This window comes from Kitasatospora sp. McL0602, assembly GCF_052076145.1.
Classification (GTDB): domain Bacteria; phylum Actinomycetota; class Actinomycetes; order Streptomycetales; family Streptomycetaceae; genus Kitasatospora.
In genome coordinates this window covers 4,205,218-4,431,149 of record NZ_CP197246.1, presented here as the reverse complement: position 1 = coordinate 4,431,149, position 225,932 = coordinate 4,205,218, and the positions used below count along the sequence as shown (strand labels likewise).

The 225,932-nt window shown below is 72.6% G+C and carries 202 protein-coding genes, 3 tRNA genes and 2 pseudogenes (2 of these 207 only partly in view); 90 read left to right on the top strand and 117 right to left on the bottom strand.

Annotated features, from left to right (window positions below; all coding sequences use genetic code 11):
- The 5 genes from ACR68M_RS20250 to ACR68M_RS20230 all read left to right on the top strand — a co-directional run.
- Positions 1-386 carry the 3' portion of an iron-containing redox enzyme family protein gene (locus ACR68M_RS20250; RefSeq protein WP_441245525.1) on the top strand. It extends 733 nt beyond the left edge of the window, so 386 of the gene's 1,119 nt are visible here — the last part of the coding sequence; the start codon falls outside the window, past its left edge; its stop codon occupies positions 384-386.
- The gene (locus ACR68M_RS20245) at positions 386-1,255 is read left to right on the top strand and encodes an ATP-grasp domain-containing protein (RefSeq protein ID WP_441245524.1); all 870 of its coding nucleotides are present in this window, start codon (positions 386-388) and stop codon (positions 1,253-1,255) included. Before ACR68M_RS20250 ends, ACR68M_RS20245 begins: the two co-directional genes overlap by 1 nt.
- A gap of 83 nt (positions 1,256-1,338) precedes the next feature.
- Positions 1,339-2,694 carry a DUF1015 family protein gene (locus ACR68M_RS20240; protein ID WP_441245523.1) on the top strand — a complete coding sequence of 452 codons (1,356 nt, stop codon included), beginning with the start codon at positions 1,339-1,341 and terminating at the stop codon, positions 2,692-2,694.
- A 313-nt stretch (positions 2,695-3,007) separates the two neighbouring features.
- Positions 3,008-4,087 carry a hypothetical protein gene (locus ACR68M_RS20235; RefSeq protein WP_441245522.1) on the top strand — a complete coding sequence of 360 codons (1,080 nt, stop codon included), beginning with the start codon at positions 3,008-3,010 and terminating at the stop codon, positions 4,085-4,087.
- A gap of 98 nt (positions 4,088-4,185) precedes the next feature.
- Positions 4,186-5,937, top strand: a complete 1,752-nt coding sequence (locus ACR68M_RS20230) for an Ig-like domain-containing protein (protein ID WP_441245521.1) — start codon at positions 4,186-4,188, stop codon at positions 5,935-5,937.
- Positions 5,938-6,006: 69 nt separating this feature from the next.
- Here the strand turns inward: ACR68M_RS20230 and ACR68M_RS20225 are convergent, their stop codons facing one another.
- Positions 6,007-6,747: a Clp protease N-terminal domain-containing protein gene (locus tag ACR68M_RS20225; protein WP_441245520.1), complete on the bottom strand. Its 741-nt coding sequence runs from the start codon at positions 6,745-6,747 to the stop codon at positions 6,007-6,009.
- Positions 6,748-6,878: 131 nt separating this feature from the next.
- On the opposite strand from ACR68M_RS20225, the gene ACR68M_RS20220 reads away from it, so the two are divergent.
- On the top strand, positions 6,879-7,277 hold the full coding sequence (locus tag ACR68M_RS20220; protein WP_441245519.1) for a hypothetical protein: 399 nt from the start codon (positions 6,879-6,881) through the stop codon (positions 7,275-7,277).
- Here ACR68M_RS20220 and lysA read toward each other — a convergent pair.
- Positions 7,267-8,532 carry a diaminopimelate decarboxylase gene (gene lysA / locus ACR68M_RS20215; protein ID WP_441245518.1) on the bottom strand — a complete coding sequence of 422 codons (1,266 nt, stop codon included), beginning with the start codon at positions 8,530-8,532 and terminating at the stop codon, positions 7,267-7,269. The two genes, ACR68M_RS20220 and lysA, sit on opposite strands and share 11 nt — an antisense overlap.
- Before the next feature lie 92 nt (positions 8,533-8,624).
- Positions 8,625-9,065, bottom strand: a complete 441-nt coding sequence (locus ACR68M_RS20210; RefSeq protein WP_441245517.1) for an Lrp/AsnC family transcriptional regulator — start codon at positions 9,063-9,065, stop codon at positions 8,625-8,627.
- A gap of 164 nt (positions 9,066-9,229) precedes the next feature.
- Here ACR68M_RS20210 and ACR68M_RS20205 point away from each other — a divergent pair, with 164 nt between their 5' ends.
- The 3 genes from ACR68M_RS20205 (at position 9,230) to ACR68M_RS20195 (ending at position 11,678) form a co-directional block, all read left to right on the top strand.
- Positions 9,230-10,132, top strand: a complete 903-nt coding sequence (locus ACR68M_RS20205; RefSeq protein ID WP_441245516.1) for a reductase — start codon at positions 9,230-9,232, stop codon at positions 10,130-10,132.
- 10 nt (positions 10,133-10,142) lie between these two features.
- On the top strand, positions 10,143-11,006 hold the full coding sequence (locus ACR68M_RS20200) for an aldo/keto reductase (RefSeq protein WP_441245515.1): 864 nt from the start codon (positions 10,143-10,145) through the stop codon (positions 11,004-11,006).
- Between the two features lie 96 nt (positions 11,007-11,102).
- Positions 11,103-11,678: a DUF4291 domain-containing protein gene (locus ACR68M_RS20195; RefSeq protein ID WP_441245514.1), complete on the top strand. Its 576-nt coding sequence runs from the start codon at positions 11,103-11,105 to the stop codon at positions 11,676-11,678.
- A gap of 43 nt (positions 11,679-11,721) precedes the next feature.
- Here the strand turns inward: ACR68M_RS20195 and ACR68M_RS20190 are convergent, their stop codons facing one another.
- Both ACR68M_RS20190 and ACR68M_RS20185 read right to left on the bottom strand, forming a co-directional pair.
- Positions 11,722-13,377, bottom strand: coding sequence for an RICIN domain-containing protein (locus ACR68M_RS20190; protein ID WP_441245513.1), 1,656 nt, complete (start codon positions 13,375-13,377; stop codon positions 11,722-11,724).
- A 340-nt stretch (positions 13,378-13,717) separates the two neighbouring features.
- Positions 13,718-13,957: a chaplin gene (locus ACR68M_RS20185; protein ID WP_441245512.1), complete on the bottom strand. Its 240-nt coding sequence runs from the start codon at positions 13,955-13,957 to the stop codon at positions 13,718-13,720.
- A 275-nt stretch (positions 13,958-14,232) separates the two neighbouring features.
- Here ACR68M_RS20185 and ACR68M_RS20180 point away from each other — a divergent pair, with 275 nt between their 5' ends.
- The 4 genes from ACR68M_RS20180 (at position 14,233) to ACR68M_RS20165 (ending at position 15,735) form a co-directional block, all read left to right on the top strand.
- Positions 14,233-14,487, top strand: coding sequence for a chaplin (locus ACR68M_RS20180; protein WP_441245511.1), 255 nt, complete (start codon positions 14,233-14,235; stop codon positions 14,485-14,487).
- Positions 14,488-14,606: 119 nt separating this feature from the next.
- Complete coding sequence (locus ACR68M_RS20175) at positions 14,607-14,849, top strand: chaplin (protein WP_441245510.1); 243 nt, start codon at positions 14,607-14,609, stop codon at positions 14,847-14,849.
- A 96-nt stretch (positions 14,850-14,945) separates the two neighbouring features.
- Entirely contained in the window at positions 14,946-15,209 is a 264-nt protein-coding gene (locus ACR68M_RS20170; RefSeq protein ID WP_441245509.1) for a chaplin, read from the top strand.
- Positions 15,210-15,345: 136 nt separating this feature from the next.
- On the top strand, positions 15,346-15,735 hold the full coding sequence (locus tag ACR68M_RS20165) for a hypothetical protein (RefSeq protein WP_441245508.1): 390 nt from the start codon (positions 15,346-15,348) through the stop codon (positions 15,733-15,735).
- Positions 15,736-15,818: 83 nt separating this feature from the next.
- On the opposite strand, the gene ACR68M_RS20160 is transcribed toward ACR68M_RS20165, so the two are convergent.
- Positions 15,819-16,487, bottom strand: a complete 669-nt coding sequence (locus ACR68M_RS20160) for a hypothetical protein (protein ID WP_441245507.1) — start codon at positions 16,485-16,487, stop codon at positions 15,819-15,821.
- Positions 16,488-16,888: 401 nt separating this feature from the next.
- Here ACR68M_RS20160 and ACR68M_RS20155 point away from each other — a divergent pair, with 401 nt between their 5' ends.
- From ACR68M_RS20155 to ACR68M_RS20145, 3 genes are all read left to right on the top strand, one after another.
- Complete coding sequence (locus ACR68M_RS20155; protein WP_441245506.1) at positions 16,889-17,233, top strand: rodlet layer protein; 345 nt, start codon at positions 16,889-16,891, stop codon at positions 17,231-17,233.
- 151 nt (positions 17,234-17,384) lie between these two features.
- Entirely contained in the window at positions 17,385-17,732 is a 348-nt protein-coding gene (locus ACR68M_RS20150) for a rodlet layer protein (RefSeq protein ID WP_441245505.1), read from the top strand.
- Positions 17,733-18,032: 300 nt separating this feature from the next.
- Positions 18,033-18,350, top strand: a complete 318-nt coding sequence (locus ACR68M_RS20145; RefSeq protein ID WP_441245504.1) for a hypothetical protein — start codon at positions 18,033-18,035, stop codon at positions 18,348-18,350.
- Between the two features lie 71 nt (positions 18,351-18,421).
- Here ACR68M_RS20145 and hemB read toward each other — a convergent pair whose 3' ends face one another.
- From hemB to ACR68M_RS20110, 7 genes are all read right to left on the bottom strand, one after another.
- Complete coding sequence (gene hemB, locus ACR68M_RS20140; RefSeq protein ID WP_441251658.1) at positions 18,422-19,345, bottom strand: porphobilinogen synthase; 924 nt, start codon at positions 19,343-19,345, stop codon at positions 18,422-18,424.
- Positions 19,346-19,467: 122 nt separating this feature from the next.
- Positions 19,468-21,105, bottom strand: a complete 1,638-nt coding sequence (locus ACR68M_RS20135) for a uroporphyrinogen-III synthase (protein ID WP_441245503.1) — start codon at positions 21,103-21,105, stop codon at positions 19,468-19,470.
- 73 nt (positions 21,106-21,178) lie between these two features.
- Entirely contained in the window at positions 21,179-22,153 is a 975-nt protein-coding gene (hemC, locus tag ACR68M_RS20130; protein WP_441245502.1) for a hydroxymethylbilane synthase, read from the bottom strand.
- Between the two features lie 41 nt (positions 22,154-22,194).
- A complete protein-coding gene (locus ACR68M_RS20125; RefSeq protein WP_441245501.1) occupies positions 22,195-23,634 on the bottom strand; it encodes a glutamyl-tRNA reductase in 1,440 nt (479 codons plus the stop codon).
- Positions 23,635-23,692: 58 nt separating this feature from the next.
- Entirely contained in the window at positions 23,693-24,559 is an 867-nt protein-coding gene (locus ACR68M_RS20120) for a redox-sensing transcriptional repressor Rex (RefSeq protein ID WP_441245500.1), read from the bottom strand.
- Between the two features lie 101 nt (positions 24,560-24,660).
- Complete coding sequence (locus tag ACR68M_RS20115) at positions 24,661-25,368, bottom strand: 3'-5' exonuclease (RefSeq protein WP_441245499.1); 708 nt, start codon at positions 25,366-25,368, stop codon at positions 24,661-24,663.
- Between the two features lie 155 nt (positions 25,369-25,523).
- Positions 25,524-25,802, bottom strand: a complete 279-nt coding sequence (locus tag ACR68M_RS20110; protein WP_441245498.1) for a glutaredoxin family protein — start codon at positions 25,800-25,802, stop codon at positions 25,524-25,526.
- Between the two features lie 280 nt (positions 25,803-26,082).
- On the opposite strand from ACR68M_RS20110, the gene ACR68M_RS20105 reads away from it, so the two are divergent.
- The 3 genes from ACR68M_RS20105 (at position 26,083) to ACR68M_RS20095 (ending at position 29,791) form a co-directional block, all read left to right on the top strand.
- Complete coding sequence (locus ACR68M_RS20105) at positions 26,083-27,033, top strand: HAD family hydrolase (protein WP_441245497.1); 951 nt, start codon at positions 26,083-26,085, stop codon at positions 27,031-27,033.
- Between the two features lie 459 nt (positions 27,034-27,492).
- Positions 27,493-28,350, top strand: coding sequence for an ECF subfamily RNA polymerase sigma factor, BldN family (locus tag ACR68M_RS20100; protein WP_441245496.1), 858 nt, complete (start codon positions 27,493-27,495; stop codon positions 28,348-28,350).
- 238 nt (positions 28,351-28,588) lie between these two features.
- Positions 28,589-29,791: a DUF5667 domain-containing protein gene (locus tag ACR68M_RS20095; RefSeq protein WP_441245495.1), complete on the top strand. Its 1,203-nt coding sequence runs from the start codon at positions 28,589-28,591 to the stop codon at positions 29,789-29,791.
- 56 nt (positions 29,792-29,847) lie between these two features.
- On the opposite strand, the gene ACR68M_RS20090 is transcribed toward ACR68M_RS20095, so the two are convergent.
- From ACR68M_RS20090 to proC, 10 genes are all read right to left on the bottom strand, one after another.
- Positions 29,848-30,507 carry a zinc ribbon domain-containing protein gene (locus ACR68M_RS20090; RefSeq protein ID WP_441245494.1) on the bottom strand — a complete coding sequence of 220 codons (660 nt, stop codon included), beginning with the start codon at positions 30,505-30,507 and terminating at the stop codon, positions 29,848-29,850.
- 91 nt (positions 30,508-30,598) lie between these two features.
- Positions 30,599-31,606: a lysophospholipid acyltransferase family protein gene (locus ACR68M_RS20085; RefSeq protein ID WP_441245493.1), complete on the bottom strand. Its 1,008-nt coding sequence runs from the start codon at positions 31,604-31,606 to the stop codon at positions 30,599-30,601.
- A gap of 7 nt (positions 31,607-31,613) precedes the next feature.
- Positions 31,614-32,657: an NAD-dependent epimerase/dehydratase family protein gene (locus ACR68M_RS20080; protein ID WP_441245492.1), complete on the bottom strand. Its 1,044-nt coding sequence runs from the start codon at positions 32,655-32,657 to the stop codon at positions 31,614-31,616.
- Between the two features lie 175 nt (positions 32,658-32,832).
- Positions 32,833-32,898: a 30S ribosomal protein bS22 gene (locus ACR68M_RS20075; protein ID WP_435842771.1), complete on the bottom strand. Its 66-nt coding sequence runs from the start codon at positions 32,896-32,898 to the stop codon at positions 32,833-32,835.
- A 165-nt stretch (positions 32,899-33,063) separates the two neighbouring features.
- A complete protein-coding gene (locus ACR68M_RS20070; protein ID WP_280696416.1) occupies positions 33,064-33,273 on the bottom strand; it encodes a helix-turn-helix domain-containing protein in 210 nt (69 codons plus the stop codon).
- Positions 33,274-33,390: 117 nt separating this feature from the next.
- A complete protein-coding gene (locus tag ACR68M_RS20065) occupies positions 33,391-34,194 on the bottom strand; it encodes a phosphatase (protein ID WP_441245491.1) in 804 nt (267 codons plus the stop codon).
- Positions 34,191-35,375: an acetoin utilization protein AcuC gene (locus tag ACR68M_RS20060; protein WP_441245490.1), complete on the bottom strand. Its 1,185-nt coding sequence runs from the start codon at positions 35,373-35,375 to the stop codon at positions 34,191-34,193. Before ACR68M_RS20060 ends, ACR68M_RS20065 begins: the two co-directional genes overlap by 4 nt.
- 31 nt (positions 35,376-35,406) lie before the next feature.
- On the bottom strand, positions 35,407-36,624 hold the full coding sequence (locus tag ACR68M_RS20055; RefSeq protein ID WP_441245489.1) for an MFS transporter: 1,218 nt from the start codon (positions 36,622-36,624) through the stop codon (positions 35,407-35,409).
- A 90-nt stretch (positions 36,625-36,714) separates the two neighbouring features.
- Positions 36,715-37,368 carry an HAD family hydrolase gene (locus ACR68M_RS20050; RefSeq protein ID WP_441245488.1) on the bottom strand — a complete coding sequence of 218 codons (654 nt, stop codon included), beginning with the start codon at positions 37,366-37,368 and terminating at the stop codon, positions 36,715-36,717.
- Between the two features lie 28 nt (positions 37,369-37,396).
- Entirely contained in the window at positions 37,397-38,215 is an 819-nt protein-coding gene (gene proC / locus ACR68M_RS20045; protein ID WP_441245487.1) for a pyrroline-5-carboxylate reductase, read from the bottom strand.
- Positions 38,216-38,423: 208 nt separating this feature from the next.
- On the opposite strand from proC, the gene ACR68M_RS20040 reads away from it, so the two are divergent.
- The gene (locus ACR68M_RS20040) at positions 38,424-38,855 is read left to right on the top strand and encodes a hypothetical protein (protein ID WP_441245486.1); all 432 of its coding nucleotides are present in this window, start codon (positions 38,424-38,426) and stop codon (positions 38,853-38,855) included.
- Between the two features lie 112 nt (positions 38,856-38,967).
- Positions 38,968-40,185: an SCO2583/SCO2584 N-terminal domain-containing protein gene (locus ACR68M_RS20035; RefSeq protein WP_441245485.1), complete on the top strand. Its 1,218-nt coding sequence runs from the start codon at positions 38,968-38,970 to the stop codon at positions 40,183-40,185.
- Between the two features lie 10 nt (positions 40,186-40,195).
- Here ACR68M_RS20035 and ACR68M_RS20030 read toward each other — a convergent pair whose 3' ends face one another.
- The 5 genes from ACR68M_RS20030 to ACR68M_RS20010 form a co-directional block, all read right to left on the bottom strand.
- Positions 40,196-40,690 carry a hypothetical protein gene (locus ACR68M_RS20030; protein WP_441245484.1) on the bottom strand — a complete coding sequence of 165 codons (495 nt, stop codon included), beginning with the start codon at positions 40,688-40,690 and terminating at the stop codon, positions 40,196-40,198.
- 86 nt (positions 40,691-40,776) lie between these two features.
- Positions 40,777-42,621: a dihydroxy-acid dehydratase gene (gene ilvD, locus ACR68M_RS20025; protein ID WP_441245483.1), complete on the bottom strand. Its 1,845-nt coding sequence runs from the start codon at positions 42,619-42,621 to the stop codon at positions 40,777-40,779.
- A gap of 107 nt (positions 42,622-42,728) precedes the next feature.
- Entirely contained in the window at positions 42,729-43,493 is a 765-nt protein-coding gene (locus ACR68M_RS20020) for a class I SAM-dependent methyltransferase (protein WP_441245482.1), read from the bottom strand.
- A 65-nt stretch (positions 43,494-43,558) separates the two neighbouring features.
- Positions 43,559-44,368, bottom strand: coding sequence for a sugar phosphate isomerase/epimerase family protein (locus ACR68M_RS20015; protein WP_441251657.1), 810 nt, complete (start codon positions 44,366-44,368; stop codon positions 43,559-43,561).
- 483 nt (positions 44,369-44,851) lie between these two features.
- The gene (locus ACR68M_RS20010; protein ID WP_441245481.1) at positions 44,852-45,808 is read right to left on the bottom strand and encodes a Ppx/GppA phosphatase family protein; all 957 of its coding nucleotides are present in this window, start codon (positions 45,806-45,808) and stop codon (positions 44,852-44,854) included.
- Between the two features lie 169 nt (positions 45,809-45,977).
- Here ACR68M_RS20010 and ACR68M_RS20005 point away from each other — a divergent pair, with 169 nt between their 5' ends.
- The 4 genes from ACR68M_RS20005 to ACR68M_RS19990 all read left to right on the top strand — a co-directional run bounded on the left by ACR68M_RS20005 (position 45,978) and on the right by ACR68M_RS19990 (position 49,437).
- On the top strand, positions 45,978-46,430 hold the full coding sequence (locus tag ACR68M_RS20005; protein WP_441245480.1) for an N-acetyltransferase family protein: 453 nt from the start codon (positions 45,978-45,980) through the stop codon (positions 46,428-46,430).
- A 111-nt stretch (positions 46,431-46,541) separates the two neighbouring features.
- Positions 46,542-47,297 carry an alpha/beta fold hydrolase gene (locus tag ACR68M_RS20000; protein ID WP_441245479.1) on the top strand — a complete coding sequence of 252 codons (756 nt, stop codon included), beginning with the start codon at positions 46,542-46,544 and terminating at the stop codon, positions 47,295-47,297.
- A 57-nt stretch (positions 47,298-47,354) separates the two neighbouring features.
- Complete coding sequence (locus tag ACR68M_RS19995) at positions 47,355-47,858, top strand: DUF6542 domain-containing protein (RefSeq protein WP_441245478.1); 504 nt, start codon at positions 47,355-47,357, stop codon at positions 47,856-47,858.
- Entirely contained in the window at positions 47,851-49,437 is a 1,587-nt protein-coding gene (locus tag ACR68M_RS19990) for an LCP family protein (protein ID WP_441245477.1), read from the top strand. Before ACR68M_RS19995 ends, ACR68M_RS19990 begins: the two co-directional genes overlap by 8 nt.
- Positions 49,438-49,457: 20 nt before the next feature.
- Here the strand turns inward: ACR68M_RS19990 and ACR68M_RS19985 are convergent, their stop codons facing one another.
- The 4 genes from ACR68M_RS19985 to ACR68M_RS19970 form a co-directional block, all read right to left on the bottom strand.
- Positions 49,458-50,462, bottom strand: coding sequence for a cytochrome c oxidase assembly protein (locus ACR68M_RS19985; RefSeq protein WP_441245476.1), 1,005 nt, complete (start codon positions 50,460-50,462; stop codon positions 49,458-49,460).
- Between the two features lie 61 nt (positions 50,463-50,523).
- Positions 50,524-51,051, bottom strand: coding sequence for an LppU/SCO3897 family protein (locus tag ACR68M_RS19980; protein WP_441245475.1), 528 nt, complete (start codon positions 51,049-51,051; stop codon positions 50,524-50,526).
- A gap of 43 nt (positions 51,052-51,094) precedes the next feature.
- Entirely contained in the window at positions 51,095-52,402 is a 1,308-nt protein-coding gene (locus tag ACR68M_RS19975) for a WXG100 family type VII secretion target (protein WP_441245474.1), read from the bottom strand.
- A complete protein-coding gene (locus tag ACR68M_RS19970) occupies positions 52,399-52,656 on the bottom strand; it encodes a hypothetical protein (protein WP_441245473.1) in 258 nt (85 codons plus the stop codon). The genes ACR68M_RS19975 and ACR68M_RS19970 overlap by 4 nt, the downstream gene beginning before the upstream one ends.
- 210 nt (positions 52,657-52,866) lie before the next feature.
- Between ACR68M_RS19970 and ACR68M_RS19965 the strand changes: the two genes are divergently transcribed.
- Positions 52,867-53,601, top strand: coding sequence for a hypothetical protein (locus tag ACR68M_RS19965; protein WP_441245472.1), 735 nt, complete (start codon positions 52,867-52,869; stop codon positions 53,599-53,601).
- Between the two features lie 21 nt (positions 53,602-53,622).
- On the opposite strand, the gene ACR68M_RS19960 is transcribed toward ACR68M_RS19965, so the two are convergent.
- The 3 genes from ACR68M_RS19960 to ACR68M_RS19950 all read right to left on the bottom strand — a co-directional run bounded on the left by ACR68M_RS19960 (position 53,623) and on the right by ACR68M_RS19950 (position 58,488).
- Positions 53,623-54,924 carry an SUKH-4 family immunity protein gene (locus ACR68M_RS19960; RefSeq protein ID WP_441245471.1) on the bottom strand — a complete coding sequence of 434 codons (1,302 nt, stop codon included), beginning with the start codon at positions 54,922-54,924 and terminating at the stop codon, positions 53,623-53,625.
- On the bottom strand, positions 54,921-57,941 hold the full coding sequence (locus tag ACR68M_RS19955; protein ID WP_441245470.1) for a toxin glutamine deamidase domain-containing protein: 3,021 nt from the start codon (positions 57,939-57,941) through the stop codon (positions 54,921-54,923). The genes ACR68M_RS19960 and ACR68M_RS19955 overlap by 4 nt, the downstream gene beginning before the upstream one ends.
- Positions 57,942-58,119: 178 nt before the next feature.
- Positions 58,120-58,488, bottom strand: coding sequence for a WXG100 family type VII secretion target (locus ACR68M_RS19950; RefSeq protein WP_441245469.1), 369 nt, complete (start codon positions 58,486-58,488; stop codon positions 58,120-58,122).
- A gap of 263 nt (positions 58,489-58,751) precedes the next feature.
- Between ACR68M_RS19950 and ACR68M_RS19945 the strand changes: the two genes are divergently transcribed.
- Positions 58,752-59,540 (top strand): hypothetical protein, encoded by a 789-nt coding sequence (locus ACR68M_RS19945; protein ID WP_441251656.1) that lies wholly within the window; start codon positions 58,752-58,754, stop codon positions 59,538-59,540.
- A gap of 36 nt (positions 59,541-59,576) precedes the next feature.
- Here the strand turns inward: ACR68M_RS19945 and ACR68M_RS19940 are convergent, their stop codons facing one another.
- Both ACR68M_RS19940 and ACR68M_RS19935 read right to left on the bottom strand, forming a co-directional pair.
- Positions 59,577-60,761 (bottom strand): NADH-quinone oxidoreductase subunit D, encoded by a 1,185-nt coding sequence (locus tag ACR68M_RS19940; RefSeq protein ID WP_441245468.1) that lies wholly within the window; start codon positions 60,759-60,761, stop codon positions 59,577-59,579.
- Positions 60,758-61,774 (bottom strand): SAM-dependent methyltransferase, encoded by a 1,017-nt coding sequence (locus ACR68M_RS19935; protein ID WP_441245467.1) that lies wholly within the window; start codon positions 61,772-61,774, stop codon positions 60,758-60,760. Before ACR68M_RS19935 ends, ACR68M_RS19940 begins: the two co-directional genes overlap by 4 nt.
- A 105-nt stretch (positions 61,775-61,879) precedes the next feature.
- Between ACR68M_RS19935 and ACR68M_RS19930 the strand changes: the two genes are divergently transcribed.
- The 15 genes from ACR68M_RS19930 to ACR68M_RS19860 all read left to right on the top strand — a co-directional run bounded on the left by ACR68M_RS19930 (position 61,880) and on the right by ACR68M_RS19860 (position 75,262).
- Entirely contained in the window at positions 61,880-63,085 is a 1,206-nt protein-coding gene (locus ACR68M_RS19930) for a sensor histidine kinase (protein WP_441245466.1), read from the top strand.
- A gap of 22 nt (positions 63,086-63,107) precedes the next feature.
- Positions 63,108-63,791, top strand: coding sequence for a response regulator (locus ACR68M_RS19925; protein ID WP_441245465.1), 684 nt, complete (start codon positions 63,108-63,110; stop codon positions 63,789-63,791).
- A 140-nt stretch (positions 63,792-63,931) separates the two neighbouring features.
- Entirely contained in the window at positions 63,932-65,122 is a 1,191-nt protein-coding gene (locus ACR68M_RS19920) for a sensor histidine kinase (RefSeq protein ID WP_441245464.1), read from the top strand.
- A gap of 68 nt (positions 65,123-65,190) precedes the next feature.
- Positions 65,191-66,132, top strand: a complete 942-nt coding sequence (locus ACR68M_RS19915) for a Rossmann-like and DUF2520 domain-containing protein (protein ID WP_441245463.1) — start codon at positions 65,191-65,193, stop codon at positions 66,130-66,132.
- Complete coding sequence (panC, locus tag ACR68M_RS19910) at positions 66,132-67,049, top strand: pantoate--beta-alanine ligase (RefSeq protein ID WP_441245462.1); 918 nt, start codon at positions 66,132-66,134, stop codon at positions 67,047-67,049. The genes ACR68M_RS19915 and panC overlap by 1 nt, the downstream gene beginning before the upstream one ends.
- 62 nt (positions 67,050-67,111) lie before the next feature.
- Positions 67,112-67,597: an aspartate 1-decarboxylase gene (gene panD / locus ACR68M_RS19905; RefSeq protein WP_441245461.1), complete on the top strand. Its 486-nt coding sequence runs from the start codon at positions 67,112-67,114 to the stop codon at positions 67,595-67,597.
- Positions 67,598-67,614: 17 nt separating this feature from the next.
- Entirely contained in the window at positions 67,615-69,303 is a 1,689-nt protein-coding gene (locus ACR68M_RS19900; RefSeq protein WP_441245460.1) for an L-aspartate oxidase, read from the top strand.
- A gap of 4 nt (positions 69,304-69,307) precedes the next feature.
- Positions 69,308-70,306 carry a carboxylating nicotinate-nucleotide diphosphorylase gene (nadC, locus tag ACR68M_RS19895; RefSeq protein WP_441245459.1) on the top strand — a complete coding sequence of 333 codons (999 nt, stop codon included), beginning with the start codon at positions 69,308-69,310 and terminating at the stop codon, positions 70,304-70,306.
- 28 nt (positions 70,307-70,334) lie between these two features.
- Positions 70,335-71,126 (top strand): type III pantothenate kinase, encoded by a 792-nt coding sequence (locus ACR68M_RS19890; protein WP_441245458.1) that lies wholly within the window; start codon positions 70,335-70,337, stop codon positions 71,124-71,126.
- Positions 71,127-71,234: 108 nt separating this feature from the next.
- Complete coding sequence (locus ACR68M_RS19885; protein WP_441245457.1) at positions 71,235-71,945, top strand: hypothetical protein; 711 nt, start codon at positions 71,235-71,237, stop codon at positions 71,943-71,945.
- A gap of 68 nt (positions 71,946-72,013) precedes the next feature.
- The gene (gene lysX, locus ACR68M_RS19880) at positions 72,014-73,603 is read left to right on the top strand and encodes a bifunctional lysylphosphatidylglycerol synthetase/lysine--tRNA ligase LysX (RefSeq protein ID WP_441245456.1); all 1,590 of its coding nucleotides are present in this window, start codon (positions 72,014-72,016) and stop codon (positions 73,601-73,603) included.
- On the top strand, positions 73,600-73,764 hold the full coding sequence (locus ACR68M_RS19875; protein WP_441245455.1) for a hypothetical protein: 165 nt from the start codon (positions 73,600-73,602) through the stop codon (positions 73,762-73,764). Before lysX ends, ACR68M_RS19875 begins: the two co-directional genes overlap by 4 nt.
- A 102-nt stretch (positions 73,765-73,866) precedes the next feature.
- Positions 73,867-74,268, top strand: a complete 402-nt coding sequence (locus tag ACR68M_RS19870) for a BlaI/MecI/CopY family transcriptional regulator (protein ID WP_441245454.1) — start codon at positions 73,867-73,869, stop codon at positions 74,266-74,268.
- A 9-nt stretch (positions 74,269-74,277) separates the two neighbouring features.
- Positions 74,278-74,814, top strand: coding sequence for an amino-acid N-acetyltransferase (locus ACR68M_RS19865; RefSeq protein ID WP_441245453.1), 537 nt, complete (start codon positions 74,278-74,280; stop codon positions 74,812-74,814).
- A 94-nt stretch (positions 74,815-74,908) separates the two neighbouring features.
- Positions 74,909-75,262, top strand: coding sequence for a histone-like nucleoid-structuring protein Lsr2 (locus tag ACR68M_RS19860; protein WP_441245452.1), 354 nt, complete (start codon positions 74,909-74,911; stop codon positions 75,260-75,262).
- Between the two features lie 26 nt (positions 75,263-75,288).
- Here the strand turns inward: ACR68M_RS19860 and ACR68M_RS19855 are convergent, their stop codons facing one another.
- The gene (locus ACR68M_RS19855) at positions 75,289-75,795 is read right to left on the bottom strand and encodes a hypothetical protein (RefSeq protein WP_441245451.1); all 507 of its coding nucleotides are present in this window, start codon (positions 75,793-75,795) and stop codon (positions 75,289-75,291) included.
- Positions 75,796-76,333: 538 nt separating this feature from the next.
- Here ACR68M_RS19855 and ACR68M_RS19850 point away from each other — a divergent pair.
- Complete coding sequence (locus ACR68M_RS19850; RefSeq protein ID WP_441245450.1) at positions 76,334-78,847, top strand: ATP-dependent Clp protease ATP-binding subunit; 2,514 nt, start codon at positions 76,334-76,336, stop codon at positions 78,845-78,847.
- A gap of 386 nt (positions 78,848-79,233) precedes the next feature.
- Entirely contained in the window at positions 79,234-81,576 is a 2,343-nt protein-coding gene (locus ACR68M_RS19845; RefSeq protein WP_441251655.1) for an immune inhibitor A domain-containing protein, read from the top strand.
- A gap of 69 nt (positions 81,577-81,645) precedes the next feature.
- Here the strand turns inward: ACR68M_RS19845 and ACR68M_RS19840 are convergent, their stop codons facing one another.
- The 4 genes from ACR68M_RS19840 to ACR68M_RS19825 form a co-directional block, all read right to left on the bottom strand.
- The gene (locus tag ACR68M_RS19840) at positions 81,646-84,732 is read right to left on the bottom strand and encodes an NACHT domain-containing protein (RefSeq protein ID WP_441245449.1); all 3,087 of its coding nucleotides are present in this window, start codon (positions 84,730-84,732) and stop codon (positions 81,646-81,648) included.
- Positions 84,732-85,046 (bottom strand): trypco2 family protein, encoded by a 315-nt coding sequence (locus ACR68M_RS19835; protein WP_441245448.1) that lies wholly within the window; start codon positions 85,044-85,046, stop codon positions 84,732-84,734. Before ACR68M_RS19835 ends, ACR68M_RS19840 begins: the two co-directional genes overlap by 1 nt.
- 59 nt (positions 85,047-85,105) lie before the next feature.
- Complete coding sequence (locus ACR68M_RS19830) at positions 85,106-86,242, bottom strand: threonine aldolase family protein (protein WP_441245447.1); 1,137 nt, start codon at positions 86,240-86,242, stop codon at positions 85,106-85,108.
- Positions 86,243-86,316: 74 nt separating this feature from the next.
- Positions 86,317-87,867 (bottom strand): aldehyde dehydrogenase family protein, encoded by a 1,551-nt coding sequence (locus tag ACR68M_RS19825; protein ID WP_441245446.1) that lies wholly within the window; start codon positions 87,865-87,867, stop codon positions 86,317-86,319.
- A 439-nt stretch (positions 87,868-88,306) separates the two neighbouring features.
- Here ACR68M_RS19825 and ACR68M_RS19820 point away from each other — a divergent pair, with 439 nt between their 5' ends.
- Positions 88,307-89,146 carry a M23 family metallopeptidase gene (locus ACR68M_RS19820; RefSeq protein ID WP_441245445.1) on the top strand — a complete coding sequence of 280 codons (840 nt, stop codon included), beginning with the start codon at positions 88,307-88,309 and terminating at the stop codon, positions 89,144-89,146.
- A gap of 59 nt (positions 89,147-89,205) precedes the next feature.
- Here ACR68M_RS19820 and ACR68M_RS19815 read toward each other — a convergent pair whose 3' ends face one another.
- The gene (locus ACR68M_RS19815; protein WP_441245444.1) at positions 89,206-89,796 is read right to left on the bottom strand and encodes a TetR/AcrR family transcriptional regulator; all 591 of its coding nucleotides are present in this window, start codon (positions 89,794-89,796) and stop codon (positions 89,206-89,208) included.
- A gap of 273 nt (positions 89,797-90,069) precedes the next feature.
- On the opposite strand from ACR68M_RS19815, the gene ACR68M_RS19810 reads away from it, so the two are divergent.
- Positions 90,070-91,662 (top strand): MDR family MFS transporter, encoded by a 1,593-nt coding sequence (locus tag ACR68M_RS19810; RefSeq protein WP_441245443.1) that lies wholly within the window; start codon positions 90,070-90,072, stop codon positions 91,660-91,662.
- 187 nt (positions 91,663-91,849) lie between these two features.
- On the opposite strand, the gene ACR68M_RS19805 is transcribed toward ACR68M_RS19810, so the two are convergent.
- Complete coding sequence (locus ACR68M_RS19805) at positions 91,850-92,743, bottom strand: A/G-specific adenine glycosylase (protein WP_441245442.1); 894 nt, start codon at positions 92,741-92,743, stop codon at positions 91,850-91,852.
- A 166-nt stretch (positions 92,744-92,909) separates the two neighbouring features.
- On the opposite strand from ACR68M_RS19805, the gene ACR68M_RS19800 reads away from it, so the two are divergent.
- Positions 92,910-93,770: a hypothetical protein gene (locus ACR68M_RS19800; protein WP_441245441.1), complete on the top strand. Its 861-nt coding sequence runs from the start codon at positions 92,910-92,912 to the stop codon at positions 93,768-93,770.
- Between the two features lie 370 nt (positions 93,771-94,140).
- Here ACR68M_RS19800 and disA read toward each other — a convergent pair whose 3' ends face one another.
- Both disA and radA read right to left on the bottom strand, forming a co-directional pair.
- Positions 94,141-95,247 carry a DNA integrity scanning diadenylate cyclase DisA gene (gene disA / locus ACR68M_RS19795; protein ID WP_441245440.1) on the bottom strand — a complete coding sequence of 369 codons (1,107 nt, stop codon included), beginning with the start codon at positions 95,245-95,247 and terminating at the stop codon, positions 94,141-94,143.
- A gap of 124 nt (positions 95,248-95,371) precedes the next feature.
- Positions 95,372-96,871 carry a DNA repair protein RadA gene (gene radA, locus ACR68M_RS19790; RefSeq protein WP_441245439.1) on the bottom strand — a complete coding sequence of 500 codons (1,500 nt, stop codon included), beginning with the start codon at positions 96,869-96,871 and terminating at the stop codon, positions 95,372-95,374.
- Positions 96,872-97,013: 142 nt separating this feature from the next.
- On the opposite strand from radA, the gene ACR68M_RS19785 reads away from it, so the two are divergent.
- Positions 97,014-98,834, top strand: coding sequence for a BACON domain-containing protein (locus ACR68M_RS19785; RefSeq protein WP_441245438.1), 1,821 nt, complete (start codon positions 97,014-97,016; stop codon positions 98,832-98,834).
- Positions 98,835-98,933: 99 nt separating this feature from the next.
- Entirely contained in the window at positions 98,934-99,938 is a 1,005-nt protein-coding gene (locus ACR68M_RS19780) for an NAD-dependent epimerase/dehydratase family protein (RefSeq protein WP_441245437.1), read from the top strand.
- A gap of 82 nt (positions 99,939-100,020) precedes the next feature.
- Here ACR68M_RS19780 and ACR68M_RS19775 read toward each other — a convergent pair whose 3' ends face one another.
- The 5 genes from ACR68M_RS19775 to ACR68M_RS19755 all read right to left on the bottom strand — a co-directional run bounded on the left by ACR68M_RS19775 (position 100,021) and on the right by ACR68M_RS19755 (position 104,572).
- Positions 100,021-100,779 carry a DUF4239 domain-containing protein gene (locus ACR68M_RS19775; protein ID WP_441245436.1) on the bottom strand — a complete coding sequence of 253 codons (759 nt, stop codon included), beginning with the start codon at positions 100,777-100,779 and terminating at the stop codon, positions 100,021-100,023.
- A gap of 56 nt (positions 100,780-100,835) precedes the next feature.
- Positions 100,836-101,885: a family 2 encapsulin nanocompartment cargo protein polyprenyl transferase gene (locus ACR68M_RS19770; RefSeq protein ID WP_441245435.1), complete on the bottom strand. Its 1,050-nt coding sequence runs from the start codon at positions 101,883-101,885 to the stop codon at positions 100,836-100,838.
- A gap of 153 nt (positions 101,886-102,038) precedes the next feature.
- Positions 102,039-103,466: a family 2B encapsulin nanocompartment shell protein gene (locus ACR68M_RS19765; RefSeq protein WP_441245434.1), complete on the bottom strand. Its 1,428-nt coding sequence runs from the start codon at positions 103,464-103,466 to the stop codon at positions 102,039-102,041.
- A 267-nt stretch (positions 103,467-103,733) separates the two neighbouring features.
- Positions 103,734-104,282 carry a methylated-DNA--[protein]-cysteine S-methyltransferase gene (locus tag ACR68M_RS19760; RefSeq protein WP_441245433.1) on the bottom strand — a complete coding sequence of 183 codons (549 nt, stop codon included), beginning with the start codon at positions 104,280-104,282 and terminating at the stop codon, positions 103,734-103,736.
- 56 nt (positions 104,283-104,338) lie between these two features.
- Positions 104,339-104,572, bottom strand: a complete 234-nt coding sequence (locus ACR68M_RS19755; RefSeq protein WP_441245432.1) for a hypothetical protein — start codon at positions 104,570-104,572, stop codon at positions 104,339-104,341.
- Positions 104,573-104,745: 173 nt separating this feature from the next.
- On the opposite strand from ACR68M_RS19755, the gene ACR68M_RS19750 reads away from it, so the two are divergent.
- Positions 104,746-105,321, top strand: a complete 576-nt coding sequence (locus tag ACR68M_RS19750) for a DUF6197 family protein (protein WP_441245431.1) — start codon at positions 104,746-104,748, stop codon at positions 105,319-105,321.
- 15 nt (positions 105,322-105,336) lie between these two features.
- Here ACR68M_RS19750 and ACR68M_RS19745 read toward each other — a convergent pair whose 3' ends face one another.
- From ACR68M_RS19745 to ACR68M_RS19735, 3 genes are all read right to left on the bottom strand, one after another.
- Positions 105,337-105,945: a superoxide dismutase gene (locus tag ACR68M_RS19745; RefSeq protein WP_441251654.1), complete on the bottom strand. Its 609-nt coding sequence runs from the start codon at positions 105,943-105,945 to the stop codon at positions 105,337-105,339.
- A gap of 235 nt (positions 105,946-106,180) precedes the next feature.
- Entirely contained in the window at positions 106,181-107,500 is a 1,320-nt protein-coding gene (locus ACR68M_RS19740) for an IS701 family transposase (RefSeq protein ID WP_441245430.1), read from the bottom strand.
- A 161-nt stretch (positions 107,501-107,661) separates the two neighbouring features.
- Positions 107,662-108,267: an SDR family NAD(P)-dependent oxidoreductase gene (locus ACR68M_RS19735; RefSeq protein WP_441245429.1), complete on the bottom strand. Its 606-nt coding sequence runs from the start codon at positions 108,265-108,267 to the stop codon at positions 107,662-107,664.
- A 597-nt stretch (positions 108,268-108,864) separates the two neighbouring features.
- On the opposite strand from ACR68M_RS19735, the gene ACR68M_RS19730 reads away from it, so the two are divergent.
- Positions 108,865-109,848: a LuxR C-terminal-related transcriptional regulator gene (locus ACR68M_RS19730; protein WP_441245428.1), complete on the top strand. Its 984-nt coding sequence runs from the start codon at positions 108,865-108,867 to the stop codon at positions 109,846-109,848.
- 48 nt (positions 109,849-109,896) lie between these two features.
- On the opposite strand, the gene ACR68M_RS19725 is transcribed toward ACR68M_RS19730, so the two are convergent.
- The 4 genes from ACR68M_RS19725 to ACR68M_RS19710 all read right to left on the bottom strand — a co-directional run bounded on the left by ACR68M_RS19725 (position 109,897) and on the right by ACR68M_RS19710 (position 113,596).
- Positions 109,897-110,145, bottom strand: coding sequence for a hypothetical protein (locus ACR68M_RS19725; protein WP_441245427.1), 249 nt, complete (start codon positions 110,143-110,145; stop codon positions 109,897-109,899).
- 243 nt (positions 110,146-110,388) lie between these two features.
- Positions 110,389-111,318, bottom strand: coding sequence for a carbohydrate kinase family protein (locus ACR68M_RS19720; RefSeq protein ID WP_441251653.1), 930 nt, complete (start codon positions 111,316-111,318; stop codon positions 110,389-110,391).
- Positions 111,319-111,342: 24 nt separating this feature from the next.
- Complete coding sequence (locus ACR68M_RS19715) at positions 111,343-111,741, bottom strand: hypothetical protein (RefSeq protein WP_441245426.1); 399 nt, start codon at positions 111,739-111,741, stop codon at positions 111,343-111,345.
- A gap of 100 nt (positions 111,742-111,841) precedes the next feature.
- Positions 111,842-113,596, bottom strand: coding sequence for a cation:proton antiporter (locus ACR68M_RS19710; protein ID WP_441245425.1), 1,755 nt, complete (start codon positions 113,594-113,596; stop codon positions 111,842-111,844).
- Between the two features lie 153 nt (positions 113,597-113,749).
- Here ACR68M_RS19710 and ACR68M_RS19705 point away from each other — a divergent pair, with 153 nt between their 5' ends.
- The 3 genes from ACR68M_RS19705 to ACR68M_RS19695 are packed head-to-tail and all read left to right on the top strand — an operon-like array spanning position 113,750 to position 114,989.
- Positions 113,750-114,190, top strand: a complete 441-nt coding sequence (locus ACR68M_RS19705) for a DUF6325 family protein (RefSeq protein ID WP_441245424.1) — start codon at positions 113,750-113,752, stop codon at positions 114,188-114,190.
- 8 nt (positions 114,191-114,198) lie between these two features.
- Positions 114,199-114,525 carry an SHOCT domain-containing protein gene (locus ACR68M_RS19700; RefSeq protein WP_441245423.1) on the top strand — a complete coding sequence of 109 codons (327 nt, stop codon included), beginning with the start codon at positions 114,199-114,201 and terminating at the stop codon, positions 114,523-114,525.
- A gap of 47 nt (positions 114,526-114,572) precedes the next feature.
- Positions 114,573-114,989 carry an SHOCT domain-containing protein gene (locus tag ACR68M_RS19695; protein ID WP_441245422.1) on the top strand — a complete coding sequence of 139 codons (417 nt, stop codon included), beginning with the start codon at positions 114,573-114,575 and terminating at the stop codon, positions 114,987-114,989.
- A gap of 48 nt (positions 114,990-115,037) precedes the next feature.
- Here ACR68M_RS19695 and ACR68M_RS19690 read toward each other — a convergent pair whose 3' ends face one another.
- A complete protein-coding gene (locus tag ACR68M_RS19690) occupies positions 115,038-115,529 on the bottom strand; it encodes an Lrp/AsnC family transcriptional regulator (protein ID WP_441245421.1) in 492 nt (163 codons plus the stop codon).
- A 187-nt stretch (positions 115,530-115,716) separates the two neighbouring features.
- On the opposite strand from ACR68M_RS19690, the gene ACR68M_RS19685 reads away from it, so the two are divergent.
- Positions 115,717-117,357, top strand: a complete 1,641-nt coding sequence (locus tag ACR68M_RS19685) for a pyridoxal-dependent decarboxylase (RefSeq protein WP_441245420.1) — start codon at positions 115,717-115,719, stop codon at positions 117,355-117,357.
- Here the strand turns inward: ACR68M_RS19685 and ACR68M_RS19680 are convergent.
- Both ACR68M_RS19680 and ACR68M_RS19675 read right to left on the bottom strand, forming a co-directional pair.
- Complete coding sequence (locus ACR68M_RS19680; RefSeq protein ID WP_441245419.1) at positions 117,323-118,423, bottom strand: RNA-binding protein; 1,101 nt, start codon at positions 118,421-118,423, stop codon at positions 117,323-117,325. The two genes, ACR68M_RS19685 and ACR68M_RS19680, sit on opposite strands and share 35 nt — an antisense overlap.
- 38 nt (positions 118,424-118,461) lie before the next feature.
- Positions 118,462-118,680 carry a hypothetical protein gene (locus ACR68M_RS19675; protein WP_441245418.1) on the bottom strand — a complete coding sequence of 73 codons (219 nt, stop codon included), beginning with the start codon at positions 118,678-118,680 and terminating at the stop codon, positions 118,462-118,464.
- 53 nt (positions 118,681-118,733) lie between these two features.
- Between ACR68M_RS19675 and ACR68M_RS19670 the strand changes: the two are divergent.
- Positions 118,734-118,811, top strand: a pseudogene (locus ACR68M_RS19670) (tyrosine-type recombinase/integrase); the annotation flags it as partial.
- Positions 118,812-118,898: 87 nt separating this feature from the next.
- On the opposite strand, the gene ACR68M_RS19665 reads toward ACR68M_RS19670, so the two are convergent.
- A tRNA-Thr gene (locus ACR68M_RS19665) sits at positions 118,899-118,972 on the bottom strand.
- A 292-nt stretch (positions 118,973-119,264) separates the two neighbouring features.
- Between ACR68M_RS19665 and ACR68M_RS19660 the strand changes: the two genes are divergently transcribed.
- The 3 genes from ACR68M_RS19660 to ACR68M_RS19650 all read left to right on the top strand — a co-directional run bounded on the left by ACR68M_RS19660 (position 119,265) and on the right by ACR68M_RS19650 (position 121,901).
- Entirely contained in the window at positions 119,265-120,356 is a 1,092-nt protein-coding gene (locus ACR68M_RS19660) for an ABC transporter ATP-binding protein (RefSeq protein ID WP_441245417.1), read from the top strand.
- A gap of 196 nt (positions 120,357-120,552) precedes the next feature.
- Positions 120,553-120,990 (top strand): hypothetical protein, encoded by a 438-nt coding sequence (locus ACR68M_RS19655; RefSeq protein WP_441245416.1) that lies wholly within the window; start codon positions 120,553-120,555, stop codon positions 120,988-120,990.
- An 86-nt stretch (positions 120,991-121,076) separates the two neighbouring features.
- Positions 121,077-121,901 (top strand): nucleotidyltransferase family protein, encoded by an 825-nt coding sequence (locus tag ACR68M_RS19650; protein WP_441245415.1) that lies wholly within the window; start codon positions 121,077-121,079, stop codon positions 121,899-121,901.
- Between the two features lie 94 nt (positions 121,902-121,995).
- On the opposite strand, the gene ACR68M_RS19645 is transcribed toward ACR68M_RS19650, so the two are convergent.
- From ACR68M_RS19645 to ACR68M_RS19615, 7 genes are all read right to left on the bottom strand, one after another.
- The gene (locus ACR68M_RS19645) at positions 121,996-123,648 is read right to left on the bottom strand and encodes a DoxX family membrane protein (RefSeq protein WP_441245414.1); all 1,653 of its coding nucleotides are present in this window, start codon (positions 123,646-123,648) and stop codon (positions 121,996-121,998) included.
- A gap of 133 nt (positions 123,649-123,781) precedes the next feature.
- On the bottom strand, positions 123,782-124,774 hold the full coding sequence (gene rlmB, locus ACR68M_RS19640) for a 23S rRNA (guanosine(2251)-2'-O)-methyltransferase RlmB (RefSeq protein ID WP_441245413.1): 993 nt from the start codon (positions 124,772-124,774) through the stop codon (positions 123,782-123,784).
- A gap of 173 nt (positions 124,775-124,947) precedes the next feature.
- On the bottom strand, positions 124,948-126,339 hold the full coding sequence (gene cysS, locus ACR68M_RS19635; RefSeq protein WP_441245412.1) for a cysteine--tRNA ligase: 1,392 nt from the start codon (positions 126,337-126,339) through the stop codon (positions 124,948-124,950).
- A gap of 81 nt (positions 126,340-126,420) precedes the next feature.
- The gene (locus ACR68M_RS19630) at positions 126,421-126,816 is read right to left on the bottom strand and encodes a PPOX class F420-dependent oxidoreductase (protein ID WP_441245411.1); all 396 of its coding nucleotides are present in this window, start codon (positions 126,814-126,816) and stop codon (positions 126,421-126,423) included.
- A gap of 128 nt (positions 126,817-126,944) precedes the next feature.
- On the bottom strand, positions 126,945-127,484 hold the full coding sequence (gene ispF, locus ACR68M_RS19625) for a 2-C-methyl-D-erythritol 2,4-cyclodiphosphate synthase (protein WP_441245410.1): 540 nt from the start codon (positions 127,482-127,484) through the stop codon (positions 126,945-126,947).
- Positions 127,474-128,259, bottom strand: coding sequence for a 2-C-methyl-D-erythritol 4-phosphate cytidylyltransferase (gene ispD, locus ACR68M_RS19620; RefSeq protein WP_441245409.1), 786 nt, complete (start codon positions 128,257-128,259; stop codon positions 127,474-127,476). The genes ispF and ispD overlap by 11 nt, the downstream gene beginning before the upstream one ends.
- Positions 128,260-128,517: 258 nt before the next feature.
- Positions 128,518-129,000 (bottom strand): CarD family transcriptional regulator, encoded by a 483-nt coding sequence (locus tag ACR68M_RS19615; RefSeq protein WP_030244332.1) that lies wholly within the window; start codon positions 128,998-129,000, stop codon positions 128,518-128,520.
- Between the two features lie 349 nt (positions 129,001-129,349).
- Between ACR68M_RS19615 and ACR68M_RS19610 the strand changes: the two genes are divergently transcribed.
- Entirely contained in the window at positions 129,350-130,015 is a 666-nt protein-coding gene (locus tag ACR68M_RS19610; RefSeq protein ID WP_441245408.1) for a DUF461 domain-containing protein, read from the top strand.
- A 94-nt stretch (positions 130,016-130,109) separates the two neighbouring features.
- Here ACR68M_RS19610 and ACR68M_RS19605 read toward each other — a convergent pair whose 3' ends face one another.
- Complete coding sequence (locus ACR68M_RS19605) at positions 130,110-130,805, bottom strand: response regulator (RefSeq protein ID WP_441245407.1); 696 nt, start codon at positions 130,803-130,805, stop codon at positions 130,110-130,112.
- A complete protein-coding gene (locus tag ACR68M_RS19600; protein ID WP_441245406.1) occupies positions 130,802-132,097 on the bottom strand; it encodes a sensor histidine kinase in 1,296 nt (431 codons plus the stop codon). Before ACR68M_RS19600 ends, ACR68M_RS19605 begins: the two co-directional genes overlap by 4 nt.
- A gap of 293 nt (positions 132,098-132,390) precedes the next feature.
- On the opposite strand from ACR68M_RS19600, the gene phoU reads away from it, so the two are divergent.
- Both phoU and ACR68M_RS19590 read left to right on the top strand, forming a co-directional pair.
- Positions 132,391-133,071: a phosphate signaling complex protein PhoU gene (phoU, locus tag ACR68M_RS19595; protein WP_441245405.1), complete on the top strand. Its 681-nt coding sequence runs from the start codon at positions 132,391-132,393 to the stop codon at positions 133,069-133,071.
- A 162-nt stretch (positions 133,072-133,233) separates the two neighbouring features.
- The gene (locus ACR68M_RS19590) at positions 133,234-133,407 is read left to right on the top strand and encodes a hypothetical protein (protein ID WP_441245404.1); all 174 of its coding nucleotides are present in this window, start codon (positions 133,234-133,236) and stop codon (positions 133,405-133,407) included.
- 102 nt (positions 133,408-133,509) lie between these two features.
- On the opposite strand, the gene ACR68M_RS19585 is transcribed toward ACR68M_RS19590, so the two are convergent.
- Positions 133,510-134,097 carry a lytic polysaccharide monooxygenase auxiliary activity family 9 protein gene (locus tag ACR68M_RS19585; RefSeq protein WP_441245403.1) on the bottom strand — a complete coding sequence of 196 codons (588 nt, stop codon included), beginning with the start codon at positions 134,095-134,097 and terminating at the stop codon, positions 133,510-133,512.
- Positions 134,098-134,376: 279 nt separating this feature from the next.
- Complete coding sequence (locus tag ACR68M_RS19580) at positions 134,377-135,135, bottom strand: phosphoglyceromutase (RefSeq protein ID WP_441245402.1); 759 nt, start codon at positions 135,133-135,135, stop codon at positions 134,377-134,379.
- A gap of 157 nt (positions 135,136-135,292) precedes the next feature.
- Here ACR68M_RS19580 and ACR68M_RS19575 point away from each other — a divergent pair, with 157 nt between their 5' ends.
- Positions 135,293-136,588 (top strand): MDR family MFS transporter, encoded by a 1,296-nt coding sequence (locus ACR68M_RS19575; RefSeq protein ID WP_441245401.1) that lies wholly within the window; start codon positions 135,293-135,295, stop codon positions 136,586-136,588.
- Positions 136,589-136,603: 15 nt separating this feature from the next.
- Here the strand turns inward: ACR68M_RS19575 and ACR68M_RS19570 are convergent, their stop codons facing one another.
- Together ACR68M_RS19570 and mshA are read right to left on the bottom strand one after the other, a co-directional pair.
- A complete protein-coding gene (locus tag ACR68M_RS19570) occupies positions 136,604-137,125 on the bottom strand; it encodes a YbjN domain-containing protein (protein WP_441245400.1) in 522 nt (173 codons plus the stop codon).
- Positions 137,126-137,193: 68 nt separating this feature from the next.
- A complete protein-coding gene (gene mshA / locus ACR68M_RS19565) occupies positions 137,194-138,570 on the bottom strand; it encodes a D-inositol-3-phosphate glycosyltransferase (protein ID WP_441245399.1) in 1,377 nt (458 codons plus the stop codon).
- A gap of 233 nt (positions 138,571-138,803) precedes the next feature.
- Here mshA and ACR68M_RS19560 point away from each other — a divergent pair, with 233 nt between their 5' ends.
- Complete coding sequence (locus ACR68M_RS19560; RefSeq protein WP_441245398.1) at positions 138,804-139,625, top strand: class I SAM-dependent methyltransferase; 822 nt, start codon at positions 138,804-138,806, stop codon at positions 139,623-139,625.
- A 125-nt stretch (positions 139,626-139,750) separates the two neighbouring features.
- Here the strand turns inward: ACR68M_RS19560 and ACR68M_RS19555 are convergent, their stop codons facing one another.
- Positions 139,751-140,296, bottom strand: coding sequence for an O-acetyl-ADP-ribose deacetylase (locus tag ACR68M_RS19555; RefSeq protein ID WP_441245397.1), 546 nt, complete (start codon positions 140,294-140,296; stop codon positions 139,751-139,753).
- A 501-nt stretch (positions 140,297-140,797) separates the two neighbouring features.
- Here ACR68M_RS19555 and ACR68M_RS19550 point away from each other — a divergent pair.
- Positions 140,798-142,195 (top strand): PP2C family protein-serine/threonine phosphatase, encoded by a 1,398-nt coding sequence (locus tag ACR68M_RS19550; protein WP_441251652.1) that lies wholly within the window; start codon positions 140,798-140,800, stop codon positions 142,193-142,195.
- Between the two features lie 63 nt (positions 142,196-142,258).
- Here the strand turns inward: ACR68M_RS19550 and ACR68M_RS19545 are convergent, their stop codons facing one another.
- From ACR68M_RS19545 to ACR68M_RS19525, 5 genes are all read right to left on the bottom strand, one after another.
- Positions 142,259-142,591 (bottom strand): DUF2516 family protein, encoded by a 333-nt coding sequence (locus ACR68M_RS19545; RefSeq protein ID WP_441251651.1) that lies wholly within the window; start codon positions 142,589-142,591, stop codon positions 142,259-142,261.
- Between the two features lie 110 nt (positions 142,592-142,701).
- On the bottom strand, positions 142,702-143,238 hold the full coding sequence (locus ACR68M_RS19540) for a hypothetical protein (RefSeq protein ID WP_441245396.1): 537 nt from the start codon (positions 143,236-143,238) through the stop codon (positions 142,702-142,704).
- 95 nt (positions 143,239-143,333) lie between these two features.
- Positions 143,334-143,720, bottom strand: a complete 387-nt coding sequence (locus ACR68M_RS19535) for a helix-turn-helix domain-containing protein (protein ID WP_441245395.1) — start codon at positions 143,718-143,720, stop codon at positions 143,334-143,336.
- Positions 143,721-143,809: 89 nt separating this feature from the next.
- Positions 143,810-144,010: a hypothetical protein gene (locus ACR68M_RS19530; RefSeq protein ID WP_441245394.1), complete on the bottom strand. Its 201-nt coding sequence runs from the start codon at positions 144,008-144,010 to the stop codon at positions 143,810-143,812.
- Positions 144,000-147,104 (bottom strand): SNF2-related protein, encoded by a 3,105-nt coding sequence (locus ACR68M_RS19525; RefSeq protein ID WP_441245393.1) that lies wholly within the window; start codon positions 147,102-147,104, stop codon positions 144,000-144,002. Before ACR68M_RS19525 ends, ACR68M_RS19530 begins: the two co-directional genes overlap by 11 nt.
- A gap of 145 nt (positions 147,105-147,249) precedes the next feature.
- Here ACR68M_RS19525 and ACR68M_RS19520 point away from each other — a divergent pair, with 145 nt between their 5' ends.
- Both ACR68M_RS19520 and ACR68M_RS19515 read left to right on the top strand, forming a co-directional pair.
- The gene (locus ACR68M_RS19520) at positions 147,250-147,792 is read left to right on the top strand and encodes a DinB family protein (protein WP_441245392.1); all 543 of its coding nucleotides are present in this window, start codon (positions 147,250-147,252) and stop codon (positions 147,790-147,792) included.
- 120 nt (positions 147,793-147,912) lie between these two features.
- On the top strand, positions 147,913-148,542 hold the full coding sequence (locus ACR68M_RS19515; RefSeq protein ID WP_441245391.1) for a YceI family protein: 630 nt from the start codon (positions 147,913-147,915) through the stop codon (positions 148,540-148,542).
- A 39-nt stretch (positions 148,543-148,581) separates the two neighbouring features.
- On the opposite strand, the gene ACR68M_RS19510 is transcribed toward ACR68M_RS19515, so the two are convergent.
- Positions 148,582-149,571, bottom strand: a complete 990-nt coding sequence (locus ACR68M_RS19510) for a LysR family transcriptional regulator (protein WP_441245390.1) — start codon at positions 149,569-149,571, stop codon at positions 148,582-148,584.
- Positions 149,572-149,719: 148 nt separating this feature from the next.
- Between ACR68M_RS19510 and ACR68M_RS19505 the strand changes: the two genes are divergently transcribed.
- The gene (locus tag ACR68M_RS19505) at positions 149,720-151,063 is read left to right on the top strand and encodes an MFS transporter (RefSeq protein WP_441245389.1); all 1,344 of its coding nucleotides are present in this window, start codon (positions 149,720-149,722) and stop codon (positions 151,061-151,063) included.
- Here ACR68M_RS19505 and ACR68M_RS19500 read toward each other — a convergent pair.
- On the bottom strand, positions 150,967-151,485 hold the full coding sequence (locus ACR68M_RS19500) for an N-acetyltransferase family protein (RefSeq protein ID WP_441245388.1): 519 nt from the start codon (positions 151,483-151,485) through the stop codon (positions 150,967-150,969). The genes ACR68M_RS19505 and ACR68M_RS19500 overlap by 97 nt on opposite strands.
- A 208-nt stretch (positions 151,486-151,693) precedes the next feature.
- Between ACR68M_RS19500 and ACR68M_RS19495 the strand changes: the two genes are divergently transcribed.
- Positions 151,694-152,461, top strand: coding sequence for a TetR family transcriptional regulator (locus ACR68M_RS19495; RefSeq protein ID WP_441245387.1), 768 nt, complete (start codon positions 151,694-151,696; stop codon positions 152,459-152,461).
- Positions 152,462-152,497: 36 nt separating this feature from the next.
- On the opposite strand, the gene ACR68M_RS19490 is transcribed toward ACR68M_RS19495, so the two are convergent.
- The 6 genes from ACR68M_RS19490 to ACR68M_RS19465 form a co-directional block, all read right to left on the bottom strand.
- The gene (locus ACR68M_RS19490; protein WP_441245386.1) at positions 152,498-153,778 is read right to left on the bottom strand and encodes a GNAT family N-acetyltransferase; all 1,281 of its coding nucleotides are present in this window, start codon (positions 153,776-153,778) and stop codon (positions 152,498-152,500) included.
- Positions 153,779-153,847: 69 nt separating this feature from the next.
- Positions 153,848-155,116 carry a C40 family peptidase gene (locus tag ACR68M_RS19485; RefSeq protein ID WP_441245385.1) on the bottom strand — a complete coding sequence of 423 codons (1,269 nt, stop codon included), beginning with the start codon at positions 155,114-155,116 and terminating at the stop codon, positions 153,848-153,850.
- A 261-nt stretch (positions 155,117-155,377) separates the two neighbouring features.
- Positions 155,378-156,520, bottom strand: coding sequence for a hypothetical protein (locus tag ACR68M_RS19480; protein ID WP_441245384.1), 1,143 nt, complete (start codon positions 156,518-156,520; stop codon positions 155,378-155,380).
- Positions 156,521-156,566: 46 nt separating this feature from the next.
- Positions 156,567-158,381, bottom strand: a complete 1,815-nt coding sequence (locus ACR68M_RS19475; protein ID WP_441245383.1) for a threonine/serine exporter family protein — start codon at positions 158,379-158,381, stop codon at positions 156,567-156,569.
- Positions 158,382-158,560: 179 nt separating this feature from the next.
- Entirely contained in the window at positions 158,561-160,906 is a 2,346-nt protein-coding gene (locus ACR68M_RS19470; RefSeq protein ID WP_441245382.1) for a hypothetical protein, read from the bottom strand.
- A complete protein-coding gene (locus ACR68M_RS19465) occupies positions 160,903-162,768 on the bottom strand; it encodes an ATP-binding protein (RefSeq protein WP_441245381.1) in 1,866 nt (621 codons plus the stop codon). Before ACR68M_RS19465 ends, ACR68M_RS19470 begins: the two co-directional genes overlap by 4 nt.
- A 355-nt stretch (positions 162,769-163,123) precedes the next feature.
- Here ACR68M_RS19465 and ACR68M_RS19460 point away from each other — a divergent pair, with 355 nt between their 5' ends.
- The gene (locus ACR68M_RS19460) at positions 163,124-163,441 is read left to right on the top strand and encodes a hypothetical protein (RefSeq protein WP_441245380.1); all 318 of its coding nucleotides are present in this window, start codon (positions 163,124-163,126) and stop codon (positions 163,439-163,441) included.
- A gap of 49 nt (positions 163,442-163,490) precedes the next feature.
- Here ACR68M_RS19460 and ACR68M_RS19455 read toward each other — a convergent pair whose 3' ends face one another.
- Positions 163,491-164,696, bottom strand: coding sequence for a TetR/AcrR family transcriptional regulator (locus tag ACR68M_RS19455; RefSeq protein ID WP_441245379.1), 1,206 nt, complete (start codon positions 164,694-164,696; stop codon positions 163,491-163,493).
- 170 nt (positions 164,697-164,866) lie between these two features.
- On the opposite strand from ACR68M_RS19455, the gene ACR68M_RS19450 reads away from it, so the two are divergent.
- From ACR68M_RS19450 to ACR68M_RS19435, 4 genes are all read left to right on the top strand, one after another.
- On the top strand, positions 164,867-166,024 hold the full coding sequence (locus ACR68M_RS19450; protein WP_441245378.1) for an acyl-CoA dehydrogenase family protein: 1,158 nt from the start codon (positions 164,867-164,869) through the stop codon (positions 166,022-166,024).
- Positions 166,025-166,173: 149 nt separating this feature from the next.
- Positions 166,174-167,856 carry a class I adenylate-forming enzyme family protein gene (locus ACR68M_RS19445; protein WP_441245377.1) on the top strand — a complete coding sequence of 561 codons (1,683 nt, stop codon included), beginning with the start codon at positions 166,174-166,176 and terminating at the stop codon, positions 167,854-167,856.
- Positions 167,857-167,951: 95 nt separating this feature from the next.
- Positions 167,952-168,023 (top strand) — tRNA-OTHER (locus tag ACR68M_RS19440).
- A gap of 4 nt (positions 168,024-168,027) precedes the next feature.
- Positions 168,028-168,101: transfer RNA gene (locus ACR68M_RS19435), tRNA-Trp, on the top strand.
- Positions 168,102-168,185: 84 nt separating this feature from the next.
- Here the strand turns inward: ACR68M_RS19435 and ACR68M_RS19430 are convergent.
- A complete protein-coding gene (locus ACR68M_RS19430; RefSeq protein ID WP_441245376.1) occupies positions 168,186-168,455 on the bottom strand; it encodes a hypothetical protein in 270 nt (89 codons plus the stop codon).
- A gap of 89 nt (positions 168,456-168,544) precedes the next feature.
- On the opposite strand from ACR68M_RS19430, the gene ACR68M_RS19425 reads away from it, so the two are divergent.
- Positions 168,545-168,877 (top strand): cupin, encoded by a 333-nt coding sequence (locus ACR68M_RS19425; RefSeq protein WP_441245375.1) that lies wholly within the window; start codon positions 168,545-168,547, stop codon positions 168,875-168,877.
- A 14-nt stretch (positions 168,878-168,891) separates the two neighbouring features.
- Here ACR68M_RS19425 and ACR68M_RS19420 read toward each other — a convergent pair whose 3' ends face one another.
- Positions 168,892-169,485 (bottom strand): TetR/AcrR family transcriptional regulator, encoded by a 594-nt coding sequence (locus ACR68M_RS19420; protein WP_441245374.1) that lies wholly within the window; start codon positions 169,483-169,485, stop codon positions 168,892-168,894.
- Positions 169,486-169,595: 110 nt separating this feature from the next.
- Between ACR68M_RS19420 and ACR68M_RS19415 the strand changes: the two genes are divergently transcribed.
- The 4 genes from ACR68M_RS19415 to ACR68M_RS19400 all read left to right on the top strand — a co-directional run bounded on the left by ACR68M_RS19415 (position 169,596) and on the right by ACR68M_RS19400 (position 174,100).
- Positions 169,596-171,170 (top strand): MFS transporter, encoded by a 1,575-nt coding sequence (locus ACR68M_RS19415; protein ID WP_441245373.1) that lies wholly within the window; start codon positions 169,596-169,598, stop codon positions 171,168-171,170.
- 583 nt (positions 171,171-171,753) lie between these two features.
- The gene (tatA, locus tag ACR68M_RS19410) at positions 171,754-172,047 is read left to right on the top strand and encodes a Sec-independent protein translocase subunit TatA (protein WP_441245372.1); all 294 of its coding nucleotides are present in this window, start codon (positions 171,754-171,756) and stop codon (positions 172,045-172,047) included.
- A 134-nt stretch (positions 172,048-172,181) separates the two neighbouring features.
- Entirely contained in the window at positions 172,182-173,513 is a 1,332-nt protein-coding gene (locus ACR68M_RS19405; protein ID WP_441245371.1) for a hypothetical protein, read from the top strand.
- A gap of 11 nt (positions 173,514-173,524) precedes the next feature.
- Complete coding sequence (locus ACR68M_RS19400) at positions 173,525-174,100, top strand: potassium channel family protein (protein ID WP_441245370.1); 576 nt, start codon at positions 173,525-173,527, stop codon at positions 174,098-174,100.
- Positions 174,101-174,117: 17 nt separating this feature from the next.
- Here the strand turns inward: ACR68M_RS19400 and ACR68M_RS19395 are convergent, their stop codons facing one another.
- From ACR68M_RS19395 to ACR68M_RS19385, 3 genes are all read right to left on the bottom strand, one after another.
- Entirely contained in the window at positions 174,118-175,785 is a 1,668-nt protein-coding gene (locus tag ACR68M_RS19395; protein ID WP_441245369.1) for a protein kinase domain-containing protein, read from the bottom strand.
- Between the two features lie 261 nt (positions 175,786-176,046).
- Positions 176,047-177,054, bottom strand: a complete 1,008-nt coding sequence (locus ACR68M_RS19390) for a hypothetical protein (RefSeq protein WP_441245368.1) — start codon at positions 177,052-177,054, stop codon at positions 176,047-176,049.
- Positions 177,051-177,878, bottom strand: coding sequence for an RNA polymerase sigma factor (locus tag ACR68M_RS19385; protein ID WP_441251650.1), 828 nt, complete (start codon positions 177,876-177,878; stop codon positions 177,051-177,053). Before ACR68M_RS19385 ends, ACR68M_RS19390 begins: the two co-directional genes overlap by 4 nt.
- 201 nt (positions 177,879-178,079) lie before the next feature.
- Here ACR68M_RS19385 and ACR68M_RS19380 point away from each other — a divergent pair, with 201 nt between their 5' ends.
- Both ACR68M_RS19380 and ACR68M_RS19375 read left to right on the top strand, forming a co-directional pair.
- Entirely contained in the window at positions 178,080-178,793 is a 714-nt protein-coding gene (locus tag ACR68M_RS19380; RefSeq protein ID WP_441245367.1) for a hypothetical protein, read from the top strand.
- 48 nt (positions 178,794-178,841) lie between these two features.
- Positions 178,842-179,555 (top strand): tyrosine-protein phosphatase, encoded by a 714-nt coding sequence (locus tag ACR68M_RS19375; protein WP_441245366.1) that lies wholly within the window; start codon positions 178,842-178,844, stop codon positions 179,553-179,555.
- A 37-nt stretch (positions 179,556-179,592) separates the two neighbouring features.
- Here ACR68M_RS19375 and ACR68M_RS19370 read toward each other — a convergent pair whose 3' ends face one another.
- On the bottom strand, positions 179,593-180,165 hold the full coding sequence (locus ACR68M_RS19370; RefSeq protein ID WP_441245365.1) for a GNAT family N-acetyltransferase: 573 nt from the start codon (positions 180,163-180,165) through the stop codon (positions 179,593-179,595).
- 72 nt (positions 180,166-180,237) lie between these two features.
- On the opposite strand from ACR68M_RS19370, the gene ACR68M_RS19365 reads away from it, so the two are divergent.
- Positions 180,238-180,927 carry a class I SAM-dependent DNA methyltransferase gene (locus ACR68M_RS19365; RefSeq protein ID WP_441245364.1) on the top strand — a complete coding sequence of 230 codons (690 nt, stop codon included), beginning with the start codon at positions 180,238-180,240 and terminating at the stop codon, positions 180,925-180,927.
- Positions 180,928-180,950: 23 nt separating this feature from the next.
- Here ACR68M_RS19365 and ACR68M_RS19360 read toward each other — a convergent pair whose 3' ends face one another.
- Both ACR68M_RS19360 and ACR68M_RS19355 read right to left on the bottom strand, forming a co-directional pair.
- Positions 180,951-181,430, bottom strand: coding sequence for an NUDIX domain-containing protein (locus ACR68M_RS19360; protein WP_441245363.1), 480 nt, complete (start codon positions 181,428-181,430; stop codon positions 180,951-180,953).
- Between the two features lie 107 nt (positions 181,431-181,537).
- The gene (locus tag ACR68M_RS19355) at positions 181,538-181,816 is read right to left on the bottom strand and encodes a hypothetical protein (protein WP_441245362.1); all 279 of its coding nucleotides are present in this window, start codon (positions 181,814-181,816) and stop codon (positions 181,538-181,540) included.
- A gap of 226 nt (positions 181,817-182,042) precedes the next feature.
- Between ACR68M_RS19355 and ACR68M_RS19350 the strand changes: the two genes are divergently transcribed.
- A complete protein-coding gene (locus tag ACR68M_RS19350) occupies positions 182,043-182,804 on the top strand; it encodes an SDR family oxidoreductase (RefSeq protein WP_441245361.1) in 762 nt (253 codons plus the stop codon).
- A gap of 98 nt (positions 182,805-182,902) precedes the next feature.
- Positions 182,903-185,278 carry a lysylphosphatidylglycerol synthase transmembrane domain-containing protein gene (locus tag ACR68M_RS19345; protein ID WP_441245360.1) on the top strand — a complete coding sequence of 792 codons (2,376 nt, stop codon included), beginning with the start codon at positions 182,903-182,905 and terminating at the stop codon, positions 185,276-185,278.
- A 29-nt stretch (positions 185,279-185,307) separates the two neighbouring features.
- On the opposite strand, the gene ACR68M_RS19340 is transcribed toward ACR68M_RS19345, so the two are convergent.
- Positions 185,308-186,255, bottom strand: coding sequence for a helix-turn-helix transcriptional regulator (locus tag ACR68M_RS19340; RefSeq protein WP_441245359.1), 948 nt, complete (start codon positions 186,253-186,255; stop codon positions 185,308-185,310).
- Positions 186,256-186,345: 90 nt separating this feature from the next.
- On the opposite strand from ACR68M_RS19340, the gene ACR68M_RS19335 reads away from it, so the two are divergent.
- A complete protein-coding gene (locus ACR68M_RS19335; RefSeq protein WP_441245358.1) occupies positions 186,346-187,848 on the top strand; it encodes an MFS transporter in 1,503 nt (500 codons plus the stop codon).
- Here ACR68M_RS19335 and ACR68M_RS19330 read toward each other — a convergent pair.
- Both ACR68M_RS19330 and ACR68M_RS19325 read right to left on the bottom strand, forming a co-directional pair.
- Positions 187,838-188,542 carry a 4'-phosphopantetheinyl transferase family protein gene (locus tag ACR68M_RS19330; protein ID WP_441245357.1) on the bottom strand — a complete coding sequence of 235 codons (705 nt, stop codon included), beginning with the start codon at positions 188,540-188,542 and terminating at the stop codon, positions 187,838-187,840. The two genes, ACR68M_RS19335 and ACR68M_RS19330, sit on opposite strands and share 11 nt — an antisense overlap.
- Positions 188,543-188,633: 91 nt before the next feature.
- Entirely contained in the window at positions 188,634-189,452 is an 819-nt protein-coding gene (locus ACR68M_RS19325; RefSeq protein ID WP_441245356.1) for a pentapeptide repeat-containing protein, read from the bottom strand.
- Between the two features lie 184 nt (positions 189,453-189,636).
- Between ACR68M_RS19325 and ACR68M_RS19320 the strand changes: the two genes are divergently transcribed.
- A complete protein-coding gene (locus ACR68M_RS19320; protein WP_441245355.1) occupies positions 189,637-190,398 on the top strand; it encodes an AfsR/SARP family transcriptional regulator in 762 nt (253 codons plus the stop codon).
- 81 nt (positions 190,399-190,479) lie between these two features.
- On the opposite strand, the gene ACR68M_RS19315 is transcribed toward ACR68M_RS19320, so the two are convergent.
- Positions 190,480-191,583: a hypothetical protein gene (locus ACR68M_RS19315; RefSeq protein ID WP_441245354.1), complete on the bottom strand. Its 1,104-nt coding sequence runs from the start codon at positions 191,581-191,583 to the stop codon at positions 190,480-190,482.
- 218 nt (positions 191,584-191,801) lie between these two features.
- Between ACR68M_RS19315 and ACR68M_RS19310 the strand changes: the two genes are divergently transcribed.
- On the top strand, positions 191,802-192,533 hold the full coding sequence (locus ACR68M_RS19310) for a DUF4097 family beta strand repeat-containing protein (RefSeq protein WP_441245353.1): 732 nt from the start codon (positions 191,802-191,804) through the stop codon (positions 192,531-192,533).
- A gap of 54 nt (positions 192,534-192,587) precedes the next feature.
- Positions 192,588-193,550: pseudogene (locus ACR68M_RS19305) on the top strand (hydroxyacid dehydrogenase); the annotation flags it as partial.
- A 102-nt stretch (positions 193,551-193,652) separates the two neighbouring features.
- On the opposite strand, the gene ACR68M_RS19300 reads toward ACR68M_RS19305, so the two are convergent.
- From ACR68M_RS19300 to ACR68M_RS19285, 4 genes are all read right to left on the bottom strand, one after another.
- Positions 193,653-193,838, bottom strand: a complete 186-nt coding sequence (locus tag ACR68M_RS19300) for a hypothetical protein (protein ID WP_441245352.1) — start codon at positions 193,836-193,838, stop codon at positions 193,653-193,655.
- A 156-nt stretch (positions 193,839-193,994) separates the two neighbouring features.
- Positions 193,995-194,987, bottom strand: a complete 993-nt coding sequence (sbnA, locus tag ACR68M_RS19295; RefSeq protein WP_441245351.1) for a 2,3-diaminopropionate biosynthesis protein SbnA — start codon at positions 194,985-194,987, stop codon at positions 193,995-193,997.
- A gap of 59 nt (positions 194,988-195,046) precedes the next feature.
- Entirely contained in the window at positions 195,047-196,084 is a 1,038-nt protein-coding gene (gene sbnB / locus ACR68M_RS19290; protein WP_441245350.1) for a 2,3-diaminopropionate biosynthesis protein SbnB, read from the bottom strand.
- A gap of 181 nt (positions 196,085-196,265) precedes the next feature.
- Positions 196,266-199,247, bottom strand: a complete 2,982-nt coding sequence (locus tag ACR68M_RS19285) for an AfsR/SARP family transcriptional regulator (RefSeq protein ID WP_441245349.1) — start codon at positions 199,245-199,247, stop codon at positions 196,266-196,268.
- Between the two features lie 235 nt (positions 199,248-199,482).
- On the opposite strand from ACR68M_RS19285, the gene ACR68M_RS19280 reads away from it, so the two are divergent.
- The gene (locus ACR68M_RS19280; protein ID WP_441245348.1) at positions 199,483-200,424 is read left to right on the top strand and encodes a TauD/TfdA family dioxygenase; all 942 of its coding nucleotides are present in this window, start codon (positions 199,483-199,485) and stop codon (positions 200,422-200,424) included.
- A 75-nt stretch (positions 200,425-200,499) separates the two neighbouring features.
- Here the strand turns inward: ACR68M_RS19280 and ACR68M_RS19275 are convergent, their stop codons facing one another.
- The 7 genes from ACR68M_RS19275 to ACR68M_RS19245 all read right to left on the bottom strand — a co-directional run bounded on the left by ACR68M_RS19275 (position 200,500) and on the right by ACR68M_RS19245 (position 215,799).
- The gene (locus ACR68M_RS19275; RefSeq protein WP_441245347.1) at positions 200,500-202,482 is read right to left on the bottom strand and encodes an ABC transporter permease; all 1,983 of its coding nucleotides are present in this window, start codon (positions 202,480-202,482) and stop codon (positions 200,500-200,502) included.
- Positions 202,479-203,234, bottom strand: coding sequence for an ABC transporter ATP-binding protein (locus ACR68M_RS19270; RefSeq protein WP_441245346.1), 756 nt, complete (start codon positions 203,232-203,234; stop codon positions 202,479-202,481). Before ACR68M_RS19270 ends, ACR68M_RS19275 begins: the two co-directional genes overlap by 4 nt.
- Positions 203,235-203,306: 72 nt before the next feature.
- Positions 203,307-212,468: an amino acid adenylation domain-containing protein gene (locus tag ACR68M_RS19265; RefSeq protein WP_441245345.1), complete on the bottom strand. Its 9,162-nt coding sequence runs from the start codon at positions 212,466-212,468 to the stop codon at positions 203,307-203,309.
- The gene (locus ACR68M_RS19260; protein WP_441245344.1) at positions 212,461-212,700 is read right to left on the bottom strand and encodes an MbtH family protein; all 240 of its coding nucleotides are present in this window, start codon (positions 212,698-212,700) and stop codon (positions 212,461-212,463) included. Before ACR68M_RS19260 ends, ACR68M_RS19265 begins: the two co-directional genes overlap by 8 nt.
- Before the next feature lie 37 nt (positions 212,701-212,737).
- A complete protein-coding gene (locus ACR68M_RS19255; RefSeq protein ID WP_441245343.1) occupies positions 212,738-213,493 on the bottom strand; it encodes a thioesterase II family protein in 756 nt (251 codons plus the stop codon).
- A gap of 190 nt (positions 213,494-213,683) precedes the next feature.
- On the bottom strand, positions 213,684-214,262 hold the full coding sequence (locus ACR68M_RS19250; protein WP_441245342.1) for a Uma2 family endonuclease: 579 nt from the start codon (positions 214,260-214,262) through the stop codon (positions 213,684-213,686).
- 127 nt (positions 214,263-214,389) lie between these two features.
- Positions 214,390-215,799: a serine hydrolase domain-containing protein gene (locus tag ACR68M_RS19245; RefSeq protein ID WP_441245341.1), complete on the bottom strand. Its 1,410-nt coding sequence runs from the start codon at positions 215,797-215,799 to the stop codon at positions 214,390-214,392.
- Positions 215,800-215,912: 113 nt separating this feature from the next.
- Here ACR68M_RS19245 and ACR68M_RS19240 point away from each other — a divergent pair, with 113 nt between their 5' ends.
- Complete coding sequence (locus tag ACR68M_RS19240) at positions 215,913-216,599, top strand: TetR/AcrR family transcriptional regulator (RefSeq protein WP_441245340.1); 687 nt, start codon at positions 215,913-215,915, stop codon at positions 216,597-216,599.
- A gap of 56 nt (positions 216,600-216,655) precedes the next feature.
- Here ACR68M_RS19240 and ACR68M_RS19235 read toward each other — a convergent pair whose 3' ends face one another.
- The 4 genes from ACR68M_RS19235 to ACR68M_RS19220 all read right to left on the bottom strand — a co-directional run.
- Entirely contained in the window at positions 216,656-217,192 is a 537-nt protein-coding gene (locus ACR68M_RS19235) for a hypothetical protein (RefSeq protein ID WP_441245339.1), read from the bottom strand.
- Positions 217,122-218,069 carry an MFS transporter gene (locus tag ACR68M_RS19230; protein ID WP_441245338.1) on the bottom strand — a complete coding sequence of 316 codons (948 nt, stop codon included), beginning with the start codon at positions 218,067-218,069 and terminating at the stop codon, positions 217,122-217,124. Before ACR68M_RS19230 ends, ACR68M_RS19235 begins: the two co-directional genes overlap by 71 nt.
- Before the next feature lie 166 nt (positions 218,070-218,235).
- Entirely contained in the window at positions 218,236-218,865 is a 630-nt protein-coding gene (locus ACR68M_RS19225) for an SMI1/KNR4 family protein (protein ID WP_441245337.1), read from the bottom strand.
- A gap of 156 nt (positions 218,866-219,021) precedes the next feature.
- On the bottom strand, positions 219,022-225,932 hold the 3' portion of the coding sequence (locus ACR68M_RS19220) for an amino acid adenylation domain-containing protein (RefSeq protein ID WP_441245336.1). Its footprint extends 3,832 nt past the window's final position; only the last 6,911 of its 10,743 coding nucleotides appear in the window; the start codon falls outside the window, past its right edge — the gene reads right to left on this strand; the stop codon is at positions 219,022-219,024.

Genomic DNA, 225,932 nt, shown 5'->3' with positions numbered 1-225,932 from the left:
ACCGGACCGGGCACCCGTGGTTCGCCAAGTTCACCTCGAACACCAACGCGGCGCTGCTCACCCGGGCATCGCGCAAGATGATGGCGTACGGCTGCTTCCTGGTGTTCGAGAGCTGGGTGGAGCCGCACTTCGTCGACATCCTCGCGGGCATGAACCGCGTCGGGCTCGTCGACGACGACCTGCAGCTCTACTTCACCGCGCACGTCAAGATCGACCCCCGGCACAGCCGTGAACTCTCCGACGGGCTTCGCCTCCAGCGCCCGCTGCTCGGCGCGGACGAGGTGCGGGACGTGCTGTACGGCGCCCACGTCGCGGCCGACACCGGCCGCCGCCAGTTCGACCACATGCTCGGCTACCTCCGCTCGATCGTCTCCCAGGAGCAGTGATGACCACCACCCCCTCGGTGCGGCTCGTGACCGCCGCCCACCTCCCCGAACTCGCCCCGGACGACCAGGAGTTGCTGCACGCCCTGGGCCGCCTCGGGGTCGCCACCGAGGTCGTCGTCTGGGACGACCCGGCGGTCGACTGGTCGCTGGCGCCGGTCACGGTGATCCGCTCGGTCTTCGACTACCACCTGCGCCACCCCGAGTTCATGGCCTGGCTCGACCGGATCGAGCCGCTGACCTCGGTGCAGAACGCGGCCGAGATCATCCGGTGGAACTCCCACAAGTCCTACCTGACCCGGGTCGCCGAGGCCGGCTTCCCGATCATCCCCACCGAGTGGGTCCGCCAGGGCGAGACCGGCGACCTGGCGGCGATCCTCGGCGGCCGGGGCTGGGAGACCGGTGTCGTCAAGCCCGCCGTCTCCGCCTCGGCGCACGAGACCCTCATGGTCGAGAAGGCCGACCTCGCCGAGGGGCAGGCCCACCTCGACCGCCTCGCCGCCCAGGGCGACGTGCTGGTCCAGCCGTACCTGCACGACTTCACCACCGTCGGCGAGACCTCCGTCATCTGGCTGGGCGGCGAGCAGACCCACAGTGTGCGCCGCCCCTCGGGGATGCACACCTCGCTGGAGGTCGCCCACGTCGGCGCACCGCTCGCGCCCTCCCGCGAGGAGCTCGACTTCGCCCGCGCGGTCTACGACTGGATCACGCCGGCCCCGCTCTACGCGCGGGTCGACATCCTGAACACCGCCGACCACGGCCTGCTGCTGCTGGAGCTGGAGCTGGTGGAGCCCGCCCTCTACCTGCGCCACTCCACCAGCATCGCCGACCGCTTCGCGAAGGCCGTCGAGCGGCTGCTCCACGCCGCCTGACCGACCGTCGTGCCGACGGCCCGGCCCCCCACGAAGGGGCCGGGCCGTCGGCGCGAGGAGCCCCCGACAAGGAGTCCCCGATCGTGACCAACAAGGATCACCACCGCCTCGACCCCCCGTCAGGCGGCCCCGGAGACCCCGGGCGGGTCGCCACCGCGGGCCTGTCCCTCTTCCCCTTCCGCGCGCTGCGCTACCACCCCGACCGGGTCAGCAGCCTGGCCGCCGTCACCTCGCCCCCGTACGACGTGGTCGACCCGCTCCGGCGGCTCGGCCTGGAGACCGCCGACCCGCACAACATCGTCCGGCTGATCCTGCCTCGGCCCGACCCCGACGACAGCGGCCGCCGGCCTGACCGCGACACCCGCTACCGCCACGCCGCCCGGCTGCTCGCCCGTTGGCGGCGCGAGGGCGTGCTGACCGCCGATCCGGTGCCCGCCGTGTACGTCTACGAGCAGCGCGCCGACGGCCTGTTGCAGCGCGGCCTGATCGGCGCACTCGCCGTCAGCGGCCGGGAGTCCGGAGTCGTCCTGCCGCACGAGGACGTGATGCCGCAGCCGGTCGCCGACCGGGTCGGCCTGATGCGCACCACCCGGGCGAACCTGGAGCCGCTGCTGCTCACCTACCGGGGAAACGGCGGCGCGGCGGAGGTCGTCGAACGCGCCGTCCAGGGCGAGCCGTTGCTCGCCCTCACCACCTCGGACGGCGTGCGCCACCGCCTGTGGGCCGTCTCCGACCGCGCCGAACTGGCCGCCGTCACTCGCGACCTGGCCACCTGCCGCGCGCTGATCGCCGACGGCCACCACCGCTGGGAGATGTACGTCCGCCTCCAGCGCGAGCACCGCCACCTCCCGCGCAACCCCTGGGACCACGGCCTCGCCCTGCTCGTGGACACCGCCCGCTACCCGCTGCGGGTGGAGGCCGTCCACCGGGTGCTGCACCGGCTGCCGCTCCCCCCGGCGCTCGCCGCGCTCGGCGACGGGTGGCGCGTCAAGGAGCTCCCCGGCCCGCTGGACGACGCCCTCAAAGCGCTCGCCGAGGCCAAGCAGGACGGCGGCAACGCCTTCCTGCTCACCGACGGCGGCGGCGAATACCGCCTGCTGAGCGAACCCGACGAGGCCCTGCTCGCCGCCACCGTGCCGACCGACCGGCCGGAGGAGTGGCGCCGGCTGGACGCGACCGTGCTGCACACGGTGCTGCTGGACCACACCTGGCGGGTACCGGACGGCCCGGACGACATCGGCTACCTGCACAACGCCGCCGCCGCCGAACGCGAGGCCGCCCGCAGCGGCGGCACCGCCGTGCTCCTGCACCCCGTCGAGGAGAGCGTCGTGCGGCGCCTCGCCGAACAGGCCGTCACGATGCCGCGCAAGTCCACCTCCTTCGGCCCGAAGCCGGCCACCGGCCTGCTCCTGCGCAGCCTCGACCTCGACGACTACTGAGCACCCTGAGTCGGCCCCGCAGCTGGTCGATCGCCCAGCTGTGGGGCGTCCGGCTGGTGTCCGGCGCCAGTCGTGGGGGGTGTGGGGGCGCTGCTTCAATCGGGTCGCGTCCCCCACGGCGCGCGGTGCCGGGGATTCGGCACGGGTCCGCCTTCGGCGGAGGCCGTGCGCTGCCTCGGGGCGCGGGGAACCTCCAGCGGGCTGCCTGTCTCCTCAAGCGGGCCGGCCACGGTGGTTCCGCGCGCCCTCGGACGGTGCACGGCCGTCCCGTTCCCCGAACGGGGCGCACCGACATCAGAAGAGGGAGAGTTCGATGGGACGGAACTCCGTGCGGCGGTTCGTCGCGGGGAAGCTGCTGGTCACCGGTGCACTGCTGGTGCTGGCGGTGCCGGGCGTCGCGTACGCCAACTCCGTCGGTGTGACGGTGAAGACCCCCGGGGCCACGCTCGGGCCCTCGGGGACGTTCGCCGAGATCTCGACCCACGCGGACTGTTCGAGCGGCCTGATCTCCGGGGGCGGGATCGACCAGGCCATCGGCACCGGCACGTCCTCCAACGGCAACCACGTGATGGGCACCGGGCCGAGCCCGGACGGCAGCACCGAGTACACCGGCTCCACCGGGGTCGTCGGCACCGACGTGACGCACTGGCTGGGCATCGGCGGCAGCGGTGGCGCGGTCAACAGCTCGTTCTCCACCACGCCTTACGCGGTGTGCTTCAGCAGCAGCCTGGTCAACCACACCCAGGTCGTCATGAACAAGATCTCCGGGCCTTCCACCGCCGCGGCGGTGGGCCTGGTCGTGGCCACCTGCCCGGCGAACACCCGGCTGCTCGGCGGCGGCGCCCGGAGCACCCCGGCCGACGTGGGGAGCCTCAAGCCGATCGCGAGCTACCCGACCTTCGCCAACGCCGGGCACGACTACGGCCAGAAGGCGGCGGCCGACGGTGAGACCAACCCCGACTCCTGGGCCGCCGTCGGGTGGAACGGCGGCGGGGGCGGCAGCAACAACGCGACGTACGCGTACGCGATCTGCAGCGGGTCCGGCATCGGCGTCAGCGGCGTGACGGTGAAGGTCCGGTACAGCGAGGTGAGTGGCCCGACTGCGGCGACGGCGGGCCAGACGGTGACGGTCGGCTGCGGCGGCGGTGACGGGAAGCTGGTCAGCGGGGGTGCGGCCATCAGCGGCGGCAGCGTGACGACCACCGACTTCACCGGGCCGGGCTCGGGCGGCGACCACCTGAACGGGAGCTTCCCCAGCGACTCCGGCGGCACGCCCGTCAGCGACGGCGCCACCACGGCGGCGTACTGGACGGCGTACACCCACACCGGGGGCGCGAGCTCGGCGAGCACCTACTCCGAGGCCTGGGCGCTCTGCGCCGACGACGGTATCTGACCCCCCTTTAACGACCCCCGTGACGGCCTCCTCGCGGGGCCGGAGAGGTACTGGCAACTCCCATGCACCACCGTTTGATCCATCGCAGGATGTTGTCCTTGAGCGGCGCGACCGTGCTGCTGACCGCGCTGGCGGTGCCGTTCACCGCGACGGCCGACCCGGCGCCGTCCCCCTGCGGCGTGGGCGGCGTGCTGTCGTCCGGTCCGCCGAGCTGCAGCTACACGGCCGTCGGCACGGACGACTTCACCGTCCCGGCCGGGGTGACCGCCGTGAGCGTCGACCTGTACGGCGCGGAGGGCGGCAGTGCCGCCGGGTACGTGCTGCCCAACCCGCCGAACGCGGGGGCGCCCGGCGGGCTCGGCGGTGAGACCCGCGCGACGCTGGCCGTGAGCCCGGGGCAGACGCTGCGGATCACCCTGGGGGGTGCCGGTTCGTCCGGCAGCTCCCGGCACGGCGAGTTCGCCCGGCCCGGTGGCACCGGGCACGGCGCGGGCGGCGGCGGGGCACACGGCGGGGGCGGCTCCGGCGGCGGGGGCACCGACCTGCGGGTCGGCGCCTTCGGCCCGGCCGACCGGGTGCTGGTCGCGGGCGGCGGCGGGGGTGCGGGCAACGGGGGCCCGCTGCTGCACGGGGGCGACGGCGGCGCCGCCGTCGCGGAGGACGGCGGTCAGGGCGGCGGCGACGAAGGCTCCGGAGTCGCGGGCGGCGGCGGTACGCAGACCACCCCCGGCACCGGCAGCCCGAACTCCGCCCTCGGCGGCCCCGGCGGCGCGGCCGGCGACACCGACCCCAACACCGGCCAGCCCGATCCGGGCAGCGGCGGCGCCGGGGGCAACGGTGCCCGTGGCGGCAACGGCGGCGGCGGGGGCGGTGGCGGGTACTTCGGCGGGGGCGGCGGCTCCGGCGGCGGCAACCCCGGCAACCTCTACGGCGCGGGCGGCGGGGGCGGCAGCGGCTTCGCCGCGCCTTCGGCCACCGACGCCGTGCTCGTGCCGGGCGTCAACCACGGCAACGGCCGGGCGGTCGTCTCGTTCCGCCACGGGGCCTCGGTCTCGCTCGGCGCGGACACCACCGCCCCGCTGTTCGGGCACCCCGTCACCCTCACCGCGACGGTCGCCCCGGTCGGCCCTGCGGCGGGCACGCCGAGCGGCGCGGTCACCTTCTCGGACGGCGTCACGGCGCTGGCGACAGTGCCGCTGACCAATGGTCAGGCTGCTTTCAGCACCGCTGGGTTCCAGCCCGGGGCCCATTCGGTCACCGCCTCCTACAGCGGTGACCAGGGCTTCGTGCCGGGCGCCACGGCGGCGCCCACCGCAGTCACCGTCGGCTTCAGCCGCCCGTGCCTCGGCACGGCGCACACCGGCCCGCTGACGGTGGCCGCCGGGGAGTCGCTCTGCCTGGCCGCCGGCGGCAGCCAGTCGGGGCCGGTCACCGTGCGGCCCGGCGGCGCCCTGGCCGTCTCGGACGCCCGGATCACCGGCCCGGTCTCGGCCGACGGCGCGCTCGCCCTCACCGTCTGCCGGTCCGTGCTCACCGGGCCGGTCGGCATCCGCAGCAGCACCGGGTACGTGCTGCTCGGCTCAGCCCGGCCGACGGTCTGCGCCGGCAGCACCGTCACCGGCCCGCTGACCCTGGACGGCAACACCGGCGGCGTCGAGGTCTCCGGCAACACCGTGACGGGCCCGGTGAGCCTCACCGGCAACAGCGGCGGCGGCCTGCCCCCGGGCCAGGCCGTGCCCGACTTCGAGGCCGACCGGGTCACCGGCGGCCTGCGCTGCGACGGCAACCTGCCGACGGTGCAGCCGACCGGCACCACCGTGGTCGGCCCGAAGTCCGGACAGTGCAAGTGAGTTGACCTCACCGTGGAGGGGCCGGCGGGTGGCTGCACAGCCACCCACCGGCCCCTCTCCGTGCTCGGGTCAGCTCTCGCTGCGCGAGGCCTGGAGGACGGCCAGGGTCTCGACGACCCAGGCTTCGACGGCGGCCTTGTCGATGCCCAGCCCGGCCAGCGGGCCGTCGCCGGCTTCGAGCTCCAGCAGGGCGAGCAGGATGTGCTCGGTGCCGACGTAGTTGTGGCCGAGGCGCAGCGCCTCACGGAAGGTCAGCTCGAGCACCTTGCGGGCGCGGGCGTCGTACGGGACGAGCTCGGGCAGTTCGTCGGCGGCCGGGGGCAGGGCGGCCGTGAGGGCCTGCCGGACGGCGTCTGGCGTGACGCCCTGGGCGGTGATCGCCTGGGCGGCCAGCCCCTCGGGCTCGGCGAGCAGGCCGAGGGCGAGGTGCTCCGGGCCGATCTCGGGGCTGACTGCCGCGCGGGCCTCGTTCTCCGAGGTCACCACCACGTTCCTGGCCCTGGGGGTGAAGCGCCCGAAGCCCTGGCCGGGGTCGAGGTCGGAGGGCTCGCCGGGGGTCTTGGGCACGAAGCGCTTCTGCGCCGCCTGCCGGGTGACGCCCATGCTGCGGCCGATGTCGGTCCAGGAGGCGCCGGAGCGCCGGGCCTGGTCGACGAAGTGGCCGATCAGGTGGTCGGCCACGTCACCGAGGTGGTCGGCCGCGATCACCGCGTCGGAGAGCTGGTCGAGCGCGTCGGGGTGGACCTTCTTGATGGCCTCGATCAGGTCGTCGAGCCGGACGGGATGCGTCATCTTGGTGGGATTCGCCATGAGGCAACCTTAGGTTGACACCCAAGGATCGTCAACCATCAGTTGACACTCGTGCGGCGCCGAACGGGTCGAGTTCCGACGCGCACCGGTAGGCGCGGCGGCCGCACTGGGATACGAGTCGTATGAGAACTATGCGAAGAGTGACCGGGGCCGCCCTGCTGGCCTGCGTGAGTCTGGCCATGGCGACGCCCGCACACGCGGACACCCTGCTGGAACGGCAGACCTGGTCCTGCGAGGAGCCCTACTCCGGCGAGCTGGAGTGCGGCCCCGCCATGCTGGTGCCGCCGGGCGCGTACCTGTGGGTCGGGGAGGACACGTACGGGCCCAACGTCTTCGTCGCCTACCGGGGCGAGGGCGCGCAGCGGGTCGAGATCGGGCGCGGCGCGATGTACGGGAACGGGGGCGCCTTCCGGCTCTACACCAACGACACGACCGAGGCCGTCCTGGTGCACGTCACCGAGCACGCCGACGCGCCCGAGGACCGCTGCGGGACGCGGCCCGAGAGCGGGTCGTACGAGGTCAGGCAGTAACGTCCGTCTCCAGGGCGAGGAGTTCGGCGACGGTCTGCCGGCGGCGGATCAGCCGGGTGCTGCCGCCGTCGACCAGGACCTCGGGGATCAGCGGGCGCGAGTTGTAGTTCGAGGACATGCTCGCGCCGTACGCACCGGTGTCGTGGAAGACCGCCAGGTCGCCGATCTCCGCGCGGGGCAGCGGGACAGGCTCGACCTCGCCGCCCTCGAGTTGGGTGAACACGTCGCCCGACTCGCAGAGCGGCCCGGCCAGCACGGTGTCCCGGGCCGGGGTGCGGCGCGGCTCGCCGGACGGGTCGAGCAGGGTGACGCGGTGGCTGCTGCCGTACATCGCGGGCCGCATCAGGTCGTTGAACCCGGCGTCGACCAGCACGAAGTGGTTGCTGCCGACCGGCTTCTGGGCCCGGACCTCGGAGACCAGCACCCCCGAGCCGGCCACCAGGAAGCGGCCGGGCTCGATCTCCAGCCGTACGGGGTGGCCGAGTTCGCCGACCAGCTCCTGCCGGGCCGCGTCCCAGATCCGGAAGTACCGCTCGGTGTCGACCTCGGGCTGCCCGGGGGCGTACGGGACGGAGAGGCCGCCGCCCGCCGAGATCGCCCGGAGGTCGTGGCCGCTGAGCCGGACCTGCTTGACCATCGTCTCGCAGACGGCCTCCAGGTGGCCGTAGTCGACACCGGAGCCGATGTGCATGTGGAAGCCGACGAGGTCGAGCCCGTGCGCGGTGACCAGGTCGAGGGCCTCACCCAGGTGCTCGTGCCAGATACCGTGCTTGCTCTGCTCGCCGCCGGTGTTGGTCTTGCGGCTGTGCCCGTGGCCGAAGCCCGGGTTGATCCTGATCCAGACCGGGTGGCCGGGGGCGACCCGGCCGAGCTGGTCGAGCATCTGCGGCGAACCGGCGTTGACCGGGATGCCGAGCTCGACCACCCGGCGCAGCGTCGGGCGGTCCAGCAGGTCGGTGGTGAGGACCACCGGCTCGCCCGGCCCGTCCGGCCGGTACCCGGCGATCAGGGCGCGCTCGATCTCACCCAGTGAGACGGCGTCGACGGCCACGCCCTGCTCGCGCATCAGGGCGAGGATGTGGACGTTCGAGCAGGCCTTCTGCGCGAAGCGGATCTGGTCGAAGCTGCGCAGCCGGTCGATCTGGGCCCGGATCACCCCCGCGTCGTAGACCCAGGCCGGAGTGGCGTGCTGCTCGGCGATCGCGGCCAGCCGGGGGCCGTCGATCGCACCGGGGAAGAGCCCGTCGCTGGTCAAGATCCGTCCCCGTTCGATCGCGGTGCTGGTGGCAGGGAGATCCTGCTGGACGGGCCCGCCTCGGCGCCGGGCTGTCCATCACCCGGACCGGATCAGTCCACCGTCGGCAGCAGGACGCGGCGCTCGACCGGGGAGGAGAGCACGATCGAGGTGGTGGTGCGGCCGATCGAGGAGAGCCGCTCCAGCAGCTGTTCGAGGTGTCCGGTGTCGCGGACCGCGATCTTGAGGATCCAGCAGTCCTCGCCGATCACGTGGTGCACCTCCAGGATCTCCGGGCGGCCCATCAGCTCCTGGCTGCGCACGTGGTGGAGTGTGACGCCACTGTGCGGGGAGACCCGGACGAAGGCCCGCAGGCCGTACCCCAGCCGGGCGGGCGAGACCACGGCGGCGTACCCCGTGATGGTGCCGTTCCCCTCCAGCCGGCGGATGCGCTCGCCGACCGCCGCCGGGCTCATCGAGACCCGCCGGCCGAGCTCGCTCAGCGAGATCCGGCCCTCCGTCTGGACGAGCTCCAGCAGCTGGAGATCGACCACATCGAGGCCGGCCGACGATTCATCGGCGGACTGGCGGTTACTGCGTTGATCTTTCGCCGATATGGCAGTGGCTCCCACGATTACCCCTTCAGAATCTCGTTCTGGACCATGAGACTTATACCAGCAACGGGAGTTGGCACAGCGAGCAGCGCAAGGGGAACGTCATGCAGGAGGTCCTGGTCATCGGTGGCAGCCGGTACTTCGGCAAGCGGCTGATCGAGCGGCTGCGGGATGCGGGGGACGCCGTGACGGTCGTCAACCGTGGCTCGTCCGCACCGCCGCCCGGCGTCCGCCACCTGGTCGCGGACCGGGACGACGAGGCGGGGCTCGGCGCTGCGCTCGGCGGTCGCGGCTTCGACGTGGTGATCGACCAGGTGCTGTACACGCCGGTGCAGGCGGCCGCCGCCGAGCGGGTCTTCCGGGGCCGGACAGGCCGGTACGTGATGACCTCCACCATCGAGGTCTACAGCCCGCTGACCGCCGAGGCCCCGCTCACCGAGGCGGCGGCCGACCCGGCCCACACCGCCGTCCAGCTCGATCTCCCCTGGGAGCGCCCGGAGTTCGTCGAGGCCAACTACGGCGAGGGCAAGCGGCAGGCGGAGGCCGTGCTCGCCGCCAGCACCTCGCTCCCGTACGCCGCCGTCCGGACGGCCCACGTGCTCGGCGGCGGCGCCGAGGACTTCACCGGGCGGCTCGGCCACTATGTGGACCGGATCCGGGCGGGCGAGCCCGTCGCGGTGCACCCGGACAGCCGTCCGTCCTCCTTCATCCACTACGAGGAGATCGCCGAATTCCTCGCCTGGACGGCCGGTCAGAGCTTCACCGGCCCGGTCAACGCCTGCTCGGACGGCGAACTCGACGTCACCGCCCTGACCGAGCTGATCGCCGCCCGCACCGGCGGCCGCCCGCTCTACGGGCCGCCCGGCGCCGAGCCCTCGCCCTTCTCCTTCGACCACTACTACGGCATGGACAACTCCCGTGCCAAGCAGCTCGGTCACACCTTCTCCCACATCGACGACTGGCTGCCCGGCGTGATCGCCGACGCCGCCCCCGCCCGACAGAACTGAGAGCAGCACCATGCAGCAGACCCGCCGGATCGGCGACCTCGAACTCGGCGCGATCGGCCTCGGCGCGATGCCGCTCTCGGTCGAGGGCCGCCCCGACGAGGCACGGGCCGTCGCCACCGTGTACGCCGCGCTGGACGCGGGCGTCACGTTGATCGACACCGCCGACTCCTATCACTGGCACGCCAGCGAGACCGGCCACAACGAGCAGCTGATCGCCCGCGCCCTGGCCTCCTACGGCGGCGACACCTCCCGGGTGCTCGTCGCCACGAAGGGCGGCCGGGGCAGGCCCGGCGACGGCAGCTGGACGATCGACGCCTCCCCCCGACACCTGCGCAGCGCCTGCGAGGCCTCGCTCCGGCGGCTCGGCGTCGAGGCCATCGGCCTCTACCAGCTGCACCACCCCGACCGCACCGTGCCCTGGGCCGAATCGGTCGGCGCCGTCCGGGAGTTGCTGGACGAGGGCAAGATCCGCGCAGCCGGGATCTCCAACGCGGACACCGGACAGATCCGGGAAGCGTACGAGATCCTGGGCGGCCGCCTGGTCTCCGTGCAGAACGAGTACTCCCCCGCCCTCCGCACCGGCGAGCCCGAACTCGCCCTCTGCGAGGAGCTCGGCCTCGCCTACCTCCCCTGGAGCCCCCTCGGCGGCATCAGCCAGGCAGGCAGCCTCGGCAGCGCCCACGCCCCCTTCGCCACCGTCGCCGCCGCGCACGGTGTCAGCCCCCAACGCGTCTGCCTGGCCTGGCTGCTGGCCAAGTCCCCCGCCATCCTCCCGATCCCGGGCGCAACCCGCCCGGAGACCATCCGGGATTCGGCCGCCGCCGCCGACCTCCAGCTCTCCCCCACCGACCTCACCCTCCTCGACAACGCGTGAGCGGCCGCGGGCGCGACCTAGGGGGGCAACCGGTTGCCCCCCTAGGTCGGGGGGCAACCGGTTGCGTAGGGTCCGTCCGGCGACCAAGATCGACGCATGCCCACTCCCACCCGGCAGATCCGGGCCGCGTACACAGCCGAGACCATCACCGTCTACCAGGCGTTCTCGCCCGAGATCGCAGAGCCCGCAGCGGCCGTCGGGAGCTTCCCCGAGGCGTTCCAGCGCGGGCGGATGACGTGGATCAAGCCGTCGTTCCTGTGGATGATGCACCGAAGCGACTGGGGACGCAGCGCCGGGCAGGAGCGGGTGTTGGCGATCAGCATCCGGCGGGACGGGTTCGAGTGGGCGCTCGCCAACTCGGCGTTGAGTTCGTACAGCTCCGAGGTGCACAGCTCGCGGGAGCAGTGGCGGCGCGAGGTGCGGCGGCAGCCGGTGCGGGTGCAGTGGGATCCGGAGCGCAATCTCGGTATGCAGCCGCAGCGTTGGCGTTCGCTCCAGGTCGGGCTGCGCGGCGAGGCGGTGGGCCGGTACCTGGACGAGTGGATCACCGGGATCGAGGACGTGACCGAGCTGGCCGACCGTGTCCGGCGGGAGCGGGACGCCGCGCTGCTGCCCGTCGAGCGGCCGTACCCGCTTTCGGCGGAGCTCGCGGGGCGGATCTCGGCGCGCTGAGCCGCGCCTCCCGGGTGGGGAGACGCGACTCAGTGACGGTCCGTCAGCCGTGGAGGTATACGATACCGAGCTTGGTCAGCTGCCACTGCTGGGCGGCTGCGCCGGTGTCGGCGGCGAGCTTGACCAACGGGTTGCCCTGGCCGTCGAGTTGGCCGGTGGCGGTGGCAACCTTCGTCTGGTCCTGGGAGTCGGCCAGGGCGTAGGTGCCGTTGGCGGTGGGCTTGAAGACCCAGTGCTGGTTGCCGCCGCCGTTGCAGCCCCACTGCTCCAGCTGCGTGCCGGGGGCGGTGGAGGCGCCGGTGGCGTCGAAGCACATGTTGCGGTTGCCGCTGAAGTCCAGCTCGTAGCTGCCGCCGGCCTTGATCTCCAGCACGAAGGACTGGTTCAGCCCGCCCGTCGCCGGGTACGTGATCGCGGTCCGGCCGTTGGTGCTGTCGCCGTAGCTGCCGCCGCCCGCGAGGTCGAGCACCTGGCCACTGGCGGCGTTGGTGAGCTGGTACCAGGCGCCGTCCTCGGGCTTGTCCGGGAAGGGCTTGCCGGGGGTCAGCGGCTCGATCGAGGTGCCGTCCTGCTGGTTGAGCGTGCAGAACGCCTCCTGCTGGCCGGGCTGCTGGTAGAACTGCGCCAGGCAGCCGCCCTCGCCGTGGTAGCCGGCGACCCGCAGGTGGTACGACTGCCGCACCATGTTCATGCAGACGCCGGGGATGCTGATCGGCGAGTCGCAGCCGTTGCGGGTCTTCTCGGAGGTGTCGATGACGTCGCCGTTGGTGTACTCGTACGGCGAGCTCGTCCACTCCGCGCAGACCTCGTGGCCGTAGCTGACCCGCCGCTGGTCCAGGTACCGCACGCCCGACACCTGGGAGGCGGCCGTCCGCAGCGCGTCGCTGAGCTGCGGCACCACCCAGTTGTGGCCCCAGGCGAGGTCCTCGGGGTAGGCCGGGCAGCCGTCCGCGATCTTGCCGACGTAGTCGTTGCGGCGGATGTCGGGGGTGATCGGGGTGAAGTAGGACTGGAAGACCAGCTGGTACGAGGAGTCCGCGTACCCGGCCGTCCGCATGGTGTTGCGGACGTCGGTGAGGGCGGCCACCACCTTGGGGACGACCCGGACGGCCCGCTGGCGGATCGAGTCGCTGCCGATGGTGTCGCGGCAGCCCTGGGACTGCGGGATCGGGAAGTACTGCGCGAGACAGCTCAGCATGATGCCGCTGAAGTCGAAGTCGTCGTTGGCGCCGATCGTGACGACCACCATCTTGATGTCGTACTGGGCGGCCGTCTGGGCGAGCTTGACGTCCTGCTTGGGCTCGCCGAAGTCGCCGCTGCCGCCGCCGGTGACCTTCGCCAGCTCGGGGTCGCTGACCAGGTCGCCGGTCTGCGCGCCGGAGCAGGCGAGGTCGATCGGGGTCACACCGCTGAGGCCGGTGACGAAGATCTCCGACTTGTCGTGCCGGTGGCAGTAGTTGGTCGGGGTGTCGGTGCCGGTCATGTAGGCGTCGCCGGTGTCCGTACCGGCGCCTTCGCCGGAGATGGCACTGTCGCCGAGCGCGACGATCGCGGCGGGCTTCGCCGTGGAGGTCGAACTCGCCTGTGCGGCAACGGCATTGGGGACGGCCGAGAGGGCGAAGGTGGCTATCAGCCCGGCTGCCGTGAGCAGGGCGCCGGGCCGGTATCGGCGCGCGCCCGGGAGGGTGGACCTGGTCACGCATGACTCCTTGGGAGGGTGGGGACCATCCGGCAGCGCGCCGGACGGCGAGGAGCTTGCGGTACGTGGAGCGAGCACGACTCGGCACCGTCCGAAGGGAGTTGGGGGGCCTTCGAGCGGGACGGCGCAAAAGATGAGCCGGACTCACATGTTAGGTACTGACAAGTAACGCAACAAGGGTCATGACAGGAGTCGTGACGAGGGGCGTGACGGGGGGCGTAACAACACGACGGGCCGCCGTCCGCGTCTCAGGAGGGGAGACAAGGACGGCGGCCCGGTACCGCGGAATCGCCTGGAGGGACCACAGGATCTCGGAGCGTCGGACGCCCCGAGACCCGAATCAGCCGACGTTCGCGCAGGAGTTGCCGAACGCCGGGTTCAGGGCGCCGATCAGGGACGCGGTGTTGCCGCAGAGGTTGACCGGGATGTGAATCGGCACCTGGAGGTTGTTGCCGGAGATGACACCCGGGGAACCGACGACGGCGGCCTCGGCCTCGGAGCTCGCCATGGCCGAACCAGCACCGGCCGCGACGAGCCCGGCAACGGCAACGCCGACGGCGGCGGCCTTCTTGATGCTCATTTGAGTCTCCATCGTTGAGTCAGGGTTGATCGAAGCCGATCAGATCTCCCGGCGGCCACGGCCGGTTGGGGCCTGACCACGGAAGCGCACGGACGTGCGTCATCCTCAACGGCGCGAGCCCGCCACGGTTGCGCCCCACCCCGGACAATCACCCACTCGCAGCAATCAACGGCATTCGGGTGATCACCCGGGAAACCCCCGTTTCTCCTCGCGCACTGCGTCGTTCTTCCTGGCGAACCAGGCTTCACCTCAAACCCCAGAAAAGAGACCGCAACATGCGCAAGCTCGCCTACGGCGCGTTCGGCTCCGCGGCAGCCGCGGCCCTGCTGCTCGGCGGCGCCGCCACCGCCTCGGCCCATCACGCCCACGGCGCGTCGGCCGAGGCCGCCACTGTCAACTCCCCCGGTGTGCTCTCGGGCAACAGCCTCCAGATCCCGGTGCACATCCCGGTCAACCTCTGCGGCAACACCATCGACGTGGTCGGCCTGCTGAACCCCGCGTTCGGCAACTCCTGCGCCAACGTCTCCTGACTGGGGCCCGATACGACGGGCCTGCCGGCGCGAGCCGAGCCACCGGGCTGCCGGGCAGGCCGGCTCAGCCCATGAACCCCCCGACCTCGACCGTCGGGCAGAGAACGAAGGAAGAAACCATGCGTAACTTCAAGAAGGCCGCTGTCCTCTCCATCGCCGCCGCGGGCCTGCTCATCGGCTCCGCCGGTGTCTCCGCCGCCAGCTCCTCCGCCGAGGGCGTCACCGCCGGCTCCCCCGGCGTGCTCTCGGGCAACAGCATCCAGGTCCCGGTGCACATCCCGGTCAACGTCTGCGGCAACAGCATCAACGTGATCGGCCTGCTCAACCCGGCGTTCGGCAACTCCTGCGCCAACGTCGGCTGAATCAGCGCCAGCTGACTCGGTCCCACCACTGCGGCGCCCCGCTCCGGGCGGGGCGCCGTGCCCGCTCCCCGTATTTGATCTAGGAGATCCAACCCCATGCAGAACGTGAAGAAGGCCGTTGTCCTCTCCGCCGCTGCCGCCGGCCTGGTGCTGGCCGGCACCGGCACCGCGCTCGCCAGCTCCGAGGCCGAGGGCGTCACCGCCAACTCCCCCGGTGTCGTCTCGGGCAACAGCCTCCAGGTCCCGGTTCACGTCCCGGTCAACCTCTGCGGCAACAGCATCAACGTGATCGGCCTGCTCAACCCGGCGTTCGGCAACTCCTGCGCCAACGTCGACGCCGGCAACGACGACGACTGCTGACCAGCACCATCCGGTACGCACTGCCCCCCAGCCGCCCGGCCGGGGGGCAGTCGGGCTGTTCCGGCCCGAACGGGGTGTGACACCACCACCCGCCGGGCGGCCGCCCGGCACCAGAACCCGAAGGGGAGAGAATCCGATGCTCCGAAAGACCGCCGGAGCCGGCCTGCTGGCCGCGCTCGGCGCGACGATGCTGCTGGGCGCCACCGGCGCGGAAGCCGCCGGGGCCGCCCCGGCGTCACCCGACGTGATGCCGCAGCCCTCCGCCCACCTGGCGAACACCGATGTCGGCGCCGGGCTCAAGGGCACCAGCAGCGCGCTCGGTTACGCCGTCGCGCCGTTCAAGTCGCTCCGCCTCGACCCCTTCGCGCAGTCCTCGGCGGACGTCCTCAACAACGGCGTCTCGGTCGAGCCCGACCACGCCGTGGCACCCGTCAGCACGGCGGCCGTCACGGGCCCGCTCAGCGACGGCGGCGGCGTGCAGGACCTGATGGGGGTCGGCCCGGCCCTCGGCCTGCTGCCCGGCTGAGACCCCCGGCCCACGACCGAGCCCGGCGTCCCCCCGAGGGGTGGCGCCGGGCTCGGTCGTGGGAGGCCCGCTCAGTGCCCCGCTCAGTACTCGGACTCGTCGGCGAGCACGTCGGTGACGGTGCCCGTGGTGGTGCCCGTGAGGTCCCGCACCGAGTCGGTGACCGAGAGGTGCTTGTCGGGGCTGCCGAGGGTCGCCTTGGCCCCGGGGATCGCCTGCACGGGGGCCGCGATCACCTGCGGGTCCAGCTCGCCGAAGCCCAGCTCACCGTCCTGCGGACGGCCGTCCGGCCCCTCCGCCAGAGTGATCGGCTGACCCATCGTCAGCGCGGGCCCCGCCGTGTGCAGGGGCGCCGCCGGGGCGTCCAGCAGCAGGTTGCCGAGCTCCGTGCTGCGGTCCGCCGCCGGCAGCGGCACGGCGGCCTCCAGGGCGGGGCCGACCCGGCCGGTGCTGAGCGCCGGCACGATGCGGTCCGGGATGATCTGGTGCTTGCCGTGCGCGTCCGGCACCGGCGGCATCACCAGCGAGGTGGGCACGCCACCGGAGATCCGCCCACCCTCGGGCAGCAGGCCGAGCTTGTCGGTGGCGCCGCCGAGCGGGATGTCGAAGGGCACCTCCCGGGTCGACAACTCGTTCTCGACAGCTGCGACCTGACCAGGCGTCATGGGCGTGGCGGCGGCCACTCCCGAACCAGCGATGACACCGGCACCGGCCGCGAGCAGCAAGGCACCTGCCCGCTTGGAGAGCTTCATACGATTCACCGTTCTGTCTGTGCCCGTGGACTGAGAGCCTGTGGACTGAGAGCAATCAATCGGTCAACGACCCAGCCACGGGCGGGATAGCGGGCCTTACCCAGTTCGGGCTAATAATCGGACCGGCGAGCGGCAAGGCGTGTGATCGACAGCGACTTCTCGAAGAATCCGCGTAACTTTCGCCGCCGTCATTCTTTGATCTAAATGTCGCAGCCACGGCGGCGGCAGGATCGGATGAAGGATCGACTTGGAGCCCTTGATCTTCAAGCTTCGGCCCCATTCGGGAAATCCGCCCCGTCGGGCCAGCAACCACAGACCTGGTCTTCTCGTTGAACGCGTCGAACGAAACAACAGCCGGACCGACGAGAGGCTTTCGCCGGAAATTCAGAGAGGTTCACCCCATGCTCAAGAAGACTTTCGCAACCGTCGGTCTGGTTGCCGCTGCGGTGGCCGCCGCGGCGACGCCGGCCACCGCGATCGGCAATGCGGACGGTGCGGCCGGCTCGATCCAGGGCAATGGCGGCACCAACGCCACCGGCACGTGGGGCAACCACAGCCCGAACTTCCACTTCCTCGACAACCCGAACATCTGCTTCCCCGAGATCCACAACGTCGGTGTCGCCGTCCTCGGTGTCGCGGTGCCGGTCGAGGTCCAGGCCCTGAACAACCAGCCGAAGCAGACCTGCGTGGTCGGCCAGAGCACCGCCGGCAGCGGCGACGGCGGCGTGTCCCACCTCGTCGGCTGATCTCCTCCCTCGCTGCACCCCCTCGCTTCGCCGACTCCTTCGGCGATCTCCTGACCAATCGCACCGAGCGAATCGGCTGCACCTCCAGTGCCGCCGGTTCCGCCAACCACTCCCGCTCCACTCACATCAGATCCGAAAAGGAATCAGAACAATGATCAAGAAGGCTTTCACCGCCCTGGGTGTCGCCGCTGTCGGCCTGGCCATGGCTGCCGCTCCCGCGATGGCGATCGGTGACTCGGACGGCTCGGCCACCTCCCTCCAGGGCAACGGCGGCACCAACGCGACCGGCACCCAGGGCAACCACAGCAACAACTTCCACACCCTGGACAACCCGAACCTCTGCCTGCCCGAGATCCACAACATCGCGGTCGCCGCGCTCATCGGCGTGGCCGTCCCGGTCGAGGTCCCGGTCCTCAACAACCAGCCGAAGCAGGAGTGCGTCGTCGGCCAGAACACCATCGGTTCGGGCGACGGTGGCGTCAGCCACCTGATCGGCTGATCCGTCGGCACCAGCAGTGCCCACCGCAGGGCCCGGGGGAGTCTTCCCCGGGCCCTGCGGCCTTTTCGTCTCCCCGCCGACCCGTTCGCCCCCACCCGTCCGCCCCCACCCGTCCGACTGCGGTGCGTTCGGGTGACAGCCCGTCCGAGCGGCGCGTGCTGCGCACTGCGAGCAGCACCACGTGATCACGTAATGGTCACGTGTTGTGACAGCTTCATCACACAGACCGATCCAGCAGTCGAGCCGTCGGCACCGTCCGCAGGGCGCCGAGGGCTCGCTGCACAAGAGAGGACACACCCCATGAAGAGCAAGCTGGGCAAGGCCCTGCTCGTCACGGTCGGCGCGCTGGCGCTGGCCGGTGTCTCGGCTCCGGCCTACGCCCACGTCAGCGCGGGTGGCGGCGGTGAGTTCTTCGCCACCGCCGAGTGCCCGTTCGTCGCGGGCGAGGAGCACGGCTGGGCCGCGACCGACCACATCTTCGTCGCGGGCGAGAAGCACGGCTGGGCCAGCAGCCACGCGGTCGGCGGTGGCGAGGAGGGCGTCGTGCACGTCGGCGACCACCACGAGGGCATGATGCACGACGGCATGACGCACGACCACGACGAGGACAGCGACTGACCTCGCACAGCCGACAGCCGAGGCCGGGCCCCCGACAGCGGGAGCCCGGCCTCGGCCGGTCGAGCAGGAGGCTAGAGCATCCGCGCGGCCTCGACCGCCCAGTAGGTCAGGATCTGGTCGGCGCCCGCGCGGCGGATGGAGGTGAGGGTCTCCATGATCATCCGCTCGCGGTCCACCCAGCCGTTGGCGGCGGCGGCCTCGACCATCGCGTACTCGCCGGAGACCTGGTACGCGGCGACCGGCACCGGCGAGGCGTCGGCGACCTGCCGCAGGATGTCCAGGTAGGCCATCGCGGGCTTGACCATCACCAGGTCGGCGCCCTCCGCGACGTCCTGCTGGAGCTCGCGCAGCGACTCCCGGGCGTTGGCCGGGTCCTGCTGGTACGACTTGCGGTCGCCCTTCAGCGAGGAGCCGACGGCCTCCCGGAAGGGGCCGAAGAAGGCGGAGGCGTACTTCGCGGTGTAGGCGAGGATGCCGGTGTCCTGGTAGCCCGCCTCGTCCAGCGCCCGGCGGACGACGCCGATCTGACCGTCCATCATGCCGGACGGGCCGACCAGGTGGACGCCGGCCTCGGCCTGGACGACCGCCATCTCCTTGTACCGCTCCAGCGTCGCGTCGTTGTCGACGCTGCCGTCCTCGGCGAGCACCCCGCAGTGACCGTGGTCGGTGTACTCGTCCAGGCAGAGGTCGGACATCACCACCAGCGCGTCACCGACCTCGGAGACCACGTCCCGGATGGCGACCTGGAGGATGCCGTCCGGGTTGGTGCCCTCGCTGCCGATCGCGTCCTGCAGCTCCGGCACGCCGAACAGCATGATGCCGCCGAGCCCCGCCTCGGCCGCCTCCACGGCGGCCCGGCGCAGCGTGTCACGGGTGTGCTGCACGACCCCCGGCATCGAGGTGATCGGCTTCGGCTCGCTGATGCCCTCCCGCACGAACGCGGGCAGGATCAGCTCGGCCGGGTGCAGCCTGGTCTCCGCGACCAGCCGGCGCATCGCCGGGCTCTGCCGCAGCCGGCGCGGACGTACGAACGGGAATTCAGCGGACACGGCTTCTCACTTCCGAACGATGAGTAACCACAGCAGGGGCGCGGGGAACTGCGCGAGCTCGCCCGCGCCTAGCGGGCCTTGCGGCGGGAGCCGGGCCGGCGTTCGCTGGGGCGGTAGACCGGCTCGCCCGCCTTGACGGCGGCGTCGCGACGGCATGCCCCGAAGTCTGCCAGGGCCTGGGCCAGTGCGGCGGCGGACGGCGCCGGGGCCATCACGTCGACCCGCAGGCCGTGCTCCTCGGCGGTCTTGGCGGTGGCCGGGCCGATGCAGGCGATGATCGTCACGTTGTGCGGCTTGCCCGCGATGCCGACCAGGTTGCGGACGGTCGAGGACGAGGTGAAGAGCACCGCGTCGAAGCCGCCGCCCTTGATCGCCTCGCGGGTCTCGGCCGGCGGCGGCGAGGCGCGGACGGTGCGGTAGGCCGTCACGTCGTCCACCTCCCAGCCGAGGTCGACCAGACCGGCGACGAGCGTCTCGGTGGCGATGTCGGCGCGCGGCAGCAGGACGCGGTCGATCGGGTCGAAGACCGGGTCGTACGGCGGCCAGTCCTCCAGCAGACCGGCGGCGGACTGCTCGCCGGACGGCACCAGATCCGGCTTCACGCCGAAGTCGACCAGCGCCTGGGCGGTGGTCTCGCCGACGGCCGCGACCTTGATCCCGGCGAAGGCGCGGGCGTCGAGCCCGTACTCCTCGAACTTCTCCCGCACGGCCCGCACCGCGTTGACCGAGGTGAAGGCGATCCACTCGTAGCGGCCCGTCACCAGGCCCTTGATGGCGCGCTCCATCTGCTGCGGGGTGCGCGGCGGCTCGACCGCGATGGTCGGCACCTCCTGCGGCACCGCGCCGTAGCCGCGAAGCTGGTCGGAGAGGCCGTGCGCCTGCTCCTTGGTGCGCGGAACGAGGACGTTCCAGCCGAACAGCGGCTTGGTCTCGAACCACGAGTGCGAGGAGCGGTGGGCGACCTGCTCACCGACGACGGCTATGACCGAGGTCGCCGGGTCGACGGGGGCCGAGACCGGGGAGGGCAGCACGCGGGCGGCCTTCAGGTCGGCGGCGATGGTCGCCAGGGTGGCGGTGAAGGTGCGCTGGCGGGTGGTGGTGCCGGAGAGCGTCGCGCAGAGCGCGGCGTCGGGCTTGCGGCCCTGGGCGACCAGCGCGTTGGCGGTGGCGGGCAGCTGGCCGAGCGTGGTGCGGACGACCAGCGTGGTCTCCGGTGCGCCGAGGTCGACCAGCGCCCCGGCGAGCAGGGCCACGCCGTCCACGAAGCGGACGTCGGCGCCCTGGCGGCCGCGCAGCGGCACACCCGCGTACGCCGGCACGCCGACCGACTGGGCGACGCCGGGGATGACCTCGAAGGGGATCGCGGCCTGCGCGCAGACCAGCATCTCCTCGGCGGCGCAGCCGTCCAGGCCCGGGTCGCCGTCGACGGTGCGGACGACGTGCTTGCCCGCGCGGACGGCGTCCGCGACGAGGGCGGCGACGTCGACCTCGATCTCCCCGCCGGGGGTGTGCACCAGGGTGCCCGCCGGGCAGTGGGTGCGCACGGCTGCGGCGGTGAGCGGGTCGGCGATCAGGATGTCGGCCGAGGCCAGCACGTCGACCGCGCGCAGGGTGAGCAGCCCGGGGTCACCGGGGCCCGCACCGAGGAAGGTGCAGCGGCCTGCCGTGGCGGCGGAGCCGGTGGCGAGGTTGGTGGCGGCGCTCATGCTCCCGCCCTCTCTTCGTTCGGGCGGTGGCTTCGCCAGGCGCCATACTCGTGGATTCGCTCGCTGCGCTCGCTCATGAGGCTCGCTCCCCCATCAGTGAGGCTGCTCCCGCGTCGAGCAGCCGGGTGGCGAGGGCGTGGCCGAGGGCCGTCGCCTGCCGTTCGGCCGTCTCGTCGAGGACCAGCGGACCAGTGGCGGTCATCTTCAGCAGGGTGGCGCCGTCGACGGTGCCGACCACGCCTTCCAACCGCAGTTCGGTGCCCGTCCGGACCGCCAGGGCGGCGACGGGGGCGGAGCAGCCGGCCTCCAACGCGGCCAGCAGCGCGCGCTCGGCGGTGACGGCGGCCCGGGTCGGGGCGTGGTCGAGGGCGCTCAGCGCGGTGGCCAGCTCGGCCGAGACGCACTCGATGGCGAGCGCGCCCTGGCCGGGGGCCGGGAGCATCAGCTCGGTGTCGAGGTGCCCGGTGATGTCGGCGCTGCGGCCGAGCCGGTTGAGCCCGGCGGTGGCGAGCACCACGGCGTCCAGCTCACCGGCGGCGACGTAGCCGACCCGGGTGTCGACGTTGCCCCGGATCGGCACCGTCTCCAGGGCCGCGCCGCGGGCGGTGGCCCAGGCGTTGAGCTGCGACATCCGGCGGGGGGAGCCGGTGCCGATCCGGGCGGTGTGCCCGGCCGACTTCTCGATCAGCTCCTCCAGGCTCAGCCCGTCGCGGGCGACGAGGGCGTCGCGCGGGTCCTCGCGCTCGGGGACGGCGGCCAGCACCAGGCCCTCGGGGGCGGCGGTGGGGAGGTCCTTGAGGGAGTGCACGGCGAAGTCGATCCGGCCCTCCAGCAGGGCGTCGCGCAGGGCGGAGACGAAGACGCCGGTGCCGCCGATCTGTGCGAGGGCCTCGCGGGAGGTGTCGCCGTAGGTGGTGATCTCCACCAGCTCGACCGGCCGCCCGGTGACCCGGGAGACCTCGCGGGCGACCATGCCCGACTGGGCCATCGCGAGTGCGCTGCGGCGGGTGCCGAGGCGCAGGGGCGCCGCTGGCGCTTGACCATTCATCAGGTGATCGTCCCGGTCGTGCTCGTGGGCTGGCTGGTGGTTCATCTGGCGCCCCCGCCTGCGAGGGTGCCGTTCGGGGTGGCCTGCACCCCGACGGTCTGGGCGCTCACGGCCTTGTTCACCGTCTGCGCGCTGACAGTCTGCGCGCCGGCCGTCTTCATGCCGGCGGCCTTGGCCGCGCCGAGCGTGCCGGACACAGCCTGCACCGCCGCGAGGTCCAGGTCGAACAGCTCGCGCAGCGCGTCCGCGTACCCGGCGCCGCCGGGCTCGGCGGCGAGCTGCTTCACCCGCACCGTGGGCGCGTGCAGCAGCTTGTCGACGACCCGCTTGACGGTCTGCGAGACCTCGGCGCGGGTGCGCTCGTCCAGGTCGGGCAGGCGGGTGTTGAGGCGGCCGAGCTCGGAGAGCACCACCTCGGAGGCCATCGCGCGCAGGGCGACGACGGTCGGGGCGATCTGCGCCGCCCGCTGGGCCGCGCCGAAGGCGGTGACCTCGTCGGCGACGATGCCGGTGACGGCGTCCACGTCCCCGGCGCCGGGCGCCGCGGCGTCGGCCTCGGAGAGGCTCTCCAGGTCGACCAGCAGCGCACCGGGCAGCTCGTGCACGGCGTGGTCGACGTCGCGCGGCATGGCCAGGTCGAGGAAGGCGAGCGGTACGAGGCCCTCGCGGGCCGCCGCCGCGTCGGCGATGTCCTCGGCGGTGATCACCACTCCGGCCGCGCCGGTGCAGGAGATCACCAGGTCGACGGTGTCGAGGGCCTTCGGCACCTCGGCGAAGTCGATCACGGCGGCGTTCGCGACGCCCAGGTTGGTGACCAGCCGCTCGGCGCGCTCCCGGGTGCGGTTGGCGATCAGCAGGTCACCGACGCCCGCCCGGACGAGGGTCGCGGCGGCCAGCGAGCTCATCGAGCCCGCGCCGACCACCAGGGCCCGCATCCCGGCGATGTCGCCGGTCGTCCGGGCGATCTGGTCGAGGCCGAAGGTCACCAGCGACTGCCCGGCCTTGTCGATGCCGGTCTCGCTGTGGGCCCGCTTGCCGACCCGCAGGGCCTGCTGGAAGAGGTCGTTCAGGCCGCGCCCGGCGGTGTGCTCCTCCTGGGCGCGGGCCAGTGCGTCGCGCAGCTGGCCGAGGATCTGACCCTCGCCGACGACCATCGAGTCCAGGCCGCAGGCCACCGAGAAGATGTGGTGGACGGCGCGGTCCTCGTAGTGGACGTAGAGGTGGGAGGTCAGCTCCTCCAGCTCGACGCCGCTGTGGTGCGAGAGCAGCAGGGAGAGCTCGGCGACGCCCGCGTGGAACTTGTCCACGTCGGCGTAGAGCTCGATCCGGTTGCAGGTGTTCACCAGCGCGGCCTCGGCGACGGTCTCGGTCGCGGCGGCGTCGCGCAGCAGCAGGGCCGGGGCGTCACCGGTCAGGGCGGCGCGCTCCAGCACGCCGACCGGCGCCGTCCGGTGGCTCAGCCCAACGACGAGAAGACTCATGCCCGCCCCTTGTCCGTACAGCTGTCCGTGCAGCCGTCCACGCGGTTCTGTTCCCTGGTCACGCGGGCATCACCGCGGACAGGTCGCCGTCGGTGCCCTTGGGGGGCTTGCCGCCCTTGGTGGGCTCGGGCTTGGCAGGGCCCCCGGCGGCGCGGCGGAGCTTGGCGGCGGCGGCCCGGACGGGGCCGGGGGCGCGGTCGAGCACCGAGTCGCCCCGGTCGGGCTCCTCCCCGGCCTTGCGCTGCTCGTGGAAGGCGAGGATCTGGAGCTCTATGGAGAGGTCGACCTTGCGCACGTCCACGCCGTCCGGGACGGTCAGCACGGTCGGGGCGAAGTTGAGGATGCTGGTGACACCGGCCTCGACCAGCCGGTCGCAGACCTGCTGGGCGGCGCCGGGCGGGGTGGTGATGACGCCGATCGAGACGTGCTGGGTGGCGACGATCTCCTCCAGCTCGTCCATGTGCCGCACGGGCAGCCCGGCGGCGCTGGAGCCGACCACCGACGGGTCGGCGTCGAGCAGGGCGGCGACCCGGAAGCCACGGGAGGCGAACCCGCCGTAGTTGGCGAGGGCGTGCCCGAGGTTACCGATCCCGACGATCACGACCGGCCAGTCCTGGGTCAGGCCGAGCTCGCGGGAGATCTGGTAGACGAGGTACTCGACGTCGTAGCCGACACCGCGGGTGCCGTACGAGCCGAGGTAGGAGAAGTCCTTGCGCAGCTTGGCCGAGTTGACCCCGGCTGCGGCGGCGAGCTCCTCGGAGGAGACGGTCGGGACCGAGCGCTCCGAGAGCGCGGTGAGGGCCCGCAGGTAGAGCGGGAGACGGGCGACGGTCGCCTCCGGGATACCCCGGGCACGCGAGGGTCGGCGCGAGGCGCCCTGGTCGGGCGTCTGCGAGTTGCTCTGTGTGGATCGGCCGATTGCCACGGTGCTCCTGTGGGTGAAGCTGGGCTTTGGCAGCCAGGCTATGCGTTTGTGAACGTGTGCACAAAGATGGTGTCCGTTTTGTCCCCGCACAGTGATGCGCATCACTCGCCATCCAGTGCGGTCAGCACCAGCTCCGGCTGCCCGCCGCCCAGCTGCCACGGTCCGTACGCGGGGTCGCGCCGGATCAGCGGCCGGGCCCCGCCCTGGCGGGCGGATGCCGCACGGCCGAGCCTCGGCCACGGCACCCCGGCCGCCTCACGCAGCGGCGCGGCCCAGTCTGCGGGCGGTCTGCCTGCGGGCGGGCCGGGGGGCGCGAGGGCGCAGTGCCGCAGCAGGTCTGCGGTGGCGCGCGCGTCGCCGAGGGCGGTGTGCGCCGGGTACCAGCCGAGACCGGCCGCCTCGACGCAGGCCGCGAGGCCGTAGCCGCCGGCCTCCGGCAGGTGGCCCCGGGCCAGGCCCATGGTGCAGAGCATCGGCACGGCCGGCAGGGGTATCCCTATCCGGGCGAACTCGCGCTCCAGGAAGGCCTGGTCGCAGCTGACGTGGTGGCCGACCAGGACGCGGCCGGCCAGCCGCTCCAGCAGGTCGGGGGCGACCTCGCGGAAGCGCGGGGCGCCGACCACGTCCTCCTGGGAGATCCGGTGCACGTGCGTCGGCCCGACCGGGCCGGCCGGGTCGAGCAGGGTGGAGAACTCGCCCTCCGGGCGGAGCCGGTCGTCCAGCAGGACGACGGCGACCTCGACCACCCGGTGCCGCCAGGGGCTCCGGCCGGTGGCCTCGACGTCGACCACGGCATAGCCGAGGGACATGACGTACTCCTTCGTCACCAGCCCCCGGCGGACACAAAACGATTAGATCGTAAGCCGACCATTTGGCTGGAACGAAAGCGGAACAGCATTGCCTCGGCAACGATTCGGCGTACGATCCCCGCCGATCGGCGGGGATCGGTGCGGATCGGCGGGGATCAGGCGCCGAGGCTCGCACGCAGGCGGCGCTCGTCGACCCGCCAGAAGTCGTGTTGGCGGCCGTCGATCAGCGTCACCGGGATCTGCTCCCAGTACTTCCGGTAGAGCTCCTCGTCCTGCGTGATGTCCTTCTCCTCGAAGGCCGCGCCGAGCTCGCCCGTCACCCGCAGGATCACCTCGCGCGCGTCGTCGCAGAGGTGGCAGCCCGGCTTGCCGATCAGGGTGACCGTCCGGTCGGCGGGCTTCTTCTTGTCGTCACGTCGCAGCAGTGGACTCACCCGCCCATTGTGGGCCACGCCCCGGATGCGGTTTGTTGGACCGGCCGGCAATTGGTGGGCGGAGGAAGGAGCGCCCGCCGCGCAGCGGCTGATGTCTGCGGCGGGCCGAGTCCGGGCGGTGCCGACGAGGCAGTAGCAGCGGAGCTGCGGCGACTGAGGAGAAGCCGTCCAGGGGAGAGTCCGGGCGCCGCGACGCCGCCCACCAATTGTCGGCCGGTCTTCACGACTGCGGCATGCCGCGGCCATGGGGGGAAGGGCCCCGGCTGACTATGCTCGGTGCATGGCCGCGTTGCGAAGGCTCACCCAGGCGAGACGTACCCCGACCGAGCGGACCGCCCTCGCGGGCGAGGCCGCCGCCGAGGCGGCGGAGGCCGCCCTCGCCGAGACCCCGCCCGAGGCCCCGCCGAAGCGCACCCCCAAGCCGCCGGCCGAGGACCACACGCCGACGCCGGACGACCCGCACGCCGCCGCGTTCTTCGACTGCGACAACACCATCCTGCGTGGCGCGGCGATCTTCTACCTCGGCATCGGCCTCTACCGGCGGAAGTTCTTCAGCCGCCGTGACGTGGCCCGGTTCGCCTGGCAGCAGGCCTGGTTCCGGGTGCACGGCTCGGAGGACCCGGCGCACATCGCGGACGCCCAGGACACCGCGCTCGGGCTGGTCGCGGGCAAGCGGACGGCCGAGCTGGAGCAGATCTGCGAGGAGATCTTCGAGCAGGTCATCGCCGAGAAGATCTGGCCCGGCACCCGGGCCCTGGTGCAGATGCACCTGGACGCCGGGCAGCGGGTCTGGCTGGTCACCGCCGCCCCGCTGGAGGTGGCCAGGATCATCGCCCGGCAGCTCGGCATGACGGGCGCCCTGGGCACCGTCGCCGAGGCGGTGAACGGCGTCTACACCGGCCACCTGGTCGGTGGCCTGCTGCACGGCGAGGCGAAGGCGGCGGCCGTCCGCTCGCTGGCCCGCCGCGAGCAGCTCGACCTGACACACTGCGCGGCCTTCAGCGACTCCGCCAACGACATCCCGATGCTGGCCCTCGTCGGCCACCCGTACGTGGTCAACCCGGACGCGGCACTGCGGCGACACGCCCGCCGGATGGGCTGGCGCGTCCGCGACTTCCGCACCGGCCGCAAGGCCGCCCGGATCGGCCTCCCGGCCGCAGCCGGCCTCGGCATCCTCGCCGGAGTCACCGCAGCAGCCCTGGCCGGCCGCCGACGCCGCAGCACCTGCTGACGCAGACACGGACGCAGCCGGCCGACCCCAGAGGCGTGCGTGACCGGCGAACGCGGACCGCGCCGCCGGAGGGTCACGCTTACGAGCGAAATTCCGGGGCGCTCCGATCGGGTTCGGGCGTGACCGATTCCGATCGTTCGACTCCTCGGCAAAGTCAGCGGTTGCGGAGCCCGGAGGCGGGGAAACCACCGCCCCACCTGCCAAATCTGTCACTCACTGCTCATGTGCGGTCACATAGAGCCGAGCTTCCGGAGTCAGGCTCGGTCAGTTCCAGCTGAATATGCACGACAAGCGGATCTCAAACGACCACTTCGGCCACAGGGTGTAGCTGTCATTGCACAAAGCGTTATTCTCTCCTGGATGCACGCCACCCACACGTCCGGTGTGACGGGGGGTCAGGAAGTGTGCTCTCCGCGCAGGCGGAGGCGATCCGTCCACAGTTCTGCCTCTGGGAGTCCCGTGTACCCACCCGTCCGGAACGACGCGCCCTCCACCTCCCGCCCGTCGCCCGCCAACCTGCGCTCCCGCTCCCGCGTCGACCGACTGTGGGCCGCGCTCCGCGAGTTCGAGCTGTACGTCCCCCAACCCGCCCTCGCCGGCGGCACCTTCGCGGCCGGCCCGCCCCCGGGCCCGCTGCTGCGCTCCACCACGACCAGCGGCGCCGGCACCACCGGGGCCGGCGGCACCGGCGCGGGCACCCGCAGCCGGCCCACCGTCGGCGGCGGCCGCAGCCGCAGCCGGACGACGCCGAGCCCCGGCTTCGAGACCGAGCACAACCCGATCATGGAGCTGGTCGAGAAGGCCCAGAACGGCGAGAGCGAGGCCTTCGGGCGCCTCTACGACCACTACTCCGACACGGTCTACCGGTACATCTACTACCGGGTGGGCAGCAAGGCCACGGCCGAGGACCTCACCAGCGAGACCTTCCTGCGCGCGCTGCGCCGGATCGGCACCTTCACCTGGCAGGGCCGGGACTTCGGCGCCTGGCTGGTGACGATCGCCCGCAACCTCGTCGCCGACCACTTCAAGTCCAGCCGTTTCCGGCTGGAGGTGACCACCGGCGAGATGCTCGACTCCAACGAGTGCGAGCGCAGCCCGGAGGACTCGGTGCTGGAGTCGCTCTCCAACGCCGCCCTGCTGGACGCCGTCCGGCGGCTCAACCCGCAGCAGCAGGAGTGCGTCACGCTCCGCTTCCTGCAAGGGCTTTCGGTCGCGGAGACGGCCCGGATCATGGGCAAGAACGAGGGCGCCATCAAGACGCTCCAGTACCGCGCGGTGCGGACGCTGGCGCGGCTGCTGCCCCCCGACGCCCGGTGATACCGGGCAGGCCGTCACCGACGGCCTCCGCGCGGGGACACGTGCGGGTGAATGGGCGGTCACATGATCAGTCGTGCGTAACCCACGCCGGGCTCCACTCGTTGGCCAGCTTGCAAACCCCCACGGGACCAACGGTCAAGCAGGATCAGGGACTGTCACCCGATGGTGTGGTTTTGGCTTGCCGAGGCAACCGTCCGGCAGGCCGGGGTGTCGACAACGACGAAGGGAGGTGTGGCCCGTGACGGCAAACGTGCTGGAGCACCGGCGGGCGAAGGCCTTCGCCGAGGCGCTGGAGGCCCACCGGACGGATGACGGACCGAACAGCGGTCCCGCAGAGGCGGGTTCGGCTGCAGGAGCGCTGGCGGAGCTGCTCACCATGGCGGGGGCGCTCGGCGCCCTGCCCGAGCCCGAGCTCGCGATGGAGGCCAGGTCGGTCCAACGCGCCCAGCTGATGGCGGCGTTCGAGCAGGAGTGGGTGGGCGGCCCGACCGCCCGGGTGCCGCAGCAGCGCAGGCACCGGGCGCTCCGCGCGGCCAGGCGCGGACGTTGGGGCAAGCGGCTGGCGATCGGCGGGCTGGTGGCGGGAGTTGCCGTCGGTAGCTTCACCGGCGCGGCCTTCGCGAGCACCAACGCCCTTCCCGGGGACCCGCTCTACGGCATGAAGCGCAGCCTGGAGGGTCTCCGCCTGGACTGGGCGGGCTCCGACAGCGAGCGCGGGGCCCTGCTGCTCGACCAGGCGTCCACCCGGCTGGAGGAGGCCCAGGGCCTGCTCGGGCGGGCCGGCTCGACCACGGGCCTGAGCGACGGCGCGGTCGAGCAGGTCCGGCGTGCGCTCGACGACATGCACGCCGAGGCCGTCCGGGGGCGGGAGTTGCTGCGCTCGGTCTACCGGAGCAACGGCTCCCTCGCGCCCATGCGCAAGCTCGCCACCTTCGCCGACGGCGAGGACGGCCGTTGGGCCGCCGTCCAGGGCCAGCTGCCCCCGCAGCTCACCACCCAGGCCAGCAAGGTCGACCGGCTCTTCGGCGACCTGAACGAGGACGTCGCACCGCTGCACCTGGAGCAGCCGCCCGGCAAGGCGGCCGACCAGACCCACGGCACCCCCACGGCCGGCCCCGCCCCCCAGGGCGAGTCGCAGAACGGCACCGAGACCGCGGACTCCCCCACTGCTCCCGCCAACACCGGCAGCGGCCACGGAGGCTCCACCCCGGGCTCCCCGCAGGGCGGCGTCGGCTCGGTCCTCCAGCACCTCACCGACCCGCTCACCAGCGGCGTCGGCGGTGTCGGAGGCAACACCACACCCGCCCCGGGCTCCCCCGCCGGGAAGGCCGCCCCCTCCACCGCCCCGTCCGCCGACCCCGGGTCCACCCCCGACGGCACCCAGGGCCTGACCATCCCGCCGCTGCTCCCGGGCCTGCTGCCGGGCCTGACCCTCAAGTAGGAGCTGCACCCTCCAGGGGCGCGGGGGACTCCCCCGCGCCCCTGCTGCGTGCCCGGCTAGCGCCGGGTGCCGCAGCTGGGGCAGAACGCCGACCCGTCCGGGATCTGCGCGTTGCAGGAGCCACAGGCGGACGGCTGGGCCAGCCGGTAGCCGCAGGAGCCGCAGAAAGCCGACCCGTGGGTCTCGTGGTTGCACTGCGGGCAGACCAGCTGCCGGGGCGCGGAGACGTCGTACGCCTGCCCGGCCTGCTGGCCCGCGTCGTACGCCCGCTGCCCGGCCATGTCGTTCATCCCGCGCTGCCGGGAGGCCTCCGCCTCGGCGGCGGTGTCGGGGGCGCAGCCGTGGCAGAGCCCGAGCGAGGCGTTCCAGCAGCGGCCGCAGACGTACGAGGTGCAGCGGGCGCAGCGGTCGAAGTGGCCCTGGGCCTGAGTGATGGAGCGCTGGAAGGCGGCGTCCCGGGAGCTGCCCCAGGTCGCGCCCGCGAGGCCGTCGGCGGCGTTGGTGATGGTGCCGCCGTTGCCGCCGAGCATGCTCCAGGCCGCCGAGGCGCCCTTGCTGACCCAGCTCGCCGCCCGGCCGGTGGTGAACGCCTCGAAGGGCGAGCGCCAGGTGTCCGAGCAGCGCGAGCAGTGGAACTCGAACTGGAAGCCCGCGCCGGTGCCGTACTGCTCGCACATGTCACGGTAGTTGTTGCTGAAGTAGATCTCGTTGCTCATGGCTCCGCCGCCCCTACGCGCGTTTCACTGCCGGCTCTGATCGAGCCGTACGACGCGTAATTTAGCGCGGTCGGTTCGCCCTGAAGAAGCCTCAGAAGAAGACCGAGCGGCGCTGCATCAGCAGTTTGTACAAGGTGTGTTGGATCGTCTCGCGGACCTGGTCGGTGAGGTTGAAGACGAGCATCGGGTCGTCGGCGGCTTCCCTGGGGTGGCTGTCCGTCGGGATCGGCTCGCCGAACTGGATGATCCACTTGGTGGGCAGCGGCAGCGCGCCGAGCGGGCCGAGCCAGGGGAAGGTCGGGGTGATCGGCAGGTAGGGCAGGCCGAGCAGCCGGGCCAGCGGCTTGAGGTTGCCGATCATCGGGTACGTCTCCTCGGCGCCGACGATCGAGCAGGGCACGATCGGCACCTGGGCCCGGATCGCGGAGGCGACGAACCCGCCGCGGCCGAACCGCTGGAGCTTGTAGCGCTCGGCGAAGGGCTTGCCGATGCCCTTGAAGCCCTCGGGCCAGACGCCGACCACCTCGCCGCGCTCCAGCAGGGCCTGGGCGTCCTCGTTGCAGGCCAGGGTGTGCCCGGCCTTGCGGGCCAGCTCGCCGATGCCGGGGAGGACGAAGACCAGGTCGGCGGCGAGCATCCGCAGGTGGCGGCGGTGCGGGTGGTGGTCGTGTATGGCGACCTGCGTCATCACGGCGTCCAGCGGGATCGTCCCGGAGTGGTTGGAGACGATCAGCACGCCGCCCTCGGCCGGGATGTTCTCGATGCCGCGGACCTCGATCCGGAAGTACTTCTCGGCGATCGGGCGGAGCAGCGAGAGGATGACCTCCTCGGTCAGCTCCTGGTCGAAGCCGAACTCGTCGATCTCGTAGTCGCCGGTGATCCGGCGGCGCAGGAAGGCCAGGCCGTTGGCGGCGCGGCCCTCCCAGCCCTTGCCGAGGGCTCGGTCGGCGGCGGCACCGAGCGGGCCCGCGAGGGCTCCGCCGACGGCCTCGGCGATCCGGTCGGCGATCCCGGCGCCGGCGGGCTCGCCCTGCCAGCTGGGCGCGGACTCGATCGGGATGACGCGTGCCTCGGCGGCGTGGTCCCTCGCGGCGGTCATCGCAGCCTCAGCTCCTCTTCGCGGACGGGTGTTCGGCGCCCAGCAGCCGGCCGAGGCGGTCCGTCACGGCGGCCATCCGGGCGGGCGGCAGGAGGCCGGTGGACTGGGCGGCGGCGAACTCGGCGAACGCCTCGGCGGTGGTGTACCGGGGCTGGTAACCGAAGCCGTCCCGGAGCTGGGCGGTGTCGACCACCCGGCCGTGGGTGAGCAGCTGGAGGTGCTCGGGGGAGATGTCGGCGACCCGCACCTGCCGGGCCAGCGCGGCGACCAGGCCGAGCGCGGGGGCGAGCAGTGGCACCGTCGGCCGCCCGAGCCGCCGGGCGCACTGGGAGAGCAGTAGGACGCCCTCGCCGGCGACGTTGAAGGTGCCGGCCCGGGTCCGGTCGTCGTCCTGCGGCACGGCGGCGAGGCGCAGCACCTCGATCACGTCGTCCTCGTGGACGAACTGGAGCCGGGGGTCGTGGCCGAGCACGGTCGGCAGGACGGGCAGCGTGAAGTACTCGCCGAGCGGGGTGTCGCCCGCCGGGCCGAGGATGTTGGCGAACCGCAGCATGGTGACGGCGCAGTCGGGGCGGCGGCGGGCGAAGCCGCGCACGTAGCCCTCGGCCTCGGTGGCGTCCTTGGCGAAGCCGCCGCGCGGCAGGTTCTTGGGCTGCATCCGCTCGCCGAAGACGGCCGGGTCACGCGGGGCGGAGCCGTACACGCCGGTGGTGGACTTGACCACCAGTCGGCGCACGCCGGGGGCCTTCTGGCAGGCGCCGAGCAGCTGCATGGTGCCGATGACGTTGCGTTCCTTGACCGCGGCGCGCCCGCCGGGGCCGACCGCGCTGACGTCGAGGTGCACGACGGTGTCGACCTCGTGCTCGGCGATCACCCGGGCGACGGTGGGGCGGCGCAGGTCGAGCCGGAGGAAGGTGTAGCCGGGGCTGGGCTCCGGGTCTCCGGCGTCGACGCCGATCACCCGGTCGACACCCGGGCAGCGGGCGAGCTCGGCGGCGTACCGGTCGCCCAGCCGTCGGGCCACCCCTGTGACGAGCACGACCTTGCCCACCTGCCTGCACCCTCCTCGGCCACACGCCCTGTTCAAGCCTTGCGAGCACCGTACCGTGCGGGCGTTTCAGCGACGCTAATGCGGAGCCGAGAATGCGAAGTCGGCCGCACGGAAGGTGAAAGACCCCGGACACAGCTACGCCCGCCCCGGTAGTACCGGAGCGGGCGGAGTGGTGTTACTTCTTGTTGCGACGCTGAACGCGAGTCCGCTTCAGAAGCTTGCGGTGCTTCTTCTTGGCCATACGCTTGCGACGCTTCTTGATGACAGAGCCCACGGAACAACCCTCGCTCACTGAGACTCGCGCCCGTGAGAGACGGAGTCCATACGACTGACGGAGGGCCTAGCCTACCTTCCGTGCGCCCAGCACCGTAATCGTGTCCCCAACGAGTGGGAAACCGGTGGTGGACTACGCGCTTTCGAGCCGCACGTAGGACTCCTTGAGGTACTCGTGGACCGCCTGTTCGGGGACCCGGAAGGAGCGGCCGACCCTGATGGCCGGCAGTTCTCCGCTGTGCACCAACCGGTACACCGTCATCTTGGACACCCGCATGACCGAGGCAACCTCCGCCACGGTCAGGAAGACGACCTCCTGCAGGGGGCGTTCGCCGGAACTCATGACCTCACCCGACCCTTAACCCGTGTGCAAGGCACCGGCTTCCCCTCCGGTGACTCCACCGGCACACGTGTATCCCCAGAGTAGTTAAGGGTGGTACCAGTGGGAAGAGGGGGAAGCTCAGTCCTTGTACGGTGCGAGATCCGCCTGTTGCAGTACGTAGTCACTCAGCGGCTTGTAGCAAGCCGGATACGCACCGTCGTCCACCGGGACGGCCACCGCGACGGTGCCCTCCGCCTCGGCGACGAACGGCGCCGGGTCGTTGGAGTCGGCCAGCCCGGCCGCCGGTATCCCGAGCCGCCCGGCGCCGCAGAGCCAGCCGTGGTCCCCCAGTACCAGGGCCGGCAGCCCCTCCCGGCACTCGGCCAGCGCGAGCCGTACGGGCTGCGCGGAGTGCGTGTGCACGGGCGCGCGGCCGTCGTCGAGACCCCGGACGACGGCGACCGGGCCGAGGTAGTCCAGGGTGCGGGGCAGCCGGCCGCCGGGGGTGGGCTCGTGGAAGCGCGCACCCCGCGCGGGCGTGAGCAGGGGGCAGCCGGCCGCCTCGAGTGCGCGGGCCAGGGCGGTGTGGAAGCCGGTGAGCCTGCCGGGGTGGCCGGTGCCCGCGAGCACCGCGCCCCGGCGGCGGGCGGTGGCCCGGAGCAGCCCGGCGAGCCGGTCGAGGGCGTCCACCGTCAGCTCCGGGTCGATCCGGTCCGGCCCCTGCCGGTAGGAGAACTCCGGACGGACGCCGCAGCGTTCGGCCATCAGCTCGAGCACCGTGCCGGGGCCCCAGCGCAGCTCCGGGTCCAGGCCCATCAGGGCGGCCGGGTCGCCCTGGCCGAAGAGCCGGTAGCTGCGCAGGTTCTGCTGGCGGCTGGTCGGCACGGCGGGCCCGGCGAGCTTGCGGTGCAGCAGGTGCGCGACGAGCTCCGCCCTGGTCACGGGAGCAGGCCGTGGTGCGGCAGGACGGCCCGGCGGGCCGCCAGGATCGCCTGGTCGAGGCGGTTGCCGGGGTCGTAGCCGCCGTCGTGGAAGTCCCGCCAGTGCGGGGTCACGCCGTCGGTCATCCGGGTGGGCGCGGTGCGGCCGGTGAGCCGCTGTACCTCCGCCCGCCAGGCCTCCGGCGTCTCGGCGGCCGGGTCGACGGGCTGCCCGGCGGCGGTCGCGACCAGGTGGGTCCAGGCCCGGGGCACCACCTCGACCACCGCGTACCCGCCGCCGCCGAGCGCCACCCAGCGGCCGTCCGCGTACTGGTGCGCCAGCTCGTGCACGGCCTCGGTGGCCAGCCGCTGGGCGTCCAGGCTGACGGCGAGGTGGGCGAGCGGGTCCTCCGCGTGGGTGTCCGCGCCGTGCTGGCTGACCAGCACCTGCGGCCGGAACGCCGCGAGCAGCTCGGGCACCAGGGCGTGGAAGGCCCGCAGCCAGCCCGCGTCCCCCGTCCCGGCGGGCAGCGGCAGGTTGGCGGCCGAGCCGGGCGCCTGGGGGCCGCCGGTCTCGGTGGACCAGCCGGTCTCGGGGAAGAGCGTCGCCGGGGTCTCGTGCAGCGAGATGGTGAGCACCCGGGGGTCGTCCCAGAACGCCTGCTGCACGCCGTCGCCGTGGTGCACGTCCAGGTCGACGTACGCGACCCGCTCGGCGCCCAGCTCCAGCAGCCGGGCGACGGCGAGCGCGGCGTCGTTGTAGACGCAGAAGCCGGCCGCCCGGTCCGGCATCGCGTGGTGCAGGCCGCCCGCGAAGTTGACGGCGTGTCCGGCCTCGCCGTGCCAGACCGCCTCGGCGGCGGCCACCGACTGACCCGCGATCAGCGCCGAGGCGCTGTGCTGGGCGGCGAAGGCCCAGTTGTCGTCGGTGCCGAGGCCGTGCCGCTGGTCCGTCAGCCCCGGGTCGGCGGCGACCCGCTTCACCGCGTCGACGTACTCGGCGGTGTGCACCAGCCGCAGCGTGGAGTCCCCGGCGGGCGGCGCCTTGCGGACGCTCACGCCGGGCGCGGCGGTCAGGCCGAAGGCCTCGACCAGCCGCATCGTCAGCGCCAGCCGGGTCGGGTCCATCGGGTGGCCGGGGCCGAAGTCGTACGCGGTGACGCCCTCGTCCCAGAAGAGGTTCAGGCCGCAGCGATTGAGCATGGTTCACAGGGTAGGCCAGGTACGCACGGACCTAGGGGCGCGGAGATCGGCCGAACGCACCGGTCAGGGGGAGGATCGCGAGGACGAGTACAGCGGGTGCGAGGAGCGCCAGGCGGTAGGACGCCCCGTCGGCGATGGCCCCGACGAGGGGGGAGCCGATCAGGAAGCCGACGTAGTTGAAGAGGTTGAGCCGGGCCACGGCGGCGTCGGAGTCGGCGGGGAAGAGCCGGCCCCCGGCGGCGAAGACCTGGGGGATGATCGCGCAGATGCCCAGGCCGAGGACGGTGAAGCCGCCGATCCCGGCCCACGGGCCGGGCGCTGCGGCGGCGATCACGAAGCCGAGGGCGGCGACGGCGGCGCCGGCCCGGACCACCGGGGCGGCACCGTACCGCTGGACGGCCCGGTCGCCGACCGTGCGGCCGGCCAGCAGGGCGACCATGTAGCCGAGGTAGGAGAGCTTGGCGACGTCCGCCGCGCTGCCCAGGCCGTCGGTGAGGTACTTGACGCTGTAGTTGGAGACCGACGCGTCGGCGATGTAGGCGAAGGCCATAACCGCGCAGAGCGGCAGCAGCGGGCGCCAGGGGATCGAGCGGGCGGCGGCCTCGGCGGCCTCCCGGACGGCGTCGCCGAGTTCGGCGCGGCCGGCGAAGCGGGTGCCGACCAGCAGGGCGACGGGGATCAGGGCGGCCGCGCTGGCGCCGAAGAGCGTGCGCAGGTGCAGGTCGTAGTGCGAGCCGAGGCCCGCGATCGCGGCCCCGGCGATGCCGCCGAGGCTGAACGCGGCGTGGAAGCCGAGCATGATGCTGCGCCCGTACCGGCGCTGGAGGCCGACGCCCAGCATGTTCATGCTGGCGTCCAGTGCGCCGACCAGCAGGCCGAACGTGCCGAGGGCGATGGCCAGTTGCCAGAGCGTGCTGCCCAGCCCGGCGCCCGCCAGGGCCAGGCAGACGGCGGGCTGGACCACCCGCAGAACGGTCCGGGCGCTGGTCCGCCGGACCAGCCACTCCGAGCTGATCGACCCGACCCCGGCGAGGATCGGCACGGCCGCGAGGAAGACCGGCAGCAGGCCGTCGCTCAGCCCGTACTGCTTCTGGATCTCCGGGATGCACGTGACCAGCACGGCGAAGGTGATGCCCTGGAGCAGGAAGCTGACGGCGAGGGCGGCCCGCGCCTGCCGCAGGCGCGGCGTGACCGGCTCCACTGCGACCGGCTCCACCAGGACCGGCTTCACTGGGACCTGCTCGGGCATGCCGAACCTCGCTACTCACCGGTACGTGGATGTTGGCGAGAGCGTAGGTGCTCGGACGGATTTCCGGGAGGGGTTGGACCAGACCGATTGTCAGACCGCCAGCAGGTCCAACACCTCGGCCAGGTCGGTGAGCAGGCCCGTCGCACCGGCCCCGGTGAGCTTCGCCGGGTCGGTGAGGGCCGCGTAGCCGTACACGTCCATGCCCGCCGCACGGGCCGCGAGGACGCCGTTGCGGCTGTCCTCGACCACCAGGCAGCGGGCAGGGTCGACGCCCAGGCTGCGGGCTGCGTGCAGGAAGAGATCCGGGGCGGGCTTGCCGACGCCGACGTCCTGCGCGCTGAAGATCCGCTCCTCCTCGTGGTGACCGCGCAGACCGGTGAGATCCAGCGCCGTCCTGATCCACTCGTGGTGCGCGGAGGAGGCGACGCAGTACGGCACGCCGCGCTGCCGCAGCGCCTTCAGCAGCGTCTCCGCCCCCGCGACGGGCGTGAGTTCGCGCCCGAACGCGGCGAACACCCGGGCGTGGAACAGCTCGTCGAAGCCCTCCGGCAGCCGCGCCCCGTACCGCTCGCCGATCACGTCGTGCACGGTGTGCGCGGCGCAGCCCATGTAGTCCCGGTACGAGTCCTCGACCGTGGTCGGATACCCCAACTCGGTCAGGTACCCGGCCAGCACCCGGTTGGAGATCGGCTCGCTGTCCACGAGCACACCGTCGTTGTCGAAGATCACCAGGTCGTAGCGCATGGCGCCAGGCTACTTGGGGCCCCAGGGGCTACTTACCGCCGGAGGCGAGCTCGCGGGAGCGGTCCCGGGCTGCTTCCAGTGCTCCGAGCAGAGCAGCCCGGACGCCGTGGTTCTCCAGTTCGCGGATGGCGGCGATGGTGGTGCCCGCCGGGGAGGTGACGGCCTCGCGGAGCTTCACCGGGTGCTCGCCGGAGTCCCGCAGCATGACCGAGGCGCCGATCGCCGACTGCACGATCAGGTCGTGCGCCACGTTCCGGGGCAGGCCGAGCAGGATGCCCGCATCCGTCATCGCCTCGACCAGGAAGTAGAAGTACGCCGGGCCGGAGCCGCTCAGCGCGGTGGCCGCGTCCTGCTGCGACTCGGGCAGCCGCAGCGCCTTGCCGACCGAGCGGAAGATCGCCTCGGCGCGCTCCAGGTGCACCTCCCCGGCGTGCGAACCGCCGGAGATCACGCTCATGCCCTCGTCCACCAGCACCGGTGTGTTGGGCATCACCCGCACCACCGGCGTACCCGCCGCGAGCCGCTCCTCGAACCAGGCCGTCGGGATGCCCGCCGCCGCCGAGATGACCAGCCGGTCGGCGCCGACGTGCGGGGCCAGCTCGTCCAGCAGGGTGCCCATGTCCTGCGGCTTCACGGCCAGGATCAGCGTGTCGGCGAGCTTCGCGGCCTCGGCGTTGGAGACCACCGTGACGCCGTAGCGCCCGGTCAGCTCGGCGGCCCGCTCGGGCCGGCGGGTGGTGACGAGCACGTCCGCCGGGTCGGTGCCCGCCCGCAGCAGGCCCGAGAGCAGGGCCTCGCCGATCTTGCCGGTGCCGAGGAAGGCGATCTTCTGTCCGGTCTGAGGCATGGCGACGGCTCCTTACGTGACGTACGTGCCGTCATCCTCGCACCGGCGCCGCCGCCCGCGCGGGCACGTCCACGGTGTGGTCGGGGCTTGTGCGTCCGCAACTGCCGCCCCTCAGAAAGGCCCAGGGCGGGTCAGGGGAAACTCAGGGGCAGCCCCTATGGCTTCGGGGGGCCGGGCGGAGCACCGTGGAGGCATGGGACACGGAGATTTGTCGCGGAGTGAAAGCCGGCAGCTCGCCGTCGCATCGGCGACGCTCGGGCCGTGGAAGACCGCTGCCGGCGTCGGGGCGGTGGTCGGCGGCGCCGCGCTCGGGATCGACCTGATCACCGGGCACTGGTCGACCGACATCCTGGCGGGGCCGGTCGGGCTGGCACTGTTCTTCTTCTTCCTGGTGGGCACCGTCGGCGGCCGGATGCGCGAGCACGGCGACCGGCGGCTGCAGCGCTGGGCCGAGGCCCACCCCTGGGAGTCGGCACTGCCGGCCGCCGGGGCGCTGTTGGTGCTGAACACGCTGGCGCTGACGCTGCTCGGCAGCTGGGGCCTCTTCGGGGCGCTGTTCACCTCGCTGCTCCCGGCGGGCCTGCTGCTGGTGGTGGCCGGTGTCGTCGGCTCGGTGAAGCGGGCCAGGAAGAGCAGTTAGCCCCGGGCCGCGCAGGGCGAAAGCGGAGGTACCGGTACGGAAGGTTCACCGGTCCTCCGCATTCGGATGCCCTGCCTCTGAGTGTGTCCGCGCAGCTCTGCATACTGTCCGCGTGCCGATCGCCGAAGATCCAGATGCCCGCCCCGCGAAGGAGCCCGAGCACGACCCCTTCGAGGGTCTCGTCCTCGACGAGGACTTCGTCCGGGCCGCCACCGAGAAGGAGCAGTCAGCCCGTGCGCGGATGCTCGGCGCCCGTTGGCGGGCTCAACCTCCGGAGGCCGAGCAGTGGCGCCCGCCGACCGAGATCCGGCGCCGCCGGTTCGGCCGGAGGGCGAAGGTGGTGGACCCCTGGGGGCGCCGCAAGCGCAGGCGCAGCTGGCAGACCCCGCTGTTCGTGGTGCTCGCGGTAGCCGTCACCCTGGCCGCGCTCAACGTCGGTCGGCTGCACAGCTGGTACGCCGTCCACTTCGGCACGGACTCCGACACCACGACCGCCGCGCCGTCGGCCGCCAAGCCCGCCGCGAAGCCGACCCACACCGCCGCGCCCGAGACCGCCGCTCCCACGGCAGCGCCGCCGGCGGTGGCCGACGACACGCCCACCGTGGACCACCCCTGGGCCGGCTCCCCCGCCGCCGACTGGCCCGCCGGGGCCTCGGCGATCGTGCTGCCGCAGGCTCAGGCCGTCGGTGCCTTCGACGCGGACCAGGTCGCGACCCGGCTCCAGCTCGTCAAGGACTACCTGATCGCCACCAACCTCGACCCGGCCGTGATCGCCGGAGGCTCCCCGCAAGCCGCCCTCGACCTGCTGAACAGCAAGGCGCAGGCCAACCTGGCGGCCGCCCTCGCCAAGCACGACAAGGACGACAACCCGCTCGGCTGGCTCACCCGGATCGCCCCGCAGGAGGCGGCGCTGGTCGGCTCGACGGTGAAGGTCCAGGGCTGGACGAAGCTCGAGGGCGACGGGGAGGACGGATTGCTCGTCCACACCGACTACACCTTCGTCTACCCGGTCCGGCCGGGCACCGACTCGCACCCGACCGGTAGTACCTGGACCGCCCGCGTGATCGAGCGGCGCGCCATCGACTTCCGTTTTTACGACCCCGCGCACTACCGGGTGGACTCGAACAAGATCTACATGCAGCACGGGAGCAGCGACGGCGCGGGCGCAGCCTGCAACGACGACGACGGCTTCCTGCACCCGGACTTCCCCAAGTACACCTTCGGCGACTCCATGCCGACGGCCCAGGGCGCCCCGTCGGACCCGTACGACCACTCCAAGCCGCTCACCGTGGACCCGGACGCCAAGTGCGGCACCGCCTCGCGGGTCTGACGGCCCGGCGTCAGCGCTTGCGCTTGCCGCGCTTGGCCTCGCGGCGCTCGTACGAGGCCGTGGCCTGGTCGTAGCTCGCCCGCTTGACGGCCTCGCCGGGGGCTTCGACCAGGCTGCGGACGAAGTAGGCGAGCAGGGCGCCGACGCAGCCGATCGCCCAGACCGCGCCGAGGGACTTGTCCTCGGCCATCCAGCCGGTCAGGTTGTCCCTGCCCTCGGTGAGCAGCTTCCACATCCGCAGCGCCGCCAGGCAGGAGCAGACGGCGATGGCGGCGACGAGCAGGCCGTAGACGAAGCCGCCCGCCTCGGAGATCTTGACGCCGCCGACGCCGAAGCGCAGCACCACGGCGACGGCCGCCGCCGCGACCAGCGCGCCGATCGGGACGACCACGCGGCGCAGCCGGTAGTCGGTGCCGCGCTCGACCCAGCTGGTGCCGAACCAGCGGATCGGCTCGGGTTCGGGGGCTCCGGCGGGCCGGCTGCGGGGGGCGCTCTGCTCAATCACGCTGTCGATTATCACCTGGCACCCCCGTGGAACGGCGAAGGAGCCGTCCCCGGGCGGGGACGACTCCTTCGCGCGCAGTAAATGCGTCAGCCGAGCTTGCTGACGTCGCGGACGGCGCCCTTGTCGGCGGAGGTGGCCATCGCGGCGTAGGCCTTGAGGGCGGCGCTGACGGGACGGACCCGGTTCTTGGGCTGGTAGCCGCCTTCGGCCTCCAGCTTGAGGCGGCGCTCGTGCAGCTCCTCGAAGGTGACGTCCAGGCTGACGGTGCGGCCGGGGATGTCGATGGAGATGGTGTCGCCGTCCTGGACGAGGGCGATGGTGCCCCCGGACGCGGCCTCGGGCGAGGCGTGGCCGATGGAGAGGCCGGAGGTGCCGCCGGAGAACCGGCCGTCGGTGATCAGCGCACAGGCCTTGCCCAGACCCCGGCCCTTGAGGAACGACGTCGGGTAGAGCATCTCCTGCATGCCGGGGCCGCCCTTGGGGCCCTCGTAGCGGATGACGACGACGTCGCCCTCCTTGACCCGCTTGGTGAGGATCGCGTCGACCGCGTCCTCCTGCGACTCCAGCACCACGGCCGGGCCGCTGAACTGCCAGATCGACTCGTCGACGCCGGCGGTCTTGACGATGCAGCCGTCCTCGGCGAGGTTCCCGTACAGCACCGCCAGACCGCCCTCCACCGAGTAGGCGTGCTCCACACTGCGGATGCAGCCCCCAGCGGCGTCGGTGTCCAGCGACTCCCACCGCTCGGACTGCGAGAACGCCGTCGCGGAGCGGACGCAGCCGGGCGCGGCGTGGAACATCTCCACCGCCTCCGGCGACGCCGAGCCGCCGCGGATGTCCCAGGTCTTGAGCCACTCGGTGAGCGAGGGCGAGTGCACGGTGTGCACGTCCTCGCGCAGCAGCCCGCCCCGGTGGAGCTCACCGAGGATGGCCGGGATGCCACCGGCGCGGTGGACGTCCTCCATGTAGTACTTGCCGTTCGGCGCGACCTTCGACAGACACGGCACCCGGCGCGAGATCGCGTCGATCGCCCGCATGTCGAAGTCCAGCTCCGCCTCCTGCGCCGCCGCCAGCAGGTGCAGGATCGTGTTGGTGGAGCCGCCCATCGCGATGTCCAGCGCCATGGCGTTCTCGAACGCGGCACGGGTGGCGATGTTGCGCGGCAGGACGGACTCGTCGTCCTCGAAGTAGTGCCGCCGGGTGATGTCGACGATGGTGCGCCCGGCGGCCTGGTAGAGGTCCTTGCGGGCGGTGTGGGTGGCGAGCACCGAGCCGTTGCCGGGCAGCGCCAGGCCGATCGCCTCGGCCAGGCAGTTCATCGAGTTGGCGGTGAACATGCCCGAGCACGACCCGCAGGTCGGGCAGGCGTTCTCCTCGATGATCGCGATGTCCTCGTCCGACACGTTCTCGTTGACCGCGTCGGAGATCGCGTTGACCAGGTCGAGCTTGCGGACGGTGCCGTCCACCAGCGTCGCCTGGCCGGCCTCCATCGGGCCGCCGGAGACGAACACCACGGGGATGTTGAGGCGCAGCGCGGCCATCATCATGCCGGGGGTGATCTTGTCGCAGTTGGAGATGCAGATCAGCGCGTCGGCGCAGTGCGCACTGACCATGTACTCGACGCTGTCGGCGATCAGCTCACGCGAGGGCAGCGAGTAGAGCATCCCGTGGTGGCCCATCGCGATGCCGTCGTCGACCGCGATGGTGTTGAACTCGCGCGGGATGCCGCCCGCGGCCTGGATCGCCTCGGAGACGATCCGGCCGACCGGCTGGAGGTGGGTGTGGCCCGGCACGAACTCGGTGAAGGAGTTCGCCACCGCGATGATCGGCTTCCCGAAGTCCTCGCGGGCTACCCCGGCGGCCCGAAGAAGCGCGCGGGCGCCTGCCATGTTGCGACCGTGGGTGACCGTACGGGACTTCAGCTCGGGCACTGTGCTCCACTCCTTCGGAGGCTGCTCGCGGCGGCTTGAGGAGGCCGCCGTCGGCTTCCGAGCCTACGCCCGTCGTCCAGCCGCCGGACGCTCCGTCCGCGATGCGGTCAGGCCGTGGGCGTGGTCGCGACCGCGAGGTCCAGCCGGTACGGCTCGCGCAGCAGCCCGTCCGGGAATTCGGCCAGCAGCGCCGCCCGCTCCTGCTCCAGCACCCGCTCGCGCAGCTCGGGCTCGGCCACGGCGAAGTACGACTTGGAGCGCAGGTCGGTGATCGCGCTCTCCACCGTGACCGTGCGCTCCCAGTGCAGCACGGCGGTGCCGAGCCGCAGGTCGTACGCGTCGAGCGGGCCGGTGACGTTGAGCATCGTGCCGTAGTAGTGGTACGAGGGCAGGGTGGCCGCGAGCCGGCTCTCCTGGGCCTTCACCCACGCGGCGTCCCGGTCCTTGAGGTTCCACCAGAGGGCGAGCGAGCCGCCGGGCCGCAGGACGCGGATCGCCTCGGGGATGGAGCGGTCCGGGTCCGTCCAGTGGAAGGCCTGGGCGTAGGTGATCAGGTCGGCCGTGCCGTCGTGGAAGGGCAGCTCGTCGCCCGTCGCCTTGACCAGCGGCAGGCCGGGGCTGACGGCATGCAGCTGGGCGGCCATGCCCGCGCTCGGCTCGACCGCGACGACCCTGGCGCCCCGGGCGGCCAGCAGGCGGGTGGCGATGCCGGTGCCCGCTCCGACGTCCAGCACGTCCGCGCCCGCCAGCGGGCGCCCGGCGAGGCGCTCGATCTCGTCGAACAGCGCGTCGGGGTAGGAGGGGCGGGCCGCGTCGTACTCGGCGGCGACCGCACCGAAGGAGTCGGCGTGCTGCTGGTGAATGTCCGTCATGTGTCCCCCTTGGCTGGAAGATCAAGGGTAACTTCACGCAACTGGCCGGCCCCTCGGGGCCAGGGTCAGGTCCGGGCGTGCCGGGCGCGGGTGTGCAGGTGGAGGCGGGTGAAGGCGAGGGCCTCGGCGAGGTCGGCCTCGCGCTCCGCCGGGGAGGTGGCCCGGCGGGTGTTGACCTCCAGGACGACGTGGCCGCCGAAGCCGGTGCGGGCCAGGCGTTCCAGCAGCTCGGCGCAGGGCTGGCTGCCCCGGCCGGGGATGAGGTGTTCGTCCTTGCCGGAGCCGGAGCCGTCGGCGAGGTGGATGTGGGCGAGTCGGTCGCCCATCCGGTCGACCATGCCGAGGGCGTCGACCCGGGAGGTGGAGGCGTGCGAGAGGTCGATGGTGAAGTGCCGGTACTCCTCGTCGGTGACGTCCCAGCCGGGCGCGTACGCGAGCACCTCGCGGTCGCGGTAGCGCCAGGGGTACATGTTCTCGACCGCGAAGCGGACGTCCGTCTCCCCCGCCATCCGGCCGATGCCCGCGACGAAGTCCCGGGCGTACTGCCGCTGCCAGCGGAACGGCGGGTGCACCACGACGGTGTCCGCGCCGAGCTTCTCGGCGGCGGCGCGGGCCCGGACGAGCTTCGTCCACGGGTCGGTCGTCCAGACCCGCTGGGTGATCAGCAGGCAGGGGGCGTGCACGGCGTGGATCGGCATCCGGTGTGCGTCGGAGAGCCGCCGCAGGGCCTCGATGTCCTGGCTGATCGGATCGTTCCAGACCATCACCTCGACGCCGTCGTAGCCCAGCCGGGCGGCCAGCTCGAAGGCGGTGACGGTGTTCTCGGGGTAGACCGAGGCGGTCGAGAGCAGCACCTTGGTGTCGGGCACGTGCAGCCCGGGGTGCGGCGGCAGCACCAGCCGGTCGGTGGTGCGCAGCAGCGGCGCGGCCTGGGCGGCCCCGGCCCGCGCGCGCTTGACGGCCTTGACGGCCTGCACCGCCTGCGAGGCCTTGGCGGTCTTCACTGCCTTCGTCGCGCCGACGGCCTTCACCGCCTTCTTCGCGCGGCTGGAGGCCCGGGTCGGGTTCAGGGCCGGGTTCAGCTTCGGCGTGGGGTCGGGGCTCGGCGGGTCGGCCCGCTTCCGGGCGGCCTTGGCGGCCTTCATCGCGCCGACGGCCTTGACCGGGCCACGGGCCCGGCGCGCAGCGGCCGCCCGCGGCTGCCCGGCCCGGTCGGTGTTCTGGTCACCGTCACCGGCAGCGCGGCCCGCCTGCGTACTGTCCTCGTCCGCTGGTTCCGCCACGGGACACAGCGTATGCGGCCGGACGGCGGAATGGGGGCCCGCCTCGGCCAGGTGTGGGGGTGGTCACCCAGGTGGTCACCCCGTAAGGGCCGGGCGGCGGTCGGCGGGGCTGTGCAGGGTGTCCAGGCGGCGCAGGATGATGCCCTCGCGCAGCGCCCAGGGACAGATGTCCAGCTCGTCCAGGCCGAAGAGGTCCATCGCGGCGTCCGCGACGAGCGCCCCGGCCAGCAGCTGTCTCGCCCTGCCCTCGGAGACGCCGGGGATGCGGGCCCGCTCGGCGACCGTCATCGCGGCGAGCCGGGGCACCCAGGCGCCGAGGCCCGACCGGCTGAGGCGGCGGGGCACCAGCGGGCCGGCGTCGCCCCCGGCGGCGCCGGTCATCCTGGCCAGCTGCTTGAAGGTCTTGGAGGTGGCGACGGCGTGGTCGGGCGCGCCGAGCCGGGCGAACTCACCGGCGACGTGGGCGATCTCGGCCCGGATGTGGCGACGCAGCTCACGGACGTCGTCGGGGTCGGCGATGTCACCGGGCAGCCTGGCGGTGAGCCGGCCCGCGCCGAGCGGCAGGGAGCAGGCGACGTCGGGCTGCTCGTCCAGGCCGCAGGCGATCTCCAGCGAACCGCCGCCGATGTCGAGGTTGAGCAGCCGCCCGGATGACCAGCCGAACCAGCGGCGGACGGCGAGGAAGGTCAGCCGGGCCTCGTCCTGCCCGGAGAGCACCCGCAGCTCGACCCCGGTCTCCTCCGCCACCCGGCGCAGCACCGCCTCGCCGTTGGCCGCCTCGCGGACGGCGGAGGTGGCGAACGGGAGCAGGTCGACGACGCCCTTGTCCTCGGCGACCTTGATCGACGAGGCGACCATCGCGATCAGCTTGCTGACCCCGCTCTCGGTGATCGCACCGTCGGCGTCGAGCAGCTCGGCGAGCCGCAGCTCGGCCTTGTGCGAGTACGCGGGCAGCGGGGCAGCACCGGGGTGGGCGTCCACCACGAGGAAGTGGACGGTGTTGGAACCTACGTCGAGCACACCGAGTCGCATAGCCGAACACGCTACGCGATCCGGCCCGCCACCAGCCCCTTCGCCCACCACTCTGTGACCGGACTGCAGCCCTCCCAGCCGCCAACACCGGCCCCCGGGGGCCCATTTGACCGTGCGCTACGCTCTTCGATCCTGCCCATGACCCCGGCCCGAGCTTGGAGAACACCCGATGACCGACTGGCTCGTCACCCCGCCGACCGCCGAGGACTTCACCGCCTGGCGCGAGCTCTACCGGGGCTACGCGGACTTCTACCGCGTGGAGCTGCCCGACGACCGCGCCGAGCTGGTGTGGTCCTGGATCGGCGACCCGGCCCACGAGGTGAACTGCCTGCTGGTCCGCGACCCGGCCGGAACGCCGGTCGGCCTGGCCCACTACCGCCCGTACACCCGGACGCTGCTCGGCTCCACCGGCGGCTTCCTGGACGACCTGTACGTCGCCCCGGCCGCCCGGGGCGGCGGCGCGGTCGACGCCCTGCTCGCCCGCCTGCGCGAGATCGCCGCCGAGCGCGGCTGGAGCGTCGTCCGCTGGATCACCGCCGACGACAACCACCGGGCCCGGGGCAAGTACGACCAGGTGGCCACCCGCACCATGTGGGTCACCTACGACATGCAGCCCGACTGATCGATCCCGGCCGATCGGTCCCGGCCGATCGGTCCCGGCTGATCGAGCCCGGCCGATTGCCCCCGGGCGCCGTGGGGTAGCTCCCTGCAAACCTCACTCAGGGAGCACTTCATGACGATCAGTCACCGCCTGGTCGGCGACGGGCCGCACAAGGTCATCGCCCTGCACGACTGGTTCGGGACGGCAGCGGGCTGGGGGTCGTTCCTCGACCACCTGGACGGCACCGAGTTCGGGTACGCCTTCCTCGACTACCGGGGCTACGGCGAACGCGCCGACGTACCGGGCGAGTTCACCCTCGCGGAGATCTCTGCCGACACCCTGGCCCTGGCCGACCAGCTCGGTTGGGAGAGCTTCTCGCTGGTCGGCCACAGCATGGGTGGCAAGGCGGTGCAGCGCGTCCTGGCGGACGCCCCGCAGCGGGTGCGCAAGCTGGTCGGCGTCGCGCCCGTCCCGGCCTCTGCGTACCCGCTGGAGGGCGAGGCGTACGAGCTCTTCCACGGCGCCCCGGCCCGGCCGGCCAACCGGCGGGCCATCCTCGACCTCGTCACCGGCCACCGCGCGACGGGCGTCTGGCTGGACAGCATGACGGCCCGCTCCGTCGCGCACTCCCGTCAGGAGGCCTTCGCCGCCTACCTCGACGACTGGACGACCCAGGACTTCGCCGCCGAGATCACCGGCTCCGACCTCCCCGTCAAGGTCTTCGTCGGCGAGCACGACCTCGCCCTCTCCGCCGAGGCCATGCAGGGCACCTGGCTCACCCACTACCCGGCCGCCGACCTCGAAGTCCTCCCCAACTCCGGCCACTACCCCATGCACGAGGTCCCGATCGCCTTCGCCACCGCCCTGGAGGCCTTCCTGAAGGACTGACCCCGGGGCGGCCGGCCTCCGGGCGATGCCAACGGTCCGCAGGGTCGTTAACAGTCCGTGAGTGACATCACGAGTGAAGCCACCAGGCAGCGCACCGTCCCCCCGCAGTCCGGAGCGGCCCACGGCAGGCGCCCCCGGCCACGCCCTGGGCCGCGCCCCGGGCGGCGGCTCGCCCCGGTGCTGCTGGTGGGCCTGCCGCTGCTGGGGGCCGGGGTGGACGAGGCGTTCGGGCCGGGGGTCGGCGTGGCCTTCGCGGTCTGCGCCGTCTGCGGCGCCGCTGCGGCGGCTGCCGTCTCCGGGCGGGCCGGCTGGTGGTGGGTGCTGCCCGCCGTGCCCCCGGTGGTGCTCGCCGCGACGGCCGCCGCCGAGCTGGCGGGCAACCCGGCCGCGTACCCGGGCTGGAAGGAGACCGGCACGGGCGCCGTCCGCTGGGCCGTGAACGGCTTCCCGGTGATGGTCGCGGCGCTCGCGGCGGCCGGGGCCGTGGTGCTGGTGCGGCTGCGCCGGGCGGCCGTCCGGCGCGCGGCGGGCCGCCGGGCCGAGGGGGCGCGCCGTGGCTGACCCGCGCCGCCGTTCACCCCTGCTGCTGGCGGGCCGCTCGCTGGCCTGTGCCGTGTCCGTCGCGGTGTTCGGCACCTGCGGGCTGACCTGGTACGAGTACCACTCGCTGGAGGACGGCCTGACGAAGTCCGACGCGCTGAAGCAGATCAGGCAGGGCGCGCCGCCGCGCCTGGACAACGCCGTCAACCTGCTGCTGATCGGCCTCGACAGCCGCAAGGACATGGACGGCAACGACCTGCCCCCGCAGGTGGTCTCCGAGGAGCTGCACGCCGGCTCCTCCAGCGACATCGGCGGCTACAACACCAACACCCTGATGGTGCTGCACATCCCGCCGGGCGGCGGCAAGGTCACCGCGCTGTCCATCCCGCGCGACGACTACGTGCAGACCGTCGGCGCGGACGGCCGGATGCACAAGATCAAGGAGGCGTACGAGATCGCGAAGGCCCGCGCCGAGTCGAAGCTCGCGGGCAAGGGCCTCGCCAAGGCCGAGCTGGAGCGCCGCAGCAGGGAGGCCGGGCGGGCCTCGACGCTGGCGACGGTGCAGCAGTTCCTGGGCATCCCGATCGACCACTTCGCCGAGGTCAACCTGATCGGCTTCTACGACATCGCCAAGGCCCTGGAGCCGATCCAGGTCTGCCTCAACAAGGCCGTCAGCGACCCGATCGTCTCCCGCACGGCCACCCGCGAGGGAGGAGGCACCGGCCTGAAGCTGCCCGCCGGGATCAGCAGCCTGAACGCGGCCCAGGCACTCTCCTTCGTCCGCCAGCGGCACAACCTGCCCGGCGGCGACCTCGACCGCACGCACCGGCAGCAGGCGTTCATCTCCTCCGTCGAGTACAAGCTCAAGCAGCAGGGGATCTTCGACGACCTCGGGCGGATGCAGCAGCTGTTCGAGGTCGTGAAGAAGGACGTGGTGCTGGACAGCGCCTGGAACATCCTCGACTTCGCCCAGCAGGCCCCCAACCTGACCAGCGGAAACGTCGAGTTCAACACGCTGCCGATCACGGGCTTCAAGACCGTCGGCGGGCAGGACGTGAACCTCGTCGACCCCGATCTGATCAAGCGGATCGTCCGCCAACTCACCGGCCACGACCCGGCCCCGGCCGGCCCACCGCCGCCGTCGTCGTCGTCGGCCACACCGCCCACCGCGCCGTCCGAGAGCCCTGCTGCGACTTCGGCCCCCGAGCTGCTCAGCGGCACGGTCGACGTCTACAACGCCTCCACCGTCGCGCACGCCGCCGCTGCCGAGTCCCGGGCGCTCGTCGCCCTCGGCCTCGCCGAGGGCCGGATCGGCACCGGCACCACCCACCCGAAGGTGACCACCGTCGCCTACGGCAGCGGCAGCAGAGCCGCCGCCGAGGCGGTCGCGGCCCGGTACGGCGTGACCGCGACCCCCGCCGCAGCCGCCCCGGCCGGGCACGTCGTGGTCACCCTGGGCACCTCGTACACCGCACCCGCCACGTCCGCCGAGACGGCGGAGGCGACCGCCCCCGCGAGCGGGAGTGCCGAGCCGGAGCCGTCCGCACTGCCGATGCAGGGGCCCGCCGTGAAGGCGGGCGGCATCCCGTGCGTGAACTAGTGAACCGGTGAGCCGACGGGCTACTTGCCGTAGCGGCCGGCGAACCTCGGGTCGGTCTCCCACCAGGGGCGCTCCGGCTGCTCCGGCTCGGCGACCGCCTGCTCGGTGACCGCGTTCTCGGTGACCGCCACGGCGGCGGCCGTCACCTGCGCCACCTCCTGGGCGTCCAGCTCGCGGTCGACCTGAGCCGTACGGGCCCGCTCCTCGCGGATCACCCGGACGATCAGCGCGACCATGAAGGGCAGCCCGGCGATGTCGCCCAGACCCCAGAGGACGGCGCCGCCCCAGGCCTGGTCCAGCTCCGGCGACATGCCCCAGGGGCGGGCCAGCTGCGCCCAGTAGTCCGGCACCAGCACGTGCGAGCCGAAGACCAGCACGAAGCCGAGCGCGGCGTCGAAGATCACCTCGACCACCGTGATCACCACGCCGATCATCGGGTGGTAGTGCTTACCGACGGGGTCGAGCTGGAGCCGTGGCCAGAAGTACGCCAGCCCGAACAGCACGAACGAGACGTGGAAGACGACGTTCCACAGATCGGTGGTGAGCGAGAGCCGGTACCAGCCCGTGAAGAACAGCAGCCACGGCGGCACCACCAGCAGCACCGTCGACACCAGCGGGAACATCAGCACCTTGGAGACCCGCCCGCGCAGCGCGGCGAGCAGCCGCGCACGGCCGCCCGCGCCCAGCAGCTCCGCGAACACCGTGACGGGCGCGCCCATCGCCAGCAGCAGCGGCACCACCATCAGCAGCACCACCGCCTGCACGGCCCGGTCGGTGAAGAACATCCGCTCGTACACCCCGAGCCCCGAGCTCACCGTGAAGACCCAGAGCAGCACCCCGGCGACGAACGCCCCCGTCCGCCCCGGCGCCCACGCCTCACCCCGGCGGCGCATCCGCACCAACCCGGTCAGGTAGCCCGCCAGCCCGAGCACCGCCAGCAGCGTCACCACCGGCTCCGGCTGCCATTCGGTGAACACCCGGCTCGGCATCCACTCCGGCGGCATCCCGTACTTCACACCCACCACACCCTCGACTCCGGCCAGCCCACCGATTGTGACACCGGGCCGGCCGGAGCCTCGCCGAGGGCTACTTGCCCGGCGTGTGCGTGCCGAAGCAGTCGAGGTAGTTGTAGCGCTTGCCCTTGCTGCGGTAGTTGCCGTGGTAGCTGCCGATGGTGCCCGGCACCTTGTCACAGCTCTGGAGGGTGGAGAAGTGGTCGTACCGCTTGATGACGATCGCGTTCGCCGTGGGAGACGAACACCGCACGACCTTCGGCTCGGTCGCCTTGGTGCCGGGCGCGGCCTGGTAGACCACGCAGTTCCCGGTCAGCGGGCCCTCGCTCCCGCCGAAGAGGAAGGCCCAGATGCCGAACCCACCCAGGGCCACCGGCACGCCGATGAGGATCGTGAGGAAGAGCCGCGTCCTCCAGGCGGGCTTCTTCTTCTCCTCCGCCGGAGGCGTCGGCGGGCTGTACAGCTGCCCGTACGGCTGCCCCGGCGGCATGCCGAACCCCGGCTGCTGCGCCTGCGGGCCCTGCTGCGGCGTGAACATCGGGCCCGAGGGCGGGCCCATCTGCGGCTGGCCGTAGCCGTAGCCGGGCGGTGGTGTGGTCATCGGCTTCCCCGATAGTGCTGGTGGACGGCGGCGCGAGGCGGGATCACCCGAAGGCCTGCTCGATCCGGCCCTTGTCGACGCGGTACGGCGCGGGGTCGTGCTCCGCCTCCGTCACGGTCTTCACGTGCTCGTTGCCCGCCAGGAAGTGCTCCGCCGCGTGTCCGGCGAAGTTGTCGCCGAGCAGGTGCCCGGCCTGGGCGGGGATGTCCCCGAAGCCCGTGCGACCGAGCAGGTGCCCGGCCTCGCCCTCGTAGGCACCGACCGCCACGTCGTCCTTCGCGGCGTCCTTGGCGACGTCCGCAGCCGACGTGCCCATCGCGCCGCCGAAGCTCTTGGCGGAGGCCCAGGCGGAGGCCCCGACCTTGACCTTGCCGTCCTCGCCCCGGACGATGCCGACCCGCCCGCTGTCGTCGGCGGAGTCCTTCGCGTCGTCGCCGAAGAACACCTGCTTGAACTCGTCGTGCGCCCACTCGGTGGCCTTCTCGTCGGCCTTCTTGGCGACCTGACGGGCCGCGTAGTCCCCGACCTTCGCCGCGACGCCGTCGAGCGAACGGGCCTCCTTGGCATCCTTGGCGATCTTCAGGATGCCCTCGCCGCCCTCCTCCATCTCGCGGATGCTCTTGAACGCGGTCTTCACGTCCTTCACCGCCGCGAGGGCGGTCTTCGCGTCCCGGAGGCTGCGGACGGCCTTGACCGCCGTACTCAGCTCCTTGAGCGCGTCGACCAGCTTCTCCAGGTTCTGGGCCAGTTCCTCGGAGACCCGGGCGACCCGGGCGATGAAGCCGGCGATCTCGGCCGCGTCGAGCATGGCGCCGGCGATGGCGCCGAGGCCCAGCGTCAGCACGGTGACCACGGCCTCGACGGCGAGCGACGCGACCAGGGCCTCGATCGCCTCGCTGATGATCTCGATGACCATGCCCTCGGCCACCGCGCACATCTGCGCGGCCTGGCTGATGATCTGGGCGGTCTGGTACATGCCGTCGGCCGTGGAGTCGAGCGCCTCGACGACCTCGCCCATGTGGCGGCCGAACGCGTCGGAGGCGTTCCCCTCCCACTGCTGGGCGAGCGGCCCGCACTCGGCCCGGAGCTGCTCGGCGACGTTCTGGACGGCTCTGGCCTGGGCCTGCCACTCCTCGGCGGCGGCGTTCAGCCCGTCGAGGTCACCGGTGACCTTCTCCAGGTAGTGCATCAGACCGCTCGCCTTGAGCGCGTGCTCGACGTTGTGGTCGAGCCAGCCGGTCAGGCCGCTCTTGTCGGGCAGCGCGGCGGGCTTGAGCGGTGCGGGCGCGGCCGGGCAGGCCGCCCGGGTCCACCCGTAGGCGTCGCTCGGGGGTCCGTAGACGGCGCTCATCGGGCACCCCCGAGACCCTCGCTGAGCTGCTGGTCGTGCTGGGCGTAGTTCTGGGCCGTGCTGGTGAGCCCGCTCGCCGTCTGGTTCATCGCGTCGACCAGGTCGGCGAGGTTCTTCCGGTTGGCGTCGGCGTGCTCGCTGTACATCTGGTGCAGGTGGCCCGCGTTCGGCAGGTGGCCGAACGCGCTCCCCGAGAGCGAGATGCCGGAGACGGCTGAACTGGCCTGCGATAGCTGGCCGCTCTGCTCCCCCACCACCGACGCATACCTGCCCAAAGCTCCGGGATCCACCCGAAACCCCTGATCCCCCATGGCTGTTGCCTCCCCGCGTCCGCAATCAAAGCGGCTCATACTACTGACTGCCTGGTGTCGCCCTTGACCTTAGGGTGGGTTGCACCCGATCAACCGCAGATTTGATCAAAGAACAGCTAAAGACACGGCCAAGGCATTGAGGAGAAGCCCAGCTTGAGCCCGTATCAGCAGTCCGCCCAGCCCGCCCCCGCACCCTCCACCGCCCCCAAGGCGGCCGACCAGCGGGCCGCCCTGCCGCAGGTCGTCCAGCCGCACCTGCACCCCGGCGAGACGGTGCTCGGCGCGCACTGGGCCGAACTGGACCCGCTCCTCCCGCTGTACTTCGACGCCGAGCGCTTCCAGGAGCAGCTCTTCCTGCTGCCCTTCCGCCTCCTCTGGGACGTCGTCCGTGCCTTCGCGGGAGTGCTGCTTCCACTGGGGCTGCGGGAGCTGCTCGGCGTCGGCCCCCGCTACCGCCGCCGCTACGGCCTGAACCCCTTCCGTCGGCTCTACCGCGCCGTCCGGCGACCGCTGCACGGCGGCTCGTGGAGCGGAGGGCGGGAGAGCCTGGCCGGCCGGTTCTGGCAGGCGGTGCGGGCCACGCCCACGCCGTACCTGCGGGTCGCGCACGACGACTTCGTCCTCGTCCTGACCGACCGTCGGATGCTCCTGCTGAGCCGCCCGCCCGGCGTCCGCTGGGACCGCCCCTACGACGCCCGGCCGCTGTTCGAACTGCCCCGGGGCGCGTACGGGCTGCGCCCCGAGGTGCCCGGCTCGTGGTGGACCTGGCGGCTCGACCTGCGGTTCTCCGACGGCTCGTGGATCGCGCTCAGCACCGGTGGCCGGTTCTTCGGCCTCGACCGGGACGGGCAGGAGAAGGCCCAGCAGATCTCCCGCCAACTGGGCTGACGCCGAGCGTACGACCAGCCGTCAGAGCAGGCCGTCCCAGAGCTGTTCGACGATCACGGCCCACCAGTTCTCCGGGTCGGCGAAGACCGTACGGTCCAGGCCCGCCAGGGCCCACTGGAACTCGGCGACCGCCGGGCCCGCCGCGTGGGGGTGCAGACCCCGCAGGCGGGGCAGGCGGTCGGCGAGCAGGGCCAGGCAGCGGATGAAGGCGGTGACGTCGGCGTTGCAGTAGCGGGCGGTGGCGTCCTGCGGGTCGACCGCGCGGACCCGCCCGGCCGCCGCGTCGACGGTGAACAGCGCCCAGCCGTCGGTGCCGAGCACGTGCTGCCCGAGCAGGGCCTGCCGAGCGGCCTCGGTGGCCCGGCGGCCGCCGCCGACCGCCGCCAGGTGGGCGGGGGCGTCGGGGAGCACCGGGCCGGTGCGGGTGCCGTCGAGCACACCGTCGGAGAGCGGGTGGTGCAGGGCGAACCAGCCGGGGATCTCGACCGGCAGACCGACGTGCTGGAGCGGCCCGGCGACGGCCTCCGACAGGTCGGCGGCGAGCAGGTCGGCGGGCGCGAACCGGCGGACGCCGTCCGGGCCGAACTGCGCCGCCAGCCGGGCGGCGAGGGCCTGGTCGGCCTCGGGCTGCGCGGGCGGCACCGCGAGCGGGAAGGGCACCCGGTTCGGCCGGGGCTCGGCAGCACCGGCGGCGGCCGTGGCGGCGGCCAACTGCCGTACCACCGCCGCACGCTGGTCGAAGCGCGGGCCGTAGAGCAGCTCATGGCTGATCCGGCTGTCCGGGAGTTCGGCGGCGATGTCCGCCGCCAGGTAGGAGCCGGGCAGCATGGCGAGCCGCAGGTCGGTGTGGACGGCGACGACGTCCTCCGCCTTGACGCCCTGCTGCTGGAGCTGCCACCAGCCGCGCAGCGCGGGGTGCGGGCTGCCGTGGGCCGAGCGGACGGTGAGCCGCTTCTCCTCGCCGAGGCTGTCCCGGTACGTCAGGTCGGCCCGGGTGCCGGGGCCGGTGACGGGCGGCAGCGCGGGGTCGTAGCGGCCCGCGCCGAGCTTGTCGCGGTAGAGCTGGACGATCTCGGGCACGGGGAAGGACGGCCAGACCGTCAGCTCGGCCGTCACCCGGTCGACCACCGCGCAGGCCGCGCCGATCTCCTCGGGTGCCCGGCGGACACCGGTCAGCGGGTCGACCTGGACGGGGGCCGGCTCGGGCCAGACCACCCAGCCGAGGTCGAACTCGTGCCACCGCACGGCCCGCGAACTCTCCTGCGGGAGCTCGCCGTTGATCCAGCGGTGGGCGGCATCGAGAGCCTGCTCGCGGGTGGTCATCGACGCTTGCTCCTGGTGCCGGCGGTGCGGTGGGCGGTGAGGCGTGAGCGCGGCGGCGCGGCCGCCGCACTCGCCTCGACGAGCTCGGGCTCCGGCTCGGCCGTCGGCAGCGGTGCCGCCACGGCGAGTTGGAGCTCCGTCAGATCGAGCGGGCGGGAGTCGGCGTCGAGTGCGATCGCCCAGAGCCCCTGGTCGGCGGGGTGCAGCGGGGTGCCCGCCTGGCGGCCCGACTGGTGGTCCAGGTAGGTCACCGCGGCGCCGTGCAGGACGGCGTTCCAGGTGTGCGAGCGGCCGTACTCGTCCAGCGTGAGCAGCACCGCGTGCGAGCCCGGACCGGACTGCCGCAGGGCCTGCACGAGCTGCTCGAACGCGCCGTCGCCGTCGCCCAGATCCCGGAAGCGGGTGCCGAGTTCACGCTCGGCACGGTCGCGCCCGCCGCGCTCGCCGAACGGCCCGTCGGGCAGTCGGGGGGCCGAGCAGGCGGGGTGTCCGGCGAACGTCCCGGCGCCGGAGAGCGCCAGGTCGACGCAGTTGTTGGCCCGGCCGCCCTCCCGGTGGCCGCCGCCGTTCAGCGCCTCGGCCCAGTCCCCGGCGCGCGGGTCGGGGTGCGGCAGGTAGGTGCCGTCCGCCGTCCGGGGCATCCGGCGCTCGACCTCGCGCTGGTGCGCCGGGTCGACCGGCCCGAGCCCGCCGGGCAGGCCGTACGGGCGGCCGTCGTCCTGGGCCCGCGACTGCCTCGGCTCGGCCGGGAGTTGGGGCTGCTGACGGCCGTACGACTGCACCACGAGGTACGCGGCGGAGACCTGGCCCGGCTCGACCGGCGCGGACCACTCGCCCGCCGGGTGGCCGGGGGTGTCGAGCCTGCGGCGGTAGTCGCCCTGCTCGGCGAACGAGCGGATCGGCGCCGCGCCCGGGGCGGCCGCCCCGGCGCTCTGGCGCGGCCCGGCCGCCGACGCGCGGGCGTCCTGCGCCGGGATGCCGACGGCACCGATCGCGGTGGTACTGCTGCCGCCGGAGGCCCCACCGGCTCCGGCGGCGCCGGGCGCGGTCTGCGCCTGCTGCGCGACCGGGCCGCCGGTGGCCGCCGGGGCGCCCGCGACGGGCGCTGCCGGAGCACCGGGTGCACCCGGGGTGCCCGGGGTGCCCGGCACCATCGGCGGTGCGGAGGGTGCGACCGGGCCGGGCAGCACGCCGCCACCGGCACCGACGGGGGCGCTGCTCACCGGCACGCTGCCGACACTGCCGCCACCGACGCCGACCGGGCCGGTGCTGACCGGCGGGTCCGCGCGGAAGCCGCCGGAGGAGGGAGTCGACGGCCCGTCACCGGAGCCGACGGCGCCCCACGGGTCGCCGCCGGAGGAGGCCGTCGGCACACTGGCCGCGCTCGGCGGCGCGACGACCGCGACGGAGTCGGTGTGCACGGTGACGGGGCCGAGCGGTACCGACGGCTCGCTCCCGCCGCCGTCGTAACCGCCACCGGACCCGCCGCCGTAACCGCCGCCACCACCGGCGCTGTAGCCGCCACCGCTGTGGCCGCCCGTGTCCACCGGGTGTTGCACCGGCTCCGGGTGCCGGTAGCCGCCACCGCCACCGCTGCTGGAGGTCACGACGGGCGTGGGGTCGATGCCGGTGCCGCTGCCCGTCGGGGGCGTGGGCCCGAGGTCGAGCTGTGCCCCGCCAAGGCCCGGCAGGCCGGTCCGCAGCCCGGCTCCGGCCTTGGGGCCGGTCAGCGGGGCGAGCGGGTCGGTGAGCGGCGAGGTCGGGTCGGTCGGTTCGAGGCTGCCGTCGGTGCCGATGTGCAGCTTGGGCTTCCCGCCCGGCAGTGTGCCCGTGCCGTCGGGGTTGGTGCCGTCGGGGTAGGTACCGTCGGGCTTCTTGCTGTTCGGGTTCGTCCCGTCCGGGTACGTGCCGTCCGGGTTCGGCTTCACCGGTCGGCCGAGCTGGTCAAGGACCTGGGGCTTGCCGCCCGCGCCGGTCAGCGGGTTGCCCTGGCCGTCGAGGGCCAGGACGAGCCCGCTGTCGCCGATCTTCCCGTCGGTGCCGACCAGCACCGGCCGCCCCTGCGGGTCGGTCAGCGGCTTGCCCGCGCTGTCGAGCGCGACCCCGACGATCGGCTGGCCGTCCTTGCCGACCACCTCGGGGTTGCCGTACGGGTCGAGCATCGGCTTGCCGTTCTCGCCGACCGGCACCGTGACACCGGCCAGGCCGATCACCTGACGGCCGGTCTGGTCGACCAGCACCGGGGCGCCGGCGCTGTCGGTCACCACCGTGCCGTCCTTGCGCAGTTCGACGTGCAGGGTGCGCATCCCGGCGACCGCGACGGCGCCGCCCGCAGCCGCGCCGAGCGGCCCGGTCAGCTGGCCGCCGCCGACGGCGGCGCGCACCTCACCGGCCCGGGGGTTGATCTTCAGCTCGCCCTGGCCGAGCCGCTCCAGCGCGGTGACCGGCGGCTCCTTCAGGGCGTTCTTGAGGTCCTGCTCCAGCCGGTCGCCGAGCTCCTCCAGCAGGTGCCCGATGTGCAGCTTGGCCGCCGCGAGCAGCGCCAGCTCACCGGCGTCCACGGCGACGGTGGTCACCGCCTTGGCGATGCTGCCGAGCACGCCGCCGCCCAGCGCGGTCTTCGCCTTGTCCTCGGCGGCCTTGCCCGCCTTCATCTCGTCGGCGAGCCGGCCGAGTGCGGTGACGATCCCGGTCTTGCACTGGTCGGTGGCCTCGGCTGCGGCGTCGAAGGCCTTGGCGAGCAGCTCGGCGGCGGCCTGGGCGTCGTCCAGGTGCCCGCGCCCGCTGCCCGAGAAGCCCCGCCAGTGGTCGGCGAAGGCGTCCACCGAGCGTCCCTGGTTCTCCCCGGTGACGCGCTGTGCGGAGTCCCCGCCACGGCGGCCCAGCCGCTCGGCCTCGGCGCCGAAGTCGCGCCACAGACCGGCGGCCCGGCGCAGCCCGTCCTCGTCCGCCTCGGGCCAGTGATGGCCGGTCTTCGCCAGCACCGGGACAAGGTCCTCGGGCAAACTCCGGGACACTTGGTCCCCCCTTCGGGATCAACGGATCGAACACGTACGGCAGTACCCGCAGTACGGCGCTGGATCAGTACGGCAGTGGATCGTTACGGCGCTGGTCGTTCGGCGCTTCTCGGTACGGCACTGTTCGGTACGGCACTGCTGCGGCGCGGCAGCTACCGGTCGGAGGCCCTCGCAGGCTCTAGACCGTCGTGGGGGCCCCGCCGGTTCCCGGGTGGCTGCCGGGTGCGAAGCTCGCCGCCACCTCGTCCTCGGTACCGCTCACGCTGTCGGCCATCGTGTGCAGGCCGGTGCCGACGCTGCCGAGCTGGCTCGCCAGGCCGTGCAGCCCGGCCACCAGCTGCGGCTGGGCCTCGGTGTACGCGGCGCCGAAGGCGTGGCCCGGTTTGTCGGTGCCCCAGGGCGTGCCGAGCCCGGCCAGGCCCTGTTCGAGCGTCATCGCGGCGCGGCCGAAGTCGTTCGAGATGTTCTCGAACTCCCGGCCCTCGCCGTGCAGTTCCCACGGCTTGAGGACAAAGTCCCCGCCGCCACCCGCAGCATTCGCCGTCATCCGTGTACTCCCCCGTGTCTCGTCCGCCCGGCGGGCGCCATCCTAGGCCCCCGCCCCGGGGCCTCCGCAGGTCCCGGGTGGGTTTCTCACACTGGCTTCACGACTGCCCCGGCCGGGCGCTCTCGCCGGGTACCTCGAGGCCATACCCTTGCCGGGTGGCAGCAGAGACCCCGAAGAAGTCCAAGACCCCCAAGACTCCCAAGAGCGGCAAGGCCCCCAAGAGCACCAAGGGCACCGGCAGCAGCACCCTGATCGACCTGGCCATGCCCACGCGGTACGAGGCCCCGCTCGACTTCGCCCGTGCCTGGGTGGAGTTCGCCGACCCGGCCGACGAGGAGCAGGTCTTCCGCTGCGACCTGACCTGGCTGACCTCCCGCTGGAGCTGCATCTTCGGCAAGGGCTGCCACGGCATCCGGCCCGGCCGGGGCGAGTCCGACGGCTGCTGCACGCTGGGCGCCCACTACTCGGACGAGGACGACGAGAAGCGCGTCGCCGGGCATGCCGCCCGGCTCACCCCCGAGACCTGGCAGCTGTTCGAGCACGGCACCGACGCCAAGGGCCGGATCAAGCTCGACGGCGGCATGACGATGCTCGACGAGGACGGCGACCGCCAGACCCGACGGGTCGACGGCGCCTGCATCTTCCTCAACCGCCCCGGCTTCGCCGGCGGCGAAGGCTGCTCGCTGCACACCCTCGCCCTGCTGGAGGGCAAGGAGCCGCTGGAGACCAAGCCGGACGTCTGCTGGCAGCTGCCCGTCCGCCGCACGTACGACTGGATCGACCGCCCGGACGACACCCGCTACCTCCAGGTCACCATCGGCGAGTACGACCGCCGTGGCTGGGGTCCGGGCGGCCACGACCTGCACTGGTGGTGCACCGGCAGCCCCGAGGCCCACAACGGCCCGGACCCGGTCTACGTCAGCTACCGCCCGGAGCTGACCGAGCTGATGGGCCCCGAGGGCTACGCGGCCCTGGCCGCCCTGTGCGAGCAGCGCATCGCCACGAAGAGCGACCGCACCCACGCCCCGCACCCGGCGGACCCGGCACGGTAGGGGCGGGGCGGGGCGGGGCGGGGCGGGCCCGGAGCGCTACTTGTCGATGTCCCCGACCACGAAGAACATCGACCCGAGGATCGCCACCATGTCCGCGACGAGCGTCCCGGGCAGCAGTTCGGTCAGCACCTGGATGTTGTTGTAGGAGGCCGACCGCAGCTTGAGCCGCCACGGCGTCTTCTCGCCCCGGGAGACCAGGTAGTAGCCGTTGACCCCGAGTGGGTTCTCCGTCCAGGCGTAGGTGGCGCCCTCGGGTGCCTTGAGCACCTTGGGCAGCCGCAGGTTGACCGGCCCGGGGGCGAGGGTGGCGAGCTTGTCGAGGCAGGCGTCGGCGAGGTCGAGGGAGTTGGCGGTCTGCTCGATCAGGCACTCGAAGCGGGCCAGGCAGTCGCCCTCCTCGCGGGTGACGACCGTCAGGACGTCCCGCAGCTCCGGCGAGCCGTACGCCAGGTAGGGCTCGTCCCGCCGCAGGTCGAAGTCGACCCCGCTGGCGCGGGCGATCGGGCCGCTGACGCCGTACGCGTGGACGTGCTCGGCGGAGAGCACGCCGACGCCCGCCGTGCGGCCCCGGAAGATCTCGTTGCCGAGGACGAGGTCCTCGAAGACCGGCAGCTGCGAGCGGACGGCCGCGACCGCCGCGCGGACCCGGCCGAGCCAGCCCGCCGGGATGTCCTCCTTGAGGCCGCCGACCCGGTTGAACATGTAGTGGATGCGGCCGCCGGAGGCCTCCTCCAGCACGTGCTGGAGCTCCTCCCGGCTGGTGAAGGCGTGGAAGACCGGGGTGATGCCGCCGAGCTCCAGCGGGTACGAGCCGAGGAACATCAGGTGGTTGAGCACCCGGTTCAGCTCGGCGAGCATGGTCCGGATCCAGACCGCCCGCTCGGGCACCTCCATGCCGAGCATCCGCTCGACGGCGAGCACCACGCCCAGCTCGTTGGCGAAGGCGGAGAGCCAGTCGTGCCGGTTGGCCAGCATGATGATCTGCCGGTAGTCCCGGGCCTCGAAGAGCTTCTCCGCGCCTCGGTGCATGTAGCCGACCACCGGCTCGGCAGCGACGATCCGCTCACCGTCCAGCACCAGCTTCAGCCGCAGCACACCGTGGGTGGACGGGTGCTGCGGGCCGATGTTGAGCACCATGTCAGTGGTGCCCAGCTCGCCCGTCACGCCGTGTTCATCGAATTGGGCCGCACCCGCGCCGATGCCGACCGTCGTCTCCCTCATGGGGTGAGAGTCTGCCACCCCGACAGCCCTCCGAGGGCCTGCGGTACCGGCATTCGGACCGTCTGTGTCAACCACCGGAACGCGCCGAGCCCGGCCGGGTCGGTCAGCTCGGCCGCCTCGCCTGCGCCGCCGAGCGCCCGCAGGTACGCCACCGGGTCGCTCGACGCCAGTGCGAGCGGGGGGCGCGCACCCTGCACGCCGAGGGCCCGCAGCGCCTCGCGCTGCGTCGTCCACAGGCTGTGGAGGCCGGGGACGGCCGCCGAGTCCAGCGCGACGTGCGCGGTGACGTCGCAGCTGCCGTCGGGCACCGGCCGCACCTCACGCCCGGCCCGGAAGCCGGTCAGCGTGCCGAACAGCGGCCGGTCGGCCCGGCCGTGCGCGTAGTCCACCGCGACGGCGAGACCGCGCTCCAGCCCGCCGACGGCCGCCGCCCAGGCGGCGTCCCGGGGGGCGCCCAGCTCGACCCGCGCACCGGGCTCGTCGGCCGGCCACCAGCGGGCGGCCCACTCGGCGTCGGCGCCGGTGACCGCCTCGGCCAACCGCTCCTCGCCGTCCGACGACGACACCTCGACGTGCCGCAGCACCCCGTCCTCGTCCAGCTCCGCCACGTCCAGCGGCACGTTGTCCAGCCACTCGTTGGCGAAGAGCAGGCCGGTCACCCCCTCGGGCATCCGGTCCGTCCAGGTGATCCCCGGCGCCAGCCCGTCCGGGCGGTCGGCCAGCTCCACGGCGTACGGGCGCAGCCGCCCCGCCAGCTCGGGCCCGACGGCGGCGAGCACCCCGGTGACCAGCTCACCGCGCCCGGCCCCGAGATCGACGAAGGCGATCCCGTCGGGGTGGCCGAGCGCCTCGTCCACCTCCCGCAGGAGGCGGGCGACCGCCCCGGCGTAGTGCGGTGAGGCGTGCACGGAGGTTCGGAAGTGCCCGGCCGGGCCCTCCGGCCTGCGGTAGAAGCCGCCGTCCGGCGCGTACAGGGCCTGTTCCATGGCGGTCCGCCACCGCTGCCAGCTCATGAGGGTGGACGTTACCGGTGGGGCGGGCGTCTCCACCCTGCGGAGTAGAGCGGATCGCCCTAGCGGCGGACCTGAACGGCTCCGGCCACTGCCTAGGCTTGTCCTGTGCATCGACTCAACGCCTGGCTCCGCCGTCACCCCCTGGTGGTCGACTCCGCCTGGGCGCTGCTGGTCCTGTTCGTCGGCCTGCTCTCGCTCATCGGCCACGCGACCACCTACCAGACGGTCTCGGGTGCGGCCGTCTCGTTCGCCGTCGCGGGGCTGATGGCGGTCCGCCGCCGCTACCCGGCGATCACCACGGCGGCCGGGGTGGCGATCGGCCTCGCCCAGGTCGCCTTCAACATCATCCCCGGCATGTCCGCCATCGGGTTCCTGGTGCTCGCCTACACCGCCGCCGCCTTCGGCCCGCCCTGGGCCTCCCGGCTGGCGCTCGGAATGGGCCTGATCTCCGGGCCGGTGTCGATCTGGAAGTTCTACTACATCCCCGAGGAGCCCCACAGCGGGCCGGGCTTCGCGCAGATGGCCTTCCTCTCCGTGCTGCTCTCCACGCCGTTCCTGCTCTGCTGGGCCTGGGGCCGGCTGACTCGCGTCCGCCGGGCGTACCTGGTCGAGCTGGAGGACCGGGCGGCCCGGCTGGAGCGCGAGCGCGACGCCCAGGCGAAGGTCGCGGTGGCCGCCGAGCGGGCCCGGATCGCCCGCGAGCTGCACGACGTCGTCGCGCACAACGTCTCGGTGATGATCGTCCAGGCCGACGGCGCCGCGTACGTGATGGAGAACTCGCCACAGCAGGCCAAGGAGGCGCTCGGCACGATCGCCGCGACGGGCCGTCAGGCGCTGGTCGAGATGCGGCGCCTGCTCGGTGTCCTGCGGACGGCCGACACCGCCGACGAGTACGTGCCGCAGCCGGGCGTCGAGGAGCTGCCCGACCTGCTGGAGCAGGTCCGCACCGCCGGGCTGCCGGTCGAGTTCTCGACCTCCGGCGAGGCCCGCGAGCTGCCCCGGGGCGTCGAGCTGACGGTCTACCGGATCGTCCAGGAGGCCCTGACCAACGTCCGCAAGCACGGCGGGCCGGACGTCCGGGCCAACGTCGCCGTCGACTTCCGCGACCGCGAGCTGGAGGTCCTGATCGAGGACGACGGCCGGGGCGCCACCGACGAGAAGCTCAGCACCGGCGGCACCGACGGCCTCGGCCACGGCCTGATCGGCATGCGCGAGCGCGTCGGCATGGTCAGCGGCATCCTGGACGCCGGGCCCCGGCCGGGCGGCGGCTTCCGGATCCGCGCGGTGATGCCGCTCAAGACCGCCAAGTGAACCCCCACCCAAGGAGCACCCTTTGACCATCCGCGTGATGCTCGTCGACGACCAGGAACTGCTCCGCACGGGCTTCCGGATGGTGTTGCAGTCACAGCAGGACATCGAGATCGCCGCCGAGGCCGGTGACGGGCAGCAGGCCCTCACGGTGCTGGAGCACACGCAGGTGGACGTGATCCTGATGGACGTCCGGATGCCCCGGCTGGACGGCGTCCAGGCGACCCGGCAGATCTGCCTCGCGGCGGACGGCACGCCCCGGCCGGACGCCCCGCACGTGCTGATCCTGACCACCTTCGACCTGGACGAGTACGCCTTCGCCGCACTCAAGGCGGGCGCCAGCGGCTTCCTGCTCAAGGACGTGCCGCCGACCGAGCTGGTGGCGGCGATCCGGGCCGTCCACGCGGGTGACGCGGTGGTCGCGCCCACCACCACCCGCCGGATGATCGACCGCTTCGCCGAGGTCCTCCCCACCACCCAGGCGACCCCCGCCGCGACGGTGGTCGCCCCGCTGACCGAGCGCGAGCGCGAGGTCTTCCTACTCGTCGCCCAGGGCCTCTCCAACAGCGAGATCGCCGCCCGCCTGACCCTCTCCGAGGCGACGGTCAAGACCCACGTCGGCCGCATCCTCGCCAAGCTCGGCCTGCGCGACCGCGTCCAGGCCGTGGTCCTCGCCTACGAGGCCGGGCTCGTCCGCGCCGGGGAGTAGCGGGCACAGCTGACGGACCGCTGACCGACCGTGCACGGCCGACTACGGATGTCGGGTCTTTCCGGACGAATCGGACTGCGGTACCGTCTCGCGAGCCCCGTCCGACGGCTCACCGTGCTCTGGAGATTCGGGACAGTCCCATGACGGCAGCATCCCCCGCCGCCCCTCAGGTCCGGTTCGTCAGCTTCCTCTGGCGGCCGCACTCCCGCTGGCACCAGCGCGCGATCGACCTCCTGCTGGTCCTGACCGCCGGGCTGGACGCCGCCCTCAACTACCCGCCGCCGCGCGACTGGAGCTTCTGGGCCTCGCTCGCGGCCGCAGGGGTGCTGCTGCTGCGCCGGCGGCTGCCGCTCACCGTGCTGCTCGCCGCCCTGCCGGGGCTGTTCGCGGGCCGGGCGCTGATCGCGGCGATGGTCGCCGTCTACACCGTGGCCCGGACGGCCCGGCCGGTCTGGCAGCGGGTGCTCGCGACGGCCCTGGTGGTGGTCGGCCTGTTCATCCCCTGGCCGGTCTCCGAGTTCGTGCACATGACCGCCAGCGAGCTCTGCCAGCAGCTGATCTACGCGGTGATGCTGGGCACCGGCCCGGCCTGGCTCGGCCTGCTCGCGCAGACCCGCAAGGACCTCTCCGACCGGGTGGCCGAGCTGGCCACCGTCCGCGACCAGGAGCGTGCGCTGCACGCCGAGACGGTGCTCGCCAAGGAGCGGGCCCGGATCGCCCGCGAGATGCACGACGTGGTCTCGCACCAGGCCGGGCTGATCGCCGTGCAGGCCGGGGCGCTGGAGGTGACCGCCCGCGACCCGGACGTGAGGAAGGTCGCGGGCACCGTGCGCGGGCTCGCGGTGGCGACCCTGGAGGAGCTGCGCAGCATGATCCTGGTGCTCCGGGCGGCCGGGGCCGGGCCGACCGAGCTGGCACCGCAGCCCCGGCTGGCCGACCTGCCGAAGCTGGTGGCCGCCTCCGAGGTGGACGTCAGCCTGCGGATCGACCTGGCCGGGCGGGCCGTCCCGGAGCCGGTGGAGCGGGCCGCGTACCGGACCGTCCAGGAGGCGCTGACCAACGTCCGCAAGCACGCGCCGGGGGCGATCACCTCCGTGACGGTGGCGGCCGAGGAGGACACCCTGGAGGTGGCCGTCCGCAACGGCGTCCCCACCGTGGAGGCACCGCCGGTGGCCCTGCCCGGCGGGCGGCACGGCATCGTCGGCCTGCGCGAGCGGGCCGCCCTGCTGGACGGCACCCTCACCGCGCTGCCCCGGCACGACGGCGGGTTCGACGTGCTGCTCCGGGTGCCGCTGCCCAGGTCCTCCGAGGAGAACCTGCGCCAGCCGTAGAATGGGCCGGTACGTCCGGTACCCGTCGAGGGACTGGAACGGGAACGAGTGAGGACGAGAGCCGAGCCGTGAGCACGTCCGAGGACTTCGAGGCCTTCGCCGACGCGTTTGCCGACCCCGCCGACCCCGGCAACCGGCCCGCGCGGCTCGCCGTCGGCGTGGTCGGCACCGGCCGGGTCGGCCCCGCGCTGGGCGCGGCGCTCCAGCTGGCCGGGCACCGCGTGGTGGCGGCCTCCGGCGTCTCCGTGGTCTCCCGCCGCCGGGCCGAGGCACTGCTGCCCGGCGTCCGGCTGGTGACCCCGCCGCAGGTGCTGGCCGCCGCCGACCTGGTGCTGCTGACGGTGCCCGACGACGCGCTGCCCGAGCTGGTGGCCGGGCTGGCCGCCACCGGCGCCGTCCGTCCGGGCCAGATACTGGTGCACACCTCCGGCTCGCACGGCGTCGCCGTGCTCGAACCGGCCGCCCGGGTGGGTGCGCTGCCGCTCGCGCTGCACCCCGCGATGACCTTCACCGGCACCTCCGTCGACCTGGCCCGGCTGGCCGGCTGCCCGTTCGGCGTGACGGCGCCCGAGGAGCTGCGGCCGGTCGCCGAGGCGCTGGTGGTGGAGATGGGCGGCGAGCCCGAGTGGATCGCCGAGGAGACCCGCCCGCTCTACCACACGGCCCTGGCGCACGGCTCGAACCACCTGGTCACCCTGGTCGCGCAGGCCATGGAGCTGCTGCGGCAGGCGGGTGTCGCCGAGCCCGGCCGCCTGCTCGGCCCGCTGCTCGGCGCGGCCCTGGACAACAGCCTGCGCTCCGGCGACGCCGCCCTCACCGGCCCGGTCGCCCGGGGCGACACCGGTACGGTGCGCAAGCACCTGGGGCAGCTGGCGACGGCCGCCCCGGACATCGGCCAGGCCTACCGCGCGATGGCGCGGGCCACCGCGCAGCGGGCGGTCCGGAGCGGATCGCTGAACGAAGAGGCGGCGGCGGCGCTGCTGGACGTACTCAACGAGGAGACCAAGTAATGGCGGGCAAGATGCAGCGCGGCAAGCAGGCCCCGAAGGTCCGCAAGGCCGTCCTGACCCACACGATCGCCGACTTCGAGCCGGCCTTCTGGCCGGACGAGCAGCCGGTGGACAACGCCGTCGTGATGACGATGGGCGCGCTGCATGAGGGCCACGCGGCGCTGGTGCGGGCCGCCCGCAAGCAGGTCGGGCCGGAGGGCCGGGTCGCGGTGACGGTGTTCATCAACCCGCTGCAGTTCGGCGCGGGCGAGGACCTGGACCGCTACCCGCGCACGCTGGCCGCCGACGTCCGGCTGGCCGAGGAGAACGGCGCGGACGTGGTCTTCGCACCGCTGCCGGAGGAGGTCTACCCGAACGGCACGCCGCAGGTGCGGGTGTCGGCGGGCCCGATGGGCGAGCTGTTCGAGGGCGCGTCCCGGCCGGGCCACTTCGACGGGGTGCTGACCGTCGTCGCCAAGCTGCTGCACATCACCGACCCGGACTTCGCCTTCTTCGGCGAGAAGGACGCCCAGCAGCTGGCGGTCGTCCAGCGGATGGTCGCCGACCTCGACTTCGACGTGGAGGTGATCGGCGTCCCGACCGTCCGCGAGGAGGACGGCCTGGCGCTCTCCTCCCGCAACCGCTTCCTCTCCGAGGAGGAGCGCACCCGCGCGCTCGTCCTCTCCAAGGCCCTGCTGGCCGGGCGCGACGTCGCCGCCCAGGGCCCGAAGGCCGTCCGCGAGGCCGCCGCGGCGGTGCTCGACGGCGCGGACGGCATCACCCTCGACTACCTCGCCCTGATCGACCCGGAGGCCTTCACGGAAATTGATTGCAGCGTGGAAGCCGCCGACGACTTCCAGGGCGAGGCGGTGCTGGCCGTGGCCGCGAAGGTGGGCTCCACCCGCCTGATCGACAACGTCCGCATCATCGTCCGGTAACACCCTCAACACCCTCACCACCCTGCCGAAGTACGGCATGCACTCGATGGAGGCGTGACCCCATGCTCCGCACCATGCTCAAGTCCAAGATCCACCGCGCCACCGTCACCCAGGCCAACCTGCACTACGTGGGCTCGGTGACGGTCGACATGGACCTGCTCGACGCGGCCGACCTGCTGCCCGGCGAGCTCGTCCACATCGTCGACGTCAACAACGGCGCCCGCCTGGAGACCTACACCATCGCGGGCGAGCGCGGCTCCGGCGTGATCGGGATCAACGGCGCTGCCGCCCGGCTCGTGCACCCGGGCGACCTGGTCATCCTGATCGCCTACGGGCAGATGGAGACGGCCGAGGCCAAGGGGTACGTGCCTCAGGTGGTCTTCGTGGACGCCGACAACAAGATCACCGGCATGGGCACGGACGCCGCCGAGGCGCAGGCCGGGAGCGGTCTGCTGCGCGGCGACCTGACACACACCGGCCCGGATCAGGGCGTCCCCCAGCAGGCGTACGGTGACCTGGACACCGCGGCCGACACCGCCGCGCGCTGAAGGAGCCACTGAACACGATGCCCCCAGTAATCGTCCCAGCTCATCGCCTGACCGCCCCGGCCCCCGGCTGGACCACCACCACCGACGTGGTCGTGGTCGGCTCCGGGGTCGCCGGTCTCACCGTCGCGCTCAACCTCCGGAAGGCCGGCCTGCGGGCCATGGTGGTCACCAAGGCGATGCTGGACGACGGCTCCACGCGCTGGGCCCAGGGCGGCATCGCCGCCGCCCTGGGTGAGGGGGACACCCCGGAGCAGCACCTGGCCGACACCCTCGTCGCCGGTGCCGGGCTCTGCGACGAGGAGGCCGTGCGCACCCTCGTCACCGAGGGCCCGGACGCCGTCCGGCACCTGATCGCCACCGGTGCCGCCTTCGACCTGGACCCCGCCGGCGAGATCCTGCTGACCCGCGAGGGCGGCCACCACCGCCGCCGGATCGCCCACGCCGGCGGCGACGCCACCGGCGCCGAGATATCCCGCGCCCTGGTCGAGGCCGTCCGCTCCGACCCCGGGCTCGAACTGATCGAGCACGCGCTCGTGCTCGACCTGCTCACCGACGCCGACGGCCACGCCGCCGGTCTCACCCTGCACGTGATGGGCGAGGGCCAGCGGGACGGCGTCGGCGCGATCCGGGCCCGCGCCGTGGTGCTCGCCACCGGCGGCATGGGCCAGGTCTTCTCCGCGACGACCAACCCGGCGGTCTCCACCGGCGACGGCGTGGCGCTGGCGCTGCGCGCCGGAGCCGAGGTCACCGACCTGGAGTTCGTCCAGTTCCACCCGACGGTGCTCTGGCTCGGCCCCGACGCCGAGGGCCAGCAGCCGCTGGTCTCCGAGGCCGTCCGGGGCGAGGGTGCGTACCTGGTGGACGCGGACGGCGTCCGCTTCATGGTCGGGCAGCACGAGCTGAACGAGCTCGCGCCGCGCGACATCGTCGCCAAGGCGATCACCCGCCGGATGCAGGAGCACGGCACCGAGCACATGTACCTGGACGGGCGGCACTTCGGCGCCGAGATGTGGGCCGAACGCTTCCCCACCATCCTCGCCTCCTGCCGCTCGCACGGGATCGACCCGGTCACCGAGCCGATCCCCGTCGCCCCGGCCGCGCACTACGCCTCGGGCGGCATCCGCACCGACCTGCTCGGCCGCACCACCGTGCCGGGCCTGTACGCCTGCGGGGAGGTCGCCTGCACCGGCGTGCACGGCGCCAACCGGCTGGCCTCCAACTCGCTGCTGGAGGGCCTGGTCTTCGCCGAGCGGATCGCGGCGGACCTGGTCGCGCGGCACCGCGCGGGCGAGCTGCCCGAGCGTTCGGTCGACGTCCCGGGGGCCCGCGCCGCCCGCAGCGTGCCGCTGCTCGCGCCCGAGGCACGGGCCGAGATCCAGCGGCTGATGTCGGCCGGTGCGGGCGTGCTGCGCTCGGCCACCAGCATGGCCGCCGCCGCCGACGGCCTGGCCCGGCTCGCCGAGGAGGCGCTCACCCACGCCGCCGAGGAGAAGCCCGCCGACCCCCGGGTGGAGACCTGGGAGGCCGTCAACCTCCACCTGGTCGCCACCGCCCTGGTCGCCGCCGCCGCCCAGCGGCAGGAGACCCGGGGCTGCCACTGGCGCGAGGACTTCCCCGAGCGGGACGACGCGCAGTGGCAGCGCCACCTGATCACCACTCTCGCCGTCGCCACCGGCACCCCCGTCTGCACTCCTGAGGAGCAGTAACACCATGACCCACTCCCACGACGACCACGCGGAACACGCGGACCACGCGGAACTCCCCCTGGTCGACCAGGGCGGCGGCTGCGGCGACGGCTGCGCCTGCGGGGACGCCGAGGCGTACGAGACCGGGCTCGACCCGGCGCTGGCCGAGCTGCTGGAGGAGGCCGGGCTCGACCCGGTCGAGGTCGAGGACATCGCGACCCTGGCACTGGCCGAGGACCTCGCGGGCGGCGAGGACGTCACCTCGGTGGCGACCGTCCCCGCCGATGCCGTCGCCACGGCCGACTTCACCGCCCGCGAGGCCGGGGTCGTGGCGGGCCTGCGGGTCGCCGAGGCCGTCGTCTCGCTGGTCTGCGAGGAGGAGTTCGAGGTCGAGCGGCACGTCGAGGACGGCGACCTGGTCGAGGCCGGTCAGGTGCTGCTCTCCGTCCGCAGCCGCACCCGCGACCTGCTGACCGCCGAGCGCAGCGCGCTCAACCTGCTCTGCCACCTCTCCGGCATCGCGACCGCGACCCGCGCCTGGGCCGACGCCCTGGCGGGCACCGGCGCGGTCGTCCGCGACACCCGCAAGACCACGCCGGGCCTGCGCGCCCTGCAGAAGTACGCGGTCCGCGCGGGCGGCGGCGTCAACCACCGGATGGCGCTCTCCGACGCCGCCCTGGTCAAGGACAACCACGTGGTCGCGGCCGGCGGCGTCGCCGAGGCGTTCCGGGCCGTCCGGGCCGCGTACCCGGAGCTGCCGGTCGAGATCGAGGTCGACACCGTCGAGCAGATCACGCCCGTCCTGGAGGCCGGTGCGGACCTGATCCTGCTGGACAACTTCACCGTCGCCCAGCTCAAGGAGGCCGTCGCCCTGGTGGCCGGCCGGGCCAAGCTGGAGGCCTCCGGCGGCCTGACCCTGGCCACCGCCCGCGAGGTCGCCGAGACTGGTGTCGACTACCTCGCCGTCGGGGCCCTGACCCACTCCTCGCCGATCCTGGACATCGGCCTGGACCTGCGTTCCTGACCTCGCCTCTCCTGTTAGAAAGCAGCCCATGCTCCTCACCATCGACGTCGGCAACACCCAGACCACGCTCGGCCTGTTCGACGGTGAGGAGATCGTCGAGCACTGGCGGATCTCCACCGATCCCCGGCGCACGGCCGACGAACTGGCGGTGCTGATGCAGGGGCTGATGGGTTCGCACCCGATCATCTCCGCCGAGGACCAGGTCGCCGGGCTGGCGATCTGCTCCTCGGTGCCCGCCGTGCTGCACGAGCTCCGCGAGGTGACGCGCCGTTACTACGGCGACGTCCCCGCGGTGATCGTGGAGCCCGGTGTGAAGACCGGCGTGCACGTCCTGATGGACAACCCGAAGGAGGTCGGCGCCGACCGCATCGTCAACGCGCTCGCCGCCAACCACCTCTACGGCGGCCCGTGCATCGTCGTCGACTTCGGCACGGCCACCACCTTCGACGCGATCAACGAGCGCGGCGACTACGTCGGCGGCGCGATCGCCCCCGGCATCGAGATCTCCGTCGAGGCGCTCGGCATGCGCGGCGCCCAGCTCCGCAAGATCGAGCTGGCCCGCCCGCGCAACGTGATCGGCAAGAACACCGTCGAGGGCATGCAGTCCGGCATCCTCTACGGCTTCGCGGGCCAGGTCGACGGCCTGGTCGAGCGGATGGCCCGGGAGCTCGCGAAGGACCCGGAGGACGTCCAGGTGATCGCCACCGGCGGCCTGGCCCCCCTCGTCCTCGGCGAGGCGAGCGCGATCGACGTGCACGAGCCCTGGCTCACCTTGATCGGCCTCCGGCTGGTCTTCGAGCGCAACAAGCCCGCCGCCTGACGGCCGATCACCTGCTGAGCGCCGATCGGATCAACCAACGATCCGCCAATCGGTACAGACACGTCCGCAATAGCCATAAATCGGACGTACGCCACGTACTGTCAGGTCATGCCTACGCCACACGGATCGCGCGGCGGCATGGCCTTCAGCGCCGACGAAGTCCGCGTGCTGCGCCGTGCTCTCGCCCAAGCCCTGTACCCCGTCCACGCGCCGCACCAGGCCGTCGTCCCCGCCTTCTGGGCCGAGGACGTCCAGGAGTCACTGCGGCTCGCCGAGGCCGTCGACGAGGCCGTCCACGAGGGCGGGCGGCTGCGGGCCTTCCTGCTCGCCGACCTGGCCCGGTACCGCGCCGCCCTGCCCGGCAGCGCGGCCGGGTACCTGGAGCGCCTGGAGGAGGCCGTCACCGACGGCTACCTGCCCGGCCCCGAGGACCTCGCCGCACTGCGCGCCCTGGCCCGCCTCCCCTGCGGCTCCGGTGAACGCTCCCGCCGCTCCCGGCTGGCCGGCCGCTGCCACGCCATCGCCGAGGCCGAGGTCCGCGAGCGCCTGGCCCTCGGCAACGGCCAGCGCCACCTCACCGCCGTGCCCAACCCGGCCTCCGAACCACTCTCCGCACCGAGCAGTCTCCCTACCCCCGTTGGAGGACGGATCCCGATGAGCAACCCCGCCGGCGCCACCCCCAAGGCCCCGCCGACCCCGGCCCGCCCCCAGCCCCGCCGGATGCCCACCCCCGCCGAACTCTTCGGCCGCCGCACCCACCAGGAGCCCGAGCAGCCCCCCACCCCCGACCCCGACAAGCTCGAGCTCGCCACCGGCTGAGCAGCCCCGCGACCCGCCACGGGATATCCCGTGGCGGGACACCCCGTAACGGTGGCTACCCTGGGGGGGTGAGCGATCAGAACCCTGGTGTCCCCGCGACCGACGACCTCCCCGAGCAGATGCGCGTCCGGCGCGAGAAGCTGGACCGGCTCCGGGCGGCCGGCGTCGACCCGTACCCGGTCGGCTTCCCCCGTACCAGCACCATCGCCGACCTCCGGGCCAAGCACCCGGACCTGGAGCCGGACGTGGCGACCGGCGAGCGGGTCGGCATCACCGGGCGGGTGATCCTGGCCCGTACCGGCGGCAAGCTGTGCTTCGCCACCCTGCGCGACGGCTCCGGCGACCTCCAGGTGATGTTCTCCCTGGACAAGCTGGGCGACGAGCGGCTGGCGGCCTGGAAGGCCGACATCGACCTCGGCGACCAGGTCGGCGTCGAGGGCGAGGTGATCACCTCCCGCCGCGGCGAGCTGAGCGTCATGGTGGACCGCTGGGAGCTCACCGCCAAGTGCCTGCGCCCGCTGCCCGACAAGCACAAGGGCCTGACCGACCCGGAGGCCCGGGTCCGCCAGCGGTACGTCGACCTGATCGTGAACCCGGAGGCGCGGGAGATCCTGCACCTGCGCAGCAAGGTCGTCCGCTCGATCCGCCGCACCTACGAGGACCGGGGCTACATCGAGGTCGAGACCCCGATGCTGCAGCCCGTGCACGGCGGCGCCAACGCCCGCCCGTTCACCACCCACATCAACGCGTACGACATCGACCTCTTCCTGCGGATCGCCCCGGAGCTCTACCTCAAGCGCCTGGTCGTCGGCGGCGCCGAGAAGGTCTTCGAGATCAACCGCAACTTCCGCAACGAGGGCGCGGACTCGACGCACAACCCCGAGTTCACCTCGCTGGAGTCGTACGAGGCCTACGGCGACTACGACACCCAGGCCGAGCTGATCCGCGCGACCATCGTGAACGCGGCCCGCGACGCGCTCGGCACCACCGTCGTGCGCGGCATCGGCCCGGACGGCCAGGAGCACGAGATCGACCTGGCCGAGCCGTGGGCCGAGGTCAGCGTCTACCCCGGCATCTCCGCCCACCTGGGCACCGAGATCTCCCCCGGGAGCACCGTCGAGGAGCTGCGCACGCTCGCCGACAAGGCCGGGGTGCCGTGGGAGAAGGAGTGGGGCCACGGCCAGATCGTGCTGGAGATGGTCGAGCGACTGCTCGAGCACCACGCGATCAAGCCGACCTTCATCAAGGACTACCCGACCGAGGTCTCGCCGCTGACCCGCCAGCACCGCTCGATCCCGGGCGTGGCGGAGAAGTGGGACCTGGTCATCTTCGGCACCGAGATCGGCACCGCCTACTCGGAGCTGGTCGACCCGGTCGAGCAGCGCGCCCGCCTGACCGCCCAGTCGCTGCTGGCGGCCGGCGGCGACGTCGAGGCGATGCAGGTGGACGAGGACTTCCTGCGGGCCCTGGAGTACGCGATGCCACCGACCGGTGGCCTCGGCCTCGGGGTGGACCGCCTGATCATGCTGCTGACGGGCAAGAACATCCGCGAGACGGTGCTCTTCCCGATCGTCAAGCCGGAGGCCAAGGCGACCGCCAAGGCAGCCGAGGACGCCCAGACCGCTGAGGACACCCAGACCGAGGACGTGACCGAGTGAACTACGTCAGTGCGATCGTGCCCCCGCTGGTGATGGCCATCGGATTCGGCCTCCTGGTGCGGGCCATCATCCGCAGCCAGGGCGGCGCCCAGAAGGGCAAGGAGGACGCCGCCGCCGACGCGCTGGCCCGCTCCGCCGCCACGGCCCGTACCGCCGAATAACAGCTCCACCAGGCGCGCCGCCACCCCCACCCGGGGTGGCGGCGCGCCGGTTTGCCCCCAAGAGCAAATTTTGTCCGAATCATTCCCTATCCTGGCCGGACTATGGTGCGGCAACTCGGAGAACTAGAGAACGACGTCATGACCAGGGTGTGGCAGTGGAACCGCCCGGTCACCGTTCGCGAGGTTCTGCTCGATCTGCAGGCAGAACGTGATATCGCGTACACCACCGTCATGACCGTGCTCGACAAGCTCTTCAGAAAGGGCTGGCTGCGCCGCGAGCAGGTGGGCCGGGCGTATCGATATGAACCCGTCTCCTCCCGCGAGGCATACACCGCCGCGCTGATGAACGACGCGTGGGCGACTAGCGACAATCCCGCGGCGGCCCTGGTGCACTTCTTCGGGATGATGTCCCCCGAGCAGCGGGAGGCCCTCCGGGACGCGCTGCGGGTGCTGCCGGACGCCGGGGCCGATACCGGGGAGACCGACGGCCCGGCGACGCGATAACGTCCCGCCATGGAGGTCACCATCCGCCGGGCGCGGACCACAGACGTGCGTGCGGTGCGACGGCTCATCGACGGCTACTCGCGCAACGGCATTCTGCTCGACAAGCCGACGGTCACGTTGTTCGAATCCGTACAGGAGTTCTGGGTCGCCGAGCGCGACGACAACGGCCTGGTCGTCGCCTGCGGCGCCCTGCACGTGATGTGGGAGGACTTGGCCGAGGTGCGCACCCTCGCCGTCGACCCGTCCTGCAAGGGCCTCGGGCTCGGGCACCTACTGCTGGAGAAGCTGCTCCAGACCGCGCGCTGGCTGGGCGTCCGTCGGATTTTCTGCTTGACGTTCGAGGTGGCGTTCTTCGCGAAACACGGTTTCGTCGAGATCGGTGAGGTCTACGAAACCGACGATGGTACGACAGATCCGGCGGCGATCGCTACGGATGTCTATGAGGAACTTCTGCGCTCGTACGACGAAGGCGTCGCGGAGTTCCTGGACCTGGAGCGGGTGAAGCCCAACACGCTGGGCAACTCTCGCATGCTGCTCCACCTCTGAACCGGGCCTCCGGCCACCAAGGGTTTGTGTTTTCCGGAGAAAGACGGTTTCCTTTCCTCAAGGCATTGGGTCGTTTACGCGGAAAGGGAAGCCCGTGGCACAGAGGGTGCAGGTCATTCTTGAAGACGATCTCGACGGCGGTTCGGCGGACGAGACGGTGACGTTCGCCCTTGACGGCGTTGCCTACGAGATCGATCTGACGAGCGACAACGCGGAGAAGCTGCGTGGTCTGCTCACTCCGTACGTCGACAAGGGTCGTAAGCAGAGCGGTCGGCTGACCAGCGCGCGCCGCACCACCGCCGGCCGGGGCGCCGCCCGCAGCGCCGCCGGTGCCGCGGACACCGCGAAGATCCGCTCCTGGGCGAAGGAGAACGGCTACGAGGTCAACGACCGCGGCCGCGTCCCGAGCACCGTCCGCGAGGCGTACGAGCGGGCCAACGCGTCCTGACGACGCGGGCAGCTCGACACGTCAGGTCAGGTCTGCGGCGCCAGGCCCATGAGGTCCCGGGCGCAGGCGTCCGCCAGGCAGTCGAGCAGTCGCAGCAGAGCGGGCGAGTCCAGGTCCAGCCCAGGGCCGTGATCCGCGCGGCGCAGCCAGACGGCAGGGGCGACGGGGCCACCCGTGCGTTCGGGGCGTGGGGGCATCTCCTCCGCGCCCCGCGGCCGTGGCACCGGGGCGCCCGCCTGACGGGGGCGGAGGGCGAGCCCCAGTTCGGCGCCCCAGCCCAGCCAGCACAACAGCTCGGGCACGGTCTCGGCGATCCCGGGAGCGAGCAGGAAGGCGGCGACGCCGCCCAGCCCGACCACCGGGCCGCAACCGCGGCCCAGCCGGTCGAGGCGCCCGAGCACGGCCAGCCCGACCGGGCGGGCCACCTCCACCCGGTCGGAGCCGTACAACGCCGCCGCCGGGCTCCCGGCCAGGAGCGGCGACTGCGCGGCCGCCGGGCCCCGCACCGGCAGCGGAGGCGGCGCGGCGGTCATGCGCTGTGCAACGCAGGAGGGGCCGCAGCGGTCACGCCGGTGCCACCTGTTCGGCCGCACCGGATCTGCCCCGGCGGGTGTTCGGGGTTGCCGGTCTGGGGCACAGTTCCCCCGTATGTTCCCCGTATGTCCCCCCGGACTTCTCGCCAGGCGAACAAGACCTCTGCGGAAACTACGGGAATCTCGCCCCGATACCAGGTATGAATGCAGGTGGGCAGGGTCGTCGGCACTGTCCGAGGAGCTCTGCGGGGCCAACTCCCCACACCATCGGGGGCGCTTGTTCGCCGATGGCGTAGCGGAATGGGGTGCATCGTGCCCCACTCGGGGAACACCGTCTCCCAGCATCAGGTTGGGAATGGTGTCGGCTGGTCGCGCAGCAGTTTCTTCCGTGGGCTCACGCCCGTGGGAGCAGATCCTCTCTCCTTGTCCGCCGACGGCGAGGAGGGGCCCATGCCGCGCCGCAAGCGGGACTAGCATGCGGAAGGACAGGGCGGGGACAGTCCCCGAACTGCCCGACCGCTCTGAGGAGCGATTAACGATGTTCGAGAGGTTCACCGACCGCGCGCGGCGGGTTGTCGTCCTGGCTCAGGAAGAAGCCCGGATGCTCAACCACAACTACATCGGCACCGAGCACATCCTCCTGGGTCTGATCCACGAGGGTGAGGGTGTCGCCGCTAAGGCCCTGGAGAGCCTCGGGATTTCCCTTGAGGCCGTTCGCCAGCAGGTCGAGGAGATCATCGGCCAGGGCCAGCAGGCCCCGTCCGGCCACATCCCCTTCACCCCCCGGGCGAAGAAGGTGCTGGAGCTGTCGCTCCGCGAGGCCCTTCAGCTCGGCCACAACTACATCGGCACCGAGCACATCCTGCTCGGTCTGATCCGCGAGGGCGAGGGCGTCGCCGCCCAGGTGCTCGTGAAGCTCGGCGCCGACCTCAACCGGGTGCGCCAGCAGGTCATCCAGCTGCTCTCCGGCTACCAGAGCGGCGGCAAGGAGTCGGCCACCGCCGGCGGCCCCGCCGAGGGCACCCCGTCGACCTCGCTGGTCCTCGACCAGTTCGGCCGCAATCTCACCCAGGCCGCCCGCGAGGCCAAGCTCGACCCGGTGATCGGGCGCGAGAAGGAGATCGAGCGGGTCATGCAGGTGCTGTCCCGCCGCACCAAGAACAACCCCGTGCTGATCGGTGAGCCCGGCGTCGGCAAGACCGCCGTCGTCGAGGGCCTGGCCCAGGCGATCGTCAAGGGCGAGGTCCCGGAGACGCTGAAGGACAAGCAGCTCTACACCCTCGACCTCGGCGCGCTGGTCGCCGGCTCCCGCTACCGCGGTGACTTCGAGGAGCGCCTGAAGAAGGTGCTCAAGGAGATCCGCACCCGCGGCGACATCATCCTCTTCATCGACGAGCTGCACACCCTGGTCGGCGCGGGCGCCGCCGAGGGTGCGATCGACGCCGCGTCGATCCTCAAGCCGATGCTGGCCCGTGGCGAGCTCCAGACCATCGGTGCCACCACGCTCGACGAGTACCGCAAGCACCTGGAGAAGGACGCCGCGCTGGAGCGCCGCTTCCAGCCCATCCAGGTCGCCGAGCCGTCGCTGCCGCACACCATCGAGATCCTCAAGGGCCTGCGTGACCGGTACGAGGCGCACCACCGGGTCTCGATCACCGACTCCGCCCTGGTCGCCGCCGCGACGCTGGCCGACCGGTACATCTCGGACCGCTTCCTGCCGGACAAGGCGATCGACCTGATCGACGAGGCCGGCTCCCGGATGCGCATCCGCCGGATGACCGCGCCGCCGGACCTCCGCGAGTTCGACGAGAAGATCGCCGACGTGCGCCGCGAGAAGGAGAGCGCGATCGACGCGCAGGACTTCGAGAAGGCCGCGTCCCTGCGCGACGACGAGAAGCAGCTCCTGCAGGCCAAGGCCAAGCGCGAGAAGGAGTGGAAGGCCGGCGACATGGACGTCGTCGCGGAGGTGGACGAGGAGCTCATCGCCGAGGTCCTGGCCACCGCCACCGGCATCCCGGTCTTCAAGCTGACCGAGGAGGAGACCTCCCGTCTGCTGCGCATGGAGGACGAGCTGCACAAGCGCGTCATCGGCCAGAAGGACGCCATCAAGGCGCTCTCCCAGGCCATCCGGCGCACCCGTGCCGGCCTCAAGGACCCGAAGCGCCCCGGCGGCTCGTTCATCTTCGCCGGCCCGTCCGGTGTCGGTAAGACCGAGCTGTCCAAGACGCTGGCGGAGTTCCTCTTCGGCGACGAGGACGCGCTGATCGCCCTCGACATGTCGGAGTTCAGCGAGAAGCACACCGTCTCGCGGCTCTTCGGCTCGCCCCCCGGCTACGTCGGGTACGAGGAGGGCGGCCAGCTCACCGAGAAGGTGCGCCGCAAGCCGTTCTCGGTCGTCCTCTTCGACGAGGTCGAGAAGGCCCACCCGGACATCTTCAACTCGCTGCTGCAGATCCTGGAGGACGGTCGCCTGACCGACTCCCAGGGCCGCGTCGTCGACTTCAAGAACACCGTCATCATCATGACGACCAACCTCGGCACCCGGGACATCTCCAAGGGATTCAACCTCGGCTTCGCGGCCACGGGTGACTCCACCACCGGGTACGAGCGGATGAAGGCCAAGGTCAGCGAGGAGCTCAAGCAGCACTTCCGCCCCGAGTTCCTGAACCGTGTCGACGACATCGTGGTCTTCCACCAGCTGACCGAGGAAGACATCATCCAGATCGTCGACCTGATGATCGACAAGGTCGATGCCCGCCTCAAGGACCGCGACATGGGCCTGGAGCTGAGCATCGAGGCCAAGCAGCTGCTCGCCAAGCGCGGCTACGACCCGATCATGGGTGCCCGTCCGCTGCGCCGCACGATCCAGCGCGAGATCGAGGACCACCTCTCCGAGAAGATCCTCTTCGGTGAGCTGCGCTCCGGCCAGATCGTCGTGGTCGGCGTGGAGGGTGAGGGCAAGGAAGCCAAGTTCACCTTCCGCGGCGAGGAGAAGTCCCCCGTGGCGGACAGCCCGGCGGCCGTCACCACCGGACCGGACCTGACCAAGTAGGTCACCCGCTCGACAGGAAGGGCCCTTGCCCCGGCGCACTGCCGGGGCAAGGGCCCTTCCTCATGTCCGGATGCATGCGCCCGGGGTTTACATGACGTCACATTTACCTCACGAACGCCTGTGATGAACCGCACGGGAATCCCCGCCGTTCGGCGGGTACCCAGACACGTTCGGACACGATGGATGCCCTGGCCTCCGTTGCCGAACAGTGGGCTTGACCGACCATCAGCTGATCGGAGTGCCAGAGGATAGCGCCGTGCCCATGTACGGTCAAGGTCTTTCTTTTTTACCTTCTCTTGGATCAAATGTCCTCCACCTGTCTTTCATTGGTTCACCAGTACGGCAAACAGCCGCACCGGTATGGGGAGGACGTCACAACGTTGAAGATATCCACGAGGAGTGTTGCGGCCAGTGCGGCCGTGGCCGTCATCGCCTCACTCGGCATGCTCCCGACCGTGGCCACCGCCGCGCCGGCTCCCGCTGCCGCACATGACCCGGCCTCTGCCACTGCGGGCCCCGTCGACTACGACCTTCCCGGTCCGCTGACCGAGAAGGTCAAGGCGGAGCAGGAGGAGGCCACCCGGCAGCTCCTGGCCGGCACTGCCAAGATCGAGCAGCACGGCAGCGGCACGAGCATCAAGCTCGGGCCCGAGAAGTACGTGGAGCTCGCCCGTCAGCGCACGGACAAGATCTTCACGATCCTCGTCGACTTCGGCGACCAGGTGGACACCACCACCAAGACCGCCGACGGCAAGCTCAAGTACGGCGGCACCCCCGGCCCGGCGCACAACCAGATCGAGAAGCCGGACGCTGCCACCAACAACTCCACCGCCTGGCGCGCTGACTACAACCAGCAGCACTTCCAGGACCTGTACTTCAACCCGAACCAGCCGTCGATGAAGACCTTCTACGAGCGGCAGTCCTCGGGCCGTTACTCGGTCGACGGCCAGGTCACGGACTGGGTCCGGGTGCCGTGGAACGAGGCCCGTTACGGCTCGGACTACTGCGGTGCGCACATCTGCAACAACGCGCAGGACCTGATCCGCGACGGCATCAACGCCTGGGTCGCCGACCAGAAGGCCAAGGGCCAGACGGACGCTCAGATCAAGGCCACGCTCTCCCAGTACGACCAGTACGACCGGTACGACTTCAACCACAACGGCAACTTCAACGAGCCGGACGGTTACCTCGACCACTTCCAGATCGTGCACGCCGGTGAGGACGAGTCGGCAGGCGGCGGCAAGCAGGGCACCGACGCGCTCTGGGCCCACCGCTCCTACGTCTACGGCGCGCAGGCCGGCCAGACCGGCCCCGCGGGCAACAAGCTCGGTGGCACCCCGGTCGGCGACACCGGCATCTGGGTCGGCGACTACACCATGCAGCCGGAGAACGGCGGCCTCGGCGTCTTCGCGCACGAGTTCGGCCACGACCTCGGCCTCCCGGACCTCTACGACACCACGGGCAAGGACGACAACTCCGTCGGCTTCTGGTCGCTGATGTCGTCGGGCTCCTGGCTCGGTGAGGGCAAGAACGAGATCGGCGACATGCCGAACGACTTCGACGTGTGGAGCAAGCTGAAGCTCGGCTGGCTCAACTACGCCCAGGCGCAGTCCGGCAAGACCACGACCGTCACCCTCGGCCCGGTGGAGTACAACACCGCCAAGCCGCAGGCCCTGGTCGTCACCCTGCCGAAGAAGACCGTCACGACCACCATCAACACCCCGTTCGCGGGCAACGGTGAGTGGTGGAGCGGCAGCGCCGACAACCTCGACGTCACCCTCACCCGTGACGTCGACCTGACCGGCAAGACCTCGGCGACCCTGGCCGCCAAGGGCTGGTACGACCTCGAGCAGGACTACGACTACGGCTACGCCGAGGTCTCGACCGACGGTGGCGCCAACTGGACCGCCATCGACGGCACCTTCGACGGCAAGGCCATCGAGAAGAACCCCGCGGGCAAGGCCGGTCTGACCGGTTCCTCGGCCGGCAAGTGGGGCGACCTGTCCTACTCGCTGAACGCGTACGCGGGCAAGGCCGTCAAGGTCCGCTTCCACAACACCACCGACGGTGGCGTGCACAACCCGGGCTTCGCCCTGGACAACATCAGCATCACCGCTGACGGTGCGACCGTCCTCTCCGACGACGCCGAGCACGGCGCCAACGGCTGGACGGCCACGGGCTTCTCGCTCATCTCGGGCAAGTTCTCCAAGGACTACGACCAGTACTACCTGGCCGAGAACCGTCAGTACGTGTCCTACGACGCGACCCTGAAGACCGGCCCGTACAACTTCGGCTTCTCGAAGTCGAAGCCGAACTGGGTCGAGCACTACGCCAACCAGGACGGTCTGCTGATCTGGCTCTGGGACACCTCCCAGTCCGACAACAACGTGACCGACCACCCGGGTTCGGGCCTCATCCTCCCGATCGACGCCCACCCGACCCCGCTCAAGTGGGCCGACGGCACCCTGATGCGCTCGCGCCTCCAGGGCTACGACTCCACCTTCGGGTTCGACAAGACCGACGGCCTCAAGCTCCACAAGGCCGACGAGCCGGTCTCGATCTACCCGACCGGTGGCAACCGCAGCTTCAACGACCACACCCGCACCTACTGGGACCCGTCGACGCCGTTCAGCAGCGTCAAGGTCCCGGACACCCACACGGGCATCACCGTCCTGTGGGAGAGCCTCGACAAGATGGAGACCACCGTCCAGGTGAAGGCCATCCGCTAGTCGCGGCCCGTCTCTGACGGAACATCTGCTGTGGCCCCCGGCGGGGAACCGCCGGGGGCCACAGTGCTTTCAGTTGACCGTCAGGATGCCGGGTGGGAAGAGCTCCTGGCCCAGGATGCGGGTGCGCCGGTACCTGCAGTCGACCACGACGCTCTCCGGCAGGCTGGGGTGCGCGGCAAGCTCTGTCAGATCGAGGCTCTCCGCCAGCGGGAATGTGACCCGGAGGAGACCGAGGTTCGGAAACAGCTCCGGGATACGGCCCAGCGGATAGCCATCGGACAAGTTGCCGAGTGTCAACTCCCGGACGCCCGGGAGCGCCACGGTACTGCCCCAACGTGCCAGGTCCGTGGCGCTGACCCGCACGCGCGTCAGCGCGGGCATCCGCCCCATCGCATCGATCGCATCGCCCGTAAGACGAGGAACAGTGCCGAGCCAGAGGCTCTCCAGGGCCGTGTCCGCCAGTGGGGAGAGATCAGTCACCTGTCGGCAGCTCCTCAGGACGAGTTCCTTCAACGACGGCCACCCCCGGAAGCTGGAGAGATCACTGAAGCCGGCCACGCCGTCGAGCACCAGGTGGACCGTGTGCTCCGCCAGCGGCCTCCAGAGCGAGCTGTCGGCCAGCTGTGACCCCTGGAGAACCACTCCCGGCCAGGCCCCCAGCCTGACCAACTCGGCAAGCTGTGCGGGGGATGCGACCTGTACCTCCGTCCGGGACCGGTCGACCCTTGTCAGCACACGCCGGGCGAACTCCCGCTCGCCGAAGTGCGACCACTGCCCCGCGACGTTGGTCGCGTGTGGACGATCGGCCCAGCTCTCAAGCAGGTCCAGCGCCTGGGGGCCGCCGATCCGGCCGACGATCCCCGGAAGCAGATAGCGGCCCCAGTATGAGTTGCCCTCCGCCGCGCGTCGGAGCACCGGGATGAGTGCCTCTCCCACCTCGGCCAGCCGCAGATGGTCAGTGCCGGTCAGCAGAACGTCCAAGTGCTGCTCAATCCGCAACAGGACCGCCTCCCGGACCTCCCGGGCGACCTCCGGTGCGAACGGCAGACAGCTGCCCGCCAGCAGGAAGATATCCGGCTTCCGGATGTCCCTGGCTCTGTCGCCCTCATCCAGAATCCTGGTGAGCAGCTCACCACGGTCGTTCCGGCCGCAGTGACCGACCGTCAACCGGATGACATCGGCCCACTGTTCCTCGGCCGCGTGGTCCGCCAGCAGGCCGAAGTCCCGTTCCTCCTTGAACTCCATCGCTGCCAGGTAGTCCTGGAAAGTGCGGTGGACGAACTGGAAGGTCTCGACGCTGGTCTCGGCTATCAGGCCGCTGCGGTTGAGCAGGTGCCGGTAGACGGCCTCGGCGTCGCCCTGGGCCGCCGCGTCCGGCAGGTCACGCAGTGCCTTGGTGATCTGCGCCAGCGCGTCCGAACGTCGGCCCTCCACCTGGTTGTTGCGGACCAGCCAGTGGGCGATCCGCCGCAGCAGAGCGAGCTGCTCCTCCTCGGAGAGCCGCAGCTGCTCGGCGCAGCGGACGCTGCGGGTCTCGTCTCGCCTGACCAGCATCATGGTCAGCGCGTCGCGGTAGATCTCCATCCGGCGGGTCGGCAGCACGCCGTCCGACTCGCGGTTCAGGGCGCAGAGCATCGCGCAGAGCAGCGGGCTGTCGGCGAGCTGGTCCAGCTGCGGCGACCGCTCCAACGCCTTCAGCAGGTCGGCCTGGTGGCGTGCCGTCTCCCGCTTCAGCTCCTCCTGTTCAGCCACCGCGTCGACGCCTTTCAGCGCATCCCGCAGGGCTGCCTGGTGCCACCGCTCCACGAACAGCCGACGGTCGCCGCCGGTCATCGGGCTGAGCGAGAGATCGTCGAAGCCGAGGTGGTCGAGCCAGCCGGGCGGCACGGCCGACGGCCGCACGGTGGCCAGGGTCCAGACGTCCGGGTAGTGGTCGAGCAGGCACTCCAGCCACTCCAACGCCTCGTCACGCTCTGCGGCGGGGACTTCGTCCAGGCCGTCCACCAGCAGCATGGCGCGCCCGCTGCTCAGCATCCGGTGCGTCCAGCCCGGCGGCTCGCGGTCGGCACACATCCGGTCGTCGAGGCGGAGGAACTCCTCCGGCCTCGGCTTCATGGTGTCCTGCCGGAAGAGCTTGCGCAGTTGGAGGACGAGCGGCACCCGGTGGTTGAGCCCGGCCAGTTCGGGGCCGAGCCGCCCGGCCAGGGCCTGGACGGCCAGCCACTGGACCAGGGTGGTCTTGCCCGAGCCCGCCTGCCCTCTCAGCAACACCCGTCTTCTGCCCGCGAGTTGCTGATCGACCCGCTGCGGCGCCGCAGGCTCCGGGTAGTCGGGCCGGCTCCGGTCCTCCGTCTGACCCGCCTCCAGGCTCAGGTAGGCGGCGTCCAGCTCCCAACCCCGGCGGCCCTGCCCGCGCTGCCGCAGGCCGAAGATCCGGATCCGGCCGTAGTCGGCCCGGATCGCCTCCGCGTACTCGTGCGCGAAGCGGGTGTCGGCGGTCTCGGCGGCGGAGATGCCGTGCAGCTCCGGTACGCCTCCGAGGTGGGCCGTGAGGGCCCCGGCCAGCCGGGGTGAGGCGAGGATGTCGGCGGCGGGGACGAGACCGAGCTGCGAACCGTGCCAGGCGGACCGGCGGCGGTCGGTCACCACCACGCCGAGCAGGTACTCCTGGTACCGGAGCGCCGCCCCCGAGAGGCCCGACCACGGGGAGCCGGAGTCGAGTTCGGCCCAGGGAGGCAGCTGCGTGAGCACCACGACCTGGCGGTCGCTCAGCAGGCCCGCACCCGGCGTCAGGGTGCCCAGCACCTGCGAGCTGTCCAGCCGGTCGGCCTCACCCCGCCCGGCGACCGGGAAGCCGGTCAGGTGGCAGCCCGGCACCGGCTCCAGGCTGTCGACCCGGCCCCAGAGCACCGGCGCAGCCACCTCAGCCGGAGCCAGCTCCTCGGACGTGCGCAGCAGCGCCACGTCCAACTCGTCGTCGCGTCCGACCACTTCGAAGTCCGACCACCCGGCGCCGCCCGGGACGGCTGCCTCGCCTGCTGTGAAGCCGTCCAGCAGGTGGGCCGCCGTCAGCACGAGTCGGGGAGCCAGCAGGTAGCCGCTGCCCTGCTGCTTCGCCCGGACGGCGACCACCCGCTGCGGGGCGGCCGCCGCCATCAGAAGCCGTCCCGGCTGCCGAGGCCGGAGCTGCCGACCATCACGTCGGCGCCGGTGGCGGTGTCCTTCGGGGTGAGGGTGACCGAGATGCGGTGGGTGCGCTGGTGGGCGAGGCCGGCTTCGGCGTCGGCGGAGAAGACCAGTGCCTTGATGCCGCCCTTCACCCTGGCGTCGCGCTTGAGCTCGACCGAGAACTCGAGCTTCACCTCGCCGACGTCGAACCGGATCTGCTGCCCCTCGGCCCGCTCCGCCGCTTCGGCCAGCTGCTGCCGGACGGCCTCCACGGCGTCTGCGAGTTCGATGCCGCTCTCCATGCCCCACCCCTGACTGGCGGCTGTGCTGCCGCCTCCGGGTCGAGGTTAGAGCGTCGAGGTCAGAGCAGGGCGAGGAACTGCGTCATGGCCTCGGAGACCTCCGCCGCCGTCCACTCCAGGGCGGCCGCGCTGATGGTCACCTCGGTCATCGCGAGGCCGGGGACGGCGGTGTCGCCCCAGAAGCCGAAGAGGGCCGTGCCCTGCTCCTCGGCCAGCCGGACGGTGGCCTCGTTGAGCGCCGACGCCTCGTACGGGAGCCAGAGTTGGAACTGGTGGGTGTGCGGCGGGTCGGGGTTGACCCGGGCGCCGGGGGCGGCGGCCAGGGCGGCGGCGACGACCTTGGCGTGGGCCACGTACGCGTCCAGGTGCGGGAGTTCGCGCTCGATGCCCGCGAGGGCGGTGAGCGCGGCGGGCCACTGCTGCCAGAGCTGGCCGCCGTAGCGGTGCCGCCAGACCTTGGCCTCCTGGATGAAGCCCTCGTCACCGGCGAGCGCGGCGCCGCTGATGCCGCCGAGGGTCTTGTAGTAGGAGACGTAGACCGAGTCGGCGAGGTCGGCGATCTCGGGGAGGGTGTGCCCGAAGTGCGAGGTGGTCTCCCAGAGCCGGGCGCCGTCGAAGTGGACGGTGATGAACTGCTCCTTGGCCTCTGTCGTCACCGCAACCAGCTCGTCCCAGGTCGGCAGGACGAATCCGGCGTCACGGAGCGGGAGTTCGACCACCAGCGCGTCGCACGGCTCCTCCAGATCGCGGATCTCCTCCACGGTGGGGAGCCTGGGCGCGGTGGTCGGCGCGATGCTCTTCAGGCCGGAGAGCCGGGAGTAGGCGCGCCGCTCGTGCACCTCGGGGTGCGAGAGGGGGTGCATGGCGACCGTGCCGGTGTCGGTCGCCCAGATGCGGAGGGCGACCTGCTGCGCCATGGTGCCGGTGGGGAAGAAGGCGGCGTCGGGCTTGCCGAGCAGTTCGGCCGTCCGCAGCTCCAGCTCCCGGACGACGCCGTCGCCGTAGACGTCCGGGAAGCGGTCGAGGTCGTACGCCTTCTCGGCGCCGGACGGCAGCTCGGCGAGGAGGTCCCGCAGGGTCTGCGGGCGGGCTCCGGAGAGCAGCCGCGTGGCGCGGTGGCGCGCGGTGCTCCGGCGGAGACGGGGGTCGGGGACGAACGAGGCGTCGCTTGGGGTGTCCTGCGGGGTGTCGGTCACCCGTCAGATGATGCCGCAGCCCTCGGTTCGCGCAACCGAATACCCGAGGGGTGCGGCTCGAGCACCCGCCGGGACTAACGCGGCGGGTAGAGGGAGTACGAGGGGAAGTTGCCGAAGAGCTTCTCGTCCGCGCCGTCCGCGCTGTAGGTGACCGCTCGGACGAGGAGGTCGCCGCCGACGAACGCGCCCTTCCAGGAGGCGCCGAGACCGCCGAAGACCTCCTCGCGGTCGCCCCGGCTGCGGGGCTTGTTGATGCCGACCTTGAAGGCGAGCAGATCGGGGGCGACCCGCTCGGCGAACCCGTGGTCGTCGGTGGCGAGGGAGGCGACGAGGGAGCCGTTGCCCGCGTTCATCGCGGCGAGCAGTTCGGCCTCGGTGTCGACCAGGACGATCGAGTCGAGCGGGCCGAAGGGCTCGGAGTGGTGCAGGGCCCAGCTGGCGGGCGGGTCGAGGACGGCGGCGGGGGCGAGGTAGGCGTCGTGCGACTGGCCGGGCAGGAAGGTACCGGTGGAGAGGTCGCCGACGTGCAGCGGGACGGCTCGGGCCGCGACGGCGTCGGCGAAGTGGCGGCGGAGTTCGGCGGCCTTGGCGGCGTGGATGACCGGGCCGAAGTCGAGGTCGGGCAGCGGGTCGTCGGGGGCGGTGACGGCGAGCGGGTGGCCGAAGCGCAGGCCGCGCAACACGCCGATGTAGGTCTCCAGGAAGGCCGGGAAGAGCGAGCGCTGGACGACGTACCGGGGGTAGGCGGTGCAGCGCTGCTTGGCGTACTCGAAGCCCTTGCGCAGGTGGGCGGCGAGGGCGGGCCAGTCGCTGTACTGCCAGATGCCCCAGGTGTTGAGGCCCTCCTGTTCGAGGAAGTGACGGCGGTTCAGGTCGGCGAGGGCGGTGGCGGCCTTGCGGCCGTTGGCCCGGCCGCCGACGAAGGCGAGGGCGCCGAGGCCGTCGGCCCGGATCAGCGCGTCGGCGATCTTGCTGCCCTCGCCGGAGAGCAGGGTGACGGGCAGCCCGGCCCGCTGCATCACCGCGTGGGCGAGGGTCAGGCAGTGGAAACCACCCTGGGAGGGGGTTTTGGCGACGACGGCGTTGCCCGCGAGCAGCTGGACGAGCTCGGCGTGCACCTGCACGCTCATCGGGTAGTTCCAGCTGGCGATGTTGGAGACCGGTCCGGGCAGCGGGCCCCGGCCGGCGAGCTGGCGGTCGATGTTGTCCAGGTACCAGCGGACGCCGTCCAGTGCGCGGTCGACGTCGGCGCAGGCGAGCCGCCAGGGCTTGCCGATCTCCCAGACCAGCAGCAGCGCCAGCAGGTCACGCTGCTCGGCGAGGCCCTCGACGGCGGCCGCGACCCTGGCCTTGCGCTCGTCCAGTGGCAGCCGCCCCCAGGCGGTGTGCTGGTCGATGGCGAAGGCGACGGCCGCGTGCGCCTCCTCGATGCCGACCCGGGGCGGGCCGGGGATGGGAGTGCCGTCCAGCGGGGTGGTGTGCTCGCCGGGGGTGCCCACCGGGCGCCACTCGCCCCGGACGAGGTTGAGCAGCCGGTCCGCGGAGAATGCCTCGGGGGCGGCCTGGACACAGCGGGCGTAGGTCTCGGACCAGGACGTGCCGGGCTTGAGCTGCGGTGCCGTCATGAGGAGTCCTCCGGTCGGGGAAGGCGTTCTCGGGCAGGACGGGTGCTGCTGTTCCGTGCGTGGACCCAGCCTGGCACGGGGCCCTGCGGCTGGACAGCAGGCCCGGCGGGGGCGACCGGTGGGGATTGTCACAGCCTTGCGGGCTGATACGAGGGGCGGTAGTAGGCGGCGGCGGGCGGCGCGGTCGGTGGGGTGCGGAGGCGCCTCCGGGGCGTGCGGCGCGAGCTGAAGCGGATCGGATGATGTGCCGATGATCGGCTCAGCTGATCGTTACTCCATCGGCTTGAAGTTCTCGGGGCACGGTCACTACACGCCGTAGTAGGTGCGGTGATTTTGGATGACCAGCGGTGACCGTTTACACCTGGTTGGTCCCCCCGGCACGGCGAGCCCCATGCGGCTCGGCCCCGTGCTGTCCCGATCCGCGAGGTGCAATCACCCGATGCCTTCCCCGCATACCGCCCGCCACCGGCTCACCACGGCGACCGACTCCGTGACGCACTCCCTGCTCCGTCCCGCAGCCGCCTGGATCCGCGAACGGCGGTCGGTGGTGGCGTGCGGCGGCGCGGCGACCCTGGCCTTCGGCGCCCTGCTGCTCCCGGGCTTCTCCGCCTCGGCGCAGACCGTGCGGCCGACGACGCCGGGCAGCTCCGTCTTCACCTCGGCCCCCGCCGCGGCCGCGCACGCCGCCCGGACGGAGCCGGTCGGCCTGGTCCAGGTCTCGGCGCCCACCGCCTACCAGCTGCCCGGCTCGGCCTCCTCGCAGGACGCCGTGACCGTAGCCGGCAATCTGGCACCCAGCGCCCCCGCACCCGCCCCTGCCGCGACCCCTGCGCCCGAGCCCGCCCCGGCGCCCGCACCGGCCCCCGCGCCCTCCTTCTACTCCCCTGCGCCCGGCGCCCTGGTCAGCAACCCGTACGGGGTCGCCAACCACGAGTACGCGGCCGGGTACCACACGGGCGTGGACTTCGCGGTGGACAGCGGCACCCCGCTGCGCGCGGTCGGTGCCGGCACCGTGGTGTCGGCGGGCTGGGACGGCGCGTACGGCCGGGAGATCGTGCTGCGGCTGGCCGACGGGCACTTCGCCGAGTACGCGCACATGTCCTCGCTCACGGTCGACGCCGGTGAGTCGGTGACGCCGGGCCAGGAGATCGGGCGCTCGGGCACTACCGGGAACTCCACCGGGCCGCACCTGCACTTCGAGATCCGCAACGCCAACAAGTACGGCTCCGTGGTCGACCCGATCGCGTACCTGACCGAGCGCGGCGCGACCGACTTCTGACCGGGCCGACGGCTGAGCCCGACCGGGACCGGGCCGGGCTCAGCCGCTCGCGGTCGGTCTCAGCCGATCCGCTCGGAGATCTCCAGCGCCACCTGGAGGGCCGCCTCCATCGCCTCCGCCTGGGTCGCCGACGGCAGGCCGCAGCCGTCCTCCGGGTCACCGTGCTTGAGCAGGAAGAACGCCGAGTTGATGGCGAAGAGCGACATCGTCGCCCGCAGCTTGTCCCGGAAGTCCGCGTCCGGCCCGTGCACCAGCCGGATCATCGCCAGCATCCGGGCCTTGAACTCCAGCCCGGCCGGCGACTCCCGCAGGGCGGGCTGGTTCTCGTGGAAGAACCGCAGCAGCGGCGCCCGCTCGGCCATGCCCTCGGCGAACCGCCGGACCAGCTCGTCGCGCAGCTCGGGCGACCAGTCCTTGCCCTCGCCCCAGGCGATCGCCTCGTCGATGGGCGCCGCCATGCTCTGCACGATGCCGTGGACGATGTCGTCCTTGGTCTTGAAGTGGTAGTACAGCGCGGCCTTGGTCACGCCCAGCCGGTCCGCGATCTCGCGCAGCGAGGTCTTCTCGTACCCCTGGGCGGCGAAGAGTTCGAGAGCCACGTCGATGATGCGCGCCCGGGTGTCGCTGCGGGGGCTCTGCGTCGTACTCATGGCTAGCTGGCCTACCTCATGACTGCGTGGACGGGACTCTGACTGGCTGGGCAGAGCGTGACGCGAGGGCGGGCGGGTCCACGAGCTGGGGCTGGACCACCCGTTCCGGAGTGCATTGTCCCTGCCCGAGCGCCTGCGGCCGAAACCGGCTTGACGCCCACCTTATGGACAACTTACCGTGCCACCGGACGATTCACTAGCCGGTCGTCAAGTAAGTGAGCCGACAGAGCCACGGACCACCCGATCGGCGCCACGCTTTCCGGGAGACGCACCATGTCACAACAGCAGGTCGAGACCTCGGCGGAGAACCCTCCCGCCGGAGCCGACGAGACGACCGACCCCACGCCGAGGTCACCCCGCGAGATCCGTCTGGTGATGACCGGGCTGGTGGTCGCCATGCTGCTGGCCATGCTCGACAACCTCATCGTCGGCACCGCGATGCCCACCATCGTCGGCGACCTCGGCGGCGCCGAGCACCTCTCCTGGGTGGTCACCGCCTACACCCTCGCCACCGCCGCCTCCACCCCGATCTGGGGCAAGCTCGGCGACCTCTACGGCCGCAAGGGCACCTTCCTCACCTCGATCGTGATCTTCCTGATCGGCTCGGCGCTCTCCGGTCTCTCGCAGTCGATGACCGAGCTGATCGCCTTCCGCGCCGTGCAGGGCCTCGGCGCCGGCGGCCTGATGGTCGGCGTCATGTCGATCATGGGTGCGCTGATCGCGCCGCGTGACCGTGGCAAGTACCAGGGCATGTTCGCCGCCGTGATGGCGCTCGCGACCATCGGCGGCCCGCTGGTCGGCGGCTTCATCACCGACCACCTGAGCTGGCACTGGACCTTCTACATCAACCTGCCGCTCGGCCTGGTCGCCCTCGCCGTCGTCATCGTCACCCTGAAGCTCCCCAAGGTCCGCTCCACCGCGAAGATCGACTACTTCGGCGCCCTGCTGCTGACCACCGGCATCACCTCGCTCGTCCTGATCACCACCTGGGGCGGCCAGCAGTACGCCTGGGGCTCGAAGACGATCCTCGGCCTGGCCGCGCTCGCCGTCGCCTCGCTGATCGCCTTCTGCTACGTCGAGCAGCGGGTCGAGGAGCCGATGCTCCCGCTCGGCCTCTTCAAGAACCTCAACTTCACCCTGGTCTCGATCATCGGCTTCATCGTCGGCTTCTCGATGTTCGGCGCCGTGACCTTCCTCCCGCTCTACCAGCAGACCGTGCAGGGCGCCTCGGCGACCAACTCCGGCCTGCTGCTGATGCCGATGATGTTCGGCATGCTGGTCATCTCGCTGGCCGTCGGCCAGGCCGTCACCAAGACCGGCAAGTACCGCATCTACCCGATCATCGGCACCGCCGTGATGGCGGGCGGCTGCCTGCTGCTCTCCACCCTCTCCACCGACACCACCCGCTTCTCCTCGGCCTGCTTCATGATCGTGCTCGGCGCGGGCATGGGCTTCCTGATGCAGATCACGATGCTCGTCGCGCAGAACAGCGCCGAGCTCAAGGACATGGGCGTGGCCAGCTCCACCGCCACCCTCTTCCGCACCATCGGCGGCTCCTTCGGCGTCGCGCTGTTCGGCGCGCTCTTCAACGACCGGGTCAAGTCGACGATGTCCACGCTGCCGGCGCAGCCCGGTGCGAAGGGCTCCGCCCAGCTGACCCAGATGGGCCCCGGCGAGCTGCGCAAGCTCCCCGCCGCCGTCCAGGACGTCTACCACCACGCCGTCTCCAACGGCATCCACACGGTGTTCCTCTGGGGCGCGGTGATCAGCCTGATCGCCGTCGCCGCCGCAGTCTTCATTCGGGACATCCCCCTCCGGGGCGGCCCCGGCCAGGCCGCACCCGAGAAGAACCTCGAAGCCGTCTGACCCCGGAACCACCCCCGGCGGACCGTCCACCCGCCACCCCCGAATGCCCACCCCTCTCCCCGGGGGTGGGCATTCGCCGTCTGCGCAACCGGTGCGCCCAGGGGCGCGGGGAACTCCGCGAAACCGGAAGGTACAGCGCTGTCACTGTCGAGCTCGCCAAAGTTGCACTGCCAGCTGCGTGCGCGGCTCAGCGTGGCAAGCGGTAGACCCCCGGGGCGACCGGTTCGACCAGGCCGTCGGTGACGAGGCCGTCGAGGGCGCGGGCGCGTTGGACGGGCTCGGGCCAGACCGCGTCCAGGCGGGCCTGCGGGACCTCGCCGTGGGCCTCCCGCAGGACGGCGAGCAGCTTGCCCCGCACCTGACGGTCGGTGCCCTCGTACGACTGGCCCCGGCGGGCCGGGCCCTCGTAGGGCGGGCGGCCGGCGGCCTGCCAGGCGCAGTGGCGCAGCAGCGGGCACTCGCCGCAGCTGGGGCTGCGGGCGGTGCAGACCAGCGCGCCGAGCTCCATCACGCCGACGGCCCACGTCGCGGCGGTCTCGGCGGCTGCGGGGAGCAGCTCGGTGGCGGCCCGGCGTTCGGCGGCGGTGGTGGCCTGGGCGGGGTACTCGACGCCCGTCACGGCGCGGGCGAACACCCGGCGGACGTTGGTGTCGAGCACGACGTGGCGCTGCCGGTAGGCGAAGGAGGCGACGGCGGCGGCGGTGTACTCGCCGACGCCGGGGAGGGCGAGCAGCGCGGTGTGGTCCTCGGGCACCTGCCCGCCGTGCTGCTCGGTGATCGCGACGGCGGCGCCGTGCAGCCGCAGTGCCCGACGCGGGTAGCCGAGGCGGCCCCACATTCTGACTGCTTCGCCGGGGGCGTCGGCGGCCAGTGCGGCGGGGGTGGGCCACTTGGCGAGCCAGGCCTCGTACGCGGGGAGCACCCGCTTGACGGGGGTCTGCTGGAGCATGAACTCGCTCACCATGACCGCCCAGGGTGTGGCGTCGGGCGTGCGCCAGGGGAGGTCCCGGGCGTTGGCCTCGTACCAGTCGAGGACGGTCTCGTGGAGCAGCGGGGCGGGGGTGGAGGTGATGGCAGCCATGGCCCTTCGATCCTCCCACGGCCGGGGTCGGCTCCGGCCCGTCCCCGGACATATCGGCCGCGAAAGGCCTCCCCCATCCGGACCAAATGGCGGATCATGTGAAGGAAGAGACGGTAGAGCGGTGTTGATGCGTCAACGGGTGCACACAGTCTCGTAGAGTTTGCGCGTGCCCTCTCTGCGTCAACCCGTGGGACCGCTGCCGGCTTCGATCTACTGGCGACGGCGAGTCGTCGTGCTCGGGGCGCTGATCGCCGTCCTCGCGCTGGTCCTTTGGCTGACCTCGGGTCAGGGCAGCGGCAAGCAGCCCGACAAGGCGGCGTTGCCCGCCCCCGTCCAGTCGATCACCCCGGGTGCGACCCCGAGCGGTTCGGCGATCACCAGCCGGCCGGGCGGCACGGGCGGTGGCACCGGGACGGGCGGCACGACGGGCACCGGCACGGGCGGTTCGAGCACCGGCGGCGAGGTCAGCCTCAACGGCGGCACCGGGACGGGCAGCACGGGCAGCACCGGCACCGGATCGGGCGGCACCGGCGCAGGCAGCACCGGCGGCACGGGCGGTACGGGCACGGGCGGTACGACGGCCCCGCCGGCGCAGAACACCGCCGAGGTGATGGCCCTCCCGGTCTGCACCGCCTCCCAGGTCACCCTGGAGCTGGCCGGCACGCAGAACTCGTACGAGCTCAAGGACAAGCCCAAGCTGTCGCTGACGGTGCGCAACGCCTCCACCGCCAACTGCAGGGTGGACCTGGGCCGGGCGGCCTCGGCCATCGTGGTGACCTCGACCGCCAACGAGCGGATCTGGTCCTCGGGCGACTGCCCGGCGGACCATCAGAGCGTCTGGGTGCAGATCGCGGCGGGCAGCGGGCTGACGGAGACGTTCACCTGGGACCGCAGCCGGAGCAAGCCGCAGTGCGCCAGCACCGACGGCGGCGCGGCCCCGGCCGGCAACTACCTGGTGCAGGCGGCGCTGACCGGCCCGGCAGGTGGTCCGGCGACGGCCCGGACCTCGATCCGGCTCGAAGGCTGAGACCCACCACCTGCCCCTGCCCCTCCGACCAGCGACTTTCGGACAATCTCCGACCGGTCGGGGTATCGGAGGATGGACTCGTCGGTCACGCCACCGTGAACGCGCCGAACTGATCGTCACGGCACCGCTGGGCCGGGCCCGCTGACGGTCCGTTCTGTGACAGTTTGCGAATAGCCGGGTGTCGGCGGGGTGTCAGGACGATGACGACGCGAAAAACCTCTTGTCGCAGCCCTGTCAGAACGAGCACTCTGAATACCAGCAGCTCGGCGGGCCGCCCCACCGGCCCGCCGGGAAGCATCGCGCCTGACGTCCCGGCCCCACCCGGACGTCAGGTGCGGCACCGCCGCAGCGGCGGTAGGACACCGCGCCGTCAGACGTAGCGCTCCAGGATGGACGATTCTGCGAGGCGCGAGAGCCCCTCCCGCACCGAGCGGGCGCGCGTCTCGCCGACGCCCTCGACGGTCTGCAGGTCGTCGATGCTCGCGGCCAGCAGCTTCTGCAGCCCGCCGAAGTGCTCGACCAGCCGCTCGATGACGGTGTTGGGCAGGCGCGGGATCTTGGCCAGCAGCCGGTAGCCGCGCGGCGAGACGGCCGAGTCCAGCGACTCGGGGGTGCCCGAGTAGCCGAGCGCCTTGGCCACCGTCTGCACGTCCAGCAGCTCGGCGTGGGTCAGTGCCTCCAGGTCGGCGAGCACCTCGGGCACCGTACGGCCGCGCTTGGCGGCCCGCTCGGGGAAGTAGTCGCGGGCGACCAGCTCGCGCTCGGGCTCGACGCCCTGGATCAGCTCGTCCAGCTGGAGCGAGAGCAGGCGGCCGTCCGTACCGAGCTCCAGGACGTAGCCCGCGATCTCGGTCGCGATCAGCCGGACCATCTCCAGCCGCTGGGCGACGGCGGTGACGTCCCGGACGGTGACCAGGTCCTCGATCTCCAGCGCGGAGAGCGTGCCGGCGACCTCGTCCAGGCGCAGCTTGTACCGCTCCAGGGTGGCCAGCGCCTGGTTGGCTCGGGAGAGCACCGTGGTGGAGTCCTCCAGCACCCGGCGGGTGCCGTTGACGTACATCGCGATCAGCCGCATCGAGTGCGAGACGGCGACCACCGGGAAGCCGGTCTGCTTGTTGACCCGCTCGGCGGTGCGATGACGGGTGCCGGTCTCGTCGGTGGGGATCGTCGAGTCGGGCATCAGGTGCACCCCGGCCCGGACGATCTTGGTGATGTCCTTGTCGAGCACCACCGCGCCGTCGAGTTTGCACAGCTCACGCAGCCGGGTGGCCGAGAACTCCACATCCAGGACGAAGCCGCCGGTGCACACCGATTCCACGGTCTTGTCGAACCCCAACACGATCAAACCGCCGGTGTTGGCACGCAACACCCGCTCCAGACCGTCCCGCAGGCCGGTGCCCGGGGCAATGGCGCTGAGGGAGGCCCGCAGCAGGGCCTCCTCGCGGGGGGACTTGTCCGCCCGGTCGCTGGCTGCCACGTGACTCCTCCGGTCGACCCGGACCGTGTGGCGTGGCGCCCGACGGTCTGTCGCTGCATAACTGCACTTCATGTCAATTAGACAGGGCAAAGTCTAACTGCGTGCGGCAATAACAAGGCCTGGGTCAGTGCAGTTCGTCAGAGTCGATCGGTTCCCACCCCGACATCAGCTCCTCCGGGAAGGCCGGGACGGGCACCGAAGGGGCCTTGGCGCGGGCCGGAGCGGCCTCCGTACGAGGCTTCGCCGCAGCCTTGCGCCGGCCCGGGATGGCCCGCAGCGCCTCGCCGATGTCGGCCACCTCGACCACCTTCATGCCCGGCGGCACCTTGCCCGGGTCGGGCGGGACGAGGGCGTGGGTGAAGCCCAGGCGGTGCGCCTCGGCCAGTCGCCGCTGCACGCCCGTCACCCGGCGGACCTCACCGGCCAGGCCGACCTCGCCGATCGCGACGAGATTGCTGGGCAGCGGCGTGTCGGAGGAGGAGCTGGCCACCGCGAGGGCGATCGCCAGGTCGGCGGAGGGCTCGGTGAGCTTCACACCGCCGACCGTCGCCGTGTAGATGTCCTGCTTGCCGAGCTTCACGCCGCCGTGCCGCTCGACGACGGCCAGGATCATCGCGATCCGGGGCGATTCGAGACCGGAGGTCGTCCGGCGCGGCGAGGGGATCTGCGAGTCGACCATCAGCGCCTGGACCTCGGCGACCAGCGGCCGCTTGCCCTCCAGGGTGACCGTCAGACACGTGCCCGGGACGGGCTTGTCACGGCGGGTCAGGAAGAGACCGGACGGGTCCGCCAGACCCAGGATGCCCTCGTCGTGCAGCTCGAAGCAGCCGACCTCGTCCGTCGCGCCGTAACGGTTCTTGATGCCCCGGATGATCCGGAGCCGGGCGTGTCGGTCGCCCTCGAAGCTCAGCACCACGTCGACCAGGTGCTCCAGCAGGCGCGGGCCCGCGATCGAGCCGTCCTTCGTCACGTGGCCGACCAGCAGCGTCGCCATCCCGCGGTCCTTCGAGGCCCGGATCAGCGCCCCGGCCACCTCCCGGACCTGGGCCGGGCCGCCGGGCGCGCCGTCCAGCTCGGCGGAGGCGATGGTCTGCACCGAGTCCAGGATCAGCAGCCCCGGGCTCACCTGGTCGATGTGGCCGAGGACGGCGCCGAGATCGGACTCGGCGGCGAGGTAGAGGTGCTCGGAGAGCGCGTTGATCCGGTCCGCCCGGAGCCGGACCTGCCCGGCCGACTCCTCACCCGTGACGTACAGCGTGCGGTGCTGCTCGCTCGCCGCCTTCGCCGCGACATCCAGCAGCAGTGTCGACTTACCGACACCGGGCTCACCCGCCAGCAGCACCACCGCACCGGGCACCAGCCCGCCGCCGAGCACCCGGTCGAGCTCCGGCACCCCCGTACTGCGGGCCGTCGCGACCTGACCGTCGACCTGCCCGATCGGCCGCGCAGGCGCACTGACCGGCCCGGCAGCCGTCGTCCGGATCGGCACCGCGCCGTACTCCTCGACGGTGCCCCAGGCATTGCACTCCGGGCAGCGGCCGACCCACTTCGGGAGCTGGTTGCCGCACTCCGTGCAGCGGTACGCCGGACGGGGCTTCGCGGTGGTCTTGGTACGGGCTGCCATGCCGCAACCGTAGCCGCTGGCTACGACAGCCTCCGCCCGCCCGAGCGGACGGAGCGGGCCAACGACAGTGCTGTTACCCGAAAGAAGTACAACAACCCCGAACCGGCCGGGTTCCGCCGCTCCCGTCTCTACCGTCTGCTAGGTGACCATCAGGCTTGCACCCCAGGAATCCCCCACCTCCCGGGAGCCCGACGGCTCCGCCGCACTCCGGGGCTACGACCACCACGTCGACGGGCTGTTCACGTACTGCCTCTCGGTGCTCTGCGAGCACGAATCAGCCGCCGGAGCCGTCCGCGAGGTGCGCTCGCTCGTGCTGCGGCACGGCGCCCGGCTGGCCGACCAGGCGCTGTTGCGGGCCTGGCTGTACTCGCTCGCGCGGCACTGCTGCCTCCAGCGGCTGGGCCGGGCCCGGCCTGCCGGTGACGTCGCCCCGGGGCTGGCCGCCGAGCGGCGGCAGGAGCTGGCCTCGCTCGCCTGGCCGGAGGCGGCCGGCACGGCGCCCGAGCAGCGCGAGGCGCTGGAGCTGGCCGTCCGGCACCACCTGCGGACGGACGAGATCGCGGCCGTGCTCGGCCTCTCCGGTCAGGCCGCCGAAGCGCTGCTGGCGGCGGCCGGTGCCGAGGTCGGGCGGACTCGGGCCGCGCTGCTGGTGCTCGGGGTCGGCAGCTGCCCGGTGCTGGCCGAGCTCGGCGGTGTCGGGGCGGAGAGCTGGCGCGGCTGGGTGCTCGGCCCGGCGCTGCGGCGCGAGCTGGTGCGGCACGTGGTCGACTGCCCGACCTGCCGGGGCACCGCCGAGCGGGTCGCAGGCGGCGCCGCCGGGCTGGGGGAGCAGGGCGATCAGGGCGGGCTGGCGGATCTCTCCGGCCTGCCGATGCTGCCCGCACCCGTCGCCCTGCGGCTCGGGCCGACGGCTTCGGGGGGCTCCGGCTACGACGCCGCAGCGCTGCCCACCGCCACGCACGACTCGGCGGGGGCGGCCTTCCTCGCGGGCGCGGCAGCCGGGCGGCGGGCGCTGCGGACGGCCGACGGGGCGGAGCGGCTGGAGCTGCGCTTCGACCAGCGGGGCTTCCCCCGGCACCGGGCACCCGGTCGGACGCTGCGGCCCGGCCCGGCCGTCCGGCAGCGGGTGGTCACCACGGGGGTGCTGGCAGCCGTCCTGACGGCGCCGGTGGTGGCCCTCTGGGTGGCTCACCGCGGGGGTGGCGGGGCCACCACGATCTCCGCGGTCCGGGTCGACACACCCTTCCCCGCCCGCGTCGCCCCGGCGGCGACCGCTCCCGCCCGGCCGGTGGTCGTCCCGGCGCCGGTCGCGCTGCAACTGGCTGCGGCGGCGGTTGCAGAAACGTTGCTCCCCGGCCCGGTAGGGATCACAGCGGCCCCGTACCGGCCCGGCGACCCCACCACCGACCCGGCCACACCGCCCGCACCGGCCGCACCCGGGCAGCTGACCGTCGAGGCCAACGACTACGCGGGCCGGACGGTCCTCACCCTCACCAACACCGGCGGCAGCAGCATCGAGTGGCACGCCGTCTCGGACGCCGCCTGGCTCCGCCTCAGCCGCGACTCCGGCACCCTGGAGCCCGGCCAGCGCATCACCGTCACCGTCACGGTCGACGACAGCACCGCTCCCCACACCCAGTGGACGGCCCACCTCGCCCTCCCCCCGTCCGAGGCCGTCGTGACCCTCGAAGGCGGCCCCAACCACCGGGGCGGGCCGCCGCCCACCGCGCCCCCGCCCACCGACAACCCCCCGACCACCCCACCGACCTCCGCACCGTCGCCCTCTCCGACCACCCCCTCCACCCCGCCACCGTCCTCGTCCCCCACGTCCCCCGCCCCCTCGTCCCCCGCCCCCTCGTCGCCGCCCGCGTCATCACCCCCGCCCTCACCGTCCCCCTCGGACTCCCCCTCCGCTTCGCCCTCGGAAGCCTCCTCGCCGCCCCCCGCGAGCCCCACCGGCTGAGCCTGCCGCACACCAGATCTGACGCCCCGTCGACCATGGCGCTCCGCCGGGAGTGAACGGGGGTGTACGCACACGGGTGCGAGCGGGGAGGCTGGCCGCATGGACATCCTCATCCTCGGCGGCTCGAACTTCCTCGGGCGCGCCTACGTCACGGAGGCGCTGCGCCGCGGCCACCGGGTCACCACCTTCAACCGCGGACTCTCCGGCCCCGACCAGCCCGGGGTCGAGGCCGTCCGGGGTGACCGGAACGACACCGCCGATCTGGAGCGCCTCGCCGACGGCCGCCACTGGGACGCCGTGCTGGACACCTCCGGGCAGCAGCCGTACGCCGTCGGGCTCGCCGCCCGGCTGCTGCGGCAGCACGCCGACCACTACAGCTTCGTCTCCTCGATCCACGCCTTTCCCGACTGGGGGAAGAAGCGGGTCGACGAGGACTCCCCCACCCACCCCTGCCCGGCGGACACCCCGCCCGACCAACCCGCCGGGAACCAGCTCAAGGCCGGCTGCGAGCGCGCCGTACTGGAGCACTTCGGCGCCGAGCGCTCACTGATCCTCAACTGCGGTCTGCTGGTCGGCCCGTACGAGAGCCTCGGGCGGCTGCTCTGGTGGCTGGAGCGGATCGCCCTGGGGGGCAGGGTGCTCACCCCGGGCCAGCCTGGGCGCGGCATCCAGCTGATCGACGCCCGCGACTTCGCCGAGTTCGGGCTCGACCTGGCCGAGCGCGGGGAGGCCGGCCGGTACGTCACCACCGGGCCGATCGACGGCGCCACCATGGGCGAGCTGATCGACGCCTGCATCCGGGCCACCGGTTCGGATGCCGAGCCGGTCTGGACGGAGGACGACACCCTGCTGGCCGGCGGCGTCGGGCCCTGGACGGAGCTGCCGTTCTGGATGCCCGACCAGCCGGACTTCACCGCGATCTGGCGCGGCGACACCTCCCGGGCGATCGCCGCCGGGCTGCGCTGCCGACCGCTCGCCGAGACGGTGCGCGACACCTGGGCCTGGCTCCAGGAGCGCGGCCCGGCCGCCGAGCCGTACCGGCAGGGCACGCTGCCGCTGGGGATCGCCCCGGAGAAGGAGCGCACCCTGCTCGGCCCCGGCTGAGCCGGCCATGGACGGACGACGGCCCAGGGGGCGCGGGAGCCTGAGCTCCCGCGCCCCCTGGGCCGCGTGCCGTGCCGTGCCGTCAGCGGGGTGGCGGTAGTCGGTGCAGGAAGACGTCGAAGGCGGTGGGTTGGACGGCCGTGACGCCCTTGAACGGGAAGTCCATCTCCTTGATGACGAGCAGTGAGATCACCACCAACCCGCTCAGCGCCAGCACCATCAAGGTGTGCGAGAGGGTGTTGGAGAGCCCGAAGAGGAACGTGAAGCCGACCGTCAGGACGGCGCCGGTGATCAGCGCGTACCAGAGCAGCGGCGGCACCTCCTCGTCCACCTGGTTGAGCCTGGCCCGGCGTTCGGAGGCGAGGTTCTCCAGGTTGGAGACGGCGTGGTCGTAGAGCACCCGCTGCTGGTCGTCGGTGGGGGTGAAGGAGAACACGTCGGAGCGGATCTTGTAGACCAGCTCGGTCGCCTCCGGGCTGCTCTGGTGGTTCGACATCAGCGGCCACTCGGTGTCCTTGACCAGGTTGGCGTAGGCCAGGGTCTGCTTCTCCAGCTCCGGACCGAGCGGCGGCGGGAGCTGCCGGGAGATCCAGTACACGCCGGCCAGTGAGTCCGCCTCCTTGAAGGTGGTCTGCCGGGCCTTGTCGTTGTTCTCCCAGACGGCGATCACCACGAAGGCCAGCAGCACCGCGTAGAGCACGCCGACGGCGGCGAAGATGAACCCGGCGACGTCGTTGTGCACCTCGCGCACCGGGTGCGGGACGAAGTGTTGCAGGAGGTAGAGACCTCCTGCCAGACCTACGAGGACGGCGACCAGGATGCCGATGTCCTGCCACGTCATGACGTGCCTTCCTGCGGTTGGGGCAAGGTGCGGACTGCTGTGGTTTCCTGGGTCGCTCAGCTGACGCGACGGGTGATCAGCTCGGCCAGGGCGAGCAGTTCGTCGGCGTCCGAGGGGTCGTCGACGGCGTCGGCGAGGTGGCCGATCGCGTTGGCCATCCGCTCGCAGGACTGGCTCTGGGCCCAGGCCCGGCCGCCGGCCCGGTCGACCGCGGCGGCGGCCGTGAGCAGTTCCTCGGGAGTGAGCGGGCGGTCGAGGCCGTAGAGGGCGGCGAGTTCGGCCCCGCCCGCGGTGCCGGACTCCAGGGCGAAGACCACCGGGAGGGACTTCTTCCGGGCGGCGAGGTCGGCGCCGACGGGCTTGCCGGTGACGGCCGGATCGCCCCAGATGCCGATCAGGTCGTCGATCAGCTGGAAGGCCAGACCGATCTCCCGACCGAAGGCCTCCAGGGCGTTCGCCGCCTGCTCGTCGCCGCCGCCGTACAGTGCGCCGATCGCGCAGGCGCTGCCCAGCAGGGCGCCGGTCTTGGCCCCGGCCATCGCCAGGCATTCGGTTAGAGAAACGTCACTGCGCTGCTCGAAGGAGCAGTCGCTCTGCTGGCCCTCGCACAGTTCGACCACGCAGTCGGCGAGCCGCCGGACGGCCGCTGGGGAGGCCGGGTGTCCGTCCTCCGCGAGCACCCGCAGCGCGAGCGAGTGCATGGCGTCGCCCGCGAGGATCGCCCCCGTCGCGCCGAACACCCGCCAGGCGGTGGGGCGGTGACGCCTGGTCGGGTCGCGGTCGATGACGTCGTCGTGCAGCAGCGTGAAGTTGTGCACGAGTTCGACGGCCGCCGCGGCCCGGACGGCACCGGCGGCGTCGCCTCCGACGGCCCGCGCGGCGGCCAGCACCAGCGCCGGGCGCATCGCCTTGCCGGAGCCCGCCTCGGAGGGCGTGCCGTCGGCCTCCCACCACCCGAAGTGGTAGCCGGACAACCGCCGCATCGCCTCCGGCATCGAACCCACCGCCTCGCGGAGCGCCGGATCGACCACGGCCTTGGTACGGGCGAGCAGCTCGACGGCCTCGTGGCCCTCCTGCTGCTCGCGTTCCAGCGTGAAAATCCCCATCTGCATCCCTCCCCCAGAACGGCCCGTGAATTCACGGCCCGGCTGAATCCACGGCACCACTGAATTCACGGCATGGCGAACCACGGGCAGGGCGCGGCGGCCGATTGTCGGTCGGACCGCGCCCTGCCCGGTAAAGCCGGAACGTCCGGCCGGTCAGTCCCGAGGACGGGCGATGTCGACGTTTTCGAGGACACCGATCGCGTCGGGCACCAGAATGGCAGCGGAGTAGTACGCGCTGACCAGGTAGGAAATGATCGCCTTCTCGTTGATGCCCATGAAGCGCACCGACAGGCTGGGCTGGTACTCGTCCGGGATGCCGGTCTGGTGCAGACCGACGACACCCTGGTTGTCGGCGCCGGTACGCAGCGCCAGGATCGAGCTGGTGTGACCGTCGACGATCGGGATCTTGTTGCAGGAGAAGATCGGCACCCCGCGCCAGGCCGGGACGTGCTGGCCCTGGACGTCGACCGGGTCCGGGTAGAGGCCGCGCTTGCTGCACTCGCGGCCGAAGGCGGCGATCGCCTTCGGGTGGGCGAGGAAGAACTTGGTGCCCCGGCGGCGGCTGAGCAGGTCGTCCATGTCGTCCGGGGTGGGCGGGCCGGAGTGGGTCTGGATGCGCTGGTCGTACTCGGCGTTCTGCAGCAGGCCGAACTCGGCGTTGTTGACGAGCTCGTACTCCTGGCGCTCGCGGAGCGCCTCGATCGTCAGCCGCAGCTGCTGCTCGATCTGGTTCATCGGCTGGTTGTAGAGGTCGGCGACCCGGCTGTGCACCTGGAGGACGGTCTGCGCGACGCTCAGCTCGTACTCGCGCGGGGCCAGCTCGTAGTCGACGAAGGTACCGGGCAGCTCGTGCTCGCCCTCGTGGCCGGCCGAGAGCTCGATCGCCGCCTCGCCGTGCTTGTTCTGCGACTGCTGGGTGCCGGAGAGGTACTCCAGCACCTGGTCCCGCAGGGCGGGGGAGCGGTCGGCCAGCTCCTGGAAGGCGGCCCAGGGCAGGGTGAGCAGGGTGCCCGCGGTGGCGGCCTTCACCGAGTAGTCCCAGAGGGCGTCGGGCTCCTCCAGCGCCTCGTCGCCCAGGTGGTCGCCGTCGGCCAGGACGCCGAGCACCGTGCTGACGCCGTACTTGCCGGTGCCGATCCGGTTCACCTTGCCGTGGGCGACGAGCAGGATCTCCTGGACGGGCTGCCCGGCCTCGGCCAGCACCTCGCCCGCCGCGAACTCGCGCTGGCCGAAGCGCCCGGCCAGCTCACGCAGCAGCGCCTCGTCGTCGAAGCCGCGCAGCACCGGCAGCTCGCACAGCGTCGGCGGGACGATCCGCACGTCCGCACCAGTCTTGACGAAGCTCACCCGGCCACGCCCGACCGCGTACGTGAGCCGTCGGTTGACACGGTAGGTACCGCCGGACACCTGCACCCAGGGCAGCTGCCGGAGCAGCCACCGCGAGCTGATGCCCTGCATCTGCGGCTCGGACTTAGTGGTGGTCGCAAGGTTCCGTGCGCCCGCCGTACCGAGGCTCGACTGCTGCCGAGCCTCGGGCTGCCCGCCCTGAGCCGGAATATCGGTACTGGTCTCGGTCGACATGAAAGAGGGCCCTCCCCAGGCATGGATTTCACAAGCGTTTCGCTATTGCTCTGTCCATGGTGAAGCCCGTTCGGCCTAAGTGGCAATCACTCATTCGAGTGGTCGAATATGCCGGACAATTAGCACGAGGGGACCGTCTGATCGAATATTTTTCGATCTCCTGAGCGAATACCACCGGAAAGCCGCAGCTCGGGGCCGGGCGGTCGGCCGGTCGTGCACACGGCAGATCGAACACTCCTGCCCCAGCAGCCCCAACCAGTCAACCGGTCAACTCGGCCCGGTCCAGTCCAGGGTCGGCGGGAGGACCCCCTCCAGGGTGAGCAGCCAGCGCTTGGTCTCCAGCCCGAGCGGCCCGCCGAAGAAGCCGCCGAGCCCGTCGGCGGCGACCACCCGGTGGCAGGGCACCAGCAGGGCGAGCGGGTTGGCGTGCATCATCTGGCCGACCGTCCGGGCGGCGAGCCCGCCGGTGTCGTTCAGGTCGTCGAAGACGCCGCTGCGGGCGGCCAGTCCGCCGTACGTGATGGTCTCCCCGTACGGGACGTGGGCGTGCAGCGCCTGCAGGACGGTGCGGTGCGGGCCGGAGGTGAACCGCCAGTCGACCGGCAGCGCCAGCCCCCGGCTGCGGCCCGCGAAGTAGTCGGCCACCCGGGCGGTGACGGCGCCCGCCCGCCGTCCGTCCGTGCAGCGCGGCGCACCGGTCGGCCAGCCGACCGGCTCCCCCTCGAACGAGACCGCCGCCACGCCGGTCTCGGTGACCGCGAAGCGGAGCGGACCACTCGGCAGCGGGGTCTCGACGGTGAGCCAGGAGATCGACATGCCCGGCACCGTACCTTCCCGTCGAGACCCCCGGGGCGCGCGGCGGAGATCAGGGCTCAGAGGTGGGCCTTCAGGTACTCGGCGAGGCCCAGCGCCCACTGCGCCAGCTCGTCCCGCTCCTGCGGCCGCCCCGCGCAGAGGGCGCCGAACTGGCCGTCGGAGAGCCGGTCCGGGCCGGGCGCCGCCATCAGGTTCGAGATCTCGCGCATCATCGTGGACAGTCGCTCCGCGTCGGAGTGGCTGAGCATGACCAACGCGTCGGTGTGGCTGATCGTGACTGAACCGGGCATCGCGGCCTCCTTGTCGGTCGACCCCCGGCTTTCACCGTACGACTACGGGCAGCCCGACGCCCACCCGCGCCCGACACGCCTCCCGCATCCCGCATCCCTTGGGTCGAGCAGCGGCCGGGTTATCAACAGGTGAGGATCAAACCAGGACAAAACACCCCACGAGGGAGCGCGCAATGCCCCGCACCGCCCGGCCCGCCATCCGGCCCACCGCCCGGCCCACCCTGACCGTCGACGGCTCCGGGCTGGTCGCCGAGATCGAGGCGTACCTCGCCTCACTGCCCGCACCGGCGGGCCCCGCAGGCGCCGCAGGGCTCGCCGGCCCGGTCGTGCCGTACGTGTGCCCGCTCGGGAGCGTGCTCCAGCCGTGGAACGCCGGGTACCCGCCGCCCCGCCGCACCCTGCTCGACCGGCTGGCCCGGCGGGCGGCGCGGCCCGCCCGGGTGAGCGTCGCCGCCCACCTGGAGCTGGCCTCGCGCTACCTCACCGGCCACGGCTGGGTGCAGGGCGCGCTGTGGGACGCCGAGGGCCGGGTCTGCCTGCTCGGCGCCCAGGCCGCCGTGCTCGCGCACGGCTACGGCACGCCCCAGGACGCCCGCCGCGCCCGGGTGCAGGTGATGGAGGTGCTGCACGCCACCGGGCGCCCGGCCGGCTCCCCCGACGAGTACAACGACGCTCCCGGCACCCGGCAGAGCGACGTGCAGCGGCTGCTGGGCGACGCCGCCGCCCGCGCGCTGCGCCTGGGCATCTGACCGGGCGCCCACCTCCTACCTGCTGCCTGCCGTGGCCGCCGCGAAGCGGGCCGAGACGTCATCCCAGTTCACGACGGACCAGAGCTTGGTGACGTAGTCGGGGCGGACGTTGCGGTACTGCAGGTAGTAGGCGTGCTCCCAGGCGTCGAAGACCAGCAGCGGAGTGGTGCCCATGCCGACGTTGCCGTGGTGGTCGTATACCTGCTCGACGATCAGACGCTGCCCGAGCGGCTCCCAGGCGAGGACGCCCCAGCCGGAGCCCTGCACGCCGGTGGTGGCGGCGGTCAGCTGCTTGCGGAAGGCGTCGAAGCCGCCGAGATGCTCGTCGAGGGCCTCGCCGAGGGCGCCGTCGGGGCGGTCGCCGCCGTCCGGCGAGAGGTTCTCCCAGAAGATCGAGTGCAGCACGTGGCCGGAGAGGTGGAAGGCGTAGGTCTTCTCCAGGCCGACGAGGTGGCCGTACTGCTCCTTCTCGCGGGCCTCGGCCAGCTGGTCGAGGGTGTCGTTGGCGCCCTTCACGTAGGCGGCGTGGTGCTTGGAGTGGTGCAGCTCCAGGATCTCGGCGCTCATCGCCCGCTCGAGGGCGGAGTAGTCGTAGGGGAGATCGGGGAGCGAGTACGTGCCCATCGGGACGCCTTTCTGGTGTCCGCCGGGCCGGGGCACGGCGGTGCGGATCATGCCGGAGCCACACTATTGCGCATAACTTGCAATAGCCACCATGTTGCTTCAGCATGTCGAGTGCGGGGCCGGCCCCGTCAGTCGGCGGCCGCGCCCACCGGCGCACACGCCCTTCCTGACACTCGGTCGTCTTCCCAACCGGCACCCGCCGGGACACCCGGCCGGCCCCGCCCACCCCGGTGGCTCACGCGGAGGACTCCAGGGCGTACTCCGCCGAGGCCGACTCCAGCACGCTGACGGCATGGGCGACGGAGGCGAGCGTCGCGTGCCGGTGCCAGCCCTCGAAGGACCTGCCGACGAAACCGCGCAGCCCGACCTGCTCACCGATGACCGCCTCGTCCCGCTCGACCCGGCGGGCGAGCTTGGCCAGCCGCAGCAGCTTGCCGGGGGGCGCGGTGAGATCGGTCAGCCAGAAGTCCGTCGGCCAGGCCCGGTTGTCGCTCCACTCACCGAGCAGGGTCAGCGTCCGGCGGCCGTTGACGTACGGGCCGGCCCACGCCTGGTGCGGCTGCGCGCCCGGCCGGTACTGGTCGGGCCGGCTCAGCGGACGCCCCTGCGGCAGCCGCAGGCGCTGCACCCGCAGGGCCGCGACCCGGGTCGTCCGGGCCCGCCCCTCGATCGGGTCCCACCACTGCACCGGTCGCAGCAGGGTCCGCGCCGCGGCTGCACTCACCAGCCCCTGCGCGGAGCCGCGTTGGCCGACCCGCTCGGGCAGCGCGGAGTCGGCGGCGGTCAGCAGCGCGGTGGGCCCGACCCTCGCCAGGAAGGGCACCCCGGCCGCCGTGCAGGCCACCAGCACCGCGGCCGTCTCCTCCTCGCCGACCTCCAGCACCACCGGCCGCCGGGGCAGCCCCCAGCTCTCCGCGACCTCCAGCACGACCCGGCTCGCGCACTCCCCCGGGGTGTTCTCGCCCAGCCGCTCGGGGATCTTCGCGCGGCTGCGCCGAGCGCGGTCATCCAGCCAGCCCGCCGGGAGGTGCAGATTCCAGTTGACCGGGCTGGACGCCTCGCGCGAGGCGAGCCAGAGCCCGTACGCCTGCTGACTGTTGACCATCCGGCCGGATTCGGGGTCGACCCGGCGCGCCACCCCGACGGTGTGCTCACCGGCCTTGGGCACCACCATCGAGCGCAGCACCCAGGCGGACGGGGCCACCATCAACTGCAGGTGCCGGGCCAGGGCTTCGCGCACCGGGCGCCAGTCCCAGGTCGAGCTGCTGATGAAGTGGTGCATGCTCTGCCCCTCGCCGCCGGGGCCGAGTTGCAGCGCGATGTTGCGCATCGACTTCCGCCCCTCCGCCAGCAGCAGACCGCGCGCATACCGCTCACCCTTGGCGCGCTGGTCGCTGCGCTGCATCGAGACGAACACCTCGTCGCAGAGCGCGCTCAGCGCATCGCCGGGCTCGGCGACCGAGGCGGCCGAGGCGCTCGCGGGCCGGGCGGCGGTGCCGTTGGCCGGCCCGTCGAGGGGGTGCGGACGGCTGCGGCGAACCAGACCTGTGCTCATGGGGAGTCCTACCTTCTTCTCTCGGTCCGACAGCCGTCGTTCGGGCGGGCTTTCCTGGGGGCACCGGCCAGGAGGAATCGGCCAGTTATTTATTGTAGTGAGCACATCAATATGGCAATTTCGCGAACTCAGCTGCTGCGCAGACGAGTTGTGCGGATCGCTCAGCCCCAGAGTTCGGCCGGTCCTGTCGCGTCGATCTCGGCCCCGGCGGCGGCCGGAATGCCGAGCAGCAGCAGGACGGCGTTCGCGGTGCTGTGGTGCACGGAGGCCGGCACCCCGGGGTCGGCCCAGCCGTTCGGCAGTGGAGCCGGGAGCGGGACGGTGTCCACCCACACCTCGGCGAGCGAGCCGAGCCGGGGCGGCGCGGCGCCCGCGAGCAGAATCAGCCGACCGCCCCGGCAGGCCGTCGCCAGCACGTCGAGCAGCGCCGTCCGGAGCTGCACCCGCTCCTCGGCGGCCCGCCCCTCGTCCACCGGCGCGGGGAGGAGGTTGACGAGTACGTCGAGCCGGCCGAGATCCTGGGTGACGTCGGCCAACAGCTGTTCCATGCTGCCCCGGTCGGCCGGGTCCACCTGGTAGGGCAGTGCGGTCAGACCGAGGCCGCTGAGCTCCTTGCTGAGGTACGCCGCGCTGCCGCCGTCCGAGACGGTGACGATCGCGACGCGGGCGCCTGCCGCCGACAGGCGGCTGCTGACGATCCTCCCGGGCCCGCTCGCCCCGTCGATGACGAGGGCGGTGAGCTCGGCGAGGGGCGGGTTGACGGACACAGGTGGTGCTCCGATCAAGTCTGTCGTTGTGGGGCACGGACAGCGACACGTCCGCTTCGAGTCTGTCCGAAGTGGGCCGCCGACAAAGGCGATCGGTGAACGGCAGAGCGGTCGAGTGAGGTCACCGACCGAGCACCGGCGCACTGCCGCGCCACCTTTCGCCCTTTCGCCCTGGAACAGCACCTACTGGAGGTCACTTCAGCTCTGTCCAGGCCGAGTTGAACCAGAAGGCGCCCGTCTCCGTGCTCCGGGCGAGCGGCCGTCCACAGCACGAGCATCCGGACCGGGGGGCACGACAGCCATGGCGAAACTCCTTGGTCCCATGAGTCCACCGGAGCAAATGCCCCGCGTACTGACGGTCTTGGCCCCGCTCCGCAGACTCCTCACAACAAGAGAACCACTGCGGATGGCGACTGTCCGCGTCCTGCCTCGTCAAGAACCTGCCGCGCAGGCTCCTGCCAAACAGATCGCAACGCCCCGATCGCCGCCCGCATTCGAGTGATGGCTGAATGTTCGATTAGTGGTAGCCAGGCGCTCGGCCTATCCCGCTAAAGTAAGGGCCTGCGCAGTGACGTTTGCGGAACTGGGGGATTCCAGATGTCCGACGGTGCTGAACTGGACCAGAGATCGCTCGCCGTCTACCGGGCGGTACTGCTGCACCGGGACACGGACAGCACCGCCCTGGCCAAACGGCTGGACCTCCCCGAGGAGCAGGTGCGGGAGGCCGTCTCACTACTGATCGGCCTGGCCCTGCTCGCCCCTTCCTGGGAACATCCTGGACAACTCCGCGCGGTCAGCCCGACGCTCGGCCTGGAAGTTCTGCTCCAGCGCGAGCAAAGGGAGTTGGCGCAACGGCAGCACCGGATCGAGCAGAACCGCGCCGCCCTGGCCTCACTCGCCGCCGAGTACACGGCGCAGAGCCAGGCCGGAGGCCTCGAAGACACGGAATTACTTCGCGGGATCGACCAGATCCGCACCCGGCTCGAGGCACTGGCCGAGAGTTGTGTGCACGAGTCGCTGGCCTTCCATCCCGACGGCGCACTCCCGGTGGAATCCATCGAAGCTGGAAGACCGCTGAACGAAAGGGCACTTGCCAGAGGCGCGCGCTTCCGCACGGTCTACCTGGACAGCATCGCCCGGGACCGGGCGACCAGGGAATACGCGAAATGGATGGCCGAGCGCGGAAGTGAGATCCGTACCTCGCCGACCCTGCCGATGCGACTCCTCGTCATCGATGGCACGACGGCAGTGGTGGCCGGCCCCAAGCAGTACCAGCAGCCAACGGCCTTGATCCTGCACAGTCTTGTGGTCGTGCAGGCCATGCGGGCGCTGTTCGAGGCGTACTGGGAGCACTCGACTCCCATGGGCCAGCCGGTGGTTCCGGTGGCAGGCGGGCTCACCCCGCAGGAGCGGGAGCTGCTGCGGCTGCTCGCCTCAGGCCTCACCGACGATGCCGTGGCCCGCGCACTGGGGATAGGCGTGCGTACCGAGCGGCGGATCGTCGCCGAGCTGATGGAGCGGCTGGAGGCGTCCAGCCGGTTCGAGGCCGGGGTCAAGGCCGCACGGCTGAACTGGATCTGAACCCCCTCGCACCCCTGCCGGGCAGGGTTTGCGAAGTCGCGCGTGCGGTCAGGCCGCGAGCGGCGGCGCCGGGACGGTCGGCGCGGGCGTGGTCGGCGCGATCGTCCCGGGCCAGACGAAGTCGACCGGCACGACGCCGCCCGGAGCGGGCCAGACGAAGTCCGTGTGCAGCGCGACCTGGGCGGGAGCCGCCGGGACGGCTGCTGCGGACGGCGCGCTGGCAAGCCCGATCTGGAAGGCACCGAGCAGAGCGGCGGCGGAGACGAAGCCTACGGCGATACGGCGGTCAAGAGACATGGCGATACTCCAAGTCGACGCAGGACGGCTGAAGTTCGAGGAGACCGGCGAATTCTTTGTCAGGTTCTCCGGCGTGCAACCAGGACACCACCGCAAGCACCACCGTGTCCGCATCCGGAGCGGCCAGGAAGCTGCCCCGCAGAATCCTGCCAAGGCGCCCCTGAAGCCCGGCCCGCCGCGCCCGCGCACCCCGCCGCGCGGATAGCTGCTGAGCAGGGCCGATGCACCGTACGCGCAGCGAAGTCAGCCGACCCCGAGTTCGTCCCGCCGTGGCGGATTCGCACCGGCCCGGGAGACCGTCACGGCCGCGGCCCGCGCGGCGTGGGTGAGCACCGCTGTGGCGGTGGAGGCGTCGACACCGGCGAGCGCCGCACGCCCCCGGGCGCCCAACAGGCTTCGCGCGTCCAGCGCGTCCAGCGTCGCGGCCATGAAGGAGTCACCCGCGCCGACACTGTCCACCGCTTCGACCGGCGCAGCGGGGACGGCCACCCCGGCGCCGCCCCGCAGGTACCCCTGCGCGCCGTCCGCTCCCCTGGTCAGCAGCACGACGGCCGGGCCCAGGGTGAGCCAGTGCGCGGCCACCTCGGCGAGCGGGCGGCCCGGGTAGAGCCAGTCGACGTCCTCGTCGCTGGCCTTGACCACGTCGCTCAGCGCGACGCACTCCTCGACCCGGGCGCGGGCCGGCTCCCGCTGCCCCAGCAGCGCGGGGCGGATGTTCGGGTCGTAACTGACCGACGCCGCCGCACGCAGCTGGCGCACCACGGCCAGCGCGGCCGTAGCCCCGGGCGCCAACAGCGCTGCGACGGAACCGAGATGCACATGCCCGGCGCTGCGACCGAGGTCGGCCCGGCGCAGCGTCCAACGGACGTCCAGCGCGTAGGTGGGCCGCCCCGCCGCGTCCAGCGTGACGACCGCCGACGGAGTCCGGAACCCGGCCCCGCCACCGTCGACGACCACCTCGACCCCCGCCGAGCGCAGGTGCGCACCGATCAGCTCACCCGCCGGGTCGTCCCCCAACTGCGTGAGCAGCCTGACGCGGTGCCCGAGCCGGCCGAGCCCGAAGGCGACATTCGCGGGGCTGCCCCCGGCATGCGTCACATCGGCCTCGCCGGGCGTACGGACGATGTCCGCGACACTCTCGCCGACCACCAGGAAGTCCGTCATACCCGCCAGACTCCCACAGTTGATCTCCCTGTCTCAGACCGCCCGCTCGGCCGCTTCGGACTGCGGCTGCGCGTCCTGGGGCTGCGGCTGCGGCTGCGGCTGCACCGGCATCGGAATCGGCATCGGGGCGGGGGCCGGGGCCGACTTGCGGGCGGCCTGCGCCCGGAAGAAGTTGATGACCATCACGACCGGCAGGATGAAGGCCTTGAAGAAGATGATGTAGCTGCCGCCCTCGAAGATGAACCCGAGGTACACGGCGTAGCCGACGAACCCGACCCCGGCCACCATGTTGAAGATGCGCCAACCAACGCTGAGGGCACGGGAGTTGGAGATGCCGATGGCCAGCATCGCGACGCCGCTGACGAACAGCAGGACGACGTACCAGGAGAAGAGCGGCTCGGCCGAGAAGTCGAGGTTCACAGAGTTACCCACATAAAGATCAGATAAGCATTCAACGGTGGACCCGCGAACCGTAGTGCACTCCGTCACCCCGCGTCACTCCGATTTCCCGCCCGGCCTCCCGGACGGCCGCTCAGACGGCCGGGCCGAGGGTGACCGCGTACCCGGTGCCGGTCGGGTCGGGGGCGCGACCGGGGGTGGCGGGGTGCAGTCGTCCGGTGTCGTCGACGGTGAGGAGCAGGTCGTGGCCCGGCTCCAGCGGGGTGCGGGCGGGCCGGACCTCGATCACCGCTCCGGAGAGGTAGCGCGAGGTCAGAACCGCCCCGGAGAGCAGCGGGCCGAAGAGGATCCCGCCGCTCATGAACGGCGCCACCACGCCCTGGCCCTCCTCGCGTTCGGCGAGGCGGTAGACCTCGGGGCCGTCCTCGCTCCGGAGCAGCGTCGCGGCGAGCGCGTTGAAGTCGTCCTCGTCGGTGAGCAGCAGTACGCAGGTGATCCCCTCCAGCTCCGCGCCCTCCCCGGCCGCGGTCGCCAGCAGCTCCCCCTGGGCCAGTTCGAGCCCGGCCGCCTTGATCCGCTTGCGCTGCTCCGGCGCACCGGCCCACATCAGTACCTCCAGGCCCAACCCCTTCAATGCGCGCCCGAGTTCGACCGCCCAGGGTTCGCCGCCGACCAGCAGTGGCCGGGAGCGGGAGGGGCGTTCCACCCCGAGCCGACGGGCGACCGGCACTGCGGTGAACCCGTACACGACCACCGTCGCGACGATCACCACGAAGGTCGCGGGAAGGATGCGCTCCGCGCCGCCGATGCCCTTCTCGGCGAGCCCGGCCGAGAAGGTGGAGGCAGTCGAGGCGGCCACGATGCCGCGCGGCGCCATCCAGCCGAGGAAGCCCCGCTCGCCAAGGGAGAGCTCGCCACCGTGGGTGGAGAGCGCGGCGACCAGCGGCCGCGCGGCCAGCACCAGCACCGCCGTCAGAGCCAGCGCGGGCAGCACGACGTGCCGCAGGGAGGCGGGGGTGACGGTCGCGGAGATCGACACGAACAGCACGCCGATGATCAGTGACACCAGCGTCTCGAAGAACGGTCGGCGGACGGCCAGGTCGAGGCCCGGGAGGGTGGCCATCGCGACGCCCATCACGATCGCCGCGATCAGCCCGGAGTCGTCGCGCAGCAGGTTGCACCCGGCGGCGACGCCGATCACCGTCGCCAGCTGCGCCGTGGTGCCGAGGATCTCGCCGAGCCCGACCCGGCGCAGCAGAAGCCACAGCACGGCCGCGCCGAGCGCCCCGCCGGCGATCCCGACCCCCGCGCTGCCCAGGATCTGCCCGGCGGCCGCCCCGAAGCTGACCCGGTGGCCGGACTCCAGGGCCGCGAACACCAGCGCGCCGAGGACGCCGCCGACCCCGTCGATCAGCGAGCCCTCCCAGATCAGGATGCGGCGCAGCCCCTCGCCCGGCCGGACGAAGTTCAGCAGCGGCCCGACGACGGTCGGCCCGGAGACGATCAGGATCACCCCGAGCATCGCGGCGGCCTTGGCGGAGATGCCCAGCAGCGGCGCGGCCACCAGGGCGGCGATCGGCCAGGTGACGAGCGTCCCGATCCAGATCAGCCGGACGACGGTACGCCGCGCGTCGCCGGTCAGCCGCCGGACGTCGAGCTCCAGCCCGGCGTCGTAGAGGATGACCGCCACCGCCAGCGACACCAGCGGCGAGAACGCCGGCCCGAGCAGCCGGTCCGGGTGGACGTCGTCGGTGATCGCCCCGGCGACGAAGCCCACCGGCAGCAGCAGGACGATCCCCGGCAGCCGGAGCCGCCCTGCGACGACCTGCGACCCCACAGCGAGGACGACGATCAGCGCGACCCCGCCGAGGATCTGATCGGACGTCATGGCGTTGCTCATCCCCCAAGCCTGGCCGGTGAAGATCCATCAGGCGCGCCGGACGGCCGTTCGGGTGAACGCGGACCCACCGCCACCCGTCCGACCGTATGCTCGAATCGATTGACTATTTGTCCGCATTTACCCCGAAAGGTGGTTGTGCCCGTGCCAGGTAGCCTCACGATCGACACGGTCGGCCCCGTGGACGTCGCGGTGGTCGCGTTCGACGGCAACCGGTTCAACGGTGACGTCGCCCCCGCCATCCGCGAGCTGCAGGAGAACGGCACCGTACGCATCCTCGACCTCACCTTCGTCCGCAAGGAGCCGGACGGCTCGGTGGCCGTCGTCGAGCTCGCCGACACGGATGTCGCCGAGGCCTTCCAGCGCGTCACGGGATCGGACTTCGACCTGCTGAGCGACGAGGACCTGCAGACGGTCGGCGAGAGCCTGGAGCCCGGCTCCGCCGCCCTGGTGGTCGCCTGGGAGAACGCCTGGGCGGCCCGTCTCACGGCGGCTGTCCGCGACTCCCGGGGGCAGCTGGTCATGCTGGAGCGCATCCCGCGCGACCACGTGGTGCGCGCCATCGCCGCACTGGACGAGGAGTAGGAGTCACCATGCGTCGACGGATGGGACGGCCGGGGCTGCTCGGCACCATGGCCCGCACGGCGGTGATCGCCGGGACGGCCACTGCGGTCTCCGGCGGGATGCAGCGCAACGCCGCCGAGCGCAACGCGCAACAGCAACAGGCCGCCGAGGCCCAGCAACAACAGCTGGTCGACCAGGCCGCCGCTCAGGTCGCCGGCCGACAGGCCGCCACCCCCGCGGCCGCCCCGGCGCAGGACCGGATCGGCCAACTCGGCGCACTGGCCGACCTCAAGGCCCAGGGCATCCTCACCGACGAGGAGTTCGCCCGCGAGAAGGCCCGGCTCCTGGCCTCCTGACACCCCCCAACACGTACAGACCGACCCGCGCCCCGAAGGAGCTCACGGTGTCGAACTACCCCATGCTCGATCTGTTCTGGACCATGCTGGAGTTCTTCCTCTGGCTCCTCTGGCTCTTCCTGCTCTTCAAGATCATCAGCGACATCTTCCGCAGCCACGACATGAGCGGCTGGGGCAAGGCCGGGTGGATGATCCTGGTCATCCTGCTGCCGTTCATCGGCGTCCTCGCGTACGTCATCGTCCGTGGCCACTCCATGGGCCGACGCGACCAGGAACAGGCGGAGAAGGCCGACGCCGCGTTCAAACAGTACGTCCGCGAGGCCGCCGCACCCTCGGGAGCCGGGGCGGGCTCCGGCGGTGCGCCGTCCCGTGCCGACGAGCTGGTCAAGCTCGCCGACCTCAGGGCGAGCGGGGCACTCACCGAGGAGGAGTTCCAGCAGGCGAAGACCAAACTGCTCGCCTGACCACCGCAGGGGCAGCCGGGGCCGTACGCACGAACGTACGGCCCCGGCTCACGCGTCCGGGGTCAGGTGCTGACGGCCGGCGATCTGCTCGAAGATCAGGTTGGTGCGGGTCTGGGCCACCGCCGAGTGGGTGGTGAGGTGGTCCACCACGAAGTCCCGCAGGGCGTCCGGGTCCGCGAGGGCGACGTGGAGCAGGTAGTCGTCGGAGCCGGCCATGTGGAACACCGCGACGACGCCCGGCATGTCGGGGGCGGCGGCGCGGAAGCTCTCGTTCTGCTCGCGGGTGTGGGCCCGCAGCCGGACGGAGATCATCGCCTGCAGCGGCAGCCCGATCGCGGCTGGGGCGATCTCGGCCCGGAAGGCGCGGATGACCCCGCGCTCACGCAGCGCGCGGACGCGGGCCAGACAGGTCGAGGGGGCGATGCCCACCGCGTCGGCCAGCGCGTTGTTCGGCGTGCGGGCGTTGTCGGCGAGGATGCGCAGGATCGCCCGGTCGACGTCGTCGAGCGGCACCCGCCGGGCTTGAGGATTGTTCGGCACGGCGCCCACACTCCCTGCTCGCACCGACGATCCGCAAGGTTTTCTGCCCATATTCCGAATGTTCTGCCAGCTACTTCCCCTTCAGGCGCCACAGGTTCCATCCTGACTCCCGATCGGATCGGCCATCGCCAACCCACCGGACGTACCCGGCGGGTCCTCCGACCCACCGAACCGGGAGAGCTGTGCCATGAGCCGAACCGACACCCTGACCGTCCAGGTCGGCCACGACGAACCGGCCTGCCCGGACGTCTCGCACTTCGAACTCCCCGCCGGTGGGCTGGACGACGAGCAGCGCCTGAGCGCCCTCGACACGATGGACGCGTACCTGACGAGCAAGCGCCGGTACCTGCTCGGCTACCAGGCCACCCAGGAGATGGGCGGCAGCGCCTTCGACCTCGGCCGCTTCATGCAGCACAACATCAACAACCTCGGTGACCCGTTCCAGAGCGGGGGCTACAAGCCCAACACCAAGGTCGTCGAGCATGCGGTGCTCGACTACTACGCCGCTCTCTGGCACGCCAAGGGCCCGTACGACCCGGCCGACCCCGAGTCGTACTGGGGGTACGTGCTGTCCATGGGCTCGACCGAGGGCAACATGTACGCGCTCTGGAACGCCCGGGACTACCTGAGCGGCAAGGCGCTGATCCAGCAGCCGACCGGGCCGACCGGCGCCCTGCGCTACGTCCCCGCCGCACCGGGCCCGTCCGAGCCGGGCAACCCGAACGCCCACCGGCCGGTGGCGTTCTACTCCGAGGACACCCACTACTCGTTCGCCAAGGCCGTCCACGTCCTGGGCGTCGAGACCTTCCAGGCCGTCGGCGCGGAGCAGTACCCGGACGAGTGCCCGCTGGTCGGGCCCGCGGGCGAGCCGGGCGAGTGGCCCGCCGAGGTGCCGTCCCGGCGCGGCCCCTCGGGGCACTCCTCGGACGGCACCGGCGAGATAGACGTCGACGCGCTCGCGGTGCTGGTGGAGTTCTTCGCCGCCAAGGGCCACCCGATCTTCGTCAGCCTCAACCTCGGCAGCACCTTCAAGGGCGCCCACGACGACGTCCGGCAGGTCTGCGAGCGGCTGCTGCCGATCTTCGAGCGACACGGCCTGATCCAGGGCGGCGCCGGCCTGCGCCGCCGGTTCTGGATCCACGTGGACGGCGCCCTGGGCGCGGGCTACGCGCCCTTCGTCCGGATGGCCGCCGCGGACCCGGCCCGGTTCGGCTGGAGCCCCGACGTCAGCCTGCCGGAGTTCGACTTCGGCATCACGCTGCCCACCCGGGAGTTCGGCGACGTCGACATGGTGTCCTCCATCGCCATGAGCGGCCACAAGTGGCCCGGCGCACCCTGGCCGTGCGGCATCTACATGACCAAGGTCAAGTACCAGATCGCACCGCCGACCCAGCCCGAGTACATCGGGGCCCCCGACACCACCTTCGCCGGATCGCGCAACGGCTTCTCCCCGCTGATCCTCTGGGACCACCTCTCCCGCCACTCCTACCAGGACCAGGCCGACCGCATCCGCAGGTCCCAGGAGCTCGCCGCCTACCTGGAGCACCAACTCCGCGCCCTGGAACAGCAGAAGGGCATCGACCTCTGGCCGGCCCGCACCCCGGGCGCCATCACCGTACGCTTCCGCAAGCCCAGCCCCGAGGTGGTGGCCAAGTGGTCACTCTCCTCCCAGGACGTCCTGCTCGTCCCGGGCGACGAGAGCACCCGGCGCAGCTACGTCCACGTCTTCCTGATGTCCTCGGTCGACCGCTCCAAGTTGGACGCACTCCTGGAAGACCTCGGCAACGACCCCGTCATCCTCGCCCCGGCCCTCCCCCAGCCCGCCTGACCACCCCCGAGACCCGTTCCCGCACCAGGTCGACCCCCACGATCTCGACCAGCGTCTCCGCACCCACCTCGGCGACCACGCCCTCCACCTCGACCTCCACCTCGATCCCGGCGAGCTCCGCCCCCGAGCGGATCTCCCCGACCGCGAGCCCACGCAGGAGTCCCCACGCCTGGTCGCCCGGCGTGGGGTCGGTCCGCCAGCGGGCGCGCAACACCCCGTCGGAGTCGGGCAGTACGGCGGTGAGCAGCGGGTTGCGATCGTCCAGGCAACACGAGATCAGGGCAGCGGACCGGGCCCCGGCGGCCAGCTCGGCCAGGTCTGCGGGCTCCAGCTCCTCGGTGTCCACGCTGTTGATCCGGCCTTGCCTGTCCTCCCAGACCAGCTCGGCCGGCTCGTCCTGGGGAAGGCCGGCCAGCACTGCGGCGACGTCGGCTCTCAGGTCGGGCCACACGGAGAGCATGGCCCGCGGCGCGAGGCCGGCCCGCACTGCTTCCAGCGTGTCAGGCGCCAACCGGTGCCACCGGGTGGCGTTGTAGACGTAGCCCTCCTCCAGGAGCAGCGTCCGGTCGAGCAGCAGGTGGCGCAGCCGGGCCCAGAAGGTCTCGTCGGCCGGGCGCTGCTCGCCCGGCTCGCCGGGCTCCTCGGGCGCGTAGGGGGAGACGCTCAGCGGCTCGGGGAAGAGGCCGAGCGCCCGGGTCCGCTCCACCGCCCCAGGGCACGGCACCCGGCTGCCCAGGTACATGTACAGGTCCCACCCGATGTGGACCTCGAACCGGCCGGCTGCCTCCAGCCGGCAGTAGAACCCGGCCCCGCGCAGCATCCCGCGCACCACCTCCACGGCGACCGCGAGCGGGATCTCCTCGCCGTCGTGGTACGGGGATGGCGCGTGCGGCTCCCGAACGGCCAGCCGGGTCACCCCACTCGCGCGCGCGAACTCCTCGACCGCACACAGATACGCGGCCTCCACCGGACCGCAGTCGCTCTCGCTGTCCTCGGCCCCGACGTAGCAGCCGCGCTCGTCACGGTCGGCCGGGTCGTACTTGGTCACTCGGTACACGTACTCCACCGGTCTCACGCTATCCCCGCCGGTCAATTCCCCAGTGCCTACGGCCCGGTGACCCCCCTGCTGCGAGCACGCTCCGCAACCGGCCTCCCGCCACTCCGGGCGGCTCGGCGCCGCACCAACGCCCGGCCGCCCCACACCGCGAACCCCGCCGCGACCACTGCGACGACCACGGACCCCGGCACCCCGAGCCACTCCAGCAACAGCCGCAGAGCACCGCCGAACATGCACTTCACCAGCAGCGCGAATGCCTTTTCCATGCGCGCACCCTAGCCAGCCCCACCCCGATGATCCACACCAGCCCGCCGCGCCAGATCTGCGCCACACCGGCAACAACCTCGCGCCCCAGAACGGCGCGAGCACCCGTGAGCTGATGCCCCGGATGGGGCACGGGAGGACTGGCAGCCCGAAACGGCAGAGGCCCAGGTCCGATGGGGATTTCCCCTTCGACCTGGGCCTCTTTGCGTTCTGCGGGCTGAGCCCCCTGTCGGGTTCGAACCGACGACCCCCGCTTTACAAGAGCGGTGCTCTGGCCAACTGAGCTAAGGAGGCACGGTGATCGTCCGCAGCGGACCACGGCGACACCGAGGGGCAGTCTACCGGGACCTGGTGGGGTGGTGTCTGCAGATATCGCCCAGTGATCGTCGGGGTGTGCGAGTGGGTTGTGACCGGAACGATGCCGAAATCGGGGGGCCACGGGGCTGACAAGCGGAGCAGCGGAAAGGTAGCGTCGCCGGGAGTCGGCTTGTCGAGTGGTTCAGACCACTGGGTGGGCCGGCCAGGACATCACCCACCTTTACTCGGATCGTCCGGCACGTTCCTGCCGGTGAAGGAGAGTTCAGCCATGGCTTCTGTCACGTTCGACAAGGCGACCCGTCTCTACCCGGGCGGCACCAAGCCCGCCGTCGATGCCCTTGAGCTGCACGTCGAGGACGGCGAGTTCCTCGTCCTCGTCGGCCCCTCGGGCTGCGGCAAGTCGACCAGCCTCCGCATGCTGGCCGGCCTGGAGGACGTCAACGGTGGCGCCATCCGGATCGGCGACCGCGACGTCACGCACCTGCCGCCGAAGGACCGGGACATCGCGATGGTGTTCCAGAACTACGCGCTCTACCCGCACATGACCGTCGCGGACAACATGGGCTTCGCGCTCAAGATCGCGGGCGTCAACAAGGCCGAGATCCGCACGAAGGTCGAAGAGGCCGCGAAGATCCTCGACCTCACCGACTACCTGGACCGCAAGCCGAAGGCGCTCTCCGGCGGCCAGCGCCAGCGTGTCGCGATGGGCCGCGCGATCGTCCGTGAGCCGCAGGTCTTCCTGATGGACGAGCCGCTCTCCAACCTGGACGCCAAGCTCCGCGTCTCGACGCGTACCCAGATCGCGAGCCTCCAGCGCCGCCTGGGCATCACCACGGTCTACGTCACCCACGACCAGGTCGAGGCCATGACCATGGGCGACCGGGTCGCGGTGCTCAAGGACGGTCTGCTGCAGCAGGTCGACAGCCCGCGCAACATGTACGACCGCCCCGCCAACCTCTTCGTGGCCGGCTTCATCGGCTCGCCCGCGATGAACCTGGTCGAGGTGCCGCTGGTCGACGGCGGGGTGAAGTTCGGCGGCTCGGTCATCAACATCTCCCGTGAGGAGCTGTCCGGCGCCGGCACCGACAAGCACGTCACCGTCGGTATCCGCCCGGAGCACTTCGAGATCGTCCCGGCGGGCGGCATCGAGGGCGTCGCCGTCACCGTGAACGTGGTCGAGGAGCTCGGCGCGGACGGCTTCGTCTACGGCTCCACCAAGATCGGTGGCGAGGACAAGGAGATCGTCGTGCGCGTGCACGGCCGTCAGATCCCGCAGAAGGGCGAGACGATCCACGTCGTCCCGACCGGCGGCGAGACCCACGTCTTCTCCAGCACCACGGGCGCCCGCCTCAGCGCCTGAGCCGCCTGAACCGCCGAGCCGTCCAGGACCACCCGCGAGCCCCTGCCGACCACCGTCGGCGGGGGCTCGCGCACGTGGTCACGCGCCCCCGCGTGCGCCGCTGCGTCAACACCGTGACGGGACGAACCGGGACACGACTCACTCGTTGGTGTAACGGAGTGCATTCACGGCCCCACCCACCGCTACGCTCCTGAGCGTGAACCAGCTCGTACGCCGCATCGGCCAGACCGTTGCCCTCACCCTGCCCGTGATCCTGGTGACCACCGGCACGCTCGCGGTCACCCGTGTCCCCTGGGCACCGCCGACCGCACTCGACCAGCAGGTCGTCGCCGCCTCAAGCGGGGACGGCACGATCGGCCGCACCAACACGCCGAGCAACACACAGGGCCTCGCCCCTCAGGACGCGCTCCGCGTCGACCTGATGGACGAGCTGCGCGACCACAACCCGGGCACCGCGCTCGACCTGCTGGAGCGCACCATGCGGGAGAAGCCCGCCCTCACCCCGTACTGCAGCGGGCTCGCCGCCGAACTTGGCCGGGCCGCCGTCCGCAAGTACCAGGGCGACACCCAGCGGGCCCGGTCGTTCGCCCGACCGGTCTGCGACGGCGCCTTCGCCTCCGGCGTGGTGGGCTGACCGACACACCCGACGGGGGGTGCCGAGGCGGCGCCGTGGACAGCAAGCCGCCCCGGTGCCCCGGCGAGGACCCTATTGTTCTTGCTATGACCGACTCCACGAGCCCGAGCCAGGGTCCGAGCAGCAGCCCCAGCAGCAGCCCGAGCCCGACTGCGGGCCCGACGCCCACCCGCCCGACCACGGCGCCTGCCGTCACGCAGGCGGTGATCCTGGCGGGCGGCCAGGGGTCCAGGCTGCGCCCGTACACCGACGACCGGCCGAAGCCGCTCGTCGAGATCCCCGGCACCGGCATCCCGATCGTCGGGCACCAGCTCGCCTGGCTCGCCGCCGAAGGGGTCACCGACGCCGTGATCTCCTGCGGCCATCTGGCCGAGGTGCTCCAGGAGTGGCTCGACAAGGCCGACCTGCCGCTCAACGTCCGCACGGTGGTGGAGACGGAGCCGCTCGGCCGTGGCGGCGGGCTCAAGTACGCCTCGCAGGCGCTGCCCCGCCCGGACGAGCCCTGGTACGCCACCAACGGCGACATCTGGACGCGCTTCAGCCTCCGCGACATGGCCGCCTTCCACCACGAGCGTGACGCGATCGCGACGCTCGCCCTGGCCCGGCCCAGGATCCCGTGGGGCGCCGTGGAGACCGATCAGTTCGGCAACGTGCTGGACTTCATCGAGGCCCCGCCCTCGCCGTTCCTGATCAACGCCGGCCTGTACGTCTTCGGCCCCGGCTTCCGCGAGCTGCTGCCGGACGTCGGCGACCACGAGCGCACCACCTTCCCCCAGCTCGCCCGCAACAAGCAGCTGGCCGGCTACCAGCTCCCGCAGGGCATCTACTGGCGCGCGATCGACACCGCGAAGGACCTCACCGAGGCCGCCAAGGAGCTCGCCTCCGGCGCAGGCCGCGCCACGGTCGCGTAGTCCGCGAACGCGTAACCCGGAAGGCAGCCAGCACGGCACAGCGAAGGGGCGTGAGGCTCGGCCTCACGCCCCTCAGCCGTGCGCGGCCCCGCCGCTATACCGTGCCGCTGCCGCTGTGCTGCGCTGCGGGCTCGGCCGCCAGGCCGAGCAGGGGGGCGCCCAGCACTCCACCGATCAGGCCGGGGGTGCCGGTCGAGGACGGCGGCTTGGGCGCCGTCGTACCGGACGTACCGCCGTGGCCGGTGCTGCTGCCGGTGGAGCCGGACCCTGCGGTGCCCGCGGTGCTGCCGGCCGGGCTCTGGGAGGCCTTGGTGCTGGCGTGCGGCTTGGCGCTGCCCTTCGACGCGCTCGGGCTCGGCGAGGCCGCCGGGGAGGGCGGCGTGCTGGCCGCCGGCGAGGGGGCGGTGCTCGCGCCCGATGAGGGTGCCGCGCCGTTGCCGGGCCAGACCGGGGAGCCGTAGTCGGTCGGCGGCTTGACCGGAGCGGTGTGGCTCCGGCCGCCCGTACGGACCGCCGCGCCCAGCATCGAGCCGCTCAGCATGGTCAGGCCGACCACGATGGTGGTGACCACCGCGCCGCGTCGCAGCACCCGGCGCCGCAGCGCAGTGGGAGCTGCGGAACCGTATCGCCGCCAGGCTTCGAGGGCGATCCGGCCGTCCAGCGAGCCGAACGGGGCTCCGGCGATCAGCAGCGGGCTCCAGGCCGCCAGGAAGATCAGGTCGGGAGTGTCGTAGACCGGCACCGACCGCCAGCTGACGGTGAAGAGCAGCGCGGCCGAGAGCGCCATCGCCGCACCGGCGGCGACCCGCTGCCAGAGGCCGAGGATCGACAGCACGCCGACCACCACCTCGGTGAAGGCGACGCCGAGCCCGGCCCCGACGGGGTGGGCCATCGCGAGGTCGAGCAGCGGCTGGGCGACCCGCCAGGGGTGCAGCGAGCCGAGCCAGCGCATCATCGACCCGCGGTCGCCGCCATCGAAGTACACCGGGTCGCAGAGCTTGCTGAACCCGGCGTAGACCGAGAGCGAGCCGAGCACGACGCGCAGCGGGAGCAGCACCAGGCCCAGGTCGACCTTCCGGCCGGGGTACCAGGCGTGCTTGGAGTCGCCGGCGCCCACCGCCGACACCTCGGGCAGTTCACCGCTCGGCGACCAGGGCTCGGCGGCCGGCACGTGCACCGGTACGGGGGTCGTCGGCGGCCCGGACTGCCGGGGCACGGCCTGGCCGAGCGACGGCAGCTGCTGGGTGTCCTCGGCCGCGACCGAGGCGGCAGCCGAACCCGCACCCGACGCCAGGCCCGACATGGCGCCCGCCGGGGCGGGCACGGTGTTGAGCCGGACGGCTTCGAGCAGTTGGGTGGCCGCGAGGTCGCCGGGGGCGGCCTGACCCGTCCAGGTGACGGCGGTGACCCTGCCCTTGCGGCGCGGCACGCCGCCCGCCGCTCCGGAGACCACGGAGCCACCGGACACACCGGCCAGCGCGGGCAGTTGGGTGCTGCTGACCACGACCCCCGGGGTGACCAGCGGCCGGGAGGCGAAGCTCTGCATGGCGTACGGGTCGCCGAAGGCGGCACCTGCCGGAGCGTCGATCAGCGGTGCCACGGGGGTGGCCAGTCTGATCCGGAAGCTTGCCTGGGTGCTGCTGAGCTTGGCCGGGTCGGACGGCACCTTGACCGTGTTGAGGGCGGGGTCGGAGTCTATTCCCGACGCGCCGCCGCGCCCGGGGCGCCGAGGTGTTCTGGTGTCCACACCCGTCTAACCGGGTGACGGCCGGTTAGGACACTCTCCCGGGTGGATTCCTGGCGCACATTGAAGTGATCATGAGCAAACCGACCGAGCCTGACCGGGCCCGACCAGGCCCGACCGGTTCACCCACACATCGTTACGCCTTGGCGCGCAGCCGAGCGGCCTCGTACAGCACGATGCCCGCCGCGACACCGGCGTTCAGCGACTCCGTGGTGCCCGGCATCGGGATCCGCACCCGCATGTCGCAGGTCTCCGCGACGAGCCGGGAGAGGCCCTTGCCCTCCGAACCCGCGACGATGACGACGGGCCCGGCCAGCAGGTCCAGGTCGCCGATCTCGGCCTCGCCGTCGGCGGCCAGGCCGACGACCATCAGACCGGCCTTCTGGTACGCCTCCAGCGTGCGCGTCATGTTGGTGGCACGGGCGACGGGGAGGCGGGCGGCGGCGCCGGAGGAGGTCTTCCAGGCACCGGCGGTCATACCGGCCGCGCGGCGCTCGGGGATGACCACGCCGTGCGCGCCGAAGGCGGCGGCGGAGCGGACGACGGCGCCGAGGTTGCGCGAGTCGGTGACACCGTCCAGCGCGATGATCAGCGCGGGCTCGCTGTTGTCGGCGGCGTCGACGAGCAGGTCGTCCGGGTGCGCGTACTCGTACGGCGGCACCTGGAGCACCAGGCCCTGGTGGTTCATCTGGCCGGTCATGTTGTCCAGCTGGACGCGCGGCGCCTCCATCAGCGGCACGCCGCGCTCGGTGGCCGCCTGCAGGGCCTCCCGGGTGCGGTCGTCGGTGTCGATGAACTGCTGGACGTACAGCGCGGTCGCGGGCACGCCGCCGCGCAGCGCCTCGACCACCGAGTTGCGGCCGAAGACCAGCTCGGCCGCACCGGCACCGCCACGGCCACCACGGCCACCGGCCCCGGCCCGGCGCATGCCGGCGCGCGACTTGGCGTCCATCTCGCGCTTGACGACCGCGTTGGCCTGCCGCTGCTTGACGTGGCCCTTGCGGGCGGAGGCGGGCGGGGTCGGGCCCTTGCCCTGGAGTGCCTTCCGGCTGTGGCCGCCGGTCCCGACACTCGCGCCCTTCTTCGATCCGGGGTTGCGTGCGTTCCTGCGTGCGCTGTTGCCGGCCATGCCTGTACTTCCTGTCTGTCCGTCACACCCGACGACCGGACGGCCTCAGGCATGCTCTGTGTCATGCGGGTGGGCCGCACCTCGCCGGTACGGCCCACCCTCACCCCAGCGTCGTGCGGGGTTACTGGTTGTCTTTCGCCCACGGCCGCGACGGCCGTGGGCACCAACGGCTGCTAGCCGTTGAGCGTCCAGCGCGAGCCGGACGGGGTGTCCTCGATCACCAGCCCGGCCAGCGTGAGCTGGTCCCGGATGGCGTCCGAGGTGGCGAAGTCCTTGCGAGCCCGAGCGGCCTGCCGCTGCTCCAGCACAAGCTGAACGAGCGAATCCACCACTCCGTGGAGGTCGTCGCCCTTGCCGGCTCCGGCCCACATCTCGTCGAGCGGGTCGAGGCCCAGCACTCCGAGCATCGCACGGACCTCGGCCAGACGCGCTACCGCGTTCTCCTTGTCGTCCGCCGTCAGCGCACTGTTGCCCTGCCGGACGGCGGTGTGGACGATCGCGAGGGCCTGCGGCACCCCGAGGTCGTCGTCCATCGCCTCGGCGAACGCCAGCGGCACCTCGGGCGCCGCGTCGACCGGCCCGCAGATCTCGGTCACCCGCTGGATGAAGCCCTCGATCCGGGCGAAGCCGGTCTCGGCCTCGCGCACCGACTCCTCGCTGTACTCGATCATCGAGCGGTAGTGCGGGCCCGCCAGGTAGTAGCGGAGCACGATCGGACGCCAGCGCTGCACCATCTCGGAGATCAGCACCGAGTTGCCGAGCGACTTGCTCATCTTCTCGCCACTCATGGTGACCCAGGCGTTGTGCACCCAGAAGTTCGCGAAGTCGTCGCCGAAGGCCTTCGACTGCGCGATCTCGTTCTCGTGGTGCGGGAAGATCAGGTCCAGCCCGCCGCCGTGGATGTCGAAGGCGCTGCCGAGGTACTTGTGCACCATCGCCGAGCACTCCAGGTGCCAGCCCGGACGGCCCCGGCCCCACGGCGTCTCCCAGCTCGGCTCGCCCGGCTTCGAGCGCTTCCACATCGCGAAGTCGCGCGGGTCGCGCTTGCCGGTCTCGCCGACACTCTCCGGCTGCTGGAGGTTCTCCAGCTTCTGGTTGGAGAGCGCGAGGTACTCGGGGTAGGTGGTGACGGCGAAGTAGACGTTGCCCTCGGACTCGTACGCGTGGCCCTTCTCGATGAGCGTGCGCATCATCTCGATCATCTCGGGCACGTGTCCGGTGGCGCGCGGCTCCACCGAGGCGGGCAGGCAGCCGAGCTGCGAGTAGCCCTGGTTGAAGGCGCGCTCGTTGGTGTAGGCGATCTCGTACCAGGGGACGCCGGTCTCGCGCTCCTTGGCGATCACCTTGTCGTCGATGTCCGTGACGTTGCGGACGAACGTGACGTGGTAACCGCGGTAACCGAACCACCGACGCATGACGTCGAAGTTGAGGTTGGACCGGATGTGCCCGATGTGCGGTGCCGCCTGGACGGTCGCGCCACACAGGTACATCGAGACACAACCCGGTACAAGCGGGACGAAGTCGCGTACCTGGCGGGTGCTGGTGTCGTACAGGCGAAGGCTCACAGCGTCAAGCGTAGTGGGCACCGGGGGGTGCCCCGCCACCTTTTGCCGGGCGGGGCTCCCATTTCCCGGCCAGTCGGCGGGTCAGATGCTGCCGACCACCTTGCGCGGGGTGATCCGGACCACCACCCGGACGTCGTCCGGACCATCGAAGGCGTACACCGGCTGGCCCCGGTACTTGAACGACAACTCGTCGATCAGCTCCCGGCCGCCCTCACGCGTCATCCGCCCCTCACCGCGCACCTCGAAGTACTCGTACGGTGAGTCCGCCGGGTTGACCAGCAGCGAGACGCGCGGGTCCTTCAGCAGGTTGAGGTGCTTCCGACGCCCCTCGACGGTCGAGAACAGCACGTCCTCGCCGTCCCGCTTCACCCAGACCACCGAGGACTGCGGGCTGCCGTCCGGCTGGAGCGTGACGATCGTGGCGAAGGACTTGGCGTCGAGCAGCGCCTTCGCCTTGTCGGAGAGTCGTGCGGACATACCCGGGCCCTCTTCTTCAGTCGTCCGATACTGGAGCCCAGGCTAGCCATTTCGGACACGGACCGGCAGCACGCTCCCGGCCGGTCAGCCCGCCGGGTAGCTCCGGTCGGCCCGCCCGGCAGATCCGGTCAGCCCACCTCGTAGACCAGGGCGGTGGCGAGGGCGGCCAGGCCCTCGGCACGGCCGGTCAGGCCCAGGCCGTCGGTGGTCGTCCCGGAGACCGCGACCGGCGCGCCGACGGCGGCGGTGAGCACCGCCTGTGCCTCCGCCCGGCGCTTGCCGACCTTGGGGCGCACCCCGATCACCTGAACGGAGACGTTTCCGATCTCGAAACCCGCCTCTCGGACGATCCTGGCGGCCTCCGACAGGAGCGTCACGCCGGAGGCGCCCGACCACTCGGGCCGGTCGGTGCCGAAGTGCGCGCCCAGATCGCCGACGCCCGCCGCCGAGAACAGCGCGTCGCAGGCCGCGTGCGCGACCACGTCCGCGTCCGAGTGCCCGGCCAGGCCGTACTCGGCGTCCGGCCAGTGCAGCCCGGCGACCCAGAGCGGGCGCCCGGCCTCGAAAGCGTGCACGTCGGTGCCGATGCCGACCCGGGGGATCAGCGGGAGGGCGGGCCGGTCAGCGCGAGTGCCAGCGGGGGTGTCGGCGGGGGTGTCAGAAGCCATCGGAGGCCCTCCTGCGGGCGAGTACGGCCTCGGCGAGCACGAGGTCGATCGGACGGGTCACCTTGAAGGCCTCTTCGTGGCCGGGCACGACCACGACCTGGCCGCCGAAGTGCTCGACCAGCCCCGCGTCGTCGGTGACCGGCGGCATCGTGCCCCCGGCCTCCTCCGCGAGCGCCTTCTCGTGTACCTCGCTCAGCGTCGTGTGCCGGAAGCCCTGCGGCGTCTGCACCGCGCGCAGCGTGGCCCGGTCGGGCGTGTCGAGCACCGGCTCCGGGCCGCCGCCGGTCTGCGGCCGCACCCGCTTCACGGTGTCGGCCAGCGGGACCCCGGGCACCACCGCGTCGGCCCCGGCCCGGACGGCCGCCGCCACGGCGTCCACCACGTCGACGGGTACCAGCGGCCGCGCGGCGTCGTGCACCAGCACGACCTCCACCTCGGCCGGCACCGCGGCCAGCCCGAGCCGCACCGACTCCTGCCGGGTCGCACCGCCCGCCACCACCCGGATGTCCTTGCCGTCGAGCCCGTGGCTGTCGAGCAGCGCGACGACCTCCGCCACGCCGTCCGCCGGGGCCGCGACGACCACCAGGCCGACGGCCCGGCTGCGCGCCAGCGCCCGGACGGCGTGCACCAGTAGCGGCACTCCGCCGAGTTCGCGCAGGGCCTTCGGGGCGCCCGGCCCCAGCCGCTCACCCCGCCCTGCGGCCGGGACGACGGCTGCTGCGACTACTCCTGTGGCGTTCAGGTTTCGCTCCTTCGGCGAAGTGGGTATGGCCATGGCGTGCGCCTACGGGTGCACGGCACGGGCCCCTTCCAAACACAAGCCCGTGGGCCTTCGCAAGCTCCGTGCTCCGTGGCACGGGCCGTCGCGTCGGCGTACTGCCACTCGGGGACGGGACTGCGTCCGGGTATGCCAAAGCGCCCGGTATGACGACCCGCCACCTGCTCACTCTCGTGACCATGGTGACGTATCGGCATCGGGCGCCGTGGCATGCGGGACCGCTGGGTGCGGCGACGCATCAACGAATCAGCGGCTTCAGGAAGCCAGCACCTCGTCGAGCAGCGTCTCCGCCTTGTCCTCGTTGGTGTTCTCGGCCAACGCGAGCTCGCTCACCAGGATCTGGCGAGCCTTCGCGAGCATCCGCTTCTCGCCGGCCGAGAGGCCGCGCTCGCGCTCGCGGCGCCAGAGGTCACGTACGACCTCGGCGACCTTGATGACATCACCCGAAGCGAGCTTCTCCAGGTTCGCCTTGTAGCGGCGGGACCAGTTGGTCGGCTCCTCGGTGTACGGTGCACGAAGCACCTCGAAGACCCGGTCCAGACCCTCCTGCCCGACTACGTCGCGCACGCCGACGAATTCGGCGTTCTCAGCGGGCACGCGCAGTGTCAAGTCTCCCTGCTGCACCTTCAGCACCAGGTAGGTCTTGTCCACACCCTTGATCTGGCGAATTTCGATGGCCTCGATCAGCGCAGCCCCGTGATGGGGGTAGACCACCGTGTCGCCAACCTTGAACGTCATGTGACAGGACCCCTTCCGTGGCTTTCCAGAATAACACGCTTTTCGGCGCGCCCGAAGGGCGTTTTCGCAGGTCAGGGCGGGTCTCGGGGCTTGACAAGCACCCCCATGACGTGCTGGGAGCGGCCTTCGGCGAAGGCTTCCCGCAGGTGGGAGGTGGTACGGGCACCTGACGAAACCTCTGGCAAGACTGTCGAAACCATGATTTGATCTTGAGTTTTTGCTCCATGTCCCGACGGGATCCGATCAGTCCCGCGACGCGACACGGGGCCACCCCGTGAGAACCGGATATGTGCGGTCGGTAACCTGAGCCGTGACTACCCGACACGTGATCCAAGGAGAAGCCGCCGCCGTGAGCCGCAGCCTTCGACGCGGCGCCATCGCCGCCCTCGTCCTCGCCGCGATCGTCCCCCTGTCGGCCTGCGCCGCCGGGAACACCCCCGACACTCTGCAGGTCAAGCCCGACAACGCCGCCACCTCGATCGGGAACGACCTCAAGCTCAACAACATCGTGGTGGTGACCAAGGCCGACGCGGTCGCCGACCAGCCCGGCCCGGCCAACGTCACGGTGAACATCAGCAACGCCGGCAGCGCGCCCGAGACGCTGCAGTCGATCTCCGTCGGCGAGGGTGCCGCGGCGAGCTTCACCGACGCCAAGGGCGCCGCGGTGACCGAGATCGTCATCCCGGCCGGCGGCTCGGTGCTGCTGGGTGGCGCGGGCCAGCCGGCCGCGCACTTCAGCTCGGCCGCCGTGAAGGTCGGCGGCTTCGCGCCGACCACCTTCAGCTTCACCAAGTCCGGCAAGGTCACCGCCGCCGCCCAGGTCACCCCGGCCCGGGGCCAGTACGAGGCCTTCGGCCCGGCCTCGACCGCCCTGCCGTCGGCCGCCGCCTCGGCCTCGGCCTCCGCCCCCGCGTCGGCACCTGCGACCGCACCCGCCACCGCCCCGGCGACGGCACCCGCGACCGCACCGGCCAGCGCACCCGCCACGGGCGCGGCCAGCCCGAGCGCTCACTGACGCTGCTCCGACGCCGAAGGGCCCCCACCGGATCTCCGGCGGGGGCCCTTCGGCCGCATACAGATATGCGTGCAGCTATGCGTACGGCTGCGGTTTACGGCTCGAACTTGTAGCCGAGGCCACGGACCGTGACGAGGTAGCGCGGGGCACCCGGGTCGGGCTCGATCTTCGCCCGCAGGCGCTTCACGTGGACGTCCAGGGTCTTGGTGTCACCGACGTAGTCGGCGCCCCAGACCCGGTCGATCAGCTGCATCCGGGTGAGCACCCGGCCCGCGTTGCGGAGCAGCATCTCCAGCAGGTCGAACTCCTTCAGCGGCAGGTCGACCTTGGCGCCGTCCACCGTCACCACGTGCCGGTCGACGTCCATCCGGACGGGGCCGGCCTCCAGCGCACCGGGGCCGCCGCCGTTCTCGCCCGCGCCGCCGTCCTCACCGCGGCGGCGCAGCACCGCGCGGATGCGGGCGACGAGCTCGCGGGTGGAGTAGGGCTTGGTGACGTAGTCGTCCGCCCCTATCTCCAGGCCGACGACCTTGTCGATCTCGCTGTCCTTGGCCGTCACCATGATGACCGGGACGTTGGAGCGGACGCGCAGCTGCCGGCAGACCTCCGTCCCGGGCAGGCCCGGGAGCATCAGGTCCAGCAGCACCAGGTCGGCGCCGTTGCGTTCGAACTGCTCCAGGGCGTCGGGGCCGGTGGCGGCGATGGCCACCTCGAAACCCTCCTTGCGAAGCATGTACGACAGGGCGTCGCTGAACGACTCCTCGTCCTCGACCACCAGTACTCGGGTCACGGTCTAGCCTCCGGGGCAGGAAGGTGGGTTGTTGCTGTGGCGTGGGTGTCAGGGGTGGACTGCTCCGGCGCCGGGGCCTGCCCGGCGGGGAGCCGTACGGTGAAGGTCGAGCCCTGGCCTTCGACGCTCCAGACCGACACGGTGCCGCCGTGCGAGGCAGCCACGTGCTTGACGATCGAGAGGCCCAGACCAGTTCCCCCGGTGGCGCGCGAGCGGGCCGGGTCGACGCGGTAGAAGCGTTCGAAGACGCGCTCGCGGTCCTTCTCCGAGATGCCGATGCCCTGGTCGGTCACCGAGATCTCGATCAGCTCGCCGTCGGCCTCGCCGAGTGCGGCGGCGCTGGAGATCCGGCGGGTGGCGATGGCCACCCGAGTCCGGGGCGGGCTGTAGTTGACGGCGTTCTCGACGAGGTTGCCGAGGGCCGCGGCCAGCTGGCCGCGGTTGCCGTGCAGGTAGAGGCCGCCGATGCCGCCCGCAGCGATCAGGATCTGCTTGGCGGCGGCGGGCTGACGGCAGCGGTCGATCGCCTCGGCGATCAGCTCGTCCACGGGGACGGGCTCCGGGTCCATCAGCAGTTGGTCGTCCTGGACTCGGGAGAGGTCGATGATCTCCTGGACGAGGCTGGCCAGCCGGGTCGCCTCGATCTGCATCCGGCCGGCGAAGCGCTGCACGGCCTCCGGGTCGTCGGAGGCGTCGGCGACGGCCTCGGAGAGCAGGGAGAGCGCGCCGACCGGCGTCTTGAGCTCGTGGCTGACGTTGGCGACGAAGTCGCGGCGGACGGCCTCGACCCGGCGGCGCTCGGTGAGGTCCTCGACCAGCACCAGCACCAGGCGGGAGCCGAGCGGCGCGACCCGGACGGAGACCGCGAGCGGTTCGGCGGCGCGGGCCGCCCCCGGGCGGGGCACCTCCAGCTCGACCTGGCGGATCTCGCCGTCGCGGCGGGTGGCGCGGGCCAGCGAGAGCATCTGCTCGACCGCCATCGCCCCGCCCCGGACCAGGCCCATCGCGTACGCGGCGGAGCTGGCCTTCACCACCTCGTCGGCCTCGCCCAGCACGATCGCGCAGGAGCGGAGCACCGAGAGCACGGTGTCGACACCGGGCGGCAGCGGCGGCTCCTGGCCGGGCGCCGCACTGGCGCCCGGCCGGCTGCCACTGCCGGTACTGCTGTTCTTACCGCCGGTGCCACTGCGGGCCTGCTCGCGCTCGCTCCATCGGAAGGCGATGGCGGCCGTGAGACCGACGCCGAGCCCGGCTATGGCGCAGGCAGCGGCGGCGGCCACATTCACGTCCATACGGTCAGCGTAAGCGCACTGCGGCCGCGTGCCCCCAGGGTGTGATCAAGGGTGCGGCCGCGCGTTGCCGAGAATTCACCTTCAGGTTCCCGTTGGTTCACTGCTGGGGTCGTGCGTAGTCGCCCGGACGGCCCAGTCTGGGTTTCAGCAGCCCGCGTGGGCACGGTCGCGCGTACGATTCGCGCCACCTGCAGCGGCCGTCTCGTCAGACTCCCGGCAGTTGTCCCGGCAGTCGTACGAGATGACCGGTCGGCACCGCCACCGACAGAGCTACTGAGGAAGAGAGAGCAAGCATGCGCGACGTGTACCACGAGGAACTGGACTCGATCAGCGACGGCCTCGTCGAGATGGCCCGCCTGGTCGGTTCGGCCATGGGCCGCGCCACCACCGCGCTGCTCGACGCCGACCTCGCCCTGGCGGAGAGCGTCATCGCCGCCGACGTCAAGGTCAACGCCCTGCACCACGAGCTGGAGAACCGGGCCATCGACCTGCTGGCCCGCCAGCAGCCCGTCGCCACCGACCTGCGGATCGTCGTCACCTCGCTGAGGATGAGCGCCGACCTGGAGCGCTGCGGCGACCTCGCCCGGCACGTCGCCAAGGTCGCCCGGCTGCGCTTCCCCGAGACGGCGGTGCCGAACGACCTGCACCCGATCGTCCTGGAGATGGGCCAGCTCGCCCAGCGCCTGGTCGCCAAGGCCGGCGCCGTCATCACCACCAAGGACGTCGACGCCGCCCTGGAGCTGGAGCGGGACGACGACGAGATCGACGCCCTGCACCGCGAGCTCTTCTCGCACCTGCTGGACGACCGCTGGCAGCACGGCATCGAGACCGCCGTCGACGTCACCCTCGTCGGCCGTTACTACGAGCGCTTCGCCGACCACGCCGTCTCGGTCGCCAAGCGCGTCGTCTTCCTGGTGACGGGCGAGCACGCGGGCGACTTCATCGCCGCCAACGAGGCCGCTGCGGCGGAGTAGCTGCCGCTGAGTGGGCCCAGGTGCTGTCCCCTGGGCCCACTGCCGGGAGGGGCGCACGGAGTGCAGGGCCCCCGCATCCACGCGCCCGTTGACGCCTCGTCACCGGCGGGATTCACTCGTGAGGTGGGCACCGACGTGTGCCTGGACCGAGGAGGTACCGCCATGAACACCAGCCCGGCCACACCACCCGCGAGCATCGTCGAGCCGATTGCCCCGCGTCTCCTGCCCGTCCTCGCCGCCGGCTGCGGCTGCGGACCGGGCTGCGGCTGCGGCTGCCAGGCGGGCGCCCCGTGCCAGTGCGGCGGCGTCACCGGAGGCTGCTGCGGCGGGCACTGACCCGTCCCCCGCTCCCGCCTGCTCGGCCGGATGCCGCACCGGGCATCCGGCCGAGCCGGTTCAGGGAGCTGCCGTCCGTCAGGAGATCCGCCGGAACATCCGTCAGAACGTGACGTCGGCGCAGGAGTAGAAGGCGTTGCCGGTGTCGGCGATGTCCCAGACCGCGAGCACGATCTGGTGTCCGGTGCGGCCGGTCGGCAGGGTCGCCGTGTGGCTCAGCGTCATCGGCGGCTGCGCGCCCTTGTAGGGCACGGTGAGGAACGGCGTGAGGTCGAGGCTCGCCCTGGTCAGCGGCGTACGGGCGTCGTAGCCGGGCTTGGTGAGGAAGTAGCGGAACTGCGTGGTCGAGTGCCGGGCGGTGAAGTTCCAGGTGAAGGTCAGCTTCTGACCGCCAGTCACCTTGGTCGCCGGCCAGCCGCCGCCGCGCGGGTCGTCCAGCTGTGCGAACCGGGCGATGCCGCCCGAGCAGAGCGTGCCGTCGGAGGGGCCGAGGGCCGGGAAGCCCTTCGGGCCCTCGACGCTCTGCGGCTCCCACTGGATGTCTCCGCAGTCGGTGACCGTGCCGGCGGCGCAGAGCGCGGAGCGGCTCGGCGGGGTCGAGATGTACCCGTGCGACTGGGCCGGGGTGACGGTCGCGAGGGTGGCGGCAGCTGCCGCCACCAGGGCCGTCAGGGCATGGCGCTTACGCATGTGGTGCTCCTCCTGTGTTCGCTCCCGGCAGGCTCGGCCGCGGGAGTTGTGGGGGGTGAACGGAGTGCACGGTGAGTGCACGGAGGTGCAGGGAGGGACTGACGTGCCCGCGCCAGTACCGGCTCATACGCTAGGAGCACCGCCCCCGGCCGTCAATGGTCTGAACCACTGGCCGCCATCGACCAAGTCAGCTCGGAGCCAAGGCCCTTGGCACGACAGAGCCCCGCCCCCGAACGGATCGGGGACGGGGCCTGGGGAGCCGAGGGCCTACTTCTCGCCCTACTTCTTGCCCTGGTTCTTCACGGCCTCGATGGCGGCCGCGGCGGCGTCCGCGTCGAGGTAGCGGCCGCCCTTCGCGACCGGCTTGAAGTCGGCGTCGAGCTCGTAGACGAGCGGGATGCCGGTCGGGATGTTGAGGCCCGCGATGTCCTCGTCGGAGATGCCGTCGAGGTGCTTGACCAGCGCGCGCAGGCTGTTGCCGTGGGCGGTGACCAGGACGGTCTTGCCGGCGGCCAGATCCGGGACGATCGAGTCGTACCAGTACGGGAGCATCCGGTCGACGACGTCCTTGAGGCACTCCGTCGCCGGGCGCAGCTCGCTCGGGATGTCCGCGTAGCGGGCGTCGCCGGCCTGCGAGTACTCGTTGTCGTCGGCCAGCACCGGCGGCGGGGTGTCGTACGAACGACGCCAGAGCTGGAACTGCTCCTCGCCGAACTCGGCCAGGGTCTGGGCCTTGTCCTTGCCCTGGAGCGCACCGTAGTGGCGCTCGTTCAGGCGCCAGCTGCGGCTGACCGGAATCCAGTGCCGGTCGGCCTTGTCGAGGGCGATCTGGGAGGTGCGGATCGCGCGGCGCAGCAGGGAGGTGTGCACCACGTCCGGGAAGTAGCCCTCGGCGGCGAGCAGCTCGCCGCCGCGTGCGGCCTCCTTCTCACCCTTCTCGTTGAGGTCGACGTCGACCCAGCCGGTGAAGAGGTTCTTCTGGTTCCACTGGCTCTCGCCGTGACGGAGCAGGATCAGTCGGTAGGTCGTGTCAGCCATGGCGCCAGCTTAATGGAGGCGAATATCCGCTGGCCGGGCCCATGGCCCCCAGGTAATGTGCGCCTGTTCGACCTGCCACTTACCTGCCATCTGCTGTCCCGCTGAGCGGCCCCCACAGTCCCGTTCTGCGGACTCCTGCCGCCCCCGGGAGCTCCACATGCCCGTGCTCGAACCATCCGCCCCAGGCCCGGCCGGACGCCTGCGCACCGCGTTCGCGACGGCCGTCGGAGGTCTGCCCCGCGCGTTCTGGTGGCTCTGGTTCTCGACGCTCGTGAACCGCCTCGGCGGCTTCGTGGTCACCTTCCTCGCCCTCTACCTGACCACCGTCCGGGGCTACTCCGCCTCGTACGCGGGCCTGGTCGCCGGGCTCTTCGGCCTCGGCTCGTCGATCGCGGCCGTCGGCGCCGGGGTGCTCACCGACCGGATCGGGCGGCGGCCGACGCTGCTCGCCGCCCAGCTCGCCACCGCCGTCTTCACCGCCGTGCTGGGCTTCACCGACGGTCCGGTCGCCATCGCGGCCGTCGCCTTCCTGGTCGGCCTGGCCAACAACGCCTCCCGGCCCGCCATGTCGGCGGCCATCGCCGACATCGTCCCGCCCGAGCACCGGGTGCGGGCGTACGCGCTCAACTACTGGGCGATCAACATCGGCTTCGGCATCTCGGCGGCCGTGGCCGGGCTGATCGCCACCCACGGCTACCTGCTGCTCTTCCTGCTGGACGCGCTGACCACGCTGCTCTGCGCCCTGGTGATCTTCACGAAGATGCCGGAGACCCGCCCGGACGCGACAGTCGCCGACCTCCCCGAAGCCTCGCCCGCGACACCGCAGATCGGCCTGGGCACCGTCTTCCGGGACGGCCGGTTCATGGCGCTCGTCGGGCTCAACCTGCTGCTCGCACTGGTCATCCAGCAGGGCTCCACCACGCTGGCCGTCGACATGGGCCGGGCGGGCCTGTCGACCACCCAGTTCGGGCTGGTCGCGAGCCTGAACGGCGTGCTGATCGTGCTGCTCCAGCTGCCGCTCACCCGCGCCATGGAGGGCCGCAGCCGCGCCTCGCTGCTGTTCGTCAGCGCCCTGCTGATCGGCTGGGGCTTCGGTCTCACCGCGTACGCCGGCACCTCGATGGCGTTCTTCGCGCTCACCGTGGCCGTGTGGACGATCGGCGAGATCGTCCAGATGCCGACCCTGATGGCCCTGGTCGCCGAGCTCTCCCCTGCCCAGGCCCGAGGCCGCTACCAGGGCGTCTACTCGCTGTCCTGGTCGCTCGCCGCATTCGTCGGCCCGCCGGCCGGCGGTCTGCTGCTCCAGTACGCGGGTGCGGCGGTCTGGGGTGCCTGCGCCCTGTGCGGGACGGCCGCCGCCGTGGGGTTCGTCCTGCTCGGCCGTCGTCCGGCCGCTGCCACCGCAGTCCTGCAGCCGGACGGGCTCCCCGAGGGGGAACTGGCCGACCGGTGAGGTGCCCCTGGGCGCTCAGTCGGCCTGCGGAGTCCTGGGCCCGGCGAGGTGGGCGAAGGCCTCCAGGTTGCGGGTGGATTCGCCGCGCTTGGTCCGCCACTCCCACTCCCGCCGGATCGCCGAGGCGAAGCCGAGTTCGAGCAGGGTGTTGAAGGGTTCGTCCGCGTTCTCCAGCACCGCCCCGAGCAGCCGGTCGACCGACTCCGCCGTCAGCGCCTCCAGCGGCAGCCGCCCGGCCAGGTAGACGTCACCGAGCGCGTCGACGGCGTACGCGACCCCGAACAGCCGGGTGTTGCGCTCCAGCAGCCAGCGGTAGACGGCCTCGTGGTTCTCGTCCGGCCGACGCACCACGAAGGCGTTCACCGACAGCGTGTGATCCCCCACCCGCAGCGCACAGGTGGTCGACAGCTTCCGCGTCCCCGGCAGCGTCGCCACCAGGGTGTACGCGTCCGTCACCGCCGGCTCCCACGCCACCCCGGCCTCGTCGAGCGCCGCACCGAGCCGCGCGAGGGCGTCGTCCTTCGTACCAGTAGCCATGCGGCAGACGTTACTTCACCCGCCCGCGCCAGGGGCTTCCCCGCTCGGCGTGGGCCTGGTGCCGCGCCCTAGCGGAGCCGCCGGGCCCGGCCGGCCGGGCGGTGGAGCGCACCGGCGTACACGTCGGCCGTGGCGGCAGCCGCCGTGCCCCAGCCGAACGCCGCCGCGTGGCGGGCCGCCGCCGCACCCTGGCGGGCGACGAGCGCGGCGTCGGTGGCGTACGGAGCGAGCGCCCGCGCCCAGTCCTGCGGGTCGTGGCCCCGGACGAGCGTGCCGGTGACGCCGTCCCGGACGGCGACCGGCAGGCCGCCGACGGCCGCCGCGACCACGGGGGTGCCGCAGGCCTGCGCCTCCAGCGCGACCAGGCCGAAGGATTCGCTGTACGAGGGCATGACGAGGGCCGTCGCGGCCCGGTACCACTCGGCGAGCTGCGCCTGCCCGACCGGCGGGTGGAAACGGACGACGTCGGAGATGCCCAGCTGCGCGGAGAGCTTGTGCAGGCTCTCCGGCTTCGCCAGGCCGGTGCCGGACGGGCCGCCGACCACCGGCACGATCAGCCGCTCGCGCAGGCCGGGCTCCCGCTCCAGCAGCACCGCGACGGCCTTGAGCAGCACGTCCGGCGCCTTCAGGGGCTGTATTCGCCCGGCGAAGAGCAGCACCGCGGCGTCCTGCGGCAGGCCGAGCCGGGCCCGCGCCTCCTGCTGGCTGCTACTGCCGCTGCTGGAGCCCGGCCGGAAGACGTCGAGGTTGACGCCCGGGTGGACGACGGCGAGCTGGTCCGGGCGGGCGGCGTAGTGGTGCGAGAGCTCGCCGGCCTCCTCGGCGGTGTTCGCGATCAGCCGGTCGGCGGCCTCGACCACCTGGGTCTCGCCGATCACGCGGGCGGCCGGCTCGGGGGTGTCCCCGGCGGCCAGCGCGGCGTTCTTGACCTTCGCCATGGTGTGCATGGTGTGCACCAGCGGCACCCCCCAGCGCTCGGCCGCCAGCCAGCCGACCTGGCCGGACAGCCAGTAGTGCGAGTGCACGAGGTCGTAGTAACCGGGGCGGTGCCCCGCCTCGGTGCGCAGCACGCCATGGGTGAAGGCGCAGAGCTGGGCGGGCAGCTCCTCCTTGACCAGGCCCTCGTACGGCCCGGCGGTGACGTGCCGGACGAGCACGCCGGGGGCGAGCTCGACCGTCGGCGCGTCGTCCGAGCTGGCGGCGCGGGTGAAGACCTCGACCTCGATGTTCAGCTCGGCGAGCCGCTTGGCCAGCTCGACGATGTAGACGTTCATCCCACCGGCATCGCCCGTCCCGGGCTGGTGCAGCGGGGAGGTGTGGACACTCAGCATGGCTATCCGCCGGGGCCGCCGGGCCCGGCTGCCGACCAACGCCTGGAGCCGCCCCCGAGTCGGCGGGAGCGTGATCTGGGCACGGCGAGCCGTCCGTGCGGGGTGCTGCGTCACCTGGCTGAAGCCTCCTCTTGCTCCCCGGGCTGCGGGCTTTCCTGCCTCGTGCTGCGTACGTCGTGCTGCCTGCGTCGTGCCGTGCACTGCCACGTTCGGAGGACGGTGGTCCGTGGGCGGACATTCGTCCAGTGTGCCAACCACCAGCCGGTCGGCCGGTATTCCCGCCTCCCGCACGGGATCACCGAGGAGCGCCCCGCACCGGCTGCGCCGCCCCGCGTAGGCTGCGCTGCATGGCCGCCAAGTTCGATCCCGCCCCAGCTCGGGGCCGCTCCACCCGCCCGGTCGGGACGGTCACCCGGGGCACCACCAACACCAACCGGCTCCGGCGGATGGACCGCTGGATCGCCCACACCCTCGGGCGCGCCCTGCGTACGGCCGAGCAGCCGCCGGTCGCCGTCGACCTCGGCTACGGCGCCGCACCCTGGACGGCAGTCGAGCTGTCGACCCGCCTGCGCACCGTCCGGGCGGACGTACGGGTGGTGGGCATCGAGATCGAGCCCGCCCGCGTGGCGGCCGCCCTCCCGTACGCCGACCCGCCACTGCTGACCTTCCGGCGCGGCGGCTTCGAGGTGCCGCTGGACGGCGCTGCGCCCCTGCTGATCCGGGCCGCGAACGTGCTCCGGCAGTACGAGGAGTCGGCGGTCGCCGGGGTCTGGGCGGGGTTGTGCGGACGGCTGGCGCCCGGCGGGCTGCTGGTCGAGGGCACCTGCGACGAGATCGGGCAACGACACGTCTGGGTCGCCCTCGGACCGGAGGGGCCTCGGACAGTGACCTTCGCCGCCCGCCTCGGCGGCCTCGGTCAGCCCTCCGACCTGGCGGAACGGCTGCCGAAGGCGCTCATCCACCACAACGTGCCGGGGCGTCCGGTGCACCGCTTCCTGACCGACTTCGACCGGGCCTGGGCCGCTGCCGCGCCGTACGGGGCGTTCGGCGCCCGGCAGCGCTGGGCGGCGGCCTGCGCCGCGCTGGCCGGGAGCTGGCCCGTGGTCGACGCGCGAGGGCGTTGGCGGCAGGGCGAGGTCACGGTGCCGTGGAGTGCGCTTGCTCCATGAGCTGTGAACTGTGACCCCAGCCAGGTTCACTCGAACGAGCTATCGAATAAGGCTGGCGCGTTGACGCCCCGTCACGCCACCATGGAGGTGGTCGCACGAGCTGCCAGGCGCCTCCTGAGACGCAGTCAGCTCCTCTGCCCCAGCGCGCTCCGCACCTGCTCGAACGTCTCGTACGCCGCTCTGCCGAACAGCACGAACCTGACCTCTTCCAGCTCCCCCGGCGCCTCCTCCAGCACCTCGGCCACGGCCGTGAGGGCGATTCGCGCCGCGTCCTCCACCGGCCATTGGTAGACCCCGGTCGAGATCGCCGGGAAGGCCACCGTCCGCGCTCCGAGCTCGACCGCCAACCGCAGCGACTCCCGATGACAGGAGGCCAGCAGTCCGGCTCGCTCCTCGTAGTCCTCCGCCCGGTGGACGGGCCCCACGGTGTGCACCACCCAGCGAGCCGGGAGACGCCCGGCCGTCGTCGCCACCGCGCGGCCGACGGGCAGGCCCTTGCCGTAGTGCGAGGCACGCAGCTCCCGGCAGGCCGCCAGGATCTCGGGGCCGCCCTTGCGATGGATCGCGCCGTCGACCCCACCGCCGCCCAGCAGTGACGTGTTGGCGGCATTCACCACCACGTCCACCTGCTGTTCCGTGATGTCACCCTCGACCAACGTGATCTGCGTCACCGACTCGTTCTCCTCTCGACCACGGCGCGGCCACGCCCTGTCGGGGCGCCCCGCCCGTCCACCCGCCCCACCGTCAGCGTGGCACTAGCCACATCGTCGGCGTCGGCCTGAGAATTCCCCGGAGATCACGTTATGGTCGCGAGAAGCTCCCCGACACACGGTGCCAGGCGGGCACTACGGGCGGACCCCAGCCGTTGCCCAGTCTGGAATAGGGAGGAACAACCCATGCCCGCAACGGGTGACGGGCGGGCCCAGGGCGCCGCGTCCCGGACGGGCGCCGCAGCCGCCGTACTGACCGGCGCCACTCTCGGCTCCGCCGCCAACCCCACCGATCGCCCGGCCGAGCGCGCCGGCAAGCGTGCGTCCGACCAACGGGCCGACCGCCCCGCCGTCCACGGCACCCGGCACGCCGCCGACCGCGCCCACGCACCGGAGCACGCGGTCCGGCACCGGTCGGAGCTGTCGACCACCCCGCCGACCCAGGCCTCCCCGACGTCGCCGATGTCCGCGACGTCACCGCCCGCCATCGCAGGGCCCGCTGTCGAGAGCGACGCGCGGCCCATACCGCGCCCGAGGGTCACCACCCCCGCCCACTCGGCCCTCGCGCCGAACGCGCCCTTCCGGCTGCTCGTCATCGAGGACGACGCCTCCGACGCCGCCCTGATCGAGCAACTCGTCACGGCCAGCGGCGCGCCGATCGAGCTGCACTGGGCACGTGGCATCGACCAGGCCGCCGTACGGCTCTCACCCGCGCCCGCACCCGTCCGGCGCGGCCGTCCGCGCGGCACCGACTTCAACTGCGTGCTCCTGGACCTCGCCGCCCCGGCCGACCTTCCGCACCCCTCCGACGACTCCGACGGCCTGGAGGGCCTGCGGGAGCTGCTCCAGCGCGCCCCGCACACGGCGGTCGTGGTCCTCACCGACGCCGCCGGGGCCGAGCTCGGCGCCGCCGCCGTCGCCGCCGGGGCACAGGACTTCCTGGTCAAGCACGAGACGGACGGCCCCCTGCTGGCCCGAGCCCTGCGGTACGCGGTCGAGCGCAAGCGGGCCGACGAGTCGCAGCGCCGCCTGGTCGAGGCCGAGCTGCGCGGCCAGGAGAACGCGCGCCTCCAGCGCCACCTGCTCCCCACGCCGCTGCTGGACGGCGCCGGGCTCGCCTTCACCCGCCGCTACCGCCCCGGCCGCCGCCGGGCCCTGCTGGGCGGAGACTTCTACGACGCCGTCCGCACCGACGACGGCGTCGTGCACGTCGTCATCGGCGACGTCTGCGGCCACGGCCCGGACGAGGCCGCACTCGGCGTCGCCCTGCGGATAGCGTGGCGCACCCTGGTCTTCGCCGGTCTCACCGGCGAGACCCTGCTGTCGACGCTCCAGCACGTCCTGGAGCACGAGCGCCGCAGCGACGAGATCTTCGCGACGCTCTGCATGCTGGTCCTCCACCCGGTGCCCGAGGCTGCCTCCACGCACGCCGAGACCCCGCACGCCCCGGTGGAGTACGCCGACCTCTACCTCGCCGGGCACCCGGCCCCGCTACTGCTCCGCCCCGACGGGCGACCCGGCCTGCTGCCCGCCGAGCAGGCGGGCCCGGCCCTCGGTCTGCTCGCCTGCGACGACGGTCTGGCGGTCTGGCCCGCCCAGAAGCTGGAGCTGCACCCCGGCTGGAGCCTGCTGCTCTACACCGACGGCCTGGTCGAGGGGCGGGTCGGTGCCGGTTCACGCCGCCTCGGGCAGGACGGCCTGGTCGAGCTGATCGGCGACCACCAGTCCTCCGGCCTGACCAGGGGCCGCCTGGTCGACAGCGCCATCGCCGAGGTCGAGGAGCTGAACGGCGGCGCGCTGACGGACGACGTCGCCGTCCTGCTGCTGGAGCGGAACCCGGCCCCGCTCATCATGGGCTGACCCACGCACGCAGGAACGGCCGGAGCAGTCTGCTCCGGCCGTTCCGTGTCACCAGGGTCGGTGTCACCAGGGTCCGTACGGGCCCATGTTCCGCTTGTTCCCGCCGCCGCCCTGGCCCCTGGTCAGCTCACGGACGGCAGGGCGGACGTCCACCATGTAGACGATCGCGGCCACCAGGCCGACCAGCCCCAGCATGCCGAGGACACTGGCCCCGAACAGCAGGTCGACGCCCAGCGCCAGGCCGAGGACGACCAGCCAGAACTGCTTCGTCTTCTTGTCCGCCGCCCGGAAGGCGTCCTCGCGCCGCGTCAGCGCGTCTCCGAAGGCGAACAGCTTGAAGCACACCATCGCCGTGGACAGCCACCAGAACGGGTCCAGGAAGTTGACGTGCAGAATCTGGAACACTGTGCTCTCCTCACCGCGGCTTCGGCAACACCCTTGCCATCGTGGCACGGTCGGCCTCCACCTCAGTGGACAACGTACCGATCCGGGCGGAGGTGCCCGGCCTACTTCTCCGCAGCCGGCTTGCGCGCGCGGGAGGCCCGCTTCGGCGCTGCCGGGGCCGCGACGGCCTCGACGTCCGCAGCCTCGACCTCGACGACCTCGACGTCGACGACCTCGATCTCCACGGCTTCGTCGGCCGCCTCCGCAGCCTCGCCCTGGGCCGGCTTCTCACCCTCGACGACGGCCTTGCCGCGAACGGCCAGCTCGTCGTAGACCTCCATCGCCTTCACCGCGAACTCGGCGGCCCGGCCGACCTGCTGGAGCGCGAAGGTCTGGGCCTTCTCCTGCAGCACCTTGAGGTCGGTCGGCATGTTGGTGACGGTCTCCGTCACCTTCGCCTGTGCCCCGACCAGCAGCGTCTGAGCCTCCTGGAGGCGGGCGGCGGCCTTCTCCTGCGTCCCCTTGCGGTCGGCGGCGAGCGCCTCGACCCGGCCCGGCACCTCACGCAGCTTCTCGTACGCGAGGTCACCCGCGCCCGCGAGGGCGTACAGCGGGGTCGGGTCGCTGAGGGTCTTCTTGATCTCGTCGGTGATCGGCATGACCGGTCCTCCCTGTCCGCCGACAGCACCGCACGGGTCTGCCGGGCATCGCTTGGAACGTGCCCGCCGGAGGCGGCGGAGCACGGGGTGCCTGCTCAGCCGGAGGCGGTGAGCGGCGGGTCCGCCACCGGCGGCTGCGCCTTGTTCTCCTTGAGAAAGGCGTCGTAGACCGCGAGCAGCGCCTGCTTCTGCTGTTCGTTGATCAGCGGATCGGCCAGGATCGCGGCCCGGAGTTCGAGCCCCTCCCCCTGCCGCTCCTCCAGGATCCCGGCCTGCACGTAGAGCGTCTCGGCCGAGATCCGCAGCGCCTTGGCGATCTGCTGCAGGATCTCCGCGCTCGGCTTGCGCAGCCCCCGCTCGATCTGGCTGAGGTAGGGGTTGGAGACCCCGGCAGCGTCGGCCAGCTGCCGCAGCGTGAACTGCGCGTTCCGCCGCTGCTCGCGGATGTACTCGCCCAGCGAGCCGACGTTCAGTGAGGCCATGCCGTCAGTCTGCCCCGCTCTGCTTGCAAATGCAAGCAAGCTGCTAGCAACTGCTCGCACAGCCCGCCGGCGCTGGGCCGGGCGCGGACCTAGTCGTGGAGCTGCCGGGTGAGCGCCCGGTAGGAGGGTTCGAGCAGGGCCGCGAGGTCGCGGCCGCCGATCCGGATGCCCGACGGACCGAGTTCGGCGATCGCGGGCACCGGGGCGCCGGCGGAAGCTGCTTCGGGCTCTGCGGGGAGCGTGAAGTCGCCGTCCCAGAACGAGCTGAGGCCGTTGGGGTTATCGGTCATCGGAATCGGCTTCCTCTGAGAGGGTGACGAGCTCGCGGAGTGCCGAGGCGGAGAGGTCGGTGAGCCAGCGCTCGCCGTCGCCGACGGCCGCCTCGGCGAGGGCCCGCTTGGACTCCACCAGGGCGGCGATCCGCTCCTCGACCGTCCCGACGCAGACCAGCCGCCGCACCTGGACGTCCCGGCGCTGGCCGATCCGGAAGGCGCGGTCGGTGGCCTGGTCCTCGACGGCCGGGTTCCACCAGCGGTCGAGGTGGATGACCTGGTTGGCGGCGGTGAGGTTGAGGCCGGTGCCGCCCGCCTTGAGCGAGATCAGGAAGACCCTCGGCCCGCCGGGAGCCTGGAAGCGCTCGACGAGCTCCTCGCGGCGGCGCTTCGGCACGCCGCCGTGCAGGTAGAGCACCTCCTCGCCGAGGCGCTCCGTCAGATGTGGCTGGAGCAGTCGGCCGAACTCCGCGTACTGGGTGAAGACCAGCGCCCGGTCACCCTCCGCGAGCGCCTCGCCCAGGATCTCCTCCAACCGGGTGACCTTGCCGGATCGCTCGGCCAACTTCGATTGGTCGTGCAGGAGTTGGGCCGGGTGGTTGCAGACCTGCTTGAGCTTGCCGATGGCGGCCAGCACCGTGCCCTTGCGCTCGACGCCCCGGATGCCCTGGACGCGGTGCAGCAGGTCGGCCACCACCGCCTGGTAGAGCCCGGCCTGTTCGGTGGTGAGGTTGCACCACACGGTGATCTCCTGCTTGGCGGGCAGGTCGACGGCGATCGCCGGGTCGGTCTTCAATCGGCGGAGGATGAACGGCGCGGTGACCCGCTGGAGTTGGGCAGCAACGGCGGCGTTCCCACCCTGCTCGACGGGGACGGCGAACCGCTCCTTGAACGACTCGGCCGAGCCGAGCAACCCTGGGTTGGCGAAATCCAGGATCGCGTGGAGCTCGGCGAGCCGGTTCTCGACGGGCGTGCCGGTCAGCGCCAGCCGGTGCTCCGCCGGGAGGGCCCGGATCGCCCGGGACTGGGCGGTGGCGGTGTTCTTGATGTACTGCGCCTCGTCGGCGACGACCCGCCGCCAGCTCACCCGCCGCAGCTCCGCCACATCCCGCTGGACGAGCCCGTACGTGGTGATCAGCAGGTCCACCCCGTCGGACGGCGGCCCTGCCCGGCCCGTGCCGTGGTGGACGTGGACGCGCAGCGACGGCGCGAACTTCGCCGCCTCCCGCTGCCAGTTGCCGACCAGCGACATCGGGCAGACGAGCAGGTTCGGCCCGCCGGTGCCCGCGTGCTGTTCGGCCGCGAGCAGGGCGAGGGTCTGGACGGTCTTTCCGAGCCCCATGTCGTCGGCGAGCACCGCCCCGAGGCCGAGCTGGGTGAGCGAGTGCAGCCAGGCCAACCCCCGTTCCTGATAGGGGCGGAGAGTGGCCCCGAAGTCGGGTGGCAACGCCGGCGCGGGCGTACGTTCGGCGGTGCGCCCCGCCAGCAGGTCACCGAGCGGCCCTGCCGCGCTGACGCCCGTCACGGGCAGCCCGGCGACCTGGGCGTCGGGGGTGAGGGCCAGCCGCAGCACGTCCGGGGCGGGCATGACGCCACTGCCCTGCCCCTGGAGGAAGGCCAACGCGGCGGAGATCTGCGCTGCGTCGACTTCCACCCAGTGCCCTCGCAGCCGTACGAGCCCGCGCTGGGCCGCGCCGAGTGCTTCCAACTCGGCTGCGGAGAGCTTGAGTTCACCGATGGCGGCCTGCCAGTGGAAGGCGACGACGGCGTCCCGGTCGACCTGACTGATCCGTTCGACAGAGCCGGGTGCGGCGGTGCGGGCGGTCGCGAGGGCGAGGCCCAGCCGTGGGCGGCGCTGCCACCAGGCGGGCAGCAGCACGCTGAAGCCCGCCTCGGCGAGGGCGGGGGCGGCGTGCCGGAGGAAGTCGAGTGCCCCCTCGCGGTCCAGGTCGAGGCCGGTGGGGCGCGAACTGCGCAGTGCGGCGGCCAGTTCGGGGCGGCGGAGCACCGCGCGGGCGAGCTCGGCGGCATAAACCTCGGCGGGGTCGTCCGTGGCGCAGCTCAGTGCGGTGAGGGCCGGCCCGCCCGCCCAGAGGTCGGCGGCGGGCAGCAGCAGGGAGGGCTGGTCGACCGCCTGGAGCAGGAAGTCGAGGCGCCAGGCCTCCTCGGAGGGCACGCCGTCGGGGTCGTCGTCGGCCGGGCCGAGCGGTTCGACGAGGCGGAAGCAGAGCCGGAGCGGGCTGTCCGGGTCGGGCGCTCCGGCGTACCAGGCGGCGAGCCGTTCGCCGAGTTCGGCGTAGCCGTCGCAGGCCGGGAGCCGCCCGTCGGCCCGGTGAAGAGCGGCGAGCCAGCGGCCGACAGCGGCGGAGGAGGAGGAGGCCGCCGGTGATGGCAGGCCGTCGAGGGCGGTGCGGGCTTCGCGGTCGACGAGGGCGTCGAGCAGTTCGTTCACCAGGGCGGCGGCGGTCCGCGGTGGCACACCGTGTTCGGCTCGGCAGACGGGCGGGCAGCCGTCGGCCAGGGCGGCGCTCTCGCGGCGGGCGGCTGCGTCGGGGGCGGGCTGCCAGTGGGCGTACGCCGTGCCGTCGCGTTCGCGCAGGACGGGCAGGACGCGGCCGCGCCCGACGAGCCGCCAGGCGAGGTCGTGGACGGCGGTCAGCCAGCGCAGCGAGGCGCCGTAGGCGATCTCGACGGGGCCGCTGCCGGGGAGCTCTGCGGTGGCCACCGCCCAGTGCGGGTCGAAGAGTTCGCCGAGCAGTTGGGCCGCTTCGGTCGGCGGGAAGAGCAGGACGGGCACCCGCCAGGCGGTGAGTCCGACGCCCTGGCCGACGGCGCCGACGGGCAGCTGCGGGGAGGGGGTGGGCGCGTTGCCGAGGGTGGGCAGCCGGAGGGTGGCCCACCGCTCGGGGGCCTGTTCGGCGAGCCAGCCGAGACCGGGGCCGAGGGCGCCGAGCAGGCGCGTCACCGCCTCGGCCGGGCAGGCGTAGGGGTGGGCGGCGGCCCGGCGTTCGCCCGGCGTGGTCCGCGCGCGGGGGGAGTTGAAGGCGTGTGCGTCCTCGGCCCAGAGGGCGAGGCGGCCGTCCGCCTGCCAGAGGGCGTGCAGGGCGTACATGGGGAGCCTCCCGAGGCGTGAGGCCGACTCGGTGCCGACTCGATTCACCCTAGCCGGAGGGCCGAATTAGGACCTTTTCTGTCCTGTATCGCCAATAACGTCAGTCCTGCCGAAGCGGAGAAGTTCGACGGAAGAGGTGTTCTGAATGGTGACTCTGGTCCGCCCCGAGAATGACGAGCGCGATGCCCTGCTGGCCTTCCTGGACGCCGCGCGCGGGGCCATGCACCGAGTGGTGCACGGGCTCTCGGAGGAGCAGGCGGCGTCGCACCCCAGCGCGAGCGGTCTCTCCCTGGCCGGGCTGGTGAAGCATGTGGCGCGGGTGGAGAGGTTCTGGATCGACGGCGTCCTGCTGGGGAACGGCGCCCTGCCGGACGGCGCCGGCTGGGCGGACGAGCACCGCCTGCTGCCCGGCGAGTCACTGGCGGGCTGGCTCGCGGAGTACGAGGTGATCGCGGCGGAGACCGAGAAGACCGTCCGGGGCCTGCCGAGCCTCGAGGTGGACGCGCCGCTGCCGGACCAGCCATGGTTCCCGCCGAACAGCCGGCGCTCGGCGCGCTGGATCCTCAACCACCTGATCGCCGAGGTGTCCCGGCACGCCGGGCACGCGGACATCATCCGGGAGACCTTGGATGGCCGGACGGCCTTCGAGCTGATCGCCGCCGTCGAGCAGGAGGCCGTCCAGCAGTAGCCGGGGGAGGCGGGTGGCGGCGATCCGACAGGGTCATGGTTGAACTTTGAATCAAATGCGCCTATGGTGGAGTCATCAAGTTGAAGCCTAAACAAACGGCTTCGGACCCCAGGAGGAGCCATGGGCATTTTCAACCGGACCAAGACCGCCGCCACCACCCTCGCGGCCACTCCCACCACCCCGGCGGCCGTCGCCGTCGCAGGCCCGGGTCTGGGCCACCTGACCGGCGACTACACGATCGACACCACCCACAGCCAGGTCGGCTTCGCCGTGCGCCACGCGATGGTGACCAACGTGCGCGGCAGCTTCGCCGAGTACGACGGCAAGCTCCGCCTGGACGGCGACACTCCGGCCAACTCCTCGGCCGAGCTGGTCATCAAGGTCGCCAGCATCGACACCAACCAGGCCCAGCGCGACGAGCACCTGCGCACCGGCGACTTCTTCGCCGCCGAGACCTACCCCGAGATGGTCTTCCGCAGCACCGCCGCCGAGCGGCGCAGCGGCGACTCCTACCGGATGACCGGCGATCTCACGATCAAGGACACCACCCGTCAGGTCGTCCTCGACCTCGACTTCACCGGCCACGCCACCGACGCGTACGGGGTCGACCGGGTCGGCTTCGAGGGCAGCGCGACGATCGACCGCACCGCCTGGGGCCTGACGTACAACGCCGCCCTGGAGACCGGTGGTGTGCTGATCGGCGAGAAGGTCAAGCTCAGCTTCGACATCTCCGCCGTGAAGGCCGCCTGACCCGGCCCCCGACAACCAGCCCGACACCCGTTCTGGCAACTACCCCGGCAGCAGGGCCGCATCCTCGGGCGGCAGCCAGCTGCCGGGCGGGCGTCGCAGCCAGCCCTCCCGGGCACCGATCTCGGCGGCTGCCGCGAGCAGCGCGTCCAGACCGGGGTGCCGCACACCGGGGCGGTGGACCAGCCCGACCAGACTGAGCGGGATCGGCTCGACCAGCGGGAGGGTGACCGTCCCGGGTATCGCCGGGCCGCCGGTGGTGGTGAGCATCAGCTCGCCGTGGCGGCCGATGTAGTGCGCGAGTTCGTCCTCGCCGACCGGTGGGGTGTTGGCATCGGCCGCCGACAGGCCGTGCCGGTCCAGCAGTTGGCGGCAGAGGTCGGTCCACTCGGTGGTCGCCGGGTTGCCCGCGCAGATGTCGACGGGGTGGCCTTCGAGAGCGGAGACCGGCAGCACGCCGGTAGCGAGCCGATCGGCCGACGGGTGAGCCAGCGGGTGGGCGAGCGGCACCAGCACCGCCATCCGCTCCAACCGGACTGCCCGGTGCACGAGTTGCCCCCGGACGGCAGCCGGGAGTCCGGCGTACCGACCGAACGAGACGTCGAGCCGGTGTGCGGCCAACTCCGCTGCGGCGGAGGCGAGTCCGCCGTGGTAGCGGGCCAGCAGTTCTCCCCCCGGCACGGCCGCGCGGGCGGCCGCGAGCAGCCGGTCGGCGGTCAGGTCGTCCCCGGTGACAGCACTGTTGAGGTCGACCAGCAGCGGCCCGAAGTCGGCGTCGCCCGCGACGATCTCGTCGTGCAGGGCGAGTAGTTGGCGCACCTTTGGCAGCAACGCCCGCCCGGACGGCGTGAGTTCGACACTCCGGGTGGTACGGGTGAACAGGGCCCGACCGAGTGCGCGCTCAAGGGCCTGGATGTCGCGGCTCAGCGCCTGCTGTGCGATGTGCAGCTGTCCGGCGGCCCGCCCGAAGTGCAGCGTCTCGGCGGTCGCCACGAAGCCGCGCAGCAGCCGGGGGTGCAGGTCGTGGGGCATCACGGCAGGTTAGCAAGCCCGCGATCACTGGAGCCCGGCGGGATTCACAACACAGACGTGTCAATCACCCCGAACAGGTGTTGGACCAGCCCGGCCGCGCCGCCCCAGAGTGGGAGCCCCAACCCCTCCCCCACTCCTCCGGAGCACCGTGTTCGCCTCGTACCGCCGGATCTTCGCCGCGCCCGGCAGCCTCGCCTTCACCCTGGCCGGGCTGCTCGCGCGGCTCGCCTTCTCGATGACCGGGGTGAGCACGGTGCTGGCGATCGCCGCCCGCCGGGGCTCCTACGCCCTGGCCGGGTCCGTCACGGCGGTCGGCGCGGTCACCATCGCGCTCGGGCTGCCGCTGCTCGGCAGGCTGGTCGACCGGCACGGGCAGCGCCGGGTGGCGTTGCCGAGCCTGCTGGTGGCAGCCGGGCCGCTGTTCGCCCTGCCGCTCTGCGTGTACGGAAGCGCCCCGACCTGGACACTGTTCGGCTGCTGCGCGGCCTCCTCCGTGCTGCCGAACCTCGGCGGCATGGCCCGCGCCCGCTGGGCGCACCTCTACCAGGACGACCCGGCGGCGCGGCAGTTGGCGAACTCCTTCGAGCAGGTCCTGGACGAGCTCTGCTTCATGACCGGCCCGGTCCTGGCGACGTTGCTGTGCACCTCGCTCTTCCCCGAGGCCGGGCTGCTGACGGCCGCCGCCCTCGCCTGCACCGGCGGGCTGGCCTTCGCCGCGCAGCGCCGCACCGAACCACCCGTGCGCCCGCCGGTGCCGGGCGGCGACGGCAGCGCCCTGCGGTCGGGCGGGCTGCGGGTGCTGGCGCTCGCCTTCCTGGCGACGGGCGTGCTGTTCGGCTCGATGGAGGTCACCACCATCGCGTACGCCGACTCGCTCGGCCAACGACCGCTGGCCGGTGGGCTGCTGGCGTTGATGGCCGCGGGTTCGTGCTTCTCCGGCCTGCTCTTCGGCCTGGTCCGGCCCGAGCGCCCGGCCGTGGTCCGGCTGCTGGCCGGGGTGGCGGCGATGGCCGGGCTGCTGCTGCTCCCGCTGGCCGCCGCCTGGTCGGGGGCCGGCCTGCCGGTGCTGGCGGTGGCGATCCTGCTCGCCGGGTCGGGCACCGCTCCGACCATGGTGACGGGCATGACGCTCGTCCAGGAGCTGCTCCCGGCCAGGCAGTTGAACGAGGGGATGGCGTTCGCCGTCTCCGGCATCATGATCGGCATCTCGGCGGGCTCCGCGATCGGCGGCGCACTCGCCCAGCACGCCGAGCCGGGCACGGGCTATCTGCTGCCCGCCGGAGCGGCCGTGGCGGCGCTGCTGATCACGGTCGTCGGCTTCCGCAGGAGGCTGGCGGAGGGGCTGGGGAAGGGGCCAGGGAAGGGGCCGGGAATGGCACCGGGGAGCGGGACCGGTCAGGGCGCCCAGGCGTACTCGTACTCGGGGAGCGTGGAGCCGTCCGCGAAGACGCAGTCGCGTTCGGCGACCCGGGTACCGCCCTCGCGCTCGTAGAAGGCGACCGCGCGGGTGTTGGCGGCCAGCACGTCCAGGTGCAGCACGGCCGGCCGGGCCAGCGCGAGGGCGGCGCTCAGCAGCCGTGTACCGATGCCGCCGCCGGTGCTGCCGGGGCGGACGTGCAGGTTGTCGAGCAGGACCCGGCCGTCGGGCTCGGGGACGAGGTAGGCGAAGCCGTACAGGTCACCGTCCACGGCGCTCTCGGCGAGCAGCAGGGTCGGGGTGTTCGCGGGCTCGCCGTAGTCGACGGTGAGGCGCAGGGGCCAGAGCTGCTCGGCGAAGCCGTCGCCCAGGGCGTCGGGCAGGGCGTCGGGCGGGAGGAACGCCGCGTACGAGGTCCGTCGACTGTCGGCATGCAGGGTCGCGACGGCGTCCGCGTCGGCGGGGCCGCCTACCTTGATCACGATCTGTTCGATCATGTGATGAGCCTCCCACGTAATCAACTTGTACCCGCTCCACCGGGAGCTCTAGAGTCATCCAGAGGGGGATTTTGAACGCGTTCGAAATCATGGAGGCGAGTGCTCGGGGGGCACCCGACTCCGCACCACCCCGCTGGTCAGCCGCGTACGGGGGTCGCGGCTGACCAGACGGCCCTCCCCCATCGCACCCACAGGTAGGCTCCGTCCCGTGGACGACGCAACTGAGCCCGGCGGCGCCGAGGCCGCACTCCCCGCCGGAGAACTCCCCGGCGGACGGGCGCGCCCCAAGACCGACAAGAGCGAGCAGACCCGCGCGCTGATCCTCGAGACGGCCATGCGCCTCTTCCAGGAGCGCGGCTACGACAAGACGACCATGCGCGCGATCGCGACCGAGGCCGGCGTGTCGGTGGGCAACGCCTACTACTACTTCGAGTCGAAGGAATTCCTCATCCAGGGGTTCTACGACCGGATGACGGGTGAGCACGCCGTCGACGCGCGGGCCCGGATGCGCGGGAAGACGGACTTCGCCGAGCGCCTGGAGATCGCGCTCGTCTCCTGGGTCGACTGCGCGGCGGACTACCACGAGTTCGCCTCCCAGTTCTTCCGCACGGCCGCCGACCCGACCAGCTCGCTCAGCCCCTTCTCCAACGAGTCCCACCCCGCCCGAGCGACGGCCGTCGAACTCTTCCGCGAGGTGCTCACCGGCTCCGACCTCGCCCCGAAGCTCGACGCCGAACTCGCCGAGCTGCTCCCCGACCTGCTCTGGCTGCACCTGATGATCGTGGTGCTCTACTGGGTCTTCGACCGGACGCCCGACACCGAGCGCACGCACGAGTTCGTCCGACGCTCGACGCCGATGGCCGCCCGCGTCATCAACCTCTCCCGCTACCGGGTCTTCCGCCCGATAGTGCGGGACGCCAAGGGCCTGATCCAGGACTTCATCCTGCCCACCATCGGTCGGACCCAGAAGCCGTGACCCCGAAGCCGTGACCCGAGGCGCCACGAGGCCACGTCAGACGTAGTCCGGGTTCCAGGCCTTCAGCGGGGTGCGGAGCAGCAGGTCGAGCCGGGCGGCCGCAGTCGGTGTGTGCTCGGTGACGAGTGCTGCGGCAGCGAGTCTGGGGGCGGTCTCGGCTCCGAGGTAGAGGGAGCTGAGTTCGCTGACCCCGAGGGTGAGGTCGGGGGTGTCGTCGGTGGGGGTGCAGCGGCCGGTGCCGTCGGGGGACGCTTCGAGCGCCCAGCGGCCGGTCGTCCAGCCGAGCGGGTCGTCGACCTGGAGGATCACCCGGCCGGGCGTGGCGTAGCTGCGGGCTCCGAAGGCGGCCGGCAGGTCGAGCAGCCGGAGCCAGGTGAAGTCGTAGTTGCCCTCGTGCGGGGTGGCTGCGCGGGGGTTGACGAGCAGCAGCGGCAGCGGGTCGTCGGGGCCGATGTTGCCGACCTCGACCCGGCGGACCCAGTCGACCGAGAGGACGAGCCGCCAGAGCGCGGTGGCGGTCGCGCGGTCGAGCGCCAGGAAGTCGGTCACGGTGAGCGTGCCGTCGGCGAGGCTGCCGTCCCACTTGCCGTCGACGCGGTACGTCACCAGCCCGGTGACCTGGCCGTCGGTGTCCCGGTGCAGGGCGTTGAACGGCTCCTTCCACCCGCGCGAGGGCAGCGTCAGCTCACCCGTCTCCAGCGGCCACCAGGTCGGCGGGCGGGAGAGCGCGCCGGGCTGGAGCAGCCGCCAGCGGTTGTGCAGCTCGGGCCCGATCCGCCGGATCTCGGCGAGTTCTGCGAAGTCGATCCGCCCGCCGGGGGCCTCCGGCAGCCCGGCGCGCAGGCCGCCCGAGCGGCCGATGTCGATCCGCCAGCCGTGCGCCCGGGTCGACGGGCCGAAGCCGAAGCGGCCGTAGATGTTGTACTCGGCGGCGCTGAGCACGGCGGCGACGCTGCCGCGCTCGCGCGCGGCGGCGAGGTCACGGTGCATCATCCCGCTGAGCAGGCCACGCCGCCGGTGGGTGCTGGTGACCGTGACGCCGGTAATCGCGTTCACCGGCAGGGTGGCCCCACCGGGCACCGTCAGCTCCAGATCCAGACTGCGGTACGTGGCGACGCAGCTGCCCCCGGCCGTGTGGTCGAAGGCCGCCTGCCAGCGGCCCGGCTCGAACTGCTTGCGGCGCGCGTCGTTGCCCTCGGGGTGGTGCGGCGAGAGGAAGCCGCGCATGACGGCGCGGTCCCACACCGGGATCTCCTGCTCGGTGATCTCCCGGATCTCGATGCCCTTGCCCGCCTGCTCCGGTGTTCGCTCGCCCATCGGGTCACCGTACGGCGGCCCGTCAGATCCGGCACGCGGATTTATCACTACGGGCGCTCCGGCGGCGCACTACGGGCGGCCGTAGAAGTCCGGGCGGCCCATGATCCAGAGGCTGGCCTGCTTGATCGCCATCCCCGGGCGGGGGGCCTCGATCATCTGGTCGGAGCCGAGGTAGATGGCGACGTGGTAGATGTCGGCGGCGCGGCCGGTGTGGGTCCAGAAGATCAGGTCGCCAGGGCGGAGCTGGTGGTAGCTGACGGGGGTGGACTCGGCGTACTGGTCGGCGGCGAAGTGCGGGAGCTGCTTGCCCGCGCGGCGCCAGGCCATCATGGTCAGGCCCGAGCAGTCGTAGCCCTCCGGGCCCTCACCGCCCCAGATGTAGGGGAGGCCGATCTTGTCGCGGGCGAATGCGAGTGCGGCCTCGACGCCGCCGGGCGACCAGGCGGTGTGCTGGGCGGGGGTCTCGGGTGCTGCGGCAGCGGCGGCTGCCTCGGCCGCTGCCGCGCGGGCGGCGGCCTCCTCGGCCTTCCGGGCGGCGATCGCCTCCAGGGCCTCGCGGCGCTGCCGCTCCAGCTCGACGGTGGTGCTGCGGGCCTTCGCGAGGGCGGCGAGCAGCTGTTCGCGGCGGCGGGCGATGTCCGCGACCTCGGCCTGTTGGGCCGTCAGCCGGGCCTGGGCGAGCTCCTTGGCGCGGCGGACGGCTTCGGCCGCACGGTCGGCGTCCTGCTCGGCCTGCTTGGCGGCGGCCGAGGCTCGGGCCGCCTCGGCGGCGGTGCCGGTCGCGGCGTCGAGGATCTCCCGGGTGCGGGTCCCGGCCATGCCGATGGCGGCGGCCCGTTCGGTGAGGGCTCGGGGGCCGTCGGCGGCGAGCAGCGAGTTGAGCGCGGAGAGTTCGGCCCCGGCGCCCTGGCGGTAGGTCTCGGCGGCCAGTTCGGCGGCGCGGTCGGCGGCCTCGATGCGGTCGGCCTCGGCCACTCCGGCCTGCCGGGCGGCGGCGGTGGCGGCGGCGCGGGCTTTGGCGAGCCGGGTCTGGGCGCCGTTGTAGGCCTCGACGGCCTGTTCGGCCAGCCGGCCGGACTGCTCCAGGTCGGCCTGGGCGGTGGAGAGCCGGGCCTCGATCGCGGCGCTGTCGGTGGCGCGGGCGTCGGCCTCGGCGCGGGCTCGGGCGACGTCGTCGGCGGACGGGTAGGCGTCCTCCGCCGGTGTCGACGGGCCATCGGCCGGGTCGTCGACCGGGGCGACGGTCCGCAGGGCGGGCGGCGCGGCAGCGGCGGCCGGGAGCAGGCCGAGGACGCCGGTGAGAGCCAGTAGGAGCGTCGGTAGGAGTCTGCGTGCCATGGGGGAGAGCCCTCTTTCGCCGGACGGTCGACCACCGGACAGTCGACGACTCCGCGGGCGGCGCCACGAACGGCACCACGGACAGCGCCACGGGCGACTCCATGGACGGCTCCATGGTTGACGGCTCGTCAAATGTCCCATCAGGTGACAATTCAGTCACTCGCCGCAATATTCTCAAATGTGACGGCTTCTCAGCACCATCCCCGTACGGCCGCGCGGGTGAGATGTCGGATTTACCGACAGACGGAGCAACGAAACGATTCAGCGACGCGGCTGCGGGGCCACCGGGTGCGGGATGCGGGGGTGCCGGGACGGCGCGAGGTGCGGCGCGTGCGGGGCGGGGCGAGCCGGGAGCGGAGCCGACGGCGTACGGACGGCGTAGCCACGGCTCCGGCCCGCGCGGACGGTTCGGCGGCGCTGCTGGGCCCGCCCCTGGCGCTCGGGCGAGGGGGGCGTCTCGGCCGGGGCGGCGCGGCGGTCGGTGTGCCGGGCCCGGCGGTCGGCGATTCGGGCCCGACGGCGGGCCAGCGCGCGGGCCTCGTGCGCGTCGAGGTGGGCGGTGGCTCGGGCGGCCATCCGCTCGGCGACCCGGTGGGTGGCGGTGTGGTGCGCGGGGACCTTGTCGGGCGCACCCGCGATCAGGTCGAAGAGCCAGGTGCGGGCCCGGTCGGCCCTCCCGTGCAGCAGTCGCTCGCGCCGCACCGCACGGGCCCGGCGACGCGGCCGGGTGGCGTACCGCCAGCGGGCCCAGGGGCTGCTGGGCCGGGCCAGCCGGACGGCGCCGATCCAGGACAGGCCGGGCACCATGATGCCGAGCAGTCCCGTCCAGAGCTTGCCCTTGATCAACGCGACGACGGAGGCCAGGGCGTTGACCGAGATCACCGCGACCAGCCCCCACCGGCCCGTCCCGTCGGAGGAGGTCTGGCCGGGGACGACGCCGAGCGGGACGTACCCGGTGAGCAGCAGGGCGGTGAAGAGGATGCCGAAGATCACCGCGTCCACGGACTTGCGGCCCTGTTCGCTCCAGTACACGTCGTCCAGGTGCAGGATCAGCGCGAACTCGTCCAGCACCAGCCCGCAGCCGATGCCGAAGGCGAGCCCGAACCAGTCGATCCAGGGGTGCCCGCCGTTGGTGGCGAAGACGCCGATGCCGCCGAGCAGCAGGAAGCCGAGCCCGAAGACCATGTGGTGGATGTGCAGGCCGCCGGGGGTGATGTTGCCGGGCCACCAGCGGACCTTGGCGCGGATCATCCGGACGCTGAAGCGGATGCAGACGAAGGAGCAGATGAACCCGACCAGCAGGAGGAAGAGCGGCTGCTTGTGCGCGTCCAGGATGTGGGTGCGGTAGCCGTCCAACAGCGATACCGACGCGAGCGGGGTCGCTGCGAGCTGGTTGAGATCCATGGGCCTTCGTTCCGTCGTCCTCCGCTGCCGTCTGCCTAACGTGCGCTCAGAACCCCCGGGTGCGCTTGGCGGCCCGGCGCGGCACCAGCAGGTACGGCGCGAGGGCGCGGTCGGCGCCGGGGCCGCCGGCGCTCGGGCCACGGCTGCCGGTGATCTTGCCGGGCAGCTTCATGAAGAGCCGGGCGACCTCGCCTCCGAGGTTCACGCCGATGGCGAGTGCGAGCGCGATGGCGGCGGCCCGGCCGACGGAGGCCAGGCCGACGTCCGGCTGGTTCTGGGTGAAGGCGAGCATGCCGAGGTAGAGCGCCGATCCGGGCATCAGCGGGCCGAGCGCGGCGGTGACGTACGGCAGCGAGGAGGCCGAGCGGTAGCGCGCCATCAGCTGGCCGAAGAGGCCGACCAGACCGGCGGCGAGGCCGGTGGCGATGATCGCCGAGACGCCCGCGTTGCGGGTCAGCACCCCGTACGCGGACCAGCCGACGCAGCTGTTGAGGGTGACGAAGAGCAGGTTGCGGCGGTCGGTCTGGAGCAGCATCGCGAAGGCGGCGGTCAGTACCATCGCGGCCGTCAACTGGATCAGCGGATGGCTGGTCACCCCGGCGAGGCTCTCCCCCGGGTTGAACTTGGCGTGCACGTTGAGCCCGACGTAGAGCACCAGCATCACGCCGATCACGATGCCCGCGACGAGGTAGAGCACCTCCAGCAGCCGGGCGGCGGCGGTGATGTAGAAGCCGGTCAGGCCGTCCTGGACGGCGGCGACCAGGGCCCGGCCGGGGAGCAGCGCGAACAGGCCACCGGTGATGACGACCGAGCCGCGCAGCCCCGCGTCGGGGAACCGGGAGAGGATCACGCCCGAGGTCGCGGCGGGCATCGCGGCTATCACGAACTGGTAGAACTCCGGCAGCCCGCGCCGGGCGATCAGGGTGGCCAGCTTGTCGCCGACGATCGCCGCGACGAAGGCGTTGACGAAGACCAGCCAGGCCTTCAGGTCGGCCTTGCCGCCGACCAGGAAGGAGGCGGCGCCCGCCAGCAGCCCGGTCGCCAGGGCGAGCAGCCAGGCCGGGTACGGGTGCCGGTTGCGGCGGATCTCGGCCAGCCGCCGGTAGGCGTCGTTGACCGAGAGCCGCTCGGCGGTGATGTCGGCGACCAGCCGGTAGACGGCCGCAAGCCGGGTGTAGTCGGAGGTGCGGCGGCGCACCACGCGGTCGGCGGTGACGGGCGGCTCGACCAGCGAGGGCTGGAAGGAGATGCCGATCAACGTGAAGGTGACCTGCGGCTCGCAGTGGTCCAGCCCGTACGCGTGGGCGATGCCGAGCATGGCGGCCTCGACGTCCTCGGCGGCCTCGCCGCTGGCGAGCAGCAGCTCGCCGATGCGCAGCGTCAGATCGAGGATGCGGGGCACGTTCTTGAGCGCCGCCTCGGGCTTCTGCTCGCGCTGGGTGCGCTCGTACGCCGGGCGCTCGGCCATCGGCGTGCGCAGCAGCGTCCGCATCCGATCCGGCCAGGGCGCGGCGCCGGGGGCGCCCGGGTTCAGCGTGGGGACACCGAGGCCGGTGGGCATGCTGTAGCCGACGGCTCGCCAGTCCTCGGGGGTGAGGGTGTCCTCGGCGACGCTCCTGGCCAGTGGCTGTGCCGGCGTCAGCTCCGCCTCGGCGGGCCGGAGCAGGCCCCCGGTCTCGGTCGGGGGCAGCGCCAACGGGATCGCGGTGGTGGTCTCGACCGGCGGGGTGTCCGGCCCGAGCAGGCCCTCGGTGGGCGGGGCCTCACGCGGCGGGAGCGGTACGGGCTTCGCGGCCGGCCTGGCCGGCGCACCCCTGACCTTCTTGCCGCTGCCCGCTCGGCCCCGGCCCCGCTTCGGCACTGCCACTCCTCGCCGCCCCTGGTGGCATCGGGCCACCGCCTCGTTCTCGTGCCCCACCTTGCCTGATCGGAGGCCCTGACGCACATGTACGGAGCGGACTGTTCTGCCCGATCTGTTCTGTCCGACCTGTTCGACCCGTCCTGCGGCATTGGCCCCAGGGTCGGCCGTCGGCGGCCGGTCTACAGCTCGTAGCGTTCGGCGATCTCCCGGTGCACCGCCGTGTCGACTCCGGCGGCCTCGGCGAGCTCCAGCCAGCAGAGCGGGTGCGCCCAAGCCGCCGTCAGCTCCCGCAGGGCTGCGTCGGCTGCGGCCGCCGTGCCGGTCGGCGGGACACCGATCGCGGCGTAGATGCCGGGCAGGGCGCCCGCCGGGTCGGCCGGGTCCTCGACGGCGTACTCGCCGCCGCTGTAGACCCAGACGCTGAACCCGGCCGCGCGCAGCCGCTCCCGCAGGGCCGCCCACTCCGCCTCGCCGGGCCAGACGCCGTCCAGCCAGTACGTCGTCCACCCGGCCGGGTCGAGCAGGGTGAGCAGCTCGAAGACGGGCCGCCAGCCCTCGTCCTCCCCCGGGCCGGGCAGGTCGTTCAGCGGGGCGGGCGCGAAGACCACCACGTCACGGTGGTTGAGCGGCACGTCCTCGCCGAGCACCGGGAGGATGCGGGCGGTGGCCGGGCCGGTCCTGACGGCGGGCAGGTCGGTGGTCGCGCCGTTGGTCCGCCGGGCCCGGACGGTGACGAGCTGCCACTCCTCCTCGACCGGCCCGCTGTCCGTCTCGAACTCGATCCCGGCGAGGGCCCCCACCGACCGGACGACGGCCCAGTCCCGGTTCGCGGAGGCAGCGGTGATCAGGTGCCACAGGTCGGACTCCTGGACGGAGCGGTGCTGCTCCCCCGGCCCGGCCTCCCTTACTTCCCCGGCCTCCCCGGCGGGCTCGGCGTGTTCCAGCAGCTCCTGGTAGAGCCGCTGGGCGGTGCCGTGGTCACCGAGCCGGGTCGCGGCGGCGGCCGCCAGCCGGCGCGGGTTGAGCCGCCCCGGCTGCTCGGCCAGCAGCTCCGCGCAGTGCTCGCCGACCTCGGCCCAGCGGCCCTCCGCGGCGGCCCAGCGGGCCCGCGTCCAGTGCGCGTCCGCAGGGCTGACCGGCAGTTGGCGCTCGGCGAGCCGGCGGATGCCCTCGCCGTCCCCGGCCTCGATCAGCAGCGAGACGAGCAGCCCTGCCGTCTCCCGGTCCTCCGGGTGGTCGTCCAGCTGCCGCTGGAGCAGCTCGGCGGCGGCCCGCTCGTGCCCGAGCCCGGCGAGGCCCACGGCCAGCTCGACCGTCACCTCCGGGCCCGAGCCGTCCGGCGCGTCGCGCAGCACGTCGAGCAGCGCCTCGGGCCCGAGCTCACCGGCGGCGGCCCGCTCCCTGAGCGCATCGAGGTCGAGGTCGACGGCTGCCGTCGGCAGGGCCAGGGCCGCTGCCCGGACCTCGGCGAGCTGCTCGGCGACGCCGTCGGTGCGCCGCAGCTCGCCGAGTTTGCGCTCGCCGGTCTCGACCAGCGTGCGGGCGACGGTGCGGGCGCCCCGGCCGACGGCGAGCCGGGCGGCGACCAGCAGCAGGTCGAGGCAGGGGCGGTGCGACCCCGCCCGGTCCAGGTAGCCGGCCCAGCGGGCGAGCCGGGCGCCGAGGGCGGCGTCGTTCGGGTACGCCCCGGCGGCGGCCAGCGTCTCGACGGCGGTGGCCCAGCGGTGGCGGATGTCGGGGTAGCGCTCCGCCTCCGTCGGCTCCGGCAGCAGCTCCAGCGCCGCGTCGGTGCGGCCCAGCTCGGCGAGCAGCAGGGCCCGGCCGACGGCCAGCTTGCGGCGGTCGTCCTCGTCCGGCCGCCGCCCGGCGGAGGTCTGGGCGAGTTCGGCGGCGTCGTACGCGGCCAGGGCGTCCCGGTGGCGGCCGAGCAGGCGCAGCGCGGAGGCGCGGCTGTGGCCGAAGGCGAGCGAGAGCTGCCCACCGGCCGCCAGGATGCGGGCCTGGGCCCGGTCGAGGTGGGCGAGTGCGGCGTCGGGGCGGGCGTCGTCCTCCAGGGTGTCGGCGTACTCGCGGGTGAGGCAGTCGAAGCACGCCCGGCCGGGCTCGACCCGGGCGAGCGTCTCGTCCAGCACGGCGAGCCGCTCGGCGACGTAGCCGGGGCCGTCGATGTTGGCGTGGCAGATGGTGAAGTCCTGGACGGCGCAGACCGACTGCGGGCAGGCGGCGGTCTCCTCCCGGTGCGCGAACTCCAGCAGCGAGACGGCCTCGCCCAGCGCGGCCTCGCCCTGGTGGCGTTTGTTGAGCAGGTTCTGCAGCCGCCAGTGCCGCAGGAAGACCTCGACCCAGGGCAGTCCGAGTGCGCGGGCGGCGGCCAGCGCCTCCGGGTAGAGGGCGTCGAGCTGCTCGTTCCGGCCCTCGACGGCGTGCCCGGCGATCTCGGCCAACGCGGCGGCCAGGCGGTGGTGCCCGGCCTCGGTGAGCTGCCGGTGGGCGTCCTGGACCCAGGCCCAGATGTCGGTGCTCACTCGGCCACCTCCGTCAGGGCCGTGAGCGCGGCGACGGCCGTGCCGACACCGGCCAGCGCACCCGTCAGGTCGGCGGCGGCCGAGCCCGACGCCGCCGCCATGATCACCTTGAGCGAGCGGAGCAGCCCCGCCGCCGTCGCGCTGCCGGTGTGCCCCGCGCGGTAGGCCGCGAGCAACTGCTGCACGGCGGGCGAGGAGAGGTTGAGGTAGAGCCTGGCCTGCACCTCGTCGCCGGTACGGGCGGTGAAGGCGCGGGCCAGCCGCAGCGCGGCGGACGGGATGCGCGCGTCGGCCCGGTCGTCCTCGATCCGCGCCTTGAGCTGCGCGGCGCGGTCCGGCACCAGCACGAGTGGCAGGCCCGGCGGGTCGAAGCGGGCCGGTACGAGCTGCTCGCCCGGGTCGGTGAGGGCTGCGCCCAGCCAGGCGGCCTCCTCCGGCGGCAGCGGGCGCTCGGGCTCACGGAAGAGCTCGCCGGCGCCGCCCGCACCGTCCTCACCCCCCAGCTCGACGATCCGGCACCCGCGCAGCTGCGCGTAGCGGCGCAGGAACGGCAGCACGGCGTAGCGGTCGCCGCGTGCGATCGGCACCTGCATGGCGCGGTAGAGCATCTCCTCGAAGCCGCCCTCGCCGCCGAGCGCGACGTGCACGGTGCCCGCACCGGCCGCCCGCAGCGCACCCGCCGTCAGCTCACCCTGCGAGGTGGGCACCGGCACGTCGTCGGCGAGCAGGGTGAAGAGCCGTTCGTCGCAGAGCGCGGCGCCGAGCAGCTCCTGCCCGTGCCGGGCGAGGATGCGGCGCCAGGCGGCGGGGTGCAACCGGGCGGTCTCGTACAGGCCGTCGACGACGGCGTCGGCGAGGGCCGCGCGCAGGGCGCGGTAGTGCTCGTCGCGTTGGAGGTCCTCGCGGCTGGCGGTGGGGGTGAGCCGGTTCGACTCGACCACCCCGCCGATGAACCCGGCCCAGCCGGGCAGCAGGTCGCGGGCGTCCTCGGCGAGCAGCATGCCGCGCAGGTAGACGGCGAGATCGCGGTTGTCGGTGCTGCCGTAGGTGCCGCCGTCCTGCACCCAGAGCAGCCCGACGGCGTCGGTCGAAGCGCCGTCGGGGGTGACGGGGAAGGCGGTGAGCGGCTCGAAGCGGCGGCCGAAGGCGGCGGCGAAGCGCATCCGGGCGGCGTGGTCGCCGGGCGGCTCGGCGCGCCAGGGCACCGGCACGTCGTTCACGGGTGTCTCGTCGTCGCCGACGTGCACCGGCACGGGCAGCAGTACGCAGTAGCGGGCGAGCACCTGGCGGAGCGCGTACTCGTCGGCCAGGTGGGCGTGTTCGGGCTTGAGCAGCAGCTCGACGACGGTGCCGGGGGCCGGGCGCGGGGCGGTCGGTTCGACGCTGTACTGCTCGCCGCCACGGCTGCGGTAGCGGTGCCCGAGGCCGGGCTCGCGGTGCGAGGTGGTGGTGACGGTGACTTCGTCGGCGACGGAGAAGGCGGAGAGGAAGCCGAGGCCGAAGGCGCCGATCAGCTCCTGGCTGCCCGTCAGATCCCGTAGCAGCCTGGTGTATCCGGTGCCGACGGTGGCCAGATAGGCGTGGATCTCCGGCTCGGTGAGCCCGGCCCCGGTGTCCTCGACCGAGACGACCCGGCGGGCGGCGTCGCCCCGGACCCGGATCACCGGCCGGTGGCTGCCCTGCGGGTCCTCCAGCCTGCGGCGGGTGTGCGAGTCGTGGGCGTTCTGGACGAGTTCGCGCAGGGCGACCAGCGGGGTGGAGTAGAGATGGGTCGCCAGCACCCCGACCAGGCCACCGAGATCGACCTCGGTCGTACGCAGAGTGCGATCGGGCTGCTTCCCCTGCCGGTGATCATCAGACATGAGGCATCAGTCTGCCAGTAGGACTATCTGCGGACCACCGCTTTGATTCTCCATTTGCCCACCGAGGCCCGGTCAACCTGTGGTTGACGAATGCCGGGGTCCGTACATGTCTGACCATGGCACCGGAAATCACCGCCATTCGGGGGTATTACGGCGTATTGACGCATCCTCGGAGCAGCTCGTTCGTTCAGGGGTTATTCCAGCTGTGTGACTCCTTCGGGCGAACGCCGCCGGTATCCATTGAAGTCAATCGGCCGACTGGGGAATGCTTGTCGTGCGACGTCAGGCAACGGCGCACCGTGGGGCGGCCACCCCATCAGCGCCACTTTTCGCACCAGTTAGCAGGGAGACCACCGTGTCCCGTATTCGCGCAGTCGCCGCTGTCACCGCCCTCGGGGCTTTCCTCCTGGCCGGCATCGGCACCGCCCAGGCCGACAACGGCGCAGGCGCCGATAACAACTCCAACAGCAGCGTGGTGAGCAACACCGGCTCCAGCAACATCATCGGCAGCGTCGACGGGAACGCCAACGGCAGCCAGCAGACGGCCACCGGCTCCGGCAGCACCAACCAGAACACCAATGTCGGCATCGCCGGTAACTCCGGTGGCATCGGCACCATCCAGGGCAACGGCAACCTCTCCCACAAGGTCTACTACCCGTTCGTCCTCTACTAGGCCGCAGTCGCCTGTGTGAACCCCGAGGGGCGGGCCCGCCCCTCGGGGTTCACGGCGTGCTGTCGGCCGGGTCGACGCCCAGCACGGCACGGCCGAGCACGATCAGGCACTCGGCCAGATCCGGCCGCAGGCAGTAAGGCCGGTTGCGCACACCGTCGTTGACCACCGCGAACATCGCGTGCACCCTGATCCGGGCCTCGGCGTTCTCGTACTCCGGGCGGATCTGCTGGAGCAGCCCGACCCAGACCCGCAGGAAGTCCCGCCGGAAGTCGAGCGCCGCCCTGCGGTCCGGCTCGGCCAGCCGTTCGGTCTCGCTGAGCATCGCCCCGAGGTAGTCGCTGTTGCGCAGGGCGAAACCGACGTACGCGCGCAGCCCGGCGGCCAGCGCCTCGACCGGGGTGCCACCGGCCGCGATCGCGCCCTCCACCTCGTGCCAGAGCCGCTCCCGGCTGCGGACGAGCGCGGCGGCCAGCAGCTCGGCCTTGGTGTCGAAGTGCTTGTACACACTGGGCCCGGCGATCCCGACGGCCGCGCCGAGCCGGTCGGTGCTGACGCTGTCGAAGCCCCGCTCGTGGAACAGCCGGACGGCCGCCGCCAGCAACTCCTCCCGGCGCGACTCCGACACACCCGAGGCCGGCCCGCGCTCCGGCGAGACCCGCACTGCCTCCATCGTCGGCCCGGCCGGCGAGACCTCGAACAGCTCGCCGCCGATCCGCCGCAGCAGCTGCTCGAACCGCCGCCGGGGCGGCGCGAAGGTGTGGTACGACAGGCTCGCGTACGCCGACAGCACCGACCAGCTGAGCAACTCCGCGTCCGCAAGGGACAGTTCCGGCCGCTGCACTGCGACCGACCGGGCCATCAGGGCGACGTCGGCGCGCAACTCCCGCCGCAGTTCGGCCCGGTGCGCGGCGGGCAGCAGCCGGGCGTCCCGCTGCCAGAGCGTGCCGAGCGCCCGGTGGTCCACGGCAGTGGCGGCGAGCGCGGCACACAGCGCCGACGGCCCCGCCGAGCCGGCCATGACGGCAGCTCGCAGCGCGGAGAGCTCCAACGTGACGATCTGGCGCAGGAGTTCGGGCTTGCCCCGGAAGTGACGGTAGAGCGCGGGGGCCGTGATACCGACCTCGGCCGCGACCTCCGCCATCGAGGTGCGGTGGTAGCCGTACCGGTGGAAGCGGCCCACCGCCACCGCGAGGATCTGCGCCTTGCGCCCAGGCGGCCGCCGCGCCGCGCTCCGCGCGGTCGACTCAGCCGCCACGCCCGTCACCCCCTGTCCCACGCTGTACTCACGCCGTACTCGCCAGGGTAGCAACCATTCACTTATGGCGGCCTGCAATGCACAACCCACTGACTGCGATGCTGGACAGTGGAAGCTACCGGGGATTAACTTGTCAGGCGATCAACCGGCACCACGAAGGGAGCGCAGCCGTGCGCCGTACCGTGTTCACCGAGGACCACGAGGCCTTCCGGTCGACCATCCGCGAGTTCATCGCGAAGGAGGTCGTCCCGGTCTACGAGTCCTGGGAGGCCGACGGCCACCCGCCGCGCGACTTCTACCGCAAGCTCGGCGAACTCGGCGTCTACGGCATCGAGGTGCCCGAGGAGTACGGCGGCGCGGGCGAGAGCGGGTTCAAGTACCAGGCCGTGGTCAGCGAGGAGTGCGCCCGCGCGGGCGTCACCTTCGGCTCCTCGGGCGTGCACACCGGCCTGGTGCTCCCGTACATCCTGGAGTACGCCGACGAGGAGCAGAAGCAGCGTTGGCTGCCCGGCTTCGTCTCGGGCGACATCATGACCGCGATCGCGATGACCGAGCCCGGCGCGGGCTCCGACCTCGCGGGCATCAGCACCACCGCCAAGCTCTCCGAGGACGGCACCCACTACATCCTCAACGGCGCCAAGACCTTCATCACCGGCGGCGTCCTCGCCGACCTGGTGCTCGTGGTCTGCCGCACGTCGCCCTACGACCCGGCCGACCGCCGGGCCGGGCTGTCCATCCTGTGCGTGGACACCGCCTCCGAGGGCTACGCCGTCGGCCGCAAGCTGAAGAAGATCGGCCTGCGCACCTCCGACACCGCCGAACTCTCCTTCACCGACGTCCGCGTGCCGGTGGCGGACCTGCTCGGCGAGGAGGGCAAGGGCTTCTCCTACCTCACCCACAACCTGGTGCAGGAGCGCCTGGCGATCGCCGTCGGCGCGTACGCCTCCGCCGCTGCCGCCGTCCGCTTCGCCGTCCAGTACGTCAAGGAGCGCAAGGTCTTCGGCCAGCCCGTCGCCGAGTTCCAGAACACCAAGTTCAGCCTGGCCGAGTGCGAGGCGCAGGTCGTCGCCCAGCAGTCGATGGTCGACCGCGCCCTGGAGCTCTACCAGCACGGGGAGTTGACCGTCGCCGACGCCGCGGCAGCCAAGCTCTTCTGCACCGAGTCGGCCTCCGAGGTCATCGACAAGTGCCTCCAGCTGCACGGCGGTTACGGCTACATCCTGGAGTACCCGATCGCCCGCCTCTACACCGACAACCGGGTCTTCCGGATCTACGGCGGCACCAGCGAGGTCATGAAGACCATCATCGCCAAGTCCCTGGGCCTGTAGGCCCCTTCGCCGCGCGGCGGCGTGCCCCCCACCCGACCGCCGCGCCCCGGCGGCGGGCCGACCCCCACTCGGCCCGCCGCCACCGCCTGCCGCCACCTGTGCGCGACACCCCTGGCACGACACCCTCAGCCGCCGGACCCGAGGACGTCATGACAACCGCACCGCAGCCCGCCGACTCCCTCGCCGTGGTCACCCGTGTCCAGGCCGCGCTCTGCGCGCGGGGCATGCCCTTCGAGGTCGAGCACACCCCCGCGGGCCCCCGCTACCTCCACGCCCCGCGCACCCTACGGGAGTTCCTGGCCGGCACGCTCGCCCACGGCGACCGGACGTTCCTCGTCGCCGACTCCGGCAGCTGGACCTTCGCCGAGCACCACGCCACCGCCACCACCCTGGCCCGCCACTACCGCGACACCCTCGGCCTGCGCCCCGGCGACCGGGTGGTGATCGCGATGCGCAACCTCCCCGAGTGGCAGATCGCCTTCTGGGCCACCCAGTTGGCCGGCCTGGTCGCCGTCCCGCTGAACGCCTGGTGGGAGGCGGAGGAGCTGGCGTACGCCCTGGACGACTGCACCCCCGGCGCGATCGTGGCCGACCCGGAGCGCGCCGAACGGCTCGCCCCCTGGCTCGCAGCCCACCCGACGCCACTGCTCACCGACGCCGACATCACCGCCCTCCGGTCGGCAGCCCGACCCACCGCCCCCGCAGCCGACCTCGAAGCCGACGCCGAAACCGACTTCGGCCCACTCTCCCCCGACAGCGCGGCGACCCTGCTCTACACCTCCGGCACCACCGGCCGCCCCAAGGGAGTGGTCGCCGGCCAGGCCGCATGGTGCGCCGCTGCCACCAACCCCCGTTTCTTCTCGGCCACTTCGGTGCTCTGCGCGGGCGGCACCCTGGCCGACGTCGTACCGCCGACGGCCCTGCTGACCTTCCCGTTCTTCCACGTCGCCGCCTTCACCTCGCTCTTCCCCGTGATGAGCAGTGGTGGCACCGCCGTGCTGATGCGCAAGTGGGACGCGGCGACGGCCCTCGAGCTGATCGCCGAGCACGGCGTCACCACGTACGTCGGCGTCCCGACCACCGCACTCGGCCTGCTCGACGCTGCGGACGCCGCCGGAGCGGCCCTGCCCACCCTCCAGATGATCAACACCGGTGGCGCGGCCGCCCCGCCCGAGCTGGCCCGCCGGATCGCCCGCCGCTTCGGCGGCCGCGTCGAGGCCCGCAACGGCTACGGCCTCACCGAGACCTGCGGCGGCGTGACCGCCAACATCGGCGCCCGCTACCTCGCCCACCCCGACAGCATCGGCCGTCCCTCCCCCGCCCTGGAGATCCGGATAGCCGACCCCGAAGGCCGTCCGCTGCCCGACGGCGAGGTCGGCGAACTCCGTCTGCGCGGCCAGTCGGTGTTCCACGGCTACCGCAACAACCCGGAGGCCACGGCAGCCGCGTTCAGCGACGGCTGGTTCCGCACCGGCGACCTGGCCTGCGTCCGGGACGGCGAGATCTACGTCGTCGACCGCCTCAAGGACCTGGTGATCCGAGGCGGTGAGAACGTCTACTGCGTCGAGGTGGAGGGCGTCCTCTTCGACCACCCCGAGGTCGCCGACGCCGCCGTGCTCGGCGTCCCGCACCCGACCCTCGGCGAGGAGGTCGCAGCCGTCGTCGTCCTGCACCCCGGCGCCACCGTCGACGCGGACGGGCTGCGCAAGCACGTCGCCCGACGACTGGCGGCGTTCAAAGTCCCCGCCCACGTCCACCTGCGCGCGACGGAGCTGCCGCGCAACCCCACCGGCAAGATCCTCAAGCGGCTGCTGCGCAGCGAACTGGCCTGAGCGCGTACGGGGTCGGGCAGCGCTGAACGGGCGCGGCCGGGGCCCGAAAACCTGTGGACCCGGTGCGGGCGGTGCCACAGAATCAAGACCAGCGACCACCCGTAGCTCAGGTGCCAGAGCACCGTCCTACAAGGCGGGGGACGCCGGTTCAAGTCCGGCCGGGTGGATCGTACGGGTGTAGCTCAATTGGCCAGAGCAGCCGTCTCCAAAACGGCAGGCTGGGGGTTCAAGTCCTCCCGCCCGTGCAAGATTTCGGCCGCCCGGCCGACGCCTGGCCCGCCCCACTCCCGGGGCGGGCCAACTGCATGCCCTGGCCGGCCGCGACCGGCCTAGTTGGGGGTGCCGTTGCCCGGGTGCCGCCAGGCGTCCAGGCCCGCCATCGAGGCCATCTTGGCCTGGTGCAGCGTCCGGGACGCGAGCTCGGTCGGCGGGGTTTCGAGCTTCTGCACCCAGCCGCGCCCGGCCGAGACCAGCGCCACCCCGACGATCGCCGTCCCGGCCAGTCCGATCAACGCCCCGACGCCCGTGAGAGCCGCCCCGGCCGCGAGCATGTGCCGGTTGACCTGGAATCCGCCCATGAAATTCTGATTCGTCGCCATGCACCCACCATCGGCGACACCCGCCGCGGTCGCACCCGGGGAGGGCGGTCCGAGTGGCTGCGCCGGTGCCCGCGACCTAGGGTCGCTGCATGGCCGACCCCGTAGCTGTCGATCTTGCGGTGCTCGCCGCGGAACACGCGGCCAAGGCAGCCGCGAGCCCGCACGGCCGCAGCGCCCACCTGCTCCTGCACGACGGCGTCCTGCGTCAGACGGTGATCGCCCTGACGGCAGGCTCCGCGCTGGACGAGCACAACGCCCCGCCCGCCGCCAGCCTCCAGGTCCTGCGCGGGCGGGTCTCCCTCACCGTCGCCGGCGCCCGGCACGAGCTGGTCACCGGCCAGCTCCAGGTGATCCCGCAGGTGCGGCACGGGCTGCTCGCGCACGAGGACTCCGTCGTCCTGCTGACCGCCGTCACCAACTGAGGGTCTACCCGGCTCTACCCGGCCGGGACCGGCCCGAGCACCCGCTCCGAGGCCAGCCGCAGCCCGCGCAGGAACACCGGCCCGCTCGGCGCCTGCTCGGGGTCCAGCAGCCACTGGATGGCGTAACCGGCGAGCAGTGCCTGGTAGAGCGTCCCCAGCGCGACCTCGTCGTCGGTGTCCGGCACCTCCCGCAGGCCCTGGAACATCGCCGACAACGCCAGCCGGGCCATCCGCTGCGCCCCCGCCAGCACCTCCTTCAGCTCCGGGGTGCGGTCGATCTGGGCGATCGCCTCGAACTGCGCCGCCCAGAGCCCCCGGTACTCCACGAAGGTCTCGCCCACCCTGTCCCACGTCCGGGCGAAGCGCTCCTGCGACGTGAGCGTGCTGTCCGTCTCGGCCGAGACGGCCCGGTCGACCGCCTCGCCCCACTCACCCGTGGCCTCCATCATCGCCGCGTTGAGCAGCGCTTCCTTGGACCCGAAGTGGTAGCCGATCGCGGCGAGGCTCACTCCGGCGGCGGTGGCGATGTCCCGCGCCGTGGTGCGGCCATAGCCCTTGTCGAAGAGGCAGCGCTTGGCTCCGGCCAGCAGGTCTTCCCGATTTCCCATGAGGTGAGCGTACGACAGGATCTGTACAGATGTCTGGCACGTCCGTGTTGCACGTTTGAGTTAGACGATTGTTCTAGACAGATGTCTGACACGTCCGTACAGTCATATCCATGACCGCAACCACCGGCCTCGCCGGCCGCCGCGAATGGACCGGCCTCGCCGTCCTCCTGCTCCCGACCCTCGTCATCGCGATGGACATGGGCGTGCTCTTCTTCGCCGTCCCGTTCATCAGTACGGACCTCCGGCCGAGCGGCACCCAGCAGCTCTGGATCATGGACATGTACTCCTTCCTGCTGGCCGGGCTGCTCATCCCGATGGGCGCCCTGGGTGACCGGATCGGCCGCCGCAAGCTGCTGATGTTCGGCGCCGGCGGCTTCCTGGCCGCCTCACTGCTGGCCGCGTCCGCCGACAGCGCCGGGCAGCTGGTCGCCGCCCGCGCCCTGCTCGGCGTCACCGGGGCCACCCTGATGCCCTCGACGCTGGCGCTGATCCGCAACATGTTCCACGACCAGAAGCAGCGGCAGACCGCGCTCGCCGCGTGGGGCGGCGCGATCATGGGTGGCGCCACGCTCGGGCCGGTGGCCGGCGGCCTGCTGCTGGACCACTTCTGGTGGGGCTCCGCCTTCCTCGGCGCCGTCCCGGTGATGGCCCTGGTGCTGATCGCGGCGCCCGCCCTGCTGCCCGAGTACCGCTCCCCGCAGCGCGGCAGCTTCGACCTGCTGGGCGCCGGGCTCTCGATCGCCACCGTGCTGCCCACGGTCTACGGCATCAAGACCCTCGCCGTGGACGGCTGGAGCGTGCTGCCCGCCGTGACCCTCGCCGCCGGGCTCGGCATCGGCCTGCTGCTGGCACTGCGACTGCGCACCGCGGCCCACCCGCTGATCGACCTGGGGCTCTTCCGCAACCGGTCCTTCACCGGCGCCGTCACCGTCAACACCATCGCGATGTTCGCGATGATGGGCTTCACTCTCTTCACCTCGCAGTACCTCCAACTGGTCAAGGGCTTCAGCCCGCTGATCGCCTCACTCTGGGCGCTGGTGCCGAGCGTCGGGGTCGGTGCGGCGGTCGGGATCACCGGGGCACTGGCGGGCAAGGTGCGACCGGCCCACCTGATGGCCGGGGGCTTCGTGATCGGCGGCGTCGGGTTCGCGGCGATGACGCAGGTCGGGCCGCATTCGCCGCTGGCCCTGATCCTCACGGCGGCGGGCGTGCTGGCCGCCGGGACGGTCGGGACGATGACGCTGACCGCCGAGATGGTCGTCTCGGCCGCCCCCGCCGAGCAGGCGGGCGCCGCCTCAGCCACCTCGGAGACCGCGAGCGAACTGGGCAGCTCACTGGGGATCGCCCTGCTCGGCTCGGCCGGCGCCGCGGTCTACAAGTCGGAGCTGGTCGGCAAGCTGCCCTCCGACCTGCCGGCGGACGCGGCCCGAGCCGCGCACGACACGCTCGGCGGCGCGGTCACGGTGGCCGCACAGCTGCCCGGCCGCCTCGGCGGGCAGCTCCTGGAGACCAGCCGGGCGGCCTTCGTGGACGGGATGCACGTGGCGGCGACGGTCGGGCTGGTCTGCATGATCGCGGCCTCCTTCGCGGCGTACCGCCTGATGCGGCACCTTCCGGCCGCCCCGGCGAGCGAGGCGGCCGGAGCCGAGGAGATCGAGGCGGTCGAGGAGACCGTCGCCGCCTGAGCGGGAGAGGGCAGGGCCGCCGGAGCGGCCGTACGCGGGTCATGTGAAGCCCCGGAGCGACGATCGTCGTCGGTCCGGGGCTCTCGCGTTGGGGGGTTGGGCGTTAGGGGTTGGGGATTGGGCGTTGACGGATAACGGATGACGGATCATCGATGGCGATTGACGGATGACAGATTTTGACATCTGTCATCCGTTAGCCGTTTTCCACCATCGCCCCCAGCAAAGCTGACGGAGTCACAACGGCCCGCCACCCCCTCCCCCCGGTACCGGCCGGTCAGTCGCCACACCGAGCCGGACGCCACCCACGCCGCCCGTCAACACCACATTCGCGCCGCCCACCGGGCCGGTGAACCATGGCAAATCCGGCCACAGCGGCCACAGCAGCCCCCGGCCGGCACCCGCCGAACCATCAGAGGTATGGACCAGATTCCCCGGCGGAAACCCGGGGCGACGTCTGGTCTTTGACTGCCGTTTCCCAGCCGGTGTATACGTTCGGAGCTCGCGCCAGGCATACTGGCCAGGAGACCGGGCAAGCTCGCTCGGCTGTGAAACGGCGAGATTCCGAAGGGACCGGTGGTCAGGGATGCTGCGCAACGGTCTGGAGCCCTGGCACCTCCTGGTGGTGCTGGCTGTGATCATCCTACTGTTCGGCTCGAAGAAGCTGCCTGAGATGGCACGCGGACTGGGCAAGTCCATGCGCATCCTGAAGGCCGAGACCAAGGCCCTGCGCGAGGACGAGACCACCGGTGACGCGGCGGCCCAGAGCACCACGACGGCCAACAGCACGGCCAACGCGACCGCCGACCAGCGGCCCGCGGTGAGCCCGGTCACCGTCACGAAGTCCGACGAGACCCCGACGAAGACGCCGGCGGCCTGAGCCGCCGAGTCCGTCGCACTGAGCCTCCGTACCGTCAGCTGACGGTACGGAGGCTCAGTCGTTTCCAGCCTCCTCCCCCGCTCCGCCCCTCCCCCACCCCGCTGCTCTCCCGAGTGGCTGACCACCGTGCCCTGTTGTCTGCTGGTGAGCACTCGTCCCAGCTCCCGGAGGTACGGATGGCCGACAGCGGCAGCGAGCTCGAACTCGACGAGTTGCGCAGGCGGCTCGCCGCGCTCGAGAAGGAGACCCCGCCGCCGCCCCCGCCACCACGGCACCGGGCACGCTCGTTGCTCGCCGTCATCCTCATCCTGCTCGCCTGCCTGCTGACCCCGCTCGCCGTGGTCTCCTCCTGGACGAAAGGCGAGCTGACCGACACCGACCGGTACGTCGCGACCGTCACCCCGCTCGCCAAGGACCCGGCCGTCCAGGCGGCCGTCACCGACCGGGTGACCACCGCCGTCATGCAGCACCTGCCGATCAACTCACTGCTGGACGACATCGCGCCCGCCGACCGCCCGCTGGTCGGCGCCGCCCTCGGGAGGCTCGGGAACACGCTGACCGACGGCCTCACCTCCTTCGTCCACACCCAGGTGGGGAACGTGGTGGCCGGCGACGCGTTCGTGACCGTCTGGGTGGCCGTCAACCGCAATGCCCACGCCGCCGTCGACCGGCTGCTGACTGGGGAGGGCGGTGGCGCGGTGCAGATCCAGGGGAACGCGGTGACGCTGGACCTGGCCCCCGTGATCGACCAGGTGAAGACCCGCCTGGTGGCCGCCGGGCTCGGTGTCGCCGCCAGGATCCCCGAGGTGCACACCAGCTTCACCCTCGTCCAGTCCGACACCATCACCAAGGCGCAGACCGGCCTCCGGCTGCTCCAGCTGGTCGGCTTCTGGCTGCCCGTGCTGGTGCTGGTGCTCGCCGTGGCGGGGGTGCTGCTGGCCGCCCGGCGCAGGCGGGCGGCGGTGACGGCGGCGTTCGGAGTCGCGGCGGGAGCGGCGGTGCTCGGCATCGCGCTGAGCCTCGTCCGGGCCGTCTACCTGGACAAGCTGCCCGCCGGGGTCGACCAGGCCGCCGCCGGGGCGGTCTTCGACGCGCTGGTGCACCACCTGCGGGTGACCGTCCGGGCTGTGCTGGTGCTCGGGGTGCTGGTCGCGCTCGGCACCTGGGTGAGCGGGCCGGGCCGCCGGGCCGGGCAGGTGCGGCAGCTGTGGCAGGCGGGCTTCGGGGCCGTCCGGCAGACGGCGGAGCGGTTCGGCCTGCGGCTCGGCCCGGTGGGGCGCTTCGTGCACCGGTGGAAGACCTGGCTGTCCGGGGTGGCGCTGGCGGTGGTCGTACTGCTCTTCGTGCTCTGGGACTACCCGAGCGGGCTGGTGGTGTTCTGGCTGGCCGTCGGGCTGGTGGGCGCCCTCGCCGTGCTGGAGTTCCTGGACGAGCCGGGTGAGCCCGGCCCGGCCGCGGCCGGCTGACGGTGGCTCGGATGCGGTGGCCCCCCGGACGGCGTATCAGCTCCCGGCTCCGGGCGGGCGGCGACGGGAGGATGGGCACCATGCGGATGTGGGGGTTGATCCTCGGCGGACCGGTGCTGGTGCTGGTCGGGTACTTCACCGTGCCGATGGGGATGTTCGGGCCCAGGCACCCGGTCGTCAGCTGGCTCACCTTCGGTGCGGTGCTGACCGTGGTGGCCGCCCTGCTGCTGCAGCAGATCCAGCGGGAGCTGATCGGTGCGCCGGGGCGGCCGGGCCTGACGATCCTGCTGCTCAGCTCCGTCGCGCTGGTGGTCTTCGCGGCGACGTATCTCGCGCTCAGCCGGGACGGGCAGTTCGTCGGGCTGCGGACGCGGGTCGACGCGCTGTACTTCACCGTGATCACGCTGGCGACCGTCGGCTACGGGGACGTCGTCCCGGCCGGGCAGGAGGCCCGAGCGGTGGTGATGCTCCAGATCCTCTACAGCCTGGTCTTCCTCACCGCCGGGGCCACAGCTGTCTCCCGCCGACTGCGGGGCCGCATCGCGGAGCGGGCCCGGCAGGGGCCGCACCGGGGAGGCCAGGGCTGACCGATGGGGTGGCGCGCTCAGTTGCCGTCGTTGCTGTCCGTGCTGTTGCTGCCGCTGCCGTTGAGCCAGTCGAGCAGGTTCCCGGCGGGGTCGGACGAGGAGGACGAGGAGGACGAGGACTGCTGGCCCCTGCCCGGGAGCTGCTGGGCGGCGTGCAGGGTGGCGAGGACGGCGTTGATCCGGTTCTGCCAGTTCTGCGCCGCACCGCCGTCGACGGCATGCTTCTTGACCAGGTCCTTGATCAGACGCTGGGCGTTGCGCAGGGACTGGTCGGCCCGCTGCGGCTGGCGGTCGGCGAGGGCGGCTGCGGCATCGTCCATCAGGCCGAGGAGGTCGCCCTGGGCGCCGTGCTCCTTGTTGAACGACGCCTGCTCGATCGCCGCCCGCAGCGCCGTCAGCAGGCCCGCCGAGCCCGCCTTGGGGCTGGCGCTGGGCGACGGGCTCGCCGAGCTGCTCGGGGAGGCCGACGGGGACACCGAGGGGGACGGGCCGGCTGCCGGGCCCGCCGCCTGCGTGGCGGGCGTGCCACCCTTCGTGTCGCCACCCGGGCTGCTGAAGGCGAAGGCCGCGACCGCGGCCACCCCGCCCGCGACGGCGAGGCCGACCCCGGCCAGCACCAGCGGACGACGGCGCCGCTCCGGTACGGGGGGCTGCGGCGGCTCGTACGCCGGGCCGGGGGGCTGGACCGGCGGCAGCAGCGAGGTGCGCTGCTGCTCGGTGAAGGGGAGGTGGGGCAGAGCCGTGGTGGCAGCAGCCGGCGGGTGGGCCGGCGGGGGCGTGAGCGGGGGCGTGAGCGGGGCGAACACCTGGGTGGTGGCGAGGAGTTCGGCGGTGCGGTCGGGGGCGGCCGTGGCGGGGACGGCGGCGAGGAGTTCGGCGCGGGCCCTGGCGGCATCGGCGGGGCGGTCGGCCGGGTTCTTGGCGAGCAGGCGCAGGACGGCCGCGTCGAGGGCGGGCGGGATGCCGGGGCGGCGTACCGAGACGGGAGTGGGCTGCTCGCTGACGTGCTTGAAGGCGATCGCGACGGGGGCGTCGGCGGTGAACGGCGGTGCTCCGGTGAGCATTTCGACCAGGACGCAGCCGAGCGCGTAGAGATCCGCGCGGCCGTCGATCTCGGCCGCGGTGGCCTGCTCGGGCGAGAGGTACGCGGCGGTGCCGAGCACCGTCGCGGTCTGGGTCAGCTGGGAGCCGGACGAACTCGCCCTGGCGATGCCGAAGTCGACGACCTTCACGCCGCCGTCGTCGGTGATCATGATGTTGCCGGGCTTGATGTCGCGGTGCACCAGACCGGCGGCGTGCGCCACCTCCAGCGCCTCGCAGACCGCCGCCGCCACCCCGACGGCCCGCTCGACCGGCAGCCCAGCGGGGGGCAACTGGCCGTCGCCGACTATCAGTTGGCTGAGCGGTCTGCCGTTCACCAGCTCCATCACGATGTACGGCGAGCCCTGGTCGACACCGGAGTCGAAGACCATGACGATCCTCGGGTGGGCCAGCATCGCGGCGTGCTGAGCCTCGCGGCCGAAGCGTTCGGCGAAGCGCGGGTCGTCGGCCAGGCCGCCGTTCAGCACCTTGACCGCGACGGACCTGCCGAGCACCCGGTCGTGGCCGCGCCAGACCGTCGCCATCCCGCCGACGCCGAGTATCTCCACGAGCTCGTAACGCCCGTTGAGTGCGCGTCCGATCACCTGGCACCGCTCCCCTCAGATCCGCCGGCCGGAGGCATCGGATCGCCTCGTGCACCTGTGCACGATAGCGGCCGCAGTGCGAACCCGGCCCCGGGCGCCCCTCAGCAGGGCACGAGCCGGGCGGCCGATGGGCACGGGGGAGCCCACCGACCACCCGGGGTCTCGGTGACGCAGCCGGGCCTGGCCACGGCCGGTCACGGCTGGTCCGGACGGACGACGGGCCCGGGGGGATTCGCCCGCCGTCCGTCCGGAGTCTTCGGGTCACCCCACCAGGACACCGTCCAGCGGGACGCCGCCGAGCAGTTCCGACAGCGGAGCCTGCAACGGCACCGGCGGCGCCGACGACGCGGGGGTGAGTGCGTGGCCGAGCTGCGGGAGCGACAGCTCGGCCTTCGGGGTCTTCGGGCCGCCACCCTTGGGCGGCTCCGGCGAGGGCGCGGCAGGGGCGGAGGGGGTGGCCGGGCCACCGTGGTCCTTCACCTTGCCGACCAGCGCGTTGCAGTAGCTCTCGACGTGCTCGACACCGTTGGCCGCCTTGACCAGCGGCGCCAGCAGAGGGTCGGCGAGCAGCTGCTTGTCCTTGGTGCCGTCGCCCTCCCGGTCCTGGTACGAGTGACAGAGCTTGGCCAGCCCGGCGGCCGAGCCGGGGCTCGGGCTCTCCGTGCCGCCCGACTGCCCCGGGGTGTCGGGGCTCCCCGACCGGTCGGGGCCTGCCGAGGGGTGGGCCTGGCCGCCGTCGGAGGGCCTGCCGACGGTGCCGGGCGTCGCGGTGCGGTTGTCCAGGCCGGAGTGCGAGCCCGCCGAGCCGGAGCCGCCTCCCGTCCCCGGTGCCCGGCCTGCTCCCGGGCCCGAGGCCGTGGTGCGGCCTGGGGCGGTGGGCGCGGCGACCGGAGCGTTCGCACCGGGGCTGCTGAGGACGGCGGGCAGCTTTACGGCGGCCACCGCGACCCCGCCGAGCGCGGTGATCGCGAGCGCGGCGAGCAGGGCCTTCGCGCTGAAGGCCCTCCCAGTCGCGGTCTTCGCCATCGTGCGTCTCCGGGGTTCGGGGGTTGGTTCACGGCGGGCCGACCGGTACGCCGCCAGCGCTCGGGCCTCTCCCGGCAGCTCGTCCGGCCCGGCCGCTGGGGCAGCGGCGGCGGCGGCGAGCAGCCCGGCGAGGGCGGCGTTGTCGGCGATGGCGGCCGGACCGTCCGACGAGCCGACCTTGCCGCCGCCGAGCAGTTGCTCGGCGGCGACGCGGTCGATCCGGCGGGATCGGTTGGTGCTCATCTCATGTCCTTCAGCGTCGCGGCTCTGGGTTGTGTCACACCTTGCGCAGGAGAATCCGAAGAATTTTCCGGCGGCCGCCCCGAGCCGGATGCCGAGCGCTGCTGGGGGACGCCGTCGGCGGGGCCGCCGCCGGGCTGTTCAAGCAGCTTGGCGAGCTTGCGCAGCCCCCGGTGGGCGGCCATCCGGACGCTGCCGGAGCGCTTGCCGAGCACCTTGGCGGCGCTCTCCGCGTCCAGGTCCAGCACCACCCGGAGCAGCACGGCCTCGGCCTGGTCGCGGGGCAGCCGGGCGATCAGGGCCAGCGAGTCGGCGGTGGAGACGGTGGCGAGGGCGCTGCCTGCGGTGTCCTCGGCGGCGGTCAGCTCGGCGAGGTACTCGAACGGCAGGTCCGCGACCGGCCGCCGCCGGACCCGCCGCAGGTGGTCCATCGCGCGGTTGCGGGCGACGGTGGCCGCCCAGCCCCGGAAGCCGTCGCCGTCGCCGTCGAAGCCGCTCAGGTCCCGGGCGATCTGCAGCCAGGTCTCGGAGGCGATGTCCTCGGCGTCCTCCGGCCCGCCGCCGACCAGCACCCGGAGGTAGCGGAGGAGGCCCGGCTGGACGGCCCGGAAGAGCTGCCGGAAGGCCTCCTCGTCGCCCGCCTGTGCGGCGTGCACAGCGGCGGTGAGCTCGTCGGCCTGCACTGCGGCCCGCCCGGTCGGCGGCACGGCGGCCTCCCCTGGCGGCGCGGCGGTACGCGGGGGTGTCGTACGTCCCGGTGATATCGGGCCGCCGACGACATTGTCGGAGCCCGGCCCCTGAGGCTCTGCGATGTGCACCTGCCACATCATGCGGCATCCGGAGCTGGTGTTCGGCCGTGATGGCGAAGCAGCACGGAACAGGGCCTTCTGCCCGGCCACCGAGGACCAAAGTCCTGTCAGCGACTGTCATTCGCCCGCAGCCGCCAAAGGTGCTCCGGTCATACGTTTTGAGGGACGGCTGATTCGGCGCCGCTCCCCTCCCGCTCCCCCTGAAGGTCTGGACCTGTGATGACGACTGCCCACGAGCTCTTCGCCGAAGGGATGCGCGAACACTTCGCGCCTGCCCTGCGGGCGATGGGTCTCAGCGGCTGGCGGCACTCGTTCAGCCTCCCCGACGAGACCCACTGGGCGCTGCTCGGCGTCGAGCTCGGCTCCGTCGACGACCACGCCGTCCGCTACACCGTCAACCTCAGCCTGACCGCCAAGACCGCCTGGGCCGGGCGCTCGCTGCGCCCCAACCCCAACGCACCCACCGGCCTGGAGCTCTGGCAGGCCCGGATCGGCGATCTGCTGCCCGTCGGTGAGGAGATCTGGTGGACGGTCTCCCCCGGGCCGCGCTGGCTGGTCGCCGTCGAGGACTCCGTCGCCGCCGTCCGCCACTACGGCCTGCCGGAGCTGCTGCGCCGCCTGAGCACCGCGATCGACACCGGGGCCGAGACCTACCTCTCCCCGCGCGAACTGGACGACGTGAACTCCGCGCTGGCGACCGCCGCCGTCGCCCGCATCCAGCGGGCCGAGCTGGCTGACAAGGCACTGGTGCTGACCGGCGCCTGGAGCCGGGCCGACCGGGTGGCGGAGGAGGTCCTGCGCGGGGTCGCCGGGGGCTTCCTCTCCGCCGACGACGACCGCTTCCGCGAGGTGCGGTGCAGCGACACGCTGGGGCGTGAGCTGTGGGTGTTCGGCGGCGCCGGGGAACCACTGGCGGCCTTCCCGGAGTCTTGATCGACAGGGGGCGAACCACCCCCTTCTTGACCACGGGGAGCCTTACGCATGACCACAGTGACGACCATCGACGCCCGCCGGCTCGACTGGGACGGTTGCCTCAACGTCCGCGATCTCGGCGGCCTGCCCACCATCGACGGCCGCCGCACCCGGCCCGGCGCGGTCGTCCGGGCCGACAACCTCGACCGGCTGACCGCCGAGGGCCGGCAGGCGCTCCTCCGGTACGGCATCCGCACCGTGATCGACCTGCGTGACACCGCTGACCACCGGCCGCTGCTGCCGCTGCCCGAGGGCGTCCGCCTCGTCCGGGTGCCGCTCGACGAGCTGGCCGGGGCCGGCTGGTGGGCCCGGTACGGCGAGCTGGACGGCACCCCGCTCTCCTTCGCCCCCTACCTGGAGCACTGCCCCGACGCCGTCGCCGCCGTGGCCACCGCCGTCGCCGAGGCCGGGCCGGGCGGGGTCGTCGTGCACTGCGGCGCCGGGCGCGACCGGACGGGGCTGGCCGCCCTCGTACTGCTCGCGGCGGCCGGGGTCGAGCCTGGTGCCGTCGCCTCCGACTACCTGCTGAGCGCGGCGAACCTGCGGCCGCTCTGGGGCATGCTCGGGCGGCCGGACCAGCAGCTCGCGATCGACGCCCTGCTGGCTTCGGCGGGGCTCACGGCGGAGGATGCGCTGCTCGCTGCGCTGGGCTCGTTCGACGCCGATCGGGATCTGCCGACGGGCGTCGCGGCCGCCCTGCGGGCGCGGCTGGTCGGCAACTGACTTTCACACAACGGGCTGGCCGTAGGGGGCTGGTGCTTCACCAGAGGCGGTCGGTGGGGCCGGGGTGGAGGGGGATGCGGGTGTCGGCGAAGTGGGGGCGGGCCGCCGTGGCGCGGGAGGTGCAGAAGGCGGCCATGGTGACCTTGTCGAAGCCGGGGTGGTCGCTGGGGAAGGGGGCTTCCGGGGTGCCGCCGACCAGGACGGTGCCGGGGAGCAGCTGGTAGCCGGCGCTCTCGTAGAAGTGCTGCAACGGGCGGTCGCAGGTGAAGAGCGCCAGATCGGCGCCGGAGCGGCGGAGGTGGGAGAGTGCGGCGGTGGCCAACTGCCGTCCGTGGCCCCGGCCCTGGTGCTCGCGGTCGGTGACGACGGTGCTCAGGCCGACGGCGCGGTAGGTGTCGCCCGCGTGGTCGAGATCCTTGCTGAGCAGGTCGAGTGCGGCGAGCACCCGGCCATCGTCGTCGACCAGCAGCAGCGACTCCGGGTGCAGCAGGGGGTCGTGGCTCAGCCCGGGGTCGGGCTCGCCGCTCGGCCAGGCCTGCTCCTGCAATGCCCATACCTGGCTACGGAGTTCGGGTGGCACGGCGGCCTCCGGGTAGCTCTCGACTCGCACGTCGCTGCCGCTCCTTAAATCACTGGCGGCGCGTCGGGCGGACTGCCGATACTGCGAAGTATGGTGCAATTCATGGATTTCGACGCGCGCGGCTACCGGACGGTGGATGTCCGGACGGGGTACGGGCAGTGGGTCGGCAGCTACGAACGGACGGTCGAGGACGCGATGGACATCGGCGTCCTGGCCGAACTCGCGGTACCGGACTGGGCTTCGGTGCGGCGGGCGGCAGACCTCGGCTGCGGCACCGGCCGGACGGGCGGGTGGCTGCGCGGGCAGGGCGTCGCGGCGGTGGACGGGGTGGACGTGACGCCCGAGATGCTCGCGGCGGCCCGCACCCGGGGCGCGCACGACCGGCTGGTGGAGGCCGACCTGGCCGCGACGGGCCTGCCCGGCGGGGCGTACCAGCTGGTGGTGTCCTCGCTGGTGGACGAGCACCTGCCCGAGCTGGGCCCGTTCTACCGGGAGGCGTGGCGGCTGACCGCGCCCGGCGGGCTCTGCGTGCTCGTCGGGCTGCACCCGCACTTCATCATGACCGCCGGGATGCCCACCCACTTCACCACCGCCGAGGGCGAGGACATCGCCATCACCACGCACGTGCACCTGGTGAGCGAGCACCTGACGGCGGGGCTCGCCGCCGGGTGGCAGCTCGCCGAGATGCGGGAGGCGGTCGTCGGCGACGAGTGGATCGCGCTCAAGCCCAAGTGGGAGCGGTACCGCAGCCATCCGGTGTCGGCGGCCTACGTCTGGCGCAGACCAAGCTGACAGGGGCTGCCGGAAAGGGGCTGTCAGAAGCCGGAGTTGGGGCTGGTGACGACCCGGGTGCGGCCGTCGGCGCGGGCTTCGAGACCGGCTCGCAGGCGCAGCGCGCGGGCCGGGCCGAGGAGGTCGAGGGCCTCCTCGGGGGCAGCCCAGCGGTAGGAGTCGAGCTCTCCGGCCGGGAGGGTGATCGCGGTGTCGGCGGGGATGGTGCCGAGGTCGAAGAGGAAGTGCACGGCCGGGTGCTCGAGTTCGGCGGACGGGTTGGTCCAGGCGACCACCAGCAGGGCGCCGGGGGCCTTGACCAGGCCGGTCTCCTCCAGGAGTTCACGCTCGGCGCACTGCTCGGGGTTCTCGCCCTTGTCGACGGTGCCGCCGACGAACTGCCAGTGCTCGCGGTAGCCGGCCTTGACGATCAGGACGCGGCCCTGCTCGTCGGTGATCAGACAGCCGGAGGCGGCGTAGACCCTGGTGAGGGAGGCGAGCCACTCGTCGCGGGTGGTGAGCATGGGGAGTCCTCCGGAGGTCGCGGTCCGGGGGAAGCGTACGACAGCCGGAGGGGCACGGGGGGCTTTTCGATCAACCGCGCGAGCTCCCCGCGCCCCTCCGGGGGGGGTCAGTGCGCCGAGTGCTTCTCGGCGCCGCGGTGGCGGTGGCCGGGGAGTTCGGCGTGGTGCGCCGAGCCGGTCATCGGGGTGGCGGAGCCGAGGGCGCGGCGGCCGCCGTGGGTGAAGGCGATGTCACCGGCGTACGGGGTGCGCCCGGCCGCCTTCAGGGTGTCGGTGTGGAGATCCGGTGGGAGTGCGCCGGGGCTGGCGGCCATGCTTCGGCGTTCGAGGATCTCCTGCGTGCCACGGCGGAGTTGCTGCATCCGGCCGGTCGATCGCTTGGTCATCGTCGGTCTCCCTTCGGCGCCTCGCCCGCCGGGCCGGTGTGCTCGGCGATCCGGACGCGTGGGCTGATATGTCCGGATTGTAGCCTTTCCCGGGTTTCGGCGGCCGTCCAGTCGGGCGAGCAGCCGTCCAGCCTGGCCCTGGCAGACCCAGGTACAGCAGGGCACTGGGTCGGGCCGCCGGACGGCCGGAGAGTGGAGCCACCGACCCGACCTGGAGGCACACCCCATGAGTTTCGCCGACCTCACCGGCCGCACCGCCGTCGTCACCGGAGCCGCCAGCGGCATGGGCGCCGCGACCGCCCGGCTGCTCGCCGCCCAGGGCGCCCGCGTCGCGCTGCTCGCCCGCCGCACCGAGCGGCTGACGGAACTCGTCGACAAGATCACCGCCGAGGGCGGGCAGGCCCTGGCCGTCACCACGGACGTCACCGACCAGGCCTCGGTGGACGCCGCCGCCGAGCGGGTGCAGGGCGCGTACGGCGCGGTCGACCTGGTGGTGGCCGCCGCCGGGGTGATGCTGCCCAACCCGATCGCCGACGGCCGGCTCGACGAGTGGACCCGGATGATCGACACCAACCTCACCGGCGTGCTCCGGGTGATCCGCGCCTTCACCCCGGACCTGCTCGCGGCCGCCGACGCGGGCCGGGCCGCCGATCTCGTCACCATCTCCTCGATCGGCGCGCACGTGACCTTCCCCGACTTCGCCGTCTACAGCGCCACCAAGGCCGCCCTGACCCACCTCGCCGCCGGGCTGCGGCCCGAACTCGGCCCGCGAGACGTCCGCGTCACCAACATCGAGCCGGGCCTGACCGACACCGAGCTCCCCGCCCACGTCGACAACCCCGGGCTCTCCGACCTGATCGACTCGATGTTCACCGCCATCCCGGCGCTGACCTCCGAGGACGTCGCCGACCTCGTCGCCTACACCGTCAGCCGCCCCCGGCACGTGAACCTGCGCCAGGTCGTCGTCCTGCCGACCCGGCAGGCCTGAGGGCCGTCACGCCCGGCCGTCACGCCCGGCCGTCACGCCCGCAGACCCCGACCTGACGGAGAAGGCGGGAGTGTCACCGGGGTGTGGGAGCATGCCCCGTGGCAACGGTGATACAAGATGACACCTCGACTTCGCTGCGGACGGCCGCCGAGAACGTACGCGTCCGGCACCCGGCCTCCCTGGTCCGCGCCCTGACGGGGCTCGCCGCAGCCGGGCTGACATTGCTGCTGGCCACGGGTGCGCAGGGCACCGCCGACGGCCTGGACGCCGACGTCGCCCAGGGCACCGAACAGGTGCCGTGGGCACTCGGCGGGCCGGCCGGGCTGCTCGCCGCCGTCGCCCTGCTCGTCCTGCCGCTCGCCTTCGCCGGGCAGCGCCTCGCCCGCCGGGCCCACCGGGGCCTCGCCGACGGGGTCGCCGCCGCCGTCCTCGCCTACGGGCTCTCGCTCGCCCTGGACGCGGCCGTCGGCGGCCTCGCCGCCCTCACCCACACCAACCCGGGCGGCGTCGGCCGCACCGACCCGGTGTACGGGCACCTCGCCCCGGTGCTCGCCTTCATGACCACCGCCGGGGCAGCCAGGTTGCCGCGCTGGCGCACCGCCCTGGCCGTCACCCTGGGCGTCGCCGGGCTGTCCGGCCTCGTCACCGGCTACGCCACCCCGCTCTCGCTGGTGCTCGCCCTGCTGATCGGCTGGGCCGCCGGGCACGCCACCACGTACGCACTCGGCACCCCCGCCTGCCGGCCGACCACCGCACAGCTGCTGATCGCCCTCGGCCAGGCCGGGGTCAGGCCGCACCTCGCCCGCCGGACGGCCCCCGGCCGGTACCTCGTCACCCAGCACGACGGCCGCCCCGACCTCGACGTGCTCGTGCTCGACCCGCGCGCCCAGACCAGCGGCTGGCCCGGCCACCTCTGGCGGCTGCTGCGGCTGCGCGCCGAGCTGACCCCGCGCGGCCTGCTGCCACCACGCACCGGCCTGGAGCACGAGGCGCTGCTCGCGTACGCCGCGACCGCCGCCGGGGTGCGCACCCGGCAGATCGCCGCCACGGCCCAACTCGCGCCCGACTCCACGGTCGTGGCCTACCACTACCTCCCCGGCCGGGCCTTCGGCGAACTCGCCGAGGAGGAGCTGACCGACGAGCTGCTCACCGACGCCTGGCAGCAGCTCCAACTGCTGCAACGCCGCCGGACGGCCCACCGGGCCATCTCCGCCGACGCGCTGCTGATCGCCCCCGACGGCGCCGTCCACCTGGTCGGCCTCTCCGACGGCGAGATAGCCGCCGGAGAGCTCCAACTGCACCTGGACGTCGCCGGGATGCTCAGCACCCTCGCCCTGCGGGCCGGTGCTGAACCGGCCGTCCGGACCGGCACCACCGTGCTCGGCGCCCCCGCGCTCTGCGCCGCCCTGCCGCTGCTCCAGCCGATCGCCCTCGCCCCCGGCTCCCGGGCCGCCCTCAAGGCGCAGCCCGAACTGCTCGGCGCGGTAAGGGAGTCGCTGCTCCGCGACCAGCCGCAGGCAGAGGTGCAGCCCGTCCGGCTGGAGCGGCTGCGGCCGCGCACGCTGCTGACCGTCGGGGCCGGGCTGCTCGCCGGGTACCTGCTGCTGCGCTACCTCCTCACCAGCGACCGCGACCCGTTCGCCGTCCTCTCCGCCGCCGACCCGTTCTGGTTCGGCCTGGCCGCCGGTGCCGCCGCGCTCAGCTATCTCGCCGCGACCCTCGGGTTCGTCGGATTCGTGCCCGAGCGGCTGCACTTCGGGCGGGCCCTGGCCGTACAGGTGGCCGGTGCGTTCGCCAAGCTGGTCTCCCCCGGCGGGGTCGGCGGGGTCGCACTTAACACCCGCTTCCTCCAGTGCGGCGGCGTACCGACCCCGCAGGCACTGTCGAGCGTCGGCGTCTCCCAGCTCGGCGGGCTGGCCCTGCACCTGCTGCAACTCGCCTTCTTCGCCGCACTGTTGGGGCGAGCCCCGCAGGGCGAGATGCCCTCCGCCCGGGTGCTGGCGGTCGGCGCGGTGCTGCTCTGCGCGGTGGTGGTGTCCGGCTTCGCCGTGCCGTGGGTGCGGCGGCGGATCGGCGGGCTGCTGCGCCCGCTGCGGGCCGAGGTGCTGCCCCGGCTGCTGGACCTGCTCCAGCAGCCCGGCAAGCTCGCCCTCGGGGTGGCCGGACAACTGCTGGTGTCGCTGGCCTTCATCACCTGCCTGTACTGCTGCGCGCTGGCCGTCGGGCAGCAGCCCGGCTACGCCGCCGTGGCGGTGGCCTTCCTGGCCGGCAACGCCCTCGGCTCGGCAGCGCCCACCCCGGGAGGGGCCGGGGTGGTCGACGTCCTGCTGGTGACGGCGCTGCGGCAGATGGCGGGGATGGACGAAGGCGCGGCGTTCGCGGCGGTGACGCTGTACCGGCTGCTGACCTTCCTGCTGCCGGTGCTGCCCGGCTGGGCGGCCTTCGCGTGGCTCCAGCGCCGCCGGGCGCTCTGAACGGCACTGCCCAGGGGCGCGGGGAACGTTCAGCCGCCCGCTGCGCGGGTCAGGCGGCCGGCGAGGGCTCGCAGGGTGTCGGCGAGCTGTGGGGGCTCGTGGACTTCGAACTCGCAGCCGAGGGTGGCGAGGCGGACGGCCAGCCACTCCAGAGAGTCGGCGCGGGTGCGGAGGCGGCAGCTGGCGTCGTCGATGGGCTCCAGCTCGCCGAGGTACGGGGGCAGGCGGTCGGCGGGGGCGTGCAGGGTGACGACGGCCTGGTGGCCGGGGAAGCGGTTGGCGAACTTGGCGGCGACGAAGGCGGCGGCGTCCTCGGCCGGGAGCTCCCGGGGTGCGGCGCGGGAGCCGGTGGCGACCGGCTCGCTGAGGCGGTCGACCCGGAAGATCCGCCAGTCGTCGCGGTCGTTGTCGTACGCGACGAGGTACCAGCGGCGCCCGGCGGCGACCAGGCGGTGGGGTTCGACCAGCCGGCGGGTGTCGGAGCCGTCGGCGGCGCGGTAGGCGAAGCGGAGCCGTTCGTGCCCGGCGGTGGCTGTGGCCAGCAGGGTGAGGATCTCCGGGTCGATCCGGGGGCCGCCGCCCATCGGCAGCTGGACGGTCGCGGCGCTCAGCGAGCCGACCCGGTGGCGCAGCCGGGCCGGGAGCACCTGGACGAGTTTGGCGAGGGCGCGGACGGACGCCTCCTCGATGCCCTCGACGGCGTTGCCCGCCGCCGCCCGCAGGCCGACCGCGATGGCGACGGCCTCCTCGTCGTCGAGCAGCAGCGGGGGCATCGCGGCGCCCGCGACCAACCGGTACCCGCCGATCGCGCCCCGGGTGGCCTCGACGGGGTAGCCGAGGTCGCGCAGCCGCTCGATGTCGCGGCGGATGGTGCGCGGGCTGACCTCCAGGCGGTCGGCCAGCTCGCTGCCGGGCCACTCGCGCGGGATCTGGAGGAGGGAGAGCAGATTCAGCAGCCGTGCCGGGGTGTCGGTCATGACTCCAGGATGGCGGACCAAGCGGACAGGATCTGGCCTATATGGGGCCTACCTTCGGAGAGTCCGACCACCTGAAGGAGAAGAGCACCCATGTCATCCGTAACGGAGGCCCCCGATCGCAGGCGCTGGCTGGCGCTGGCCGTGGTGATGACGGCCAGCCTGATGGACCTGGTCGACGTCACCATCGTCAACATCGCCATGCCGACCATCCAACACGAGACCGGCGCCTCGTTCAGCCAGCTCCAGTGGATCACCGCCGGGTACGCGCTGGCCTTCGCGGTGGGCCTGATCACCGGCGGGCGGCTCGGCGACATCTACGGCCGCAAGCGGCTCTTCCTGCTCGGCATCGGCGGCTTCACCGTCGCATCGGCGCTCTGCGGCCTGGCCGGTGACCCGCAGCTGCTGGTCGCGGCCCGGGTGCTCCAGGGCGGCACGGCCGCACTGATGGTGCCGCAGGTGCTGGCCATCATCCACACCACCTTCCCCGCGCACGAGCGCGGCAAGGTCTTCGGGATGTTCGGCGCGATGGTCGGCCTCGGGGCCATGCTCGGCCCGCTGCTGGGTGCGGTGCTGACGGAGTGGGACTTCCTCGGGCTCGGCTGGCGGCCGATCTTCCTGGTCAACCTGCCGATCGGCCTGGCCGGTCTGCTGCTCGGCAGCCGGTACGTCAGCGAGTCGCGGGCCCCGAAGGCGCTGAAGCTGGACCTGCTGGGCATGGTGCTCGCCACCGCCGCACTGCTGATGCTGCTCTACCCGCTCACCCAGGGCCGCGAGGCGGGCTGGCCGCTGTGGGGCTTCGCGCTGATGGCGGGCAGCGTGCCGGTCTTCGCCGTGTTCCTCGCGTACGAGCGCGCCAAGCTGCGGCGGGACGGCTCGCCACTGGTCGAGCTGTCGCTGTTCCGGGTGAAGAGCTTCGCGGCGGGCATCGGCGTGCAGCTGACCTTCGGCATCGCGACCGGCATCTTCTTCCTGGTCTGGACGCTCTACATGCAGCTCGGGCTCGGCTGGAGCCCGCTGCGGGCCGGCCTGACGGGTGTGCCGTTCTCGCTGGCGGTCTCCGTCGCCGCCGGGATGTCGGTGCAGAAGCTGGTGCCGCGCTTCGGGCGCAAGGTGCTCCAGGCCGGGGCGCTGGTGATGGCGGCGGGCGCCCTGGTCTACATCGCCGAGGCGCGCCACTACGGCTCGGGCATCCACCCCTGGCAGATGGCGCTGCCGATGGTGGTGATGGGCGCCGGGATGGGCCTGATCGTCGCGCCGCTGACCGACTCGGTGCTCTCCGACGTGCCGCGCGACCACTCCGGCTCGGCCTCCGGCCTGATCAACACCACCCAGCAGCTCGGGGTGGCGCTGGGCCTCGGCCTCTCCTCCGTGACCTTCTTCAGCGTGGTGGACGCCGCCGACCCGGCCCGGCAGGCGATGGGCCCGGTCTTCGTCGACGCCTTCACCCACTCGCTGTGGTGGGTGGCGGGCGGGCTGCTGGCGGTCTTCGCCCTGATGTTCGCCCTGCCGCGCCGGGCCGCTCAGCCGGAGCAGGCCGCCGAGGACGCGGCGACTGAGGACGCAGCGACCGAGCCGGAGCTCGTCAGCGTGTGAGAGCGAGATCGCTGATGCTCGGGGCGACGGTGGCCACCACGACCACCGTCGCCCCGAGCCTGTGGTCGTCCCAGTCGAGGAAGTGCAGCTGCTCGAACCGGCTGCGCAGCGGGGCGCCGTCCGCGCTCAGCGGCAGCCCGGCGAGGTCGACCTCGCCCATCGTGTCGAGGGTGACCCGGCCGATCTTGATCAGCGCCTCCTTGCGGACCCACTGCCGGAGGAAGGCCTGCTCGGGGTCGGCGTGCTGCTCGACCAGGCGCAACTCGCGCTCGGTGAGCACCCGTTGCAGCACCCCCGCATCGAGGGCGCCGTGCTGCGGCAGCTCGACGTCGACCCCGACCGGGCCGTACGCGGCGGCGGCGGCGACCACGCCCCGGCTGTGCGAGAGGCTGACCTCCAGGCCGGGGTGCTCGGGCAGGTAGGGCTTGCCGTGATCGCCGAGCCCGCAGTCGGGGCAGCGCTGCGCGAGAGTGAGCGGCCCGGCGGCCGGGCCGAGCAGGCGGGCGGCGCAGACCCGGACGAGCAGGTGGGCGGCGACGAAGTTGCGCCGGTCCTCCTCGCGGCGGAAGCGGCCGGCCCGCTCGTGCTCGACGGCGGTCAGCGTGTGCAGGGTCGCCTCCGGATGCCGGAGCACCTCGTCGGTGCCCGCGACCATCACCAGCGGCGCGCCCTCGGCTGCCGTCACCTCGTCCATGCCCCCTCCGCCTTCTCCACTGCGCAGGCCCTGATGATCTCATCCCGCGCCGTGGCACCGGCCGGCCCGGGGCGGACACGGCGTCAGGCGGTCACCAGTGGGCGGGGCGGGTGAGCGTCGGGGGCAGCTTGGTGGTGGCGTCGCCCTTGGCCGCGTTCAGCTGCGCCTGGGTGAGGAAGATGCTGCCCGTGAGGTCGGCCCCGGCCAGCTCGGCGTCGCGCAGGTCCGCGCCGATCAGGTCGGCCTGGCGCAGGTCGGCGCCCTTGAGGTCGGCGGCGATCAGGCAGGCGCCCCGGAGGTTGGCGCCGCGCAGGTCGGCGCCCTTGAGCTTCGCGCCGATGAGGTCCGCGCCGCGGTGGTTCTTCCGCTTGCCCGGCACACCGGCCCGTGCCAGCTCCCCGGCCTCCAGCAGGAGCGTGTTGACCTGCCCGCGGATGGCCGGGACGTCGGCCGCGACCAGCGTCTCGGCGTCGGCGAGGCTGAGCTGCTCGACGCCCTCCAGCGCCGCGCGCAGCTCGCCGTGCAGCCGGCGGGCGGCCGGGAGGGCGAGTGCCTCGGTCAGGTAGTGGAGCAGCTCGTGCAGCTGCCGCACGACCGGGAACACCTCGAACATCTGCCGGGAGGTCTCCGGGGCCCGGCGCCAGTCGGTGCCGCCGAAGGTGATCTGCGAGACCTTCTGGCCCGCCCCGAAGCAGTCGAAGACCGTGCAGCCGGTGAAGCCCGAGGTGCGGAGCCGGGTGTGGATGCCGCAGCGGAAGTCCTGCTGGAGGTTCCGGCACGGCTGCCCGGCTGCCTTGTCGGCCGCGAAGTCGGAGGACTTGGCGAACGGCAGTGCGACACAGCAGAGACCGAAGCAGTTCGCGCAGTCGGCGCGGAGGTCGGATCGGGGGGCTTCGGGCTGCTGCGGCACGAGCGGGGGCTCCTGGTTCGGTGGGGCGGCCTCCCCATTCTGCACTGCGGCGCAGGTGGGGAGGCCCTCGGGAGACCGATATCGAGGCAATATCAGGCCGATGTGGCCGACTCCTACTGTCCGTACGGTCAAGCGGTCTCGGGGGTAGACGGGCACCGCACCGTAGGTGAGAGAGGACGACATCATGGAGTTCCGGATCCTCGGCCCGGTCCACATCCTGACCGATGGCCTGGAGGACGCCCTGAGCGGCACCAAGCAGCGGACGATGTTCGCGGCACTGGTGCTCGCCGGCGGGCGGGCGCTCTCCGACGAACACCTGGGGCGGATGCTCTGGGACACGAACCCGCCGAGCACGGCGGGCGCGCAGATCCACACGTACGCCTCGCGGATCCGGCGCCGGATCGGGCCCGAGGTGCCGCTCGTACGCATCCGCACCGGCTACAGACTCATGGCGGACCAGGTGCCGTGCGACCTGACCCGCTTCACCGAGCTGTCGCAGAGCGGCTTCCGGGCCCTGCGCGAGCAGCGCTTCGAGCTGGCCGCCGAGCAGCTGCGGGCCGCCCTGTCGCTCTGGCAGGGCGAGGCCCTGGCAGACGTCACCGACCACCTGGTGTTCGCGGAGCGTCCGCAGCTGGACGAGGCCCGGCTGGAGGCGCTGGAGGCCCGGATCGAGGTCGACCTGATCCTCGGGCGGCACCGCCAGCTGATCTCCGAGCTCACCGGGCTGGTCTCGCAGCATCCGATGCGGGAGCGCTTCCGCGCCCTGCTGATGACGGCGCTGTACCGCTCCGAGCGGCAGGCCGAGGCGATGTCGCTCTACCTGGACGGCCGCCGCATCCTGGCGGACGAGCTGGGCGTCGAGCCCGGACGGCTGCTCGCCCGGACGTACGAGGCGATCCTGAGCGGCGAGGTGCGGACGGTCATGCCGCACCAGCTGGTGAACTGACGGCACGGAGAAATACCGAGGGGCGCGGGGCTCCGCTGGATTCAGCGGAGCCCCGCGCCCCTCGGCGCACGAGGACGACGGTCAGCAGACGAACGGGGTGAGCGGGCCGCCCGCCCCGGCCAGCGCGACGACGCGGTCGGCGAGCGTCTCCTCGACGGCGTGCTCGTCGACGTCGGGGCACTGCTCGTCGAGCAGCCGGTGCAGCCGCCCGAGCAGGCCGCGCAGGGCCGCCTGCAGCCAGAGCTCGTCGCCCTGGACGGGCGCCGTCCGGGCCGTCCACAGCGCCAGGCAGGCCGCCGCCGCGTACAGCGTCTCGTAGGCGGCCGCGAGCCGACGGTCCGCCGGGGTGCTCTGCGGCACCTCGGGCACCTCGGCCATCCGGCGGTGCAGTTCGTCACCGGCGGAGAGCACGGCCTTGGCCAGGCTCTGCGCCCCGGCGCTCGCCCGGCCGAGTGCCGGGCTGCTGACCACCTTCGGCAGGGCCTGTACGGGGCTGCAACCGCCCCGGGAGAGGCTGCCCAGCCGGTCGGCGTCCAGCTCGGCCAGCGGCGCGCCGAGCCGGACGGCCTCGGCCAGCCCGCCCTCGTCCACCGTCTCCAGCGCGAACCCGTGGACCAGCCAGGGGAATTGGGCGACGACGGCACCCCGGCGGCGCTCGGCCTCCGGGTCGGGGCCGAGGTCCGGGCCGACGTCGGGGTCGGAGACCGGACGGCCCAGTTCGGCCGTCAACTCCGCGACCAGGGCGGGCACCAGGGCGGAGACCACCGTCGACGTCACCGCCGACTCGGCGGTGAGCGTGTGCGCGCTGCGGGCGGCCAGTGCTGCGGCGGCCTCGGCTGCGCCGAGCAGTGCGGCGGCCCGGCCCAGCGCCTGCCTGGACCCGGCCCGGCCGTCTGCCAGGTTGTCGGCCCGGTTGTCGGCCCGGCCGTCCTCGGGCAGGACGCCGCGCGCCGCGTCACGCAGCGTGCGCTCGCCCACGTCGAGGGCCTGGGCCCAGCCGAGCACCTGTTGGGAGAGTTCGGCCGCGCCGGAGGCGGCCGGGTCGTGCCGGAGAGCAGCTCTCCGACGGCGGAGCAGCTCCTCGTGGTTGCGCGGGGCGCCGCCCTGGTCTGCGGGGACACCACGGGCGGGCAGAGCGAGCTCGTCCGGCTCGTCGGCAGGGCGCGGCCCGAGGTTGCTGGCCATCGCTGCCTCCTTCGGGGGATGGGTATGTGAGTCCGACTCTGCCTGGAAGTTCTATGTTTCCCCCATACCGGGTCTTTAGGGTAGTGCCACCTGACGAAGTCCCCGTAGGCAATGGATCACATCGGTCCGGGGCGATGGTCGGAGTATGGGAACGGTATGACGCCGCCGAGGAGGCTGGGGCCCGATGAGTCCCACCGCCACGAGCGAAGGATGAAGCCGTGCAGTCGTCCCGTCAGGCCAACCCGAGGACCGTGACCCGGTACCCGGCCATGGTCGCCCCCCTTGCCGTCACCGTCGCGCTGGGTGCAGTGCTCACGGGTTGCGGCGGCAAGGTCACCGCAGAGACCCATTCCTACCAGGTCGCCGACCGGATCACGACGCTTCAGGTCAGGAGCCCCGGCGGGACGGTCGAGGTGGTGGCGGGCACTCAGGACACCGTCCAGGTCACCGAGACAGTCCGCTACGACGGCGACAAGCCGACGGTGGGTCACACCACGAGCGGCGGCGCGCTCTCGCTGGAGGCCTCCGAGTGCGGCCACGGCATCGGCCACCGGGTCTGCCAGGTGAGCTACCGCGTCGAGGTGCCGAAGAGCGTCGAGGTGAAGATCCGCAACACCGGCGGCGACGTCACCGTGACCGGCCTGTCCGGCGCGCTCGACCTGACCGCCGACGGCGGCGCGGTGCGGGTCGCCGAGGTGACCTCCAAGCGCCTCACCGCACACGCCGACGGCGGCACCGTCACGGCGAAGTTCGCCGCCGCCCCGGACATGGTGGACATCGACTCGGCCGGCGGCAGCGTCACGGCCCAGCTCCCGGACGCCGCCTACGCGGTGGACGCGACCACCGACGGCGGCAGCCAGAAGGTGCAGGTGCGGACGGACCCGGGCTCCTCGCACAAGGTCAAGGTGCGCAGCGACGGCGGCAGTGTCGCCGTCCTCCCGGCGGGCTGATCACACATGCCCCTCACCAACCCTCCGTCAACCGAGCCCAGAGGAGCCAGAAGTATGAACATCCGCCCGCTCGCACCGGCGCGCCGCCCCGTCGTCCTCCTCGCCGAGGAGCTCTCCCCCGCGACCGTCGCCGTGCTCGGCCCGGACGTCGACATCCACCACTGCGACGGCGCCGACCGGACGGCCCTGCTCGCCGCGCTGGCCGAGGCCGACGCCGTGCTGGTGCGCAGCGCGACCCGGATGGACGCGGAGGCGATCGCCGCCGCGCCGCGGCTGAAGGTGATCGCACGGGCCGGGGTCGGCCTCGACAACGTGGACGTCCCCGCCGCGACCGCCGCCGGGGTGCTGGTGGTGAACGCGCCGACCTCCAACATCGTGAGCGCGGCCGAGCTGGCGATCGGGCTGCTGCTCTCCGTCGCCCGGAACATCCCGCAGGCCGACGCCTCGCTGAAGAGCGGCTCCTGGCAGCGCAGCCGGTTCACCGGCGTCGAACTCTCCGGCAAGGTGCTCGGCGTGGTCGGGCTGGGCCGGATCGGCTCACTGGTGGCGCGCCGGATGGCGGCCTTCGACATGGAGGTGCTCGCCTTCGACCCGTACGTGACACCGGAGCGGGCCGCCGAGCTGGGCGTGCGGGTCGTCCCGCTGGACGAGCTGCTCGGCGCGGCCGACTTCGTCACCGTGCACCTGCCGAAGACCCCCGAGACGATCGGCCTGATCGGCGCCGAGGCATTGGCCAAGGCCAAGCCGGGCCTGCGGATCGTCAACGCGGCCCGGGGCGGCATCGTGGACGAGGCCGCGCTGGCCGACGCCCTGCGGGACGGCCGGGTGGCCGGCGCCGGGCTGGACGTCTTCGAGACCGAACCGTGCACGGATTCGCCGCTCTTCGGGCTGCCCGGTGTGGTGGTGACGCCGCATCTGGGCGCGGGCAGCGTCGAGGCGCAGGAGAAGGCGGGCGTGTCGGTCGCGGAGTCGGTCCGGCGGGTGCTGGCCGGCGAGGACGTGCCGGAGGCGGTGAACCGACCGCTTCGGGCGGAGCTGGCCGCCTGAGCAGAGTGATGGAACGACGAAGGCCCGCAGCGACGGATGTCGCGGCGGGCCTTCGGGCGTGAAGCGGAGGTTCTACTCCCAGTCCTGGCTGGCCGGGGCGACCGGCGGGACGACCGGGGCCGGCGCGGCGTCCGCGACGACGGTGTGGCTGGTGGCGGTGTGCGCCGTCTCGGTGGCGACGAAGGCTCCGAGGACCGCTGCGGTGCCGAGGGCAACGACGACGAGCTGCTTCGCGAACTTGGTACCGATGAGGCGCATTTCGACCATTTCCTGTCGGAGTGTCCGGTGTTTCCTGCTGACGTGGAAGACAGTAGGAAGGCGCGACTTCGATCTCTTATCGATCTGTTATGGCCTTCGGCGAGGACCGATAACGCACCTGTACTCGGACGGATAACCGCAGGTCAGCGAGTGATATCAGGTCAGCGCGGGGACGGCCGACGAGCGTTCCAGCTCGCTCAGCGCCGCGCTGCCGTAGATGTCCTGGACCCAGTTGGTCTGATAGACGGTGTCGAGATAGCGCTCACCCAGATCCGGCCCGATGGTCGCGGCGGTGAGCCTCCCGGCCGGGTCGTGTTCGGCCAGCCATGCGGCTGCCCCCGCGACAGCCGTACCGGTGGAACCGCCGAACAGGAAACCCCGGGCCGCGAGGCGGTGGCACATCCGGACGGTGTCGATCTCCTCGACCATCCGCACCTCGTCCACGTAGCTCTCGTCCAGCATCGCGGGCCGCACCCCCGACCCGAGGCCGGGGATCCAGCGCGGCGAGGCGGGCTGCCCGAAGCTGACCGAGCCGACACTGTCGACGGCGACGATCCGCACCTCGGGCCGGTGCTCCTTGAACCAGCGGGCGCAGCCCATCAGCGTGCCGGTGGTGCCCGCCCCGACGAAGAGCACGTCCAGATCCGGGAACTGCTGGGCGATGGCGGGCGCCGTCCAGCGGTAGTGGGCGCCCCAGTTGTCGGGGTTCTGGTACTGGTTCAGCCAGACGTACCGCTCGTCGCTCTCCAGCAGCCGGCGGACGTACGCCAGCCGGGCGCCGAGCAGGCCGGAGACCGGGTCAGCCTCGGTGATGGTGTGCACTCTCGCACCGAAGACTTCCATCATTCTTCTGGTGTTCAGATTGCAGCGGGAATCGGTGACGCAGAGGAATCCGTATCCCTTGCTGGCGGCCATCAGGCTGAGCGCCACCCCGAGATTCCCGGAGGATGATTCCACGAGTATGGAATCCGGCCGTAGCCTGCCCGCCCGCTCGGCCGCCTCGATCATTCCGACGGCGGCCTTCTGCTTGATCGAACCGGCGAAGTTCATGCCTTCGCACTTCAGATAGAGCGGAATGCCGAGACTCGACCTCAGGTCGACGAAGAGGTCGTGCTCGTTGAAATCGTGCGGAGCCGAGATGATCGGCATGGTGCCTCCCGGGTTCGGACAGGGTCGGACGCTGAGGGTGGGGTGTGGGTGGCTACGGCTCAGCCGTGGCGGCGGAGCTCGTGGAAGAAGTCCTCGACGACGGCCAGCTCGCCGCTCTCGCGGACGGAGTCGAGGACGTGCTTGCCGACGGCCAGGTCGAGCACGCCGAGGCCGAACGGCGAGAAGATCACCGGGCGGTCGGCGGGGACGGCGACCGTGCCGGCCAGCACGTCGTAGAGGGTGCCATCGACGAACCCGCGGTGGCCGAGCCGCTGCTCGGTCAGGTGCAGCGAGGTGTCGGCCTTCAGGCAGTGCTCGACGTCGTCGGTGATGTTGGTCGCCGCGAGGATCACCTCGGGCGAGAGGTCGCGCAGCGAGACGTGCAGCACCAGCGGGTTGTGCGAGAACAGCTCCGGGTCGTGGACGTGCGGTGCGCCCGCGATGGTCGCGAAGACCACCAGGTCACTGGACCGGATCAGGGATTCGGCGCTGTCGTGGACGGTGACCTCGCCGGTGCCCTCGGCCTGCTCCAGATAGCCTGCGAAGCCCGCCGCGTACTCGGCCGAGAGGTCGTACACCCCGGCCGTGTCGAAGCTCCAACCGGTGCCGGCCAGGTAGCTGTGCAGGTAGCGGGCGATCAGGCCGGTGCCGATGAAGCCGACCCGGCGCGGGCGCTCACCCCGCCCCTCGGAGAGCTTGGCGGCCGCCAGCGCGGCGGAGGCGGCGGTGCGGGCCGCGCTGATGATCGAGCTCTCCAGGCAGGCGATCGGGTAGCCGGTCTCGTGGTCGTTGAGGATCAGCACGGCCGAGGCGCGCGGGATGCCGGCCTCGACGTTGTCCGGGAAGCTGGAGATCCACTTCAGACCGTCGACCTGGACGTCACCCCCGATCGACGCGGGCAGCGCGATGATCCGCGAGCTGGGCTTGTCGGGGAACTTCAGGAAGTACGACGGCGGGTTGACCGTCTGCCCCGCGCCGTGGATGCGGTACGCCGCCTCGACGATGCCCACGACCTCCTTCTGACGCCCTTCCAGAACCCCGTTGACCTGGGCGCCGGAAATGACGGCGAACGGCGGGACGACACTACTTCTGGACATATCCGACTCCATGCTTCGAGTTCTGCGACTTCTTCGTTCGCTCCATTGGAATCTAGGCAGAAGATCTAGCAGGAAGTCATATCCTGGCTATCAATTCGAAATATCCCGAGGATATGCGGAAGCCCCGTGGCGGGCATCCGGAAAGGGATGCCCGCCACGGGGCTTCGGGTCCTACCGAGGGTCAACCGGCCAAGGTGGCGAGCTCCTCCTCGGTCAGCTTCAGCTCCCGCTCCGCCCCGGCACTCCGGAAGATCTCCCGGGCACGGCTCATCCGCTGCCGGGCCTCCTCCGTCCGGCCCAGCGCCCGGCTGACCTGACCGAGCGTCCGATGGACACGGCCCTCCGCCACCGGGTTGTGAATCTGCTCCGCCACGTCCAGCGCGGCCAGCAACTCGGTCTCCGCGCAGTCGGGACGACCACGTCTCAGCTCGGTCTCCCCGAGACCGAGCCGGGCGTAGACCATGCCCAGGCGATCGCGCTTGGCCGCCACGATCCTGACCACCTCGCGGAGGGACTCCTCGGCCAGATCGAAGCTGTCCGACATCAGGTAGGCCCGCCCGAGTCGGTACACCGCCTGTGCCATCCCCCGGGTCTCCCCGATCCTCCGGGAGACCTCGACCGACTCCAGCCCGAAGCGCAGTGCATCCTCGGCCCGTCCAGAGTCCAGCTCACCCTGAGCCAGGTAGCCCAGGGCGTGCGCCTCCGAGGACAGATCACCGACCTTGCGGAAGGTCTCCACAGCCTCCCTCAACCGGGCTCCGGCCAACTCGACGTCACCCAAGGTCCGGTCCATGACGGCGAGTGAGCGCAGCGTCAGCGCCCGCCCGTGCACCTCACCCATTTCGTCGAACCGGGCCAGCGCCAGCTGCAGCAGCTCACCGGCCTCCGTCAGATGACGGGTGCGGATCCGCGAGGCGCCGAGGGATTCGAGCATCACCGCCTCGCCCCGGAGATTCCCGGCCGCCCGAGTCGCAGCAAGTGCGCTCTCGCAGCAGGACCGCCAGTCCTCCATGTAGTCCCGGGTCTCGAAGAGCACCGTCGCCGAGACCGCCAGGTCCCACGCCAGCTCGTCCTTGCCGAGCCGGGCGGACTGGTCGACGGCGGCGATCAGCGAGAGCCGCTCGGCCTCGAACCAGTCCAGCGGGGAGGCGATCAGCTCCTCCAGCAGGAGTTCGTCGACGGGGTAACGCGGGGTGCTGCCGTGGATCAACGAGAAGTCGCCGCCGTACTCCTGGCGGTGCGCCTGCTCGGCGATGGTCAGCCAGGCGCGCAGGGCGCGGTCCAGGCTCTCCTCACGCTCGGCCGGATCCTCCTCCGCCTGCACCCGCTCCTTGGCGAAGAGCCGCAGCAGGTTCTGCTGGCGGAAGCGCAGCTGGCCGGTGCCGTCGCTGCCGACGACCTCCAGCAGTTGGACGTCCACCAGGTGCTCCAACAGCCGCTCGGCCTCGAAGGGGTGCACGTCGAGCAGGGCGGCGGCGGCCCAGACCGTGACGTCGGGGGCCTCCAGCAGGGCCAGCCGGCGGTAGAGCCGGGCCGCATCGGAGGGCAGATAGCGGTAGCTGAGCGCGAACCCGGCCCGGACCTGGGACTCGCCCTGGCTGAGCTCGTCCAGCCGCCGGCGCTCGTCGGCCAGCCGGGCGACGAGGTGCTTGACCGACCAGTGCGCCTTGGAGGCCAGCCGGGCGCCCGCGATCCGCAGCGCCAGCGGCAGCCGGTCGCACAGCTCGGCGAGCCGCTCGGCCTGCACCGGATCGGCGGCGATCTTGTCGTCGGGCACGATCCGGCCGAGCAGCTCGATCGCCTCCGCCGGTGGCAGCACGCCGAGTTGGACCCGCACCGCGCCGTACCGGAGCATCAGCTGCTCCATCGGCTCACGGCTGGTGACGATCACGCAGCACTGGCCGTTGCTCGGCAGCAGCGGGCGGATCTGCGCCACCGTACGGGCGTTGTCGAGCACCACCAGCACCCGGCGGTCGGCGAGCAGACTGCGGTAGAGCGAGGTCCGCTCGCCCGGATCGGCCGGGATCTGCTCGCTCGGCACGCCGAGGGCGCGCAGGAAGCGGCTGAGCACGTCGGCGGCGCTGGTCGGCTCGTGCGTCTCGTCGTGGCCGCAGAGGTCGACGTAGAGGCGGCCGTCCGGGAAGTGCCCCGAGACGCGGTGCGCCCAGTGCACGGCCAGACCGGTCTTGCCGACCCCGGCGACGCCGGTGACGAAGCCGATGCCGGGGGGCTGCTCCTCCGAGCGGCCGTGCTCGACGAGTTGGTCGAGCAGCGCGGTCTCGGCGCCCCGGCCGGTGAAGGCGGGCACGTTCGGCGGCAGGAAGGAGGGGGTGGGGCGCTGCTCGGCGGCCGGGGCCGGCGCGGGCTCCTCGGCGGGCTCGGCGGCGGACGCCTCGGGCAGGTCGAGGGCCGGGTCGTCGCGCAGGATGGCGTCGTGCAGTTGGAGCAGTGGGGTGCCCGGTTCGAGGCCCAGCTCGTCGATGAACTGCCGACGGCCCTCCCGGAAGGTCTCCATCGCCTCGGCTCTTCGCCCGGCGCGGTACTGCGCCAGCATCAGGGCGTGCCGGGCCCGCTCACGCAGCGGGTGCTCGCGCACCACGGCGTTCAGCGAGCCGATCACGTCCAGATGGCGGCCGAGCGCGAGCTGCAGCTCGGTGGACGCCTCGTAGCAGGCCAGCCGCACCTCTTCGAGCCGCGCCGCCTCGTCCTCGACCGGACGGCCGGTGACCCCCTCCAGCACCGGGCCGCGCCAGAGCCCGAGCGCCCGCTCGTAGAGCTCGCCCGCCTCCGCCGTCCGGGCCTGGGCGGCGGCCTGCTCCGCGGCGGCGACCATCCCCTCGAAGGCCAGCAGGTCGATCCGGTGGCCGCCCGCGTTGAACTGGTAGCCCGGGTGCGCGGTGGCGATCAGCTCGTCGACGCAGCCCTCCGCGCGGAAGATCTTGCGCAGCCCGGCGATGCAGATCGCCACCTGGGTACGCGCGGTCGCCGGCGGATCGCCCTGCCACACCGCCTCGACCATGGCGTCGACCGAGACGATGGCGTCCGGCGCGAGCAGGAGCAGGGCGAGGATGGTGCGCTGCCTCGGCCCGCCTACGGCAATCCGGCGGCCGTCCGCCGCTACCGAGAGCGGGCCCAACAATCCGAAGTCGAGTTGAACGTCCAACCGATCCCCCGTTCATCGGACGCCCCTCCCCGTTTTTGAGGACGTCCGTACCGGCATGAGGGTCTGTAGCACGTCCCTCCCCCGCCGATGATCACAGTACCGGTCGGAACGCTCCACCGCTCCCCCCCTTACGGAGGGTAATCTTCAGGGGGTGTATAGAAGCTGTAATGATCTCGCATGGTCGGCGCGGCAAGGGTGGCGGTGATATATCCGACTACGGAGAGAGCTGTCCCCCATGGGCGCAGAACAGAACTGGATTCCGGCTGAGATCGGCCCGGCGGACGTCGGCGCCGAGGCCACCCCGTACGGTCTGATCGACCACCTCCAGCGGCTGGACGACCTCGCCGGTCTGCTGACGCGTGAGAAGGCCCTGGTCTTCCGCGGCTTCGGCGTGACGCCCGGCGAGCTCGACAAGGTCTTCGACCTGCTGCTGCCGAACCGCCTGGCGTACGTGCACGGTAACTCGCCGCGCACCAAGGTCGGGCAGAACCTCTACACCTCCACGGAGTACCCCCAGGAGTTCACCATCTCGATGCACAACGAGATGTCGTACGCCCACCAGTGGCCGGCCCGGCTCGCGTTCTACTGCGAGATCGCGGCCGAGACCGGCGGCGCCACCCCCGTGGTGGACGGCGTCCGGTGGCTGGAGGCGCTCGACCCGGAGGTGCGGGAGGCGTTCTCCGGCGGCGTCCGCTACCTGCAGAACCTGCACGACGGCTACGGCTTCGGCAAGAGCTGGCAGCAGACCTTCGAGACCGAGAGCCGCGAGGAGGTCGAGGCGTTCCTCTCCGGGACGGCCGCGACCTGGGAGTGGAAGAAGGACGGCGGCCTGCGGGTCGCGCAGCTGCGCCCGGCCACCACCCGGCACCCGGTGACCGGCACCGAGGTCTGGTTCAACCAGGCCGACCAGTGGCACCCGGCCGGGCTCGGCGACGAGACCGCCGCCACCCTGGCCAGCATCCTGCCGCCGGAGGACCTGCCGCAGTCCGTCACCCTCGCCGACGGCACGCCGATCCCCGCCGAGTGGGTCGAGCAGATCCGCGACCGTGGACTGGAGTGCGCGGTGAACGTCGACTGGCGCCCGGGGGACGTGCTGCTGATCGACAACGTGCTCGTCGGGCACGGGCGGCGGCCGTTCACGGGGAGCCGGCGCGTGCTCGTCGCCATGTCCGACTGACATCGGCCTATATAAGGGGAAGGGTCCGACTCGTTCCGAGTCGGACCCTTCTTCGTGCCCTGGTGGTGCGACTGGCTACTGGCGGCCGGCCACCAGGTCGAGGGGGCGGGTGCGCAGGGCCAGGCGGGCGGGGATGAGGCTGGCGGTGAGGGCGAGGACCAGGCAGACGGCGGCCGAGCCGGCGAGGGCTGTCCAGGGCAGCTGGTAGGCCGCGCTCTGGGCCGTGTCGAGGATGCGGTTCTCGATCAACAGGACGGTCGCGTACTGGGTGACCAGCGTGACGATCAGGCCGAGGGCAGCCGCCGTGGCGACCACGAGCAGGGTCTCGACGGCCACCACGCGCAGCACCTGGCGGCGGGTGCCGCCGGTGAGGCGGAGGGTCGCGAAATCCCGGAGGCGGTCACCCGTGGACATCATCATCGTGTTGACGATGGCGATCAGGGCGTAGAGCAGGGCCGGGCCGAGGATCGCCAGCATGGAGATCCAGCCGTTCTTGGTGGTCTGCTCGTTGTGGGCATCGACCCAGGCGCCGCCGGTGGTGGCCGTGGCCACCGTCGGGTCGCCGAGGGCCTTGGTGACGTCCGCCCCGGCGCCGACGCCCAGGTAGGCGACGTTGACGGCCGCCCGGCCGCTGAGGGCTTCGCGGGGGACGACGATCTCCGGCAGGTGCGGCAGCAGGTGGTGCACCTGGGCGACCAGGCGCAGCTGGGCGGTCGTGCCGTCGCCGAGGGTCGCGTTGAGGGTGTCGCCGACCTGCCAGCCGAAGACCTTGGCCATGTCGGAGGAGACGGCGACGGTCCTGCCGTGCAGGTCGGCGAGCGAGCCTGCGTCGGCGGTGAGGTTCCAGGCGGTGCGCAGGTCGCCGTCGACGGCCAGGCCGTTCTCGGGGATCGGCAGGTCGGCGGGGCGGCCGGGGGCGAGGCGCTGCTCCTGGCCGGTGAGGCCGGTGAACTGGACGACTCCGGCGGTGGTCAGCTGGGCGCCGGGGAGGGCGGCCAGGCGTTGGAGGGCGTCGGCGGGGATGGCGCCGGAGCGGCCGGGCTCGATCACGTACGGCGCCTTGAGGGCCGCGCGGCCCTGGGCGGCCATCGCGTCACTGAACGCGACGGTGCCGCCGACCACGGAGCCGGCCAGGCCGATGACCAGGAAGACCGGGGTCGCGGTGGAGACCGTGCGGCGGATCGCGGCGAGCGCGTTCTGCCGGGCGATCAGACCGGCCGCGCCGGGGAAGAGCGGGACGAGCGCGGTGAAGAGACGGACCACCGGCGGCACCAGGACGGGGGCGACCAGCACGATCGCCAGCACCGCCATCACGTCGAAGAGCAGCGCCCACTGCGGGGTGGTCTCCGGGTCACGCGACTGCGGGTCGGCCATCATCGAGCCGGACGGCGAGATGAAGGTCTGGAGCGTGTAGACGAACAGGCCGAGGTAGAGCACGGCGCCGATCCAGCGGATCGGCGGCATCACCTTCTTGTCGACGGCGACCTCGCTGAGCGCCTCGACCGGCCGGACCCGACCTGCCCGGCGGGACGCCGCGAAGGCGCCGAGCAGGGCGACGGCGAGGCCCCCCGCTCCGGCGAGCAGCAGCGGCAGCAGGGCGGGCTCGGAGCGGAACCCGGCCGGGGCGGCGCCCTGCGAGACCAGCCAGGAGGCGATCGCGGGGGCGACGGCCAGGCCGAGCAGGCAGCCGGCGACAGCGGCCACGACGGCGACCACGACGGCCTCGCCGAGGACCAGCCAGCGGACCTGCCGGGGGGTGGCGCCGACGGCCCGGAGCATCGCCGTCTCCTGGCGGCGCTGGGCGACGGCGAAGGCGAAGGTGCTGGAGACCACGAAGACCGAGACGAACCCGGCCATCGCGGCCATGAAGCTGATCAGCTTGTGCAGCGAGGGCGCGCCGGGCAGCGAGTCCTCACCCATGGTGGTGTTGAGCAGCACCCCGGCGGCGGACATCACGGCGACGCCGAGCGCGAGCGCGACGAACGAGCCGAGGAAGGCCAGCCACCGGCGGCGCAGGGTGGCGGCGGCGACGGGGAGCAGCAGCAGGAGGCCGTTCATCGCGGCGCACCGCCGCCCCGGGCCGACTCCAGGCTGGTCATCCGCTCGGCGACGGTCTGCGGGTCGGGCGCCACGAGCCGGTCGACGACCTGGCCGTCGGCCAGGAAGAGCACGGTGTCCGCGTACGAGGCGGCGACCGGGTCGTGGGTGACCATGATGGTGCTCTGGCCCTGCTCGTCGACCAGCGAGCGGAGCAGGGCGAGCACGTCGCGGCTGCTGGAGCTGTCCAGGGCGCCGGTCGGCTCGTCGGCGAAGAGCACCTTGGGGGCGGAGATCAGCGCGCGGGCGATGGCGACGCGCTGCTGCTGGCCGCCGGAGAGCTGGGACGGCAGGTGGCCGACCCGCTCGCCCAGGCCGACCTGGGCGAGGGCGGCCCGGACCTTACCGCTGTCGGGCTTGCGCCCGGCGAGGCGGAGCGGGAGGCCGACGTTCTGCTCGGCCGTGAGGGCGCCGAGCAGGTTGAAGGACTGGAAGATGAAACCGAGTTGCTCGCGCCGCAGCACGGTGAGGGCGGTCTCGTCGAGGCTGCCCAGGTCGACGCCGTCCACCATGACCTGGCCGGAGTCCGGCCGGTCGAGCCCGGCCGCGCACTGGAGCAGGGTGCTCTTGCCCGAGCCCGACGGGCCCATGACGGCGGTGAAGGTGCCGCGGGCGAAGCCGACGGTCACACCGCCGAGTGCGGTGACGGCGTTCTGCCCGGCGCCGTAGGAACGGGTGACCTGTTCCAGGCGTACTACATCGTTGCTATCCATAGTGATTCACTTCCTACCAGCTCATCGCACGTATCAGCCATGCACTAACGGGGGCGCGGGGCCCAGCAGGCCCTAATAACCTCCCCAGCCGGCCAGGAGCTGAGCCTGCTCCTCGGCGGATATCAGCTCGACCCGGCCGACCGGGGTCTGCGGGGCCTCCACCAAGGTGGCTACGGCGCGGTGGAGTTGGTCGAGGATGCGCTGTGCCTCCGGCTGATCGTAGACGTCCGGGCGGTAGCCGATCCGGAGTTCGAGGCCGGTGCCGTGGAGGGCGGGGACGGCCTGCATCCGGAGCGGGTAGTGCGTCGCATCGATGCTGTCGGCGTCGCCGAGCCGGAGGCCGTCGAGCTTGGCGGCCAGCGCGGAGACGTCGAGCGGGGCGTTCTGGTGGATCGTGGTGGTGTCGAACAGGACCTTGCCGCCAGCGAGTTGCTGGATCTCGCTGAGCCCTAGGTGGTGGTGCGGCATCAGCCTGGCCTGCTCGTCCTGGAGTCGGGCGAGCAGCCCGGCGAGCGGCTCGTCCTCGTCGAGGCGGACTCGGACGGGCAGGGTGTTGAGGAACATCCCGATCATCCGCTCGACGCCGGGGATCTCGGCCGGGCGGCCGGAGACGGTGGCGCCGAAGACGACGTCCTGCTCCCCGGTCATCCGGGCCAGCACCAGTGCCCAGGCGCCCTGCACCACGGTGTTGAGGGTGACGCCGTGCTCACGGGCGGCGTCCGCCAGCGCGGCGGTGAACTCCTCCGTCAGCTCGACGCCGACGGAGTGCTGCTGGACGGGCTCACGGTGGGCCGCCTCCGGGGCGACCAGCGTCGGCCGGGGCCCGCCGGAGAGCGACTCCGCCCAGGCAGCGCGGGCGGCAGCGTGTTCCTGCCCGGCGACCCAGTCGAGGTAGTCCCGGAAGGGCGTCGGCGCGGGCAGGCCGCTCGCGTCGCCGCCCCGGCCGTACGCCGTGAACAGCTCGTCGAGCAGGACGGGCACCGACCAGCCGTCCCAGAGGATGTGGTGGCCAGTCAGAATCACCCGGTGCAGCGAGTCGCCCAGCTTGACGACCCGCAGGCGCAGCAGCGGCGGGCGCTCGAAGTCGAACTTCCGCAGCCGGTCGGCCTGGGCGAGCCGCTCGGCCTCGGCGACGGCCTGCCCGCCGTGCCCGCTCAGGTCGTCCTCGTACCAGGGGAGTTCGACCTCGCGGTGGATCACCTGGAGCGGGCGGCTGAGGCCCGCCTGGCGGAAGCCGGCCCGCAGGCCGGGGTGCCGGGCGAGCAGCTGCTCGGCGGAGGAGCGCAGCCGGGGGAGGTCGAGGCCGCCGTGCAGGTCGAAGAAGACCTGGGTGGTGTAGACGTCGATCTCCTCGTCGGCCAGCAGGGCGTGGAAGAGGAAGCCCTCCTGGAGCGAGGAGAGCGGCAGGGCGTCCGCGAACTCGGGCTCGGCAGCCAGGAGTTCGGCGGCCTCCTGCTCGGACTCGGCGTCGGCGAACACCGACCGGGTGACGGTCGGGGCCGTCTCCAGCGGGCGGGCGACGGCGGCCAGGGCCTGCGCCGTACGGTGCTGGAAGACCTCGCGGACGGTGACCACCAGACCGGCGGCGCGGGCCCTGGCGACGAACTGGATCGCCAGGATGCTGTCACCGCCGAGATCGAAGAACGACTCGTCGGCGCCCACCAGTTCGGTGCCGAGCACCTCGGCGAAGCTCACGCAGAGGGCGGCCTCCTGCGGGGTGGCCGGGGCGGTGCGCGGGCCGGTGGCGGCGACCTCCGGCGCGGGCAGCGCCTTGCGGTCGACCTTGCCGTTGGCGGTGAGCGGCAGCGCCTCCAGGGCCACCACCGAGGAGGGGACCATGTAGTCGGGCAGCGTCTCGCCGACGAAGGCCCGCAGCGCGGCCGCGTCGACCCGCTCGCCCGGCTCGGCGACGGCGTACCCGACCAGGCGGCGGTCGCCCGGCCGGTCCTCCCGGACCAGGACGAACGCCTGGGCCAGCGAGGGGTGCCGGGCGAGCACGGCCTCGATCTCGCCCGGCTCGATCCGGAAGCCGCGCACCTTGACCTGGTGGTCGGCCCGGCCCAGGTACTCCAGGCTGCCGTCGGCCTGACGGCGGACGAGGTCACCCGAGCGGTACATCCGGCTGCCCGGCTCGCCGAAGGGGTTGGCGACGAAGCGTTCGGCGGAGAGGTCGGGGCGGTTCAGGTAGCCCCGGGCCAGCCCGGCACCGGCGATCCACAGCTCACCGACCACCCCGGCCGGGACCGGCTGGAGGGACGAATCCAGCACGTACAGCTGGGTGTTGGCGACCGGAAGGCCCATCGGCGGCAGGACGCGACCGGAGAGCGGCGCGCTCATGCTGGCGCAGACCGTCGACTCGGTCGGGCCGTAGGCGTTGACCATCCGCAGTCGGCCGGACCAGTACTCGACCAGGTCGGGCGGGCAGGCCTCGCCGGCCACCACCAGGGTGCCGCCGACGGGCAGCGCATCCGGCGCCAGCACGGCCAGCGCGGTCGGCGGCAGGGTGACGTGGGTGACGCCCTGCTCGGCGATCAGCTCGACCAACGAGGGCCCGGGGAGCAGGCGTTCGGCATCGGCGAGCACCGCACGGGCGCCGGTGAGCAGAGCCATGCCCAGCTCCCAGACGGCCGCGTCGAAGCTCGGCGAGGCGAAGAGCAGCACCCGGCTGTCGGTGGTGACGGCGAGCCCCGTGCGCTGGCTCTCCACCATGCTGGCCAGCCCGGTGTGGGTGACCACCACACCCTTGGGGCGGCCGGTGGAGCCGGAGGTGTAGATCACGTACGCCGGGTGGCGGGCCGTGAGCGGCGCGCTGCGGTCGGCGTCGGTGAGATCCCCGGCCGGGTACGCGGCGGTGTCGGTCTGCTCGACCAGCAGGCGCGGCACAGCGCTGTCGGCGAGCAACTCGGCGGCGACCGCGCCCGTGGTGATCACCAGGGCCGGGTCGGCGTCGGTGAGCATGTAGGCGATCCGGTCGGCCGGGTAGCGCGGGTCGAGCGGCAGGAAGGCCGCACCGGCCTTGAGTACGGCGAGCTGGGCGACGATCAGCTCGATCGAGCGCTCCAGGGCGATCGCCACGAACCGCTCGGGGCCCGCGCCGTGCTCGACCAGCAGCCGGGCGAGGCGGTTGGCGCGCTCGTTCAGCTCGGTGTAGCTGAGCTGCTCGGTGCTGCTCGGCCGCTCGGTGCTGCTTGGCTGACCGGTGCTGCTCGGCTGACCGGCGTCGAAGGCCAGGGCGACGGCTGCGCCGCGCTCGGCCACCTGCGCCTGGAAGAGCGCGGGCAGGGTGTCGGGGGCGACCGGGACGGCGGTGTCGTTCCACTCGGTGAGCAGCCGGTGCCGCTCCTCGGGGGCGAGGGCGTCGAGGCGGCCCAGCGGCAGCGCCGGGTCGGCCGCGAGGGCGTGCAGGACGCGCAGCAGGCGGTCGGCGATCTCCTGGGCCTCGGCGGCGGAGAGCAGATCGGTCTGGTAGTCCATCCGGAAGGCGAGGGTGTCGCCCTCGGGGACGGCCATCAGGCCGAGCGTGTAGTGCACCGCGTCGTGCACCCGGACGTCGGTCAGGCGCACTCCCCCGGCGGGCGCGTGCAGGGCGCTCGCGTCCAGCGGGTAGTTCTCGAACACCATGGCGGTGTCGAAGAGTTCACCGAGACCGGCGAGCTCCTGGATCTCGGCGAGGCCCAGGTGCTGGTGCTCCAGCAGCCCGGACTGCTCGGTCTGGAGGCGGCCCAGCAGCTCGGCCACGGTCTCCGAGGCGCGCAGCCGCAGGCGCAGCGGCAGGGTGTTGATGAACAGGCCCACCATGCGTTCGGAGCCGCGCAGTTCGGGCGAGCGGCCGGAGACGGTGACGCCGAAGGTGACGTCGGTGGAGCCGGTGATCCTGCCGAGGGTGATCGCCCAGGCGCCCTGGAGCAGGGTATTGAGCGTCAGGCCGTGGGCGCGGGCCTGCTCGGCCAGGGCCGTACCGAGCTGCTCGGGGGCCCGGAACTCGAGCCGCTTCGGCGGCACCGGCACCCGGCCGGGCGCCACGGCACGGACCCGGGTCGGCTCCTCCAGCCCGGCGAGCGCTGCCTGCCAGGCGGCGCGGGCGGCCATCCGGTCCTGGGTGTCCAGGTGCTGGAGGTGCTCGCGGTACGGCCGGACCCTGGGCAGCACGGTGCCGTCGCCGCCGGCCGCGTACAGCGCCAGCAGCTCCTGGATCAGCACCGGCATCGACCAGCCGTCCAGCAGGAGGTGGTGGTTGGTGAGCACCAGGCGGTGGTGGCCATCGGCGAGGCGCAGCAGTGCGAAGCGCAGCAGCGGCGGGCGGGCGAGGTCGAAGCGGCGGCCGCGCTCCTCGGCGGCTATCTGCTCGGCCTGCTCCGGCCGGTCGGTCACATCGGCCTCACGCCACGGGAGTTCGACGCTCGCCGGGATGACCTGCACCGGGCGGCGCAGGCTGCTGCGGAAGCCCGCGCGCAGGTTGGCGTGCCGGTCGAGCAGCGCCTCGGCGGCGGCCCGCAGGGCGGCCGGGTCGAGCGGGCCTTCGAGGTCCAGCTCCAGCTGGGCCAGGTAGACGTCGGCCTCCTGGGTGTCGTACAGCCCGTGGAAGAACAGGCCCTCCTGGAGCGGGGAGAGCGGCAGCACGTCCGCCAGATCCGGGATCTCGGCTTCGAGCGCCTCGATCTCGGACTGCTGGAGACCGGCCGGGGCCAGGTCGGACGGGGTGCGGCCACCGGCGCCGGGGCTGGTGGCGTGCGTGGCCAGGGCGCGCAGGGCGTCGAACCACGCCTCGGCGAGCCGCCGGACGCTCCCGGCGGAGCGCAGGCGCGGGGCCCAGCTCCACTCGGCGACCAGCTCCGGGCCGTGCGGACCGTCCTGGGTCAGCGCGTTGACCTCGACGCGGTGGGCGAGCGGCATCCGCTCGTCGGCGCCGGGCACCCGGCCGTCCAGCTCCGGGACGACGGCCCAGTCGGCCTCCGCCTCGGCGGCGGCGAACCGGCCCAGGTAGTTGAACCCGATCTGTGGGCGCGGGAGTTCGGCCAGCAGCGGGCCGGTGCGCGGGTTGAGGTGGCGCAGCAGGCCGTAGCCGATGCCCTTGTCGGGGACGGCGCGCAGCTGCTCCTTGACCCGCTTGAGCAGCGCCCCGGCGGCCGGGCCGCCCGCGCGGGCCTCGGCGAGGTCGAGCGCGCCGGCGTCGAGGCGGACGGGGTAGAGGCTGGTGAACCAGCCCGCCGTCCGGGAGAGGTCGCCGCCGCCGAGTGCGTCGCTCTCGCGGCCGTGGCCTTCGAGGTCGAGCAGGGCGGCGCCGTCGCAGGCCAGCGCGAAGGCGGCCAGCAGGACGTCGTTGACCTCGGCGTGGAAGGCGGCGGGCAGGGTGGTGAGCAGCTGTTCGGTGATCTCGGCGGGCAGCCGCAGGGTGAGCCGCTCGGCGCTGCCGTGGGTGTCCGTCACGGGGTTGATCCAGGACGGCTCGGCGCCGTCCAGGGTGGCCTGCCACCAGCCGAGTTCGGCCTCCCGCTCGGGGCGCTGGGCCTCGGCGGCCAGCCGGTGCGCCCAGCCACGGTAGGAGGTGCCGACGGGGTCGAGGGCCGGGGCGCGGCCCTCGGTGACGGCCTGCCAGGCCTCGGCCAGGTCGGGGGCGAGGATGCGCCAGGAGACTCCGTCGACCACCAGGTGGTGCACCATCAGCAGCAGTTGGCCGCTCTCGGTGGGCCCCCGGTCGAACCAGACGGCCTGCACCGTGACGCCCTCGCGCGGGGCGAGCCGGGCACGGGCGGCGAGTGCCTCCTCGGTGCGCAGCGCGCGGAAGGCCTCGTCGTCCCGCCCGTCGGCGTCGGTGTCGAGGCCGGTGGCGTCGACGTGACGTATGCAGGCGGCAGCCGTGACCGAGCCGGGGGCGGTGATCTCCGACTGCCAGTCGTCGGTGGTCCGCAGGCGCAGCGCGTCGTGGTGGTCGAGCAGGGCCTGCAGGGCGGCCGTCAGCTCGGCCTCGGTGAGCGCGGCCGGGACGCGGAGCGTCATCGACTGGTTGTAGGCGTCGAACTGCTCGACGGCGCCCGGGTGTTCGGCCAGCCAGTGGGCGATCGGGGTGAGCGGCACGACGCCGATCCCCGCGCCCGGCGCCTCGGTGGCGGCCTGCGGCAGGTCGAGGGCGGCGTCGGCCAACCCGGCGGCGGTCTTGCGGGTGAAGACGTCCCGGGCGGTGATGGTCAGCCCGGCCCGGCGGGCCCGGGAGACCAGCTGGATCGACATGATGCTGTCGCCGCCGAGGTCGAAGAACGAGTCGTCCGGGCCGACGTGCGCCAGGCCGAGCACCTCGGCCAGCAGCTCGCAGAACAGCTCCTCGCGCGGGGTGCGCGGGGCCCGCGAGCTCTCGGCGGAGGGCAGTTCGGGGGCGGGCAGCGCGGCCCGGTCGACCTTGCCGTTGGCGGTGAGCGGCAGCGCGTCGAGCGTCAGCACGGTGGCGGGCACCATGTACTCGGGCAGCAGCGTCCCCGCGAAGGCGAGCAGCTCGGCGGTGTCGAGGGGGCGGGTCGGCACGACGTACGCGACCAGGCGCTTGTCCCCCGGGCGGTCCTCGCGGACCAGCACGACGGCCTGGGCCACCGAGTCGTGGCGGCCGAGGGCGGCCTCGATCTCGCCGATCTCGACGCGGTAGCCACGGATCTTGACCTGGTCGTCGCCCCGGCCGAGGTAGTCGACGTTGCCGTCGGGCAGCACCCGGGCGGTGTCGCCGGTCTTGTAGAGCCGGCCGCCGGGGGCACCGAACGGGTCCGGCACGAAGCGCTCGGCCGTCATCGCGGGCTGGCCGAGGTAGCCCCGGGCCAGGCCCGAGCCGCCGATCCAGAGCTCGCCGACGGTGCCGACGGGGACCGGCTGGAGGGCCCCGTCGAGCACGTACATGCTGGTCGCCGGGATCGCCCGGCCGATCGGGACGACCTCGGTGGGCTGCGGGCCGGTGACGTCGAAGACGCAGTTGCCGACGGTGATCTCGGTCGGCCCGTACTCGTTGACCACCCGGCCGCCGCCGAGCCACGCGCACCAGCGCTCGGCGACCTGGCTGAGCAGTGCCTCGCCGCCGACCACCAGGACGGGCGTAAGGCCCTTCGCCTCGGCCGGGGTGAGCTGGTGGGAGAGCATCTCGAGGTGCCCGGGGGTCAGCTTGAGGAAGTCGAACGGGCCCGACTCGACCAGCCAGGAGCCGAGTTCGGCCAGGTCACGACCCTGCGGGAAGAGCTGCACGGGCGCGCCGGTCATCAGCGGCACCCAGAGCGTCGGCACCACGAGGTCGAAGGCGACGGAGGAGAACAGCGCACCGCCGCCGCCGTTGCCGGTGTAGTCCTGGACGGCCCAGCCGAGGTAGTTGGCGAGGCTGCGGTGCCCGATCTGCACGCCCTTGGGCTTGCCGGTCGAGCCGGAGGTGTAGATGACGTAGGCGAGCCGGTCCGGGTCGTGGGCCCCCGAGAGGCGGGTGGCCGGGCTGCCCTGCTCCGCGCCGGGCGCCACAGTCGGCCCGGTGAAGGCGAGTTGACGATCAGTCACCACGGCGACGGCGCCCGCGTCGGAGAGCACGGTGTCGAGGCGGGCCGTCGGCCAGGACGGGTCCATCGGGACGTACGCCGCCCCGGCCTTCCAGACGCCGAGCAGGCTCGCGAGCAGCTCCGGGGTGCGGTCCAGCAGCACGCCGACCACGTCGTCCGGGCCCGCGCCGAGGGCACGGAGGTGGTGGGCGAGGCGGTTGCCACGCTCGTCCAGCTCGCGGTAGCTGACGGTGACGCCGTCGCAGACCACGGCGGGGGCGTCGGGGGTGCGCTCGGCCTGGGCCTCGAACGCCTCCAGCGCGCCGAGCTCGTACGGGGCCGCCAGAGCGGCGGAGTTCCACTCCGTCAGCAGCTGGTGGCGCTCCTCGGGGGTGAGCAGGTCGATCTGGCCGAGAGGCGTCTCCGGGTCGTCCAGCACCGCCTGGAGGAACCGCAGGAAGCGGTCCTGGTGCTCGGCGACCTCGGACTCGCGGTACAGCTCGGGGCTGGCGTCGAAGTCGATGGTCAGGCCCTGGCCGTCGGCACGGTCGTAGACGGCGATGCAGAGGTCGTCGACCGGGCCGTTGGAGAGGTTGTGCGCGAAGGCGGTGTGCTCGCCGAAGTGCAGCTCGGAGTCGAAGGACATGATGTTGACGGTCGGGCCGACCAGGCCGTCCTCCGAGCCCGTCAGGCCGAGCGCGCGGCAGACGTCCTCGTAGCGGGGCAGCTGGTGCTTCAGGCCGCCGCGCACCGCGCCGACGGTCTGCCGGACGAGCTGTGCGGCGCTCTCCTCCGGGCGGACGTCCAGCAGCAGCGGCACCCAGTTCGAGGCCATGCTCGGCGTCCGGCGGGCCGCCGGGGTGGCGCGGCCGGTCACCGGCAGGCCGAGGATCTGCTTCTGCTGGCCGGTCATCCGCTGGAGGTACGCGCCGGTCAGCGCGATCAGCAGGATCGACCACGGCGCGCGGGCACTGCGGGCCGTCTCGCGCAGCCGGTCGGTGTGCTGCTGGGAGAGCGTGACGGTACGGCGGAAGAAGCCGATCGCCGGGCGGTCGTCACCCGGCTCGGCGGTGCGGTCGACCAGGCGGCGCGGCTCGGGGCGGTCGGCGAGCTGCTCCACCCAGTACTGCAGGTCGGCGGCGGCGGCCTCGGACGCGCGGTAGGCCGCGTCCTCCTCCAGCACCAGCGGCAGCGGGTCGAAGGTGCACTCGGCGGGCTCCTCGCCCTTGGCCAGCGCGGTGTAGATCTCGGCGACGCGGGTGCCGACCAGCGACCCGCCGTAGGCGTCGATGGTGACGTGGTGCGCACGCTGGTAGTAGTAGTACCGGTCCTCGGCCAGCTTCAGCAGCGCGAAGCTGTGCACCCGGCCCTCGGCCAGGTCGACCGGCCGGGTGAGGTCCGCGTCCATCCAGGCCTTGGCGGTGGCGTGCGGGTCCGGCTCCGCCGAGAGGTCCAGGAACGGCAGGTGCCGGTCACCGACGTCCGGGTCGACGTACTGGACCAGGCCGCCCTGCTCCTGCCGCACCGCCATGACCCGGTACGTCCCGGTCTCGTCGATCAGCCGACGCCAGGCGGTGTCCATCAGCTCCGGGTCGACCGGGCCGTGGATGTCCTTGTACTCGGAGATGTTGTACCGGCAGCCGGAGGCGTCCAGCTGGTGGGCGAACCAGATGCCCGTCTGGGCGGCCGACAGCGGCAGCCGCGACTGGCGCTTCGCCTCGGACTTCGCTTCAGACATTGCTCTTCACCCTCGCGGTCTCACGGTCGGCGTTCGCACCGGCTGCGGCAGCACGGCCAACGGTCCAGTGGCTGTTGATGTGGTCGAGGCACTCGGTGCGGGTCGCCTCTTCGAGCGTCACCGACCACCCGGCCGGGATCGCCGCGAACACGGGCCAGAGCGAGTGGTCACCTGCGTCGTTGACCAGCACGCGGTAGCGCCCGGCCGGGTCGTTGAACGGGTCGTCTGTCATGGGGCGTCCTCCTTCGGGCGAGGGCTTGCCGGTCGGGCTAGACGGCGAGCTTGTCGGTGAGCAGTGCGGTGAGCTCGGCGGCGGCGGACTCGAGGTAGAAGTGGCCGCCGGGCAGGACCTGGAGGTCGAAACCACCGGCGGTGCACTCCGCCCAGCGGCGGGCGTCCTCCGGGCGGCAGGCCGCGTCGTCCTCGCCCACCACGGCGGTCAGGGGGCAGAGCAGCGGGGCGCCGGGCGTGTAGGTGTACGTGTCCACCAGGTGGAAGTCGGCGCGCAGCACCGGCAGTGCCATCTCGCGCAGCTCCTCGTCCTCCAGCAGCTGGGCACCGAGGCCGCCGAGCCGGCGGACGTACTCCAGCACCCCGGCGTCGTCCTGCAGCAGCGCGGCGTTGGGGTTCGGCACGGAGGGCGCTCGGCGGGCGGAGGCGAAGAAGTGCCGCAGCGCCGGGCGGTAGCGCGCGGGCAGCTTGCGGGCGGTCTCGAACGCGACGGTGCCGCCGAGGCTGTGCCCGAAGAACGCCACCGGCCGGTCCAGCAGCGGGGTGATCGCCGCCGCGATGTCACCGGCGAGGGTGTCCATGTCCGGCGCGGGCTGCTCGCCGTACCGGTCCTGCCGCCCCGGGTACTGCACGGCCACCAGCTCGACGGAGGGCGGCAGTTGACCCGCCAACCCCCGGAACGCGGCGGCCGCGCCACCCGCGTGCGGGAAGCAGACCAGCCGCACGCGAGCGTGCGGCCGGGGGACGAAGGTACGGAACCAGCGGGCGGTTTCCGCCGTGGTCTGGGCGAACATCGGAAGCCTTTCAACCGACTCGGCGAGCACCCGCCGGCGCCCGACGCCGGGCGTACACATGTCCGGCTGTGCCCAATCTCCGCCACCCGCCTATATTTCGACGGTACGCACACCGGTCACGCGCCGGGCCAGGAGACGTGCCGCAGCGCCCCGCCCCGGGCTCCGCATGCCTTCACGACGTCAGGGCGCGTCAGCGCACCCATTCCTTGAACGGATCGGTGTCCAGCGCGATCCCCACCGGCTCGGGCAGGTCGAGCCGCTTGCCGAACGGGCGGCGGGTCAGCAGGCTGTACGCGCCGTTCTCGGGCTCGCTGTGGACCAGGGTCTCGCAGGAGTCCCGGTCGATCAGCAGGTACACCGGGATCCCGGCCTCGGCGTAGGCACGCGGCTTCTCCTCCCGGTCACGCCGGTCGGTGTCGGTGTCGTACGAGGTCACCTCGACCACCATCAGCACCTGGTCGGCACTCGCCCACTCCCCCTGCCCCGCGAAACTGCCCTCGGGAGCAAGAGCGCCGTCCGGCTTCGCGTGGCCCCTCCGGTAGGTCTCGACCTTCAGCCCGCGTTCCGGGTAGAGCCAGAGATCCGGCCGCTGCTGAATGCACTGGCGCATCACCCAGCGGATGATCTCGTCGCGGTCGCCGTCCGGCACCGCCTTGACTCCCAGCTTCCCTTGGATGAACTCCAGCCGGACTCCCTCGCGTTCGGCCGCGACGGCAATGCGTTCGAACTCCTCGGCCAGCATCTGCGGCCGGTCCTCGGTGACAGTCACCGGATCTCTCCGTCCTCCACGCCGATGCCGGACTCCCCCGGCTACTCGCACAGTACTACCCCGCCCACCGACCGCCTCAGACCTCGGAACTCCGAGTCGACCGGGCCCCGGCCCGCTGCCCGGGGCTTCACTGGGCGACGGTCGGCACCCGGTTGAAGAGGCGGCCGGCGAGGTCGCAGCCGGTGATCGTGCCGTGCTCGTCGCGGCTGAACCAGCCGCGCTGACCCTTGAGGCCGCCGTCGGTGACGATGTACTCGTCGGTGTCGCCGGGGAGCAGGCCCATCGCGGCCGGGGCGTAGTCCGGCGGCATCTCGCTGTCGGAGGCCGCACGGACCTCGGGCTTGATCGCGGCGCCGAGGGTCAGCCCGGTGCCGTCCGTTGCGATGGTGATCGTCATGGCGTCGATGTCGTAGCTCCCGACGACCTCCCGGGCCCGTGCCTCGTCGTACGGGACCGGCTCCGGGTCGCGGTCGACGACGCCGAGGTAGGTCTCCAGGGCCCAGCGGACGACGGCCTGGTTGAAGACGGTGCCGTCCGGGCCGCCGTTGGCGAGCGAGACGACGGCGAACCCCCGCTCGGGCACGGTGAGCAGCTCGGAAAACTGGCCGTTCGCCGAGCCGCCGTGGCCGACGGTGCGGACGCCGTCCACCTCGCGCAGGAACCAGCAGATGCCGAGCGCGTCGCCGAGCGTGCTGGCCCGCAGCCCGACCGTCGGCTCCTGCATCCGCCGCAGCGCTGCGGCGGGGAGCAGCCGGGCGCCGCTCTCCGTACGGCCGTCACCGAGGTGGAACCGCGCCCACCGGAGCTGGTCCGCGACGGAGGAGGAGATGCCGCCACCAGGGTTGTCGCTGCGCGGCATCCGCCACCCCTGGGCGGGCACCGGCCTGCCGTCCGCGCCGCGGTTGTGGCCGACGGCGAACCGCCGGGCCGGGATGTCGCCGGGGGCGAAGACGCTGTGCGCGAGGCCCAGCGGTTCGAAGAGGAGCGAGGCGACGGCCTGCTCGTACGGCAGGCCGGTGACGTTCTCCACGATCCGCCCGGCGAGGTTGAACCCGGCCTGGCTGTAGGAGGAGCGGGTGCCGGGCGGTGCGATCAGCTGGAGCTCGGCCAGCTTCGCCACGAAGGCGGCCAGGGCGTCGTCGCCGTCGCCGACGTCGACCAGGAGGTTCCAGTCCAGCCCGGCGGTGTGGTTGAGCAGGTTGAGCACGGTGATCTCCGCCGCGGCCTGCTCGTCCGCGAGCCTGAGCTCGGGCACGTACCGGCGGACCGGCGCGCCGAGCTCGACCAGGCCCTGGTCGACCAGCCGCATCAGCGCCGTCGCGGTGTAGCTCTTGGTGACCGAGCCGAGCTGGAAGAGCGTCTCCCGGTCGACCGGCTGCGGGTCGTCGACGCTCGTCACGCCGTGGCAGGCGAAGACCTCACGGCCGTCGACCCACACCCCGACGGCGACGCCGGGGATGCCCAGCTCGACGGCGGTCGCCGCGACGAACTCCGACAGCGCGCCCTGTGCCATGTGCTGCGACCTGTCCTGCGACATTCCGTTTCCCCTCCAAGGCGACTTGCACTGCGTTCAAGTGGAACGTTAGGGCATGACTTGAACACCGTGCAAGTGATTTCTCGTACGGTGTTCAAGTCGGCTACCTTGTCCCCATGCCGCGCGACACACTCACCCGGGAACAGATCGTCAACGCCGCCGTCGAGCTGCTGGACGCCGAAGGGCTCGAAGGCCTCAACATGCGCGCGCTCGGCAAACGGCTGGGCTCGGCCGCCACCGCCGTCTACTGGCACGTGGGCAGCAAGGACAACCTGATCGCCCTCGCCGGCGACCAGGCGTGGAACGAGATCGCCCTGCCCGATCTGGCCGCCACCCCCTGGCGGACGGCCGCCACCCGGATGGCCACCGACCTGCACGCGATGCTCACCCGCCACCCCTGGCTGCTCCAGGCCTTCGGCTCGCTGCTGATGTTCGGCCCCGGCAAGGCCCGCCACGACGACCACAACCTCGGCGTCTACGAGGCGGCCGGCTTCACCGGCGCGACGGCCGACCAGGCGACGGCCGCCGTCTTCACCTTCGTACTCGGCAACGCCCTCGGCCCGGCCGCCGCCGCCTCCGTCACCCGCAAGCTCGGCCGCGAGGGCGGCGACGCCGAACAGCTGATGCGGGACGGCATCGCGGAGGCCACCGAGATCGCCGCACACTTCCCCCGCCTGCGCGAACGCCTGGAGACCGGCGCCGCCGGCTACGGCGCCGGGCCGGACGACAGCTTCGACTTCGGCCTCCAGGCCATCCTCGACGGCCTGGAGGCCCGGCTCGCCCTGCGTCAGAGCACGCGTTAGACCCCGCGTCAGAGCACGCGTCAGAGCACGCGTTAGACCCCGCGTCAGAGCACGCGTCAGAGCACGCGTTGGACCACGCGGTCGGCCTCGGCGCGGCGGACGACGTACGGGATCAGCAGGCCCGCCGCGACGAAGACGCCGCCGAGCAGGAACCAGCCCGGGGCACCCGAGTCGATGCAGAGCAGACCGAGGGCGGACGGGGCGACCACGCCCGCCAGGCCGTTGCCGATGCCCAGGACGCCCGAGTACTGGCCCTGGGCGTGGGCCGGGGCCAGGCCGTAGCGGAGTTCGAACGAGCCTGCGGCCTGCCAGAGTTCGCCCACCGTGTGGATGCAGGTGCCGGCCAGCAGCAGGAGGGCGGCGAGCCGGCCGGGGAGCCCGGCGGCCAGGCCGATCAGGGTCATGCCGAGCAGGAAGGCGAAGCCCGAGCGGCGCCAGGCCCGCGCCGCCGTGGCGTTGTCGTCGACGCCCCGGCCCGCGCGGACCTGGAGGGTGACCACCATCGCGGTGTTGAGCAGCGCGCTAGCACCGACGAACCAGCGCGGGGCGTCGGTGCGGCCGACGATCCACAGCGGCAGGGCGAAGACCAGCACGTCGCCCTGGATCGAGGTGACGGCGCTGAGCGCGGCGTACGCCAGGAAGGGGCGGTCCTTCAGGGCTGTCCGCCGCCGCTCGCCCGGCGGGGCCGGGACGGGCGGGAGATAGACCGACCGGCAGATGGGGGGTGGGTGAAGGAGCGGGTCGAGGGCCGAGTCTGGGCGGTGCCGACGAGGGAGTAGCAGCGGAGCTGCGGCGACTGAGGAGAAGCCGTCCAGGCGACAGCCATCGGCACGCGACGCCGCCCCCCATCTGCCGGTCGGTCTCCGGCAGGCGCGCGGCGATCAGCGCCGCCAGCAGGAAGCTGAGCGCGTTGCCGAGCACCAGGCAGGTGTACGCGGCGCGGGTGTCCAGTTGGACGACCAGCGCCGCCAGCAGGGCGCCGAGGCTGCCCGCGAGGTTGACCGTGGCGCGCAGGTAGGCCCGGTACTTCGCGGGCCGCTCCCCCGCGAAGCCGCGCACCAGCGGCGACTTGGCCGCCCCACTCGCCGACCCGGCCAGCTCGGTCAGGCAGATCACCAGCACGAACAGCCAGAACGACCGGACCAGCACCAGGGCCGCCATCGCGGCAGCCTGGACGGTCAGCGTCACCAGATAGACCTCACGCGGCCCCCGCCGGTCGGCCAGCCGCCCGACCGGCACCCCTGCGAGCACCCCGACCAGCGCGCCGACGCCCGCGCCCAGGCCCACCTGCGCCACCGAGAACCCCACCGAGCGGGTGAAGTACAGCGCCGAGGTCAGCATGAAGACCGCCCCGCCGACCATGTTGACGAAGCTCGCCAGCGCGAGCGTCCGCCGGGGCCCGGCTTCGAGGATCACCCCTCGGGCGACCAACCAGGATTCCCGGCTCGGCTGTTCGGTGGATATCCCCATGCCCGTCCTTACTCCGGTGATGTGCGGACTCGGCAGTATGGAGTCGCAGACCACCTGACGGAAAGTCACCAAAGGCACGAGGAATGTCACACCGTGTAGGGGAACTCCCGGGCTCCGACGGCGCGTTGGATCTGATGAGGACGATCGAGGGGGCGGCCGAGGTCGGTCACTCGGTGCCGAGGCGGATCGTGGTGCCGTCCGGGAGGTTGTGCACGCCCTGGGCGATCGGGCCGCGGATCTGCATGGCGACGGCGGAGTCCTTGACGCTCAGGTTGTCGAAGTCGTAGCTGCCGCCCATGACGAAGGGCTGGAGCGGGATCAGGCGCTGGTCGGGCTGGAGGGCGCCGTTCTCCTTCTGGAAGGCGTATGCGAAGGAGTTCACGCCGTTGACGTCCGGGTCGGCCAGCAGCCACCGGGCCCAGTCCTCCAGGCTCGTGCCGAGTGAAGTCAGCTCGGCCGTCTCGGGGTTGAACCGGACGACCTCCTCCTCGCCGACGACGGCGAACTGGGTGCCGAAGAGGTCCTGGCCGAAGCAGAACACGTCGTCGGCCAGCCCGGCGTAGGTGGACTTCCAGACCTCGTCGGTGTTCCAGGACAGCAGGTCCGGGCCCAGGCCCTCGTCGCCCACCCGGAAGACCTGGATGCCGCCGTTGAACAGGAAGAAGCCGTTCATCCGGGAGATCACCCGGCCGAGCTCGACCAACGGACCACTCTCGACGCCGAAGTCGAGGTCGACGGCCGGCCCCATCGGGCCACGGGCGCGGCCCAGCAGTTGCTCCAGTGCGCTGTCGGTCATTCGTTCGTCTCCGCTTCAGGGCTGATGGGCCGGGTCGGGCGATCCGGGTCGGGCCATGATGCCCGAACGGGCCCCGCCCTCGCCGGGGGGAGCGGCGAGGGCGGGGCCTGTTCGGGGGGAGGGGGGAGGGGGGAGGGAGGGTGGGTCAGTGGGGCATCACCGCCAGTCCGTGAGGCGGGCGTCGGGGGCGGACTGAGGCTGGAGGGCGGCGGAGGCGGCCTTGACGATCTGGGCGCTGGATTCGCCGTTGGTGAGGACGACCAGGCCGCTGCCCTGGTGGACCTTGAACATCGAGACGGCCTGGTAGCCGCCCGGGGAGCCGCCGTGGCCGAACTCTACGTCCAGGCCGCTGTTGTCGACGATGGTGCCGAGGCCGAAGAAGCTGGTGCTGTGCGGCGTCAGCATCTGCTCGGCCAGTTCGCGGGTGATCAGGCCGAGCGGGCGGCCGAGGTAGCAGCGGCGGATCTCCATCTCCAGCTTGGCCAGGTCGGCCGCCGTGCTCCAGAGGCCCGCTGCGGACTTCTCGGGGTGGTGCAGCCAGCCGCCCTCGATGCCCCGGCCCTGCTCGTCGTGGCCGAGGGCCACCGGCAGGCCGGCGGTCTCCGGGAAGGACTGGTCGAAGCTGCTGTGGGTCATCCCCAGCGGCCGGAGGACCAGGCGCTCCATCAGCTCGGCGAAGCCCTCGCCGGTGATGTCCACGAGCAGCTGCTCCAGCAGCGTGTAGTGGGCGTTGGACTGCCTGAAGGTGCCCGCCTGCTCCTGCCGGACCGGCCCGGCGGCCGGGCGGACTTCGCCGCGCAGCAGCTCGACCGGAGTCGCGACGCGCTGCCCGCGCAGCACACCCCGACGCGGGGTCTCCGTCAACCCAGCCGTGTGGCTGAGCAGTTGGCGGACGGTGACCGGAACGGTGCCGGGCAGCCGCCAGGAGGTCAGGTAGCTGTTGACGTCCTCGTCGAGGGCGATCACGCCCTGCTGGACGAGCCGCAGCGCACCGAGCGCCGTGACGTGCTTGCCCCAGGAGCCGACCTGGAACAGGGTGTCGGCGGTGACCGGCGATGAGTCACCGGCCGCCAGGGTGCCGAGCGTCTCCAGGGCGACGAGTTCGCCGTTCTCGACGACGGCGATGCTCGCCCCGGGCACCTCGTTCGCCGCCAGCACGTCGAGCAGCGAGTCGAGCGAGACCCGCTGAGCGGCCGCATGAGCGCCCGCCTGGGCGGCGGCCGGAGCCGACGGGACACCGGCGTCGAAGGCGCGCGGGGCGTTGCCCGCCACGAGGTCGACGGCGGCGGCCAACTGGCCCAGGGTGTCGTGCTGGTAGAGCATGAAGAGGGTCAGCGGAAGCTCCGCCTGCCGGGCGGCGGCGATCACCTGGATGACCAGGATGGAGTCACCGCCGAGACGGAAGAAGCCGTCCTCGGTGCCGACCTGCTCCACGCCCAGCACCTTGGACCAGATCGCGGCGATCTGCTGCTCGGTGGCGGTGCGCGGCGCGACGTACTCGTGGCCGCTCTCCGTCCAGACCTCGGGGTCGGGCAGGATGTTGCGGTCGACCTTGCCGTTGGCGGTCAGCGGGATGGTGCCGAGCTCGACGAAGACCTGCGGGATCATCGTGTCGGGCAGCTGCTGGGCGAGCAGCTCGCGCAGCTCGTGGGCGGGCGCGGGCTCCCCGCCGACGGGGACGAGGTAGCCGATCAGGCGCTGGTGCCCGTTCGGGTCCTCGCGGACGGCGGCGACCGCTTCGGCGATGTACGGCAGGCGGGTCAACGCGGCCTCGATCTCGCCGAGTTCGATCCGGACGCCACGGATCTTGACCTGGTGGTCGACCCGGCCGAGGAACTCCAGCCCGCCCTCGTCGTTCCAGGCGACGACGTCGCCGGTGCGGTAGAGCCGGGTGCCGGCCGGGCCGTACGGGTCCGGCACGAAGCGCTCGGCGGTCAGCTCGGGGCGGCCGCCGTAGCCACGGGCCACGCCCACGCCGCCGACGTACAGCTCACCGGGCACGCCGACCGGCACGAGGGCCATCTCGGCGTCCAGCACGTGGAGTTGGGTGTTGCGGACGGACCGGCCGATGGTGACGCGGGCCTCGCCGATCACGTCGTCGGCGTTGATCAGCGCGTGCGTGACGTCGTCCGAGCACTCGGTCGGGCCGTACGCGTTGACCATCGGGATGTGCGGGAAGCGGGCGAACCAGCGACGGCAGAGATCCGGCGGGAGTGCCTCGCCCGTCACCACCATCCAGCACAGGTACGGGAGTTCGACCTCCAGTGCGCCCGAGTCCCAGGCGTCCATGGCGGCCCGGAGCAGCGAGGGGACGACCTCCAGGATGGTGATCCGCTCGTCGGCGACGCGCGGGAGCAGGGCGAGCGGGTTGATCGAGGTCTCGGCGTCGACCACCCGGACGGAGCCGCCGACCACGAGGGTGGAGAGCATCTGCCAGACGGAGATGTCGAAGGCCATCGAGGCGTTCTGCACCACCGAGTCGGCCGCCGTGATGTCGAGGTCCTCGACCTTGGCGAGCAGGTGGTTGGCCATGCCGCGCCGGTGCACCAGGACGCCCTTGGGGCGGCCGGTGGAGCCGGAGGTGTAGATGACGTACGCCAGGTCGTCGGCCCCGGCGAGCGGGGCCGGGTTCGCCGGGGAGTGGTGGGCCCACTCCTCGGTGCGGTCCAGCAGCACCGGGACGGCGTCCAGGCCCGGCGCGGCGGCGAGCAGCGGCGCCATCCGGTGGGTCTCGGTGAGCAGCACCGCGATGTCGGAGTCCTGGGCCATGTAGCCGAGGCGCTCGGCCGGGTACTCGGGGTCGAGCGGCAGGTAGGCGCCGCCCGCCTTGAGCACGGCCAGCACCGCGACGACGGTGGACGGCGAGCGGTCGGCGCAGATGCCGACCAGGGTGTCCCGCTCGACGCCGAGTGAACGCAGGTGGTGGGCGAGCCGGTTGGCGCGCTCGTTGACCTCGGCATAGCTGAGCACCACGCCGTCGGCGGTGATCGCCGGGCGCTCCGGGGTGAGCGCCGCGTACCGCTCGAACTCGGCCTCCGCCAGCAGCCAGCTCTGCTCGCGCTCGGTGGCCGTCCAGGCGGCGAGCCGCTGCTCGTCCTCGGGGGCGAGGTGGGCGGCGCGGGCGTCGCCGTCCGGGTCGGCGGCCATCGCGGCGAGCACGGACCGGTACATCCCGGCTAGGCGGGCGCCGTTGGCCGGGCTGAGCACCCGGGTGTCGGCGGTGAGGTTGAGCCCGGCGCCGCCGGTGGCGACGCTGAGCGCGAACTCGGTGGTGCCCTCGCCGACGGCAGCCGTCGCGTCGATCTCCTCGCTGTCGAAGCCGCGGAAGTCGTGGTAGTTGAAGATCACGTCGATCTGGCGGCGGCCGCCGGCCACCTCGCGCTGGATCGCCTGGAGCGGGTAGCGGCGGTGCGACCAGAGCTCGACCTCACGGGCGAAGACCTGCTCGACCAGCTCGCGCCAGGTCCGCGCGGTGCGGTCGGCCGCGAAGGGCAGGGTGTTGAGGTACATGCCCTGCACCCGGTCGGCGCCGGGCGCCTCGGGCCGCGAGTCGCAGACCAGACCGGCGTGGAAGTACTCCTCCTCGGTCAGCTGGCCCATCACCTTGAGGTGCGCGGCGAGCAGGACGCTCTTCACCGAGACCTTCGCCTTGGCCGCGAAGGCCCGCAGCGGCTGCTCCAGGTCGCCGAGCACCACCTGGCTGATGTGCAGCCGGCCCTCGCCGTCCTCGCCCCAGCCCGCAGGCACCGTGACCGGGGTGTGCCGCTGGACGATTCCCCGCCAGTACCCACGGTCCTCCTCGGAGTCGAGCGACTCCAGCTCACCTGCGACGAAGTCGGCGAAGCGCACGGCGGGCGCCTCGTACCCGGCGGGCTCCAGGCCCGCGCGGTAGCTCTGGTACACCTCGACCAGCTCGGTGAGCAGCGCGAACTGGCTCCAGCCCTGGGTCAGGGCGTGCGGCTGGGTGAAGGCGAGGCGCCAGCCGCCCGGCTCGGCCAGGTGCACGCCGATGCGCAGCAGCGGCGGCACGGCCGGGTCGAAGACGTCGGCCCGCTCGGTGGCGAAGAACGCCTCCATCGCGGCAGTGCGGCCCGCCTCGTCGTGGTCGCGCAGGTCGTGCACGGTGACCGGCACGTCCAGCTCGCCGTGCACCAGCTGGAGCGGGGTGCTGTAGCCGGTGAGGTCGAAGGAGGTGCGCAGGGTCTCGTGCCGCTCGGTCAGCTCGCGGACGGCGGCGCGCAGCGCGGCCTCGTCGAAGGGCTGCTCGTCACGGATCAGGTACGAGACGCACTGGTGGTAGGAGGCCTCGCCGCCGGAGAGCATCTCGACCAGCATGCCGAGCTGCACCTGCGTCGCCGGGTAGGCGTCGACGACGCCCTCGGGCAGTGCGGCGCGGTCATCGGCGGTGACCAGGGCGAACGGCGCGACGGCGGTGATCTCCGCGGCGGGGGCGGGGCGGCCGGTGATCAGCTCGCTCAGCCCGGCGACGGTGCGCCGCTCGAAGACGTCCCGGACGGCGACGTCGTACCCGGCCTTGCGCAGTGCGCCGACCAGGGTGACGGCGCGGATGGAGTCGCCGCCGAGCTCGAAGAAGCCGTCCTCGACGCCGACCTGCTCGGCGCCGAGCACCTCGGCCCAGACCTGGGCGACCTGCGCCTCGACGGGGGTACGGGGTGCGACGTACGCCGACTCCTCACGCTGGGCGGTGGTGTCGGGGGCGGGCAGCGCGGCCTTGTCGAACTTGCCGTTGACGGTGAGCGGCATGGCCTCCAGCGTGACGAAGGAAGCCGGGACCATGTACTCGGGCAGCGAGCGGGCGAGCAGCGCGCGCAGCTCCTTGACCTGCGGGGCCTCCTCGGCGGAGCCGGTGGGCACGAGGTAGCCGACCAGGCGGTCGTCGCGGACGACCACGACGGCCTGGCGGATGCCGGGGTGCTCCAGCATGACGCCGGCGATCTCGCCGAGCTCGATCCGGTAGCCGCGGATCTTCACCTGGGTGTCGATCCGGCCGAGGAACTCGAGCCCGCCGTCGGCCCGGCGCCGGGCCAGGTCACCACTCTTGTAGAGCCGGGAGCCGGCCGGGCCCCACGGGTCCGGTACGAAGCGCTCGGCCGTCAGCTCGGGGCGGCCGAGGTAGAGGCGGGCGACACCCGGGCCCGCGACGTGGATCTCACCGGGGACGCCGACCGGGACCAACTGGCCGGTCCGGTCCAGCAGATGGATGCGAAGATCGCTGAGCGGGTCACCCACCCGATTGCCCGCAAGCGGGTCAAGGTCCGCCTCCTCGATGCGGTAGAAGGTCGAGTGCACGGTCGTCTCGGTGATGCCGTACATGTTGATCAGCTCGGGCTGGGCGAGGCCCATCCGGTCGACCCAGGGCCGCAGTTCCGGAACTTCGAGCTTCTCGCCGGCGAAGACCACGGCGCGCAGGGCGAGCCGGTCCAGGCGCGGGTCCTGCTCGGCGGCGGCGGAGACCAGTGAGCGGAAGGCCGTCGGGGTCTGCGAGAGGACGGTGACGCCCTCGGCGACCAGCAGGTCGAGGAAGTCCTCGGGCGAGCGGGTGACGGCCTGCGGGACGACGACCACCCGGCCGCCGAAGAGCAGGGCGCCCCACATCTCGAAGACCGAGACGTCGAAGGCGTAGGAGTGGAACATCGAGAAGACGTCCGACTCGCCGAAGCCGTAGTGCTCGTGGGCGGTGGTCATCAGGCGGACCACGTTGGTGTGGGTGAGCACGCAGCCCTTGGGCTTGCCGGTGGAGCCCGAGGTGTAGATCACGTAGATCACGTTGTCGGGGGTGGTGACCGGCTCGGGGTCGGACGCCGGTCGGGCGGCGATGAGTTCGGCGTCGCGCTCCAGCTCGACGACGGTGCCGGCGAAGACGTCGGCCAGGACGGGCGCGGTGCCCGCCGAGACGATGGCGATCTTCGCGCCGGAGTCCTCCAGGGCGTAGCCGAGGCGGTCGCTCGGGTTGGCCGGGTCCAGCGGGAGGTAGCCGGCACCGGACTTGAGGATGCCGAGCAGCGTCGGGAGCAGCAGCTCACCGCGCTCCAGGCACATGCCGACCAGGTCCTCCGGGCCGACGCCGAGCGCCCGCAGGTGGTGGGCGAGCCGGTTGGCCCGCTCGTTGACCTCGGCGTAGCTGAGCTTCGCACCGTCGGCGACGACGGCGATCGCGTCCGGGGTGCGGGCGGCCTGCTGCTCGAACAGCTGGTGCACGCAAGTCCCGACCGGGGCCGGGGCCTCGGCGGCGCCGCCGGTGAGCAGCGCGCGCTCCTCGGCCGGGAGCAGGATCGCGGTGGCGTCGCCGTCGGCGTCGGCGGCCATCGCCTCCAGCACCGCGCGGTACATCCCGGCCATCCGCTCCAGGTTGGCGGGGCTGACGCAGCGCGGGTTGGCGGTGAGGATGATGTGCCCGGCGCGGGAGGCGACGGTGAGCGGGAACTCGGTGGGGCTGTCGTCGATCGCCTCGGTCTCCTGGTCGAGCAGGTCGCCGTCGATCTGGTGGAAGTCCTGGTAGTTGAAGTAGACCTCCATCAGCCGCTCGGCGCCGCCGAACTCGCGCTGGATGGCGGGCAGCGGGTACCGGCGGTGCGGCCAGAGGCCGACCTCGTGGGAGAAGGTCTGGGCGACCAGCTCGCGCCAGGTCCGCGCGGTGCGGTCCATCGCGAAGGGCAGGGTGTTGAGGTACATGCCGAGCACGCGGTCGGCGCCGAGCAGCTCGGGGCGGGCGTCGCAGACCAGGCCGGTGTGGAAGGACTGCTCCTCGGTGAGCTGGCTGAGCACCTTGAGGTGCGCGGCGATCACGACGCTCTTGAAGGAGGCCTTCGCCTTGCTGGCGAGGGCGCGCAGCGCGGGCTCGATGTCGCGCAGGTCGGTGCCGGCCTGCACGGTCCTGCGGGCGGAGCCTTCCTCGCCCCAGCCGGTGGGGAGCATGAACCGGGCGCGGCCCTGGACGATGCCCTGCCAGTAGGCGCGGTCGTCCTCGGCGGCCAGCGACTCCAGCTCGCCCGCGATGAAGTCGGCGAACCGGGCGTCGGGGGCTTCGGGGGCCTCCGGCGCCAGCC

Excerpts from the sequence above, each read along its gene's own strand:
- ACR68M_RS20245 (WP_441245524.1), top strand. The coding sequence starts at position 386 with ATGACCACCACCCCCTCGGTGCGGCTCGTGACCGCCGCCCACCTCCCC.
- ACR68M_RS20235 (WP_441245522.1), top strand. The coding sequence starts at position 3,008 with ATGGGACGGAACTCCGTGCGGCGGTTCGTCGCGGGGAAGCTGCTGGTC.
- ACR68M_RS20225 (WP_441245520.1), bottom strand. The coding sequence starts at position 6,747 with ATGGCGAATCCCACCAAGATGACGCATCCCGTCCGGCTCGACGACCTG.
- ACR68M_RS20220 (WP_441245519.1), top strand. The coding sequence starts at position 6,879 with ATGCGAAGAGTGACCGGGGCCGCCCTGCTGGCCTGCGTGAGTCTGGCC.
- ACR68M_RS20205 (WP_441245516.1), top strand. The coding sequence starts at position 9,230 with ATGCAGGAGGTCCTGGTCATCGGTGGCAGCCGGTACTTCGGCAAGCGG.
- ACR68M_RS20200 (WP_441245515.1), top strand. The coding sequence starts at position 10,143 with ATGCAGCAGACCCGCCGGATCGGCGACCTCGAACTCGGCGCGATCGGC.
- ACR68M_RS20195 (WP_441245514.1), top strand. The coding sequence starts at position 11,103 with ATGCCCACTCCCACCCGGCAGATCCGGGCCGCGTACACAGCCGAGACC.
- ACR68M_RS20185 (WP_441245512.1), bottom strand. The coding sequence starts at position 13,957 with ATGAGCATCAAGAAGGCCGCCGCCGTCGGCGTTGCCGTTGCCGGGCTC.
- ACR68M_RS20180 (WP_441245511.1), top strand. The coding sequence starts at position 14,233 with ATGCGCAAGCTCGCCTACGGCGCGTTCGGCTCCGCGGCAGCCGCGGCC.
- ACR68M_RS20175 (WP_441245510.1), top strand. The coding sequence starts at position 14,607 with ATGCGTAACTTCAAGAAGGCCGCTGTCCTCTCCATCGCCGCCGCGGGC.
- ACR68M_RS20170 (WP_441245509.1), top strand. The coding sequence starts at position 14,946 with ATGCAGAACGTGAAGAAGGCCGTTGTCCTCTCCGCCGCTGCCGCCGGC.
- ACR68M_RS20165 (WP_441245508.1), top strand. The coding sequence starts at position 15,346 with ATGCTCCGAAAGACCGCCGGAGCCGGCCTGCTGGCCGCGCTCGGCGCG.
- ACR68M_RS20160 (WP_441245507.1), bottom strand. The coding sequence starts at position 16,487 with ATGAAGCTCTCCAAGCGGGCAGGTGCCTTGCTGCTCGCGGCCGGTGCC.
- ACR68M_RS20155 (WP_441245506.1), top strand. The coding sequence starts at position 16,889 with ATGCTCAAGAAGACTTTCGCAACCGTCGGTCTGGTTGCCGCTGCGGTG.
- ACR68M_RS20150 (WP_441245505.1), top strand. The coding sequence starts at position 17,385 with ATGATCAAGAAGGCTTTCACCGCCCTGGGTGTCGCCGCTGTCGGCCTG.
- ACR68M_RS20145 (WP_441245504.1), top strand. The coding sequence starts at position 18,033 with ATGAAGAGCAAGCTGGGCAAGGCCCTGCTCGTCACGGTCGGCGCGCTG.
- hemB (WP_441251658.1), bottom strand. The coding sequence starts at position 19,345 with ATGCGCCGGCTGGTCGCGGAGACCAGGCTGCACCCGGCCGAGCTGATC.
- ACR68M_RS20135 (WP_441245503.1), bottom strand. The coding sequence starts at position 21,105 with ATGAGCGCCGCCACCAACCTCGCCACCGGCTCCGCCGCCACGGCAGGC.
- hemC (WP_441245502.1), bottom strand. The coding sequence starts at position 22,153 with ATGAATGGTCAAGCGCCAGCGGCGCCCCTGCGCCTCGGCACCCGCCGC.
- ACR68M_RS20125 (WP_441245501.1), bottom strand. The coding sequence starts at position 23,634 with ATGAGTCTTCTCGTCGTTGGGCTGAGCCACCGGACGGCGCCGGTCGGC.
- ACR68M_RS20115 (WP_441245499.1), bottom strand. The coding sequence starts at position 25,368 with ATGTCCCTCGGCTATGCCGTGGTCGACGTCGAGGCCACCGGCCGGAGC.
- ACR68M_RS20105 (WP_441245497.1), top strand. The coding sequence starts at position 26,083 with ATGGCCGCGTTGCGAAGGCTCACCCAGGCGAGACGTACCCCGACCGAG.
- ACR68M_RS20090 (WP_441245494.1), bottom strand. The coding sequence starts at position 30,507 with ATGAGCAACGAGATCTACTTCAGCAACAACTACCGTGACATGTGCGAG.
- ACR68M_RS20085 (WP_441245493.1), bottom strand. The coding sequence starts at position 31,606 with ATGACCGCCGCGAGGGACCACGCCGCCGAGGCACGCGTCATCCCGATC.
- ACR68M_RS20070 (WP_280696416.1), bottom strand. The coding sequence starts at position 33,273 with ATGAGTTCCGGCGAACGCCCCCTGCAGGAGGTCGTCTTCCTGACCGTG.
- ACR68M_RS20060 (WP_441245490.1), bottom strand. The coding sequence starts at position 35,375 with ATGCTCAATCGCTGCGGCCTGAACCTCTTCTGGGACGAGGGCGTCACC.
- ACR68M_RS20055 (WP_441245489.1), bottom strand. The coding sequence starts at position 36,624 with ATGCCCGAGCAGGTCCCAGTGAAGCCGGTCCTGGTGGAGCCGGTCGCA.
- ACR68M_RS20050 (WP_441245488.1), bottom strand. The coding sequence starts at position 37,368 with ATGCGCTACGACCTGGTGATCTTCGACAACGACGGTGTGCTCGTGGAC.
- proC (WP_441245487.1), bottom strand. The coding sequence starts at position 38,215 with ATGCCTCAGACCGGACAGAAGATCGCCTTCCTCGGCACCGGCAAGATC.
- ACR68M_RS20020 (WP_441245482.1), bottom strand. The coding sequence starts at position 43,493 with ATGACGGACATTCACCAGCAGCACGCCGACTCCTTCGGTGCGGTCGCC.
- ACR68M_RS20010 (WP_441245481.1), bottom strand. The coding sequence starts at position 45,808 with ATGCGACTCGGTGTGCTCGACGTAGGTTCCAACACCGTCCACTTCCTC.
- ACR68M_RS20005 (WP_441245480.1), top strand. The coding sequence starts at position 45,978 with ATGACCGACTGGCTCGTCACCCCGCCGACCGCCGAGGACTTCACCGCC.
- ACR68M_RS20000 (WP_441245479.1), top strand. The coding sequence starts at position 46,542 with ATGACGATCAGTCACCGCCTGGTCGGCGACGGGCCGCACAAGGTCATC.
- ACR68M_RS19980 (WP_441245475.1), bottom strand. The coding sequence starts at position 51,051 with ATGACCACACCACCGCCCGGCTACGGCTACGGCCAGCCGCAGATGGGC.
- ACR68M_RS19975 (WP_441245474.1), bottom strand. The coding sequence starts at position 52,402 with ATGAGCGCCGTCTACGGACCCCCGAGCGACGCCTACGGGTGGACCCGG.
- ACR68M_RS19960 (WP_441245471.1), bottom strand. The coding sequence starts at position 54,924 with ATGACCACCCGCGAGCAGGCTCTCGATGCCGCCCACCGCTGGATCAAC.
- ACR68M_RS19950 (WP_441245469.1), bottom strand. The coding sequence starts at position 58,488 with ATGACGGCGAATGCTGCGGGTGGCGGCGGGGACTTTGTCCTCAAGCCG.
- ACR68M_RS19945 (WP_441251656.1), top strand. The coding sequence starts at position 58,752 with ATGCCCACGCGGTACGAGGCCCCGCTCGACTTCGCCCGTGCCTGGGTG.
- ACR68M_RS19940 (WP_441245468.1), bottom strand. The coding sequence starts at position 60,761 with ATGAGGGAGACGACGGTCGGCATCGGCGCGGGTGCGGCCCAATTCGAT.
- ACR68M_RS19935 (WP_441245467.1), bottom strand. The coding sequence starts at position 61,774 with ATGAGCTGGCAGCGGTGGCGGACCGCCATGGAACAGGCCCTGTACGCG.
- ACR68M_RS19920 (WP_441245464.1), top strand. The coding sequence starts at position 63,932 with ATGACGGCAGCATCCCCCGCCGCCCCTCAGGTCCGGTTCGTCAGCTTC.
- panC (WP_441245462.1), top strand. The coding sequence starts at position 66,132 with ATGGCGGGCAAGATGCAGCGCGGCAAGCAGGCCCCGAAGGTCCGCAAG.
- panD (WP_441245461.1), top strand. The coding sequence starts at position 67,112 with ATGCTCCGCACCATGCTCAAGTCCAAGATCCACCGCGCCACCGTCACC.
- ACR68M_RS19900 (WP_441245460.1), top strand. The coding sequence starts at position 67,615 with ATGCCCCCAGTAATCGTCCCAGCTCATCGCCTGACCGCCCCGGCCCCC.
- nadC (WP_441245459.1), top strand. The coding sequence starts at position 69,308 with ATGACCCACTCCCACGACGACCACGCGGAACACGCGGACCACGCGGAA.
- ACR68M_RS19890 (WP_441245458.1), top strand. The coding sequence starts at position 70,335 with ATGCTCCTCACCATCGACGTCGGCAACACCCAGACCACGCTCGGCCTG.
- ACR68M_RS19885 (WP_441245457.1), top strand. The coding sequence starts at position 71,235 with ATGCCTACGCCACACGGATCGCGCGGCGGCATGGCCTTCAGCGCCGAC.
- ACR68M_RS19870 (WP_441245454.1), top strand. The coding sequence starts at position 73,867 with ATGGTGCGGCAACTCGGAGAACTAGAGAACGACGTCATGACCAGGGTG.
- ACR68M_RS19865 (WP_441245453.1), top strand. The coding sequence starts at position 74,278 with ATGGAGGTCACCATCCGCCGGGCGCGGACCACAGACGTGCGTGCGGTG.
- ACR68M_RS19855 (WP_441245451.1), bottom strand. The coding sequence starts at position 75,795 with ATGACCGCCGCGCCGCCTCCGCTGCCGGTGCGGGGCCCGGCGGCCGCG.
- ACR68M_RS19850 (WP_441245450.1), top strand. The coding sequence starts at position 76,334 with ATGTTCGAGAGGTTCACCGACCGCGCGCGGCGGGTTGTCGTCCTGGCT.
- ACR68M_RS19840 (WP_441245449.1), bottom strand. The coding sequence starts at position 84,732 with ATGGCGGCGGCCGCCCCGCAGCGGGTGGTCGCCGTCCGGGCGAAGCAG.
- ACR68M_RS19835 (WP_441245448.1), bottom strand. The coding sequence starts at position 85,046 with ATGGAGAGCGGCATCGAACTCGCAGACGCCGTGGAGGCCGTCCGGCAG.
- ACR68M_RS19825 (WP_441245446.1), bottom strand. The coding sequence starts at position 87,867 with ATGACGGCACCGCAGCTCAAGCCCGGCACGTCCTGGTCCGAGACCTAC.
- ACR68M_RS19820 (WP_441245445.1), top strand. The coding sequence starts at position 88,307 with ATGCCTTCCCCGCATACCGCCCGCCACCGGCTCACCACGGCGACCGAC.
- ACR68M_RS19815 (WP_441245444.1), bottom strand. The coding sequence starts at position 89,796 with ATGAGTACGACGCAGAGCCCCCGCAGCGACACCCGGGCGCGCATCATC.
- ACR68M_RS19810 (WP_441245443.1), top strand. The coding sequence starts at position 90,070 with ATGTCACAACAGCAGGTCGAGACCTCGGCGGAGAACCCTCCCGCCGGA.
- ACR68M_RS19805 (WP_441245442.1), bottom strand. The coding sequence starts at position 92,743 with ATGGCTGCCATCACCTCCACCCCCGCCCCGCTGCTCCACGAGACCGTC.
- radA (WP_441245439.1), bottom strand. The coding sequence starts at position 96,871 with ATGGCAGCCCGTACCAAGACCACCGCGAAGCCCCGTCCGGCGTACCGC.
- ACR68M_RS19780 (WP_441245437.1), top strand. The coding sequence starts at position 98,934 with ATGGACATCCTCATCCTCGGCGGCTCGAACTTCCTCGGGCGCGCCTAC.
- ACR68M_RS19775 (WP_441245436.1), bottom strand. The coding sequence starts at position 100,779 with ATGACGTGGCAGGACATCGGCATCCTGGTCGCCGTCCTCGTAGGTCTG.
- ACR68M_RS19770 (WP_441245435.1), bottom strand. The coding sequence starts at position 101,885 with ATGGGGATTTTCACGCTGGAACGCGAGCAGCAGGAGGGCCACGAGGCC.
- ACR68M_RS19765 (WP_441245434.1), bottom strand. The coding sequence starts at position 103,466 with ATGTCGACCGAGACCAGTACCGATATTCCGGCTCAGGGCGGGCAGCCC.
- ACR68M_RS19760 (WP_441245433.1), bottom strand. The coding sequence starts at position 104,282 with ATGTCGATCTCCTGGCTCACCGTCGAGACCCCGCTGCCGAGTGGTCCG.
- ACR68M_RS19755 (WP_441245432.1), bottom strand. The coding sequence starts at position 104,572 with ATGCCCGGTTCAGTCACGATCAGCCACACCGACGCGTTGGTCATGCTC.
- ACR68M_RS19750 (WP_441245431.1), top strand. The coding sequence starts at position 104,746 with ATGCCCCGCACCGCCCGGCCCGCCATCCGGCCCACCGCCCGGCCCACC.
- ACR68M_RS19745 (WP_441251654.1), bottom strand. The coding sequence starts at position 105,945 with ATGGGCACGTACTCGCTCCCCGATCTCCCCTACGACTACTCCGCCCTC.
- ACR68M_RS19740 (WP_441245430.1), bottom strand. The coding sequence starts at position 107,500 with ATGAGCACAGGTCTGGTTCGCCGCAGCCGTCCGCACCCCCTCGACGGG.
- ACR68M_RS19730 (WP_441245428.1), top strand. The coding sequence starts at position 108,865 with ATGTCCGACGGTGCTGAACTGGACCAGAGATCGCTCGCCGTCTACCGG.
- ACR68M_RS19725 (WP_441245427.1), bottom strand. The coding sequence starts at position 110,145 with ATGTCTCTTGACCGCCGTATCGCCGTAGGCTTCGTCTCCGCCGCCGCT.
- ACR68M_RS19710 (WP_441245425.1), bottom strand. The coding sequence starts at position 113,596 with ATGACGTCCGATCAGATCCTCGGCGGGGTCGCGCTGATCGTCGTCCTC.
- ACR68M_RS19700 (WP_441245423.1), top strand. The coding sequence starts at position 114,199 with ATGCGTCGACGGATGGGACGGCCGGGGCTGCTCGGCACCATGGCCCGC.
- ACR68M_RS19685 (WP_441245420.1), top strand. The coding sequence starts at position 115,717 with ATGAGCCGAACCGACACCCTGACCGTCCAGGTCGGCCACGACGAACCG.
- ACR68M_RS19675 (WP_441245418.1), bottom strand. The coding sequence starts at position 118,680 with ATGGAAAAGGCATTCGCGCTGCTGGTGAAGTGCATGTTCGGCGGTGCT.
- ACR68M_RS19660 (WP_441245417.1), top strand. The coding sequence starts at position 119,265 with ATGGCTTCTGTCACGTTCGACAAGGCGACCCGTCTCTACCCGGGCGGC.
- ACR68M_RS19650 (WP_441245415.1), top strand. The coding sequence starts at position 121,077 with ATGACCGACTCCACGAGCCCGAGCCAGGGTCCGAGCAGCAGCCCCAGC.
- rlmB (WP_441245413.1), bottom strand. The coding sequence starts at position 124,774 with ATGGCCGGCAACAGCGCACGCAGGAACGCACGCAACCCCGGATCGAAG.
- ACR68M_RS19630 (WP_441245411.1), bottom strand. The coding sequence starts at position 126,816 with ATGTCCGCACGACTCTCCGACAAGGCGAAGGCGCTGCTCGACGCCAAG.
- ispF (WP_441245410.1), bottom strand. The coding sequence starts at position 127,484 with ATGGCTTCTGACACCCCCGCCGACACCCCCGCTGGCACTCGCGCTGAC.
- ispD (WP_441245409.1), bottom strand. The coding sequence starts at position 128,259 with ATGGCCATACCCACTTCGCCGAAGGAGCGAAACCTGAACGCCACAGGA.
- ACR68M_RS19615 (WP_030244332.1), bottom strand. The coding sequence starts at position 129,000 with ATGACGTTCAAGGTTGGCGACACGGTGGTCTACCCCCATCACGGGGCT.
- ACR68M_RS19600 (WP_441245406.1), bottom strand. The coding sequence starts at position 132,097 with ATGGACGTGAATGTGGCCGCCGCCGCTGCCTGCGCCATAGCCGGGCTC.
- phoU (WP_441245405.1), top strand. The coding sequence starts at position 132,391 with ATGCGCGACGTGTACCACGAGGAACTGGACTCGATCAGCGACGGCCTC.
- ACR68M_RS19590 (WP_441245404.1), top strand. The coding sequence starts at position 133,234 with ATGAACACCAGCCCGGCCACACCACCCGCGAGCATCGTCGAGCCGATT.
- ACR68M_RS19585 (WP_441245403.1), bottom strand. The coding sequence starts at position 134,097 with ATGCGTAAGCGCCATGCCCTGACGGCCCTGGTGGCGGCAGCTGCCGCC.
- ACR68M_RS19580 (WP_441245402.1), bottom strand. The coding sequence starts at position 135,135 with ATGGCTGACACGACCTACCGACTGATCCTGCTCCGTCACGGCGAGAGC.
- ACR68M_RS19575 (WP_441245401.1), top strand. The coding sequence starts at position 135,293 with ATGCCCGTGCTCGAACCATCCGCCCCAGGCCCGGCCGGACGCCTGCGC.
- ACR68M_RS19570 (WP_441245400.1), bottom strand. The coding sequence starts at position 137,125 with ATGGCTACTGGTACGAAGGACGACGCCCTCGCGCGGCTCGGTGCGGCG.
- ACR68M_RS19560 (WP_441245398.1), top strand. The coding sequence starts at position 138,804 with ATGGCCGCCAAGTTCGATCCCGCCCCAGCTCGGGGCCGCTCCACCCGC.
- ACR68M_RS19550 (WP_441251652.1), top strand. The coding sequence starts at position 140,798 with ATGTCCGCGACGTCACCGCCCGCCATCGCAGGGCCCGCTGTCGAGAGC.
- ACR68M_RS19540 (WP_441245396.1), bottom strand. The coding sequence starts at position 143,238 with ATGCCGATCACCGACGAGATCAAGAAGACCCTCAGCGACCCGACCCCG.
- ACR68M_RS19535 (WP_441245395.1), bottom strand. The coding sequence starts at position 143,720 with ATGGCCTCACTGAACGTCGGCTCGCTGGGCGAGTACATCCGCGAGCAG.
- ACR68M_RS19530 (WP_441245394.1), bottom strand. The coding sequence starts at position 144,010 with ATGACCGATAACCCCAACGGCCTCAGCTCGTTCTGGGACGGCGACTTC.
- ACR68M_RS19525 (WP_441245393.1), bottom strand. The coding sequence starts at position 147,104 with ATGTACGCCCTGCACGCCCTCTGGCAGGCGGACGGCCGCCTCGCCCTC.
- ACR68M_RS19520 (WP_441245392.1), top strand. The coding sequence starts at position 147,250 with ATGGTGACTCTGGTCCGCCCCGAGAATGACGAGCGCGATGCCCTGCTG.
- ACR68M_RS19515 (WP_441245391.1), top strand. The coding sequence starts at position 147,913 with ATGGGCATTTTCAACCGGACCAAGACCGCCGCCACCACCCTCGCGGCC.
- ACR68M_RS19510 (WP_441245390.1), bottom strand. The coding sequence starts at position 149,571 with ATGCCCCACGACCTGCACCCCCGGCTGCTGCGCGGCTTCGTGGCGACC.
- ACR68M_RS19500 (WP_441245388.1), bottom strand. The coding sequence starts at position 151,485 with ATGATCGAACAGATCGTGATCAAGGTAGGCGGCCCCGCCGACGCGGAC.
- ACR68M_RS19490 (WP_441245386.1), bottom strand. The coding sequence starts at position 153,778 with ATGGGCGAGCGAACACCGGAGCAGGCGGGCAAGGGCATCGAGATCCGG.
- ACR68M_RS19485 (WP_441245385.1), bottom strand. The coding sequence starts at position 155,116 with ATGGCACGCAGACTCCTACCGACGCTCCTACTGGCTCTCACCGGCGTC.
- ACR68M_RS19480 (WP_441245384.1), bottom strand. The coding sequence starts at position 156,520 with ATGGATCTCAACCAGCTCGCAGCGACCCCGCTCGCGTCGGTATCGCTG.
- ACR68M_RS19465 (WP_441245381.1), bottom strand. The coding sequence starts at position 162,768 with ATGTCTGATGATCACCGGCAGGGGAAGCAGCCCGATCGCACTCTGCGT.
- ACR68M_RS19445 (WP_441245377.1), top strand. The coding sequence starts at position 166,174 with ATGACAACCGCACCGCAGCCCGCCGACTCCCTCGCCGTGGTCACCCGT.
- ACR68M_RS19430 (WP_441245376.1), bottom strand. The coding sequence starts at position 168,455 with ATGGCGACGAATCAGAATTTCATGGGCGGATTCCAGGTCAACCGGCAC.
- ACR68M_RS19425 (WP_441245375.1), top strand. The coding sequence starts at position 168,545 with ATGGCCGACCCCGTAGCTGTCGATCTTGCGGTGCTCGCCGCGGAACAC.
- ACR68M_RS19420 (WP_441245374.1), bottom strand. The coding sequence starts at position 169,485 with ATGGGAAATCGGGAAGACCTGCTGGCCGGAGCCAAGCGCTGCCTCTTC.
- ACR68M_RS19415 (WP_441245373.1), top strand. The coding sequence starts at position 169,596 with ATGACCGCAACCACCGGCCTCGCCGGCCGCCGCGAATGGACCGGCCTC.
- tatA (WP_441245372.1), top strand. The coding sequence starts at position 171,754 with ATGCTGCGCAACGGTCTGGAGCCCTGGCACCTCCTGGTGGTGCTGGCT.
- ACR68M_RS19400 (WP_441245370.1), top strand. The coding sequence starts at position 173,525 with ATGCGGTGGCCCCCCGGACGGCGTATCAGCTCCCGGCTCCGGGCGGGC.
- ACR68M_RS19390 (WP_441245368.1), bottom strand. The coding sequence starts at position 177,054 with ATGAGCACCAACCGATCCCGCCGGATCGACCGCGTCGCCGCCGAGCAA.
- ACR68M_RS19385 (WP_441251650.1), bottom strand. The coding sequence starts at position 177,878 with ATGTGGCAGGTGCACATCGCAGAGCCTCAGGGGCCGGGCTCCGACAAT.
- ACR68M_RS19380 (WP_441245367.1), top strand. The coding sequence starts at position 178,080 with ATGACGACTGCCCACGAGCTCTTCGCCGAAGGGATGCGCGAACACTTC.
- ACR68M_RS19375 (WP_441245366.1), top strand. The coding sequence starts at position 178,842 with ATGACCACAGTGACGACCATCGACGCCCGCCGGCTCGACTGGGACGGT.
- ACR68M_RS19365 (WP_441245364.1), top strand. The coding sequence starts at position 180,238 with ATGGATTTCGACGCGCGCGGCTACCGGACGGTGGATGTCCGGACGGGG.
- ACR68M_RS19360 (WP_441245363.1), bottom strand. The coding sequence starts at position 181,430 with ATGCTCACCACCCGCGACGAGTGGCTCGCCTCCCTCACCAGGGTCTAC.
- ACR68M_RS19355 (WP_441245362.1), bottom strand. The coding sequence starts at position 181,816 with ATGACCAAGCGATCGACCGGCCGGATGCAGCAACTCCGCCGTGGCACG.
- ACR68M_RS19350 (WP_441245361.1), top strand. The coding sequence starts at position 182,043 with ATGAGTTTCGCCGACCTCACCGGCCGCACCGCCGTCGTCACCGGAGCC.
- ACR68M_RS19340 (WP_441245359.1), bottom strand. The coding sequence starts at position 186,255 with ATGACCGACACCCCGGCACGGCTGCTGAATCTGCTCTCCCTCCTCCAG.
- ACR68M_RS19335 (WP_441245358.1), top strand. The coding sequence starts at position 186,346 with ATGTCATCCGTAACGGAGGCCCCCGATCGCAGGCGCTGGCTGGCGCTG.
- ACR68M_RS19330 (WP_441245357.1), bottom strand. The coding sequence starts at position 188,542 with ATGGACGAGGTGACGGCAGCCGAGGGCGCGCCGCTGGTGATGGTCGCG.
- ACR68M_RS19320 (WP_441245355.1), top strand. The coding sequence starts at position 189,637 with ATGGAGTTCCGGATCCTCGGCCCGGTCCACATCCTGACCGATGGCCTG.
- ACR68M_RS19315 (WP_441245354.1), bottom strand. The coding sequence starts at position 191,583 with ATGGCCAGCAACCTCGGGCCGCGCCCTGCCGACGAGCCGGACGAGCTC.
- ACR68M_RS19300 (WP_441245352.1), bottom strand. The coding sequence starts at position 193,838 with ATGCGCCTCATCGGTACCAAGTTCGCGAAGCAGCTCGTCGTCGTTGCC.
- sbnA (WP_441245351.1), bottom strand. The coding sequence starts at position 194,987 with ATGCCGATCATCTCGGCTCCGCACGATTTCAACGAGCACGACCTCTTC.
- sbnB (WP_441245350.1), bottom strand. The coding sequence starts at position 196,084 with ATGTCCAGAAGTAGTGTCGTCCCGCCGTTCGCCGTCATTTCCGGCGCC.
- ACR68M_RS19280 (WP_441245348.1), top strand. The coding sequence starts at position 199,483 with ATGGGCGCAGAACAGAACTGGATTCCGGCTGAGATCGGCCCGGCGGAC.
- ACR68M_RS19275 (WP_441245347.1), bottom strand. The coding sequence starts at position 202,482 with ATGAACGGCCTCCTGCTGCTGCTCCCCGTCGCCGCCGCCACCCTGCGC.
- ACR68M_RS19270 (WP_441245346.1), bottom strand. The coding sequence starts at position 203,234 with ATGGATAGCAACGATGTAGTACGCCTGGAACAGGTCACCCGTTCCTAC.
- ACR68M_RS19265 (WP_441245345.1), bottom strand. The coding sequence starts at position 212,468 with ATGTCTGAAGCGAAGTCCGAGGCGAAGCGCCAGTCGCGGCTGCCGCTG.
- ACR68M_RS19260 (WP_441245344.1), bottom strand. The coding sequence starts at position 212,700 with ATGACAGACGACCCGTTCAACGACCCGGCCGGGCGCTACCGCGTGCTG.
- ACR68M_RS19255 (WP_441245343.1), bottom strand. The coding sequence starts at position 213,493 with ATGTTCGCCCAGACCACGGCGGAAACCGCCCGCTGGTTCCGTACCTTC.
- ACR68M_RS19245 (WP_441245341.1), bottom strand. The coding sequence starts at position 215,799 with ATGTCGCAGGACAGGTCGCAGCACATGGCACAGGGCGCGCTGTCGGAG.
- ACR68M_RS19240 (WP_441245340.1), top strand. The coding sequence starts at position 215,913 with ATGCCGCGCGACACACTCACCCGGGAACAGATCGTCAACGCCGCCGTC.
- ACR68M_RS19230 (WP_441245338.1), bottom strand. The coding sequence starts at position 218,069 with ATGGGGATATCCACCGAACAGCCGAGCCGGGAATCCTGGTTGGTCGCC.
- ACR68M_RS19225 (WP_441245337.1), bottom strand. The coding sequence starts at position 218,865 with ATGACCGACAGCGCACTGGAGCAACTGCTGGGCCGCGCCCGTGGCCCG.